Origin of the sequence: Ornithinimicrobium pekingense DSM 21552 (assembly GCF_000421185.1) — a bacterium.
GTDB lineage: Bacteria > Actinomycetota > Actinomycetes > Actinomycetales > Dermatophilaceae > Ornithinicoccus > Ornithinicoccus pekingensis.
The window spans coordinates 1-227898 of the sequence record NZ_ATWJ01000012.1 but is presented as its reverse complement, the minus strand read 5'-3'; the positions used below and the strand labels follow the sequence as shown (position 1 = coordinate 227898).

At 72.4% G+C, this 227898-nt stretch carries 203 protein-coding genes and 1 pseudogene (1 of these 204 only partly in view); 102 read left to right on the top strand and 102 right to left on the bottom strand.

Annotation, left to right across the window (positions count from 1 at the left end; all coding sequences use genetic code 11):
* From K330_RS0113965 to greA, 3 genes are all read left to right on the top strand, one after another.
* Window positions 1-1301, top strand: partial view of a glutamate mutase L gene (locus tag K330_RS0113965; protein WP_022922439.1) — the 3' portion only. It extends 40 nt beyond the left edge of the window; only the last 1301 of its 1341 coding nucleotides appear in the window; the start codon falls outside the window, past its left edge; it ends in the stop codon at window positions 1299-1301.
* A gap of 9 nt (window positions 1302-1310) precedes the next feature.
* On the top strand, window positions 1311-2549 hold the full coding sequence (gene ilvA / locus K330_RS0113960; protein ID WP_202804530.1) for a threonine ammonia-lyase: 1239 nt from the start codon (window positions 1311-1313) through the stop codon (window positions 2547-2549).
* Window positions 2550-2718: 169 nt separating this feature from the next.
* Window positions 2719-3216, top strand: coding sequence for a transcription elongation factor GreA (gene greA / locus K330_RS0113955; RefSeq protein ID WP_022922437.1), 498 nt, complete (start codon window positions 2719-2721; stop codon window positions 3214-3216).
* A 117-nt stretch (window positions 3217-3333) separates the two neighbouring features.
* Here greA and K330_RS23380 read toward each other — a convergent pair whose 3' ends face one another.
* Complete coding sequence (locus K330_RS23380; RefSeq protein ID WP_169448574.1) at window positions 3334-3843, bottom strand: DUF4307 domain-containing protein; 510 nt, start codon at window positions 3841-3843, stop codon at window positions 3334-3336.
* A 136-nt stretch (window positions 3844-3979) separates the two neighbouring features.
* Here K330_RS23380 and mca point away from each other — a divergent pair, with 136 nt between their 5' ends.
* The 15 genes from mca to K330_RS0113870 all read left to right on the top strand — a co-directional run bounded on the left by mca (window position 3980) and on the right by K330_RS0113870 (window position 18786).
* Window positions 3980-5041: a mycothiol conjugate amidase Mca gene (gene mca, locus K330_RS21390; protein WP_022922435.1), complete on the top strand. Its 1062-nt coding sequence runs from the start codon at window positions 3980-3982 to the stop codon at window positions 5039-5041.
* The gene (locus tag K330_RS21385; protein WP_022922434.1) at window positions 5038-5313 is read left to right on the top strand and encodes a hypothetical protein; all 276 of its coding nucleotides are present in this window, start codon (window positions 5038-5040) and stop codon (window positions 5311-5313) included. Before mca ends, K330_RS21385 begins: the two co-directional genes overlap by 4 nt.
* A 59-nt stretch (window positions 5314-5372) precedes the next feature.
* Window positions 5373-6095 carry a PAQR family membrane homeostasis protein TrhA gene (trhA, locus tag K330_RS0113935; protein WP_202804529.1) on the top strand — a complete coding sequence of 241 codons (723 nt, stop codon included), beginning with the start codon at window positions 5373-5375 and terminating at the stop codon, window positions 6093-6095.
* 80 nt (window positions 6096-6175) lie between these two features.
* Window positions 6176-6940 (top strand): isoprenyl transferase, encoded by a 765-nt coding sequence (locus tag K330_RS0113930; RefSeq protein ID WP_022922432.1) that lies wholly within the window; start codon window positions 6176-6178, stop codon window positions 6938-6940.
* A gap of 79 nt (window positions 6941-7019) precedes the next feature.
* Complete coding sequence (locus K330_RS0113925; RefSeq protein WP_022922431.1) at window positions 7020-7871, top strand: basic amino acid ABC transporter substrate-binding protein; 852 nt, start codon at window positions 7020-7022, stop codon at window positions 7869-7871.
* Between the two features lie 34 nt (window positions 7872-7905).
* Window positions 7906-8700: an amino acid ABC transporter permease gene (locus K330_RS0113920; RefSeq protein WP_022922430.1), complete on the top strand. Its 795-nt coding sequence runs from the start codon at window positions 7906-7908 to the stop codon at window positions 8698-8700.
* On the top strand, window positions 8700-9470 hold the full coding sequence (locus K330_RS0113915) for an amino acid ABC transporter ATP-binding protein (protein ID WP_022922429.1): 771 nt from the start codon (window positions 8700-8702) through the stop codon (window positions 9468-9470). The genes K330_RS0113920 and K330_RS0113915 overlap by 1 nt, the downstream gene beginning before the upstream one ends.
* 440 nt (window positions 9471-9910) lie before the next feature.
* Window positions 9911-11281: a PhoH family protein gene (locus K330_RS0113905; protein WP_022922427.1), complete on the top strand. Its 1371-nt coding sequence runs from the start codon at window positions 9911-9913 to the stop codon at window positions 11279-11281.
* Between the two features lie 294 nt (window positions 11282-11575).
* Complete coding sequence (locus tag K330_RS23730; RefSeq protein ID WP_022922426.1) at window positions 11576-12520, top strand: aggregation-promoting factor C-terminal-like domain-containing protein; 945 nt, start codon at window positions 11576-11578, stop codon at window positions 12518-12520.
* A gap of 117 nt (window positions 12521-12637) precedes the next feature.
* Window positions 12638-13444 carry a DUF1206 domain-containing protein gene (locus K330_RS0113895; RefSeq protein WP_229665836.1) on the top strand — a complete coding sequence of 269 codons (807 nt, stop codon included), beginning with the start codon at window positions 12638-12640 and terminating at the stop codon, window positions 13442-13444.
* Between the two features lie 54 nt (window positions 13445-13498).
* Window positions 13499-14464, top strand: a complete 966-nt coding sequence (gene coaA / locus K330_RS0113890; protein ID WP_022922424.1) for a type I pantothenate kinase — start codon at window positions 13499-13501, stop codon at window positions 14462-14464.
* Between the two features lie 42 nt (window positions 14465-14506).
* A complete protein-coding gene (glmS, locus tag K330_RS0113885) occupies window positions 14507-16366 on the top strand; it encodes a glutamine--fructose-6-phosphate transaminase (isomerizing) (RefSeq protein ID WP_029202677.1) in 1860 nt (619 codons plus the stop codon).
* Window positions 16367-16446: 80 nt separating this feature from the next.
* Window positions 16447-16809: a holo-ACP synthase gene (locus K330_RS0113880; protein WP_022922422.1), complete on the top strand. Its 363-nt coding sequence runs from the start codon at window positions 16447-16449 to the stop codon at window positions 16807-16809.
* The gene (locus K330_RS0113875; protein WP_022922421.1) at window positions 16806-18305 is read left to right on the top strand and encodes a bifunctional ADP-dependent NAD(P)H-hydrate dehydratase/NAD(P)H-hydrate epimerase; all 1500 of its coding nucleotides are present in this window, start codon (window positions 16806-16808) and stop codon (window positions 18303-18305) included. The genes K330_RS0113880 and K330_RS0113875 overlap by 4 nt, the downstream gene beginning before the upstream one ends.
* 22 nt (window positions 18306-18327) lie before the next feature.
* Window positions 18328-18786, top strand: a complete 459-nt coding sequence (locus K330_RS0113870) for a VOC family protein (protein WP_022922420.1) — start codon at window positions 18328-18330, stop codon at window positions 18784-18786.
* Here K330_RS0113870 and K330_RS21375 read toward each other — a convergent pair.
* From K330_RS21375 to K330_RS24685, 15 genes and pseudogenes are all read right to left on the bottom strand, one after another.
* Complete coding sequence (locus K330_RS21375; RefSeq protein ID WP_051145619.1) at window positions 18743-19852, bottom strand: TerC family protein; 1110 nt, start codon at window positions 19850-19852, stop codon at window positions 18743-18745. The genes K330_RS0113870 and K330_RS21375 overlap by 44 nt on opposite strands.
* 340 nt (window positions 19853-20192) lie before the next feature.
* Window positions 20193-21881: a 2-isopropylmalate synthase gene (gene leuA / locus K330_RS0113860; protein ID WP_040658201.1), complete on the bottom strand. Its 1689-nt coding sequence runs from the start codon at window positions 21879-21881 to the stop codon at window positions 20193-20195.
* Window positions 21882-22262: 381 nt separating this feature from the next.
* On the bottom strand, window positions 22263-23195 hold the full coding sequence (locus tag K330_RS0113855; protein WP_022922417.1) for a carbamate kinase: 933 nt from the start codon (window positions 23193-23195) through the stop codon (window positions 22263-22265).
* Window positions 23192-24085: an SDR family oxidoreductase gene (locus K330_RS21370; protein WP_040658158.1), complete on the bottom strand. Its 894-nt coding sequence runs from the start codon at window positions 24083-24085 to the stop codon at window positions 23192-23194. Before K330_RS21370 ends, K330_RS0113855 begins: the two co-directional genes overlap by 4 nt.
* 10 nt (window positions 24086-24095) lie before the next feature.
* The gene (locus K330_RS0113845) at window positions 24096-25985 is read right to left on the bottom strand and encodes a hydantoinase B/oxoprolinase family protein (RefSeq protein WP_022922415.1); all 1890 of its coding nucleotides are present in this window, start codon (window positions 25983-25985) and stop codon (window positions 24096-24098) included.
* On the bottom strand, window positions 25982-28213 hold the full coding sequence (locus tag K330_RS21365) for a hydantoinase/oxoprolinase family protein (protein ID WP_022922414.1): 2232 nt from the start codon (window positions 28211-28213) through the stop codon (window positions 25982-25984). Before K330_RS21365 ends, K330_RS0113845 begins: the two co-directional genes overlap by 4 nt.
* A 160-nt stretch (window positions 28214-28373) precedes the next feature.
* Window positions 28374-29420, bottom strand: a complete 1047-nt coding sequence (locus K330_RS0113835; protein WP_022922413.1) for a proline racemase family protein — start codon at window positions 29418-29420, stop codon at window positions 28374-28376.
* The gene (locus K330_RS0113830; protein WP_022922412.1) at window positions 29410-30510 is read right to left on the bottom strand and encodes an alcohol dehydrogenase family protein; all 1101 of its coding nucleotides are present in this window, start codon (window positions 30508-30510) and stop codon (window positions 29410-29412) included. Before K330_RS0113830 ends, K330_RS0113835 begins: the two co-directional genes overlap by 11 nt.
* Window positions 30511-30570: 60 nt before the next feature.
* Complete coding sequence (locus K330_RS0113825) at window positions 30571-31275, bottom strand: SRPBCC family protein (protein WP_022922411.1); 705 nt, start codon at window positions 31273-31275, stop codon at window positions 30571-30573.
* Complete coding sequence (gene cutA, locus K330_RS0113820; RefSeq protein ID WP_022922410.1) at window positions 31276-33678, bottom strand: aerobic carbon-monoxide dehydrogenase large subunit; 2403 nt, start codon at window positions 33676-33678, stop codon at window positions 31276-31278.
* On the bottom strand, window positions 33675-34337 hold the full coding sequence (locus K330_RS0113815) for a (2Fe-2S)-binding protein (protein ID WP_022922409.1): 663 nt from the start codon (window positions 34335-34337) through the stop codon (window positions 33675-33677). Before K330_RS0113815 ends, cutA begins: the two co-directional genes overlap by 4 nt.
* Complete coding sequence (locus K330_RS0113810) at window positions 34334-35257, bottom strand: FAD binding domain-containing protein (RefSeq protein WP_022922408.1); 924 nt, start codon at window positions 35255-35257, stop codon at window positions 34334-34336. The genes K330_RS0113815 and K330_RS0113810 overlap by 4 nt, the downstream gene beginning before the upstream one ends.
* 110 nt (window positions 35258-35367) lie before the next feature.
* On the bottom strand, window positions 35368-36936 hold the full coding sequence (locus K330_RS21360) for a uracil-xanthine permease family protein (protein WP_022922407.1): 1569 nt from the start codon (window positions 36934-36936) through the stop codon (window positions 35368-35370).
* Window positions 36937-37118: 182 nt separating this feature from the next.
* Window positions 37119-38318, bottom strand: a complete 1200-nt coding sequence (locus K330_RS0113800) for a PucR family transcriptional regulator (protein ID WP_373288756.1) — start codon at window positions 38316-38318, stop codon at window positions 37119-37121.
* A gap of 57 nt (window positions 38319-38375) precedes the next feature.
* Window positions 38376-38726: pseudogene (locus K330_RS24685) on the bottom strand (PucR family transcriptional regulator ligand-binding domain-containing protein); the annotation flags it as partial.
* A 113-nt stretch (window positions 38727-38839) separates the two neighbouring features.
* On the opposite strand from K330_RS24685, the gene K330_RS22860 reads away from it, so the two are divergent.
* The 4 genes from K330_RS22860 to K330_RS0113780 are packed head-to-tail and all read left to right on the top strand — an operon-like array spanning window position 38840 to window position 44101.
* Window positions 38840-39706: an oxamate carbamoyltransferase subunit AllH family protein gene (locus tag K330_RS22860; protein WP_022922405.1), complete on the top strand. Its 867-nt coding sequence runs from the start codon at window positions 38840-38842 to the stop codon at window positions 39704-39706.
* On the top strand, window positions 39703-41232 hold the full coding sequence (locus K330_RS21350; RefSeq protein ID WP_051145617.1) for an FdrA family protein: 1530 nt from the start codon (window positions 39703-39705) through the stop codon (window positions 41230-41232). Before K330_RS22860 ends, K330_RS21350 begins: the two co-directional genes overlap by 4 nt.
* On the top strand, window positions 41229-42674 hold the full coding sequence (locus K330_RS0113785) for a YlbE family protein (RefSeq protein WP_040658157.1): 1446 nt from the start codon (window positions 41229-41231) through the stop codon (window positions 42672-42674). The genes K330_RS21350 and K330_RS0113785 overlap by 4 nt, the downstream gene beginning before the upstream one ends.
* Complete coding sequence (locus K330_RS0113780; RefSeq protein ID WP_022922404.1) at window positions 42671-44101, top strand: amidase; 1431 nt, start codon at window positions 42671-42673, stop codon at window positions 44099-44101. Before K330_RS0113785 ends, K330_RS0113780 begins: the two co-directional genes overlap by 4 nt.
* 289 nt (window positions 44102-44390) lie before the next feature.
* Here the strand turns inward: K330_RS0113780 and bar are convergent, their stop codons facing one another.
* On the bottom strand, window positions 44391-45527 hold the full coding sequence (gene bar / locus K330_RS0113775) for a barbiturase (RefSeq protein WP_022922403.1): 1137 nt from the start codon (window positions 45525-45527) through the stop codon (window positions 44391-44393).
* 237 nt (window positions 45528-45764) lie between these two features.
* Between bar and K330_RS0113770 the strand changes: the two genes are divergently transcribed.
* The 3 genes from K330_RS0113770 to K330_RS0113760 all read left to right on the top strand — a co-directional run bounded on the left by K330_RS0113770 (window position 45765) and on the right by K330_RS0113760 (window position 51187).
* Window positions 45765-46979: a CaiB/BaiF CoA transferase family protein gene (locus K330_RS0113770; protein ID WP_022922402.1), complete on the top strand. Its 1215-nt coding sequence runs from the start codon at window positions 45765-45767 to the stop codon at window positions 46977-46979.
* A gap of 1 nt (window position 46980) precedes the next feature.
* Window positions 46981-48465, top strand: coding sequence for a carboxyl transferase domain-containing protein (locus tag K330_RS0113765; protein WP_022922401.1), 1485 nt, complete (start codon window positions 46981-46983; stop codon window positions 48463-48465).
* A gap of 127 nt (window positions 48466-48592) precedes the next feature.
* Complete coding sequence (locus K330_RS0113760) at window positions 48593-51187, top strand: M14 family zinc carboxypeptidase (RefSeq protein ID WP_022922400.1); 2595 nt, start codon at window positions 48593-48595, stop codon at window positions 51185-51187.
* A 129-nt stretch (window positions 51188-51316) separates the two neighbouring features.
* Here the strand turns inward: K330_RS0113760 and leuD are convergent, their stop codons facing one another.
* Window positions 51317-51916 carry a 3-isopropylmalate dehydratase small subunit gene (gene leuD / locus K330_RS0113755; RefSeq protein WP_022922399.1) on the bottom strand — a complete coding sequence of 200 codons (600 nt, stop codon included), beginning with the start codon at window positions 51914-51916 and terminating at the stop codon, window positions 51317-51319.
* Window positions 51916-53328 carry a 3-isopropylmalate dehydratase large subunit gene (gene leuC, locus K330_RS0113750; protein ID WP_022922398.1) on the bottom strand — a complete coding sequence of 471 codons (1413 nt, stop codon included), beginning with the start codon at window positions 53326-53328 and terminating at the stop codon, window positions 51916-51918. The genes leuD and leuC overlap by 1 nt, the downstream gene beginning before the upstream one ends.
* 91 nt (window positions 53329-53419) lie before the next feature.
* On the opposite strand from leuC, the gene K330_RS21345 reads away from it, so the two are divergent.
* The 6 genes from K330_RS21345 (at window position 53420) to pheA (ending at window position 59657) form a co-directional block, all read left to right on the top strand.
* Window positions 53420-54640: a 3-isopropylmalate dehydrogenase gene (locus K330_RS21345; protein ID WP_022922397.1), complete on the top strand. Its 1221-nt coding sequence runs from the start codon at window positions 53420-53422 to the stop codon at window positions 54638-54640.
* On the top strand, window positions 54637-55812 hold the full coding sequence (alr, locus tag K330_RS0113740) for an alanine racemase (RefSeq protein WP_022922396.1): 1176 nt from the start codon (window positions 54637-54639) through the stop codon (window positions 55810-55812). Before K330_RS21345 ends, alr begins: the two co-directional genes overlap by 4 nt.
* Window positions 55809-56381: a tRNA (adenosine(37)-N6)-threonylcarbamoyltransferase complex ATPase subunit type 1 TsaE gene (tsaE, locus tag K330_RS21340; protein ID WP_022922395.1), complete on the top strand. Its 573-nt coding sequence runs from the start codon at window positions 55809-55811 to the stop codon at window positions 56379-56381. Before alr ends, tsaE begins: the two co-directional genes overlap by 4 nt.
* A gap of 10 nt (window positions 56382-56391) precedes the next feature.
* On the top strand, window positions 56392-56982 hold the full coding sequence (locus K330_RS0113730; protein WP_022922394.1) for an arsenate reductase/protein-tyrosine-phosphatase family protein: 591 nt from the start codon (window positions 56392-56394) through the stop codon (window positions 56980-56982).
* 267 nt (window positions 56983-57249) lie between these two features.
* Window positions 57250-58710: a sugar transferase gene (locus tag K330_RS0113725; RefSeq protein WP_022922393.1), complete on the top strand. Its 1461-nt coding sequence runs from the start codon at window positions 57250-57252 to the stop codon at window positions 58708-58710.
* Between the two features lie 23 nt (window positions 58711-58733).
* On the top strand, window positions 58734-59657 hold the full coding sequence (gene pheA, locus K330_RS0113720; RefSeq protein WP_022922392.1) for a prephenate dehydratase: 924 nt from the start codon (window positions 58734-58736) through the stop codon (window positions 59655-59657).
* Window positions 59658-59805: 148 nt separating this feature from the next.
* On the opposite strand, the gene K330_RS21335 is transcribed toward pheA, so the two are convergent.
* Genes K330_RS21335 through K330_RS0113705 form a run of 3 tightly spaced genes read right to left on the bottom strand, consistent with a single transcriptional unit; the run spans window position 59806 to window position 61729 of the window.
* Complete coding sequence (locus K330_RS21335; protein WP_022922391.1) at window positions 59806-60480, bottom strand: GDSL-type esterase/lipase family protein; 675 nt, start codon at window positions 60478-60480, stop codon at window positions 59806-59808.
* A 13-nt stretch (window positions 60481-60493) separates the two neighbouring features.
* Window positions 60494-60664 (bottom strand): DUF6104 family protein, encoded by a 171-nt coding sequence (locus tag K330_RS23940; RefSeq protein ID WP_022922390.1) that lies wholly within the window; start codon window positions 60662-60664, stop codon window positions 60494-60496.
* A gap of 9 nt (window positions 60665-60673) precedes the next feature.
* The gene (locus tag K330_RS0113705) at window positions 60674-61729 is read right to left on the bottom strand and encodes a GNAT family N-acetyltransferase (protein ID WP_029202667.1); all 1056 of its coding nucleotides are present in this window, start codon (window positions 61727-61729) and stop codon (window positions 60674-60676) included.
* Between the two features lie 65 nt (window positions 61730-61794).
* Between K330_RS0113705 and K330_RS0113700 the strand changes: the two genes are divergently transcribed.
* Window positions 61795-62505, top strand: coding sequence for a M50 family metallopeptidase (locus tag K330_RS0113700; RefSeq protein WP_022922388.1), 711 nt, complete (start codon window positions 61795-61797; stop codon window positions 62503-62505).
* Window positions 62506-62523: 18 nt separating this feature from the next.
* On the opposite strand, the gene K330_RS0113695 is transcribed toward K330_RS0113700, so the two are convergent.
* Window positions 62524-62808, bottom strand: a complete 285-nt coding sequence (locus tag K330_RS0113695; protein WP_040658156.1) for a WhiB family transcriptional regulator — start codon at window positions 62806-62808, stop codon at window positions 62524-62526.
* 141 nt (window positions 62809-62949) lie between these two features.
* Between K330_RS0113695 and K330_RS21330 the strand changes: the two genes are divergently transcribed.
* Window positions 62950-64230 carry a saccharopine dehydrogenase family protein gene (locus K330_RS21330; protein ID WP_022922386.1) on the top strand — a complete coding sequence of 427 codons (1281 nt, stop codon included), beginning with the start codon at window positions 62950-62952 and terminating at the stop codon, window positions 64228-64230.
* An 88-nt stretch (window positions 64231-64318) separates the two neighbouring features.
* A complete protein-coding gene (locus K330_RS0113685) occupies window positions 64319-64945 on the top strand; it encodes a chloramphenicol phosphotransferase CPT family protein (RefSeq protein ID WP_022922385.1) in 627 nt (208 codons plus the stop codon).
* A gap of 39 nt (window positions 64946-64984) precedes the next feature.
* Here K330_RS0113685 and K330_RS0113680 read toward each other — a convergent pair whose 3' ends face one another.
* The 16 genes from K330_RS0113680 to K330_RS0113605 form a co-directional block, all read right to left on the bottom strand.
* Window positions 64985-65704, bottom strand: coding sequence for a hypothetical protein (locus tag K330_RS0113680; RefSeq protein ID WP_022922384.1), 720 nt, complete (start codon window positions 65702-65704; stop codon window positions 64985-64987).
* Complete coding sequence (locus K330_RS22855) at window positions 65701-66825, bottom strand: OmpA family protein (RefSeq protein ID WP_022922383.1); 1125 nt, start codon at window positions 66823-66825, stop codon at window positions 65701-65703. The genes K330_RS0113680 and K330_RS22855 overlap by 4 nt, the downstream gene beginning before the upstream one ends.
* 55 nt (window positions 66826-66880) lie before the next feature.
* The gene (locus K330_RS0113670; RefSeq protein WP_022922382.1) at window positions 66881-67492 is read right to left on the bottom strand and encodes a hypothetical protein; all 612 of its coding nucleotides are present in this window, start codon (window positions 67490-67492) and stop codon (window positions 66881-66883) included.
* A 129-nt stretch (window positions 67493-67621) separates the two neighbouring features.
* Window positions 67622-67816 (bottom strand): hypothetical protein, encoded by a 195-nt coding sequence (locus K330_RS0113665; protein WP_022922381.1) that lies wholly within the window; start codon window positions 67814-67816, stop codon window positions 67622-67624.
* 147 nt (window positions 67817-67963) lie between these two features.
* Window positions 67964-68599 (bottom strand): LuxR C-terminal-related transcriptional regulator, encoded by a 636-nt coding sequence (locus tag K330_RS0113660; protein WP_022922380.1) that lies wholly within the window; start codon window positions 68597-68599, stop codon window positions 67964-67966.
* Entirely contained in the window at window positions 68596-69741 is a 1146-nt protein-coding gene (locus K330_RS22850; protein ID WP_022922379.1) for a sensor histidine kinase, read from the bottom strand. Before K330_RS22850 ends, K330_RS0113660 begins: the two co-directional genes overlap by 4 nt.
* A gap of 22 nt (window positions 69742-69763) precedes the next feature.
* Window positions 69764-70672: a type II secretion system F family protein gene (locus tag K330_RS21315; RefSeq protein ID WP_229665839.1), complete on the bottom strand. Its 909-nt coding sequence runs from the start codon at window positions 70670-70672 to the stop codon at window positions 69764-69766.
* A 5-nt stretch (window positions 70673-70677) separates the two neighbouring features.
* Window positions 70678-71598, bottom strand: a complete 921-nt coding sequence (locus tag K330_RS0113645) for a type II secretion system F family protein (protein WP_022922377.1) — start codon at window positions 71596-71598, stop codon at window positions 70678-70680.
* The gene (locus K330_RS0113640) at window positions 71598-72941 is read right to left on the bottom strand and encodes a TadA family conjugal transfer-associated ATPase (RefSeq protein WP_022922376.1); all 1344 of its coding nucleotides are present in this window, start codon (window positions 72939-72941) and stop codon (window positions 71598-71600) included. Before K330_RS0113640 ends, K330_RS0113645 begins: the two co-directional genes overlap by 1 nt.
* Window positions 72938-73270, bottom strand: a complete 333-nt coding sequence (locus tag K330_RS21310; protein WP_022922375.1) for a hypothetical protein — start codon at window positions 73268-73270, stop codon at window positions 72938-72940. The genes K330_RS0113640 and K330_RS21310 overlap by 4 nt, the downstream gene beginning before the upstream one ends.
* Window positions 73267-74856, bottom strand: a complete 1590-nt coding sequence (locus K330_RS0113630; RefSeq protein WP_022922374.1) for a CpaE/TadZ family protein — start codon at window positions 74854-74856, stop codon at window positions 73267-73269. The genes K330_RS21310 and K330_RS0113630 overlap by 4 nt, the downstream gene beginning before the upstream one ends.
* Complete coding sequence (gene cpaB, locus K330_RS0113625; protein WP_022922373.1) at window positions 74853-75581, bottom strand: Flp pilus assembly protein CpaB; 729 nt, start codon at window positions 75579-75581, stop codon at window positions 74853-74855. Before cpaB ends, K330_RS0113630 begins: the two co-directional genes overlap by 4 nt.
* A complete protein-coding gene (locus K330_RS0113620; RefSeq protein WP_156875814.1) occupies window positions 75578-76468 on the bottom strand; it encodes a hypothetical protein in 891 nt (296 codons plus the stop codon). Before K330_RS0113620 ends, cpaB begins: the two co-directional genes overlap by 4 nt.
* Window positions 76469-76514: 46 nt before the next feature.
* Complete coding sequence (locus K330_RS0113615) at window positions 76515-76910, bottom strand: hypothetical protein (RefSeq protein WP_022922371.1); 396 nt, start codon at window positions 76908-76910, stop codon at window positions 76515-76517.
* A complete protein-coding gene (locus tag K330_RS0113610) occupies window positions 76900-77388 on the bottom strand; it encodes a hypothetical protein (RefSeq protein WP_156875813.1) in 489 nt (162 codons plus the stop codon). The genes K330_RS0113615 and K330_RS0113610 overlap by 11 nt, the downstream gene beginning before the upstream one ends.
* Complete coding sequence (locus tag K330_RS0113605; RefSeq protein ID WP_022922369.1) at window positions 77388-78602, bottom strand: hypothetical protein; 1215 nt, start codon at window positions 78600-78602, stop codon at window positions 77388-77390. The genes K330_RS0113610 and K330_RS0113605 overlap by 1 nt, the downstream gene beginning before the upstream one ends.
* Before the next feature lie 191 nt (window positions 78603-78793).
* Here K330_RS0113605 and K330_RS0113600 point away from each other — a divergent pair, with 191 nt between their 5' ends.
* The 4 genes from K330_RS0113600 to K330_RS0113585 are packed head-to-tail and all read left to right on the top strand — an operon-like array spanning window position 78794 to window position 81850.
* Complete coding sequence (locus tag K330_RS0113600) at window positions 78794-80164, top strand: hypothetical protein (RefSeq protein ID WP_022922368.1); 1371 nt, start codon at window positions 78794-78796, stop codon at window positions 80162-80164.
* On the top strand, window positions 80161-80814 hold the full coding sequence (locus K330_RS0113595) for a hypothetical protein (RefSeq protein WP_022922367.1): 654 nt from the start codon (window positions 80161-80163) through the stop codon (window positions 80812-80814). Before K330_RS0113600 ends, K330_RS0113595 begins: the two co-directional genes overlap by 4 nt.
* Window positions 80811-81488, top strand: a complete 678-nt coding sequence (locus K330_RS21305; protein ID WP_022922366.1) for a prepilin peptidase — start codon at window positions 80811-80813, stop codon at window positions 81486-81488. The genes K330_RS0113595 and K330_RS21305 overlap by 4 nt, the downstream gene beginning before the upstream one ends.
* The gene (locus K330_RS0113585) at window positions 81485-81850 is read left to right on the top strand and encodes a DUF192 domain-containing protein (RefSeq protein WP_022922365.1); all 366 of its coding nucleotides are present in this window, start codon (window positions 81485-81487) and stop codon (window positions 81848-81850) included. The genes K330_RS21305 and K330_RS0113585 overlap by 4 nt, the downstream gene beginning before the upstream one ends.
* A gap of 16 nt (window positions 81851-81866) precedes the next feature.
* On the opposite strand, the gene K330_RS0113580 is transcribed toward K330_RS0113585, so the two are convergent.
* Both K330_RS0113580 and K330_RS0113575 read right to left on the bottom strand, forming a co-directional pair.
* Complete coding sequence (locus K330_RS0113580; protein WP_156875812.1) at window positions 81867-82517, bottom strand: hypothetical protein; 651 nt, start codon at window positions 82515-82517, stop codon at window positions 81867-81869.
* The gene (locus tag K330_RS0113575; RefSeq protein WP_169448572.1) at window positions 82514-83575 is read right to left on the bottom strand and encodes an OmpA family protein; all 1062 of its coding nucleotides are present in this window, start codon (window positions 83573-83575) and stop codon (window positions 82514-82516) included. The genes K330_RS0113580 and K330_RS0113575 overlap by 4 nt, the downstream gene beginning before the upstream one ends.
* Window positions 83576-83654: 79 nt before the next feature.
* On the opposite strand from K330_RS0113575, the gene K330_RS0113570 reads away from it, so the two are divergent.
* Complete coding sequence (locus K330_RS0113570) at window positions 83655-84080, top strand: DUF3592 domain-containing protein (RefSeq protein WP_156875811.1); 426 nt, start codon at window positions 83655-83657, stop codon at window positions 84078-84080.
* Entirely contained in the window at window positions 84077-84718 is a 642-nt protein-coding gene (locus K330_RS0113565; protein WP_022922361.1) for a hypothetical protein, read from the top strand. The genes K330_RS0113570 and K330_RS0113565 overlap by 4 nt, the downstream gene beginning before the upstream one ends.
* 28 nt (window positions 84719-84746) lie before the next feature.
* On the opposite strand, the gene K330_RS21300 is transcribed toward K330_RS0113565, so the two are convergent.
* From K330_RS21300 to K330_RS0113540, 5 genes are all read right to left on the bottom strand, one after another.
* Window positions 84747-86663 carry an FAD/NAD(P)-binding protein gene (locus tag K330_RS21300; protein ID WP_022922360.1) on the bottom strand — a complete coding sequence of 639 codons (1917 nt, stop codon included), beginning with the start codon at window positions 86661-86663 and terminating at the stop codon, window positions 84747-84749.
* Window positions 86660-87520 (bottom strand): ABC transporter ATP-binding protein, encoded by an 861-nt coding sequence (locus K330_RS0113555; protein ID WP_029202662.1) that lies wholly within the window; start codon window positions 87518-87520, stop codon window positions 86660-86662. Before K330_RS0113555 ends, K330_RS21300 begins: the two co-directional genes overlap by 4 nt.
* Window positions 87517-88620: a FecCD family ABC transporter permease gene (locus tag K330_RS0113550; RefSeq protein WP_022922358.1), complete on the bottom strand. Its 1104-nt coding sequence runs from the start codon at window positions 88618-88620 to the stop codon at window positions 87517-87519. Before K330_RS0113550 ends, K330_RS0113555 begins: the two co-directional genes overlap by 4 nt.
* Entirely contained in the window at window positions 88617-89672 is a 1056-nt protein-coding gene (locus tag K330_RS0113545) for an ABC transporter substrate-binding protein (protein ID WP_022922357.1), read from the bottom strand. Before K330_RS0113545 ends, K330_RS0113550 begins: the two co-directional genes overlap by 4 nt.
* A gap of 95 nt (window positions 89673-89767) precedes the next feature.
* The gene (locus tag K330_RS0113540; protein ID WP_022922356.1) at window positions 89768-90940 is read right to left on the bottom strand and encodes a peroxidase-related enzyme; all 1173 of its coding nucleotides are present in this window, start codon (window positions 90938-90940) and stop codon (window positions 89768-89770) included.
* A 110-nt stretch (window positions 90941-91050) separates the two neighbouring features.
* On the opposite strand from K330_RS0113540, the gene K330_RS0113535 reads away from it, so the two are divergent.
* A complete protein-coding gene (locus K330_RS0113535) occupies window positions 91051-91581 on the top strand; it encodes an acyl-CoA thioesterase (protein ID WP_029202661.1) in 531 nt (176 codons plus the stop codon).
* Window positions 91582-91616: 35 nt separating this feature from the next.
* Here the strand turns inward: K330_RS0113535 and K330_RS22845 are convergent, their stop codons facing one another.
* Complete coding sequence (locus K330_RS22845; protein ID WP_169448570.1) at window positions 91617-92243, bottom strand: cobalamin B12-binding domain-containing protein; 627 nt, start codon at window positions 92241-92243, stop codon at window positions 91617-91619.
* A 164-nt stretch (window positions 92244-92407) separates the two neighbouring features.
* Between K330_RS22845 and K330_RS0113525 the strand changes: the two genes are divergently transcribed.
* The 12 genes from K330_RS0113525 to K330_RS21280 all read left to right on the top strand — a co-directional run bounded on the left by K330_RS0113525 (window position 92408) and on the right by K330_RS21280 (window position 104317).
* Window positions 92408-93325: a diacylglycerol/lipid kinase family protein gene (locus K330_RS0113525; protein ID WP_022922353.1), complete on the top strand. Its 918-nt coding sequence runs from the start codon at window positions 92408-92410 to the stop codon at window positions 93323-93325.
* 122 nt (window positions 93326-93447) lie between these two features.
* Entirely contained in the window at window positions 93448-93951 is a 504-nt protein-coding gene (locus tag K330_RS24355) for a dsRBD fold-containing protein (RefSeq protein ID WP_022922352.1), read from the top strand.
* Between the two features lie 153 nt (window positions 93952-94104).
* A complete protein-coding gene (locus tag K330_RS0113515) occupies window positions 94105-94869 on the top strand; it encodes a sulfite exporter TauE/SafE family protein (protein ID WP_022922351.1) in 765 nt (254 codons plus the stop codon).
* Between the two features lie 27 nt (window positions 94870-94896).
* Window positions 94897-95775: an NAD(P)-dependent oxidoreductase gene (locus tag K330_RS0113510; protein WP_022922350.1), complete on the top strand. Its 879-nt coding sequence runs from the start codon at window positions 94897-94899 to the stop codon at window positions 95773-95775.
* A 52-nt stretch (window positions 95776-95827) separates the two neighbouring features.
* Window positions 95828-96742, top strand: coding sequence for a LysR family transcriptional regulator (locus K330_RS21290; protein WP_022922349.1), 915 nt, complete (start codon window positions 95828-95830; stop codon window positions 96740-96742).
* 45 nt (window positions 96743-96787) lie between these two features.
* Window positions 96788-97855 carry a tartrate dehydrogenase gene (locus K330_RS0113500; protein ID WP_022922348.1) on the top strand — a complete coding sequence of 356 codons (1068 nt, stop codon included), beginning with the start codon at window positions 96788-96790 and terminating at the stop codon, window positions 97853-97855.
* A 100-nt stretch (window positions 97856-97955) separates the two neighbouring features.
* Entirely contained in the window at window positions 97956-98930 is a 975-nt protein-coding gene (locus K330_RS0113495) for a Bug family tripartite tricarboxylate transporter substrate binding protein (RefSeq protein ID WP_022922347.1), read from the top strand.
* The gene (locus K330_RS0113490; protein WP_029202657.1) at window positions 98927-100462 is read left to right on the top strand and encodes a tripartite tricarboxylate transporter permease; all 1536 of its coding nucleotides are present in this window, start codon (window positions 98927-98929) and stop codon (window positions 100460-100462) included. Before K330_RS0113495 ends, K330_RS0113490 begins: the two co-directional genes overlap by 4 nt.
* Window positions 100459-100899 carry a tripartite tricarboxylate transporter TctB family protein gene (locus tag K330_RS0113485; protein WP_029202656.1) on the top strand — a complete coding sequence of 147 codons (441 nt, stop codon included), beginning with the start codon at window positions 100459-100461 and terminating at the stop codon, window positions 100897-100899. Before K330_RS0113490 ends, K330_RS0113485 begins: the two co-directional genes overlap by 4 nt.
* Window positions 100900-102030, top strand: a complete 1131-nt coding sequence (locus K330_RS21285; RefSeq protein WP_022922346.1) for a tartrate dehydrogenase — start codon at window positions 100900-100902, stop codon at window positions 102028-102030.
* Entirely contained in the window at window positions 102027-103193 is a 1167-nt protein-coding gene (locus K330_RS0113475; protein WP_022922345.1) for a mandelate racemase/muconate lactonizing enzyme family protein, read from the top strand. Before K330_RS21285 ends, K330_RS0113475 begins: the two co-directional genes overlap by 4 nt.
* Window positions 103193-104317: a glycerate kinase gene (locus tag K330_RS21280; RefSeq protein ID WP_022922344.1), complete on the top strand. Its 1125-nt coding sequence runs from the start codon at window positions 103193-103195 to the stop codon at window positions 104315-104317. Before K330_RS0113475 ends, K330_RS21280 begins: the two co-directional genes overlap by 1 nt.
* A gap of 72 nt (window positions 104318-104389) precedes the next feature.
* On the opposite strand, the gene K330_RS0113465 is transcribed toward K330_RS21280, so the two are convergent.
* Window positions 104390-105523 (bottom strand): aminotransferase class V-fold PLP-dependent enzyme, encoded by a 1134-nt coding sequence (locus K330_RS0113465; RefSeq protein ID WP_022922343.1) that lies wholly within the window; start codon window positions 105521-105523, stop codon window positions 104390-104392.
* Between the two features lie 128 nt (window positions 105524-105651).
* Here K330_RS0113465 and K330_RS0113460 point away from each other — a divergent pair, with 128 nt between their 5' ends.
* From K330_RS0113460 to K330_RS0113435, 6 genes are all read left to right on the top strand, one after another.
* Window positions 105652-106941 (top strand): ABC transporter substrate-binding protein, encoded by a 1290-nt coding sequence (locus tag K330_RS0113460; RefSeq protein WP_022922342.1) that lies wholly within the window; start codon window positions 105652-105654, stop codon window positions 106939-106941.
* Window positions 106938-107942: a carbohydrate ABC transporter permease gene (locus K330_RS21275; protein ID WP_373288755.1), complete on the top strand. Its 1005-nt coding sequence runs from the start codon at window positions 106938-106940 to the stop codon at window positions 107940-107942. Before K330_RS0113460 ends, K330_RS21275 begins: the two co-directional genes overlap by 4 nt.
* Complete coding sequence (locus K330_RS21270) at window positions 107939-108754, top strand: carbohydrate ABC transporter permease (protein ID WP_022922340.1); 816 nt, start codon at window positions 107939-107941, stop codon at window positions 108752-108754. The genes K330_RS21275 and K330_RS21270 overlap by 4 nt, the downstream gene beginning before the upstream one ends.
* Window positions 108751-110199: a GH1 family beta-glucosidase gene (locus K330_RS0113445; protein ID WP_022922339.1), complete on the top strand. Its 1449-nt coding sequence runs from the start codon at window positions 108751-108753 to the stop codon at window positions 110197-110199. Before K330_RS21270 ends, K330_RS0113445 begins: the two co-directional genes overlap by 4 nt.
* 8 nt (window positions 110200-110207) lie before the next feature.
* Window positions 110208-111215 carry a LacI family DNA-binding transcriptional regulator gene (locus tag K330_RS0113440; protein WP_022922338.1) on the top strand — a complete coding sequence of 336 codons (1008 nt, stop codon included), beginning with the start codon at window positions 110208-110210 and terminating at the stop codon, window positions 111213-111215.
* A 273-nt stretch (window positions 111216-111488) separates the two neighbouring features.
* Window positions 111489-112889 carry an AGE family epimerase/isomerase gene (locus K330_RS0113435; protein ID WP_022922337.1) on the top strand — a complete coding sequence of 467 codons (1401 nt, stop codon included), beginning with the start codon at window positions 111489-111491 and terminating at the stop codon, window positions 112887-112889.
* 128 nt (window positions 112890-113017) lie between these two features.
* Here K330_RS0113435 and xylB read toward each other — a convergent pair whose 3' ends face one another.
* Window positions 113018-114454 (bottom strand): xylulokinase, encoded by a 1437-nt coding sequence (gene xylB / locus K330_RS0113430; protein WP_022922336.1) that lies wholly within the window; start codon window positions 114452-114454, stop codon window positions 113018-113020.
* Window positions 114455-114457: 3 nt separating this feature from the next.
* Window positions 114458-115663 (bottom strand): xylose isomerase, encoded by a 1206-nt coding sequence (xylA, locus tag K330_RS0113425; protein ID WP_022922335.1) that lies wholly within the window; start codon window positions 115661-115663, stop codon window positions 114458-114460.
* Window positions 115664-115827: 164 nt separating this feature from the next.
* Here xylA and K330_RS0113420 point away from each other — a divergent pair, with 164 nt between their 5' ends.
* The 4 genes from K330_RS0113420 to K330_RS0113405 all read left to right on the top strand — a co-directional run bounded on the left by K330_RS0113420 (window position 115828) and on the right by K330_RS0113405 (window position 121413).
* A complete protein-coding gene (locus tag K330_RS0113420; protein ID WP_022922334.1) occupies window positions 115828-117138 on the top strand; it encodes an ABC transporter substrate-binding protein in 1311 nt (436 codons plus the stop codon).
* 13 nt (window positions 117139-117151) lie between these two features.
* Window positions 117152-118132, top strand: a complete 981-nt coding sequence (locus tag K330_RS21265; protein ID WP_022922333.1) for a carbohydrate ABC transporter permease — start codon at window positions 117152-117154, stop codon at window positions 118130-118132.
* On the top strand, window positions 118129-119040 hold the full coding sequence (locus K330_RS0113410; protein ID WP_022922332.1) for a carbohydrate ABC transporter permease: 912 nt from the start codon (window positions 118129-118131) through the stop codon (window positions 119038-119040). Before K330_RS21265 ends, K330_RS0113410 begins: the two co-directional genes overlap by 4 nt.
* Before the next feature lie 81 nt (window positions 119041-119121).
* Complete coding sequence (locus K330_RS0113405) at window positions 119122-121413, top strand: beta-xylosidase/alpha-l-arabinosidase (protein ID WP_022922331.1); 2292 nt, start codon at window positions 119122-119124, stop codon at window positions 121411-121413.
* A gap of 19 nt (window positions 121414-121432) precedes the next feature.
* On the opposite strand, the gene K330_RS0113400 is transcribed toward K330_RS0113405, so the two are convergent.
* Window positions 121433-122992 carry a SulP family inorganic anion transporter gene (locus tag K330_RS0113400; RefSeq protein ID WP_022922330.1) on the bottom strand — a complete coding sequence of 520 codons (1560 nt, stop codon included), beginning with the start codon at window positions 122990-122992 and terminating at the stop codon, window positions 121433-121435.
* Between the two features lie 185 nt (window positions 122993-123177).
* Between K330_RS0113400 and K330_RS0113395 the strand changes: the two genes are divergently transcribed.
* Together K330_RS0113395 and K330_RS23725 are read left to right on the top strand one after the other, a co-directional pair.
* Complete coding sequence (locus tag K330_RS0113395) at window positions 123178-123621, top strand: MerR family transcriptional regulator (protein ID WP_022922329.1); 444 nt, start codon at window positions 123178-123180, stop codon at window positions 123619-123621.
* An 87-nt stretch (window positions 123622-123708) separates the two neighbouring features.
* Window positions 123709-123873, top strand: coding sequence for a hypothetical protein (locus K330_RS23725; RefSeq protein WP_156875810.1), 165 nt, complete (start codon window positions 123709-123711; stop codon window positions 123871-123873).
* A 21-nt stretch (window positions 123874-123894) separates the two neighbouring features.
* On the opposite strand, the gene K330_RS0113385 is transcribed toward K330_RS23725, so the two are convergent.
* The 5 genes from K330_RS0113385 to K330_RS21260 all read right to left on the bottom strand — a co-directional run bounded on the left by K330_RS0113385 (window position 123895) and on the right by K330_RS21260 (window position 129694).
* A complete protein-coding gene (locus tag K330_RS0113385; RefSeq protein WP_022922328.1) occupies window positions 123895-124452 on the bottom strand; it encodes a dihydrofolate reductase family protein in 558 nt (185 codons plus the stop codon).
* 47 nt (window positions 124453-124499) lie between these two features.
* Complete coding sequence (gene arfA, locus K330_RS0113380; RefSeq protein ID WP_022922327.1) at window positions 124500-126017, bottom strand: arabinosylfuranosidase ArfA; 1518 nt, start codon at window positions 126015-126017, stop codon at window positions 124500-124502.
* 5 nt (window positions 126018-126022) lie between these two features.
* Window positions 126023-127039, bottom strand: coding sequence for a LacI family DNA-binding transcriptional regulator (locus K330_RS0113375; protein ID WP_022922326.1), 1017 nt, complete (start codon window positions 127037-127039; stop codon window positions 126023-126025).
* A 68-nt stretch (window positions 127040-127107) separates the two neighbouring features.
* A complete protein-coding gene (locus K330_RS0113370) occupies window positions 127108-128271 on the bottom strand; it encodes an endo-1,4-beta-xylanase (RefSeq protein ID WP_022922325.1) in 1164 nt (387 codons plus the stop codon).
* Between the two features lie 103 nt (window positions 128272-128374).
* Window positions 128375-129694 (bottom strand): endo-1,4-beta-xylanase, encoded by a 1320-nt coding sequence (locus tag K330_RS21260; protein WP_022922324.1) that lies wholly within the window; start codon window positions 129692-129694, stop codon window positions 128375-128377.
* Between the two features lie 98 nt (window positions 129695-129792).
* Here K330_RS21260 and K330_RS0113360 point away from each other — a divergent pair, with 98 nt between their 5' ends.
* Together K330_RS0113360 and K330_RS0113355 are read left to right on the top strand one after the other, a co-directional pair.
* Window positions 129793-131001: an ROK family transcriptional regulator gene (locus K330_RS0113360; RefSeq protein WP_022922323.1), complete on the top strand. Its 1209-nt coding sequence runs from the start codon at window positions 129793-129795 to the stop codon at window positions 130999-131001.
* 12 nt (window positions 131002-131013) lie between these two features.
* Window positions 131014-131976, top strand: coding sequence for an acetylxylan esterase (locus K330_RS0113355; RefSeq protein ID WP_022922322.1), 963 nt, complete (start codon window positions 131014-131016; stop codon window positions 131974-131976).
* On the opposite strand, the gene K330_RS0113350 is transcribed toward K330_RS0113355, so the two are convergent.
* Entirely contained in the window at window positions 131973-133190 is a 1218-nt protein-coding gene (locus tag K330_RS0113350) for an ROK family transcriptional regulator (protein ID WP_022922321.1), read from the bottom strand. The two genes, K330_RS0113355 and K330_RS0113350, sit on opposite strands and share 4 nt — an antisense overlap.
* 136 nt (window positions 133191-133326) lie before the next feature.
* On the opposite strand from K330_RS0113350, the gene K330_RS0113345 reads away from it, so the two are divergent.
* From K330_RS0113345 to K330_RS0113320, 6 genes are all read left to right on the top strand, one after another.
* On the top strand, window positions 133327-134865 hold the full coding sequence (locus K330_RS0113345; RefSeq protein ID WP_022922320.1) for a sugar ABC transporter ATP-binding protein: 1539 nt from the start codon (window positions 133327-133329) through the stop codon (window positions 134863-134865).
* Entirely contained in the window at window positions 134862-135905 is a 1044-nt protein-coding gene (locus tag K330_RS0113340; RefSeq protein ID WP_022922319.1) for an ABC transporter permease, read from the top strand. The genes K330_RS0113345 and K330_RS0113340 overlap by 4 nt, the downstream gene beginning before the upstream one ends.
* Before the next feature lie 115 nt (window positions 135906-136020).
* Entirely contained in the window at window positions 136021-137091 is a 1071-nt protein-coding gene (locus K330_RS0113335; protein WP_022922318.1) for a substrate-binding domain-containing protein, read from the top strand.
* 83 nt (window positions 137092-137174) lie between these two features.
* On the top strand, window positions 137175-138386 hold the full coding sequence (locus K330_RS21255; RefSeq protein WP_022922317.1) for a Gfo/Idh/MocA family protein: 1212 nt from the start codon (window positions 137175-137177) through the stop codon (window positions 138384-138386).
* On the top strand, window positions 138383-139384 hold the full coding sequence (locus K330_RS0113325; RefSeq protein WP_022922316.1) for a sugar phosphate isomerase/epimerase family protein: 1002 nt from the start codon (window positions 138383-138385) through the stop codon (window positions 139382-139384). Before K330_RS21255 ends, K330_RS0113325 begins: the two co-directional genes overlap by 4 nt.
* 113 nt (window positions 139385-139497) lie before the next feature.
* The gene (locus K330_RS0113320; protein ID WP_022922315.1) at window positions 139498-140721 is read left to right on the top strand and encodes an FAD-binding protein; all 1224 of its coding nucleotides are present in this window, start codon (window positions 139498-139500) and stop codon (window positions 140719-140721) included.
* A 61-nt stretch (window positions 140722-140782) separates the two neighbouring features.
* On the opposite strand, the gene K330_RS0113315 is transcribed toward K330_RS0113320, so the two are convergent.
* The 7 genes from K330_RS0113315 to K330_RS21250 all read right to left on the bottom strand — a co-directional run bounded on the left by K330_RS0113315 (window position 140783) and on the right by K330_RS21250 (window position 149909).
* Window positions 140783-141766 carry an aldo/keto reductase gene (locus K330_RS0113315; protein ID WP_029202652.1) on the bottom strand — a complete coding sequence of 328 codons (984 nt, stop codon included), beginning with the start codon at window positions 141764-141766 and terminating at the stop codon, window positions 140783-140785.
* A gap of 23 nt (window positions 141767-141789) precedes the next feature.
* Window positions 141790-142950, bottom strand: a complete 1161-nt coding sequence (gene mmsB / locus K330_RS0113310; protein WP_029202651.1) for a multiple monosaccharide ABC transporter permease — start codon at window positions 142948-142950, stop codon at window positions 141790-141792.
* Between the two features lie 65 nt (window positions 142951-143015).
* Window positions 143016-144557: a multiple monosaccharide ABC transporter ATP-binding protein gene (gene mmsA / locus K330_RS0113305; protein WP_022922312.1), complete on the bottom strand. Its 1542-nt coding sequence runs from the start codon at window positions 144555-144557 to the stop codon at window positions 143016-143018.
* A 102-nt stretch (window positions 144558-144659) separates the two neighbouring features.
* Window positions 144660-145829, bottom strand: a complete 1170-nt coding sequence (gene chvE, locus K330_RS0113300; protein WP_022922311.1) for a multiple monosaccharide ABC transporter substrate-binding protein — start codon at window positions 145827-145829, stop codon at window positions 144660-144662.
* Window positions 145830-145894: 65 nt separating this feature from the next.
* Complete coding sequence (araA, locus tag K330_RS0113295) at window positions 145895-147403, bottom strand: L-arabinose isomerase (protein WP_022922310.1); 1509 nt, start codon at window positions 147401-147403, stop codon at window positions 145895-145897.
* Window positions 147400-148128, bottom strand: coding sequence for an L-ribulose-5-phosphate 4-epimerase (locus K330_RS0113290; RefSeq protein WP_022922309.1), 729 nt, complete (start codon window positions 148126-148128; stop codon window positions 147400-147402). Before K330_RS0113290 ends, araA begins: the two co-directional genes overlap by 4 nt.
* Window positions 148125-149909, bottom strand: a complete 1785-nt coding sequence (locus K330_RS21250) for a ribulokinase (RefSeq protein ID WP_022922308.1) — start codon at window positions 149907-149909, stop codon at window positions 148125-148127. The genes K330_RS0113290 and K330_RS21250 overlap by 4 nt, the downstream gene beginning before the upstream one ends.
* Before the next feature lie 166 nt (window positions 149910-150075).
* On the opposite strand from K330_RS21250, the gene K330_RS21245 reads away from it, so the two are divergent.
* Complete coding sequence (locus K330_RS21245; RefSeq protein WP_202804528.1) at window positions 150076-151173, top strand: LacI family DNA-binding transcriptional regulator; 1098 nt, start codon at window positions 150076-150078, stop codon at window positions 151171-151173.
* Here the strand turns inward: K330_RS21245 and K330_RS0113275 are convergent.
* The 3 genes from K330_RS0113275 to K330_RS0113265 form a co-directional block, all read right to left on the bottom strand.
* The gene (locus K330_RS0113275; RefSeq protein WP_022922306.1) at window positions 151157-152047 is read right to left on the bottom strand and encodes an aldose-1-epimerase; all 891 of its coding nucleotides are present in this window, start codon (window positions 152045-152047) and stop codon (window positions 151157-151159) included. The two genes, K330_RS21245 and K330_RS0113275, sit on opposite strands and share 17 nt — an antisense overlap.
* An 88-nt stretch (window positions 152048-152135) precedes the next feature.
* Complete coding sequence (locus K330_RS21240; RefSeq protein WP_022922305.1) at window positions 152136-153755, bottom strand: Na+/H+ antiporter NhaC family protein; 1620 nt, start codon at window positions 153753-153755, stop codon at window positions 152136-152138.
* An 86-nt stretch (window positions 153756-153841) separates the two neighbouring features.
* A complete protein-coding gene (locus K330_RS0113265; protein WP_022922304.1) occupies window positions 153842-154801 on the bottom strand; it encodes a bile acid:sodium symporter family protein in 960 nt (319 codons plus the stop codon).
* A gap of 218 nt (window positions 154802-155019) precedes the next feature.
* On the opposite strand from K330_RS0113265, the gene K330_RS0113260 reads away from it, so the two are divergent.
* Window positions 155020-156699, top strand: a complete 1680-nt coding sequence (locus K330_RS0113260; protein WP_022922303.1) for an ABC-F family ATP-binding cassette domain-containing protein — start codon at window positions 155020-155022, stop codon at window positions 156697-156699.
* Between the two features lie 264 nt (window positions 156700-156963).
* On the opposite strand, the gene K330_RS0113255 is transcribed toward K330_RS0113260, so the two are convergent.
* Entirely contained in the window at window positions 156964-157248 is a 285-nt protein-coding gene (locus tag K330_RS0113255) for a WhiB family transcriptional regulator (RefSeq protein ID WP_022922302.1), read from the bottom strand.
* 146 nt (window positions 157249-157394) lie between these two features.
* Window positions 157395-160445: an FAD-binding and (Fe-S)-binding domain-containing protein gene (locus tag K330_RS21235; RefSeq protein ID WP_022922301.1), complete on the bottom strand. Its 3051-nt coding sequence runs from the start codon at window positions 160443-160445 to the stop codon at window positions 157395-157397.
* 97 nt (window positions 160446-160542) lie between these two features.
* Here K330_RS21235 and K330_RS0113245 point away from each other — a divergent pair, with 97 nt between their 5' ends.
* The 5 genes from K330_RS0113245 to K330_RS21225 are packed head-to-tail and all read left to right on the top strand — an operon-like array spanning window position 160543 to window position 165509.
* Window positions 160543-162159 (top strand): ABC transporter substrate-binding protein, encoded by a 1617-nt coding sequence (locus K330_RS0113245; RefSeq protein ID WP_084617528.1) that lies wholly within the window; start codon window positions 160543-160545, stop codon window positions 162157-162159.
* Window positions 162160-162164: 5 nt separating this feature from the next.
* The gene (locus tag K330_RS24075; protein ID WP_202804527.1) at window positions 162165-162449 is read left to right on the top strand and encodes an ABC transporter permease family protein; all 285 of its coding nucleotides are present in this window, start codon (window positions 162165-162167) and stop codon (window positions 162447-162449) included.
* A 24-nt stretch (window positions 162450-162473) separates the two neighbouring features.
* On the top strand, window positions 162474-163130 hold the full coding sequence (locus K330_RS21230) for an ABC transporter permease (protein ID WP_202804526.1): 657 nt from the start codon (window positions 162474-162476) through the stop codon (window positions 163128-163130).
* On the top strand, window positions 163123-164004 hold the full coding sequence (locus K330_RS0113235) for an ABC transporter permease (protein WP_022922299.1): 882 nt from the start codon (window positions 163123-163125) through the stop codon (window positions 164002-164004). The genes K330_RS21230 and K330_RS0113235 overlap by 8 nt, the downstream gene beginning before the upstream one ends.
* Entirely contained in the window at window positions 164001-165509 is a 1509-nt protein-coding gene (locus K330_RS21225; RefSeq protein WP_022922298.1) for an ABC transporter ATP-binding protein, read from the top strand. The genes K330_RS0113235 and K330_RS21225 overlap by 4 nt, the downstream gene beginning before the upstream one ends.
* A gap of 62 nt (window positions 165510-165571) precedes the next feature.
* Here the strand turns inward: K330_RS21225 and K330_RS0113225 are convergent, their stop codons facing one another.
* Window positions 165572-165964, bottom strand: coding sequence for a PH domain-containing protein (locus K330_RS0113225; protein WP_022922297.1), 393 nt, complete (start codon window positions 165962-165964; stop codon window positions 165572-165574).
* Window positions 165965-166059: 95 nt separating this feature from the next.
* Between K330_RS0113225 and K330_RS21220 the strand changes: the two genes are divergently transcribed.
* Both K330_RS21220 and K330_RS21215 read left to right on the top strand, forming a co-directional pair.
* The gene (locus tag K330_RS21220; RefSeq protein WP_022922296.1) at window positions 166060-167820 is read left to right on the top strand and encodes a serine/threonine-protein kinase; all 1761 of its coding nucleotides are present in this window, start codon (window positions 166060-166062) and stop codon (window positions 167818-167820) included.
* 92 nt (window positions 167821-167912) lie between these two features.
* Window positions 167913-168524 carry an SHOCT domain-containing protein gene (locus tag K330_RS21215; protein WP_022922295.1) on the top strand — a complete coding sequence of 204 codons (612 nt, stop codon included), beginning with the start codon at window positions 167913-167915 and terminating at the stop codon, window positions 168522-168524.
* A 30-nt stretch (window positions 168525-168554) separates the two neighbouring features.
* Here K330_RS21215 and K330_RS21210 read toward each other — a convergent pair whose 3' ends face one another.
* From K330_RS21210 to K330_RS21200, 6 genes are read right to left on the bottom strand one after another with little or no spacing between them, the layout of a single operon-like run.
* A complete protein-coding gene (locus K330_RS21210; RefSeq protein ID WP_022922294.1) occupies window positions 168555-169160 on the bottom strand; it encodes an RraA family protein in 606 nt (201 codons plus the stop codon).
* Window positions 169153-169881 (bottom strand): GntR family transcriptional regulator, encoded by a 729-nt coding sequence (locus K330_RS0113205; protein WP_022922293.1) that lies wholly within the window; start codon window positions 169879-169881, stop codon window positions 169153-169155. The genes K330_RS21210 and K330_RS0113205 overlap by 8 nt, the downstream gene beginning before the upstream one ends.
* A gap of 31 nt (window positions 169882-169912) precedes the next feature.
* Window positions 169913-170761, bottom strand: coding sequence for a fumarylacetoacetate hydrolase family protein (locus K330_RS0113200; protein ID WP_022922292.1), 849 nt, complete (start codon window positions 170759-170761; stop codon window positions 169913-169915).
* 33 nt (window positions 170762-170794) lie between these two features.
* A complete protein-coding gene (locus K330_RS21205) occupies window positions 170795-171637 on the bottom strand; it encodes an ABC transporter permease (protein WP_022922291.1) in 843 nt (280 codons plus the stop codon).
* Window positions 171621-172421 (bottom strand): ABC transporter ATP-binding protein, encoded by an 801-nt coding sequence (locus tag K330_RS0113190; RefSeq protein WP_022922290.1) that lies wholly within the window; start codon window positions 172419-172421, stop codon window positions 171621-171623. The genes K330_RS21205 and K330_RS0113190 overlap by 17 nt, the downstream gene beginning before the upstream one ends.
* The gene (locus K330_RS21200; protein WP_022922289.1) at window positions 172418-173461 is read right to left on the bottom strand and encodes an ABC transporter substrate-binding protein; all 1044 of its coding nucleotides are present in this window, start codon (window positions 173459-173461) and stop codon (window positions 172418-172420) included. The genes K330_RS0113190 and K330_RS21200 overlap by 4 nt, the downstream gene beginning before the upstream one ends.
* 120 nt (window positions 173462-173581) lie before the next feature.
* Here K330_RS21200 and K330_RS0113180 point away from each other — a divergent pair, with 120 nt between their 5' ends.
* Complete coding sequence (locus K330_RS0113180; RefSeq protein ID WP_022922288.1) at window positions 173582-174577, top strand: asparaginase; 996 nt, start codon at window positions 173582-173584, stop codon at window positions 174575-174577.
* On the opposite strand, the gene K330_RS0113175 is transcribed toward K330_RS0113180, so the two are convergent.
* The gene (locus tag K330_RS0113175; RefSeq protein ID WP_022922287.1) at window positions 174571-175704 is read right to left on the bottom strand and encodes a helix-turn-helix transcriptional regulator; all 1134 of its coding nucleotides are present in this window, start codon (window positions 175702-175704) and stop codon (window positions 174571-174573) included. The two genes, K330_RS0113180 and K330_RS0113175, sit on opposite strands and share 7 nt — an antisense overlap.
* 98 nt (window positions 175705-175802) lie before the next feature.
* Between K330_RS0113175 and K330_RS0113170 the strand changes: the two genes are divergently transcribed.
* Together K330_RS0113170 and K330_RS21195 are read left to right on the top strand one after the other, a co-directional pair.
* On the top strand, window positions 175803-176456 hold the full coding sequence (locus tag K330_RS0113170) for a hemerythrin domain-containing protein (RefSeq protein WP_022922286.1): 654 nt from the start codon (window positions 175803-175805) through the stop codon (window positions 176454-176456).
* A 48-nt stretch (window positions 176457-176504) separates the two neighbouring features.
* Entirely contained in the window at window positions 176505-177584 is a 1080-nt protein-coding gene (locus K330_RS21195) for a Gfo/Idh/MocA family protein (protein WP_022922285.1), read from the top strand.
* On the opposite strand, the gene K330_RS0113160 is transcribed toward K330_RS21195, so the two are convergent.
* The 4 genes from K330_RS0113160 to K330_RS23715 all read right to left on the bottom strand — a co-directional run bounded on the left by K330_RS0113160 (window position 177551) and on the right by K330_RS23715 (window position 180256).
* Window positions 177551-177835: a WhiB family transcriptional regulator gene (locus tag K330_RS0113160; protein ID WP_029202648.1), complete on the bottom strand. Its 285-nt coding sequence runs from the start codon at window positions 177833-177835 to the stop codon at window positions 177551-177553. The genes K330_RS21195 and K330_RS0113160 overlap by 34 nt on opposite strands.
* A 158-nt stretch (window positions 177836-177993) precedes the next feature.
* A complete protein-coding gene (locus K330_RS0113155; protein WP_022922283.1) occupies window positions 177994-178575 on the bottom strand; it encodes a hypothetical protein in 582 nt (193 codons plus the stop codon).
* Complete coding sequence (locus tag K330_RS0113150; RefSeq protein ID WP_022922282.1) at window positions 178572-180116, bottom strand: sodium/proline symporter; 1545 nt, start codon at window positions 180114-180116, stop codon at window positions 178572-178574. Before K330_RS0113150 ends, K330_RS0113155 begins: the two co-directional genes overlap by 4 nt.
* Window positions 180113-180256, bottom strand: a complete 144-nt coding sequence (locus tag K330_RS23715; protein ID WP_022922281.1) for a hypothetical protein — start codon at window positions 180254-180256, stop codon at window positions 180113-180115. Before K330_RS23715 ends, K330_RS0113150 begins: the two co-directional genes overlap by 4 nt.
* A gap of 235 nt (window positions 180257-180491) precedes the next feature.
* On the opposite strand from K330_RS23715, the gene K330_RS0113135 reads away from it, so the two are divergent.
* Window positions 180492-182132, top strand: coding sequence for a PucR family transcriptional regulator (locus tag K330_RS0113135; RefSeq protein ID WP_022922279.1), 1641 nt, complete (start codon window positions 180492-180494; stop codon window positions 182130-182132).
* Window positions 182133-182219: 87 nt separating this feature from the next.
* Here the strand turns inward: K330_RS0113135 and K330_RS0113130 are convergent, their stop codons facing one another.
* From K330_RS0113130 to K330_RS0113095, 8 genes are all read right to left on the bottom strand, one after another.
* Window positions 182220-183860, bottom strand: coding sequence for a PucR family transcriptional regulator (locus K330_RS0113130; RefSeq protein ID WP_022922278.1), 1641 nt, complete (start codon window positions 183858-183860; stop codon window positions 182220-182222).
* Between the two features lie 115 nt (window positions 183861-183975).
* Complete coding sequence (locus K330_RS0113125; RefSeq protein ID WP_022922277.1) at window positions 183976-185349, bottom strand: aspartate aminotransferase family protein; 1374 nt, start codon at window positions 185347-185349, stop codon at window positions 183976-183978.
* Window positions 185350-185359: 10 nt separating this feature from the next.
* Complete coding sequence (locus K330_RS0113120; protein ID WP_022922276.1) at window positions 185360-186853, bottom strand: CoA-acylating methylmalonate-semialdehyde dehydrogenase; 1494 nt, start codon at window positions 186851-186853, stop codon at window positions 185360-185362.
* 138 nt (window positions 186854-186991) lie between these two features.
* Complete coding sequence (locus K330_RS0113115; protein ID WP_229665835.1) at window positions 186992-188437, bottom strand: amidase; 1446 nt, start codon at window positions 188435-188437, stop codon at window positions 186992-186994.
* Between the two features lies 1 nt (window position 188438).
* On the bottom strand, window positions 188439-189689 hold the full coding sequence (locus tag K330_RS0113110) for a M20 family metallo-hydrolase (protein ID WP_022922273.1): 1251 nt from the start codon (window positions 189687-189689) through the stop codon (window positions 188439-188441).
* Window positions 189686-191248: a sodium:solute symporter family protein gene (locus K330_RS21190; protein WP_022922272.1), complete on the bottom strand. Its 1563-nt coding sequence runs from the start codon at window positions 191246-191248 to the stop codon at window positions 189686-189688. The genes K330_RS0113110 and K330_RS21190 overlap by 4 nt, the downstream gene beginning before the upstream one ends.
* Entirely contained in the window at window positions 191245-191490 is a 246-nt protein-coding gene (locus K330_RS23710) for a hypothetical protein (RefSeq protein ID WP_022922271.1), read from the bottom strand. Before K330_RS23710 ends, K330_RS21190 begins: the two co-directional genes overlap by 4 nt.
* A gap of 187 nt (window positions 191491-191677) precedes the next feature.
* Entirely contained in the window at window positions 191678-192148 is a 471-nt protein-coding gene (locus tag K330_RS0113095; protein ID WP_022922270.1) for a PPOX class F420-dependent oxidoreductase, read from the bottom strand.
* Window positions 192149-192322: 174 nt separating this feature from the next.
* Between K330_RS0113095 and K330_RS0113085 the strand changes: the two genes are divergently transcribed.
* A complete protein-coding gene (locus K330_RS0113085) occupies window positions 192323-193231 on the top strand; it encodes an NADP-dependent oxidoreductase (protein ID WP_022922268.1) in 909 nt (302 codons plus the stop codon).
* Here K330_RS0113085 and K330_RS0113080 read toward each other — a convergent pair.
* Window positions 193221-193898: a response regulator gene (locus K330_RS0113080; RefSeq protein WP_022922267.1), complete on the bottom strand. Its 678-nt coding sequence runs from the start codon at window positions 193896-193898 to the stop codon at window positions 193221-193223. The two genes, K330_RS0113085 and K330_RS0113080, sit on opposite strands and share 11 nt — an antisense overlap.
* Complete coding sequence (locus K330_RS0113075; protein ID WP_022922266.1) at window positions 193895-195472, bottom strand: sensor histidine kinase; 1578 nt, start codon at window positions 195470-195472, stop codon at window positions 193895-193897. Before K330_RS0113075 ends, K330_RS0113080 begins: the two co-directional genes overlap by 4 nt.
* A 234-nt stretch (window positions 195473-195706) precedes the next feature.
* On the opposite strand from K330_RS0113075, the gene K330_RS0113070 reads away from it, so the two are divergent.
* From K330_RS0113070 to rraA, 5 genes are read left to right on the top strand one after another with little or no spacing between them, the layout of a single operon-like run.
* Entirely contained in the window at window positions 195707-196729 is a 1023-nt protein-coding gene (locus K330_RS0113070) for a Bug family tripartite tricarboxylate transporter substrate binding protein (protein ID WP_022922265.1), read from the top strand.
* Entirely contained in the window at window positions 196726-197271 is a 546-nt protein-coding gene (locus K330_RS0113065; RefSeq protein ID WP_022922264.1) for a tripartite tricarboxylate transporter TctB family protein, read from the top strand. The genes K330_RS0113070 and K330_RS0113065 overlap by 4 nt, the downstream gene beginning before the upstream one ends.
* A complete protein-coding gene (locus K330_RS21185; RefSeq protein ID WP_022922263.1) occupies window positions 197272-198867 on the top strand; it encodes a tripartite tricarboxylate transporter permease in 1596 nt (531 codons plus the stop codon).
* The gene (locus K330_RS0113055) at window positions 198864-199265 is read left to right on the top strand and encodes a universal stress protein (protein ID WP_022922262.1); all 402 of its coding nucleotides are present in this window, start codon (window positions 198864-198866) and stop codon (window positions 199263-199265) included. Before K330_RS21185 ends, K330_RS0113055 begins: the two co-directional genes overlap by 4 nt.
* A complete protein-coding gene (gene rraA / locus K330_RS0113050) occupies window positions 199262-199738 on the top strand; it encodes a ribonuclease E activity regulator RraA (RefSeq protein ID WP_022922261.1) in 477 nt (158 codons plus the stop codon). The genes K330_RS0113055 and rraA overlap by 4 nt, the downstream gene beginning before the upstream one ends.
* Before the next feature lie 26 nt (window positions 199739-199764).
* Here rraA and K330_RS0113045 read toward each other — a convergent pair whose 3' ends face one another.
* The gene (locus K330_RS0113045) at window positions 199765-200265 is read right to left on the bottom strand and encodes a hypothetical protein (RefSeq protein WP_022922260.1); all 501 of its coding nucleotides are present in this window, start codon (window positions 200263-200265) and stop codon (window positions 199765-199767) included.
* A gap of 207 nt (window positions 200266-200472) precedes the next feature.
* Between K330_RS0113045 and K330_RS0113040 the strand changes: the two genes are divergently transcribed.
* Entirely contained in the window at window positions 200473-201609 is a 1137-nt protein-coding gene (locus K330_RS0113040; RefSeq protein ID WP_156875807.1) for a M14 family zinc carboxypeptidase, read from the top strand.
* Between the two features lie 272 nt (window positions 201610-201881).
* Here the strand turns inward: K330_RS0113040 and K330_RS21180 are convergent, their stop codons facing one another.
* Entirely contained in the window at window positions 201882-204470 is a 2589-nt protein-coding gene (locus tag K330_RS21180; protein WP_022922258.1) for a glycoside hydrolase family 3 protein, read from the bottom strand.
* A gap of 258 nt (window positions 204471-204728) precedes the next feature.
* On the opposite strand from K330_RS21180, the gene K330_RS0113030 reads away from it, so the two are divergent.
* Both K330_RS0113030 and K330_RS0113025 read left to right on the top strand, forming a co-directional pair.
* Window positions 204729-205154, top strand: coding sequence for a DUF1801 domain-containing protein (locus tag K330_RS0113030; RefSeq protein WP_022922257.1), 426 nt, complete (start codon window positions 204729-204731; stop codon window positions 205152-205154).
* On the top strand, window positions 205151-205570 hold the full coding sequence (locus K330_RS0113025) for a VOC family protein (protein WP_022922256.1): 420 nt from the start codon (window positions 205151-205153) through the stop codon (window positions 205568-205570). The genes K330_RS0113030 and K330_RS0113025 overlap by 4 nt, the downstream gene beginning before the upstream one ends.
* A 15-nt stretch (window positions 205571-205585) precedes the next feature.
* Here K330_RS0113025 and K330_RS0113020 read toward each other — a convergent pair whose 3' ends face one another.
* Window positions 205586-207445, bottom strand: a complete 1860-nt coding sequence (locus K330_RS0113020; RefSeq protein ID WP_022922255.1) for a CocE/NonD family hydrolase — start codon at window positions 207443-207445, stop codon at window positions 205586-205588.
* A 238-nt stretch (window positions 207446-207683) separates the two neighbouring features.
* On the opposite strand from K330_RS0113020, the gene K330_RS0113015 reads away from it, so the two are divergent.
* A complete protein-coding gene (locus K330_RS0113015) occupies window positions 207684-208091 on the top strand; it encodes a YciI family protein (RefSeq protein WP_022922254.1) in 408 nt (135 codons plus the stop codon).
* Complete coding sequence (locus K330_RS0113010) at window positions 208091-209257, top strand: RNA polymerase sigma factor (RefSeq protein ID WP_022922253.1); 1167 nt, start codon at window positions 208091-208093, stop codon at window positions 209255-209257. The genes K330_RS0113015 and K330_RS0113010 overlap by 1 nt, the downstream gene beginning before the upstream one ends.
* Window positions 209258-209261: 4 nt before the next feature.
* Here the strand turns inward: K330_RS0113010 and K330_RS0113005 are convergent, their stop codons facing one another.
* Window positions 209262-209513 (bottom strand): DUF6582 domain-containing protein, encoded by a 252-nt coding sequence (locus K330_RS0113005; protein ID WP_022922252.1) that lies wholly within the window; start codon window positions 209511-209513, stop codon window positions 209262-209264.
* Window positions 209514-209586: 73 nt separating this feature from the next.
* On the opposite strand from K330_RS0113005, the gene K330_RS0113000 reads away from it, so the two are divergent.
* Window positions 209587-209841, top strand: coding sequence for a hypothetical protein (locus K330_RS0113000; RefSeq protein ID WP_029202641.1), 255 nt, complete (start codon window positions 209587-209589; stop codon window positions 209839-209841).
* Between the two features lie 150 nt (window positions 209842-209991).
* Here the strand turns inward: K330_RS0113000 and K330_RS0112995 are convergent, their stop codons facing one another.
* On the bottom strand, window positions 209992-210276 hold the full coding sequence (locus K330_RS0112995; protein WP_022922250.1) for a hypothetical protein: 285 nt from the start codon (window positions 210274-210276) through the stop codon (window positions 209992-209994).
* Between the two features lie 244 nt (window positions 210277-210520).
* Here K330_RS0112995 and K330_RS0112990 point away from each other — a divergent pair, with 244 nt between their 5' ends.
* Window positions 210521-211792 carry an ATP-binding protein gene (locus tag K330_RS0112990; RefSeq protein ID WP_022922249.1) on the top strand — a complete coding sequence of 424 codons (1272 nt, stop codon included), beginning with the start codon at window positions 210521-210523 and terminating at the stop codon, window positions 211790-211792.
* Window positions 211793-211873: 81 nt separating this feature from the next.
* Here the strand turns inward: K330_RS0112990 and K330_RS0112985 are convergent, their stop codons facing one another.
* The 3 genes from K330_RS0112985 to K330_RS0112975 form a co-directional block, all read right to left on the bottom strand.
* Window positions 211874-212191 (bottom strand): nucleotide pyrophosphohydrolase, encoded by a 318-nt coding sequence (locus K330_RS0112985; RefSeq protein ID WP_022922248.1) that lies wholly within the window; start codon window positions 212189-212191, stop codon window positions 211874-211876.
* Complete coding sequence (locus K330_RS22840; protein WP_022922247.1) at window positions 212188-213057, bottom strand: HNH endonuclease; 870 nt, start codon at window positions 213055-213057, stop codon at window positions 212188-212190. The genes K330_RS0112985 and K330_RS22840 overlap by 4 nt, the downstream gene beginning before the upstream one ends.
* Window positions 213058-213160: 103 nt before the next feature.
* Window positions 213161-215035, bottom strand: a complete 1875-nt coding sequence (locus K330_RS0112975; protein ID WP_022922246.1) for a DUF2075 domain-containing protein — start codon at window positions 215033-215035, stop codon at window positions 213161-213163.
* Window positions 215036-215232: 197 nt separating this feature from the next.
* Here K330_RS0112975 and K330_RS0112970 point away from each other — a divergent pair, with 197 nt between their 5' ends.
* A complete protein-coding gene (locus K330_RS0112970; RefSeq protein ID WP_022922245.1) occupies window positions 215233-216369 on the top strand; it encodes a M48 family metalloprotease in 1137 nt (378 codons plus the stop codon).
* A 301-nt stretch (window positions 216370-216670) separates the two neighbouring features.
* Here the strand turns inward: K330_RS0112970 and K330_RS23365 are convergent, their stop codons facing one another.
* Both K330_RS23365 and K330_RS0112965 read right to left on the bottom strand, forming a co-directional pair.
* Window positions 216671-218800 carry a KAP family NTPase gene (locus K330_RS23365; RefSeq protein ID WP_084617520.1) on the bottom strand — a complete coding sequence of 710 codons (2130 nt, stop codon included), beginning with the start codon at window positions 218798-218800 and terminating at the stop codon, window positions 216671-216673.
* 316 nt (window positions 218801-219116) lie between these two features.
* Window positions 219117-220112 (bottom strand): hypothetical protein, encoded by a 996-nt coding sequence (locus tag K330_RS0112965; RefSeq protein ID WP_022922244.1) that lies wholly within the window; start codon window positions 220110-220112, stop codon window positions 219117-219119.
* A gap of 380 nt (window positions 220113-220492) precedes the next feature.
* Between K330_RS0112965 and K330_RS0112960 the strand changes: the two genes are divergently transcribed.
* Both K330_RS0112960 and K330_RS0112955 read left to right on the top strand, forming a co-directional pair.
* A complete protein-coding gene (locus K330_RS0112960) occupies window positions 220493-221416 on the top strand; it encodes a tyrosine-type recombinase/integrase (RefSeq protein WP_022922243.1) in 924 nt (307 codons plus the stop codon).
* A 442-nt stretch (window positions 221417-221858) separates the two neighbouring features.
* Window positions 221859-225602, top strand: coding sequence for an ATP-binding protein (locus tag K330_RS0112955; RefSeq protein ID WP_156875806.1), 3744 nt, complete (start codon window positions 221859-221861; stop codon window positions 225600-225602).
* Window positions 225603-226418: 816 nt separating this feature from the next.
* On the opposite strand, the gene K330_RS21170 is transcribed toward K330_RS0112955, so the two are convergent.
* Window positions 226419-227426, bottom strand: a complete 1008-nt coding sequence (locus K330_RS21170) for a hypothetical protein (protein ID WP_022922241.1) — start codon at window positions 227424-227426, stop codon at window positions 226419-226421.
* Window positions 227427-227898 lie beyond the last annotated feature (472 nt).

Here is a 227898-nt window from a genome sequence, read left to right as displayed (position 1 = left end):
AGGCCGCCCTCGTCGACGACAGGGGCGGCCTCCTCGCGCGGGCCGCCGTCCCCACCACCGTGGGGCCGGGTCGGGACGTGCTCGAGGGGGTGGCCGGGGTATGCCGTGCGCTCGGGCCCGGCGGGTCCGTGCCCGACCCGCTCGACCCGGCCGAGCGCGACCGGGTGCTGGTCTGCTCCAGCGCCGGCGGCGGGCTGCGCCTGGCCGTCGTCGGCTACGAGCGCGCGGTGACGGCCGAGGCGGGTCACCGGGTCGGGCTCTCCGCCGGCGCCAAGGTCGTGCACGTCGCCACCGGGAGGCTGACGACCGCCGGGGTGGCCGACCTGCGGGCGGCCCGACCGGACGTCGTGCTCCTCGTCGGTGGCACCGACGGCGGCAACGCCGAGGTCCTGCTGCACAACGCCCGCCGGCTCGCGCGCTCGCGGGTGGGCGCCCCCGTGGTCGTCGCGGGCAACGTGGAGGCGCAGGAGGAGGTCGCGGCCGAGCTGGCCCGGACCCTGCGCCGCGCCACGCTCACCGACAACGTCCTGCCCCGCATCGGCGTCGTGCACCCCGGCCCGGCCCGGCGCGCGATCCGTGAGGTGTTCCTCGAGCACGTCATCGGGGGCAAGGGGCTGTCCCGCGGACCGAGGTTCGCCCAGCTCGTGCGGGCGGCGACGCCGGACGCGGTCCTGGCCGGGGTCGAGGTCCTGGCCGACGTGCGCGGGGGTGACGTGATGGTCGTCGACGTGGGCGGCGCCACCACCGACGTCTACTCGGTGCTGACCCCGCAGGGCGAGGACGCCTCCCTGCGCAAGCACGTCGTCGCGACCTTGTGGCACGCCCGCACCGTCGAGGGAGACCTGGGTATGCGGTGGGGCGCCCCCGGCGTGCTCGAGGCGGCGGCCGCCGAGGCACTGCCGGTGGCGGACGACCCGCAGCTGCGCTCCTGGGTGGAGCGGGTGCACGCCCGGCCCGAGCTGCTGCCCACCACCGCCCAGGAGCACGAGCACGACCTGGTGCTGGCCACGACGGCCGCCACCGTCGCCGCCCGCCGGCACGGGCGCCCGGGAGCGCCCGGCGAGGCGCCCCGCCCGCTCAAGGACGTGCGGCTGCTGCTGGGCTCCGGCGGGGTGCTGCGCCATGCCGCCCCCGGTGCGGCCGACCGGGTGCTGGCCGCGGTGCTGGCCGACCACGGGGGCGGCTGGCGCCCGCCGGCCGACGCGGGGACCCGCGTCGACACGGCATACCTGCTCTTCGCCGCCGGACTGCTGGCGGGGGAGCGGCCGGACCTGGCGCGCGCCGTCGCGGCCCAGCTCTGACTGGCTAGGGTGGGGCCCGTGACGACGATGCCTGCGGTGACCCTCGACGACGTCCTCGCCGCGCGGGAGATCCTCGCCGACGTGCTGACGCCCACGCCGATGGAGTTCAGCCAGGCGTTGACCGACCGCACGGGGGTCAGGGTCCACCTCAAGTGCGAGAACCTCCAGCGCGCCGGGTCGTTCAAGATGCGCGGCGCCTACACGCGGATGTCGCGGCTGACAGAGGACGAGAAGCGCCGCGGCGTCGTCGCCGCCAGCGCCGGCAACCACGCCCAGGGCGTGGCGCTGGCCGCCCGGCTGCTCGGCATCGAGGCGACCGTCTACATGCCCAACGGCGCCTCGATGCCCAAGCTGGCCGCCACCCGCGGCTACGGGGCGCACGTCATCCAGATGGGCACCACGCTGGACGAGTGCATCGAGGAGGCGCGCCGGCACGAGACCGAGCAGGGCGCCGTGTTCATCCCGCCCTTCGACCACCCCGACATCGTCGCCGGCCAGGGCACCTGCGGGCTGGAGATCCTGGAGCAGGTGCCCGACGTGCGCACGGTCGTCGTGGCGACCGGCGGCGGGGGGCTGCTCGCGGGCATCGCCACCGCGGTCAAGGCCACCCGCCCCGACGTGCGCGTGGTCGGCGTGCAGGCCGAGCAGGCGGCGGCCTGGCCGGGCTCGCTGGAGGCGGGGCACCCGGTGCCCCTGGGGCACATGAGCACGATGGCCGACGGCATCGCCGTGGGCCGCCCCGGGGACGTGCCCTTCGCGGTCGTCTCCGAGCACGTCGACGGGATGGAGACGGTCAGCGAGACCGCGATTGCCCGGGCCGTCCTCTACCTGGCCGAGCGGGCCAAGCTCGTCGTCGAGCCCGCCGGGGCGGCCGGGACGGCGCACCTGATGGAGCTGGGCCTGGAGGTCGCCAACCACTACGAGGGGCCGGTGGTCGTGGTGCTCTCCGGCGGCAACATCGACCCGCTCCTGCTGCTGCGCATCATCCGCCAGGGCCTGACCGCCGCCGGCCGCTACCTGCAGCTGCGGGTGCGGGTGCCCGACCAGCCCGGCAACCTCGCGGGCGTGCTGACCATGCTGGCCGAGATGCAGTGCAACGTCCTGGAGGTGCAGCACCACCGCCGCGTGCCGCACCTGGCCGTCCACGAGGTGGCGATCTCGCTCACGCTCGAGACGCGCGGCCACGACCACTCTGCCGAGGTGATGCGGGCCCTGACCGACCGGGGCTACGCGGTCGACCAGGTCTGAGCGATCCCTACGCGGCCCCCCGGGCCCACCGGCGATTCTCGACTCGCGGCGGAATCCGGACTACAGTGGAAGGTCAACCACGGTCCGGGCAAAAGGTGCCCGGACCTTGCGTTTGGTGGCCTCAGCAGGGGCTGACCCGCCGCACGCACGATGACGAGGAGTAACGAACGTGACCGAGATCGCCAAGGACCAGAGCTATCTGACTCAGGAGGCGTACGACCGCCTGAGCGCCGAGCTGGCCCACCTCACCGGCGAGGGCCGCTCGGAGATCTCGCGACGGATCGAGGCCGCCCGCGAGGAGGGTGACCTCAAGGAGAACGGCGGCTACCACGCCGCCAAGGAGGAGCAGGGCAAGATGGAGCTGCGCATCCGCCAGCTCCAGCACCTGCTGCAGAACGCGGTCGTGGGCACCGCCCCCGCCGACGACGGCGTCGTCGAGCCGGGCATGGTCGTGACCGTGGAGATGTTCGGCGACACCGAGACCTTCCTGCTGGGCTCGCGCGAGATCATCGGCGACGAGGACGACATGACCGTCTACAGCGAGAAGTCGCCGATGGGCGCCGCGCTGATGGGGGCGACCCCCGGCAAGACCGTGACCTACACCGCCCCCAACGGCAAGGACGTCGAGGTCAAGATCGTCGACGCCAAGCCCTACAGGGCGTCCTGAGCCGCACCTGACCGTCGCCCGCGGGGCGTCGCCGGCACCTGCCGGCGGCGTCCCGCGCGTGTCGGCGGTCCCGCGAGCGGTCTGTCGGCCGGGGGCCGGGCGACCGCCCGGCAGGGCTCAGCGCCCGCGCGGCTCCTCGTCGGCGTACCAGCACTCCTCGACGTAGCCGGTGATCGCCGGTGCGGCGGTGCGCACGCTCTCCACGTGCCGGCTCGGCGAGCTCTGCGCCGGGCCGACGGTCACGTCCGCACGGCCCACGACCGCGTGGGAGGCCTCCTGCGCCTCCAGGCGGCAGACCACCTCCCGCGCCGGGTCGCGGCGCAGGTCGAAGCGCACGTCCACCTGGGTGCCCGACACGACCTGGTGACCGGTGTTGACCCAGTGCACCCGCCCGCTCGTGGCCTCGATCCCGAACCACACGGCGAGGGCGGTCATGACGGCCACCGCCGCGGAGCCGACGAGCCACCACCGGCGGCGGGCCCGGTCGTCCAGCCGGCGCGGTCCGCCGCGCGCCTCGGCGGCCTCCTCCTCCGCGTCCCAGTCGACGGCGCGCTCCATACCCCGGCCCTCGCGGGCGCCGTCGGAGGCGCGGTGCGGGGTGGGCTCGGGAGGTGGCGCTGAGGTCACGGTCGGTCCGTCCTGGGAGCGGTGAGAAGATGGGGTCGATCGTCGTGCGCCGGCACGGACCCGGCGCACCTCCCATTGTCCGTCACGACCGACGACGGCCGGCACCAGCCCGGCCGTCCCACGAAGGAGCGCCGCGATGACGACGCCGATGCCGGGGGGCCTGCGCCTCATGGCCGTGCACGCCCATCCCGACGACGAGTCCTCCAAGGGGGCCGCGACCAGCGCGAGGTATGTCGCCGAGGGGGTCCGGGTGCGCGTGGTCTCGTGCACCGGCGGCGAGCGCGGGGACATCCTCAACGAGCGGCTCAAGGACGACGCGCACATCCTGCGCGACCTGACCCGGGTGCGCCGCGAGGAGATGGCGCGGGCGGCGCAGATCCTGGGCGTGAGCCACACCTGGCTGGGGTTCGTGGACTCCGGGCTGCCCGAGGGCGACCCTCTTCCGCCGCTGCCCGAGGGCTGCTTCGCGCTCGAGCCGGTCGAGGTGTCCGCCGAGGCGCTGGTGCGGGTGATCCGGGAGTTCCGCCCGCACGTCGTCACCACCTACGACGAGAACGGCGGCTACCCCCACCCCGACCACATCCAGACGCACGTGGTCACGATGGCGGCCTGGCGCGCGGCCGGCGACCCCGAGGCCTACCCGCACGCGGGTGAGCCCTGGCAGCCGCTGAAGCTCTACTACAACGGCTGGTCGGCCGAGCGCACCGAGCGCCTGCACGAGGCGATGCTCGAGGCGGGCCTGGAGTCGCCCTTCGCGGACTGGATCGCCAACCTGCGCCGCCGCCCCCGCCGGCAGATCGGCACCCACGTCCCGTGCGCGGAGCACTTCCCCACCCGCGACCGGGCGCTGCTGGCCCACGCCACCCAGGTCGACCCCGACGGGCAGTGGTTCGCGGTGCCGCTGGAGCTGCAGCAGCGGGTGTGGCCCACCGAGGACTTCGAGCTCGCCCGCTCGATCGTCCCGGCGACCATGCCCGAGGACGACCTCTTCGCCGGCGTCCGCGAGCTGGAGGACCCCGACGAGGTATGCCGTCGGGCCCCCGAGCGCGACGCCGACGGCGACCCGGTGGTCGCCTACGTCGGTCCGCCGGCGCTGCCGCCGCAGGAGGAGGGGCTGGAGGCGCGCTCGACCCAGCCCCAGGACGCCGACGCCGACGACCGTGACGAGATGCGCGAGGAAGAGGGGCACAGCGAGTGAACACCACGAGCGTGGCCGTGACGGCCGGGATGGGCGGGTTCCTCGTCCTCTTCGGCCTGATGATCGTCGTCTGGCTGCTCGGCCGGGACATGACCCGCCGACTGCGCCGGATGCGCCTGGCCGAGGAGCGGCGGGTCGAGGCGGTGCTGCGCGAGCGCGCGGCCGCGCGCGACCGCAAGCCCGGGGCCGCGCAGAAGGTCGAGCACGGCGTCCGTCCGGAGCGGGACGGGCAGGACGAGCGCGAGCAGGAGGGCCCCGACCCCGTCGGCTGAGCAGCCGAGGGCAACCTACGGTTCCGTAACCTACGGTTGCGTAAGTTACGCTTCCCTCCATGAGCAGGATGCGTGACGCCGCACATGACGCCGCCGAGTCGGCCGGCGACCTCGTCGACACCGTCGTCGACCAGGTCAAGCCGCACCTGCGCGGGTGGCTCCACCTGGGCATGGTCCCGGTCGCCATCGCGGCCGCCGTGGTCCTCGCCCTCCTGGCGCCGGGCACCCCGGAACGGGTCGCCGCGCTGGTGTTCGGGGTCACCGCCGTCCTGCTCTTCGGGACCTCGGCGCTCTACCACCGCGGCCGCTGGTCCCCCCGGGTCAGCGCCATGCTCAAGCGCTGGGACCACGCCAACATCTTCCTCATCATCGCCGGGACGCACACACCTTTCGCGGTGATGCTGCTCCCGCCCGGGCAGATGCGCACCCTGCTGTGGGTCGTCTGGGTCGGAGCCGTCGCCGGCGTCTTCTTCCGGGTGTTCTGGCTCGCGGCGCCCCGGTGGCTCTACACCGTCGTGTACGTGGCGCTGGGCTGGGTCGCGGTCTTCTTCCTGGTGCCGTTCTGGAAGGCGGGCGGTCCGCTCGTCGTCTTCCTGATCGCCGCCGGCGGGCTGCTCTACACCGCAGGGGCGGTCGTCTACGGCCTGAAGCGCCCGAACCCCTCACCGCGCTGGTTCGGCTTCCACGAGGTGTTCCACGCCTTCACGGTGGCCGCCTTCGGCTCGCACTGGGCCGCCGCGCTGCTCACCGTGCTGGGGGCTCGCGCGGGCGGGCCCGCCTGACACGGCATACCGCGTCGTCGCTGGGGGTCTGGGGCGGCCGTGCCGGGGAGTTCTCAGCGCTGCCCGGTAGGTTGCTCCTCATGCAGACACCGAGGGACCTGGTCTACAGGGCGTACACCTCGTCCCTGCGTCGCCAGCTCCCCTCCGACCAGCTGCCGCGGCACATCGGGGTGATGCTCGACGGCAACCGGCGGTGGGCCCGCGAGCGGGGGGCGGGGTCGGCCGAGGGCCACCGGGCCGGCGCGGAGAACATCGCGCCGTTCCTCGGCTGGTGCCAGGAGGCGGGGGTCGAGGTGGTCACCCTCTGGCTGCTGTCGACCGACAACCTGAACCGGCCGGCGGCCGAGCTCGAGCCGCTGCTGGACATCATCGAGAAGGTCGTCGAGGACCTCGCGGCCCGGCAGTGCTGGCGGATGCACGTCGTTGGCGCCCTCGACCTGCTGCCGGAGGCCACCGCGGGGACCCTGCAGGCCGCCGCCGCACGCACCGCCGAGGTCGACGGGATGGTCGTCAACGTGGCGATCGGCTACGGCGGCCGTCGGGAGATCGCCGACGCGGTCCGCTCCCTGCTGCGGCACGCGGCGGACCGGGGAGCGACCCTGGAGGAGCTCGCCCGCTCGGTGAGCACCGAGGACATCGCCGAGCACCTCTACACCAAGGGCCAGCCCGACCCCGACCTGGTGATCCGCACCTCCGGCGAGCAGCGCCTCGGGGGTTTCCTGCTGTGGCAGAGCGCGCACAGCGAGTACTACTTCTGCGAGGCCTACTGGCCCGACTTCCGCAAGGTCGACTTCCTGCGGGCGCTGCGCTCCTACGCCGAGCGCGAGCGTCGCTTCGGCACCTGACGGCGCACCGGTCCCGGTACGGCATACCCCGCCCGCGCGGGTGTCACCGCAGCCGCCTGCGCGGTTATACAGTGCGAGAATGAACATTCGATCCATCTCTGCGGCCGCCGCGGCGGCCGGCCTGGTCCTCGCCCTCTCCGCCTGCGGCTCCGACGACGGCGACACGGGCGCGGGTGACGGCGGCGACGGCACCGCGGCCGGCTCGGACCTCGACCTCGTCTCGGACGGCACCCTGACCGTCTGCTCCGACGTGCCCTACCCGCCGTTCGAGGACTTCGACGAGTCCTCCCCGTCGGGCTTCACCGGCTTCGACATCGACATCGTCCAGGCGGTCGCCGACGGGCTCGGGCTGGAGCTGGCCGTCAAGGACTCCTCCTTCGACGGCCTGCAGTCCGGGCTCGCCCTCAACGCGGGGGAGTGCGACATCGCCGCCTCCGCCATGACCATCACCGAGGAGCGGCAGGAGAACCTCGCCTTCAGCGACGGTTATTACGACTCCAAGCAGTCGCTGCTCGTGCCGACCGACTCCGACATCGCCTCCATCGAGGACCTCGAGGGCATGCGCGTCGGGGTGCAGCAGGGCACGACCGGTGAGGCCTACACCAACGAGAACGCCTCCGGCGCGGAGGTCATCAGCTTCCCCAGCGACGCCGAGATGTTCCAGGCCATCCAGGCCGGCCAGGTCGACGCGCTGCTGCAGGACCTGCCGGTCAACCTGGTCCACACCGCCGGCGGCGACTTCGAGATCGTCGAGGAGTTCTCCACGGAGGAGACCTACGGCCTGGCGATGAAGAAGGACAACACCGCGCTGGTCGAGGCGGTCAACGAGCAGCTGACCGAGCTGCGCGACAGCGGCGAGTACGACGAGCTGTACGACCAGTACTTCTCCGAGGACGCCGTGGACGACGCCGCCCAGACCACCGACGCCTGAGCGCCTGGTCAGGCACGAGGACGGAGGCGTCGACATGACCCGCAGAGCCCGCGAGCGCGCCCTCACGCTCTCCCTGTATGCGGTGTTCCTGGCGATCGTCGTCGTCTTCGTCCTCCTCGCGGACTGGGAGGCGATCAGCGAGAACTTCTTCCTCGCCGAGGGCTTCACCGGCACCTGGCGCAGCATGATCCTGGTCGCCGCCAAGAACACGATCCTGTACACGATCGTGGCCTTCGTCGGCGGCTTCGTGCTGGCCATGGTGCTGGTGCTGATGAAGCTCGCCCCGATCCCGCCGTTCCGCTGGCTGGCCACGGCATACATCGAGCTGTTCCGCGGGCTGCCGGCGCTGGTCGTCATCCTGTTCATGGGCTTCGGCGTGCCGATCGCCTTCGGCTGGCGGCCCCCCGGCGGGGTCGTCGGCGCCGGGCTGGTCGCGCTGATGATGGTGGCCGGGGCCTACATGGCCGAGACCATCCGGGCCGGCATCGAGGCGGTGCCCAAGGGGCAGGCCGAGGCGGCGCGCTCGCTGGGCATGAACGGCTCGTGGACCATGGCCTCGATCGTCATGCCCCAGGCCCTGCGGATCGTCATCCCGCCGCTGACCAACGAGCTGGTGATCCTGCTCAAGGACACCTCGCTGCTGTTCGTGCTCGGCATGGCGGCCAGCCAGCAGGAGCTCACCGTGGCGGCGCGCAACTTCATGAGCACCGGGCCGTCGGCGGGCACGGCGACCAGCCTGGTGTTCGCGGCGCTGCTCTACCTGGCCATCACCCTGCCGCTCACGCAGCTGGTGGCGTGGATGGAGCGCAAGCAGAAGAGGAGCCGCTGATGGGCGAGCAGCTGCACCCCACGCAGACGATCGACGAGCGGGCTCCCGCCATCGAGGTGCGCGACCTGCACAAGAGCTTCGGCGACAACGAGGTCCTCACCGGCATCGACTTCACGGTCGACCACGGGACGGTCGTCTGCGTCGTGGGCCCCTCCGGCTCGGGCAAGTCCACCCTGCTGCGCTGCGTCAACCGGCTGGAGGAGCCGACGTCCGGGCAGATCCTCGTCGAGGGCATCGACATCACGGACCCCGACACCGAGCTGGACAGGGTGCGCTCGCGCATCGGCATGGTGTTCCAGCAGTTCAACCTCTTCCCGCACATGACCGTGCTGCGCAACCTCACGATCGCCCAGCAGCGTGTCAAGCGGCGGGGCCGGGCCGAGGCCGAGAAGATCGCGCGGGCGAACCTGGAGAAGGTCGGGCTGGCCGAGAAGGTGGACGCCTACCCGGCGCACCTGTCCGGCGGCCAGCAGCAGCGGGTCGCGATCGCGCGGGCGCTGTCGATGGACCCGGACATGATGCTCTTCGACGAGCCCACCTCGGCGCTGGACCCCGAGCTCGTCGGCGACGTCCTCGACGTCATGCGCGCGCTGGCCCGGGACGGGATGACGATGATGGTCGTCACCCACGAGATGGGCTTCGCCCGGGAGGTCGGCGACAAGCTGGTCTTCATGGACGGCGGCGTCATCGTCGAGGAGGGTGACCCGACCGAGGTCCTCGCCAACCCCCAGCACGAGCGCACGCAGGCCTTCCTCTCCAAGGTGCTCTGAGACGGGGCACGCCGGCGCAGGTCAGCGCCCTTGTGCGCCGGGCATCGCCTTGCCGAGGTCGACATCGCCTTGCCGCGCCGGACATGGCCCAGCTGGACGATGTCGGCCCTGGAAGGGCGACCACACCCTCTGGCGGCGCACTGCCGCTCGTCTCTCTTTTCACATGCGTCACTGCCGTCACGCGGACACGTGCCGGTCGGCCGATGTTCACCGGCAGGCCCCCGACACGCCGCGGGTGACGTGCGTCGCCTGTGTGGTGACGGCATACCGTCGGAGCAGGTCCTGGGCGCCCCGTCCGGGTCCGCGGGAGGCCCACCACATGGAGCTGATGCTCGAGGCGGAGGGCCGGCACCGGCACTGCGCCCAGGTGGCGCGGGTCCGGTCCCGGTCCAGCCACCGACGAGACGCCTAGCACCGGCGCGCGTCTGCAGGGAGTCGCCATGACCATCACCCACCGCTCCTCCGTCCCCACCCTCGACGACGCGCAGCTGCCCGTGGACGTGGTCCCCGGCACGGGCGTGAAGACCTACGTGCTCGACACCAGCGTGCTGCTGTCCGACCCGCACGCGCTGCTGCGCTTCGCCGAGCACGAGGTCGTCCTGCCGGTGGTGGTCATCACCGAGCTGGAGGGCAAGCGGCACCACCCCGAGCTGGGTTACTTCGCCCGGCAGGCGCTGCGGATGCTCGACGACCTGCGGGTGCAGCACGGCACGCTCAGCGAGCCCGTCCCGGTGGGCGGGCGCGGCGGCAGCGTGCACGTCGAGCTCAACCACACCGACCCCGGCTCGCTGCCGGCCGGGTTCCGGCTGGGCGACAACGACAGCCGCATCCTGGCGGTCGCCGCCAACCTGGCCGCGGAGGGCAAAGACGTCACGGTCGTCAGCAAGGACCTGCCGATGCGCGTCAAGGCCTCGGCGGTCGGGCTGGACGCCCAGGAGTACCGCGCCGAGCTGGCTCGCGACAGCGGCTGGACCGGCATGGCCGAGCTCGACGTGGACGACGCCCAGATGCAGGCGCTCTACGAGCACGGCCACCTCGAGCACGAGGCCGCGGCCGACCTGCCGGTGCACACCGGCCTGACGGTCCTGGGCCCCTCGGGCAGTGCCCTGGGCAGGGTGGCGCCGGACGGGCGCGTGCGCCTGGTGCGCGGCGACCGGGACGCCTTCGGGCTGCACGGGCGCTCGGCGGAGCAGCGGATCGCGCTCGACCTGCTGCTCGACCCCGACGTGGGGATCCTCAGCCTCGGCGGCCGCGCGGGCACCGGCAAGAGCGCGCTCGCGCTGTGCGCCGGCCTGGAGGCCGTCATGGAGCGTCGCCAGCACCGCAAGGTCATCGTCTTCCGCCCCCTGTATGCCGTGGGCGGCCAGGAGCTCGGCTACCTGCCCGGGTCGGAGAACGACAAGATGGGGCCCTGGGCGCAGGCGGTCTTCGACACGTTGAGCGCGGTGGTCTCCACGGAGGTCGTGGAGGAGGTCCTCGACCGCGACATGCTCGAGGTGCTGCCGCTGACGCACATCCGCGGCCGGTCGCTGCACGACGCCTTCGTCATCGTCGACGAGGCCCAGTCGCTGGAGCGCAACGTGCTGCTCACCGTGCTCTCGCGGATCGGCCAGAGCTCCCGGGTGGTGCTCACCCACGACGTCGCCCAGCGCGACAACCTGCGCGTGGGCCGGCACGACGGGGTGGCCGCCGTCATCGAGGCGCTCAAGGGGCACCCGCTCTTCGCCCACGTCACCCTCACCCGCAGCGAGCGCAGCCCGATCGCGGCGCTGGTGACCGAGCTCCTGGAGGGGCCCGGCGGCCTGGTCTGAGGAGCGCGAGGTGACCGGCCGGTCTACCGCGAGGTAGGTGTGCGAGGCCCAGACCCCGTGGGGCTGGTGTGACTGTAGGTAACTGTTGATCACAAGAGTGGTCGGTGAGTTGTGACCTTAGCCACAGAAGCAGGTCGCCAGTTTGACGCGCGGCCCCGCGGTTGGGCACCGTGGACGGGTTAGATCACGAAATGGTAACGCCGCCTGTCCCGCCGGGATCCCGTGCCGAGGTGCCCCCTGTGCCTCACACCCGGAGGTGGTGGGACCGTTCCTCGACCGATAGGTAGCCCTCGCATGTCCCTGACCCCTGAGCAGGAGAGCGCCCACGGGCGCCACCGCATCCGCCGCCTCGGCGGCCCGGCCGGCGTCGTGACCGCGACGATCGCGGCCGGCTCCGTGGCCCTCGCCGCCTTCGCGGCGTCCTCCACGGGCGGCGCCCCCGCCGAGTCCGCCCGTGCCGCGGTCGGCCAGACCGACCCGCAGCTGGCCGCCGACCCGGTCGCCTCCGTCAGCCCCGAGACGGGCGCCGAGGCCGGTCGCGCCTACGCCGAGGCCCGCGCCCTGCGTGCCGAGCAGGGTGCCGCCGCGCTGACCGTGAGCACCGACCTGACCTCCACCGGCGTGGACGCGGTCCGCGAGGCCTCCGAGGCCATCTCGGCGCAGAAGCGCGCCGAGCGCGAGGCCGCGAAGCAGGCCGCCGCCGAGCAGGCCGCGGCGGAGCAGGCCGCGGCGGAGCAGGCTGCCGCCGAGCAGGCCGCTGCCGAGCAGGCCGCTGCCGAGCAGGCCGCCGCCGAGCAGGCCGCCGCCGAGCGCGAGGCCGCCGCGCGCCAGCAGGCCGAGGCCGCCTCCCGCAGCGCCGAGCGTGCCCCCGCCCCGGAGCCCGCCCCGGCCCAGCAGCAGGCCCCCGCGCCGGCGCCCGCCCCCGCTCCGGTGAGCTCGGGCGACGCGCGGTCCATCGCCCGCTCGATGCTGTCCAGCTACGGCTGGGGCGACGACCAGTGGGGCTGCCTCGACTCCCTGTGGCAGCGCGAGTCCGGGTGGAGCCACACGGCGACCAACCCCTCCTCCGGTGCCTACGGCATCCCCCAGTCCCTGCCGGCCGGCAAGATGGCCAGCGCGGGCGCCGACTGGCAGACCAACCCGGCCACCCAGATCGCCTGGGGCCTGGGCTACATCTCCGAGCGCTACGGCAGCCCCTGCAACGCCTGGGCGCACTCCGAGGCGGTCAACTGGTACTGAGCCGCTCCGGCCATACCTCACCGCGAGCACGGTCCGTCACGACGACGGGCCGTGCTCGCGGCGTCCTGGAGGTGACGAGCACGGCATGCCGGCCCCGCACGCCCTAGGGTGAGCGGTGTGAACGCAGGCGCGATGGGCATGGAGGCGGCCGAGACCGCCCGCGAGGTGGGCCGGCACCGTTGGGTGGAGTGGCTGGCGCGGGCCGGGTATGCCGCCAGCGGGCTCATCCACGTCGTCATCGGCTGGATCGCCGCGCAGGTCGCGCTCGGCGGAGGCGGTGACGCCGACCAGAGCGGCGCCCTCGGCTCGCTGCGGTCCGCCCCCGGCGGCGCCGTGCTGCTGTGGGTCTGCGTCGTCGGCTTCGTCGCCCTCGCGCTGTGGCAGCTGGTCGACGCCGTCGCAGGCGCCGACGAGCTGACCGACCGGGTCAAGGACGGCGCGAAGGCGGTCGTCTACGCGGTGCTGGGCGTCACGGCGTTCTCGTTCGCGCGGGGCGGCGGCTCCGACGGCGAGCAGCGCACCGACGACCTCACCGCCATGGTCATGGGTATGCCGTTCGGCCGCGTCCTCGTGGCGGCCGTCGGCGTCGGGGTGCTCGCGGTGGGCGGCTACCACGTCTACAAGGGCGTCTCCGAGAAGTTCCTCGAGGACCTGCGCACCACCGGTGGCGGCACCAGCGGCCGGGCCGTGACCTGGGCCGGCCGGATCGGCTACGCGGCCAAGGGGGTCGCACTCGCGGTCGTCGGGCTGCTCTTCGTCGTCGCGGCCTGGCAGGCCGACCCCGAGGAGGCCGGCGGGATGGACGCCGCCCTCAAGGCGCTCTCGGACCAGCCCCTCGGCACCGCGCTGCTGCTCGTCGTCGCGGTGGGCCTGGTGCTCTACGGCGTCTACTCCTTCGCCCGGGCCCGCTACGCCCGGATGTGACGCGCCACCCTCCCCGCGGTCGGGACGGCGCTGTTGCCTGCCACAATGCAGCCCATGGGTTCGCACGCCAACGGTGCCGTCATCCCCTCCCCGTACGTCGAGCTCGACCGTGCGGACTGGGCACGGCTGCGCGAGGAGCACCCGATGCACCTCGACGCCGACGACATCGAGCGGCTCCGGGGCCTGGGTGAGCCGCTGGACATGGCCGAGGTCGAGCAGGTCTACCTGCCGATCAGCCGGCTGCTCTCCTTCTACGAGGAGGCGACGGCGCGGCTGCACCAGGTGACCAGCGACTTCCTGCTCGAGCGCCGGCCCGACCGCACCCCCTTCGTCATCGGGGTCGCCGGGTCCGTGGCCGCCGGCAAGTCGACCACGGCCCGCATCCTGGCCGAGCTCATCCGGCGCTGGGACACCCGGCCCGAGGTCTCCCTGGTCACCACCGACGGCTTCCTCTACCCCAACGCGGTGCTGCGCGAGCGCGGCCTGATGGAGCGCAAGGGCTTCCCGGAGTCCTACGACCGGCGGGCGCTGCTGCGCTTCGTCTCCGAGGTCAAGGCCGGGCGCGCGGAGGTGACGGCGCCGGTCTACAGCCACCTGGTCTACGACATCGTGCCCGGGGAGCAGATCGCGGTCCGGCAGCCCGACGTGCTGATCATCGAGGGGCTCAACGTGCTGCAGCCGCCCCGGCCGCACCCCAACGGGCGCGGTCCGGGCCTGGCGGTGAGCGACTTCTTCGACTTCTCGGTCTACGTCGACGCCCACGTCGGCGACGTGAAGCGCTGGTACGTCGAGCGCTTCCTGCGGCTGCGCGAGACGGCGTTCGCCGACCCCGAGTCGCACTTCCACCGCTACGCCTCGCTCAGCGACGAGGAGGCGGTGAGCACCGCCGCGCACATCTGGGAGTCGATCAACGCCCCCAACCTCGTCGACAACATCCTGCCGACCCGCAGCCGCGCCACCCTCGTCCTGCTCAAGGGCCCCGACCACAGCGTCGACCGGGTGCGGCTGCGCCGCCTCTGAGGGGTTCCGCCGCGGCTCGACGCAGGCCGTACCCTTGTCCCCATGTGTGGAATCGTCGGATATGTCGGCCCCCGGGCCAGCGAGAAGGCCCTGGACGTCGTCATGGAGGGCCTCGGGCGCCTGGAGTACCGCGGCTACGACTCGGCCGGGGTGGCCCTCGTCGCGCCGGACGGAGTCGAGACGCGCAAGCGCGCGGGCAAGCTGGCCAACCTGAGGGCCGCGATCGAGGAGGCGGACCTGCCGGAGACCGCGACCGCCATCGGGCACACCCGGTGGGCCACCCACGGCGGCCCGACCGACCAGAACGCCCACCCGCACCGCGGCGGCCGCGACGGCAAGCTCGCCCTCGTGCACAACGGCATCATCGAGAACTTCCACTCGCTCAAGGGCCGCCTGGAGTCCGAGGGCGTGCAGTTCACCTCCGAGACCGACACCGAGGTCGTCGCCCACCTGCTCAGCGCCGCCTTCGAGCGCAGCGGCGACCTGACGACGGCGATGCGCGAGACCGTCGCCGACCTGCACGGGGCGTTCACCCTGCTCGCGGTCCACTCCGACCAGCCCGACGTCGTCGTCGGCGCCCGCCGCAACTCCCCGCTGGTCGTCGGCCTGGGCGAGGGGGAGAACTTCCTCGGCTCCGACGTCGCCGCCTTCATCGGCCACACCCGGCACGCCCTCGAGCTGGGGCAGGACCAGATCGTCACGATCACCCCCGACACCTACGAGGTCGTCAACTTCGACGGCACCCCCTCGGACGGCAAGGCCTACGAGGTCACCTGGGACGCCGCCGCGGCCGAGAAGAGCGGCTACGACACCTTCATGGAGAAGGAGATCAACGACCAGCCGCACGCGGTCGCCGACACCCTCCTGGGGCGCACGGACGCCGAGGGCAACCTGACCCTCGACGAGCTGCACATCGACGTGGAGGAGCTGCGGGCGGTCACCAAGATCGTCATCGTCGCCTGCGGCACCGCCGCCTACGCCGGCATGGTCGCCAAGTACGCCATCGAGCACTGGACCCGCATCCCCGTGGAGGTGGAGCTCGCTCACGAGTTCCGCTACCGCGACCCGGTGATCGACGAGCGCACGCTCGTGGTCTCGATCTCCCAGTCGGGCGAGACCATGGACACGCTCATGGCGGTCCGCCACGCCAAGGAGCTGGGTGCGCGCACGGTCTCGATCTGCAACACCCACGGCTCGACGATCCCGCGCGAGTCCGACGCGGTGCTCTACACCCACGCCGGCCCGGAGATCGCGGTCGCCTCGACCAAGGCCTTCCTGGCGCAGATCACGGCCAGCTACATCCTCGGCCTCTACCTCGCCTCCCTGCGCGGCACCTCCTACGGCAGGGACGCCGCCGAGGTGATGGCCGAGCTGCAGGGGATCCCCGCCCAGATCGAGACCGTCCTGGCCGGCATGGACCGCGTCAAGGAGATCGCCTACTACATGGCCGACTCCCGCTCGGTGCTCTTCCTGGGCCGCCACGTGGGCTACCCGGTCGCGATGGAGGGCGCGCTCAAGCTCAAGGAGCTGGCCTACATCCACGCCGAGGGCTTCGCCGCCGGCGAGCTCAAGCACGGCCCGATCGCCCTCATCGAGCCCGGCCAGCCGGTCTTCGTGATCGTCCCGTCCCCGGGCAGCGAGCACGGGCTGCACGACAAGGTGGTCTCCAACATCCAGGAGATCCGCGCGCGCGGCGCCCGCACCCTCGTGATCGCCGAGGAGGGGGACGAGGACGTCGTGCCCTTCGCCGACGAGGTCATCCGCGTCCCGCACACCTCCCCGCTGCTGGCACCGCTGCTGACGGTCGTGCCGCTGCAGGTCTTCGCCCTGCACCTGTCGACCGCCAAGGGCCTGGACGTCGACCAGCCGCGCAACCTGGCCAAGTCCGTCACGGTCGAGTAACCGGCGACCGTGACCGTGAACCTCGTCCAGGGGCTCCGCCTCGGGCTCGATGCCGCGCCCCGAGGGACGAGGTGCCCACGATGATCATCGGGGTCGGCATCGACGTGGTCGACATCGCGCGCTTCGCGGCGCGGATGGAGGCCAACCCGCGCCTGGGCGAGCGTCTCTTCACCGACGACGAGCTGGGGCTGCGGCCGGAGTCGATGGCCGCCCGGTTCGCCGCGAAGGAGGCGCTGGCCAAGGCCCTGGGTGCCCCCGTCGGGCTGCGCTGGACCGACGCGTGGGTGGTCCGTGACAGCACCGGCCGCCCCCACCTGCGCACCCAGGGCACCGTGCGGGCCCGCGCCGACGAGCTCGGGGTGGCCCACCTGCACGTCTCGTTGTCGCACGACGCCGGGATCGCCTCCGCGGTCGTCGTCGCCGAGGGCGGGGGCCTGGCGTGATCGTCGGGTATGCCGTCGCCGACGTCCGCGCCGCCGAGGACCGGGTGCGTGCCGACCTGCCGGAGGGCGAGCTCATGCAGCGTGCCGCCCGCGGGCTGGCCGAGGTGGTCGCCGTGCGTGCCGAGCAGCTGGGCGCCAGGACGGTGGTCGTGCTGGCCGGCCCCGGGGACAACGGGGGCGACGCCCTGTGGGCGGCGTCCTTCCTCGACGGGCCCGACGTCACTGCCGTGGGGGTCGCGCCGAGGCTGCACCCCGAGGGCCGGGCGGCGGCACGGGCCGCCGGCGTCGAGGTCGTCGAGGTCGAGCCCGACGCCGAGACCCTGCCCGGTCGCGTGCTCGAGGTGCTGGCCGCCGCGGACCTGGTGGTCGACGGCCTGCTCGGCATCGGTGGCCGAGCCGGTCTGCGCGGCGCGATGACGGCCGTCGTCGACGCGGTGCCGGACACGGCATACCTGCTGGCGGTGGACCTGCCCAGCGGCGCCGACCCGGCGGGGGAGGAGCCGCTCGGGCGTGCCCCCGCGGTGGTCGCCGACGAGACCGTGACCTTCGGGATGTGCAAGCCCGTCCACCTGCTGCCCGGCACCGAGGCCGCCGTGGGCCGCCTGACGGTCGTGGACATCGGTGTCGAGACGGACGTGCCCCCGGTGGTCGAACGGCTGGAGCACGACGACGTGCGCAGCCTGTGGCCGGTGCCGGGGATGGGCGACCACAAGTACTCCCGCGGGGTCGTGGGCGTCGTCGCCGGCAGCGAGGCCTACCCGGGCGCGGCCGTGCTGTGCGTGACGTCCGCGGTGGAGTCGGGCGCCGGGATGGTGCGCTACGTCGGACCGGGCCGCCCGACCGACCTCGTGCTCGCCGCCTGCCCGGAGGTGGTGCCCGGCCCCGGCCGGATGCAGGCCGCCGTGGTCGGGCCCGGCGTGGAGCCGCACGGCTGCGACCACCCCGACTGCGCCGACCACCAGGCCGACCACGTGCGCGAGCTGCTCGGCGGCGACGTGCCGCTCGTCGTGGACGCCGGTGCCCTGGAGCTGCTCGCGTCGTGGGTCGCCGCGGGGAACCGGCGTCAGGCGCCGACGCTGCTCACCCCGCACGCCGGCGAGCTGGCGCGGCTGCTGACCGCCGTGACCGGCGAGGAGGTGACGCGCGATCAGGTGGAGGCCGCGCCGGTGGAGCACGTCCGGCGTGCGGCCGCCGTCAGCGGGTGCACCGTCCTGCTCAAGGGGTCGACGACGCTGGTCGCCGACCCCGACCCGACCGTCCCGGTCCGGTCCCAGACCGACGCCCCGGCGTGGCTCGCGACCGCCGGTGCGGGGGACGTGCTGGCCGGTCTGGCCGGCGTGCTGCTGGCGGCCGGTCTGCCGCCCCGCGACGCGGGGTCGCTCGCCGCGCTGGTGCACGGCGTCGCCGCCGACGTGGCCAACCCCGGTGGGCCGGTCCGCGCCCTCGCCGTGGCGCGCGCCATACCCGTGGCCGTGGCGCGCCTGCTGGGCCGCTGACCTCCGCTGCTAGGTTGACGGCATGGATCAGCGCGTCTCCCTGGTGACCCTCGGCGTGGCCGACATGGACCGTGCCCGCAGCTTCTACGTCGCGCTCGGCTGGGAGCCGGGCCCCTCGCCGGAGAACATCGAGTTCTTCCAGGCGGGCGGGATGGTGCTGGCGCTGTGGGACCGGATGGCCCTGGCCGTCGACTCCGGCATCGACATCGAGGACGACACCGAGGAGACGCCCGGCAGCGGCGACGGGTGGGGCGGCAAGGTCCTGGGTCTCAACGTCCCCAGCGCCGCCGACGTCGACGAGCAGTTCCTCAGCGCGGTGGACGCCGGCGCGACGGTGCTGCGCCGGCCGGCGACCCGCTACTGGGGCGGCTACTCCGGAGTCTTCGAGGATCCCGACGGCCACGTCTGGGAGATCGCCTACAACCCCTACTGGAGCGTCACCGAGGACGGTCGGACCCTGCTGGGCGACGGTCGGGGCTGAGCTCCTCGGCGACGGCCTCCTGCGCCGTCGCCTCCTCCTGGGTCGGCTCCGTCCCGGCCTCGACCGACCGTCGGCGTGTGGCCCGCCGGTCGGCGAGCACGCTGGTCAGCACGGTGGCGGCCAGGATGCCGACGATGACGACGAGCGAGGCCACGGTGGGCACGGTGGGCACGCCCGGCCAGATGCCGTGGGCCCAGTGCAGGACCAGCTTGACGCCGATGAACGCCAGGATGAGGGACAGCCCGTAGCCGAGGTGGCGCAGCTTGCCCAGGGCGCCCTCGAGCACGAAGTACAGGGCCCGGAGGCCGAGCAGGGCGAAGGCGTTGGTCACGAAGACGAGGTAGGGGTCGCCGGTGATGCCGTAGACGGCCGGGACGGAGTCGACCGCGAAGACGATGTCGGTGCCCAGGATCGCCAGCGCCACCAGGGCCAGCGGGGTCAGGGCCCGTCGACCGCCCTCGAGCACCGTCAGCCGGCTGCCGCGGTAGTCGTCGGTCACCGGCATGAACCGGCGGGTCAGCCGCACGACGGGCAGCGTGGCGACGTCGACCCCGTGGGAGTCGGAGCGGGCGTCGCGCAGCACCTTCCAGGCGGTCGCCAGCAGGATGAGGCCGAAGACCAGGAAGGTGACGGCGAAGTTGGCGATGAGCGCGGCGCCGAGAGCGATGAAGATGCCGCGCAGCACCAGCGCGCCGACGATGCCGATCAGCAGCACCCGCTGCTGCAGGTGCCGGGGCACGGCGAAGGCGCTGAGGATGATGATGAAGACGAACAGGTTGTCGACCGACAGCGACTTCTCGACGAGGTAGCCGGTGTAGTACTCCAGCCCGGTCTGGGAGCCGAAGGCGTTCCAGATCCACACGCCGAAGGCGAGGGGGAGGGCGAGGTAGAAGGCCGACCAGCCGAGCGCCTCGCGCATCCCCACCTCGTGCGGGCGGCGCGTGAGGATCATGTCGACCACCAGGAGCGCGACGACCGCGCCGATGGTCAGCAGCCACAGCGTCGGGTCGGCGACGGAGGCGGTCGGCTCGGCGGCGCGGGTGGCAGCCAGGGGCACAGGTGTCATGGACGAAGGGACCTCTCGATCACGTGCGGATCGAGGTCTCCTTCACCCTGCTGCCAGGGCGCGCGCCGAGCGGGACATGGGTCCCGCGCACTGACCGACGCGACTTCGAGAAGTACTCCCCTCGGGGTCTGCAGGATAGGGAGGCGGCGCGTGACGTGTCAACTTCACCGTCCCGGGTCCGGTTCCCGCCGAGCGACCCACTTCGGTCGGTGCAAAGGCCTTCTCGGCCGCCGGAAGTGGGCCACTCGGCGCCCGGGTGGCCGGGACGGCGCCCGGGTGGCCGGGACGGCGCCCGGGTGGCCGGGACGGCGCCCGGGTGGCCGGGAGCCGGCCCGGTTCGTCAGTGCCGCGGCCGGTTGACCGCGCTCGTGACCGCCCGCAGCGCCGCCGTGACCGTGCTGGGGTGGATGCCTACGCCCCAGCGCACCTCGCCGTCGATCGCGCACTCGACGTAGGCGGCGGCATACGCGTCGGCACCCGAGCTCAGCGCGTGCTCGTGGTAGTCGAGCACCCGCACGTCGATGCCGATCGTGGACAGCGCGTCGGTGAAGGCCGCGATCGGGCCGTTGCCCACGCCGGTGACCTGCTGCTCGGCCCCGTCGAGCTCGACGGTGGCCTCGATGCGGTCGTGCCCGGCGTCCTCGTCGTGGGTCAGCGTGTGGTCGGTGCCGACCAGCGGCCCGTCCTGCTCGAGGTACTCGTCCTGGAAGGCGGACCAGATCTGGGCCGGCGTCATCTCGCCGCCCTCGGTGTCCGTGTGCCGCTGCACCGCCCCGCTGAACTCGATCTGCAGCCGCCGCGGCAGGTCCAGCTTGTGCTCGGTCTTCATCACGTAGGCCACGCCACCCTTGCCGGACTGGCTGTTGACGCGGATCACCGCCTCGTAGGTGCGACCGATGTCCTTGGGGTCCACCGGCAGGTAGGGCACCTCCCAGCGGTGCTCCTCGACCGGGACCCCGACCTCGGCGGCCTCCCGCTCCAGCGCCTCCAGGCCCTTCTTGATCGCGTCCTGGTGGCTGCCGGAGAAGGCGGTGAAGACCAGGTCGCCGCCGTAGGGGTGGCGCTCGGGCACCGGCAGCTGGTTGCAGTGCTCCACCGTGCGGCGGATCTCGTCGATGTCGGAGAAGTCGACCTGCGGGTCGACGCCCTGGCTGAACAGGTTCATGCCCAGGGTGACCAGGCAGACGTTGCCGGTGCGCTCGCCGTTGCCGAACAGGCAGCCCTCGATCCGGTCGGCGCCGGCCAGGTAGCCCAGCTCGGCGGCCGCGACGCCGGTGCCCCGGTCGTTGTGCGGGTGCAGCGACAGGATGACGTTCTCGCGGTGGTCCAGGTGCCGGCTCATCCACTCGATGGAGTCGGCGTAGACGTTGGGGGTGGCCATCTCCACGGTCGCCGGCAGGTTGATGATGACGGGTCGCTCGGGCGTCGGGACGAAGACCTCCATCACCGCGTTGCAGACGCGGACGGCGAACTCCAGCTCGGTACCGGTGTAGGACTCGGGGGAGTACTCGTAGGTGATCTCGGTGCCGGGGTGGTCGGCGTGCAGCTGCTCCTCGTACTTCTTGCAGGTCCGCGCGCCCTGCACCGCGATGTCGACGATCTCGTCCTCGCTGGCGCCGAAGACGACCCGGCGCTGCAGGGTGGAGGTCGAGTTGTAGAGGTGCACGATCGCCTGCCGGGACCCGGCGATCGCCTCGTAGGTGCGCTCGATCAGGTGCTCGCGCGCCTGGGTCAGCACCTGGATGACGACGTCGTCGGGGATCAGGTCCTCCTCGATGAGCATCCGCACGAAGTCGAAGTCGGTCTGGCTGGCGGCGGGGAAGCCGACCTCGATCTCCTTGTAGCCCATCCGCACGAGCAGCTCGAACATGCGCCGCTTGCGGTCGGGGGTCATCGGGTCGATCAGCGCCTGGTTGCCGTCACGCAGGTCGACCGCGCACCAGCGCGGGGCCTGCGTGATCGTGCGGCCCGGCCAGGTGCGGTCGGGCAGGTCCACGGCCGGGTATGCGGTGTAGCGCTCGACGGGCATGCCGCTGGGCTGCTGGGGGTTGCGGCGCACGACGTGGGTGTCGGCGGGCGCGTCGGTGCGTGCGGTGCCCGGGTGGGCGGGGGGTGCGGCGGGGGTGGTGATGCTCATGGTGGTCCGGCTCTCTTCTCGCTGGGGGCTGTCGGTCCGTCGGACAGCAGGACTCCGCAGCGAGGGCCGGACCTAGGAGGTCTCGCTGCGGCGCGGAAGAAGGAGCATCGAGGTCATTGCACGGCACTCTAGCCCAGGGGTATGACGTGGCGTCAAGGTGGGCCTCGTCACACGCCCGCCCCGCGACCGGGGACGGCGCCCGCACGGCATACCGGTGACCGGGGACGCCACCCGCCCGGCATACCCGCGACCGGGGACGCCGCAGGCACGCCCTCAGGGGACGACGACGGTCCCGGTGCCACCGTCGGCGGCCTCGGTGATCGAGGCAAGGTCGGTGACCACCGCGCGCGGCCCGCCGGACTCGACGAAGCGGGTCACGGCCTCGACCTTGGGCAGCATCGAGCCGACGCCGAACTCACCCGCCTCGATGTGCGCGCGCAGCTCGGCGGCGCGGACCTGCCCCAGCGGCCGTGCCTGCGGCGTCCCCCAGCCGAGCACGGCGTGCTCGACGTCGGTCGCGATGACGAGCAGGTCGGCCTCGACCTGCCGGCTGAGCAGCGTGGCGGTGAGGTCCTTGTCGATGACGGCCTCGACGCCCTGGTAGCCCCCGCGCGGGTCGGGCACCACCGGGATGCCGCCGCCGCCGGAGGAGACGACGAGGAAACCCTGGGCCAGCAGGGCGGCCACGGCCGGGGCGTCGACGATCTGCAGCGGCTCGGGGGAGGCGACCACCCTCCGCCACCCCTTGGGGCCCTCGTCCCGCCACGCCTGGCCCGCGGCCGTCATCGCCGCGGCGTGGTCGGCGCTGCCGTAGGGGCCGATGGCCTTGGTGGGGCTGGTGAAGGCGGGGTCGTCGGCGTCGACCACGGTGCGGGAGACCAGCGTCGCGACCGGTCGGGCGGCGTCCTGGGCCGCGAGCGCGCGCTCCAGGGCGTTCATGAGCGTGAAGCCGATGGTGCCCTGGGTCTGGGCGCCGCACCAGTCCAGGCTGACGGGGGTCAGCCGGTGCGCCGACAGCTCGTTCTTGAGCAGGATGTTGCCGACCTGCGGGCCGTTGCCGTGGGTCACGACCACCTCGTGGCCCGCGGCGACGAGCCGGGCGATGTGCTCGGCGGCCACCGCGATCGCGGCCCGCTGGTCGTCGGGCGTGGACCGCCCGTCCGAGGCGGTCATCGCGTTGCCACCCAGGGCCAGGACGATCCTCATGAAGACTCCTTCGTCAGCAGCTGGGCCCACGTCGTGGGCGGACGCCCGAGCAGGCGGGCCAGGGGAGCGGGGTCCACGGTGAACCCGCTCTGGTCGTAGGCGGCGAACATCGCCAGCAGGTCCTCCAGCGCGGACCCGTCCACGCCGGCCCCGGGCCCGGAGCGCCACTGCTCCGGTGTGACGGCCGAGGCGCTCACCGGCCGGCCGAGGACCGTGACGGCCACCTCGGCCAGCTGCAGGACGGACAGCACCTCCGGCCCGCCCAGGTCGTGCGTGCTCCCGGGCTCGAGCCGGCCGTCGAGCGCGGCGGCAGCGACCTCGGCGACGTCGTCGAGGTCGACGAGGCTGAAGGGCGCGCTCAGCCGGTAGGGCACCTCGAGGTGGCCGGCGACCGCGGACGGCAGCAGGTTCTGCAGGTAGGCGCAGGGACGCAGCACCACGGCGTCGGGGCGCAGCCGGCGCACCGCGCGCTCGGCCGCGCCCTTGCGCAGGTGGTGGGCCATACGCGCGTCGTCGGGGTCGGCGACCGAGTGGTAGACGAGGCGCTCGACGCCGGCTTCCGTGGCCGCGCGGGTCGCCAGCTCCACCGCCTCCACCTCGGCGGGATGCACGTTGGGCACGATCAGGTATGCCGCGTCCGCGCCCGTCAGCGCGTCGGCCAGGCCCTCGCCGGTGACGACGTCGGCCCGGTGCCAGCTCAGCCGCGGGTCACCGGTCGCCTGTGGTGACCTCGTGCCGTCAGGGCCACCCGAGGTCACCACGGCCGGAGCCCCGTGGCCGGGGTCGCGGGAGGTCGCCCGGACGGTCAGCCCGCGCCGCAGGGCAGCCGCCACCACGGCGCGACCGGTCTTGCCGGTCGCGCCGAGGACGGTGACGGTGCCTGCTCCCACGGAGGTCGGCCTAGAGCCAGTCGACGTCGGCCGAGGTGGCGCCGCCCGACAGCTGGGCGTATCCGGGACCGCGGTCGAAGAACGGCTCCTCCCCGCGCGCGTCGCGCAGCGAGGCCCGCAGCTCCTCGGTCGCCGCGACGTCGACGAGCGGCTCGTCCTTGGTGCCGAAGGCCACCACGCCGTAGTCGCGGCGGGCCCCCTCGAAGGAGACCTTGCCCCAGCGCAGGTCGCGCTCCACCTCCTCCACCGGGCGCTCCAGCGGGTCACCCCAGCCACCGCCACCGGTGGTGCGGATCCGGATGACCTGACCGGCCTTGACGGGCTCGGCGTCGGCGAGGGCGTCGACATACCTCTCGTCGGGGCCGCCGGGGTCGATGCAGACCTCGAAGGGGCGCCCCGCCTTGCCGCCCTTGACGCCCCAGCAGGCCAGGATCGAACGGTCGGCGATGGACATGAAGTTGGCGTCCTTGAGCATCCGGATGTGTTTCTCGTAGCCCAGGCCGCCGCGGTAGCGCCCGGGTCCGCCGGAGTCCACGGCCAGGCCGAGGCGCTCGACGAGGAAGGGGAAGCGGGACTCGGTGAACTCGGTGGGCAGGTTGCGGGAGTCCGGCACGACGTGGATGGTGTCCTCGCCGTCGGCGTAGTAGCGCCCGCCGGCACCGCCGCCGAGCACCTCGCGCATGAGGTAGTCCTTGCCGTCGCGGTCCTTGCCGTAGACGCCGGTGTAGCGGATCGTCTCCTGGTCGGCCGGCATCTGGCCGTCGACCGCCTTGGCGAGGACGCCGGCGAGCACGCCGAGCAGGCGCAGGATGACGAACGTGCGGGCGTTGGTCGGCGCCGGGAAGATCGGCGTGAGCAGCGTGCCCTTCTCCGGGAACCTCATCTCGATGAGCGGGACGACGCCCTCGTTGACGTCCAGCTCGCCCATGCGCTCCGGTGTGTCGGCGAGGTTGCGCAGGATCGGGGCCAGCCACTTCTTGAGGAAGTTGCCGTCGGCGTAGTCGCCGCAGTGGTTGATCGGGCCCTTGGCCTGGGGGGCGGTGCCGGTGAAGTCGATGACGATCTTCGGGCCGTCGTCGGGGCCACCGGTGCTGGTCTTGGTCAGCGTGATCCGCTGGGTGTGCAGCCGTGGCTCGTCGACGCCGTCGTGCTCGGCGTAGTCCTCCCAGACGTACTCCCCGTCGGGGATCTTGGAGAGGATCTCGCGCCGGTAGGTCTCGGTCGTCTTGTCGAGGATGGCCTGGAAGGCGGCCTCGACCGTCTCGCGGCCGTAGCGCTCGAACAGCTCGGTCAGCCGGGCCGCACCCATGAGGCAGGCGGAGCACTCGGCGTCGAGGTCGGCCGCCAGCGACTCGGGCATCCGCGAGTTGCGGGTCATGATCCGCAGGGCGGCCTGGTTGGGCACACCCTGGTCCCACAGCTTGATCGGGGGGACCATGAGGCCCTCCTCGTAGACGCTGGTCGCCGCCGACGGCATCGAGCCCGGGGTCGCGCCGCCGATGTCGTCGTGGTGGCCGAACGCCTGCACGAAGCACACGACCTCGCCCTCGTGGAAGACGGGGACGGTGACGCACAGGTCGGGCAGGTGGCCGATGCCGCCCTCGGACTCGTAGACGTCGTTGTGGAAGAAGACGTCCCCGGGCCGCATGGTCTCCAGCGGGAAGTCGCGGACCACCGGGTGCACCAGCGCGCTGTAGGAGCGGCCGGTGAGCTTGCGCAGCTGCCGGTCGTGGATGCCGGCGCGGAAGTCGTGCGCGTCGCGGATCATCGGGCTGCGGGACGTGCGGGCGATCGCCGTCTCGACCTCCATCTCGACCGAGGCCAGGGTGCCCTGGACGATCTCGACGACGATGGGGTCCACGGCTGCGGCGGCGGTGGTCGGGGTGCTGGTGGTGCTCATGCCTGCTCCTCCTGGCTCTGCACGGCGGTGAGGTATGCCGAGGCGCTCACCAGGGCTGGCTGCGCGGTCTCGCGGTGGGCAGCGTCGTCGCTGCCGGGCTTGGTGATGACGAGGTTGCCCCAGGCGTCGACCCGGACCTCGAAGCCCGGGTGGACCGGGACGGTGGAGCCGAACTCCTCGATGATCGCCGGGCCCTGGACCAGGTCGCCGTCGGCCAGGTCGGGACGCCAGTAGACCGGGGTGTCCACGTAGCCGTCGGCGGCGTCGAAGCAGACCCGACGGGTGCTGGTGCGGGCCCGCTGCGCGTCGCCCTCACCGGTGCCGATCTCCGGCAGCGTCGGGCGGGTGATGGGGCCCACGCCGGTGACGCGCAGGTTGACCCACTCGACCTGCTGACGCTCGTCCCCGCGGAAGTCGTAGCCGTAGAGAGCGCGGTGCTCGTCGTGGAAGGCCTCGGCCACCCGGTCCACGGCGGCCTGGTCGAGCTCCCCGGCCGGGACCGGCACGCGCACCTCGAAGGCCTGGCCGACGTAGCGCAGGTCGGCGGTCCGCTGGAACTGGTGGTCGGCGCGCTCGAAGCCCTCCAGGTCCAGGGCGTGGGTGGCACGCTCGGCGAGGGCGCCGTAGACCGATCCCAGCTGCGCCAGGTCGAGGTGGTCGTGCTTGGACACCATGGTCTGGACGTAGTCGTTCTTGACGTCCACCGTCAGCAGGCCGAAGGCCGACACGTTGCCCGGGTTGAGCGGCACGATGACGCCGGCCAGACCGAGGATGTCCACGAGCCGGCAGGCCAGCAGCGAGCCGGAGCCGCCGAAGGTGGCGAGCATGAAGTCGCGCACGTCCAGGCCACGCTTCACCGAGATCTGACGCAGGGCGTTGGCCTGGTTCCAGGCGCTGATCTCCAGGATGCCCGTCGCCGCGCGCTCGACGTCGAGCCCGAGCCGGCCGGCGATCTGCTCCAGGCCCGCGCGCGCCGCGTCGACGTCGAGCGGGATCTCCCCGCCCAGCAGGTGCGGGGGGATGCGCCCGAGCAGCAGGTGCGCGTCGGTGATGGTCGGGGCGCCGTCGGCGCCGCCCCTGCCGTAGCACAGCGGGCCGGGGTCGGCGCCGGCCGAGTGCGGACCGACCTTGAGCGAGCCGTCGGGGGAGATCCAGGCGATCGAGCCGCCGCCGGCGCCCACGGTGACCACGTCGATCATCGGGATCTTCGACGGGTAGGCACCGACCGACCCCTCGGTGGTCAGCGTGGGCTCGCCGCCCAGGACCACCGAGACGTCGGTCGAGGTGCCGCCGCCGTCGCAGGTGAGCACCTTGTCGAACCCGGCCAGGCCGGAGACGAGGGCCGCGCCGAGGGCGCCGGCGGCCGGGCCGGAGAGCACGGTGGTGATCGGCTGGTGCACGACCTCCTCGGCGGACAGGACACCACCGTTGGACTTCATGATGTAGAACGGCATCGCACGGGGGGCTCCGCCCCCCGTGGACCCCCCGGAGCCCTCCGCCCCCGTCCCGGTGTAGGCACGCAGCCGCTCGGAGATGTTGGCGACGTAGGCGCTGACCTTGGGCTTGACCGCGGCGTCGACGAGGGTGGTCATCGAGCGCTCGTACTCGCGGTACTCCCGCAGCACCTCGCTGGAGAGGGACACGACGCAGTCCGGGTGCTCCTCGGCCAGGACCTGGCGCATCCGCTCCTCGTGGGCGGGGTTGGCGTAGGCGTGCAGGAAGTTCACCCCGAGGGTGTTGATCCCCTGGTCACGGAACCACCGGGCCACAGCACGCGCGCCGTCCTCGTCGAAGGGCCGGACCTCGTTGCCCTCGAAGTCCATGCGGCCGCCCACGGTCTTCACCAGGTCGGCCGGCACGATGCGCTCGGGCTTGACCCAGAAGTAGGAGTTGCCGTAGCCGTCCGGCACCGCCTGCCGCGCGATCTCCAGGACGAACTCGTAGCCCTCGGTGGTGACGAAGCCCAGCGGGTCCAGCTTGGCCTCGAGCAGCTGGTTGGTGGCCACCGTCGTGCCGTGCGAGACCGCGGTGACGTCGGCGCCGGTGGCCCCCAGCAGGTCGAGCACCTTGTCGACCCCGTTGATGAAGCCGTCGGCGGGGTTGCCGGGGGTCGACGGCGTCTTCGTCGTCGTGATCGTGCCGGCGTCCTCGTCGAACGCGACCACGTCGGTGAACGTGCCGCCCGTGTCGATGCCGATCCTGATCCGGCGGTTCGTCGTGGTGCTCATCCGCACTTTCCCTTCGGGTGGTGGTGGCGGCAGGAGGGCCGTGCCTGGCGCGTGTGCATGTGGGTCGAAGTCAACCTCGTGCGGGCGCCGTCATCCCCGGCAACATCTGACGACGACGAGCCGGCCGTTCGGCACAAGTTGGGGGAGTCCTCGACGGGACTCAGGGGCCGGCGGTGCCGGCCAGCAGCTCCCAGATGCCCTCGGTCCCCAGGTCGTCGTCGAGGTTCACCACCAGCTCGGTCACGCCGAGCGTGAACGCCCGGCCGGTGATGGTGGATGTCGTGCCGACCCGGCCGTGCAGGCCGGGACGCCCGACGATCTCGCCCACCATCGTGGAGCCGGTGGGGGAGATGCTGGTCAGCCGGTCGCCGACGCCCAGCACACCGTCGTCCGCAAGGAGCGCCAGCTGGGCCGCGGTGCCGGTCCCCGTGGGGCAGCGGCAGACCACCCCGGGGTGGACGTAGGTGGCGGTGGCGACCTCGATGCCGTCGCCGCCCTCGGTCAGGGGGCCGGCGAGGCTCACGAACGCGAGCGGGCCGGTGTCGCCGAAGGTGGGGTGCACCAGCTCCAGGTCCGGGGAGGCCACGAGGCACAGCGACATCCCGAGATCGGCCAGCACCGGTCGCTCCGGCTCGCTCAGGGCGAAGCCGTGGGCCTCGGCGTCCACGACGGCGTAGAAGCAGCCGGACCAGACCAGGTCGTAGGTGACCGTCCCGAAGCCCGGCAGCTCGGCGGTGCGACCTCGGTCGAGCACCCACGCGGTGTCGCAGGTGACGGTGACCGCGTGCACGTGCCGGCCGTCGTGCTCCACCTCGGCGCGGACGAGGCCAGCCGGGGGCTGCAGGTGCACCACCTGACGCCCGGGCGGTCCCATCGCCAGGTAGCCGCTCTCGAGCAGCGCGGTGGCGACGCAGATGGAGTTGGAGCCCGAGAAGAACGGGTACCCCATCGCCTCCATGATCACGTAGCCGGCGTCCGCGCCGTCCAGGTCGGGGTCGACCACGACGTTGGCGCACATCGCCGGCTCCCCGTAGGGCGGGGAGAGCAGCAGCCGGCGCAGGGCGTCCCCGTCCCCGCCCAGCCACGCCCGCTTGGCGAGCACGCTGTCACCCGGCACCCGGGGTATGCCGCCCAGGACGACGCGGCTGACGTCACCGCCGTAGTGGGTGTCGACGAGCCGGATGCGGCGGCGGTGCTCAGGCGGCATGGGGCGCCCCGACCTCCTCCCACCGCGCGTCGGGCACGACGACGAGGTTGCCGACGAAGCCCTTGGCCATGAACGCCCGCTGGGCGTCGTGGAACCGGCTGAGGCGGTAGGTGCCGGCGAGGAGGGGGCGCACGGCCCCGGACTCGATGTAACCGACCACGCGCCGGAACGCGGCCCGCGTCCCCTGGGAGGAGCCGTGCAGCTCGAGGTGCTTGAGGTAGACGGTGCGCAGGTCGAGCTGCACCACCGGGCCGCCGATGGCGCCCGAGGTGGTGTAGCGGCCCTCGGGCCGCAGGATGCGGAGCAGGTCGTTGAACAGGTCCCCGGCGACGAGGTCGGCCACCACGTCGATGCCGGCGCCGCCGGTGGCCTCGGCCACCTGTGCCACGAGGTCTCCCTCGCCGCGCACCACCACGCCCTCGGCGCCGACGGCCCGCACGGCCTCGGCCTTGCCGGCGCTGGTGACCGCGTAGGGGACGGCACCCCGGGCCCGGCACAGCTGGATGAGCCCGGACCCGACACCACCGGAGGCGCCCGTGATCAGCACCCGCTCGCCCGGGACGACCCGGGCCCGGTCGAGCATGTGCTCCCCGGTGAGGTAGGCGCAGCAGAAGGTGGCCAGCTCCGCGTCGTCGATGTCCCGGTGGACCACGTGGGCGTGGTCGGCGGGGACCACCTGGTACTCGGCGTAACCGCCGTCCCGCCCGTGGCCGAGGTAGTCGATGTCGGCGAGGCTGTCGTCGTCCCGGTTGTAGATCGAGAAGTCCACCATCACCCGCTCGCCGACGCGGGCCTCGTCCACGCCGGCACCCACGGCCACGACGCGCCCGACGCTGTCGGTGCCCTGGATGCGGGGGAACTCCAGGGTGGAGCGGCCCCGCCGCCAGGTCGACACCGCCGTCGGGTCGTCCTCGAGGCCGTAGGCGCCCTCACGCACCCACACGTCGGTGTTGTTCATGCCGCAGGCGCTGATCTCCAGCAGCACCTCGTGGGGAGCGGGCTCGGGCACCGGCACGTCGTCGCGCAGCTCGAGCCGCGCGGGGCCGCCGTGGCCGGTGAGCAGCACGGCCTGCATGGTGGCCGGGATCATCCCAGCATTGAAGCAGACCGGAGACCCTGCTCGCCGGGACCGGCGGGCAGGGCACGGCGGTCAGCGGCGGCGCAGGCGGGCGCCCAGGGCCACGCCGACCAGCGCGATGGCGGCGCCGGTGACCATCGGCACGAGCTGACCGGACGCGCCGGGAGCGCCGGACACCGCCATCCCGCCGGAACGGCCGGCGAGCAGGCCCTGGCCGGCACCGTCCGCCCGAGCCGGCCCGGCGCCCCCGGCGCCGGCCGCGACCGGTCCTCCGGCGCCTCCGGCACCCGGGTCCTCGACGCCCGTCAGCGAGGCCTGCCTCGCCGGCGCTGACCCGCCGCGGGCCAGGTGCTCGTCGATGTTGGTGAAGAACTGCGTGGCCAGCCGCCGGGCGACCGAGGACAGCATGCGCTGGCCCACTCCGCCGACCGGACCGCCGACGGTCGCGTCGGCGGTCCAGTCCAGGTCCGTGCCGCCGTCGTCGGCCGGGCTGAGCCGCACCGCGACGTCGGCGTCGACCGTCCCCGGTCCGCCGGCGCCGGACAGCGAGAGCACGAAGCGCTCCGGCTCGGTCTCCTGGGAGAACACCGCCTGACCGTCGTAGGTGCCCTTGATCGCGGCGACCCCGGCGCTCACGGTCATCGCGAACCTGCCCGGCTCGATCTCCCGCAGGCTCTGGCAGCCGGGCAGGGAGTCCTCGAGCACCCCGGCGTCGTGGAAGGCCGTCCAGGCGGCGGCCGGGTCGACGGACAGGTGGTTGCGGCCGGTGATCTGCATCTACTTCTCCTCGGGGTGGTGGTCGGCGGCGTGCTCGCGGCGCAGCCGCCACAGGTCGGTGGGGGAGATCGGCATCCGGGTGATCGGGATGCCCTCGGCGTCCTCGACCGCGGCGGCGATGGCGGCGCTGGTGGGAATGGTCCCCGCCTCGCCCGCGCCCTTGATGCCCAGCGGGTTGAGCGGCGAGGGGGTCTCCAGGTGGTCGGTCTCGATGTGCGGCACCTCGGTCGCGAACGGCATGAGGAAGTCCATGAACGAGGCGTTGAGCAGCTGGCCGTCGCCGTCGTAGGCCAGTCGCTCGTAGAGCGCCCCGCCGATGCCCTGGGCCACCCCGCCGTGGACCTGGCCCTCGACGATCATCGGGTTGAGCATCGGGCCGCAGTCGTGCACCACGCAGTAGCGCAGCACGGTGATCTCCGCGGTGTCGGGGTCGGTCTCCACGACGGCGGCGTGCATGCCGTTGGCGAAGGTGGTCCGGACGGGGGAGAAGAACTCGCTGTCCTCCAGGCCCGGGTGCTCCGCGTCGGCCACCGGGGGCTTGGACTCGTCGACCTTGCCGCCGAACTGGGTCGCCGCGCGAGCGGTCTCGTCGAAGGCGTAGCGCAGCGGGTTGGCCAGCACCGCGACCATCGGCAGCGGGATCTGGGTCGTGGGCGCGCCCTTGACCTGCACGATGCCGTCGACGATCTCCAGGTCGTCGGGGTTGGCCTCCAGCGCGTCTGCGGCGATCTGCAGGGCGCGCTCCTTGACCTTGCGGGCCGTCAGCAGCAGCGCGTTGCCGCTCATCACCGCCCCGCGGGAGCCCCACGTGCCGACCGAGTAGGCCATCCGCCGGGTGTCACCGGTCGTGACGTGCACGTCCTCGACCTTGACGCCGAGCTCGTCGGCCACGATCTGGGCGAAGACCGTCTGGTGGCCCTGGCCCTGGGTCGTCAGGCCGGTGGAGACGTTGACGCGCCCGCCGGTCTCGATCTCGATGTGGCCGCCCTCGTAGGGGCCGGCACCGGTCCCCTCGACGTAGCACGCCATACCGATCCCGACCTGGCGTCCCTCGGCGCGGGCCTGCGCGCGGTAGGCCTCGAAGTCGTCCCAGCCGACGAGCGCCTTGAGCTTGTCCAGGCTCGCCGGGAAGTCACCGGAGTCGTAGACCCCCATGCGCCCGTCCTGCAGCACCATACCCAGGTCCCAGGGCATCTCCTCGGGCTGGACGAAGTTGACCGCCCGCACCTGCGCCCGGTCCTTGCCCAGGGTGCGGGCGACCGCGTCCATCGTGCGCTCCATGAGGTAGGCGGCCTGCGGCCGGCCGGCCCCGCGGTAGGGGGTGACGATGACGGTGTTGGTGTAGAGCGAGGTGAAGGTGACCGAGAAGTTGCGCATCCGGTAGGGACCGGGGATGTGCGTGGCGGTGTTGAGCGGCACGATGACGCCGTAGGGCAGGTAGGCGCCGTGGTCGTGCCACAGCTGCACCTCGAGGCCGAGGATGCGCCCGTCGTCGTCGAACCCGACGCGCACGTGCTGCAGCTGCTGACGCTCGTGCGCCGAGGAGATGAAGTGCTCCCGGCGGTCCTCGACCCACTTCACGGTGGCGCGCAGCCGCATCGCGGCGGCCGCCACGGCGACGTCCTCGGGCCAGGGGTGGTTGATCTTGACGCCGAACCCGCCGCCCACGTCGGGGGCGACCACCTCCACGGCCGACAGCGACAGCCCGAGCTTGGCGGCCAGCGCCGCCCTCAGCCCGGTGGACGTCTGGGTCGAGGCGTGCACCTTGAGGCGGTGCTCCTCGGCGTCCCAGCGGGCCAGGATGCCCTTGCCCTCCATCGGCATGCACGCGCTGCGCTCGATGTCGAGGTCGAGCTCGAGCACGTGCGGGGCGGCGGCGATGCGTCCGGGCGCGTCGCCCAGGTGCTGCTCGAAGTATGCCCCGACGTTGCCGGGTGCCTCCTCGTGCACCAGGTGCTCGGCCGCCCGCGCCGCCTCGACGCCGACGACGGCGGGCAGGACGTCGTAGTGGACGCGCACCCGCTGGGCGGCGTCCTCGGCGACGTAGCGGTCCCGGGCGACCACCATGACGATGGCCTGCCCGACGTGGTGCACGCGCTCGCGGGCGAGAGCGTAGGTGGTGACCGGGTGCTCGATGCTGGGGTGCGGCAGCAGCATCGGCAGCGGGTCGGCCGCGGTGCCGGTCGCCTGCAGGTCCTCCCACGTCCACACGGCGACCACGCCGTCGACGTCGATCGCGCCGGTGACGTCGATGTCGACGATCCGGGCGTGCGCGTGCGGGCTGCGCACGAAGGCCGCCGCGAGCGCGTCGTGGCCGAGGTCGTCGAGGTAGCGGCCGTCGCCGCGGACCAGGCGCGGGTCCTCGCGGCGCTGCACGGGCGCGCCGACGGAACGGGTGCTCATCGCTGCTCCTCCTGCGGGGCGTCGCCGTCGCGCCGCAGCTCCGCGGCGCGGCAGACGGCCTTGACGATGTTCTGGTAGCCGGTGCAGCGGCACAGGTTGCCGGCGACCGCCTCCCGCGCCTCCTCCGGGGTGGGGTCGGGGTTCTCGTCCAGGTAGGCGGTGATGGTCGTCAGGAAGCCCGGGGTGCAGAAGCCGCACTGCAGCCCGTGGCACTCCACGAACGCCTGCTGGACCGGGCCCAGCTGCCCGTCGGCACCGCCGAGGCCCTCGACGGTGGTGATGTCGTGGCCCTGCGCGGTGACGGCGAACATCAGGCAGGCGCGCGCCGGCTGGCCGTCGAGCAGCACGGTGCAGGCACCGCATACCCCGTGCTCGCAGCCGACGTGGGTGCCCGTGAGGCGCAGGTCGTGGCGCAGCGCGTCGGAGAGCAGCCGCCGCCCGGGCACGCGCAGGTGGTGCTCGGAGCCGTTGACCCGCAGGTAGACGTCGAGCAGCTCCTCGGGGCGTGCGGCGCCCCCGGCGGGGTCGAACGCGGCGCGCGGCACGGTGGTGACGACCCGCCCACGGACACCGGGGGTGCGTGGGGGCTGGGGGCGGTCCTGCGGCTGCCCCTGGCCGTGCTGCGCGTCCATCTGCCTGTCGCTGCTCGGCGTGCTCATGCGGTGACCTCCTGGTCGGTGGGGGCGTCGGGCAGGCGCACGGTCCCGTCGGCGTCCTCGCCGGCCGTGAGCCGGTCGAGCAGCCGGTGCGTCTGGACCACGGCCAGGTGGCGGCGGTAGTCGGCGGAGGCGTGGATGTCGTCGACGGGGTCGACGTGGCCGCCGACGACCTCCTCGACACGGCCCGCGAGGCCGGGCAGGTCGGCGGCGGTGGCCCCGGCGACCGCGTCGGTCAGGTCGAGCACGTCGGGCACCTCGGTGAGCGAGACGAAGCTGGCCCGCGCGCTGGTCACGGACCCGTCGTCGCCGAGGCGCAGCGCCAGGGCGACCCCGGCGAGGGCGTAGTCGCCGTGCCGGCGCGCGATCTCGCTGAACCCGGTCCGGGTGCCGGGCGGGAAGCGGCCGAAGACCGCCTCGACGGCGAGCTCGTCGGCGGTCGCGCAGCACTCCATGGGGCCGACGAAGAAGGAGCTGGCCGGGACCTCGCGGTCGCCGTGGACCGAGCGCAGCAGCACGTGGCCGTCGGTCAGGGCCAGCACCGCGGGCATCTCGCCGGCGGGGTCGGCGTGGACGATCGAGCCGACGGTGGTGCCGCGGTTGCGGATGACGGGGTGGGCCACCCACCGCAGCGCCTGGCGCAGCAGCGGCTGGGCGGTGCGCGCGGCGGAGTGGGACAGCAGGTGCGCGTGCCGCACGAGGGCGCCGACGCGCACCCCGCCGGGCTCGACCGTGACCTCGTCCAGCCCGGCGACCCGGTTGATGTCGACGAGGTGGGCGGGGCTGGCCAGGCGCATGTTGAGGACCGGCACCAGGGACTGGCCGCCCGCGAGCACCTTGGCCTCCGGTCCCAGCTCGGCCAGCAGCTCCAGGGTCTCCTGGACGTCGGCCGGTGCGTGGTAGACGAAGGGGGCCGGTTTCATCGGCGGATCACCTGCTCCTGGGTGGGGTGCGGGCGCGGGGCCCGGTCGGGGTCTTCTCGGGTATGACGTGCACGGGCCGGGTGCCGGGTCGGCACCCGGCCCGCGGGAGGTCAGGCTCGGTCGGTGTCGCCCCCGGGGCGCGCCTCCCGCTCGTGGGGGTCGTCGGTCCGCGTCTGCTGGGCGTGCTCCTCCACGATGAGATGGCCCTCGGAGGTGCGGCCCAGGACGCGGTGGCCGTAGAGGCCGTAGTCGTCGGCCAGGCCGAGGTTCTCCAGGTTCTGGCCGCCGGGCGGGTCGGCGAAGGTGGCCGTGCCGAACTGCTCGTCGCGCATGGAGGCGGGCATGAGCACGCGCACCAGGTGGTAGGCCGCGATCGTCACGATGGTGCCGAAGGCGATGCCGGCCAGCGAGAACTCGTCACCGATCGACAGCGAGGTGTCACCGATGGCGATGATGATGCCGGCGGCGACGGGGACCAGGTTGAGCGGCTTGGAGAAGTCGACCCGGTTCTCGACCCAGATCTTGGCGCCGAGCAGGCCGATCATGCCGTAGAGGACCACGGTGATGCCGCCGAGCACGCCGCCCGGCACGGCGGAGATGAGCGCGCCGAACTTGGGGGAGAGGCCGAAGAGGATCGCCACCAGGGCCGCCGCGTAGTAGGCGGCGGTGGAGTAGACCCGGGTGGAGGCCATGACGCCGATGTTCTCGGCGTAGGTCGTGGTCGGGGAGCCACCCACGGAGGTGGCGAGCATGGTGCCGATGCCGTCGGCGGCCACGGCGCGGCCCATGACCGGGTCGAGGTCGTGGCCGGTCATCTCGGCGACGGCCTTGACGTGGCCGACGTTCTCGGCGACCAGCGCCACCACGGCCGGGAGCATGAGCAGCACGAAGGTCAGCTCGATGTCGGGCAGGTGCCAGCCGACCACGCCCGCGGCGGTGTCGGTGGCCGGCGGCAGGCCGAACCACGGCGCGGAGACGACGCCGTCCCAGTTGACGCGGTTGTGGGTGTCGACCTCGCCGGTGCCGGCGTTGAAGGCGGTGATGGGGCCGGTGAGGACGTCCGCCAGCCAGGAGGCGACATAGCCGAAGACCAGGCCCAGCAGGACCGAGACGCGGCCCCAGAAGCCGGGCAGGATGGTGGCCAGCAGGATGGTGACCGTCATCGTGGCCAGCGCGATCCACTGGTCCTGGGGCCAGTAGATGTCGGCGACCACGGGTGCGAGGTTGAAGCCGATGAGCATGACCACGGCGCCGGTGACCACCGGAGGCAGCACCTTGGTCAGCGCGGCCGCGCCGATGAAGTGGATGAAGATGCCGGTGAGGGTGAGCACGACGCCGGCGACGAGGATGGCGCCGGTGACCTGCTGGGGGGTGCCGCCCTGGGCGACGACGGCGGCGACGCCGCCGACGAAGGCGGCCGAGGTGCCCAGGTAGGAGGGGACCCGGCCCTGGACGATGAGCAGGAACGCGATCGTCGCGATGCCGCTCATCATGATGGCCAGCTGGGGGTTCAGCCCCATGATGAGGGGGAAGACGAACGTGGCGCCGAACATCGCCACCACGTGCTGGGCGCCCAGGCCCGCCGTCCTGCCCCAGCTGAGCCGCTCGTCGGGGGCCACGACGTCGCCGGGCCGCAGCGTCTTCCCGTCCCCGTGGAGCTTCCAACCAAATGCCGCCACTTCACACACTCCTTTGTCGTGAGGCGGTCACGGGCCCCGTCACGTCATTCGCCGGAGCACGCCTCGTGACGCACGACACTAGGTGCCAGCGACGGCGGAGGGTACCGGCAGACTGTGACAGGTAGCCGCCCCTGCGTTGGGCAGAGGTTGCCCAGCGTAGGGCGTGCCGGCCCTGGTCGTGGCTAGGGGTGGTCGAGCTGGCGGGCCTGCAGGGCCAGCATGATCGCGAACCGCAGGCGGGGGTCGGTGGTGAACGGGCCGAGGATCCGCTCCAGCTTGCCGATGCGGTAGCGCAGCGAGTTGTAGTGGAAGTGCAGCGACCGGGCCGTCGAGGCGACGTTGAGGTTGTTGTCCAGCAGCACGGTCAGCGTCGTGCGCAGGTCCTCGGCCTCCTCGGAGGTGTCGGCGGCCAGCGGCCCGAGCGTCTCGGCGACGAAGCTGGCCAGCTCGGCGCGGTCCTCGACCTGGGAGAGCAGGCGGAAGACGCCGAGCGCGTCGAAGTGGGTGATCGCGCGCTCGCCGTGCAGCCGCCGTCCGACCTGGACCGCCTTGCGCGCCTCGGCGTAGGCGCGCGGCAGGTCGGCGAGGTCGGTGATGGTGCGGGAGATGCCGGTGGCGAAGGTGCGACGGCCGCCACCGCCGCGGCCGTGCACCTGCGCGGCCATCTGCACCACCCGCTCGGTGACGCCCGCGGGCTCCAGCTCGGCGGGCACGCCCAGGAGCACGACGACCTCCTGGCTGAACCCGGCCACCGCCGCGGCGTGGTCGTCGGTGCCGACGACCCGCTCCCACGCGGCACGGAACCGCTCGGGCAGCGTCCGGGCGACGGCGTCCTCGGCCGGCGCCTCCTCGGCCTCGGCGACGACCACCGCGAGCGGGCGTCGCAGGTCCCAGCCCAGGTCGGCGGCGTGGGCGGCGACCCGGTCGGCGTCACCGGCCCGCCCCAGCAGGGCGTCGCGCAGGAAGTCGCCGCGGTACTTGCCCTCGACGGCGGCGATCGCCTGGTGCTTGGTGATGGCCAGGGCGGCGGCCGTGGTCGCCTGCCCGACGACGTGGTTGTCCTCGGCGGTGAAGGCGCCGTCCTCGCGCATGAGCACCAGGCGGCCGAGGTCGGCCCGTCCGCCCGGGACGCGGGCGACCAGGCGGTGCTGCCCGTCGAACTCGGCGGACACCCCGGGCAGCTCGGTCTCCACGACGAAGCGTCCGGTCGGGTCGAAGCCGGGCAGCTCGCCGAGACGCTCCGGCAGCTCTCCGGCCGAGGCCAGCACCCGGCCGTCCATGGTCGTGACGATCGCCGTCCGCGCCAGGTGGCGGACGACCCCCTGGCAGACCTGGTCCAGGTCGCCCCCGGCGATGACCACCCCGACGAGGTCCTGCAGCACCTGCTCGGCCCGGGCCAGGGTGTCGGCCCGGCGGTTGATGACGACCGTCAGCACCTGGTTGATGACGTCGTCGAAGCTCACGTCGCCCGGCAGGGTGAGGACCGCCAGCCCGCGTCGGTCGGCCTCGGCCAGCGCCGCGGCGGGCAGCTCCTCGACGTAGCGGGCGAGCTTGAGCGCGACCGCCGACACCCCGTGGTCGGCCAGCCCCCCGATCCAGGAGGTCAGGTCGTCGGCGTCGTGCGAGCGCAACGGGTAGCCGGTCGTGAGCAGCATCTCGTGGGGGCGCACCCACGGCAGCACGTCGGGGACCTCCATGACGTTGACGCTGCTGACCCACGCGTCCAGGCCGTCGCGTCCGGCGATGACGGTGGCGCCCCGCATGACCGGCAGCTCGAGCACCTCGGTCATGGTCATCCCCGCCGGTGCAGGGGCGGGCACGGGCGACAGTTGACGATGCATGGCCAGATCGTTGTCACAAAGCACCGGCAACGCAACACGGGGCCCGCGCATATCGTGACGCAATGCTGACCAGCGACGCCCCCGTGCGCCGGCCCCGCGTCCTCGACGCGCGGCCCGCCGCGGCGTCGACGCTGGGCCCCGCCTGGCTGCACGGCCCCCCGCGGCCGGCGCGCGTGGCGGCCGCCTTCGACCTGGCCGCCTACCTGCTGCCCACGGACGAGGGGGAGCACGAGGTCCTGCCCCTGCTCGCGCCCGGTGCCCTGGTGCTGCCCGGCGGCCTGCGGCTGGGCTCGGCCCACGACCTGCACGGCCTGCGGCTGCGGGCCGGCACGGAGGTCATCGTCGGGCAGGGGCGGGTCGTTGCCCCGGGCGGCTCGCTCGCCGTGCGCCGGACCTGGCGCCCGGCGCCCACGCCGGTGAGCGTCCCGTCACCGGCCGCCGGCTCGGCGCGGCGCACGCGGTTGTCGCAGCTGGTCCGTTCCCTGCCGGGCCTGGCCGACGACCTGCCCCCAGCGCTGCTCGAGGCGCTCCCGCGGCTGCTGACGCCCACCGGGCCCGCGGCGCTCGTCGGCCTGGGGCCCGGTCTGACCCCCGCCGGCGACGACGTGCTCTGCGGCGCCCTGCTCGGTCTGCGCGCCACCGGCGACGAGCCCGCCCGCGCCCGCCTCGAGGAGAGGCTGGCCCCGCTGCTGCACCGCACCACCGCGCTGTCGGCCACCCTCCTGCGCCACGCCGCCCTCGGGTATGCCGTGCCGCCGGTGGTCGACCTCCTACGTGCCTGGCACGACGGCCTCGCCGACGATCCGCGGCTGCGTCGGCACGCCGAGGACGTCGTCGCCGTCGGCCACACCTCCGGCGCGGCCCTCCTGCTGGGCCTGGACGCCGTCCTGCACCACGCCATACCCACCCCGAAGGAAGGACCCTCGTGACTGACTCGGTCGAGATCCGCCGCGGCGTCTACCACGACTCCGTCACCCTGATGCAGGTGTCGCAGCGCGTGCGCACGACGCCCGGCGTCGCGGACGCGCTCATCGGCATGGGCACCGAGCTCAACCTCGGTCTCATGCGCGAGACCGGTTTCGACGTCCCCGACGGGGCCGGCCCCAACGACCTCGTCGTCGCCCTGCGCGCGCAGGACGACGACGCGCTGGCCGCCGGGCGCGAGATGCTCACCGCCGTCCTGCAGGAGCTGCACGAGCGCTCGCGCGCCGGCGGGGCGACCACCGAGGTGGCCCCCCGCACCGTCGGCTCCGCGGCCCGGCGCACGGGGGCAGGCCTGGCGCTGGTCAGCACCCCCGGCCAGCACGCCGTGCTCGATGCCCTCGACGCCGTCAACGCGGGGCTGTCGGTCATGCTCTTCAGCGACAACGTGCCGGTCGCCGACGAGATCGCGCTCAAGGACGCCGCCGCCGCGCGCGACGTGCTGGTGATGGGTCCCGACTGCGGCACCGCGGTGGTGGGCGGGGCCGCGCTCGGCTTCGCCAACGTCGTGCGCCCCGGCCGCATCGGCGTGGTCGCGGCCTCCGGCACCGGGGCCCAGCAGGTCATGTGCCTGCTCGACCTGGCCGGCGAGGGCGTCAGCCACTGCCTCGGGCTGGGCGGGCGCGACCTGTCCGCCGAGGTGGGCGGACGCTCGGCCCGGCAGGCGCTGCGCGCGCTCGCCGCCGACGAGGCGACCGAGCACGTCGTGATCGTCTCCAAGCCCGCGGCCGAGGAGGTCGTCGCCGACCTGGAGCGGCTCGCCGCCGAGCTGGGGGTCCCGGTGTCCTGGGCCACGCTCGGCCGGGGGCTGCCCGACCTGACCGCCGCGGTCGAGCAGACCCTCGCCGCCGTCGGTGCCGACGTGCCCGCCTGGCCGACCTGGCCCGCCGAGGGAAGCAGCGGGCAGGCACCGGCCGGGGCGTCCCTGCGCGGCCTGTTCTGCGGCGGCACCCTCGCCGACGAGGCCATGGTCATCGCCGAGGAGGTGCTGGGCCCGGTCGTCTCCAACATCCCGCTCGCCGGCAGCCCGCGGGTCTCCGGATCGGAGCGGGCGCAGGGGCACGCCGTGCTCGACTTCGGCGACGACGAGCTGACCCAGGGCCGGGCGCACCCGATGATCGACCCGTCCCTGCGCCTGGAGCGGATCCGAACCGAGGGCGCCGACCCCACCTGCGGCGTCCTGCTGCTCGACCTCGTCCTCGGCCACGGCGCCCACCCCGACCCCGCCGGCGAGCTCGCCGACGCGGTCCGGCAGGCCCGCGCCACCGCTACCGGCCAGGGCCGCGACCTGCCCGTCGTCGTCACCCTCGTGGGGACGGAGTCCGACCCCCAGGGCCTGGTCTCCTGCGCCGAGGCGCTGGCCGCGGCCGGCGCGAGCGTCTTCACCTCCAACGCCCAGGCGGTCCGCGCCGCGCTCTCGCTCCTGGGCGCGGCTCCCGCCACCACCCCCGCGACCGAGAGGACCGCCCGATGAGCACCACCGAGCAGCCGCTGCACGGACTGCTGACCCGCGACCCCGCCGTCGTCGCCGCGGGCGCCGAGCTGTTCGCCGACGCCCTGCGCGACCAGGCCGTGCCCGTCGCCGACGTCGAGTGGCGCCCCCCGATGGACGGCACCGGGGAGGCGCTCGCGACGGTCCTGGCCGACCCGCGGCTCACCGAGGCCAACGCCCTCGCCCTGGAGCGCATCACCTCCGCGGAGGCCGAGCTCGTCCGCGTCGCCCCGGCCAGCGAGGCGCTCGGCCTGCAGCGGGGGGAGTTCCTGCACAGCGGCCCGCCGCTGACCTGGGACCGGGCCTCCGGCCCGATGCGCGGGGCGCTCATCGGCGCCATGCTCTTCGAGGGCCTGGCCGCCACCGAGGAGGAGGCGGTCGAGAGGCTCTCCGGCCCGGACATCTCCCTGGCCCCCTGCCACAGCCGCGGCGCGGTCGGCCCGATGGCCGGGGTCATCTCCCCCTCGATGTGGGTCTTCGAGCTGCGCGACCCGGTGCACGGCACGGTCTCGCACTGCTCGCTCAACGAGGGCCTGGGCAAGGTGCTGCGCTACGGCGCCTACTCCGAGGAGGTCATCACCCGGCTGGGCTGGATGCGTGACGTCCTCGGGCCGGTGCTGGCCGAGGCGGTCGAGCGGCACGGCCCGGTGGACATCAAGGCCTACCTCTCGCAGATGCTGCAGATGGGCGACGAGGGGCACAACCGCAACCGCAGCGCCACGCTGATGTTCCTGCGCGACCTGCTGCCCCACATCGTGGCCCAGGTCGGTGAGGGCGGGAGGAACACCGACGACATCGCCGAGGTATGCCGCTTCGTCGGCGCCAACGACCACTTCGCCCTCAACCTCGTCATGCCGGCGTGCAAGCTGGCCATGGCCGCGGCCAAGGACATCCCCGGCTCCTCCGTCGTGGTGACGATGGCCCGCAACGGCACCGACTTCGGCATCCAGCTCTCGGGCACCGGCGACCAGTGGTTCACCGCGCCGGCCAACACCCCCGAGGGCCTCTTCCTCGGCTCCTACGGCCCGGAGGACGCCAACCCCGACATCGGCGACTCGGCCATCACCGAGACCGCCGGCATGGGCGGCTTCGTCATGGCCGCGGCCCCGGCGATCGTGCGGCTGGTCGGCGGCGACGTCGACTTCGCCCTCACCACCACCCGCACCATGTACGAGATCACCCTCGGCGAGCACCCCGCGCTGCAGGTGCCGATCCTGGAGTTCCGCGGGGCGCCGGTCGGCATCGACGCCGTCGCGGTCGCCCGCACCGGGGTGCTGCCGCAGATCAACACCGGCATGGCCGGCCGCGTGGCCGGCACCGGTCAGGTCGGTGCCGGCCTGGTCACCCCGCCGGCCGAGGTCTTTGTCCAGGCGCTGCGCGCGCTCGCCGACCGGGTGTCCGCGACGGACGGGAGGACGCCGTGACCGCCACCGCCCTGCACGAGCTCGGTCTCGTCGAGCTGCGCGACCGGCTGCACGCCCGTGAGGTCAGCGCCCGCGAGGTGGTCGAGGACCACCTCGCCCGGGTCGAGCGGGTCAACCCGGCGCTCAACGCCGTCGTGACCGTGGTCGCCGAGCAGGCGCTGGCCGCGGCCGACGAGGCCGACCGCCGGGCCGCCGGCGGGAGCGCGCTGCCCCCGCTGCACGGCATACCCATGACCCACAAGGACACGCACGCCACGGCGGGCGTGCGCACCACCATGGGCTCCCCGCTGCTGTCCGAGCAGGTCCCGGGCCACAGCGACCTGGTGGTCCAGCGGCTCTGGGACGCCGGCGTCATCTGCACCGGCAAGAACAACGTGCCCGAGTTCGCCGCCGGCTCGCACACCTTCAACCCGGTCTTCGGCGCGACCGGCAACCCCTACGACACCGACCGCTCGGTCGGCGGCTCCTCCGGCGGTGCCGCAGCCACGCTCGCCGCGCGCATGCAGACGCTCGCCGACGGCTCCGACATGGGCGGTTCGCTGCGCAACCCCGCGGCGTGGTGCAACGTCGTCGGGCTGCGCCCGAGCCCGGGCGTCGTGCCCACGGTGCCGGCCGCCAACCCCGAGGCGTGGCTGAGCCGCAACGGCCTCATGGCCCGCAGCGTCGACGACCTCGCCCTCGGCATGTCGGTCGTCGCCGGGCCGCACCCGGACGGCCCCCTGCCCAGCCCGGTCGCGCCGGGGTCCTTCCTGGCCCTGCTGGACGACGAGGGCCCCGACGACCTGCGCGGGGTCCGGGTGGGCGTGAGCGTCGACCTCGGTGTCGGCGTGCCGGTGGCGCCCGAGGTGCGTCGCGCGGTGCTCGAGCAGGCCGAGGTCCTGGCCTCTCTCGGCGCCACCGTGGAGGAGTCGGCGCCGCGGCTGACCGACGCCGACGAGGTCTTCGACGTCTACCGCGCGTTCGAGATGGCCACCAACCTGCGCCGGCTGGTGCGCGAGCACACCGAGGACGGGCTGGTGAAGGAGGACGTCGTCTGGAACGTCCGCCGCGGGCTGGAGCTGCGCGCCGAGCAGCTGATGTCGGCCGCCGAGGCGCGTGGCCGGCTCGACGCCGCGGTCCGTGGGTGGTTCGGGGAGCACGACCTGCTCCTGACGCCCACGGTGCAGGTCATGCCCTTCCCCACCGAGGAGACGTGGCCGCGCGAGATCGACGGCGTGCAGCTGGAGACCTACGTGGAGTGGATGCGCTCCTGCTCGCTCGTCTCGGCGACCCGCTGCCCCGCCGTGTCGGTGCCCGGCGGCTTCGTCGACGGCCTGCCCGTCGGCCTGCAGCTCGTCGGCGCCCCCTGGTCCGACGACCGCCTGCTGCGCCTGGCCCGGGTCTACGAGCGCGCCACGCGGTATGCGGAGCGTGCGCCGCAGCTGTAGGCCGCGCCCGCCGACCCGCTCCACCCACGACCCGGTTCACGCCCACGACCCGGTCCCGCCCACGACCAAGCGTGCCGAGTGCCCCACTTCCGTCGGGCCGGAGACGTCCCCGGCCGACGGAAGTGGGGCACTCGGCGGATGTGGTGGCGAGGGGGCCGGCCCGGCGCGCTCAGGTGCGCCCCGCGCCTGACGGCATACCTCGCCTCCGACGCAGACGCGCCAGGCGTGGCGGGAGGCCACACCTGGCGCGTGCTGTGCGTCCGTCAGCCGCGGGCCGACGGGCGTCGGGTCAGGAGGCGGGGGGCACGTAGCCCGTCGGCTGCTCGCCCAGGTCGACGATCGCGGCCACGGGGCCACCACCGTCGGGGCCCTGGTGGGCGGCCGACACGGAGACGAACACGGCCGGGTCGCCGGTCACGGCCGCGGTGACGCCACCCACGGCCGCCTTGATCTGGCGGTGCCAGTGCACGTCGGAGTCGTCCAGCATGGCGTTGCGACGGCCGAGGACGTTGCCGTCACCGCTGGCCTCGCACTTGAGGAAGACGTTGACGAGGCGGCCCTGGAGGTCGTCGCGGTGCGGGCGGTCGGGCAGCTCGAGCCCGGCGTCCTTGATGGCGTTCCAGATGCCGTCCTGGTCGAGCGCGTGCTCCATCACCGAGTGGCCGATGCGGTAGCGGCCGCCGACACCGGTGGCGTTGCCGACCACGACCACCTGGGCCCGGTCGAGCTCGACGCCGGAGGAGCAGGACGCGACGGCGGAGTACTTGCTGCGGTCCTTCATGATGTCGGCGTCGGACAGGTCGTCGACCTCGCCCAGCGCCTTGGCGATGCCCAGGCCGGTCGTGCCGTTGGACACGTCCATGGAGGTCAGCGTGTCGTCGGTGAAGACGTCCTCGCCCCGGCTGTGCGCGTCGCGGATCGTGTCGATCGTCAGCAGCGGGGTCTTGGTCTGCACGTAGTGCACGTCGGCGGTGTCGGTGATGCCGGCGCGCTCCATGGCGACCTTCACGGCGTCGGCGACCTTGTCGACCATGCCCATCCGCCCGATCTCCTCGGGCAGGATCGGCTCGCTCATCGCCATGCCGACGGTCAGCCGCGGCTCGTCGGTGGCCTCGACGGAGGCCGGGTCGACGGTGGCGAAGATCGTCGCGTGCGGGCTGATGACGCCGTCGGTGCCGCCGGACCAGACGATCGGGATCTGCCTGACCTTGTCCTGGTCGACGCCCTTGGCCATCAGCGCCTCGCGGAAGGCGCGGTCGGCGATGATGCGGGTGTAGTCGTTGACCCCGCCGTTGCCCTCCGTCTTGCCGATGATCGCCAGGACGCGGTCGGCCTCGAGGACGCCCTCGTCGAGCAGCCGGGTGAACTCGCTGGCGTCGCTCACGGAGTGGATCGGGACCTTGCGTACCTCGATGGGGTCGGGCATGCCCTCATACCTTTCGTCTCGACTGCTGGTCGGCGCCGGCCCGGCCGCCGCGGGACCGCGGCAGGGGCGAGAGCACCGTCCTGCCAAGGCTAGGCCCGGGACCACGGTGCGCTCTCGGCAGAAGTTGCCAGAAAAGCGGGCGGATCGCGATGAGACCTTGCGTGCGCGGCCCGGAGGCGCACCTGATTGGGTATGGGGAACCCGCCCGCCTCTCGCCCACAGCCTCAAGGAGCGTCGATGACCGACCCGACCGCCGACCCGACCGAGGACCAGGAGGGCCGCGGCGGACCGCTGTCCGGGACGCTCGTGGTCGACCTGACCCGCGCGCTGGCGGGTCCGCACGCCGGGATGATGATGGCCGACCTGGGAGCGCGGGTGGTCAAGGTGGAGACGCCGGGCACCGGTGACGACACGCGCTCGTGGGGGCCACCGTTCGTGGAGGGCTCCGACGGGCACGACGTGGCGACCTACTTCCTGTCGTGCAACCGCAACAAGGAGTCGGTGGCCCTGGACCTGAAGTCCCAGGACGGCCGGGACGTGCTCACCGCGCTGCTGCGGCGCGCGGACGTGCTCATGGAGAACTTCCGGCCCGGCACGCTGGACCGGCTCGGCTTCCCGCCGGAGCACCTGGCCGAGCTCAACCCGCGCCTGGTGGTGCTGTCGATCTCCGGTTTCGGCCACGACGGGCCCGAGGGCGGGCGCGCCGGCTACGACCAGATCGCCCAGGGGGAGGCGGGGCTGATGTCGCTGACCGGCTCGGGTCCGGAGGACCCGCAGCGGGTCGGGGTGCCGATCGGTGACCTGCTCTCGGGCATGTACGGCGCCTACGGCGTGCTCGCGGCGCTGCTGGAGCGTGAGCGCACCGGCCGGGGCCAGGTCGTGCGCACCTCGCTGCTGGCCTCGATCGTGGGGGTGCACGCCTTCCAGGGCACCCGGTGGACGGTCGCCGGACAGGTGCCGCGCGCGCAGGGCAACCATCACCCCTCGATCGCGCCCTACGGCTTGTTCCGCTGCCGCGGCGGCGCGGTCCAGATCGCCTGCGGCAACGAGAGCCTGTGGCGACGGCTGTGCGCCGAGCTCGGGCTCGACCCCGACGCCGAGGGGATGGCCACCAACGCCGAGCGGGTGGCGAACCGCCCGCAGGTCATCGCCCTGCTGGAGGAGACCTTCGCCGACCTCGACGGCGAGACGCTGCTGGGCCGGCTCTCGGCCGCGGGCGTCCCTGCCGGCAAGGTGCGCACGCTGGACGAGGTCTACGACTGGGACCAGACCCGCTCCCAGGGCCTGCTCGTCGACGTCGAGCACCCGACGCTGGGCACCGTCCAGCTGCCCGGGCCGCCGCTGCGCTTCTTCGCCCCGGACGGCACCGAGACGACGCCGACCACGCACACCAGCCCGCCGCTGCTCGACGAGCACGGGCCGGCCGTCCGCGCCTGGCTGCAGGAGGGCTGAGGTGACCCGGCTGCGCGCCCGGCAGGTGCTCGAGGCCGTCCTCGACGAGGGGTCCTTCACCTCCTGGGACACCGAGCCGCAGCAGCCCGACCTCGGGGCGGAGTATACCGAGCAGCTGGCCCGGGCGCGCGAGCGCAGCGGGGTCGACGAGGCCGTGCTCACCGGCGAGGGCCGGCTCGACGGCCGCCGCGTGGCGGTGGTCGCCGGGGAGTTCGCCTTCCTCGCCGGGTCGGTCGGCTCCGCGGCCAGCGAGCGGGTGACGCGGGCCTTCGAGCGCGCCACCGCCGAAGGGCTGCCGATGCTGGCCTCGCCGTCCTCGGGCGGCACCCGGATGCAGGAGGGCACCCCCGCCTTCGTGCAGATGGTCAAGATCGGCCAGGCCGTCGCGGCCCACCGCCGCGCCGGGCTGCCCTACCTCGTCTACCTGCGCGACCCCACGACCGGCGGCGTCCTGGCCTCGTGGGGCTCCCTGGGGCACCTCTCGATCGCCGAGCCCGGAGCCCTCATCGGCTTCCTCGGCCCGCGCGTGCGCGAGGTCATCCGCGGCGAGCCCTTCCCCGAGGGTGTCCAGGTCGCCGAGAACCTCGCCCACCGCGGCGTCATCGACGGCGTCGTCCCGCTGGAGCAGCTGCGCCCCGTGGCGATCGACGCGCTGCGGGTGCTGCTCTCGCCGCAGGAGCCGCACGGACGGCACGGCACCGAGCCGGACACCGCGGTCCTGCAGGCCCGGGACGCCTGGTCCTCGGTGGAGGCCACGCGCCGTCCGGACCGCCCCGGGCTGCGCGAGCTGCTGCGCCTGGGCGCCGAGACCTTCATCCCCCTGCGCGGCACCGGGTCGGGGGAGTCCGACCTCACCGTCATCATGGGTATGGCCCGCTTTCCCGGCTTCTCCTGCGTGCTCGTCGGCCAGGACCGCAAGGCCCAGCAGCACGCCTACCTCGGCCCGGGCGCCCTGCGGGTCGCCCAGCGCGGCTTCGCCCTCGCCGAGGAGCTCGACCTGCCGGTGGTCACCGTCGTCGACACCCCCGGCGCCGAGCTGTCCACCGAGGCCGAGCACGGCGGGATGGGCGGGGAGATCGCCCGCTGCCTGGCCGCCCTCGCCACCGTCCCCGTGCCGGTCGTCTCGGTGATCCTGGGCGAGGGCACCGGCGGCGGGGCCCTGGCTCTCATGCCCGCCGACCGCACCGTCTGCGCCGAGCACGGCTGGGTGGCGCCGCTGCCGCCGGAGGGGGCCAGCGCGATCGTCCACCGCACGGGGGAGCGCGCGCCGCAGATGGCGCAGCTGCACCGCATACGCTCCGTGGACCTGCGCGCCAGCGGGGTCGTCGACGAGATCGTGCCCGAGCATCCCGACGCCTCCCGCGAGCCCGCCGAGTTCTGCCGACGCGTCGTGGCCTCGACCGGGGCCCACCTGGCCGAGCTGCTGGCCATGCCGCGGGAGGAGCGGCTGCGCGCGCGGCACGAGCGCTACCGCTCCATGGGGTGACCGGCCGGTAACGGTAAGGGTTCGGTCAATTCTGGCCCGGACCCCTTCTCCTGCCTCTCCCAGAGGCGCACAGTGGACGGACGGCACACCTGCCGACCGCGTTCATCGGCGAACCCAGGAGATCCCCATGCCACTCACCCCGCAGCGGCGCACCGTGGTCGGTGCGCTGGCCTCGTCGCTGGCGCTGACGCTCGCCGTCGCGCCCACCGCCACCTCCGACCCCGTGCGCGGCAACGGCAACGGCAAGGGTGGCTCGGAGAGCGCCGGCCCGGCGCACCACAAGGGCGAGCGTGGCCCCCGCGCCCCGAAGCAGGACCCGGCAGGGCTGGACATGCCGAGCTCCTACCCCTACCAGCCCGAGCTGCGCGTCTTCGACCCCGACCCGGCCGACGCCTCCTACGCCGGCGACCTCGTCGGCTACGCCGACCTGGCCCCGCGCCTCAACGAGCTGATGGCCAGCAGCGACCGGGTCTCGGTGCAGGTGGTCGGTCAGTCGACGAACGGCCGGGACCTGTACCTGGTGACCGTCACCGCGCCGGAGCGGCGCCACGAGACGCGCCGGCAGACGGCATACCGGGAGATGATCCAGCACGAGCCCCGCAAGGCGGCCCGCGACACGAAGCTGCAGCGGGACTACAAGACGCCGGTCTGGTTCTCCGCCAACATCCACGGCAACGAGTGGGAGGGCACCGACGCCTCGCTGCGCTACATCGAGGAGCTGGCGACGGCACCCTGGGAGGAGGTCGAGGACCTGCTGACCGGGCACCGGCTCTACTTCTCCCTGACGCTCAACCCGGACGGTCGTTACCTGGGGCAGCGGCGCACCGCCCTGAACTTCGACGAGAACCGCGACATGATCACGAACGTGACGCCGGAGTCGGAGTCCTTCGTGCGCACCGCGCAGTCGCTGCTGGCGCTCTACGCCTCGGACATCCACGGCTACACCGGGCAGCTGCAGGTCGAGCCGACCGGCCCGCCGCACGGGGAGAACTACGAGTACGACCTGTTCATCCCGCACAACTACGCCCTGGCCCTGCAGATCGAGGAGGACGTCGTCGCCGCGGACATCCCGGGCAACCCGCTGACCGACGCTGACGGCATCAAGATCCCCTACCGCGACACCCCCTCGGGCTGGGACGACTACCCGCCGATCTTCACGGCGCAGTACGCCGCGTTCTACGGGGCGCTCACCAGCACGGTCGAGCTTCCCCTGGGGCGCACCGACGGCCGGCAGACCCCGGAGCGGGCAGCGACCAACGTCGCCGTCGCCGAGCAGGTCATCCGCACGACCGTGGACTACCTGCACGAGCACGACGAGGAGATCCTGGACAACCAGATCGAGTTCTTCCGCCGTGCGCTGTCCGGGGAGCCCAAGACCCCGCTGACGCTGGAGAACATCGACGAGGTCCCCGGCCCGGACCAGTGGAAGCCGCTGTGGGACGTCACCGACGACCAGGACCCGGTCGAGCTGCCGCGGGCCTACGTCATCCCGATGGGCGAGGACCAGCGCTCGGTCAGCGACGCGACGGCGCTGGTCGAGCAGCTGCTGCTGCACGACATCGAGGTGCGCCGGCTGGGCGGCCCGGCGCGGATCGACGGCACGCGCTACGAGCGCGGCTCCTACGTGGTCGACATGGCCCAGTCCAAGCGCGCCCTGGCCAACGCCCTGCTCGATCTCGGCAGCGACATCTCGGACAAGGTCCCGACGATGTACGACATCTCGGCCTGGAGCTACTCCTACCTGTGGGGCGCCACCGTGCACAAGGTCGGGGACGTCACCGACGGCCCGGTCCGCGGCACCAAGCGCGTCGACCGCCCGACCCGTCAGGCGGACTTCCCCAGGCGGGCCGACCACGTGACCTTCGAGGTGGCGGGCGTGGGCGACTACGTCGCGCTCAACGCCCTGCTCGAGGAGGACGCCGACGTCTGGCTGCTCGACTCGGGCCGCGCCCTGGTCGGCCGGGACTCGCGCCGGCTCGCGGCCAGGGTGGCCGAGGAGCACGACATCGCCTTCCGCGAGGCCAGGCGGTCGGAGGTGCGCGAGGTGCGCTCCGGCGACGCCAAGGAGCTGGACGAGGTCGAGATCGGCTACACCGGCGACCAGGACGACCTGCACACGCTGCTCCAGCTCGGCTTCGACCCGGTCCAGGTGTCGACGTCGACGATCGAGGACGGCACGACGTCGCTGGACGACCTGGACGTCCTCTGGCTCGGGGCGAGCCTCAACTTCGACGAGGCGCAGGTCAACGGTCGCGCGGTCACCGAGGCCTGGCTCGCCGACGGGCACGCGCTGGTCGGCGAGGGCACGGGGGCCTTCGACGCCGCCACCGCCTTCGGCCTGGTGTCGGCGACGGCCGTCGACGGCAACCGCAGCGGCAACGGCATCGTCGCGGTCGACACCCCGGAGGGGTCGATCCTGGCCGACCACGCCCAGGACCACGCCTTCATCTACCCGGCGCAGTGGTACACCGGCCTGGGAGAGGGCACGCGCGCCGAGCAGACCTACGCCGAGGGCAACCCGCTGCTGGCAGGCCACTGGGTGGACACCGGCGCCGGCGACGGCCCCACGGCGGCCGGCGGCAACGCCTCGGTCATCTCCGGCGAGTCGGCCGACGGCGGCCGGGCGGTGGTGTTCGGCACGTCGCCGACCTTCCGCACGCACCCCAAGGGCGGTCAGAGCCAGATCGGTCAGGCGATCTTCTGGGCCACCCCCGAGGAGTAGTCAGCAGCAGCCGGCCCTCGCCGCAGCCCCGCCCCTCTCGTGACACGGTGGTCGTTCCGACGACCACCGTGTCACGAGAGACCGGCACGGGGCTGCGGCGGGAGGCTGCGCGAGGCCCGCGGCGGGTGGCTACTCGACGGCGTCGGTGACGACGGGTCTGAACGAGGGGCGGGTGGCCTCGTAGGTGGCGATGTCGTCCTCGTGGCGCAGGGTGAGGGAGATGTCGTCCAGACCGTTCTCGAGGCGCCAGGCGACGTAGTCGTCGATGGTGAAGGGGGCCACGATGTCGGCGCAGGTGACCTGGCGGGCGGGCAGGTCGACGGTGATGGTCGTGCCGGGCTCGGCCTCCAGCTGCTTCCAGATCAGCTCGATGTCACCCTGGTCGAGCTGGGCGGTGAGCAGGCCGCCCTTGCCGGAGTTGCCGCGGAAGATGTCGGCGAAACGGGAGGAGAGCACCGCGCGGAAGCCGTACTGCTGCAGCGCCCAGACCGCGTGCTCGCGGGAGGAACCGGTGCCGAAGTCAGGACCGGCCACGAGCACGGACCCGCCGGCGTAGGCCGGCTGGTTGAGCACGAAGGCGGGGTCCTCGCGCCACCGCGCGAACAGGCCGTCCTCGAAGCCGGTGCGGGAGACGCGCTTGAGGTAGTGGGCCGGGATGATCTGGTCGGTGTCGACGTCGGAGCGGCGCAGCGGGACGCCGATGCCGGTGTGGGTGGTGAACTTCTCCATCAGACCAGTGCCTCCTGGGTCAGGTCGGCCGGGGAGGACAGGGTGCCGCGGACCGCGGTCGCGGCGGCCACGGCCGGGGAGACCAGGTGGGTGCGGCCACGGGCGCCCTGACGGCCCTCGAAGTTGCGGTTGGACGTGGAGGCGCAGCGCTGCTCGGGGGCGAGCTGGTCGGGGTTCATGCCCAGGCACATCGAGCACCCCGCCAGGCGCCAGTCACCACCGGCGGCGGTGAACACCTCGTCCAGGCCCTCGGCCTCGGCCTGCAGCCGCACCGCGTGGGACCCGGGCACCACCAGCAGCTGGACACCCTCGGCGACCCGGCGGCCGCGCAGCACCTCGGCGGCGACGCGCAGGTCCTCGATGCGCCCGTTCGTGCACGAGCCGAGGAAGACGACATCGACGCCGACCTCGCGCATCGGCGTGCCGGGGGCCAGGTCCATGTACTCCAGCGCGCGGCGCGCGGTGTCCTTGGCGTCGTCGTCGCCGAAGGACTCCGGGTCGGGCACGGCCTGGCCCAGCTGCACGGACTGGCCCGGGTTGGTGCCCCAGGTGACGTAGGGGGTCAGCTCGGAGGCGTCGAGACGGACCTCGGCGTCGAAGACGGCGTCGTCGTCGGTGCGCAGCTCGCGCCACGCCGCCACCGCCGCGTCCCAGTCCGCTCCCTGCGGCGCGTGCGGGCGGCCCTGCAGGTAGGCGAAGGTCTTCTCGTCGGGAGCGACCATCCCGGCCCGCGCGCCGGCCTCGATCGACATGTTGCAGATCGTCATCCGCCCCTCCATCGACAACGCCTCGATCGCGCTGCCGCGGTACTCCAGCACGTAACCCTGCCCGCCGCCGGTGCCGATCCGGTTGATGACCGCCAGGATGATGTCCTTGGCGCTCACCCCCGCCGGCAGGTCCCCGTCGACGGTGACGGCCATCGTCCGGAACGGCTTCAGCGGCAGCGTCTGGGTGGCCAGCACGTGCTCGACCTCGGAGGTGCCGATCCCGAAGGCCAGCGCGCCAAACGCACCGTGGGTGGAGGTGTGGGAGTCGCCGCACACGATCGTCATACCCGGCTGCGTCAGACCCAGCTCCGGGCCGATGACGTGCACGATGCCCTGCCCGCGCCGCCCCCGCTCGTGGTGCACGATCCCGAACTGCTCGCAGTTGGCCTTCAGCGCCTCCAGCTGGGTGCGCGAGACCGGGTCGGTCACCGGGCCCAGCGTCGTGGGCGTGTTGTGGTCCTCGGTCGCCAGCGTCAGGTCCGGGCGCCGCACCGGGCGCCCCGCGGCCCGCAGCCCGTCGAAGGCCTGCGGGCTGGTCACCTCGTGGATCAGGTGAAGGTCGATGTAGAGAAGGTCGGGCTCACCTTCGGCAGAACGCACGACGTGCTGCGTCCAGAGCTTCTCGGCCAGGGTCAGTCCGGGCATGGGCGGGCCCCCTTCTCACCATGTGTGCGGGATAGGTTGAAGGACCCATACTAGGGTCGCCCTTTGACGCCACGTAAATGAGGTTCATCACATGTCGACGCCGCAGGCCACGCCGTCCCGCAGCCACAGCATCGCCGTCCTGCCCGGGGACGGCGTCGGTCCGGAGGTGACGCAGGCCGCGCTCACGGTGCTCGACGCGGCGCAGCGGCGGTTCGGCTTCGGCACCGACCGGACCGACGTGCCGCTGGGAGCCGACCACTACGCAGAGACCGGCGAGCTGCTCACCGAGGAGATGGTCGGGCGGCTGCGCGAGCACGACGCCATCCTCTTCGGGGCGATCGGCAGCCCGAGCGTCACGCCGGGGATCCTCGAGCGCGGCGTCATCCTGGCGCTGCGCCGCGAGATGCGGCAGGCGATCAACCTGCGCCCAGTCCGCCTCTACCCGGGGGTGCCCACCCCGATCGCGGGGCTGACCCCCGAGCGCTGCGACCTGGTCATCGTGCGCGAGAACACCGAGGGCGCCTACGTCGCGCAGGGCAGCACCGTGCACGCGGGCACCCCTGCGCAGGTGGCGGTCCAGGAGTCGGTCAACACCTGGTATGCGGTGGAGCGCGCCGTCGACTTCGCCTACCGGCTGGCGTCGGTGCGGCGCCGGAGGCTGACGCTGTGCCACAAGACCAACGTGCTCGTCGAGGCCGGCAAGCTGTGGACCGCCGTGATGGACAGCGTGGGACAGCGCTACCCGGAGGTGGAGACCGACTACGTCCACGTCGACGCGATGTGCATGCACCTGCCGGTGAGCCCCGAGCGCTTCGACGTCGTGGTGACCGACAACCTCTTCGGCGACATCGTCACCGACCTCGGCGCGGTCCTGCAGGGCGGCCTGGGGGTGGCGGCCAGCGGCAACCTCAACCTCGACGGCAGCGCCCCGAGCATGTTCGAGCCGATCCACGGCTCGGCGCCGGACATCGCGGGCAAGGGCTGGGCCAACCCGGCCGGGGCCTGCCTGTCGCTGGCCATGATGCTCGGCCACCTCGGCGAGGGCGAGGCCGCCGCCGCGGTCGAGGCCGCCACGGGCGCGGTGCTGGCCGGACTGCCGGCGCTGGCCGGTGAGCAGATGGGGGCCTCGACCCAGGAGCTGGGCGAGCGCATCGCGGTCCTGGTCGCCGACGGCACGGCCACGGCTGTGGACAACAGCCTGATGAGCCAGCTGGCGAGGGTCATGGGACCCACCGGGGCCACCGACGAGCACCGGCTGAGCTCGCGGCTGGACGACCGCGACGCGGCGTCGGCTCCCGGCGTCCTGTCATGACGGGCGCCCTCGACCTGTGGCCGGCCCGGGTCACGGTCGACCTCGACGCGATCTCGGCCAACGTCCGGACCCTGCGGGAACGGGTCGGTGGGACCGAGCTGATGGCCGTGGTCAAGGCGGACGCCTACGGCCACGGGCTCGTCCCCTCCGCCCGGGCGGCGCTCGCGGGCGGCGCCTGCGCCCTGGGTGTCGCCCAGCCGACCGAGGCGCTGGCGCTGCGGTCCGCCGGGGTCGAGGCACCCCTGCTCACCTGGCTGGTCGCGCCCGGCACCGACGTCACCCCGTTGGTCGACGCCGACGTGGAGCTGGCGGTCTCCGCACCCTGGCTGCTCGACGCGGTCGTGGCCGCGGCGCGCGCCACCGGGCGCACCGCGACGGTGCAGCTCAAGGCGGACACCGGCCTGGGGCGCAACGGCGCCCTCAGCCTGCCCGTCCGGGACGGTGACCCGCGCACCGACTGGGTCGACCTCGTCGGGCGGGCCGCGTCGCTCGAGGCCGAGGGCGCCTTACGCGTCCGCGGCCTGTTCACCCACTTCGCCTACGCCGACGCCCCCGAGCACCCGACGGTGCGTGCCCAGCAGGAGGCCTTCGCGGACGCGGTGGCGGTCGCCGAGCGTGCGGGCCTGCGTCCCGAGGTGCGGCACATGGCCAACTCGGCGGCCACGCTGACCACCCCGGAGGCCGCGTGGGACATGGTGCGTCCCGGCCTGGCCGTCTACGGGCTCTCGCCGGTGCCGGACATCGCCTCCGCCGCCGAGCTGGGGCTGCGGCCCGCGATGCGGGTGACCGCCCGGGTGGCGGTCGCCAAGCGGGTGCCGGCGGGTCAGGGCATCTCCTACGGCCACACCTACGTCGCCCCCCGCGAGACCACGGTGGCCGACGTGCCCCTCGGCTACGCGGACGGCATACCCCGGCACGCCTCCGGCGCGGCGCCCGTCCAGGTGCACGGGCGGCGGTGCACGATCGCCGGGCGGGTGTGCATGGACCAGTTCGTCGTGGACGTGGGTGACCTGCCGGTCGAGGCCGGTGACGAGGTCGTGCTCTTCGGGGCCGGCGACGACGGCGAGCCGACGGCGCAGGACTGGGCCGAGGCCGCCGGGACCATCAGCTACGAGATCGTGACCCGCTTCGGCCCCCGGGTGCCGCGGGTGCACGTCGGAGGGGCCGCATGAGCGTCGACGGGTCCGGGACCGCAGACGGCACGGGGGGCAGGGGCGCCGCCGTGGAGGTGGACCGCGTGCTGCCGACGGCGCGGGACACCCAGGCCCTCGGCCGAGCCCTCGGGCGCGTGCTGCGTGGCGGCGACCTCGTCGTGCTGACCGGCGACCTGGGCGCGGGCAAGACCACGCTGACCCAGGGGCTGGCCGAGGGCCTGGGGGTGCGCGGCCCGATCACCTCGCCGACCTTCGTCATCGCCCGCGTCCACCCCTCGCTGGTCGGCGGTCCCGGCCTGGTGCACGTGGACGCCTACCGGCTGGGCGGCACGGCCGAGCTGGACGACCTCGACCTGGACGCCTCGCTGGAGGAGTCGGTGACGGTCGTGGAGTGGGGCCACGGCCTCGCCGAGCACCTGGCCGAGGACCGGCTGGACGTCGTGCTGGAGCGCTCGGGCAGCGACGCGGGGGACGAGCAGGAGCGGCGCGTCACGCTCCGTGGCACGGGCGGGCGCTGGAGCGGGCTGCCCGACCAGCTCGCCACGTCGGCCCCGGGGCGCGGGGAGCCCACGGGGGCGGCGGACTAGGGTGGGCGGCGTGGACGAGGGCGCGATCCTGATGGTGTGCACGGGCAACGTGTGCCGCTCCCCGCTGCTCGAGCGCCTGGTGCAGCGGGCGCTCGACGAGCGCTACGGGTCCGGTGCCGTGCCGGTCCGCTCCGCCGGCACGCTGGCCCTGGTGGGCAACCCGATGGACGAGCGCGCGGCCGGGGTGCTGCAGGGGCTGGGCGGCGACCCGGACGGGTTCGTCGCCCGCCGTCTCACCGAGCCGATGATCGCCTCCGCCTCGCTGGTGCTCACGGCCACCCGCGACCACCGCGCGCAGGTGTCGCGCATGCACCCCCGCGCGATGAAGCGCACCTTCACCTTCCCCGAGCTGGCCCACATCCTCTCGCGTGTGCCGGACGAGGAGCTGCCCACGACGACCGACCCGCACGAGCGGCTGGCCGAGCTGGCGCGCCTGGCCACCACGCACCGCGGTCGCCACCGGCCCGCGTCGATGGACGACCTGGACATCGTCGACCCGTTCCGCCGCGAGGACGAGGTCTACGCCGCCATGGGCCGGCAGGTGGAGGCCGCATACCCCGGCGTGCTGCGCGGCCTGACCGGCCCGAACCGAGCATCCTGACACATCCTGGGTCCTCGCACCAGGATTCTCAGCAGACTCATTGGTCACAATCCACCCCAAAGGGTGGACGGCGCCCGACCCCTGGCCTAGTGTGAGAAAGGTAAAGAAAAGGTAAAGACCCTCCGGTAGCGGCCGTGACACTGCTGGTGGGGGGTCTGGCAGATGGGACCTTTCTTGACCGCTTCAGCAGAGGTCGTCCGGGAACCACGGGGGGTTCTCGGGGGCAGAGACGGGGCAGGGGTAGCCGGACCGGCAGCTCTGTTCGTCGTGCCCGACGCCTGGGCCACGAGCCGCAGGCGTGCTCAGCCGCGCGCGCGCCGCTATCTCGACGGCTACCTGCGCACGGTGCGCCTGGTCGACCTGCTGGCCGTGAGCCTGGCGGTCACCGTCGCCCAGCTGCTGCGCTTCGGCTTCGAGGAGCGGGCGCTGCAGAGCCAGTTCGGCGCCGTCAACTACCTCAGCGTGTCGGTCGTGCTCGTGCTGGCGTGGATGGTGTCGCTCCAGGTCCTCGACGCCTACGACGGCCGGCTCGTGGGGCACGGGGTGCAGGAGTACCGGCAGACCCTCCGCGCCACGACCTGGCTCTTCGCGGTGGTCGCCATCGCGGCCCTCGCCCTCAAGCTCGACTTCGCCCGGGGTTACGTGCTCGTGGCCTTCCCCCTCGGCACCGTCCTGCTCCTGCTCGGCAGGTATGGCGCTCGCCGCTGGCTGGTCACGCAGCGGCGACGCGGGCGGCTGTCCGACCGCGTGCTGCTCGTCGGCGACCGTGACCATGTCGCCAGTCTCGTGGTGGCGCTGGGGCGCACGCCCGACGCGGGGTACAACGTCCTGGGCGCCTGCGTCGACAACGCCGGCAGCGGACAGGTTGCCGGGGTCCCGGTCCTCGGGCCCGAGTCGGACGTCCTCGTCAGGGCGATGGAGCTCGAGGTGGATGTCGTCGCGGTGTCCTCCTCGGCGGGCCTGGGCCAGACCGGCCTGCGGCGGCTCGGCTGGGCCCTGGAGGGCAGCGACGTCGACCTGGTCGTCGCGCCCGGCATCATGGACGTCGCCGGGCCGCGGGTGCTCACCCGCCCGGTCCAGGGGCTGCCGCTCATCCACGTCGAGGCGCCCGACTTCGCCGGTCCCCACCTGGTCGCCAAGAACGTCCTGGACCGGGTGATGGCGGTGCTCATGCTGCTGGTCCTCTCGCCGGTCCTGCTCGCCGTCGCGGTGGCCATCAGGCTCGAGGACGGGGGGCCGGTGCTGTTCCGCCAGCAGCGCGTGGGGCGGGAGGGCCGGGCCTTCGGTATGTGGAAGTTCCGCAGCATGGTCTGCGACGCCGAGAGCCAGCTGCCCCGGCTGATGAGCCTCAACGACGCGACCGGCCCGCTGTTCAAGCTGCGCGCCGACCCGCGCGTCACCCGCACCGGGGCGTTCATCCGCAAGTTCTCCCTCGACGAGCTGCCGCAGCTGCTCAACGTGCTGCGCGGGGAGATGAGCCTGGTCGGGCCCCGGCCCCCGCTGCCCCGCGAGGTGGCCGAGTACGAGGCGTCCACCCGGCGCCGCCTGCTGGTCAAGCCCGGCATGACGGGCCTGTGGCAGATCAGCGGCCGCAGCGACCTCTCCTGGGACGAGGCGGTCCGGCTCGACCTCTACTACGTCGAGAACTGGACGCCGGTGCTCGACGTGATGATCCTGTGGCGCACCGCGCAGGTCGTGCTGCGGCCGGAGCACAACGGCGCCTACTGACGGCGGAGGGCTATCGTGCGCACGTGACCCGTATCGCCTACCTCGGCCCCGCCGGCACCTTCACCGAGCAGGCCACCCAGCAGTGGGCGCCGGAGCATGCCGCCGACGCCTGGCCGGCGCCCAGCGTGCCGGCCGCCATCGCGGCGCTGCGCGAGGGCCGCGTCGACGCGGCGGTCGTGCCCTTCGAGAACTCCGTCGAGGGCTCGGTGCCCGCCACCCTGCAGGCGCTGCTGGAGGGCGGTGACGACGACGGCGTGCGGATCACCGCCGAGGTGCACGTCGAGGTGCAGTTCTCCCTGCTGGTCCGCCCCGGCACGCAGCTCGAGGACGTGTCCACGGTCGCCTCCCACCCGCACGCCTTCGCCCAGACACGGGACTGGCTGACCACCCACCTGCCCACGGCCCAGCAGGTGCCGGAGGCCTCGACCGCGCGGGCGGCCCAGGCGGTCGGTGAGGGTCTCTACGACGCCGCCGTCGCCGCGCCGGGCGCGGCCGACGCCTACGGGCTGGTCCCCGCGGTGGAGCACGTCGCCGACCGCGAGGGCGCGGTGACACGCTTCGTCGTCCTGCGCGCCGCGCACGAGGTGCCGGCCCCCACGGGCAGCGACCGCACCACCCTGGTCGCGCTCATCTGGCAGAACAAGCCGGGCGCCCTGCTGGAGCTGCTCGAGCAGTTCGCGACCCGCGGCATCGACCTGAGCCGGCTCGAGTCACGGCCCACCGGGGGCGGGCTGGGGGAGTACTGCTTCTGGATCGACGCCGACGCCCACCTGGCGGAGGCGCGGATGCGTGAGGCGCTGACCGGGCTGCGGCGGACCTGCCGCGGCGTGCGCTTCCTCGGCTCCTACCCGCGCGCGGACGGCCGGCCGGCAGCGGTCCCCGCGCACGCCGACGACGAGGCGTATGCCGAGGCGCAGCGGTGGGTGGAGACGCTCACCGGCGGGTGAGCCACGACGTCACGGCCGGGCGCAGCTTGCAAGGAGTCGCCGAGTGCCCCACCTCGGCGCGTGCGGAAGGGCCGGAAGGCGACCGAAGTGGGTCACTCGGCGCGGTGGCGGGACGGGCGGGGTTGGACGGAGGGCGGCGCGGCCTCGCTCAGCCGGCGCGCTCGCCGAGGCCGAGCCACTCGGCCCAGCCTCCGTTGAGCACCAGCCAGGCGATGAGCCCGTAGCCGGCCTGCCCGGGGTGGACGTTGTCCCCGGCGGCCAGGTCGGACTGCCACTGCTCGTGGCCCTGCAGCGGGGTGAAGCAGTCGACGTAGGGCACGCCGCGGCGGGCGCACACGTCGGCCTGGGCCTCGGCGAGCACCTGCAGCCGGGCGTTGACCTCGGCGTCCAGCGTCGGGGTCGGGCCCACGACGAACGTGCCGACCCCGGTGGAGCTGGCCTCGTCGAGGATGTTGGCCAGGTTGAGCCGGGAGCGGGCGGTGGTGATGCCCTGCTCGACGTCCTCGGCGCCCACGCCGACGACGAGGCGGCGCTCGCTGCGCCCGGCCCAGCGGGACGGGCACTCCGCGCGCCAGCGGGCCATCGCGTCGGCGGAGCTGGCGCCGCGCACCCCCAGGTTGTAGGAGGACAGGTCGGCGTCGTCCTCCAGCGGCGTGCGGCCGACGACGCGGCTGACCCAGCCCAGGGCCTTGGGGTCGCCGTAGCCGGCGACGAAGCCGTCGCCGACAAAGCACAGCCCGATGTCGCGTGGCCCGTCGGAGACCGTGAAGTCCGCGCTCGGGGTGTACTCGATGTCGGTGGGTCCAGCGGGCCCCTGGCTCACGTCATACCTCTCATCACTCGTCGTCCTCGCGCGCCAGCCAGGTGGCCAGGCGGTCGACCGGGACCTCGAACTCGGGGTGCAGGTCCACGAACGTGCGCAGCTGCTCGGCGAGCCAGTCGAGGGTCACTTCCTCCTCGCCGCGGCGCGCGGCCAGCTCCTCGATCCCACGGTCGGTGAAGTACACGTCCGCAGGCTATCCCGCCAGGTCGTCCGATCCGGCCAGCGACAGGGCGCGGTGCCAGGACTGCGTCGTGTATGACGTGCGCCACCCCATGGACAGGTAGAGGCCGTCGGCCCGTGTGGGGGAGTCGGCGTCGACCTCGAGGCCGACCGCGCCGCGGCCGCGCAGGGCGGCGTCGGCGATGACCGTGCGCAGCAGCGCCTTGGCGACGCCGCGGCCCCGGGCCCTGCGGTGGACGCCGATGTACTCCACGTAGGAGGAGTCGGGGGTGGCCACGCCCAAGTCGTCGACCCGCCCGGTGACGGTGGTCGCGACGAGCGCGCCCGCGGGCTCACCGTCGACGGTGGCCAGCCACCAGTGGTCCCAGCGGTGGCCCGGGTCCTCACGGAGCCGGTTCACGAACTCGTCGAAGGTCTCGCGGTAGGAGTTGAAGTGGTCGGCGAAGGACTGCTCCAGCATGAGGTGGACGGCGCGCAGGTCCTCCTCCTCGGGCATGCCCACGCCGTCGTCGCGCCGGACCCGCCGGATCTCCACGCCCTCCCGAGGCGGCGGCTGCGTCGCGTCGCTGTCGCGGTCGACCTTGCGCGTCATCTGCCACCAGTCGCGCACGTGCCCGTAGCCGGCGGCGGTCAGCCACCGCTGCTGGCGGGGGTCGTCGGCGAAGGCGCCGGAGTCCAGCTGGGTGGCGTCGGTGCCCCGGCGGCGCATGACCTCCCGGCCGAGGTCCTCGACCCGCCCGAAGGCGTAGGTGGCGAGCCGGTCGGCCTCCTCGTCGGGCAGGTCCGGGTCGATGGTGACGCCGACGAGCACCCGGCCGGCGGCGCGGTCGTGGCAGTTGATCCAGGCGAGCAGGCGGCCGTCGTCGGCGCGGACGACCTCGTGCAGGTGGGTGCTGGCGCCGCGGCCGGTGACCTCGGCGGCCACGGCCTCGCTGTCGGCGCCCGGCCACCCCCGAGCCTCGCGCTCGTGGCGCCGCAGCAGGCGCACCAGGTCGTCGAGGTCGTCCACGCCGGGCTCGTGCGCGGAGCAACCGGGGGGCAGGGGCGGTCCGGCAGCGCTGTCGGTCATGAGGGCCATTGTTCCAAACCCTGGGCGCCGGGCGTGCGCCCAGCCCGACCTGCTATCCCTGTCCCGTGATCGTCGACCTGTGGCAGCGCGCCACGACCACCCAGCCGCCGCTGCCGTGGACGTGGGCCCTCGCCCTGGCCGTCGCCGCGCTGGTCGTCACCTGGAGCCCGCTCGGCCACCGCCTCGTGCGGCACCTCGTGACGCTCCTGCACGAGGCCGGCCACGCGCTCGTCGCCGCCCTCGGCGGGCGCCGGCTCAGCGGCATCCGCCTGCACTCCGACACCTCCGGCCTCACGGTCTCCCACGGACGGACCCGGGGACCGGGGATGGTCACGATGCTCGCCGCCGGCTACCCCGCGCCCGCCCTCGTCGGGCTGGGCGGTGCCGCGCTGGTGGGGCAGGGGTATGCCGCCGGCTGGCTCTGGGCGCTGGTGCTCACCTGCGCGGTGCTGCTCCTGCTCGTGCGCAACCTCTACGGGCTGTGGGTCGTGCTCGCCACCGGGGCAGCGGTGGCCGCGCTGTCGTGGAGCGCCTCGCCGCCGGTGCTCTCGGCCGCCGCCTACCTCGTGGTCTGGTCGCTGCTGCTCGCCGCGCCGCGGGCCGTCGTAGGTCTGCAGCGGGGGCGGCGCCAGGTGCTGCGCCGTCGGAGCGACAGCGACGCCGACCAGCTCGCGCGGCTGACCGGTGTGCCGGCCGTGCTGTGGGTCGGGCTGTTCTGGCTGGTGTGCGTGGCGTGCCTGCTCGCCGGCGGCTGGTTGCTGCTCAGGACGGGCTGACGGCCGGCACGTGCCGGCTCAGGCACTCGGCCTGCGTGCCTCCGCGGCGTAGTACTGCTCACGCTCCTCCTCGGTCATGCCGCCCCAGACGCCGTAGGGCTCCCGCACCCGCAGCGCGTGCTCCCGGCACTCCCGGATGACCGGGCACGCCTCGCAGATGGCGACGGCGCGCTGGTCGCGCCACCGGCGCGAGGGTCCCCGCTCACCCTCGGGGTGGAAGAACGTCTCGGGGTTGGTGGTGCGGCACAGGCCGCGGAACTGCCACTCCCACAGATCGGCGACGGGCACTGGCTCAGCTGTCATGACACACACTCCAGGGTCCGGGAAACTCTCTTCGGAAGAACAGAAACAGAGGATCGCGCGACCGGCAATCCGAAAGGACCCCAGGGCGTGAGGGCGTCGTCCCAGGTGACGCGGCGTGTCGCACGGGGGACGATGGCAGGCATGGACCGAGACGTGGACGTATGCCTGTTCGGAGCGACCGGGTTCGTCGGCCGCCTCGTCGCCGAGCACCTCGCGCGGGTGGCTCCGCCCGACGTGGTGGTCGCGCTCGCCGGGCGCTCGGAGGAGCGGCTGCGGCAGCTGCGTGCCGGGCTGGGCGGGCGCGCGGCCGACTGGCCCGTCGTGGTGGCCGACTCCTCCGACGCGGAGAGCCTGCGCCGGATGGTGGACCGCGCCCGGGTGGTGGTGAGCACGGTCGGGCCCTACCAGCGCCACGGCATACCCCTGGTCGAGGCGTGCGCGGAGGGGGGCACCGACTATGCCGACCTGACCGGGGAGACCCTCTTCGTGCGCGAGGCGATCGAGCGGGCCCACGAGACCGCCCGGGCGAGCGGGGCACGGCTGGTCGTCTCGTGCGGCTTCGACTCGGTCCCCTCCGACCTCGCCGTCCATCTGCTGCACCGGGCGGCGGAGGCCGACGGGGCCGGGGGACTGACCGACACCACGCTCCTCGCCCGGGCCCGGGGCGGCGTCAGCGGGGGGACGGTCGACTCGATGCGCGTGATGGTCCAGCAGCTGCGGGAGGACCCCTCGGCCGGGCGCGTGATGCGCGACCCCGAGGCGCTCTCGGGCGGGGTCAGCGGCGCGCCGGGGCAGGAGGACCCGTGGCGGCCGTTCGTCGAGGAGGGCACCGGCCGCTGGGTCGTGCCCTTCTTCATGGGGCCCTACAACACGCGCGTCGTGCGCCGCTCGCACGCCCTCACCGGCCTCGGCTACGGGCCGCGCTTCCGCTACCGCGAGCTCATGACGACCGGGCGCGGCGTCCGTGGCGCGGTCCGGGCCGCCGCCGTCATGGCCGGCCTGGGTGCGCTGGGCGCGGGCCTGGCCACGCCGGGCCTGCGACGGCTCGTCGACCGTGTGCTGCCGGCGCCGGGCGACGGCCCGAGCCGGGAGCGACGCGAGCAGGGCTGGTTCCGGATGGAGACGCGGACCACCACCGAGGACGGCACGGGGTATGCCGCCACCGTCGCCGCCCAGGGCGACCCCGGGTATGCGGCCACCTCGGTCATGCTCGGCCAGGCGGCGCTGGTGCTGCTCGCGACCCGCCGCGCCGGCAGCGCCGGGCAGGGCGGTGTCCTGACGCCCGCCGTCGCGATCGGCGACGAGCTGGTCGAGGCGCTCCGGGAGCAGGGGTTCACGCTGGAGGTGGAGCGGGAGCAGCAGGTCGCCGGACAGCCGGCCGAGCGCCGCGTCACCACCCCGCCCAGGAAGGAACGAGCATGAGCACGTCCCCGGGCCGCGACGGGGGGATGGGCGGGTGGAGCCCACCTCACGGCCCCACGCCCGGCCCCGATCGGCGACGATGACCTGCATGATGTCGCAGCACAGCTCCGGCGGGGTGGGGACGGTCGTCGTCCTCAACGGCCCGTCCAGCTCGGGCAAGAGCAGCCTGGCCCGTGCGCTGCAGGACCGGTGGCCGGGGCTGCTGCTCGACGGCGGGCTGGACCGCCACCTCGGCATGCTGCCGCGCGCCTACCTCGGGCCGTCGTGGTCGCACGTCTACCGCTACGCCTACGGCCCCGACGGGACGATCCGCGCCATCTCCGTCGGCCCCGCGGGCGAGCGTCTGCACCGCGGCATGCACCGCGCGGTGGCGGCGCTCGCCGGCTCCGGGTGCGACGTCGTGGTCGACCACGTCCTGCTCGAGCGACGCTGGGCCCTGGACCTGGTGCAGGTGCTCGAGGGGGTGCCGACCGTGCTGGTCGGCGTGCGCCTGCCCGCGGAGGTGCTGGCCCGGCGGGAGCGCGAGCGCGCCGACCGCACGCTCGGCCAGGCCCTGGCCCAGCTGCCGGCCGTGCACTCCCACGGCGGGTATGACGTGCAGGTGGACACCTCGGTGCTCACCCCGGACGAGGCGGCCGAGGTCGTCCTGGGCCGGGTCGCGGCTGACGGGGTGCCCACCGCGGCGGCGCGGTGGCGCCACGACCTGGGGTCCTGACCCGTCGGCCCGACAGACCCATCTGCCCCGGGTCGAGGGTCAGCCCGGCTGACCCACCGGCACGTCGGGGATCGGCTCGAAGCCGGGCACCTCGACGGTCAGCGTGTCGGGCGTGGAGCCTTCGCCGATCGGCCCGTAGAGGGCGCCCAGGATCTGTCCCTGCGGGGGCACCTGGGAGACGAGGTCGGAGCACAGGCACCGGAACCGCTCGGTGTCGTCGATCTGCTCGTCGTCCTTGGGTGCGTAGACGGTGGGCAGGGCGAACCGGTCGGCCGCGGGGTCCACGAGACGGATGCCGTCGACGAACACGGACTCGCCGTCGAGCGAGAGGGAGCGGTGCTGGTCGGGGGACAGCGACGTGGCCTGCGGCCAGCTGAGCCGCACCCGCAGCAGGTAGCCGCCGGAGTCGGTCCGGTCCAGCTGCAGCACGTCGAGGGCTGCGCCGTCCGGCAGCCCCTCCGTCTGCGCGGAGGCCGACGCGACCGGGGCGGCCTCGGCCTCCACGGCCTCGTCCAGCTGGGCCACCACGTCGTCCGGGATGAGCGGTGCCGCGACGGGCTCGGTCGTCACCGCGGTGTCGTCGGTGGTGGAGGCGTCGGGGGAGGAGGTCGAGGGCGGTGACGTCTGCGTCGTGTCCGGCGTCGAGCTGGTGGGCTGGGGGTCAGACCCGCCGCCGTCGCAGGCACCGAGAAGCAGCGTGAGCGCCGCGGCCAGGGCCACGGAGCGGGCGGTCGAGCGTGCGGTGCTGCGGTGGCTCATCGACCGCCCTCCTGGTTGGCCACGCCCTCAAGCGTGATGGTGACGCGCCGGTTGAGGGCGCGGCCCTGCTCGGTGTCGTTGGACGCGATCGGCTCGTGCCAGCCGCGGCCCTCGACCGTGAAGTCGACGTCGGGCAGGCGCCGGGACAGCTCCGCCTCGACCGACTGCGCGCGCTGCTCGGACAGGGTCTGGTTGTAGGCCTCGGTGCCCTGCCCGTCGGTGTGGCCGACGATCGTGGCCGAGCTGACCTGGGCGTCGCCGATCTGCTCGGCCACGTGGTCGAGCGCCTGGTCGGCCCTGGGGGTGATGTCGTACTTGTCGAACTCGAACAGGACGTCGGCCGCGACGTCGATCTGGCGCACGTCGCCGGAGTCGCGCTGGGCGACGGAGCCGTCGGTGGTGCCGGAGCGCTCGGCCAGCGTCCACACCGCTCCGAGGGTGCGGGCGTCGGCGGCGCGGGAGATCTCCTCCGCAGGGGGCGGGGTGGGCCAGCCCTGGCCGGAGGCGACCCACTGGTCTGCGGAGACCTGCGGCTCGGGCAGCGGGCCGTCCTGGACCGGGACGTCAGGCAGGATCGCGCCGAAGCCGTCCACGTGCATGTCCACGGTGGTGACCTCGTCGGGCAGCTCGGGGAAGACGGCGTAGACCAGCTGCCAGCCGTCGGAGACGTCCTGGGCCCGGGCGTCGTTGAGGCCCATCTCCGTGACGTTGGTGCACAGGCACGTCTCGGTCGTCTCGTCCAGGAGCACCGGGTAGAGCTCGCCGGTCTCGCGTGCCGCCAGCGAGGTCTCGGTGAACCCGGGCGGCCGCGTGAGGTTGGCGGAGCCGCCGCGCAGCTTGTGGGCCTCGCTGGTCAGGGACCGCGGGTCCTCGTCGGTGGGGCGGTGGCGGACGGACCAGTAGGCGACCGTGCCGCCGTCGATGCGCCACACGCCGTGGAGCACCTCGTCGAACCGGCTGAGCGAGCCGCCGGAGGCCGACTGCGCCGCCACGGCACCGACGACCGGCAGCGGGGTGTCGGTCCGCGCCGAGGCACCCTCCTCCGGGGTCGCCTGGGCCACGAGGGGACCGGTGAGCAGGAGCGCCGCAAAGGCAGCGCCGATCGTCGAGACCCTGGCCATGTAGTTGTCTGTCCCTCCCGAGTCGGAAACCGTCGTCAACCTTCGCCGACGGTCGCTACTGAGTCAACTTGGGCTCGATCGCGTCCTTGACCTGGCCCCACGGGTGCAGGAAGAATCGCTCGGCGGCGAACTTGAGGTCGAAGCGGTCTGCACCGCACTGCATCCAGGTGTAGCCCGCGCCCGTCGCCGGGGCCACGAAGGCCGGGTCGATGGTGCACGAGGCCAGGTCGAGGTCCCAGTGCGCCCGGGCGGCCTTGCGGCTGTCCGCGGCGCCGTCGAGCGGGACGTCGGCCCGGGTGGTCACCTCCACCTCGCCCCACTCGAGCATCCGGCAGCTCTCCAGGGTCGCGTCGTTCTTGCCGGCGTAGTCGGCCGCGGCAGCCCGCACCGGGCCCGGGCAGCCGCCGCTGGTGCGGACCATCCCGCGCAGCTCGCCGGCGTCGGAGAACCCGGGCGCGAAGTAGAGCAGGCCGGCGGCGTCGTAGGCCTCGGCCCCGGCGAGGGCGGCCGCGTCGGCGGCGTTCTGGTTGCCCTGCGCGCTCGTCGTCGCGACCGCCAGCCCGGCGATCCCCAGGACCACCGAGATGGTGAAGATCATCGAGACGAAGATCAGCCCCAGGTTGACGTGGCCGGACTCCTGCTGTCCCGGGCGGACCTGCTGGTCCATGGCCTGCTCCTCCCCGTTGTCACGCCGTCGACCTCCGTGGAAGACTGACGGCCCTGCCTCTCGGTGGGACGCGGCGGAGGGGCCGGACGACGGACCCGTCCGACCCCTCCGTCTGCGCACGGTCGCAGCTCAGCTGAACGTACCCTTGCCGGTGACCGCGGTCACGGCGCTGTCGAAGACACCCTTGATCGAGCTGCTCCAGGTCGGGGCGGTGGCCGCGAGCAGGGACACGATGACGACGGCGACGATGATGACGCCCAGGTACTCCAGGGAGCCCTGACCGGACTCACGGTCGAAGCGCTTGAGGAAGGTGGAGCTCTTCATGGTTCTGCCTCTCGGTCGGTCCGGGTCCCCCCGGTGCTGTCGTGCTGACATGTCTCACGCTATGCGCGTCCAGCGCCCGCGGGCAGGGTCCTGGGGCCCATCCTGGGCCCAACCCGGGCGGCCCACCCGCGTGGGCCCAGGGTCGGGTCAGGGGGTCTCGGAGGCTCCCAGCCACCAGCTGACCGCCTGGGCGCGGCCCACGACACCGAGCTTGGCGAAGATGCGGTTGATGTGGTTCTTGACCGTCTTCTCCGACAGGAAGAGCTCGGTGGCGATCTGCCGGTTGGAGCGGCCCTGGGCGATGAGCGCCATCACCTCGACCTCCCGCGCCGACAGGTCGTGGTCGGTGCGCACCTGGCTGCGCTGCTCCTCCTGGGCGAGGGCCACGACGGCCGCCGGGGAGAGCGTCCCGACCCCCCGTGCGGCACCGCGCACCGCCGCCTCCACGTCTGCGGGCTCGAACGCCCCGTGGACCAGGTAGCCGCAGGCGCCGGCGCGGATCGCCGAGCGGACCACGTCGGGGCTGTCGCTGTAGGTCAGCATGACCACCTTGGAGGTCTGGCTGATGACCTCGGCCGCGGCGACGCCGTCGCGCCGCGGCATGCGCACGTCCAGCAGCGTGACGGTCGGCTGCAGGCGGCGCACCATCTCGACCGCGTGGTCGCCGTCCCAGGCCTCGCCCACGACGTGGATGCCGTCGAACTGACCCAGCAGCGCCTTGATCCCCATCCGCACGATGGCGTTGTCGTCGGCGACGAGGACGCTGATGGGTCTGTCGGTCATGGCGAAACCTCCGTCTGGGCCATCTGCCACCGTGCCTCGACGGTGGTCCCCCGGCCTCGGGCGCTGTCGATCCGGACCCGGCCCCCGGTCCGCTCGGCCCGCTCGCGCATCCCGCGCAGGCCGAAGTGGCCCTGGCGCTCGCGAGCGGGCACGGAGCGCAGGTCGAAGCCCTTGCCGTCGTCGGTGACGGTGAGCACGAGCACGCCGTCCTCGTGCCGGAGGCGGACGTCCACCGTCGTCGCCGACGCGTGCCGCTCGACGTTCTCCAGCGCCTCCGCGACGATGCAGACCACCTCCTCGGCCTGGTCGGGCGGGAGGTCGGCGATGCCCGCCACGGTGGTGCGCACCTGCCGGCCGGGGGTGGCGTAGGAACGGGCGAGCTCGCCCAGCTGCTCGGCGAGGGGCCGGTCGACCTGGTGGCGTCGCAGCGCCCGCAGGAGCGTGCGGGACTCGTCGGCCGCGACGCGGCTGGCCGCCTCGAGGTCCCGGGCGATCGTGGCCACCTGCTCCGGCCGCCTCGTCGCCGCCGACTGCAGGGCGCTGGCCGCCAGGCTGATGCCGTTGACGGTCTTGCCCAGCGAGTCGTGCATGGCTCGGGCGAGCCGCGCCCGCTCGGCCTCCTCGGAGAGTCGGACCCGCTCGGCCAGGATCAGGTCGCGGGAGAGCTGCAGCTCGACGAAGGCGTGGCGGATCGTCCAGCCGAGGGCGGTCGAGCCGACGAGGGCGCAGGCCAGGCCCAGCGTGCTGCTCACCGGCCAGGGCTCCGTGCTGCCGGAGCCCAGGACGATCACCGAGCCGAGGAGCATGATCAGGCCGGGCAGGCTGAGCCACGGGGTCAGGGTCAGGCCGATGACGATGGCCGACACGGCGAGCACGAGCAGCCCCAGGTCGGCCGGCCAGTCCACGGACAGGTACAGGACGATGACGAGAAGGTCCAGGCCCACCAGCAGCGGGTGGCGGAAGTAACCGCGCACGAACCGGTTGTCGAGCATCGCCCAGGCGCTGATCACCGCGGAGAGCAGCAGCAACGCTGCGGCGAGCGTGCTCGCCGAGGGGGACAGCGCGGCGGTCAGCGAGCACGCGAGCAGGCGGAAGGCGAAGAGCGAACGGCATACCTTGAGGTAGCTCGTGTCGCTCAGCACGTGCGGGTCCTGGGCCCGCGAGTCAGAAGCCACCGAGGATCGCCCCCAGGTCGATGTCGAAGTCCATGCCGAAGAACGCGCCGACGAGGATGAGGATCAGGGCCGCGGGCACCAGCACCGTCGAGCCGACGAGGGTCACCCGGGGCGCGGCCTGGCCGGCCTTCTGGCGCAGCCGCTGGGCGTTGTCGCGTCGCATGTCCAGGGCGATCTGGTTGAGCGTCTCGGCGAGCGGGGCGCCGAGCTCCTCGGCCTGGAGGAAGGCGCGGACGAAGCGGTCCATCATCACCGACGTCGACCGGTCGCGCATCTGCTCGAAGGCGTCCCGCACGCTCGCGCCGTGGAGCAGCTGGTCCAGCGCAAGGTTGACGTCCTCGGCGAGCGCCCCGCCGAAGCGGGAGGCGACCCGGCGCAGGGCCGGTCGGAAGGCGATGCCGGCCGTCACGGTGACGGCGAGGATGTCGAGGAAGTCGGGCAGGTCCGCGTCGATCTCCTCGCGCCGCCGGTTGGCGGTGCCCGCCAGGCCGGACACCGGCATCACGAACGCCAGGACCAGAACCAGCGGGGCGAGGAACCACAGCCCGTTGACCACCAGCAGGACCGACAGCGGGATCATCAGCACCAGCCAGCCGCCGACGCGGCGCAGCACGGAGTCGACCGTGATGCCCCGGGGGCGGCCGGCGTAGTGGATGAGGCGGCTGAGCCAGCGCAGGGCCGGGCCGTCCAGCAGGCGGCGCAGGACCGGCACGAGCCGGCCGCCGAGCCGCTCCAGCAGCGAGAGCTGGCCGCGCGCCTCGCGCTGACGCTCCTCCTGCAGGAGGCGCAGGTCGCCCGCGTCGAGACCGTCGACGACGTCGCTGCGCACCATCCGCAGCCCGGCGACGAAGATGAGGAAGGCCAGCAGCGCCCCGAGGGCCGGCAAGCCGGGGATCATGTCGTTCACAGGTCGAGCCTCGTGATCCTGCGGATGAGGTAGTAGCCCAGCAGCATCAGCAGGCCACCGACGACGAGCGCGCCCTGGCCCACGATGTGCTGGGTCATCCGCTCGATCGTGCCCGGCATGATCAGGTTGAGGATGAGCAGCAGCCCGACACCCATCGCCATGATGGCGTAGCCGGTCGCGACCGCCTGGGTGATGATCGAGCGGACCTCCCGCTTGGTCTCCTTGCGGTCGTCCAGCATGTAGGAGATGTCGCGCAGCGCGGCGACCAGCGAGCCGCCGGAGCGGGAGGCGATCACCAGCGTGCTCATCAGCACCTTGACCTCGCGCGAGGGCAGCCGCTCCTCCACCTGCAGCATCGCCTCCTCCAAGGAGGCGCCGAAGCGCACCGCGGTGTTGATCCGGCCGATCTCGGTGCGGGCGGGCTCACCCATCTCCCGCTCGGCCACGGTCCAGGCCGTGCGGATGGACAGCCCGGCGTTCGTCGCGTTGGACAGGACCCGTGCCAGGTCCGGGATCTGCTCGACGAACCGGTCGCGGTAACGCAGCCGCTGCCGCTTGATCCACCACCGGATCGCCACCCAGCCGGTGAGCAGCCCGAGGACGGCGAAGACCGGCGCGACGTAGGTCCACAGCAGCCAGGGCACCAGCACGCTCAGACCGATCCCGACCATCAGCACGGTGCCGACGGGGTAGTTGAGCCCGGCCGTGCTCAGCTCGCGCTTGAGCCGGCGCCCGACCTGGGACTTCTGCAGCCAGTGCTCCAGGTCGGCCCACACCCCGGCGCCGGTGACGCCGTGCTGCGCCAGCACCTGACGACCGACGTGCGACTGGGCCCGGGCGTTGGTGATGAAGGCGTGCACGGACAGCAGCCCGAGCACGAGCGCCAGGATCACCCCGGCGAAGATCGCCAGGACCATCAGCCCACCCGCGGCTCGGGCGCCTCGGCGAACTCGGCTGGCGCCTGCTCGCCGCGCGAGCGCAGCCGGGTGTGCAGCGCCTCGGAGAGCCGGAACCGCTGGAACGAGGGCGTGTCACCGACGTCGTCCCACTCCATGATCGGTCGGAGGATGAAGTCCTCGCGCCGGCGGGACACCACCTGCGCGACCTCGGTGATCCGGCGCTGCCCGTCCGCCGAGCGGGTCAGCTGGACGATGACGTCGACGGCGGAGTTGACCTGGTCGCGCAGGGCCGCGAAGGGCACCTCCACGTCGCTCATCGTCGCCAGCGTCTCCAGCCGGGACAGCGCGTCGTCGGCGGTGTTGGCGTGCACGGTGGCCAGCGAGCCCTCGTGACCGGTGTTCATCGCCTGGAGCATGTCCAGCGCCTCGCCGCCGCGGACCTCGCCGACGATGATGCGGTCCGGCCGCATGCGCAGCGAGTTGCGGACCAGGTCGCGGATGGTGACCTGCCCCTTGCCGTCCACGTTGGGCGGTCGGGTCTCGAGACGGACGACGTGCTCCTGGGACAGGGACAGCTCGGCCGCGTCCTCGATGGTGACGATGCGCTCACGCTCGGGGATGAAGGCGCTGAGCGCGTTGAGCATCGTGGTCTTCCCCGAGGCGGTCCCGCCCGAGACGATGATGTTGAGCCGGGCCCGCACGCACGCCGCGAGCAGGTCGGCGGTGGGCCGGTCCAGCGTGCCGCGGTTGAGCAGCTCGGCCATGCCGTAGGCCTTGGGGAAGAGCCGGATCGTCACCGTCGGGCCGTTGAGCGCCAGCGGCGGCAGGATGACGTTGACGCGTGCGCCGCGGGGGAGACGGTCGTCGGCGGGCAGGCGGGCGTCCACCATCGGGCTGGACTCGTCGACGCGCCGGTTGACGGTGGAGACGATGCGGTCGATGGTCTGGAGCAGCTGGGCCTCGGAGGTGAAGCCCGAGCTGATCTGCTCGACCTTGCCGAAGCGTTCGATGTAGACCGTGTCGTGACCGTTGATCATCACCTCGCTCACGCTGTCGTCGCCGAGCAGCGGCTCCAGCACCCCCAGGCCGACCGCCTCGTTGATCACGGTGGTGACCAGCGCGGTGCGCTCGCGGTTGGCGAGGATGATGCCCTCGCGGGAGATCAGGTGGGTCAGGATGCGCTCGAGGCGCAGCTTGCGCTGGTCGTTGTCGAGCAGGGCCAGCTCCTGCAGGTCGACCTCGTCCAGCAGCAGCTGCTTGAAGCGCCTGACCTGCGAGGCCTCCCCGGCGGTGACCGTCCCCTCGCTCCCCGCGGCCGACCCGATCTGGCGCCCGAAGTTGGACCCGAAGCGCCGGCTCACGGGACGTAGGCCGTCCGCGAGGCGGTGGGGGCGTCAAGCCAGGGGATGACCGTGGGGGAGGTCACGGTCACGCGGACCCCGTCGCTGCCGAGGGTTTCGACGGACACGCCGAGGCCGCCCGGGGCGGACCGCTCGGCCGCTGTGGTGGGGCTCTGCCCGAGGGACCTGGCGCGTGCGGCGTCCCAGGCCACCCGCCCGGCGGCCTGACCGGCGTAGATGGCGCTGAAGAGGTGCAGGACCAGGGCCATGACGACGACGACGAGGCCGGCCACCGCGACGACCTCCAGGGAGGCCTGCCCACCCTCGCGCCGCACGCGCCGGGCGCTCATCCGCGCGGCTCCGTCGTGACGCCCCGGCTCACGTCGACCGGGACGGTGGAGGAGCCGGACCCGACCGGCGCGACCTTGATCCGCACCTGGACCTGGTCGCCCGCGTGGTCGACCTGCATGTTGCCGTGCACCCCGGCGGGCACCGCCTCGCGGGCCGCCTGCACCACCTGGCTGCTCGAGCTGCCCAGACTGGCCTCCCTCGCCGCGGCGTTGGCGGCGTGACCGGCCCAGACGAAGCTCAGCCCCATGCCGACCAGCTGCCACAGCAGCACCATGATCGCCACCGTGACCGGCAGCACGCCGACGGTCTCCAGGGAGACCTGGCCGGACTCGGCGGCCGCGCGGGCGGTCGCCGGGGCCGGTGCGGGTGGCTCCTTGCCGGGGCGGCGCCCGAGGACGCCCAGCCGGCGGGACGCCGCGGCCTCTGCCGGCGGGGCGGGCACCACGGCGGTCTCGGCGACCACCGCGTCCAGCGCCTTCCACCACGACTTGGGGGCGTTGTGCGAGGGCGTGCGGGTGTTGACCGCGGCCTCCAGCCCCCGGCCCAGCTCGGGCACCAGCACCTCCAGCCGGCTGCCCAGGACGAGCCGGTCGATCGTGCTCTGCTGGATCTCGGAGTCGCGGGAGTAGCGGTTGACCAGCACCGCGAGGTCACCCGTGCCCCGCACCCCGAGGTCGATCCAGGACTGCGACTGCCGCCGGGCGGCGCGCAACGACGGGACGTCGGTGGTGACGACCTGGATCACGTGGTCGGACATCTCGACCGCCGCCGCCTGCGCGGGCGTGACGTTGCTGCCCGCGTCCACGAGCACCACGTCATACATCTGCCGCAGCTGGCTGAGGATCGAGCGGATCGCCGAGGCCGAGACGACGTCGGCGTCGCGCACGTCGATGGGTGCCGGCAGGATGTGCAGCCCGCTCTCGTGCACCGCGACGGTGTCGCGGACCACGCGGTCGGTCATGTCGTCGGCGATCTTGGCCAGGTCGACGATGGAGACGCGGTAGCTGAGGTCGACGTAGCTGGGGACGTCCCCCTTCTCCAGGTCCAGGTCGACCAGGCACACCTGCTTGTCCTGGTGCTGCTGTGCCAGCCGCCAGGCGGTGTGCACCGTCAGGATGGTCGTGCCGACCCCGCCCTTGCTGCCCGCGAAGGTGACGACCCCGCCCTGCACGTTGGCGTGGTGCACCCCGCCGGTGAGGACCTCGCGCATGCGCTCGCCCCACTCGGTGGCGCGGGTCAGCGCGTCGTTGACCTCGGCCAGGACGAAGGGGTAGGCCAGGACGCCGCGGGCGCCGACCTCCAGCGCCAGCGACAGGGCGTCCTCGTCGCCTGCCCGGGTGGCCAGCAGCATCGGGAGGGCCGGGCGGCGGACGGACAGGTCGTGGGTGACGCGGGAGATCGGTCCCGGGGGCAGGTGCCGGTCGAGGACGAGCACGTCCGGGTCGTGGTTGAGGACGGCGGGGAGCAGCTCCTGGGTGCTCTCCGAGACGTGGACGACCTCGAAGTCCTCCAGCGCCTCGATGCGCGTGAGCAGGTCGGTCGTCAGGGTCTGGTCGGCGATCCCCAGGACGAGGCGCTTCTTCACGGCTGGAACCCTTCGTCGATGATGGCCTCGCCGCCCAGCTGGTCGGCGTCGAACTGGTTGATCTCGCCCTCGCGGTCCTGGGTGGTGCCGGCCGGCAGGCCGATGAGGCGTACCTGCTCGGCGAAGGTGCTCGCGTAGGTCACCGCGAGCGCGTCCTGCGGGACCAGCGCCATGGTGACCGGGATGACGTCCTGGATCTCACCGGTCTCGCGCTGCTCCACCTGCTGGGTGCCGCCGACGCTGACCACCCGGACGTTGCGGACCAGGATCCTGGACTGGTTGGCCAGCCCCGGCACCTCGGAGAAGACGGCGTAGACGTCCACCCGGTCGCCCGGGCGCACCCGTCCGGCGATGCCCGTCACGGCGTCGACGTTGATGGCGACCTCGCGCTCGTTGGGGTTGAGGTCGCTGGGCGGGACGAGGATGTCCATGGTCACCCGTGACCCGGCCGAGAGCGGGACCGCGATCGTGCGGCCCTCGATGTCCTGGACCGTCAGGCGGGAGGCCTCGTCGGTCCACTGGGCCGGGACCTCCACCGCCTCGACCCGGTCGGCCGTCAGCTGGGAGAAGGCGTTGAGGTCCGCGGTGGCCTGGTAGACGGTCACCATCGGGCCGACGCGGCGGTTGACGCTGTCGACGTAGGTGGCGACCCCCAGGAAGACGGCGATCGCCAGGCCCACCGACAGGACCATCAGGAGCACGCCTCGGCGCTGGCGGGGGTTCATCCACGGTCTCCTTGTGCAGTTGTCTGGGGCGCGAGGCCTCGGCTTCCAGGTGCTTCGCCCCACTGCGCGTGGCAGAAGGGGCACCAGTCCTCGACGGACACCCCGCAGCTGTCGCAGCTGCGCAGGCCGGGCTCGGGCTCGGGGGCCGGCTCCGCGGCCGACCAGCGCGGGCCGGCGAACTCGAAGCTGCGCTGCCGGCCCACGAGGACCTTGGTGCCGGCCGGCACGTCGCGGCCGCGGAGCTTCTCGGGCACCCCGGCCGCCCGCAGCGCCTCGGCGGGGAGCTCGGGCACCTCGCCGCTGAGGTAGACCACTTCGGCGCCGGTGAGACGTGCGGACCACAGGTCGGCCGAGGCGCGCTCGACCACGACGGGTTCGGCGCCGTGCGCGACGTAGCCGTCCTTGACCCACCACGAGCGGATGACGTCCCACCAGGAGACCTTCGCGCCGTTGAGCCGGCCGGGGCGGCGCACCCAGGCACCGCTCTCGGTCCTGCGCAGGAGGCGGTCCACCTCGCGGGCGGCCCGGCCCGGCTCCAGGCCGAGCCCGTTGACGTGCGCCACCACCAGGGAGGTGGCCAGCGGGAGCCGGTCGGTGACCAGGACCGCGAAGTGCCTCGACGGGTCGTGGGCCCGCAGCAGGGTCACCAGACGGCGCATCGCGGGCAGCCACGACGGCCGGCACACGAACAGCGTGTGGGTGGCCTCCGGCGGCGGGGTCGGGTCCGCGGGAGGCTCCGCCCCCGGGTCGGGGTCGGCTGCGGGCCTGTCGGTCCCGGGTGCCGGAGGTGCCTCGACCAGGCGGTTCAGCATCTGGACGGGGTCGTCGGTGACGGACGGCACGTCCCACAACGGATCCGCGCCGCACACGACTGCGACGAAGCTCACGGTTTCCCTCCCAGTGTCGTTCGGCAAGGTACGGCTCTGCGGTGCATCACGCAAACTCACCCACCATCGAGCTCGAGCGGGGACGTCGGCGGCGCAGGGCGACGACGAGCGCGAGGGAGAGGGCGGGGCCGAGGATCCACGGGACGGTGCCCAGCGTCAGCTCCAGGGCGGTGGCGTCCCTGCTCAGGAGCAGGTATGCGGTGAGGCCCGCCAGCAGGAGGGGCACGGTGAGGAAGCGCCGCAGCAGCTGGACGGGGGTGGCCGCCAGGCTGCGGCTGACCCAGGCGGTCGCCCCGGTCGCCGCGGCCGTCGTGACGGTGGTCGCGGCGGCGACGGCCGCCACGTCCTGCGCCCCGCTGGACAGGATCGTGACCGCGAGCATCCGGCCCAGCGCCCACAGGACCGCGCCGTGGAGCACCGCGGTGAGCAGGTCACGCCTCATGGCGCACCTCGATCGAGGAGAGGAACGAGCGGCGCAGGGAGGGGCTCCAGCCCTGCGAGCCGGTGACCAGGCAGACCGCGGTCTCGCGGTCCAGGGTGGCCGCCAGGAGCACGCCGGTGCGGACGGGCTCGGACGTGCTCCGCACCGACCAGACGCGGTAGGCGTCGGCACCGGACACTCCCTGCGGCGGCGTCCCGGTGACCGAGTAGCGGACGGTGCCCGCGGCGTCGGGACGCAGCGCGGTCGCCAGCGCCAGCTCAGGGGTGGGGGCGGCGCTGCGCCCGCGGATGGCGATCTCCATACCCTGCTCGCCGGTGGCGGCCCAGTCCCAGCCGGCCGGGACCGTGCCGGGGGACGCCCCGGCGGGCAGCACGAAGGTCAGCAGGCCGACACGCAGGCGCTGGTCCGGGGTGAGGGACGTCGACGTGGTCAGCGCGGCGGCCGCGGTGAGCAGCAGGGAGCGGCGGGAGACGTGCATCAGCACTGCACCTCCACGGCGACACGGTCGCCACCGGAGGGCTGCGGCCGCACGAGCGAGGTGGCGCCCCGCGTGCCGGGCAGCTCGCCGAAGGGACGGCGGTCGAGGAACATCTGGGTCCGGACGTGCTCGACGTAGGACTGCGGGTCGGTGTCGGTGCGCACCTCGGTGGCCACGGTGCCCGCGGCCGCCACCAGCCGGTCCAGACCGGACTCGCCGTCCTGGTCCCCGGCCGTGAGGAAGTCGAGGTGCAGGCTGGGCCCGCCCTCCGCCCCGAGCCACTCCTCGAACTCGTCCTGGTCGCCCTCGGCCAGCGGCAGGAGCAGGTGCACGACCCGCACCTGACCGCCGTCCTGCCAGGCCCAGGTGCCGATCAGCTCGGTCGCGCGCCCCACCTCGCTGCGGCCCCAGCGCACCACCCCGACCGCCCCGGCCCCGTCGGGGGCGGTCCCGACGGAGTCGACGGTGGTGTAGGTCACCGAGGCCTGGGTGTCGTCCAGCAGGCGCGCGGTGCGACCGGCGAGGTGGACCGCCCCGTCGGCGGTGCTGCGCGTGCGGTCCGCGCCGGTCGGGGTGGTGCCCAGGTGACCGACGGCTGCCCACGCCGAGGGGGTGAGCACCTCCTCGGCGCGCTCGGCGGCGTCGTCCGGCAGCAGCGCCGCCACCGCGGAGACGCGCTGGTCCAGGAGCGCGTGCTGCTGCTGCAGGGCGGCCACGAACTCGCGCTCACCCTCACCGTCGGGGAAGGTCCACTGGGCCTGCTGCGGGAGGTCGACTCCCGGCAGCAGCGTCGTCGTCGGCCACGGCGCGGGGGCCCACCCGTCGGTCGCACCCTCCTCGGGCACCTCGGGCACCGCCACGACCCGGATGGTGCCGTCGCGTCCGACCCACCGCTCGAGCTCGCCCCCGCTGCTGAAGCGGATGCGCTGGCGCTCCACCGTGGGCACCATCTGCTCGACGACCTGGTCCACCTCGCACAGCGGCACCGCGCGCAGGTCGGGCGCCGGCGGCTCGTAGAGGCGGGCGACGCAGTCGGTGACCCCCAGGCTCAGGACCCGGCAGCCGCCGGAGATGACGCTCTGCTGCCACGCCTGGGGCAGCAGGGTGAGGCCGGCGACGACCGCGAGCGACCCGGCCATGACGGTGACGGCACGGTCGGAGCGGGCACGCCAGCGCTGACGACGACGCACGCGGTCGATGTCGCGCACCGTCATGGGTCCCCCTCCTGGTCGTGCGGATGTCTCGGTCCTCTGCCCAGGCAAGCCTATGGGCGCCGCAAGCCCACTCCCGTGGGCCTGCAATGGGCCCCTGGGCCCAACCTGGCGCGGCTTAGGGTCGTCCTGGGTGTCCCGCCGCCGGCGCGGACGAGCCGGTCCGGGCAGGGCGACACGGGGAGGAGCCGACGGTGAGCATACGCAGTCGGGAGGCAGGCCAGACGACGCTGGAGTACCTCGGCGTCGTCATCGCCGGGGTCGTCATCGTCCTCGGCCTGATGCTGACCCCGGCCGGTCCGGCCGTCAAGGACGCGATGGACGAGGCCGTCTGCGCGGTCACCACCAAGGGCGCAGAGTTCGGCGGCGGGGGTGCCTGCACCGCCGGTGGCAGCCCCGGGGAGGAGGGCGAGGACAGCGAGGACGGCCCCGACTACGAGCCCGACTCCTGCACGGTCTCCACGGCCAGCACCACCCGCAAGGTCGAGGTGAGCATCGCGATCGTCGACCTGGGCGGGGAGAGCGGGGTCTCGATCGCCGAGATCCGGCACTCCGACGGAACCGTCGAGTACCACGTCACCAACGACCGCAAGGGCGAGGGCGGGGTCGGTGTCGGGATCGGCGGCAAGGGCAAGGGCGGTGAGGACGCGCCGGGCGCGGCGGCGGAGGCCGACCTGGGCATCAAGGGCAGCTACACCGACGGCAACACCTACCGGGTGGACAGCCTCGACGAGGCGCGCGAGCTGCAGCAGCAGCTGATCGACAACCCCTGGGCCGACGTGGGTAGCCCGCACAGCGAGACCGTGACCTGGGGAGGGGAGTTCAACGGTTCGGTCGACCTGGGCCTGGGCACCGGGGGGCAGCAGGGCGGCGGCTCGGGGTCCGGCTCCGGCCAGGGGTCCGACGGCGAGGAGCTCGGCGGCGGGTTCTCCCTCGACGGCTCGCACAGCTATGCGACCACGACCAACTACGAGACCGGTGAGACGACCTACGTGACGTCCTGGACCGGCAGCCTGGCGGGCAACGCCGACGCGGCCGAGGGCCTCAACTACGCGGGCGACTGGTCGGGCACCACCAGCATGGCGATCGTCCGTGACGCGAACGGCCAGATCACCCGGATCGAGCTGGTCACCCAGACCAAGTCGGGCTCCACGCTCACGGTCGGGGGCCAGGACGTCTCCGTCGCGGGCAAGCCCGGCGTCGACGTGGTCACCACGACGTCGCTGCCGGTCACCGACGGCAACCGGGCGGTGGTCGAGCAGTGGCTGGGCAGCACCGACAACTACGCCGGCTTCACGCCGCTGAGCACGATGTTCTGGAACCCGACCCAGGCCAACTCCGACCCGATGCAGAACCTGGTCTTCACCGAGGCGCAGATCTCCCAGGTCGGCATGCTGACCGGCGAGAACAGCTACGAGGTCGGCGGTGAGGTCAAGTGGGGCATCAAGCTCGGCGCGTCCTACCACTACACGGACGCGACGGGCGAGGTGGTCTCCGCCGAGTACGCTGGCGAGCCGGCCGGCGGTAGCCGTCCCTGGATCAACATGGAGGTGTGCTTCCCGTGAGCACGACAGCACGTTTCGTCCTGGTGCCGGCGGCGCTGGTCCTGACGCTCGCGCTCGGCGCCTGCGGGCCGGAGTCGGAGATCACCGATGCCGACGCGCCGTCCCAGAGCACCGGGCAGGCGGGCGCCGACCCGGCGCCTGCCACGGCCACGGAGAGCCGCGTGCAGGACCTGCCGGCCGCGACCGAGGCGCCGGACTCGACGGAGCGGGGCGTGACCGGGCGGGCGTCCGTGGAGGTGCCCGAGGGCTGGACCGAGCGCCGGTTCGACGACGCCTTCTCCCTGCGCTACCTGGAGGGGGAGGGCGCCCGCGACCCCATGCTGGCGATCGCCGGTGACTACGGCAGCTTCTACGGCGCCCGCGCCGCGGCCAGCACGCTGATCGCCCAGATCCAGGTGGGCACACCCGGTTTCACCATCCACTCCCAGGAAGACATCGAGGTCGAGGGCGCCAGCTCGGCGGTCCGTGTCGACTTCTCCTTCGGGACCGAGGAGGAGCAGGACGGCGTCTTCGACGCGATGTGGGTGGTCGCGGTCGACTCCGGCACCGGTGACACGATCGCCGTGGCCTACTCCGGCGGGGACGACCGGGTGGAGGACGAGGACCTCGACGCGGTCGCCGAGTCCGTGCGCATGCTGCCTGCCTCGTGACCCGCGGCACCTGGGAACCATCCACGGCGGTCACGGTCGGGGCGGCCCTCGCGGCTGCGCTCGTCGCCCTCGTGGTCGGTGAGGTCCTGCGCCGGCGCCTGTCGGCCCGTCGCTACCGCTACCCGCACGAGCGCGAGCTGCCCGAGCCGCGGCACGGGTGGATGGCTCTCGCGCTCGCCCTGTGCTGGGCGGGGCTGGTGTGGGCCCACCTGTCCAGGCCCGTGCTGCTCGTGGTCCTGCTCGCCGCCACCGTGCCGCTGCTGGTGCTGGCCGCGATCGACCAGGACGTGCACCGGCTGCCCGACCGGCTGCAGAAGCCCTTCTACCCCCTGCTCGCCGCCGGCCTGCTGGTGCCGGCCGTCGTGGAGCAGGACTGGAGCGCCTACGGCCGGGCGGTGGTCGGTGCCCTCGTGGCCCTGGTCGTCTACTTCCTCCTCGCCCTCGCCGGGCAGGGCGGGCTGGGACTGGGTGACGTCAAGCTGGCCGGCATCCTCGGGATGCTCTGTGCGTGGTTCGGCTGGCGGGAGCTGGCCTTCGGGCTGGTCGCCGGCTTCTTCGTCGGCGCCCTGTGGGGCCTGCAGCTGGTGCTGCGCGGCCGGGCGACCCGCAAGGACTTCATCCCCCTGGGTCCCTCGCTCATCGTGGGTGCGCTCGGCGTGCTGGTGCTGTCGTGACCGGACGGACCTTCGGGCCGGGCCGCGACCGTCTGCTCGTCGACGGTCGCGACGTCGCTGCCGTGCACGTGGCGACCACCCACCGTGAGAAGGGCCGGGGACTGCTCGGGACCGACGCCGTCGAGGGCGCGCTGTGGCTCGACGGTGCCTCGAGCGTGCACATGATGGGTATGCGGTACGCGATCGACGCGGCGGTGCTCGACCGGGACGGCGTGGTGCTCCACGTCGCGACCCTGCGCCCGTGGCTGGGGGCGACCCGCCCGCGGCGCTCCGGCCGCGCTGTCGTGGAGGCGCCGGCAGGCGCCTGCGTGGCCTGGGGGGTCGCGCCGGGCAGCCGGCTCTCGGTGCGCACGGCGGGCTGAGGCTGCCGCCCGCGCGTCAGCCGGTCGACATCGACCGGCTCGGCTCCATGCCGGGGACCTCGACGATCATCGACCGGAAGCCGGCCTCCGGCCGGACGTAGTGCGCCGTGAGCCTCACCCCGTCGACCGGCAGGTGGTCCGGCAGCGATGAGCACATGCACCGCTGGGTGGCGTCCTCCTCGGACACGTCCGCCCGGTAGACCGTCGGCAGGATGCGGCGGTCGGTGGCCTCGTCCACGAGGGCGATGTCGGCGATCGTGCGGGTGTCCTCGCCGAGCTCGCCGCTGAGCCCGCCGTCGAGGCCGGTCAGGTCGACCGGCTCGTCCCCGGCCGGGCGCAGCTGCAGGGTCAGGACGAAGGAGTGCTCGGTCTGGCTGATCGAGCGGATCGCCACCACCACCTCCTCGTCGGAGTCGCGCAGAGCTCCCGACACCTCCTCGATCGGCGTGCGTGGCGGCTCGGCCAGCATGCGCTCGATCTCCCGGGCGGCGTCGTCGTAGAGCGCGGCCTCGAGGTCTGCCTGCGGTGCGGGGACGGCCGTCGCCTCCGCGGTGGGGCCCTGCGGGGCCACGACGGGCACGTCGGCGCTCGGGGTGCAGGCCGTCAGGACCAGGCCCAGCCCGACCACCACGCACGTCCGGGCGGCTCCTGTGCCGCGCGTGCTCATCGGTCGCCCTCCGTGCCGCTCGCCGTCTCGTAGCTGATCGTGACGCGCCGGTTCTGCGCCCGGCCCTCCTCCGTGTCGTTGGTCGCGATGGGCTCGTCCCAGCCGCGTCCCTCGACCGTCACCTCCAGGTCCTCGCCCAGGGCCTCGCGCAGGCTGTCGGCGACGGTCTGCGCCCGGGCCACCGACAGCCGCTGGTTGTAGTCAGCGGTGCCCTGGCCGTCGGTGTGGCCCACCACCTCCAGCCGGCCCAGCTCCCCGGCCGCCTCGATCTCGGCGATGGCGTCGTCCAGCACGGCCTGCGCCTCGGCGGACAGGTCGGAGCGGTCGAAGGCGAAGAGCACGTCGGCGTCGAAGCGGACCAGGCGGTCCGCCCCGGTGCCCTCGGTCGTGACGGAGCCGTCGCCGGCGCCGCTGCGGCCCACGAGGTCCAGCGGGTCCCTCGCCCCGACCTGGCCCACCTGCTCGGTGGTGGGCGCGGCCGGCCAGCCCTGGCCCATGACCACGCTCGCGCGCTCGACCTGGGGCCCCGTGGGCAGGATGTCGGACACGGGCACGCCCGCCACGATGGTGCCGCGGCCGTCGACGTCCACGTCGATCGCCGTGGTGCCGGCCGGGACGGCGGGGAAGGAGGTGTACATCACCTGGAAGGTGTGGGGGTCCTGGGAGGGGTCGAGGTCACCGGCCTCGGTGCACAGGCACCGGGCGTCGTCGCGCAGCGGCAGCAGGACGTCGAGGGTGCGCGGGTCGGCGAGGACGCCGCCGACGAGGTCGACGTCCTCGTGCTCGAAGACGGTCCGCAGCGGGGCACCGGAGTCCTCCGCCGCCCGGATCGACCAGTAGAGGACCGTCGCGTCCGGGGTGCGGTAGGCGCCGTGGATCGCCCCCTCGTAGTGGGCCACGCCCTCCCCGCCGTCCGTGGGGATGGTGATCTCGAAGACGTCGGCGACCGGGATGCGGTCGGCCGCCCGACCGGGGTGCAGCGCGCCGCCCGCGACGACCGCGAGCCCGAGCGTCCCCCCGGCGAGCAGCCGCGCAGCCTGTCGTGTCCTCCCCGTCACCCGGCCCATGCTAGGGGAGGGGCCGGCCGGTCACGGCAGGTAGGCTCGGCCGCCGGACATCAGGAGGAGGAGGCGCACCGTGCCGTTGTTGATCCAGATCGTGCTGATGGCCCTGGGGCCGGTGGTCCTGGTCGCCGGGGTGGTGCTGATGCGCCGTTCCGACGCCCCGCGCCCGACGCAGGAGGTCGTCGAGGGCACCCTGGTGCGCTGGGAGCACAGGCGGGTCGGCTCGACCGTGGCTCCCCGCGAGCTCGGCTCGCTGCCGGTGGTCCGGTTCAGCACCACCCAGGGCCGCTCGGTCGAGGGCACCCCGCGGTGGGCCGCGGACCGCGGCATCTACCGTTCGGGGCACCAGGTCGAGGTCCGCTACGACCGGGACGACCCGGCCTCCTTCGTGGTCCGGCAGGGCGTGCTCGACCGGCCCTACGCGTATGTCGTGCTCGCGGGGGCCGGCCTCACCTTCCTCACGCTCGTCCTGCCCCTCGCGCTGCGGACGTTCACGTGACGAGCGGCAGACCACCGGTCGCCTTCCTGCTCTTCTTCGCCGTCCTGCTGCTCGGTCTGCTGGCCTTCCTGGGGACGACGGCCTTCCAGGCGCTCTCGGGCGACGGGCGTGAGGCCCCGCGCTCCTTCGTCGAGCAGCTCGAGGCCCTCCCGGTCGTGCAGGAGGTGGAGACCGAGACCGGCCGGGTCGCCGGCAGCGGCGGCGCCCGGTCGCTGAAGTCGTGGGTGACCCTGTCGCCGGCGCTGACCGACGACCCGGACGGGGCGGCCGCGCAGCTGACGGGGGTGACGTGGGGCTACGACCGCTCGCACTGGAGCGTCGCCGGGCTGGGCTCGACGGCGGAGGTCAGCTACCGGGCGCCGATGGACCAGGCCCCTGTCCTGTGGTGGGCGCGCTCGGTGGCCGAGCTGGCGCAGGGCGACCCGCAGGCCGCCCTGCACTGCCGCATCACCGACGCGGCGCTGCACTGCGAGGTGGAGGCGGGTGACCCGCAGCGGGCGCGCGAGGCCCTCGCGGGTGTCGACGCCTCGGGGCTGCAGCCCTGGCTCGACGACGCGAGCCCGGACGAGGGGGAGAGGACGGGCTTCTCCCTCACGGTCGGCGGGCACACGCTGAGCGACCCCGCCTCCGTCCGCTGAGGCAGCCCACCCCCTCCGGGCGCACCGGTCAGCGGCCCGCCACGGCCTCCAGGTCGCGCAGCCGTGCCCCTCGGCGCTCGCGGGCCCGTGCCACGACCTGCTTGGCCGCCACGTCGGCCCCGGCGAGCAGCGGGGACGGGACCCCGGGGGTGGCGCCGATCGCGCTGCCGGGCTGGGTGCTCTGCACGGGGATGCCGACGACGACCACCGAGCTGTCGACCGTGCCGTCGGCGGCGACCAGGTTGTGACCGGTGTCCACCTCCTCGTCCACGACCGCGGCGGTGGCCTCCAGGCTCGCCGTCGGCGCACCGTCCACCCGGTGGATGCGCGCCCGGCCGCTGTCGAGCAGGCTGCGCAGCAGCGGGTCGTCGGTGTCCGGCACCTTGCCCTTCGACATGCGTGTCTCGAGCAGTACCCGCGACCGGACCACCCGGCCGGTGATCGGGGACCACGCGCGGAAGACCTTCCGGTCCGGGTCCACGGCGACCGTGAGCTCTGGGCCGAGCAGCTCCACCACACCTGCCTCGACCAGCGCGAGCACCTCACGCACGCGATGGGCCGGCGGGCCGGAGGCGAGGAAGAGCCCGTCGGCGTCGAACCAGCCGTGCACGTCGCGCACGAGCGAGACGCCGGTGAAGGCACCCGCCACCCCGGCGCTGGCTACCCGGTCGCGCAGGGCACCCATGGCCCCGTTGACGGCGGCGCGCGGGTGGACGTCCGCCCGGCTCATCGAGCCGAGCTCGTCCTCGACGAGCCGCCCGACCAGGCGCTCCCACCCCGCCCCGTCGACGGCGCGGCCGCCCGTCGGCCGGCGCAGATGGTCGACCTGCCACGCCCAGCGCGGGTCCATGACGGCATCGGCGAGCACCTGCTCGACGTCGGCCAGGTCCGCGGCCGCGTCGAGGCGGGCCAGCCACCCGCCCCGGACGGCACCGACGGCATACTCCTCGAGCGCCTCCAGGTAGGCGCGGGCGAGCTCGCGCGCGACGGTCGGCCAGGCGTCCAGGGCGAAGTCGAGGCCGCCCCGCTGCACCAGCGCGTCGAACCACTCCGGGGTCGCCCAGCGCGGCTCGAACGGGCGCAGCGGCGTGCCGCCGTCCGGCTTGGAGCGGTAGGGCAGACCCCGACGGGAGCCGGCGACGAGCCGGGACTCGGCCCCGCCGGGGAGGTAGCGCAGCCGCCCGTGCGGGTCGCCCGGCACGGGCTCGAAGCCGCCGCCCCACTCGGCCACCAGCTCGCCGACGACGTCGAAGAAGGTGGCGCCGAGCCCGCGTACCAGCACGGTCTCGCCGGCCGGCAGGCCCGTGAAGTCGCGCTCGGCGGGCATCCCGGGCTCGACGTAGCGCAGGTCGTGCCGCTCGGCGAAGCTCTTCAGGGCGGTCACCTCGGCGGAGGGGCGGGCCTGGACCATCCCCTGGGCCAGCACCACGGTCGGTGCGGCGAGCCGGTCGCCACCGGCCAGGACCACGACGGTGTCCTCCGCGTCCCGCTGCAGGTCGACGACCGTCCCGAGCACCTCGGTCACCCGGACCCGGCCGCTCCGCACGGCCGCGTCGAGCTGGTCGCGGAAGTAGACCCCCTGCAGCCGCCGGGTCGGGAAGTCCTCCGGACGCAGGCCGCGCGCCTCCTCCACCACCCAGTCGGCGAAGGGGTGGGTGCCCGCCGCGGTGACGTCGGCGGCCCACTGCAGCAGGTCGGGTCCCGGCGCGGGCGGCCCGCTCATCGGCGTCGAGGCGTCGGGGTGGATGGTCGTCGCCCGGGCCTGGGTGTTGTTGAGGTATGCCGCGGGCTGGCTGGTCAGCCACGTGGCCCCGGCCCCGACCTCGAGGGCGTCGACCACCGCCAGGTGCAACGGCATACCCTCGGTGCGTGCGGCCGTGCGCAGGACCGTGGCGACGGCGCGCGGGCCCCCGCCGACGAGGACCGCGTCGAACCGGGCCGTCACCGGCGCGCCCCCACCGGCTCGTCGGCCGGGTCGAAGGCGACGTGGGCGTCGGCGAGCGAGCCGATCTGGCTGCCGGTCAGGGTGTAGCCGTGCTCGTCGATGCGGGGGCGGACCTCGACGACGCCCTCGCGCAGGTGCACCTCGACGTCCACCTCGTAGACGTCGCGCAGCGTCGGGGCGTCGAGCGCCTCCTGCGGCGTGCCGTCGGTGAGGATGTGCCCGCCGTGCAGGACCACGACCTGGTCGCAGTAGCGGGCGGCGTGGTTGAGGTCGTGGATGGCGATGAGGGCGCTGATCCCCTGCTCGCGGGTGATCTGCCGCACCAGCTGCAGGGTCTCGATCTGGTAGCGCAGGTCCAGGGCGCTGGTCGGCTCGTCGAGCAGCAGGACGCGCGTGTCCTGGGCGAGCGCCCGGGCGATGAGCGCCCGCTGCGCCTGGCCGCCGGAGAGCTCGGACATGGAGCGCTCGGCGAGGTCGCCCAGGCCCATCCGCTCGATCGCGTCCTCGACCATGGCCCAGTCCTGGGTGGTCGGGGCGAGCCCGAAGTGGGGGGTGCGGCCCAGGACGACCGCCTCGCGCACGGTCAGGTCGAAGGGGGCGTCCCCGTGCTGGGGGACGTAGCCGACGACGCGGGCGTGCTCGCGGCGGCCGAGCGTCGCGGTGTCGGTGCCGTCGACGGTCACGGTGCCCGACGCGGGGCGGTGGACGCCGGCGATCGCCTTGACGAGCGTGGACTTGCCGGAGCCGTTGGGCCCGAGCAGCGCGCAGAACTGTCCCGAGGCCACGTCGAAGGTGACCTCGTCGAGGATCTGCCGGCGGCCGTAGCGGAAGGTGAGGTCGGTGACGGAGAGGCTCACTTCAGCGCGTTCTTCCTGGTGAGGATGAGGTAGACGAACATCGGGCCGCCGATGAAGGCGACGACGATCCCGACGGGGACGACCGCGGGGGCGATGACCGTGCGGCCCACGGCGTCGGCCACGAGCAGCAGCAGCCCGCCGCTGAGGGCGGCGAACGGGAGCAGGTGACGGTGGTCGGCGCCGATGACCAGGCGCGCGATGTGCGGGCCGACGAGCCCGACGAAGCCGATGATCCCGCAGAAGCTCACGACCACGGCGGCGAGGACGACGGCCAGCCCGATCAGCCCCACCCGCAGCACGCCGACGTTGACGCCGAAGCTGCGGGCCGCGTCGTCCCCGGCGAAGGCGACGGCGTTGAGGTCCTTGGAGAACCACAGCGTCACCGGCAGCGCCAGCAGCACGACCGCGCCGACGATCTGCACGTCGGTCCAGGTCGCGTCGTTGACCGACCCGAAGGTCCAGCGCACGATGGCCTGCAGGGTGTTCTCGCTGGCGGTGAACTGCAGCGCCGAGGTCAGCGCCTCGAAGATCTGCGTCAGCGCGATGCCCAGGAGCAGCAGCGTGGCCACCGCCATCCGGCGCACCGAGGCCAGCACGAGCACGAAGGCCGAGACGGCCAGGGAGGTGACCAGCGCGCCGCCGATGGTGGCCCACGGGGAGAGCTGGTTGGTGCCGGCCAGCGTGATGACCAGGGCCGCGCCGAAGGCGGCCGCGGGCGAGACGCCCAGGGTGAAGGGACTGACCAGCGGGTTGCGCAGCAGCCCCTGCATCAGCACGCCGGAGACCGACAGCGCGGCGCCGGCGATAAAGGCCAGCAGCACGCGGGGCAGGCGCAGCTCGGTGATGACGGCATACGCCTGGGCGAAGTCCGCCTCGAGCGTGCCGCCGAAGATGCGCAGGCGGACCGCCTCGACCACGTCGAGGAAGCCGATGCCGACCGTGCCGATGGTGACCGACACCACGAGCGCGAGCGCCGACAGGACCGTGCCGCCGAGGATCAGCAGCAGCTTGCCCGCGTCGCGCCGCCGGGCCCGGTCCGGGGCCGCCGCGGGCTCCGGCGGGGGCGACGGCCGGGTGCGGCGGGTGGCGGTGGCCGTCACGCGCCCGGGCCCTGGACGTAGTCGTCGGCGGAGGTGAGCTCGGTGTCCTGGAACTCGGTGACCCACCGCTCCAGGTAGGAGTCGGGGTCGACGCCGGCCATCTCTTCGGGGTGCAGCCAGGTGGCGAGGTAGAGGGCGCCGATCGACTTGCCCAGCGCGCTGGTGGCCCAGCCGTTGGCGACGGCCACGCGGTCCTCGGCGACGGCGTCGAGGCCGCCCCAGCCCGGGCGGGAGGCCAGGTCGTCGCGGACCGCCGCGAAGCGGTCGTTGGGCTCGGCGCTCGGCTCGAACTCGTGCAGCACCAGCTCGGGCTCGCGCAGCACCACCTCGGCCGGGTCGACGGTCAGCTCCTCCTGGGCGTCACCGCCGCTGGCGTCGGCGAAGACGTTGGTGCCGCCCGCGTCCTCGATCATGTCGTGGAAGCCGGAGCCGGGCAGGACGGTGAGGTAGGGGTCGACGGTCTCCAGGTAGACCGACCGCGGCTCGACGTCGGCCAGCCGCTCGTCGAGCACGCTGCGGATCTCGGACTCGAAGTCGAGCACCTCCTGGGCGCCCTCCTGCGCACCGAAGACCTCGCCCAGGAGGGTGACGGTCTCCTCGACGGCGTGCGCGTCCCAGGCGGTGGCGACGACGACCGGGATGTCGAAGCCGCTGAGCTGCTGCTCGGCCTCCTGCCAGACGGCGTTGCGGGGCAGCACCACGACGTCGGGGTCGAGCTCGGCGATCGCCTCGTAGTTGAGCTGGTCCAGGCCCTCGGCGACGATCGCGTCGTCCTCGACGGGCAGGTACGGCAGGCGGTCCAGCGACGTGCGGTCGACGCCGACGACGGTGTCACCGGCCCCGATCGCCCGGACGAACTCGTTGCCGTAGCTGTTGATGACGACGGCCCGGTCGACGGGACCCTCGATGGTGACCTCGCGGTCCTGGTCGTCGGTGACGGTGATGGTCTGCGCCTCGGCGCCACCGGCCTCGGGAGTGACCTCGCCGCAGGCGGCGAGGGTCATCGCGGCGACGGGGACGGCGAGCAGGGCGGAGCGGCGTGCAGCGGTCATGGGGATGCCTTCGTGGTCGTGCGGGTATGGGGTGGGTGCCGGCGCGTCCGTCGGGCGCGTCGGGCGTCAGGCGGTGCGGTCAGAGGCGTCGAGGGTCAGGCGGTCGGCGGGGCCGGACAGGCCGCCTCGCCCAGGCTGAGCATCAGCCTGTTGGCCCAGGCGAAGAACGCCGTGGCGGTGGCCAGGTCGACGACCTCGCGGTCGTCGAGCCCGGCCTCGCGCATTCGCGCGACGTCGGTCGGGCCGAAGGAGGGCCGGACGGCGGAGAGCCTGGCCGCGGCGTCGACGAGCGTGGCCCAGCGTCCCTGCTGCCCGGCCGGGAGCGGCGTCAGGTCGGTGGGGACCCAGTCGGCGTCGCGGGGCAGGTCGACGGCCAGCAGCGTCTCGACGTCGTCGCCGCGCCTGCTGAAGCCGGTGGCCTTGCGGGCGTGGACCGAGGCGCAGTAGACGCAGTCGTTGACCTTGCTCGCGACGGCCGCGGCGAGCTCGCGCTCGGCCTTCGGCAGCCCGTCGCGCCGCAGGAAGATCGCGTTGTCCAGGTCGCTGCGGGCGCGGGTGACGCCCGGGGTGCGCGAGATGAGCCGGAAGTAGACGCTGTTGGTCGTGGCCTTGCGGGCGAACGACTCGACCTGGGCCTCGGTGAGCTCGTCCTCGGCGGGGGCGGGGACCCACGGCTCCCAGGCCAGCACCTCCTGGGTGAAGCGCGTGGGCCGTGCCGAGCCGGCGACCGTGGTGGGCGAGTCGAGCTTGCGGCGACCTCGGCCCGCGGGGGTGCGACCGGGCGCCGCGACGGTCGCGAGCTCGGTGCCCTGCAGCGCGGCGAGGGCGACCGTCAGCCGCCCCAGGTAGCTCTCGAAGGCCACGAGCTGGCTGACGAGGACGACCTGGTCGGGGCTGAGCCCGGCGGCGTGCAGGGCCTCCTGGTCGGCGACGGTGGACAGCGCGGGGGAGACCGCCAGCAGGTCCACGTGCCGACGTAGCGCGGCGAGCTGCGCGTCGGCCGGCTCGTCGTCGGTCAGCAGCTGCTCGTCCGCGCCCTCGGCGATGTGCCAGGCGTGCAGCGGGCCGTGCCCCTGCCACGCCGCGGTGACGGCGGCCAGCCCGTGCAGCACCCGTGCCGGCAGCGGCTGGGGCGCGGCATACAGGGCGTCGGCGGCCGCCCGGGTCTGGGCGAGCACCTCGGGGTCCACGACCGCGAGCGCACCGGCGGGCACGCCCGTGAGGAGGGCGTCGAGGAGCGGGTCGGGGGCGACGGAGGTGGCGGACACGTCACATACTGTGCCATTGGGCATTGGGTAAGTCCAAGTTGGGTCACGGGGAAGGGCGCGGGACCGAGCCCATCTGCTGGCCTGCGCCTGTGCGCGGCTACGGTGTGCCGGTGGCCCGTCAGCTCCAGCTCGTCCGTCTCCTCGCCCGCCCGCGACCGCCGATCCCCGGACAGGGGATCCTCGACCCGTCGGTGACCACGATGCGGGTCCGACCGGCCGACCTCGACATCTACCTGCACGTCAACAACGGCACCTACCTGCAGATGATGGACGTCGCGCGGACCAACTACATCGCCGACCTCGGGGGCTTCCCGCTGCTGAGGCAGAAGGGGTGGTACCCGGTCGTGGCGGCCCAGACGGTGACCTACCGGCGCTCGCTGACGCTCGGCCAGCGCTTCGACGTCACGACCCGGGTGGTCGGCTGGGACGAGCGGGTGGTCTATCTTGAGCAGGTCTTCACCCGCGGCGACGACCTGTGCGCCCGCGGCCTGGTGGCCGGACGGTTCCTGACCCGCGGCAGCGGTGTCCGGGTGCCGGCGCCCGAGGTGATCGGCCTGCTCGGGGACGGGCGGCCCGCACCGGAGCTGCCCGAGGACGTGGCGGGGTGGGCCCGCTCGCTCGGGGTCGCGCACCGCGCCTGAGCCGTCGCGCACCCCGCCTGGGCCGGGGTCCCGGGTCAGCTGGCGCGGGCCGCGGGCAGCGCCTCGCGCAGCTCCTCCGCGGCCAGGACCACGTCGGGGGGCAGCACCCTGCCGGCCAGCTCGTGGCCGACAGCCTCCGCGGCCCGGCCGCCGAGCACGAGGGTCGTCTCGGCCGCGATGAGGTCCAGCGGCACGGCGGCGGCACGCATCCGACGAGGGTCGTCGGCGGAGATGACGACGAGCTCGGGGCGGGAGATGCGCACGGCCCGCAGCAGGTCGTGCAGCGGGGTGTTCGCCCCGAAGAAGCGGATCTCCCATCCCTGGTCCCACAGCAGCAGCGCCAGCGCGAGCAGCGGCAGGTCGTGCAGCTCGCGGGGCGGGCAGGCCAGCCAGACCTGGTGCCCGCCGGTGACCGGCGGACGCCGCAGCGCGTCGAGGTAGGACCGCACCAGCTGGGTGGACAGGTGCTCCTGGGCCACGGAGACCTCGCCGCGCTCCCAGCCCTCCCCGATCTGCCTCATCACAGGCAGGACCAGCTCACCCACGAGCGAGCCCAGACCCTCCTGCTCGCGGTGGTGGTCGAGAAGGCGCACCGCCCCGGCCTCGTCGAAGGTGACGAGTGCTGCGAAGAGCCCGGCACGGGCGGCTGTGGGTGAAGACATCCTGTCCATCGTGTCATGCCATCCGCCCTGTCTCCGAACGGATGTCGCACCCCGCCCGAAAGAGTGTAGCGCGGAGCGGAGCCTCGGAACGGGCCTGGGCGGTCGGCCGCCGCAGCGGGCGTAGGCTCACGGGGCAGGCAGTTCGCGACCCCGATGGAGGCACGTTGACCACCGACCGCTCGGTGCTGGTGCTCGTCAACGTCTCCGCCGGCTCCTCCGAGGAGGAGCGGGTCGACCAGGTATGCCGTGCGCTCGAGGAGCGCAGCGAGGCCGGGGTGGAGGTCCAGGACCCCGGGTCCGACGAGGCCTACAGCCGGGCGGTCGCCACCGCCGGCGGCCGGGACGTGGTCGTGGTCGGGGGCGACGGCTCGGTGCACCGCCTGCTGCAGGAGGTCGTGGACCAGGGGCTGGAGGACGCCCTCGGGGTGGTGGGCCTGGTGCCGACGGGCACCGGCAACGACCTGGCCCGGGACGCCGGCATCCCGCTCGACTGGCAGGAGGCGGTCGACGTGGCCGTCCACGGTCGTCCGTCCGGGCGCGGGCTGCTGGCCGACGAGGACGGGCACGTCGTCGTCAACGTCGTCCACTGCGGCGTGGCCGCCGAGGCCACCGCGCACGCGGCGGAGGTCAAGGGCCTGCTGGGTCGGCTCTCCTACGTCTGGGGTGCCCTGCGGGCCGGGCTCACCCGGCGTGGCTGGCACCTGCGCGTCGTCGTCGACGGGCGCACGGTGGTCGACGGTTCCGACCCGGTCCTCATGGTGAGTGTCGCCCTCGGGTCGTCGGTCGGCGGGGGCACCCCCATCGCGCCGGAGGCACGGCATGACGACGGGCTCGCCGACGTCGTCGTCGCGTCCGGCACCTCGCCGTGGGCCAGGATCGGCTTCGCCCGCGACCTGCGGCGCGGACGGCATACCCGTCGCGACGACGTCCGGGTCGTCCGGGGGCGCGAGGTCGTCGTGGAGGCGCTGTCCGCACGTGACGCGTTCAGGGTCAACGCCGACGGCGACGTCGCCGACGGGCGCCTGCGCGGCCGGCGCTGGACCGTGCTCGACGCCATCTGGCGGCTGCGCGTGGCGGACTGACAGGTCCCGCAGGGTCTTCCGCCACCCCCTTCACAGGGAGCACACTGGGCCCAGGGGACGATGCCGTCCCGGAGCAGGAGCGGGGTCATGGGTGCAGGCGCGGTGGACGGGCAGGGTCGGCCGTGAGGGCCCGGCCGGGTGACCGGATCGTGCTCGCGGCACGGCACGCGGACGATCCGGCACGCGACGGCCGCGTGGTCGAGGCGCGTGGCCCCGACGACGGGCCGCCTTTCGTGGTCGAGTGGAGCGACGGGCACACGGGCCTGGTCTACCCCGGTCCCGGTGCGGTGCTGCGGGTCACCGGGCGCAGCGACATCCCCGTCGAGCCGCTGGCGGGGGTGCCGGCGGAACGGGCCGCGCGGGTCCGCGAGTGGACGGTGCGCATCTCGATCTTCGAGTCCGACGACGACACGGCCGCCACCGCGGTGCTCCTCGCCGGGGCTCCCGAGCAGCTGTCGGCCTCGGGGGAGAGCCACCGCGCCGCCGGGGACGAGCCTGTGCCGGAGATCGGTGACGAGGTCGCGGTCGCCCGCGCGCTGCGTCACCTGGCCGACATCCTGATGGCGTCCGCCGAGGACGACATCGTGGCCCGGACCGGCCAGGACGCCCACGTCCGTCGGACCTAGGCCCTCCGACGCGACGACCGGCGTGCATGACGGCACCCTCCTGCGGCGACTGGAGGGTTCTGGCCGAAGCGCACGCCGGTGGGTGCGCTCGAGCCGCGCCAACGCCGCGGGCCGCCCGTCCCTCCGCGGAAGCGCGAGTGCAGGATGGTCCGCATGGCTCTCACCGGCGTCACCGTCCTGGTCATGGTGACGGCGGTCGTCGTGGGGGCCTCTCTGCAGCGGGTGTCGGGCACGGGTATGGGGCTGGTGGTCGCCCCGCTCCTCGCGCTCCTGCTCGGTGCGGCCCCCGGTGTGCTGCTGGCCAACGCCACCACCACCGTGTCGGCGCTGCTGCTGACCCTGGCGGTCCGGCGTGCCGTCGACTGGCGGCGGGCGCTGCTGATCGGCGTCTTCGCCGTCCCCGGTGCGGTCCTCGGTGCGCTCGTGGTGGGAGCCGTGCCGGCTGCCGCCCTGCAGGTGCTGGTCGGCGCGACCGTGCTGCTCGCACTCGCCGTCAGCGGACTGGCTTCCTCTCTGGGGCGGCTGCCCCACGTCCGCCAGCCGTGGGTCACGCCCGTGGCCGGGGTGCTGGGCGCGGCGTTCAACACCACGGCCGGGGTGGCCGCGCCGGTGATGGTGGTGCACGCCCGCCTTGTCCGCTGGTCGCAGGCGGGGTTCGCCGCGACCATGCAACCCGTCTTCATGACGATGGGTGCGCTGTCCGTGACGGCCAAGACAGTGATCACCCCCGTCCAGACCTGGGCCCCGCCGTGGTGGCTGGTCACCCTGGCGGTCGCCGCCGTCCTGGTCGGGATCGCCCTGGGCGGTGCGCTGGCGTCGCGGGTGTCCGCCACCGCCGCGCGCCGGACGGCGACGGTGCTGGCGACCCTGGGTGGGCTCAGCGCGGTGGTGCGTGGTCTGCTGGCCCTGGGCCAGTAGCACCGACACCTCGGAGAGGACACCCGCATGAGCATCGTCGCCTTCATCGGCCTGGGCATCATGGGCAGCCCTATGGCAGTCAATGTGCAACGGGCCGGCCATCACGTCCAGGCGCACAACCGCTCGTCGGGGCGCGCAGGGCCGCTCGTCGAGGCCGGAGGAAGCGAGTGCCCCACCGTGGCCGAGGCCGTTCGGGGCGCGTCCGTCGTCTGCCTCATGCTGCCGGACAGTCCTGACGTGCAGGCCGTGATGACCGGGGAGGACGGCGTGCTCGCGCATGCCGCTGAGGGTGCGGTCGTCGTCGACTTCTCCACCATCCGGCCCGACGTCGCCAGGGAGCTGGCGCAAGAGGCGGAGACGCGTGGCCTGAGGATGCTCGACGCCCCCGTCTCCGGCGGGGAGGCGGGAGCCCGCGACGGCAGTCTGTCCGTCATGGTCGGCGGTCCTGCGGACGCCGTCCAGGACGCCGGGGAGGTCCTCCGTGCGGTCGGCCGGACCGTGGTCCACGTCGGCCCGGCCGGCGCGGGCCAGACGGTGAAGGCCGCCAACCAGCTGATGGTCGCCGGTCACCTGCAGGTGCTGGCGGAGGCGGTCGTCTTCCTGGAGGCCTCCGGCGTCGAGCTCGGACCGGCGCTGGAGGTCATCGCCGGTGGGCTCGCCGGCTCACGCGTGCTGGAGAGCAAGGCAGAGGGTATGGCGCAGCGCGCTTTCGAGCCAGGCTTTCGCACCGAGCTGCACCACAAGGACCTCGGCATCCTTGAGGACGCCGCCCGGGAGGCGTCCGTGGTGGTGCCGGTCGGGGCGTTGCTCGCTCAGCTGATGGCCTCCGCCGTGGCCAACGGCGACGGGGCGCTCGACCACTCGGCGCTGCTGCGCGGCGTCCTGCGGCTCAGCGGCCGAGCCTGACTAGGCTGGGCCGGCCCGTCGCGAGGACCGCGACGGTCGGACGGGACGAGGGATGGACACACGGCAGCTGACCTACTTTCTCGGGGTGGTGACCCATGGCGGCTTCGGTCGCGCGGCCGCCCAGCTGCACGTCAGCCAGCCCGCGCTGTCGCAGTCGGTCGCGTCGCTCGAGCGCGACCTGGGGGTGCCGCTATTTCACAGGGTTCCCAGCGGGGTCGTGCTCACCGACGCCGGTGAGGTGCTCGTGCCGCTGGCCCGTCAGGTACTGCGTGACCTGGACGTGGCCCGGGTGGCCACCCGGTCGGTGGGGGAGGAGCTGACGGGCCGGATCGACCTGGCCCTGATGCCGTCGCAGGGTGTCGAGCCGTTCACCACGCTGATGCGGCGGTTGACCCGACGGCATCCCGGGTTGTCCGTCCACGGGCACGCCTCCTTCGTCCGCGACGACGCCATCGCGCTGGTCCGCAGCGGGACGTGTGAGCTGGGACTCGTCGGCGCCCTCGCCGCGCCCTACCCCTCGAGCATCGAGGTGCACACCCTCGGCAGGCAGGAGATGGTCCTCATCGCCCACCCGGACGCCGGGCTCCCCGACGACCACGCACTGCGTCCGGCCGAGCTCGACGGTCGGCGTCTCGTCGTCTCCCCGCCCGGCAGCGTGATGCGGCAGATGGCCGACCGGCTGATGAGCGCGTCGACGATGACGGTCGTGGTGGAGGCCGAGCACCGCTCGGCGATCCTGCCCCTGGTGCTGGCGGGTGTCGGCGTGGCGGTCCTGTCCTCGGCCTGGGCGCCGCTGGCACGCCGCAGCGGTGCCGCCGTGCTCCGGCTCGCGGACACGATGCACCTGCAGGTCGACGTGATCCACCGGCCCGGGACGCTGACACCGGCCGCGGCGGCCTTCCTCGAGATCGCCCGCGCGGAGGACCTGCCTGCGGACATAAGCGTTCTGGATGACCGGCATTCATAACTCGTCTTGGACAGGCGCCGAGCGGCGCGCCTAGCGTCGCCACCCATGACCAGCACCTACAAGATCGCCGCCATCCCGGCGGACGGGGTCGGCACCGAGGTCGTCGACGCGGGCAAGCGCGTGCTCGCCGCACTCCAGGAGCGCCACCCGACCTTCGCCCTGGAGTGGCACGACTTCGACTGGGGCACGGGCTACTACGAGCAGCACGGGCGGATGATGCCCGAGGACGGCCTGGAGCAGCTGCGCGGCATGGACGCCATCTACTTCGGTGCCGTGGGGTGGCCCGGCGTCCCCGACCACGTCACGCTGTGGGGCCTGCGGCTGGCGATCTGCCAGGGCTTCGACCAGTGGGCCAACGTGCGTCCGGTGACCTTCCACCCGGGCGTGCCCTCGCCGATCGTCGACGCGCACGAGCGCGAGCTGGACTGGGTCGTCGTCCGCGAGAACAGCGAGGGGGAGTACTCCGGCTTCGGCGGTCGCAACTTCGGCGGGCGCGAGGGCTCCGGCGAGGTCGCCGTGCAGAGCGCGGTCTTCACCGAGGCCGGCACCGAGCGCATCATGCGCTTCGCCTTCGACCTGGCCCGCACCCGGGACCGCAAGAAGGTCTCGTGCGTCACCAAGAGCAACGCCCAGCAGTACGGCATGGTCCTGTGGGACGACGTCTTCGCCCGGGTCGCCCAGGACTACCCCGACGTGGAGACCGAGAAGGTGCTGGTCGACGCCATGGCGGCCAAGTTCGTGCTGCGCCCGGAAGACCTGTCGGTGGTCGTCGCGACCAACCTGCACGCCGACATCCTCTCCGACCTGGGCAGCGCCATGGCCGGCAGCCTCGGGCTGGCCAGCAGCGCGAACCTCAACCCCGAGCGCCGCACCCCCTCGATGTTCGAGCCGGTGCACGGCTCGGCGCCCGACATCGCCGGCCAGGGGATCGCCAACCCGATCGGGGCCGTGCTGTCCGCGGCGCTCATGCTCGACCACCTCGGCCATCCTGAGGAGGCCACCCGCCTGCGCGAGGCCGTCGACAAGGCCACCGGCGCGGGCGTCCGCACCCGCGACGTCGGAGGCGCCGCCACCACGGAGGAGGTCGTCGAAGCCATCGTCGCCGGGCTCTGACCGTCCCGGCGCGCCGCCCACCGGGCAGCCGTCCGCAGAACCGCTCACCAGCACCACCCCCTACCCCTGCAGCACCCACGCCACCCTGGAGGAGTCAACGATGATTCGCCCCCGCAGCCTCGCCATCGCCCTCGTGCCCGCCCTCGCGCTCGGCCTGTCCGCCTGCGGCGACGGTGGAGACGCCGCCGCCGACTACCCGACCAAGCGCATCGACTACGTGCTGCCCTTCGACCCGGGTGGCGAGTCCGACATCACCGCGCGCCTGCAGCAGGCGCCGCTGGAGGAGGAGCTCGGCCAGGGCGTCACGATCTCCTACCAGCCCGGCGCCGGCGGCGCGCTCGGGTGGTCCGAGCTGACCCGCTCGCGCCCCGACGGCTACACCGTGATGGGCTGCAACATCCCGCACATCATCCTGCAGCCGATGCTGCGCGACGACGCGGGCTACGAGACCGAGGAGATCAAGCCGGTCTACTTCTTCCAGAGCACGCCCAACGCGCTGCTCGTGCCGGCCGACAGCGAGATGGAGACCGTCGAGGACTTCGTGACCGCGGCCAAGGAGAACCCCGGTGCGATGTCCGTGGGCGGCAGCGGCGACTTCAGCGCCAACCACATCGGCACGCTGCAGTTCGCCGACGTGGCCGGCATCGAGGTGTCCTACACCCCCTTCGACGGCACCGGCTCGGCCGTGCCGGCCCTGCTGGGCGGGCACGTCGACGCGCTGATGAGCTACACCCCCCAGATCGAGCAGCTCGGCGACCAGGTCAAGGCGCTGGCGATCGCCACCGAGGAGCCGATGGAGGGGCTGGACGTCCCCACCTTCAAGGACGCGGGCTACGACGTGGTCGACGGCGCCTACCGCGGCGTCTGCGTCCAGGAGGACACCCCGGAGGAGATCGTGAACAAGCTCGCAGACGTCTTCGCCGCGGTCAACGAGGACGAGGAGCTGGTCCAGGACTTCCGTGACCAGGCCTTCAACCTCGAGAACTACGGGCCCGAGGAGTCGGTGGAGCTCATCGAGAGCCGCACCGACCAGTACGAGGAGCTGCTGAGCAAGCTGGGGATGCTCGACCGATGAACGACGCCCTCGCGGGCCTGGTCGGGCTGATCAGCCCGATGACCCTCCTGCTGGTGCTCGTGGGCACGGTCTCGGGCATGGCCATCGGTGCCATGCCCGGGCTGAGCGCCACCATGGGCCTGGCGCTGCTGGTGCCCTTCACCTTCGCGATGGACCCCGGCCCCGGCCTGGTCCTGCTGGGTGCCTTCTACATGGGGGCGATCTACGGAGGGTCGTTCACGGCGATCCTCGTGAACGCTCCGGGCACGCCCAGCTCGATCGCGACGGCGTTCGAGGGTTATCGGCTGACCAAGCAGGGCCGCAGCGAGGAGGCGATCGTCGCCGCCACGGTCGGCTCGGTGGTCGGCGGCCTCGTGGGTGTCCTCTTCCTGCTCTTCCTCGCCCCTCCGCTGGCGACGTTCTCGCTGAGGTTCGGCCCGCAGGAGTACTTCTGGGTGGCGATCTTCGGGCTGACGATCATCGTCGGGATGAGCACCGGATCGATCCTGAAGGGCCTGATCGGCGGTGCGCTCGGCATCCTGCTCGGCACCGTCGGGATCGCTCCCGTCGGCGGCGACGTGCGGTTCACCTTCGGCGAGCCCACGCTGCAGGGCGGCGTCCCGCTGGTGCCGGCCCTCATCGGGCTGTTCACCGTCCCCGAGGTCATCAAGCTCGTGGGGAGACGGTCGCGGGAGTACGACGTCCAGAAGGACAGCACCCCGGAGGGCCGTACCTGGTGGCACATGGTGGTCGACCTGTTCAGGCGCCCGGTCAACCTGGTGCGGTCCTCAGTCATCGGCTCGCTCATCGGCATCCTGCCCGGGGCGGGCGGCAGCGTGGCCAACCTGGTCGCCTACAACGAGGCCAAGCGCACCTCCAAGGAGCGCCACCTCTACGGCAAGGGCAGCGCGGAGGGTGTCGTGGCCGCGGAGTCGGCCAACAACGCCACGGTCGGCGGCGGGTTCATCCCCACCCTGACCCTCGGCGTGCCCGGCACCCCACCGGACGCCATCGTGCTGGGCGTCCTGCTCCTGCAGGGTCTGCGCCCCGGTGCGGACCTGTTCACCCAGTCCGGCGACCTGGTCTACACCTTCGCCTTCGCCCTGGCGCTCTCGGCGCTGATGATGGCGCCCGTCGGGCTCATCGGCGGGCGGGCGCTGCAGCGGGGTGTGGTCGCGCTGCCGGCCCGCTACCTCGCTCCCGCCATCGCGGTGATGTCCATCGTGGGCGCCTACGCCATCCGTAGCTCGGTCGTCGACGTCGTGATCATGCTCGTCCTCGGCGTCCTGGCCTACTTCCTCGGGCGGGTCGGTGTAGGCGTGGCGCCGATCGTGCTCGGACTGGTGCTCGGGCCCATCGCCGAGCGAGGACTCGTGCAGGGTCTGCTCACCTCGACCGAGCTCGCCATGCCCTGGACCTCCTTCTTCACCCGTCCGTTGAGCATCGCGCTCATCCTCATGACGGTCGCCGGCTTCCTCTGGCCCCTGTGGCAGAACCGCAAGAAGGGCGAGGTCGACGACATGCTCACCGAGGCAGAGAAGGACCGCGCATGAGGAACCTGCTCACGGGTGGGCTCCTGGTGGCCCTCGTCATCAGCTTCTGGGTGCAGCGCGACTACCGCTTCCCCCACACCAACCTGCTCCCCGACGCGACGATGGTCGTGCTGGGCGCACTCAGCCTGTGGCTCATGGTGGAGGGATGGCGGACCCGAGACCGCCACGAGGAGCACGAGGAGGAGGCGCTGCGCTGGGTCGACCTCGGCCGCGCGGTGGCGCTCCTCGCGGCGTGGATCATCGCCCTGCCGTGGTTGGGTTTCGTGCTCTCCAGCATCGTCTTCTCGGCCCTGATCGCGATCACCATGCGCACCGAGCCGCTCACCGTGCGGCGCGTGGCGCTGGACCTGGTGGTCAACGCCGGTGTCGTGCTGGCGATCTACCTGGCCTTCACCCAGGTGCTCTATGTCCGTCTTCCCCAGCTCGGAGGTATGTAGATGCAGTCACCGGACGCGTCCCGGAAGGTCACCGTCGCGGTGATCCCCGGAGACGGGATCGGCACGGAGGTCATGGACCCCACGCTGCGGATCCTGGAGGAGGTGGGTTCGCGGCACGGACTGCAGTTCGCCTGGCAGCACCACGACTGGAGCTGCGAGCACTACACCCGGACCGGGCGGATGATGCCCGAGGACGGGCTGGACCAGCTGGCGCAGGCCGACCAGATCCTGCTGGGCGCCGTGGGCTACCCGGGGGTGCCGGACCACGTGTCCCTCTGGGGCCTGCTCATCCCGATCCGACGGACCTTCCGGCAGTACATCAACCTGCGGCCCGTCAAGCTCATGCCCGGGATCGAGTCGCCACTGCGTCTGCGTGACGGGCAGGACATCGACTTCGTCGTCGTCCGGGAGAACAACGAGGGCGAGTACTCCGAGGTCGGCGGCCGGATGTACCGCGGCACCCCCGAGGAGTTCGCGGTGCAGGAGTCGGTCTTCACCCGTCGCGGGGTGGAGCGCGCCGCCCGCTACGCCCTGGAGCTGGCGGACTCGCGCGGCGGCGGTCTGGCCTCCGCGACCAAGTCCAACGGGATCGTGCACACGATGCCGTTCTGGGACCAGGTGGTGCACGAGACGGCCAAGGACTTCCCCGGCGTGCACGTGCGTGACTACCACATCGACGCCCTCTCGGCGCTCTTCGTCCTGGACCCCGGCCGCTTCGACGTCGTGGTGGCCTCCAACCTCTTCGGCGACATCCTCACCGACCTGGGCGCGGCGATCATCGGCAGCATCGGCATCGCGCCGTCAGGCAACCTCAACCCCGAGGGCGAGTTCCCCTCGATGTTCGAGCCGGTCCACGGCTCCGCCCCCGACATCGCGGGCCAGGGCATCGCGAACCCGCTGGGCCAGATCTGGGCGGCCTCCATGATGCTCGACCACCTGGGCCACGAGCGGGCGGGCGCCGAGGTGCTCGCCGCGGTCGAGGCCACCCTGGTCGCCGGGGTGAAGACCCCGGACCTGGGCGGCACCGCCACGACCACCGAGGTGGCCGACGCCGTCCTGGCGCACCTGACCACCGGCCGCGTCGACCCCGGCGCCGCCGCCACCCCCGACCCCGAGGAGCCGACCCCGTGAGGATCGTCGAGGTGCGCGAGCGCACCTTCCCCATCGCCAGCCCGATCCGCAACGCGGTCGTCGACTTCTCCCAGATGACGCTGAGCCTGGCCGCGGTCATCACCGACGAGGTCCGCGACGGCCGGCCGGTGGTCGGTTTCGGCTTCAACTCCAACGGTCGCTACGGTCAGGGCTCGCTCATGCGTGAGCGGTTCGTCCCCCGCCTGACCGACGCCGACCCCGACAGCCTGCTCGACGACTCCGGCCTCATCGACCCGCACGCTGCCTGGGCCACGATGATGGCCAACGAGAAGCCCGGCGGCCACGGCGAGAGGTCGGTCGCGGTCGGCGTGCTCGACATGGCCCTGTGGGACCTGCGGGCCAAGCTGGAGGAGCGTCCGCTCTACGACGTGATCGCCCAGCGGCACGGCGACGGGCAGGCTGACCGGCGGGTCTTCGTCTACGCCGCCGGCGGTTACTACCACCCCGGCAAGGGCGACCAGGCCCTGCAGGACGAGCTCAAGAGCTACCTGGACCGCGGCTACACGCACGTGAAGATGAAGATCGGTGGCGCCTCCCTCGCCGAGGACTGCCGCCGGATCGAGTCCGCGCTGGCGGTCCTCGGCCCGGGACAGCGGCTCATGGTCGACGCCAACGGGCGCTTCGACGCGGACGAGGCGACCGCCTACCTGAAGGCCCTGGAGTCCTACGACCTGCACTGGTACGAGGAGCCGGTCGACCCGCTCGACTACGAGGGCACCCGCGCGGTCGCTGGGCAGCGCACCAGGGTTCCGCTGGCCACGGGGGAGAACCTCTTCTCCCACTGGGACGCCCTCAACCTCGGCCGCTACGGCGGGCTGGACCCCCAGCGCGACTACCTGCAGTTCGACTGCGCGCTCAGCTACGGTCTCGTGGAGTACCTGCGCACCCTGGAGGTGCTGCGACCGCTGGGCTGGGAGCCGAGCAGGTTCATCCCCCACGGCGGCCACCAGATGTCCCTCAACATCGCCGCGGGTCTGGGGCTGGGCGGCAACGAGTCCTACCCCGACCTGTTCCAGCCCTTCGGCGGCTTCCCCGACGGCGTCCAGGTGCAGGACGGACACGTCACCATGCCCGAGCTGCCCGGCATCGGCTTCGAGGGCAAGTCCGACCTCGCCGCGGTCTGCGCCTCCCTGCTCGACTGATGCCCACCCCTCCGCTCCGGGTGGTGGTGGCCCCGGACAAGTTCAAGGGCACCCTGACCGGGGCGGAGGCGGCTGCGGCGATCGCGGACGGCGTCCGACGGGTGGTCCCCGACGCGGTGGTCACCACCGTGCCCCTGGCAGACGGGGGCGAGGGGACCGTCGACGCGGTGCTCGCCTCGGGTGGGCGGGAACGGGTCGTGCGGGTGCCCGGCCCTGACGGCAGGCCCGTGAGTGCCCGATTCGCGCTCACCCGTGGTACGGCGGTCCTGGAGGCGGCGCAGGCGTGCGGCCTCCAGCTGCTCACGCCGACCGCGCAGACTGCTGTGACGGCCCATTCCGTCGGCGTGGGGGAGCTGGTGAGGGCTGCCCTTGCCGCCGGGGCCACCCGCGTGGTCGTGGGCCTCGGAGGCGTGGCGTCCACGGACGGCGGAGCAGGGATGGCGTCTGCGCTCGGCGCACGCCTGCTCGACTCGAGCGGGGCTCGGCTGCCGCCCGGTGGTGGCGCGCTCGCCGACCTCGCGGAGGTCAACCTGGAGCTGCTGCAGGAGGTCGTGGCTCGCGCGACCTTCGTCGCCGCCACAGACGTGACCAACCCCCTGCTCGGCCCGGATGGCGCCGCTGCGGTCTACGCCCCGCAGAAAGGAGCCGGGCCCGAACAGGTCGCACAGCTCGAGCGGGGCCTGACGCGGTGGGCGGACCTGGTCGAGGCCTCCTTCGGGAACCGGACCCGCGACGTGCCCGGCGCCGGCGCCGCGGGCGGTCTGGGCTGGGGGTTGACCACGCTGCTCGGTGCGGAGGTCCGGCCCGGAGCCGACCTCGTGATGGAGCTGCTGGGTGTGGAGCAAGCCCTTGCGCGTGCCGATCTGGTCGTCACCGGCGAGGGCCGGATGGACCGGCAGACCACCTTCGGCAAGGGGCCCGTCGCGCTCGCCCGGGCGGCGAAGGCTCGCGGCGTCCCGGTGCTCGCGATCGCCGGGGCGGTCGAGGACGAGGTGAGGCACCTGGATGTGTTCGCGGGCCTGTGGTCGCTCGTGGACACGATGGGGGAGGATGCGGCCCTGCACGACGCGGGACGCGCACTGACCGAGACCACGGCGACGGCGGTCCGGGCCCTGCTGCGGTAGGACCGACGGGCAAGCCCTCGGGACGGCCGGTGCGCCCACGGAAGGGGCCCCGGCTGCCTCGCGAGGCTGCGGCTAGCCGGCCAGGGCGCGGTCCAGGCCGTCGGCGAGGCGGGCGACGGTGCCGTCGACGTCGCCGAGCTTGTCCAGCCCGAACAGCCCGATGCGGAACGTCGACCAGCTCTCCGGCTCGCCGCACATCAGCGGCACGCCGCCGGCGACCTGCAGGCCTGCCTGGGCGAACCTCGCGCCGGTCGCCAGCCCCGGGTCGTCGGCGTGCACGACGACGACGGTGGGTGCGGCATACCCGTCGGCGGCGACCGAGAGGAACCCGCGCTCGGCGAGCAGGGCGCGCACCTTGCCGCCGAGGTCCTGCTGGGCCTGGCGCAGCTCGGGCAGGCCGCGGCGGGTGCCCTCGAGCATGACCTCGAGGTTGTGGGCGAGGGTGTCGGTCGGCATGGTCGCGTGGTAGGCGTGCCGGCCCTGCACGTAGCCGTCCGCGATGGACAGCCACTTCTTGAGGTCGGCGGAGAAGCTGGTCGAGGTGGTGGACTCGATCGCCGCACGGGAGCGGTCGTTGACCATGACGTAGGCGGCGCCCGGACTGCCGCTCCACCCCTTCTGCGGGGCGGTGATCAGCACGTCGACACCGAGGTCGCGCATATCGACCCACAGCGCGCCCGAGGCGATGCAGTCGAGGACGAACAGGCCGCCGACCTCGCGGGTGGCGCGCGCCACCTCGCGCAGGTAGTCGTCGGGCAGCACGATGCCGGCCGAGGTCTCGACGTGGGCGGCGAAGACGACCTCGGGACGCTGCTCGGTGATCGCGGCGACGACCTCCTCCACCGGCGGCGGCGCCCAGGGGGAGGGTATGGCGTCGCTCGTCGGGCGCGCGGTGAGCACCGTGACGTCGTCGCTGACCGACCCCATCTCGAAGATCTGGGACCAGCGGTAGGAGAAGAACCCGTTGCGCACGACCAGGCAGCGCCGTCCGGTGGCGAGCTGGCGGGCGACCGCCTCCATGCCGTAGGTGCCGCCGCCGGGGACCACGGCGACGGCCTCGGCGCCGTAGGTGCTGGTCAGCACCTCGCTCAGCCCCTGCATGACGCCGACGAACCGCTTCGACATGTGGTTGAGGGAGAGGTCGGTGAAGACGACGGAGTACTCCAGCAGGCCGTCGGGGTCGATGTCCGGGCGGGGAAGAGTCATGGCGCAACCGTAGCCCGGCGGGGGGATTGACACGGAGGCGACTCTGCCTGCATCCTTGCGTGAGAGCGCTCTCACAACGGCTCGGCACCGCGGGCCGGCGCTCCAGCCCCACGACAAAGGAGTCAGCAATGACGCGCAGGACGTCCCCCTACCTCATCCTGGCGGCGGCGACCGCCACCAGCCTCGTGCTTGGTGCGTGCGGCGACTCGTCGGACGCCACCGACGAGGAGGCCGCCGGCTCGGGCGGCGAGGTCTCGCTCACCGTCGCCACGTTCAACGAGTTCGGCTACGAGGAGCTGCTGGAGGAGTACGAGGAGCTCAACCCCGGCGTGACGGTCGAGCACGTCAAGGCCGACACCGCTGACAACGCCCGCGCGGCGCTGCGCAACAGCCTGGGTGCCAACTCCGGTGCCGCCGACATCGAGGCGATGGAGGTCGACTGGGTCACCGAGTTCAAGCAGTACCCCGACAAGTTCGCCGACCTGAGCGACCCCGAGGTCGAGGGCCGCTGGCTGGACTGGAAGACCGAGGCCGTGACCCTCGAGGACGGCACGCTCATGGGCTACGGCACCGACATCGGCCCGGAGGCGGTCTGCTACCGCGCCGACCTCTTCGAGGAGGCCGGGCTGCCGACCGACCGCGAGGAGGTGGCCGAGCTGCTCGGGGAGTCGTGGGAGGACTACTTCGCGGCCGGACGCGAGTTCGTCGCCACGTCCGACGCCGCCTGGTACGACTCTGCCGGCGCCCTCTGGCAGGGCATGATCAACCAGGTCGACTTCGTCTACGAGGACGCCGACAACAACGTCGTCGCCACCACCAACCCGCAGGTGCGCGAGCTCTACGACCAGGTCCTGGCCGCGTCCGTCGACGACGAGCTGTCCGCCGGCCTGGGGCAGTGGAGCAGCGACTGGTCCTCGGCCTTCCAGGAGGACGAGTTCGCCACGATGCTCTGCCCCGGCTGGATGCTCGGTGTCATCGAGGGCAACGCCGAGGGCGTGGAGGGCTGGGACATCGCCAACACCTTCCCCGGAGGCGGCGGCAACTGGGGCGGGTCCTACCTGACCGTCCCGGCCCAGGGCGACAACATCGAGGAGGCCACGAAGCTGGCTGCCTGGCTGACCGCGCCCGAGCAGCAGCTCAAGGCCTTCGAGTCCAAGGGCACCTTCCCCAGCCAGGTCGAGGCGCTGGGGTCCGACACCCTGCTCGGCTCGACCAACGCCTTCTTCAACGACGCCCCCACCGGCGAGATCCTCGCCGAGCGGGCCGAGGCCGTGACGATGATGCCGCACAAGGGCCCGAAGTACTTCGAGATCAACACCGCGCTCCAGGACGCCATCACCCGGGTGGACGTCGACGGCACCGACGACCCGGACAGCAGCTGGGACAAGTTCGTCGCGGCCGTGGAGGCGCTGGGCTGACCGTGGGCGCTACGACCACGGCACCACCGGCGGGCGCCCTGCCGCCGCCCCCCGCCCCGGCCCCGACCCCGCAGCCCGGGCGTCGGGGCCGGGGGCGGGCCCGCCTGGCGCGCCTCGACTCGACGGCCTCCCCCTACCTCTACATTGCCCCGTTCTTCCTGCTCTTCATCGTCACCGGGCTCTTCCCGCTGGTCTACACCGGCTGGGTCGCGCTCCACGACTGGGACCAGATCATGGGCAAGGGCGAGTTCGTGGGTATGGAGAACTACGTCGACGTGCTCACGGGCCGGGGCTTCTGGAAGGCGCTGGCCAACACCGTCAGCATCTTCGTCCTCTCCTCGGTCCCGCAGATCATGGCGGCGCTGCTCATCGCCGCGCTGCTGGACCGCAACCTGCGCGCCAGGACCTTCTGGCGCATGGGCGTCCTGCTGCCCTACGTGGTGGCGCCCGTCGCCGTGGCGCTGATCTTCAACAACCTCTTCGCCGACCGCTTCGGCCTCATCAACCTGCTGCTGGAGACCGTCGGCCTCGACCCGGTGCGCTGGCACTCCGACCGGCTGGCCAGCCACGTCGCGATCGCGACCATGGTCAACTTCCGCTGGACCGGCTACAACGCCCTCATCCTGCTGGCGGCCATGCAGGCGATCCCCCGCGACCTCTACGAGCAGGCCGCGATCGACGGGGCCAACGCCTGGCGGCAGTTCTGGTCGGTGACGGTGCCGATGCTGCGGCCCACGATCGTCTTCGTGGTCATCACCTCCACGATCGGCGGCCTGCAGATCTTCGACGAGCCCAAGATGTACGACTCCTTCGGCCGCGGCGGCGCCGACCAGCAGTGGCAGACGCTGACCATCTACCTCTACGAGCTGGGCTGGACCCGCGCCGACTTCGGCATGGCCTCGGCCGTGGCCGTCCTGCTCTTCGGGATCATCGTCGTCTTCGGCGTCGTCAACTTCCTGCTCACCCGGCGCATCGCGCACGACGACGGAGGTCGCCGATGAGACGTCCCGGCTGGATCGTCTACGGGCTGCTCGCGGCCGTCGTGCTCGGCAGCATGTTCCCCCTGCTGTGGTCCGTCGTGGTGGCCAGCCACGACTCCACGGTCCTGGCGCGCGACCGCTTCCCGGTCGTGCCCGGGGGCAACTTCTTCCGCAACGCGGCCACGGTGCTCGACACCGTGCCCTTCTGGCGGGCCACGCTCAACTCCGTCATCGTCTCGACGACCGTGTCGGCCTCGGTGGTCTTCTTCTCCACCCTCGCCGGCTACGCCTTCGCCAAGCTGCGCTTCCGCGGCTCCGGGCCGCTGCTGGTCTTCGTCATCGCCACGATGGCGGTGCCGACCCAGCTCGGCGTCGTCCCGCTCTACCAGGTGATGGCCCGGCTGGGCTGGACCGGAGAGCTCACCGCGGTCATCGTGCCCGGGCTGGTCACCGCCTTCGGGGTGTTCTGGATGACGCAGTACCTCGCGCAGGCCGTGCCGTCCGAGCTCATCGAGGCGGCGCGCGTCGACGGGGCGAGCATGTTCCGCACCTTCTGGCACGTCGGGATCCCGGCCGCCCGACCCGCGGCCTCGATGCTCTTCCTGTTCACCTTCGTCGCCACCTGGACCAACTTCTTCTGGCCCTTCATCGTGCTGGGCCCCCGCAATCCCACCCTGCCCGTGGCCCTGCAGCAGCTGCAGGCCGCCCACTTCGTCGACTACTCGCTGGTGCTGGCCGGGGCCGTCCTCGCGACGATCCCCCTGCTCGTGCTGTTCGTCCTCGCCGGTCGCCAGCTGGTGTCCGGCATCATGCAAGGAGCTGTCAAGCAATGACCGCCGGTCCCTCCCTGTCCTTTCCTCCCGACTTCCTCTGGGGCGCGGCCACGGCCTCCTACCAGATCGAGGGCGCCGGCGCCGCCGACGGCCGCGGCGAGAGCATCTGGGACACCTTCGCCCGCGTCCCCGGCAAGGTGCTCCACGGCCACGACGGGTCGGTCGCCTGCGACCACTACCACCTGTACCCGCAGGACGTGGCGCTGATGCGCGAGCTCAACCTCTCCGCATACCGCTTCTCCCTGGCCTGGCCCAGGATCTTCCCGGACGGGCGCACGCTCAACCGGGCCGGCCTGGACTTCTACTCCCGGCTCGTCGACGAGCTCCTCGCCGCCGGGGTGACGCCCTGGCTGACCCTCTACCACTGGGACCTGCCGCAGGCCCTCGAGGAGGCCGGCGGCTGGCCCGAGCGCGACACCGCCCTGCGGTTCGTCGACTACGCCGCCACCGTGCATGACGCGCTGGGCGACCGGGTGCACTACTGGACCACGCTCAACGAGCCGTGGTGCTCGGCCTTCCTCGGGTATGCCGCCGGCGTGCACGCGCCGGGACGCACCGAGCCGCAGGCGGCGCTGCGGGCGGCCCACCACCTGCTGCTCGGCCACGGCCTGGCCACCCAGGAGCTGCGCCGGCGCGACCCCTCGCTCAGCCTGGGGCTGACGCTCAACTTCACCGACACCCACCCGCTCGACCCCGCCACCGAGCGCGACCAGGACGCCGCCCGGCGCATCGACGGGCTGGCCAACCGCTTCTTCGTCGAGCCGGTCACGCTGGGTGCCTACCCGGCCGACGTGCTGGACGATCTCGGCGACCTGTGGCCGCAGGACCTGGTGCACGACGGCGACCTGGAGGTCATCGCCACGCCGATCGACGTGCTGGGGGTCAACTACTACGCGACCCAGACGGTCACCGCCGGCTGCCCGCCGGAGCGGGCGGCGGTGGCCGCGGCGCAGGCCCGGCGCCACGACCTGCCCTCGCCCTCGGTGGGCTCCGAGCACGTCGTCGGGGTGCGGCGCGGCATACCCGTCTCCGACATGGGTTGGGAGATCTCGCCCGACGGGCTGAGCGACCTGCTGCTGCGGCTGCACAAGGACTACACCGGGCCGCAGGGCGTCCGGCTCGTCGTCACCGAGAACGGTGCGGCCGCCGATGACCGTCCCGACGCCGCGGGCTTCGTGGATGACCGTGACCGGGTCGACTACCTGGACAAGCACCTGCGGGCGGTCCACGACGCCGTGTCGCGCGGCGCCGACGTCGACGGCTACTTCGTCTGGTCGCTGCTGGACAACTTCGAGTGGGCCTGGGGCTACACCAAGCGGTTCGGCATCGTGCGCGTCGACTACGACACCCAGGAGCGGACACCGAAGGCGAGCGCCCGGTGGTATGCCGACGTGGCAGGATCGGGTCTGATCAGCGGTAACGGAGCACAGGCACCGACGACGTGAGGACGTGAGTGAGCGCGCGACGACCACCGACGCTGGAGGACGTCGCGGCCCGGGCCGGGGTCTCGCGGGCCACCGCCTCGCGGGTCGTCAACGACGACCCGCGGGTGCGGGAGTCGGCGCGGGAGGCGGTCACGGCCGCGATCGCCGAGCTGGGCTACCGACCCAACCGGGCGGCCCGGTCCCTCGTGGTCCGCGAGCCCGACTCGGTCGCCGTGCTCGTCCACGAGCCCGACCAGCGGATCTTCGCCGACCCCTTCTTCGGCGGGATGCTGCGCGGCGTCAGCCAGCGGCTCGCCGACACCCCGCTGCAGATGGTGCTGCTCATGGGCGAGCCGGCGCGCGACGCCGCCCGGATGGAGCGCTACCTGCGGGCGGGGCACACCGACGGCGTCATCGTCGTCAGCGCCCACCGCGGTGACGGGCTCATGGCGGCGCTGAGCGAGACCCGGCTGCCGACGGTCTTCGTCGGGCGCCCGCTCACCGAGGGGCCGGCGTTCGCCTACGTCGACGTCGACAACCGTGAGGGCGGCCGGATCGCCGCGCGGCGGCTCATCGAGCGCGGCTGCCGGCGTATCGCCACCATCACCGGGCCCACCGACATGGCGGCCGGCATCGACCGTCTGGCCGGGTGGCGGGACGAGATGACCGCGGCCGGCCTGGCGACCGACGCTGTCGAGCCAGGTGACTTCACCCCGCAGGGCGGCACCGACGCGATGCGCCGGCTGCTGGCCGCGCACCCCGACCTCGACGGGGTCTTCGTCGCCTCCGACCTGATGGCCGCGGCCGCGATGGCCGAGCTGCAGGCCGCCGGCCGGCGGGTGCCGGACGACGTGGCGCTCGTCGGCTTCGACGCCGGCGCCGCGGCATCGATGACCCGGCCGCCGTTGACGACCGTGGCCAACCCCGTCCTGGAGATGGCGGTGCGTGCCACGGAGCTGCTGCTGCGGCTCATGCGCGGCGAGGAGGTCCAGCCGGAGGTGCTGCCGACCCGGCTCGTCGAGGGCGGCACCGCCTGACGGCCTGACCGCCTGACCGCTTGGGGGGCGACGGGCGGCGGCTGCGGCTCCTCGGCGTCCGCAGGGCGACCACCGTGTCCCGGGGAAGTGGCGAGTATGTCGTCATTCCCACGGGACGAGCCGGTGCGGGGCGAGAGGTTCGTGGGCGGGACACCTCGCCGCCTTGGACGGGGCCTTGCGTCGTGAGAGCGCTCTCACGTAGTCTGCCGGGCACAGCAGCCGTCGGGCCCGACCGGTCCGCGGCGCCACCGGTCCGACGACAACGGAGTTCTCATGACCCGCTCGACCCCTCCCGTGCTGGGACGCCGCCTCTTCCTCGCCGCGGCCTCGGTCGGGGCTGCCACGGGTGTCGCCGCCCTCGCCGGGGCCCCCGCCGCCGCCACCCCGGCCACCCCAGCCGACGCGGTCCCGGTGCCGCCGGGCCGCCCGTCGCTACGCTCGGCGGTGGCCTTCCTGGACCGGATGACCGATGCCTACCCGGCGCGGGCCGACCAGCCGCGGCTGCCGCAGAGCTACGCCGACGAGCTGGGCCTGTTCTCGACCTCCTTCGTCTACGACGCCGCGCTGGCGGTCGTGGCGGCCCTGGCGGCCGGCCGCACCGACGTGGCGCGCACCATCGGCGACGGCCTGCTCTTCGCGCAGGACCGCGACCCCGCCCACGCCGACGGGCGGCTGCGGCAGGCCTACAACGTTGGCCCCTACGTCTTCTACGACGGCACCCCCAACCCGCACGGCCTGGTGCTGCCCGGCGGCTCCGCCAACATCGGCTGGCAGTTCGGCTTCCTCGGCACGGCCGTGGGCGACATGGCCTGGCCCGGCATCGCGCTGGTGCAGCTGCATGACGCGACCGGGGAGACGGCATACCTAGAGGGCGCGCAGCGCGTCGCCCGCTGGATCACCGACCGTGCGGTCAACCCGGGGGCGCTGGGTGGCTTCCGCTTCGGTGTGGACGGGGCCGACCGCCCGGTGCCCAACGTCTCGACCGAGCACAACATCGACTGCGTGTCGTTCTTCACGATGCTGCACGAGGTCGACCCAGACTCCGCCTGGCTCGAGGCGTCGGCCCGGGCTCGCGGGCTCGTGGACCGCATGTGGGAGCCGCAGGGCGGGTTCTTCTACACGGGGTCCGACGACGGGCAGACCGTCAACCGCGAGCCGCTGCCGCTGGACCCCCAGACCTGGAGCTGGCTGGCGATGCAGGACGCGCGGTATGCCGCGTCCGTGGACTGGGCGGCGACGGCGCTGGCGACCACGGACACCCCGGGGTCGCCGAACTCCGAGCTGCCGGCCGGGGTGTCGGTCTCCGGCGTGACGTTCAGCTCGGCGAGCCTGACCTCGACAGCGGTCTTCAACGGGCTGCAGGTGGACCCCGACGGCGTGTGGCTGGAGGGGACCGCGCAGCTGGCGGTCGCGCTCGCCGACCGCCGGGCGCCGCGCGACCGGGCGCGGGCCATCGCGCTCCTGGACCAGCTGCGGCTGGCGCAGGCCCGGCTCGGCGGCGGGCAGCACGTCGGGGGTGCGCCGCTCGGCGTCGGCGGTCTGGTCGCGGCGTCCAGCCTGCTCGACTCGGGCTTCGGCTTCGGCTACTTCCAGGTCCAGCACGTGGGCGCGACCGCGTGGTACGTCATGGCTGAGCTCGGCGCCAACCCGATGCTGCGCGGCGGTCTGCGCTAGGCGCGACCTCACGCCGGTCCGGTCCGGCGACCGATGTGCCGTCCTGTCGTGTCACGCCGGTCGCTGCCACGACGGCCGTGACACGACAGAACCGCACGGGGGTCGTCGCTGTGCCGGACGGAAGGACGTCAGCCGGAGGGCCCCGCAACGACACGGTCGAGCACGTGCCCGCGGGCCTCGGCGTAGCGCTCGCGGGCACGGGCACCCCCGTCACCGTCCGCCGGCTCGACCGTCACCAGGCCGGGCAGGGGCCAGTCGGGGGGCCCGGCGGCCTCGCCGCGCAGGACCCACGCGGCCTGGCGGGCGGCCCCGCCGGCGACGTACTCCTCCGGCGGCGGCACGAGGACCGGTGCCCCGAGGACGTCGGCGAGGGCCTGCCGCAGCGACAGCGACCTCGCAGCGCCGCCGACGAGCAGGAAGCGGCGAACCTCCACCCCTTGCGCCACCACGGCGTCCACCGCGTCGGCGAGCAGGCAGGCGACCGACTCGACGGCGGCGCGGGCCAGGTGCTCGGGGGTGGAGGTCCCCAGGGTCAGGCCGTGCAGCGAGCCGGTCGCGGTCGGCAGGTTCGGGGTGCGCTCGCCCTCGAGGTAGGGCACGAGCACGAGCCCGTCGGCCCCGGTCGGGGCCTGCGCCGCGAGGCGGTCGAGCGTGGGCAGGTCGACGCCGAGCAGCCGGGCGGCGGCGTCGAGCACCCGAGCGCCGTTGAGCGTGGCGGCCAGCGGCAGGAACCGCCCGCTGGCGTCGGCGAACCCGCTGACCATGCCGGTCACGTCGGCCGTCGGGTCGTCGGTCACGACGCTGACGACGCCGGAGGTGCCCACGGACAGCACGACGTCGCCCGGCTCCGCACCCAGGCCCAGCGCGGCCGCGGCGTTGTCACCGGCCCCGGGGCCCAGGGGTATGCCGTCCGCCGGGCCGGACCCGGTGCCCGCCTGCTCCGCCGGCCCGAGGACCCGGGGCAGGGCCGCGTCGTGCCCGAGCGTGTCCCGGACCAGCTCGTGCAGGTAGCGCCCCGAGGCGGGGCTCCAGTAGCCGGTGCCGGAGGCGTCGGAGCGGTCGGTGACGAGGTCCTCGAGCCGTCCGGTCCCGCGCAGGCGCCAGGTCAGCCAGTCGTGGGGGAGCGCGACGGCGGCGGTGCGGGCAGCGTGCTCGGGCTCGTGCTCACCGAGCCAGGCGAGCTTGGTCACGGTGTAGGAGGCCACCGGCACCGAGCCCGTCGCGCCGGCCCACCACCGACCCCCGCGCTCCTCGACCAGCCGCTGCGCCTGCGGGGCGGAGCGGGTGTCGTTCCACAGCAGGGCAGGCCGCACGACCTGGCCGTCCTCGTCGAGGGTGACCATGCCGTGCTGCTGCCCGCCGACCGACACCGCCGCGACGTCGTCCAGGCCGCCGGCCATGCCGACCGCCTCGACGAGCGCCTCCCACCACGCGTCGGGGTGCACCTCGGTGCCGTCGGGGTGCGAGGCGCGCCCCGACCGCACGAGCTCACCGCTGTCCGCGTCGCGGACCACGACCTTGCACGACTGGGTGGAGGAGTCGATGCCGGCGACGAGCGGCGCCATGGCTCAGGCGGCTCCGAGCACGTGCCGCAGGGCGAGCTGGTTGAGGCGGACGTGGCCGTAGCCGCGCGGCGCGAGCCGGTCGGACTCCGCGGCGATCTCCAGGCCGAGGTCGCCCTCGGCCTGCAGCAGCGACGCAGCGGACTCGCCCTCGGCCAGGGTCGGCACGGCAAGCTCCTCGATGCCGGAGGCGCGCATGGCCTCCTGCACCTCGGGGTCGGCGCGGAAGGCGCGGGCCCGCTCGGCCAGCAGCAGGTAGGTCTCCATGTTGGCCGCGGCCGAGACCCACACTCCCTCGAGGTCCTCGGTCCGGGAGGGCTTGTAGTCGAAGTGCCGGGGCCCCTCGTAGCGGGGCCCGCCGCTGGGGAAGCCGTTCTCCAGCAGGTCGACGGTGAAGAAGGCCGACATCAGGTCGCCGTGGCCGAAGACCAGGTCCTGGTCGAACTTCGGGCCGTGCTGGCCGTTGAGGTCGATGTGGAACAGCTTGCCCGACCACAGCGCCTGGGCGATGCCGGCCGTGAAGTTGAGCCCGGCCATCTGCTCGTGCCCCACCTCGGGGTTGAGGCCGACGATGTCACCGTGCTCGAGCTGGGCGATGAAGCCGAGCGCGTGACCCACGGTCGGCAGCAGGATGTCACCGCGCGGCTCGTTGGGCTTGGGCTCCAGGGCGATGCGCATGTCGTAACCGCGGTCCTTGATGAAGCCGGCCACGCTGTCCAGCCCCTCGGCGAAGCGGTCCAGTGCCGCGCGGTGGTCCTTGGCGCCGTCGTACTCCATACCCTCGCGGCCGCCCCACATGACGAAGGTGCGCGCGCCCAGCTCGGCGCCGAGCTCGACCTGGCGCAGCACCTTGCGCAGCGCCAGCCGGCGCACCCCGCGGTCGTTGCTCGTCAGGGCGCCGTCCTTGAAGACGGGGTGGGTGAAGGTGTTGGTGGTCACCATCGGCACGGTCAGCCCGGTCTCGTCCAGGGCGGCGCGGAAGCGCCCGATGACGGCGTCGCGCTCCGAGGCGCTCGCGCCCGGGGGGACCAGGTCGTCGTCGTGGAAGGTCACGCCGGAGGCGCCGAGCTCGGCGAGCCGGTGGACGGAGTCGACCGGGTCGATCGGGGCCCGCGTGGCGTCCCCGAAGGGGTCCTGGGCAGACCAGCCGACGGTCCACAGACCGAAGGTGAACTGGACCTGCGAGTATGACGTGGCCGTGGGCGCCGACATGGATCCTCCTTGATTGGTTGTGCCGCAAAACTATAACGGCCGGCGGGGTCGCGCAACCCCTGGACCATCGCAACGAAATCGTTATCGATAACGATTGACACGCGGCGCAACAAACTGGCAGATTCGGTCTGGACGGAACTCACTCAACGCCGAGGAGCACACACATGAACACCATCCGCGCACTGAGCCTGGCGGCCTCGGGCAGCCTCGTCCTGACCCTCGCCGCCTGCGGCGGGAGCAGCAGCGAGGGCGACCAGGGCGGCGGCTCCACCGGCGGTGACGGTGGCACCGCGGAGTCGATCTCCTGGTGGCACAACTCCAACACCGGGGAGGGCCTGGAGTACTACACCCAGCTCGCGGCCGACTTCGAGGAGGAGACCGGGGTCGCCGTCGAGATGGAGGCGATGCAGCACGAGGACATGCTGACCAAGCTCGACGCGGCCTTCCAGGCCGGCGACGCCCCGGACGTCTACATGGAGCGTGGTGGCGGCGAGCTCGCCGACCACGTCGAGGCGGGCCTGACCAGGGACCTGACCGAGGACGCGGCCGAGGAGATCGAGCTGCTCGGCGGCACCGTCCAGGGCTGGACCGTCGACGACCGCGTCTACGCGCTGCCGTTCTCCGTCGGCGTCGTCGGCTTCTGGTACAACACCGAGATGTTCGAGGAGGCCGGGATCACCGAGCCCCCCAGCACCTGGGACGAGATGTACACCGCGATCGACCAGCTCAAGGCCGCCGGCATGGAGCCGATCTCGGTGGGCGCCGGCGACAAGTGGCCGGCGGCGCACTACTGGTACCAGTTCGCCCTGCGCCACTGCGCCGAGGACGTCCTCACCAGCGCCGTGCAGACCCTCGACTTCTCCGACGAGTGCTTCATCAGGGCCGGCGAGGAGGTCGAGAAGCTCGTCGCGGCCGAGCCGTTCAACCGCGGCTTCCTGTCGACCCCGGCACAGTCCGGCCCGACCAGCGCCTCCGGGCTGCTCGCCACCGAGCAGGTCGCGATGGAGATGCAGGGCCACTGGGAGCCCGGCGTGATGGCCGGCCTCACCGAGGACGGCGAGGGCCTGGGCGACAAGCTCGGCTGGTTCCCCTTCCCCGCGGTCGAGGGCGGCCAGGGTGACCAGGAAGCCCAGCTCGGCGGTGGCGACGCCTGGGCCGTGTCGGCCGACGCGCCGCAGGCGGCCGTCGACTTCGTGACCTTCCTGCTCTCCGACGAGGTGCAGCGCGGCTTCGCCGAGCGCGACATGGGCCTGCCGACCAACCCCAACGTCACGGACGCGGTCGCCGACCCGGCCCTGGCGCAGCTGCTCGAGGTCCGCGACAACGCCCCCTACGTCCAGCTCTACTTCGACACCGCCTTCGGCCAGTCGGTGGGTGGCGCGATGAACGACGCGATCGCGCTCATGTTCGCCGGGCAGGCCACGCCGCAGGACATCGTCGACCAGACGCAGTCCGCGGCCGACGCCGAGGGCTGAGCAGCACCGCACGATGACCGCCCTGCCCGTCCCGTCCCGGGGCACGACCCCGCCCGCCGGCCGCGACACGCGGCCGGCGGGCGGCCGCCGCCGCGACTGGCGGATGGCGGCCGAGATCGTCGTCTTCACGGCGCCGGCCCTGCTGCTGTTCGCCGTCTTCGTCGTCTGGCCGATCCTGCGCGCCGTCCAGTTCTCCCTCTACCGCTGGAAGGGCTTCGGCCCGCTGGTGGACTTCGTCGGCCTGCAGAACTACGTCGCCGTCCTGACCGACGAGGTCTTCACCGGCGCGGTGGGCCACAACCTGATCATCGTCGTGGCCTCGATCCTCATCCAGCTGCCGCTGGGTCTGGCCATCGCGCTGCTGCTCAACCGGCGGATGCGCGGGCAGGGGATGCTGCGCACGATCATCTTCGTCCCCTACGTGCTCTCCGAGGTCATCGCCGGCGTCGTCTGGTTCCAGCTGCTGCAGCCGGGCCGCGGCGTCATCGAGGCCATGCTCGGCACGGTCGGTCTCGCGGGCCCCTTCCAGGGCTTCCTGGGCACCCCGTCCCTGGCCCTGCCCACGCTCGTGGTGGTGCTGACCTGGAAGTACGTCGGCCTGGCCGTCCTGCTCTTCCTCGCCGGCCTGCAGGGCGTGCCGGACGAGCTGTCGGAGGCCGCTCAGATCGACGGGGCCTCCTGGTGGCAGACCCAGTGGCGGGTCACGATCCCGCTGCTCGGCCCGACCATCCGGATGTGGGCCTTCTTGTCGATGATTGGCTCGCTGCAGCTCTTCGACATGGTCTGGATCCTCACCGGCGGCGGCCCTGCCAACGCCACGACCACGATGGCGACCTTCCTGGTCAACGAGGGCACGAAGCGGCAGAACTACGGCATCGCCGCCGCCGCCTCGGTCGTCCTGTTCGTCATCGCCCTGCTTATGGCCGTCCTCTACCAACGCTTCGTGCTCCGGCGGGACACCGCCGACGCCGACGTCACCCGGGGGGTCCGATGACCACCACGACCACGCCCACCCCCGTCTCGCGCGACGGCGCCGGCCCGACCGCGGCGAGCGGCGGCACCCGCGCGCCCCGGCAGGGCAGCGGCCGCAGCGAGGGAGGGGTGCTGGTCTACCTCGTCGCCCTCCTCGTCGTGGCGCTCACCCTGGGCCCGGTCCTGTATGCCGTGCTCGGCGGCTTCCGCTCCAACGCCCAGCTGGCCTCCGCCCCGGCGGGCCTGCCCGACCCGTGGGTCTTCGACAACTACCGCAGGGTGCTCACCGAGAGCGCCTTCTGGACCTACGCGGTCAACTCGGTCGCCGTCGCGGCCATCACGACCGTCGTCACGGTCGTCTGCGGGCTGATGGCCGCCTACCCGCTGGCCCGCTACCAGTTCCGCTGGCGCGAGCCGCTGTTCATGGTCTTCGTGGTGGGCCTGCTCTTCCCGGCGACCGTGGCGATCATCCCGCTGTTCATCCTGGTCACCCGCGACCTGGGGATCGGCAACACCTGGTGGGGCGTCGCCCTGCCGCAGGCGGCGTTCGCGCTGCCGATGACGATCGTCATCCTGCGACCCTTCCTCATGGCCATCCCGCGGGAGATGGAGGAGGCCGCGATCGTCGACGGCGCCTCCCGGCTGCAGTTCTTCTGGCGGGTGCTGCTGCCCCTGTCGGCCCCGGGCGCGGTGACGGTGGGCGTGCTCGCCTTCGTCGGCTCGTGGAACGCCTACCTGCTGCCCCTGCTGCTGCTGCGCGGCGACATGAAGACCCTGCCGCTGGGCGTGGCCGACTTCTCCTCGCAGTACTCCTCCGACACCGCCGGCGTCTTCGCCTTCACCACCCTGGCGATGATCCCCGCGCTGATCTTCTTCCTGGCGATGCAGAAGCGCATCGTCAACGGCCTGCAGGGAGCGGTGAAGGGCTGACGCGCCCTCAGCTGCACCGCATACCCCGCCAGCCCCCGACACCAGACCTCTCGACCCCTCCCCGTGGAAGGCGATGCCGCCATGACCGACACCCGCACCGTCGAGGCTCCGGCCGACAACGACGACCACCGGCGCCCGGGCGTGCCCGAGCTGGTCGCCGCGATGACCCTGGAGGAGAAGCTGGCGCAGATCGTCGGCTTCTGGGACAAGGGCGACGGGGACGCGGTGGCCCCGCTGCAGGGTGCGTTCGCCGAGCCCCAGGGCCTCCACGACGTCGCCTCCCAGGGCCTGGGCCACCTGACCCGGGTCTACGGCACCCGCCCGGTCGACCCGGTCGAGCGCGCGCGCTGGCTGTGGGACTTCCAGCGCTGGCTGGTGCGCTCGACGCGGCACGGCATACCGGCGCTGGTGCACGAGGAGTGCCTGACCGGGCTGTCCGCGTGGCGCGCGGCGACCTTCCCGACCCCGCTGGCCTGGGGCGCGACCTGGGACACCGGGCTCGTGCACGAGATGGCGGCCTCGGTGGGGCGCTCGATGCGGCAGCTGGGCGTGCACCAGGGGCTCGCGCCCGTCCTCGACGTCGTGCGCGACCCGCGCTGGGGCCGGGTGGAGGAGGCGATCTCCGAGGACCCCTACCTCGTGGCCACCATCGGCACGGGGTATGTCGAGGGCCTGCAGTCCGAGGGGGTGCACGCGACGCTCAAGCACTTCGTCGGCTACTCCGCCTCGCAGGCGGGCCGCAACTTCGCGCCGGTGCACGCCGGACCGCGCGAGCTCGAGGACGTGCTCATGGTGCCCTTCGAGATGGCCGTGGTCGAGGGTGGCGTGCGCTCGGTCATGCACTCCTACACCGAGATCGACGGCGTGCCCGTCGCCTCCGACCCGACGCTGCTCACCGGCGTGCTGCGCGAGCGGTGGGGCTTCGACGGCACCGTGGTGGCCGACTACTTCGGCGTCGCCTTCCTGCAGCTGCTGCACCACGTCGCGGCCGACCTCGGGCAGGCCGCCGGCCAGGCGCTGCTCGCCGGCGTCGACATCGAGCTGCCGACCGGCGACGCCTACCTGGCGCCGCTGGCCGAGGCGGTCCGCTCCGGCGCCGTGGACGAGGCGCTCGTCGACCGGGCCTGCACCCGGGCCCTGCGGCAGAAGGAGGAGCTCGGCCTGCTCGGCGCCACCTTCGAGGACGAGCCGCCCGCCGCCGTCGAGCTGGACGGGCCCGAGCACCGGGCGCTCGCGGCCCGGCTGGCCGAGGAGTCGGTCGTGCTGCTGTCCAACGACGGCACGCTGCCCCTGACGGCGCCGGGGAGGGTGGCCGTCATCGGACCGAACGCCGACCGGCTGGCCGCGCTCTTCGGCTGCTACTCCTTCGTCAACCACGTCATCCCGCAGCACCCGCAGACCGACCCCGGGATCGTCGCCCCGACGGTCCGCGAGGCGCTGCTGCAGGAGTGGCCGGAGGCCGAGCTGCGCCACGAGTGGGGCTGCGACGTCGACTCCGAGGACGTCTCGGGCCTGCAGGACGCGGCGGCCGCGGCGGCCGGGTCCGACGTGGCGGTCGTCGTCGTGGGGGACTCCTCCGGCCTCTTCGGCCGGGCCACCTCGGGAGAGGGCTGCGACCGCGACGACCTGGAGCTGCCCGGCGTCCAGCGCCGGCTGGTCGAGGCCGTCGCTGCGACGGGCACGCCGGTGGTGCTGGTCCTGCTCACCGGCCGCCCCTACGCCGTCGACTGGGCGCTGGGGTCGTGCGCCGCCGTGGTCCAGGCCTTCTTCCCCGGCGAGGAGGGCGCGGGCGCCGTCGCCGGGGTGCTCTCGGGACGGGTGAACCCCTCGGGCCACCTGCCCGTCAGCATCCCGCGCTCGGCCGGCAGCCAGCCCTACACCTACCTGCACCCGCCGCTGGGCGGCGACACCGACGTCACCAACCTCTCCAGCCGGCCGGCGCTGCCGTTCGGGCACGGCCTGTCCTACACGACCTTCGGGCTGGACGACCTGCGGGTCGGCGCCGGCTCCACGGCCGACGACGTCGAGGTGCAGGTCCGGGTGACCAACACGGGCGGGCGTGCGGGTGACGACGTCGTCCAGGTCTACGCGCGCGACCTCGTCGCGTCGGTCACCCGGCCGGTCGCCCAGCTCGTGGGCTACGCCCGCGTCAGGCTGGAGGCGGGGGAGGCGCGCACGCTGGCCCTGCGCGTGCCACCCTCGCGGCTGTCCTTCACCGGGCGGGACGGCCGCCGGGTCGTCGAGCCCGGCGACGTGGAGATCTGGGTCGGGGAGTCGGTCGCCGACCGGCGCCTCGTGCAGACCGTCACGCTCACCGGCGACGTCCACGAGGTGGGCCTGCACGACCCGCGCCGCACGACGGTGAGCACCTAGAGCCGGACGTGCGCGGGCCTCAGTGGCCGTCGCCGAGGCGACCCGTCAGCAGCTCGTGGCGTGCCGCCGAGGACCAGTTGAGGCCGCGGATCTCGACCTCCTTGCCCAGGCGGGCGTACTTGGTCTGCACCGCGTCCAGCGCGGCGACCGTCGAGGCGTCCCAGACGTGGCTGTCGGTCAGGTCGATGACGACGCGGGACGGGTCGCCGGCGTAGTCGAACTGGTAGACGAGGTCGTTGCTCGTGGCGAAGAAGAGCTCGCCGGACACCTTGTAGGTGCGCACGTCGGGCTCGCCGTCCCCGTCGACGTCGACCTCCTCGACCCGGTCCACCGACGCGAAGTGGGCCACGCGCCGGGCGAAGAGGATGATCGCGGCGTTGACGCCGACGATCACCCCGTAGGCCAGGTTGTGGGTCAGCACCGTCACGACGACGGTGAGCAGCATGACGAGGTTCTCGCCGTGCGGCATCCGCCGCAGCGTGGCCGGCTGGATGCTGTGCCAGTCGAAGGTCGCCACCGAGACCATGATCATCACGGCGACCAGCGCCGCCATGGGGATCATCCCGACCGCCGGCCCCGCGCCCAGGACGAGGGCCAGCAGGAAGACGCCGGCGAGGAACGTCGAGATCCGGGTGCGTGCGCCGGAGACCTTCACGTTGATCATCGTCTGGCCGATCATCGCGCAGCCGCCCATGCCGCCGAAGAGGCCGGAGGCCATGTTGGCCACGCCCTGGCCCCAGCTCTCGCGGGTCTTGTCCGAGTGGGTGTCGGTGATGCCGTCGACGAGCTTGGCCGTCATCAGCGACTCCAGCAGGCCGACCAGCGCCATCGCCAGGGCGTAGGGGCCGATGATCTGCAGGGTCTCCACGGTCAGCGGCACGTCGGGGACGAGCAGCTCGGGCAGCGACGTGGGCAGCTCGCCCTGGTCGGAGACGTCCGGCAGCTGCCAGCCGGCGGCCCAGACCAGGGCGGTGATCACCACGATCGCGACCAGCGGGGCGGGGACGACGGTGGTCAGACGGGGCAGGCCGACCATGATCGCCAGCCCGAGGGCCACCATGGGGTAGACCAGCCACGGCACCCCGAGCAGGTAGGGCAGCTGCGCGGTGAAGATGAGGATCGCCAGGGCGTTGACGAAGCCGACCATGACCATCCGCGGGATGAAGCGCATCAGCTTGGCCACCCCCAGCACGGCCAGCACGACCTGCAGCACCCCGGCGAGGATCACCGTCGCCAGGAAGTAGTCGATCCCGTGCTCGCGGGCGACCGGGGCGATGACCAGGGCCACGGCTCCGGTGGCCGCCGAGATCATCGCCGGGCGCCCGCCGACGAACGCGATCGTGACCGCCATGACGAAGCTGGAGAAGAGCCCCAGGCGCGGGTCGACACCGGCGATGATCGAGAAGGAGATCGCCTCGGGGATCAGCGCGAGCGCGACGACCAGGCCGGCGAGCACCTCGGTCCGCAGCCGCCGCGGGTTGCGCAGGGCCGCCAGGGTGGAGGTCTCCCGCTCGCCCGCCTCGGGCACCACCGGGGTATGCGGCTCGACCGGCGCCGGGGTCGTGGTCGGCTCGGGCATGGGGGCTCCTTCGCAGCAGGGCAGGGTGCGGGGGTATGACGTGACGTCGTCGGGAGGCCTGCGCCGCGGGCCGCGCCGGGCCGGAGGGGGGCGGCCGTCCGCCGCCACGCCCAGCGGGCAACCCTACCGGAACGTCAGAGTTGCTGTCACATCCGCCGCGCGGCTCGGCGGTAGCCTGCTGACCCATGGTCACAGCCGAGGACCCGCCCGGGCGCGCGGACGAGACGCCGGCCCTGCGGCACATCGGCGAGGTGGCTGAGCTCACCGGCCTGTCGCACCGCACGATCCGCTACTACGAGGAGATGGGCCTCGTCAGCCCCGCGGCGCGCACCGACGGGGGCTTTCGTCTCTACGACCAGGCGAGACTCGACCGGCTGCGGCTGATCACGCCGATGAAGCCGCTGGGCTACTCCATCGAGGAGATCCGCGATCTGCTGGGGGCGCTGGACGCCCTGTCGGACCAGGCGACCGAGGAGGAGGGCCGCGCGCACGCACGGGCGGTGCTTCGACGGTCGCACCACGAGACCCAGCTGCGCATCGCGGAGCTTCGGACCCAGATCACCCGCGCCGAGCAGTTCCTGCGTCTCGTGGACGAGCAGCTGGGCGCGACCGGGACACCGAAGGCCTGACGACCGTCGACGCGGCTCACCCGGCGCTCGCCCCTGAGCAGGGTTAGCGTCGAGGGTCCATCCGAACCCGATCGAAGGAGAAGCATTATGGGTCTGTTGTCAGGACTGCTCAACCGTGCAGCAGGAACGTCCCGGCGCGGCGCCACCGGCGGGGCGACCGTCGGCCGCGGGGTCGGCACCACCGGCACCGCACGTGGCGCCGGGGTCGGCGGGATGCTCAGCCGGCTGCTCCGGGGAAGCCGCAGGTTCTAGGACGGGCTGCTCCGCGGTGCCTCACCGCGCCCGGTAGCGCGTCCAGACCAGGCCGGTGGGGAAGGTGCGGTGGTCGACCAGCTCGAGGTCGAGGCGGACGCCGTCGGGGAAGAAGCGCGTGCCGCCGCCCACCACGCTGGTGGTGACGAAGAGGTGGTACTCGTCGACCAGGCCCGCCGAGATCGCCTGGGCCGCCAGGGTCGGGCCGTCGACGGTCAGGTCGTGGTCGCACCGGGCCTTGAGCCGTCGCACCGCCTCGGGGTCGAAGGACCGCTCGATCCTGGTGCGGGCGCTGGAGGGCTCCTGCAGCGTCGTCGACCAGACGATCTTGTCCGCCGCCTGCCAGTCGCGGGCGTAGTCCACGACGAAGGCGGGGGCGTCGGGCTCGGTGTGGGCGGTCTCCCAGTAGACCATCGTCTCGTACATCCGCCGGCCGTAGAGGAAGGTGCGCACCGGCCGGAAGAGGTCACCGACGAAGGTGTGCACCTCCTCGTCCTGGGCCCCCAGGCCGATGTCGCCCTCCGCCGCCGTCACGTAGCCGTCGAGCGAGGTGACCATCGAGTAGATGAGCTGTCCCATGGGAGCTGTGACCCTCCGTCCGCCCCGGACTCACCGGTGGCCGACGCTCAGCCGTCCACCTGCAGCACGAACATGCTCCACGACGCCGGCGGCAGCTGGGCCACCAGCTCGCCGTCGACGACCGCCGCGTGGGGGTGCTCCCGCGGCTCGACCCGGTGGGGGTCGTCCTGGGTGTTGGTGGCGGTCAGGTCGTCGTCGGTCAGCACGACAGCCTCGAGGAGCGTCCCGCCGCCGAAGCCGCGCAGCCCCGTGGTCAGGGCCACCGGCTCGGAGGGGTGCCGGTTGACGACGAGCACGGTCAGGCGCCGCTCGTCGACGTCGTGCGTGGCGACGGCGTCGAGGACCGGCACCTCGCCATACCTCTGCGTCGTCAGGGCCGGGGCGGTGAGGCGCAGGTCGAGCACTGTGCCGGTGGCGTGCCGCGCGGTGAGGGCGAAGGGGTGGAACGTCGCCTGCCGCCAGGCGGGCCCGCCGGGCTCGGTGCGGATCAGCGAGAGGGTGTTGACGAGCTGGGCCTGCGAGGCGGCGGTGACCCGGTCGGCGTGGCGCAGCAGCGTGATGAGCAGCGAGCCGACGACCACGGCGTCGAGGACGGTGTAGGCGTCCTCGCTGCGTCGCGGGGCGACCTGCCATTCGCTGGTCGGCGCCACCTCCTGCGCCTGCCACTCCTGCAGGTACCAGACGTTCCACTCGTCGAAGGAGATGTCGATCCGCCGGTCCGAGCCGAGCCGCGCGCCGACGTGGTCGACCGTGGCGACGACCTGGTCGATGAACCGGTCCATGTCGACGGAGGACGCCAGGAAGCTGGCCCGGTCGTCGCCGTGCAGCTGGTAGTAGGCGTGCGCCGAGACGTAGTCGACCACGTCGTGGGCGTGCTCCAGGACGGTGGCCTCCCACGCCCCGAAGGTGGGCATGTCACGGCTCGAGGACCCGCACGCGACGAGCTCGAGGTCGGGGTCGAGCTGGCGCATCGCGCGGGCGGTCTCCGCGGCGAGCCGACCGTACTCCTGGGCGGTCTTGTGGCCGAGCTGCCACGGCCCGTCCATCTCGTTGCCCAGGCACCACAGGCGTATGCCGTGCGGCTGCGGCGACCCGTGCGCCACGCGCAGGTCGGACAGGGTGGTGCCGCCGGGGTGGTTGGCGTACTCGAGGAGGTCGAGCGCCTCCTGGACGCCGCGGGTGCCCAGGTTGACCGCCATCATCGGCTCGACCCCCGCCCGCGCGGCCCAGCGCACGAACTCGTCGAGCCCGAAGGCGTTGGTCTCCACCGTGCGCCAGGCCGGGTCCAGCCGGGTCGGTCGCCGCTCGGCGGGGCCGACGCCGTCCTCCCACCGGTAGCCGGAGACGAAGTTGCCTCCCGGGTAGCGCACGGTCGTCACGCCCAGCTCGCGGACGAGGTCGAGCACGTCACCGCGGAAGCCGTCGTCGTCGGCGCTCGGGTGGCCGGGCTCGTAGATGCCGGTGTAGACGCACCGGCCCATGTGCTCGACGAAGGAGCCGAACAGCCGGCGGCCGACCGGGGCCACGACGAAGGCGGGGTCGACCGCCGCCCGTGCCTGCTGCATAGGTCTCAGTCCTTCGAGGGGTGCGGTGGGGCGGTGGAGGCCCGCTCCACGAGCCGGGTGTCCATGCGGATGTGCGTCTGCTCCAGCTCCTCGCCGGCCAGCAGCCGCAGCAGCATGCCCAGCGCCGTGCGCCCGATCTCGCGCAGCGGCTGGGCCACGGTCGTCAGGGCCGGCTCGGCGACCGCCGACTCCGGGACGTTGTCGAAGCCGACCACCGAGAGGTCCCCGGGCACGGCCAGCCCGAGCTCGCGGGCGACCTCCATGGTCCGGATCGCCATGAGGTCGTTGGCGGCGAAGACCGCGGTGGGTCGGTCGCGCCGGTCGAGGATGAGGTGGGCGGGGCCGACGGCCGACTCGGCCCGGTAGGAGCCGGTGGCCAGCAGGGTCTCGTCGACCTCGAGGCCGGCGGTCGCCATCGCCGAGCGGAAGCCCTGCTCGCGCAGCTTGGCCGACTCGAGGTCCTCACGGCCGCGGATCATGCCGATCCTGGTGTGCCCCAGCGCGATCAGGTGCTCGACGGCGGACCGGGCGCCGCCGACGTTGTCGGAGTCGACGGTCGGCACGTCGTGGCTGCCGGTGTGCGGGTCGATCGCCACCACCGGCATCGCCGCACCGGGCTCGACCACGGTCGGGGTGACGATGATCGCCCCGTCGAGCAGCGTGCCCCCGAGCCGGCGCAGCGAGCGACGCTCCCACCCGACGGTCTCGCCGTGGGTGGCGCCGGCGAAGGCGAGCAGCTCGTAGTCGGTGTCCGCCATCGCGCTGGAGACGCCCTTGAGCAGCTCGGTGCTGAACGGCTCGAACTCGGCGACCAGCACCCCGAGGATCCCGGTGCGCGAGCTGCGCAGGCTGCGGGCCAGCAGGCTCGTCTCGTAGCCGAGGTCGGCGATGACCTGGTGCACGCGCGCGGTGGTGGCGGCGGACACGCCGTACCTGCCGTTGACGACCTTGGAGACGGTCGCGACGGAGACCCCGGCCTGCCGTGCGACGTCCTCCATCCGCACGCGACCGCCGCTCACCATGGCGCCATTATCGACGGGGTCGCGGCGGGACCTGCTCAGGGCAGGTCCCGCCGCGAGTCGTCCGAGCCTCAGCGGCCCGAACGCGGGGAGACGCCGGGCGTCGCCTCGCGCAGGGACTCGAGCATCGCGTGGTAGGCGGGCTTGGGGTCGAGATCGTCGGTGAAGATCGTCGCCCACTCCTCCCCGGGGAAGACGTCGGGCACCCACGAGCTGGCGTCCGGGAAGCCCCAGACCGTGAACGACGTGCACGACGGCACGGCCAGGCAGGCCTCGAGCATGGCGTCGTGCCGCTCGGCGTGCAGGGTGACCTGCTCCGGCGTCGGACCGTCCTGGCCCTCCGGGATCGGGACGCGCACGTCCGCCTCGGTGACGGCCACGTCCAGGCCGAGGGCGGCGAAGCGCTCGAAGTTGGCCTGCATCGAGTCGTCGAAGCCGTACATCAGGCTCAGGTGGCCCTGGCTGCCCATGCCGTGCAGCGGCACGCCGTCGGCCAGCAGCTCCTGGGCCAGCGCGTAGTAGGCGTCGGTCTTGGTGTTGACCCCCTCGGCGTTGTAGTCGTTGAGGAACAGGCGCGCCTGCGGGTCCGCCTCGTGCGCCCAGCGGAAGGTGTCGCCGATCAGGGCGACCGGGTCCTCGGAGCAGGCGGCCAGGAAGGGGTTGGCCTCGGTGCGCAGCCGCACGCCGCCCTCGTCCCAGTCGTCCTGGAAGATCTCGTTGGCGACGTCCCACTCGTAGATCTCGCCGGCGTAGCGTCCGACGACCGTGCGGACGTGGTCCTCGAGGACGTCGCGCGCCTCCTCGCAGGTCCAGTCCGCGGCCGCGTCGCTCACCCACTGGGGGTTCTGGCTGTGCCACAGCAGGGTGTGGCCGCGCACCTCCTGGTTGTTGGCGCGGGCGAACTCCACGATCGCGTCCGCGCCGCTGAAGTGGTAGACCCCCGGCTCGGGGTGGATCTCGGCCCACTTCATGTCGTTCTCGGGCGTGATCGAGCCGAACTCGCGGGCGAGCACCCGCTGGTGCTCGGTCGGGTCCAACCGGTCGTAGCCCAGCAGGTCACGCTGGCCCCAGACGGCGCTGCCGATCTGCAGGTCCTTGGGCGCCTGGCGGCGCAGCGTGTCCTGGTGGCCGCGGGCGTGGTCCGGCGGGGCCGCGGTCGCGGCCGGGGCGAGGGTGCCGGCGGCCAGGGTGGTGCCGGCGGCGGCCAGCAGGAGGGAACGGGTCAGGTGTCGCACTTTCTTCTCCTTCATTGGGTGTGGGGCAGGAGTGGTCGGGTGCACGGGCGGGGGAAGGTCTCTGAGGGGTGGGGTCTCGGACGCAAGGGCCGAGGTATGGCGTTCAGGCGGGGGCGGGCGCGCCCACGTGCGCGGTCAGGCGCTCGGTGCCGGGGGTGAGGTGGACCTCGGCGCAGCGGCCGTCCGGCAGGCGCACGGCATACCGGCCGAGCCACCCGGTGAGGGGCAGGCGGCCGTCGCCGTCGGTGCGCACGGTGGTGGGGGAGAGCCACCACTCCTGCCGGACGAGGCGACGCAGCGTGTCGTAGGCGGGCTTGGGGGTGCCGTCGGGCCGGACCAGCCCGGCGGGCGCGTGCAGCCAGGCAAAGCGGTCCCACAGCCCCCACCAGGTGATCGACTCCACGCTCGGGTGGGACAGCACGGTGCGGTAGTGCCGCTCGAGCTCCTCGGCCTGCCGGGCCTCGCCCTCGGGGGTGCTGGGCCAGCCGCCGGGCTCGACGACGTGGTCGTTGAGGTCCTCGACGTGCGCCGGCATGAGGTCCCCGGAGACCAGCGTGGTCTCGGTCAGGTGCAGCGGCAGGCCGTAGCGGGATAACCGCTCCAGCACCTCGAGGGTCTTCTCCTCGCCCCACCAGCCCTGGTGCATGTGGCTCTGCAGGCCCAGCGCGTCGACCTGCACCCCGGCCTCGAGGACACCCTCGACGAGGGTGTCGTAGGCGGTGGACATGTCGAAGTCGTTGAGCAGCAGGGTGGCCGAGGGGTTGGCGGCGCGGGCGGTCTCGAAGGCCAGGCGGGTGATCCCGATGCGCCCCAGCCGTCGGGCGAGCGGGGTGATGGCGTTGTCCTCCGCGGTGAAGACCGGCATGATCACCACCTCGTTGATCGCGTCCCAGGTGTCGATGAGACCGGTGAACGCGGTGACCTCGCGGGTGATCCGCCCGCGCAGCAGCCGCTCGACCTCCTCCAGGTCGCGGCCGCGCAGCCACGGCGGCGCCAGGGTGTGCCAGGCCAGGGGGTGGCCCTTGAGCCGGACCCCGCGCCCGGCGAACCACTGCGCGCCCCGGCGCAGCCGGTCGGTCTGCGGCGCGCCCTCCTCCGGCTCGTGCTGGCCCCAGTAGAACGGCAGCGTCGCGGTGTTGAAGAGCTCGAGCCACTGCGCCGCCATGACCTCGCGCTCAGCGTCGCTGACAGGGTCCTCCTCCGCCGCTGCGGGGGAGGACGGCAGCAGCTCGAAGCCGATGCAGCCGAAGCCGAACGCGTGGTCGACCTGCTCGGCCACGACGTCGGTCTCCGCCAGCGGGTGCCCGTCGGCGTCGCGGACCTCGACCAGCGTCGAGGCGGTCCGGTGCGCGAGAGCGGGGTCGGGCCGGGGAGAGGTGAGCGGGAAGGGGGCCTGAGCAGGGTGCAGCGACGCCGTCGCCATGGGTGCCTCCGTCGTTGGTTGCGCCACAAAACTATCGCCAGAAAACTAACCCGGGTCGTGGTCCCGCGCAACCCCACCCGGTGCGTAGGCTGGAGCCCATGCACCCCCTCGCCGCCGCGGCCTCACCGGGCGTCGTCCTCGCCCACCAGTCGACGCTGCGCGAGACCAACCTCGCGGTCGTGCTCCGCTGCGTGTGCGCCTCGGAGGAGCCGGTGTCCCGGGCGGGGGTCGCGGCGGCGACCGGTCTGACCCGCTCCACCGTCTCGCGCCTGGTCGACGAGCTGGTGGCCGGCGGCCTCGTCGAGGAGGGCACGGCCCAGCTGGCCGGCCCGGGTCGCCCGGCCACGCCGCTGCGACCCACCGGGCGCATCTGCGCCGTGGGGCTGCAGGTCAACGCCGCGCACGTGGCGGCCCGGCTGCTGGACCTGCGCGGCCGGGTGGTGGCCGAGGCCCGCTCCGAGCCCGACCTCGTGGGGTCCGAGCCCGCGGCCGCCCTGCAGCTGCTCGGGGTGCACCTGGCCCAGGTCCTCGCGCAGACCCCCGAGGGCGGCCGGGTCGTCGGCGCCGGGCTGGCCCTGCCGGGCGTCGTCGACGGCTCGGGCGAGCGGCTGCTGCGCGCGCCCAACCTCGGCTGGCAGGACCTCTCACCCGCCGCGGGCCTGCGCGAGCAGCTGCACGGCATACCCCTGAGCCTGGGCAACGAGGCCAACCTCGCCGCGCACGCCTTCGCCCAGCCGGCGCCCGGGCGGCAGGGGCGCTCGAGCCACTTCGTCTACGTCTCCGGCGAGATCGGCATCGGCGGGGCCGTGGTCACCGATGCCCGCGTGCAGTCGGGCCTGCACGGCTTCGCCGGCGAGATCGGGCACATGCCCTTCCGCCCGGGCGGGGACCCCTGCCCCTGCGGGTCCGACGGGTGCCTGGAGCGGTATGCCGGACGCCTGGCCATGACCCGTCGCGCCGGGCTGCCGCCGGCCACCACCCTGGCCGAGCTCGGCCGCCTGGCCGAGGAGGGGCACACCGGCAGCCGGGAGGCGATCGACCTGGCCGCCGAGGCGCTGGGCGTCGTCCTCGCCGGCGTCGTCAACCTCCTCGACGTGCCCACGATCGTGCTCGGCGGCGAGATCGGTGACCTCGCCGACCGCATCACCCCCACGGTCGAGGCGCGGCTGCGCGCCCGGGTGATGGCCGCCCCGTGGATGCCGCTGGAGGTCGTCCAGGACACCGACGACGTCGCCGGCGCCACCGGCGGCGCGCTGCTGCACCTGACCCGTGTCGTGACCAGCCCCGTCGCCTTCCTGGCGACCTGAGGAGGAGCCCGAGTGCTGACCGACCTGCCCCTGGAGGAGCTGCGCGCCTACCGGCCGCACGTGCCCGAGCCGGAGGACTTCGACGACTTCTGGTCCACCACCCTGGCCGAGGCCAGGGCGGCCGGCGGACGCGCCACCAGCGTCCCCGCCGACACCCCGGTCACCGCGGTGCGGGTCGAGGACGTGACCTTCCCCGGCTTCGGCGGCGAGCCGGTGCGGGCGTGGTTCCTCGCGCCGCCCTCGGACCAGCCGCTGCCGTGCGTGGTCGAGCTCATCGGCTACGGCGGCGGGCGCGGGCTGCCGCACGAGCGCCTGGGGTATGCCGCGTCGGGCTTCGCCCACCTCGTCATGGACACCCGGGGCCAGGCCTCCACGTGGGGGTCCGGCGGCGGCACCCCCGACCCGCACGGCTCGGGGCCGGCCCACCCGGGGATGATGACGCGCGGGATCTGTTCCCCGCACACCTACTACTACCGCCGGCTGATCACCGACGCGGTCCGTGCGGTCGACCACGCGCTGGGCCGCGACGACGTGGACCGCTCCCGGGTGGCCGTGGCCGGCACCAGCCAGGGCGGCGGGCTGGCGCTCGCCGCCGGTGCGCTGCACGAGGACGTCGCGGCCGTGGTGGCCGACGTGCCCTTCCTGTGCCACTTCGAGCGGGCCGTCAGGGTGACCGACGCCGCGCCCTACTCCGAGATCACCTCCTACCTGTCGGTGCACCGCGGGGCGGCCGAGCAGGTCTTCCGCACGCTGTCCTACGTCGACGGGGTGACGATGGCTCGGCGCGTCACCGCCCCGACGATGGTCTCGGTCGCGCTCATGGACGCCACCTGCCCGCCGTCGACCGTGTTCGCCGCCGCCAACGCGCTGCCGACGCCGCCGACCCTGGAGGTCTATCCCTTCAACGACCACGAGGGCGGCGCCCAGGAGCAGTGGCTGCGCGCCGTGGCGTGGCTGGGGAGGGTGCTCGCCTAGCTGCGGCGTGCCACGACCGCGTCGACGCCGTCGGCCGACAGCAGGGTGTCGGTCACCAGCACGGAGGCGCCGACGATGCCGGCCCGCATGCCGGAGACCGAGCCGACGATGCGCAGGTGGTGGGTGCCCAGCGGCAGGGAGCGGCGGTAGACCGACTCGCGGATGCCGGCGAGCAGCTGCTCCCCGACCGAGGAGATCCGGCCGCCGACGACCATCACCGAGGGGTTGAGCAGCGAGACGACCCCGGCCAGGACCGAGCCGATCTCGCGGCCGGCGTCTCGGACCGCCTGGATGGCCGCGGTGTCACCGGCCCGCACGAGGGCCACCACGTCGCTCTGGGTCTGCACGTCGGCGCCCGCCTCGCGCAGCCGGCGGGCGACGGCGGCACCGGAGGCGACGGCCTCCAGGCACCCGCGGTTGCCGCAGGTGCACAGCGTCTGGTTGCCGTCCGGCACCGCGACGTGACCGAGGTCGCCGGCCGCGCCCTGGGCGCCGCGCTGCAGGGCGCCGCCGCTGATGATGCCCGCGCCGATGCCGGAGGCGACCTTGACGAAGACGAGGTCGGCGACGTCGCGGTAGCGCTCGGCGTGCTCGCCCAGCGCCATGATGTTGACGTCGTTGTCCACGAGCACCGGGCCGGGCAGGGTCCGGCCCAGGAAGCCGGGCACGTCGAAGCGGTCCCACCCCGGCATGACCGGCGGGCTGACGGGTCGCCCGGAGGAGAACTCGACGGGCCCGGGCAGGCCGATGCCGGTGCCGGCGACGTCGTCGAGGGAGCGCCCGGCACGCTCCAGCAGGCGCAGGGCCATCGCGGTGACCCGCTGCAGGACCGCCGCGGGGCCGTCGGCGATCTGCAGGTCCTCCAGGTCCTCGGCCAGCACCTGGTTGGTCAGGTCGGTGACCGCGACGTGGGCGTGGCTCACCCCGAGGTCGACCCCCACGACCACGCGGCTGGAGGGGTCGAAGACGAAGGTGACCGCCGGCCGCCCGCCGCTGGAGCTGGCCTCGCCGGTGGGCGCCACCAGACCGGTGGCGAGCAGCTCGTCGATGCGGCCGGCGACGGTGGAGCGCGCCATGCCGCTGGCCGCGACCAGGTCGGCGCGGGTTCGCGGCGCCCCGTCGCGCAGCAGCTGGAACAGCGACCCCGCGCTGCTGGCCGACGGCGCGACCGACCGCGTGACAGGGGCGTCGGCGGAGGCGGGCGGGCTGACCATGGCAGGCAGTAAAGCACTCGCGGCCGGGCGTGGCTGAGGTCGCATCGGCCCATTCTGCCAGGGAGCAGGCCCAGTTGTGTCGATCTCGTCAGAACTTTTGCTTGACGCCCGGCATAAGTGCCCCTAGTGTTCCCGCATGGTCACCGTCGACTCCGCTTCGGCCCCGCACCCCCCGCAGCCGCTGCTGCGCATGGAGGGGATCGTGAAGCACTTCCCGGGCGCCAAGGCCCTGGACGGGGTGGACCTGGAGGTCCTGCCCGGGGAGGTCCACTGCCTGCTCGGTCAGAACGGCGCCGGCAAGTCGACGCTCATCAAGACCCTCGCCGGGGCGCACCGCCCCGACCGGGGCGAGATCGTCATGGACGGCGAGCCGGTCGTCATCGGCTCGCCCACCGCTGCGCTGGAGCTCGGCATCGCCACGATGTACCAGGAGCTCGACGTCGTGGACGGGCTGACCATCGCCGAGAACATCTTCCTCGGCCACGAGCTCGCCCAGGGTGGGGTGCTGCGCCGCCGCGAGACGCACGCCCGCACCCGCCAGCTCATGTCCCGGCTCGGGCACCCCGAGCTGTCGCCGTCGCGCGAGGTGGGCCAGCTCTCCTCCGCCGGCAAGCAGATCGTCTCGATGGCCCGGGCCCTGTCCCGCGACGCCAAGCTGATCGTCATGGACGAGCCGTCGGCCGTGCTCGACCCCGAGGAGGTGGACAACCTCTTCCGCGTCGTCGAGGCGGTGCAGGCCGAGGGGGTCGCCGTCATCTACATCTCCCACCGGCTCGAGGAGATCCGCCGCATCGGCGACCGCATCACCGTGCTCAAGGACGGGCGCACCGTCGCCACCAACCTGGCCGTGGACGAGGTGAGCACCGCCGAGGTCATCTCGCTGATGACCGGCCGCGACGTCGCCACCGACTTCGGCGGGGCGTCGGCCGGTCCGCAGGGCGAGGAGCCGCTGCTGGAGGTCGACGGGCTGTCGCTGGCCGGCGTCTTCGAGGGAGTCTCCTTCACCGTGCGGCCCGGGGAGATCGTCGGGCTGGCCGGACTCGTCGGCGCCGGCCGCTCGGAGGTCCTGGAGACCCTCTACGGCGCCCGGCGCGCCAGCGCCGGCGTGGTGCGCGTGCGGGGCCGCGACCTGCCGCGCGGGTCGGTGCCGGCCGCGGTCTCGGCCGGCATCGGGCTGGCCCCCGAGGAGCGCAAGGCCCAGGGCCTGCTCCTGGACGAGCCGGTCTTCCGCAACATCACCCTGTCGACCTTCGGCCGCTTCGCCAGGGGCGGCCTGCTCGACGAGCGCGCCGAGCGGCGCGCCGCCACCGAGCAGATCGAGGCCATGCAGCTGGCGCCGTCCGACCCCGGCCGGGTGACCCGCACCCTGTCCGGCGGCAACCAGCAGAAGGTCATGCTGGCCCGCTGGCTGGTCCACGGCTGCTCGATCCTCCTGCTCGACGAGCCCACCCGCGGCGTCGACGTCGGCGCCCGCGCCGAGATCTACCGCCTCATCCGCCGCCTGGCCGCCGACGGCTCGGCCGTCGTCCTCGTCTCCAGCGAGCTGGAGGAGGTGCTCCAGCTCAGCGACGAGGTGCTCGTCCTCGCCGACGGGCGGGTCGTGCACCAGGGGCCGGCCGCCGACATCGACGAGCACCGCATCCTCGACCTGGTCATGGAAGGAACGCACGCATGACGACGACCGACACGCCGGGCACCACGGCGCCGCAGGACCCCCAGGACGGGTCCGCCCCGGCGGACGAGGGAGCTCGCCGCCTGCCGGCGCTGAAGGAGATGACCCGCGACCTCGGCCTGGTGGTGGCGCTCGTCGCGCTGCTGGTCATCGGCGTGGCGACCTCCGGCGAGCGTTTCCTGTCCGTGGCCAACCTCATGGTCATCCTCCAGCAGGCCGCGATCATCGGCGTCATCAGCATCGGGGTGACCTTCGTCATCACCGCCGGCGGCATCGACCTGTCGGTCGGGTCCGTGCTCGGGCTGGCGACGGTGTGGGCCACCACGCTGGCCACCCAGACGATGGCCCAGGACCTGCACTGGCTCGTCATGGTCTTCACCGCCCTGGCCGTCGGCACCGCCGCCGGCCTGGTCAACGGGGTGGTGGTCGCCTACGGGCGGGTGGTCTCCTTCATCGCGACCCTGGCGATGCTCGTCGCCGCCCGGGGTCTGGCCGAGATCATCTCCGACCGCAAGACCCAGATCGTGCGCGTCGACCCCTTCCTCGACACCTTCCGCGGGGACCTGCTCGGCATCCCGGTCATCGTGTGGATCTTCCTCGTCGTCGCGGCGGCCGGCTGGTTCCTGCTCAACCGCACCACCTTCGGCCGGCGGACGGTCGCGATCGGCGGCAACCCCGAGGCCGCCCGCCTGGCCGGCATCAAGATCCGCCGGCACACGGTCATGGTCTTCGCCCTCAGCGGCCTGACCGCCGGCATCGCCGCGGTCATGATGATCGCCCGCACCACGGCCGGCACCTCCACCAACGGCTACCTCTACGAGCTGGACGCCATCGCGGCCGTCGTCGTCGGCGGCACCCTGCTCATCGGCGGCCGGGGCACGATCGTCGGCACCGTCCTGGGCGTGCTCATCTTCTCCACGCTCACCAACATCTTCATCCAGAACAACCTGTCCATCTCGGCCCAGTCGCTGGCCAAGGGGGCGATCATCGTCGGCGCCGTCCTGCTCCAGCAGCGCTTCGCCGCCCGGTCGAGGTCGTCCTAGCCCCGCCGCGGCCCGGCGACGTCCGGCCCGCGGCGCACCCCATACCCGCACGTCCACCAGCTCCACACCCATCCACCGGCGCCCGTCGCCACCACCTGTCGAAGGAGACAACCTCATGGCACGCACCCGCAGCCTGCGCCGCACCTCCGGCGCGATCGCCGTCCTGGCGTCCCTGTCCCTGGTCACCGCCTGCACCGGCAACACCGCCGAGGAGGTGGAGGGCGACGACGAGACGCAGGGCACCGCGGCCGGCGGCGACAGCGCGCCGGCGGGCGGCAACGACGAGCCCGGCGAGACCGTCACCATCGGCTTCTCGGCCCCGGCCGCCGACCACGGCTGGATGGGCGCGATCACCAGCGCGGCCCAGGCCGAGGCCGACAAGTACGACGACATCGACCTGCAGGTGGCCGAGGGGACCAACGACGTCAACCTGCAGATCTCCCAGGTCCAGACCTTCATCAACGACGGCGTCGACGCGATCGTGCTGCTGCCCTTCGACGGTGCGGCGCTGACCGAGATCGCCACCGAGGCCATGGAGGCCGGCATCCCGGTCATCAACGTCGACCGCGAGTTCAGCGCCCCCGAGGCCGCCCGCGTCACGGTCCTGGGCGACAACTACGGCATGGGCCGCAGCGCCGGGGAGTACATCTGCGAGCGGCTGGGCGACCAGCCCGACGCCGTCGTGGCCGAGATCGCCGGCATCGACAACCTGCCGCTGACCCAGGACCGCAGCCAGGGCTTCGAGGACGCGCTCGGCGAGTGCGGCCTCGACGTCGACAACCGCGTCGCGGCGGACTTCACCGTCCAGGGCGGGGAGTCGGCCACGTCCAACCTGCTGCAGGCGGCCCCCGAGATCGACGCCATCTGGAACCACGACGACGACCAGGGCGTCGGCGTGCTCGCCGCCATCGAGAACGCCGGGCGCGACGAGTTCTTCGTCGTCGGCGGTGCCGGCTCGGCCAACATGATGCGCGAGATCCAGTCCGGCGACAGCGTCGTCGAGGCCACCGTCATCTACCCCTCGACCCAGGCCGCCGACGGCATCCGGCTGGCCCGCCTGGTCGCGCAGGGCAAGGGCATGAGCGACCTCGTCGAGGTCGAGGTGCCCCGGATGGTCCAGCTCTACGCCCCCGTCGTCACGGCGGAGAACGTCGACCAGTACCTCGACAGCGCCTTCGAGTCCTGACCGGCCCGCGACCCCGGCCGGTCGGTGACCGGCCGGCCGGGGTCGGCAGCCCCCTACCGACGACACGACTCGAGAGGACTTCGATGGACGGCACACAGGGTCACCTGCGGGTGGCCATGATCGGGTACGCCTTCATGGGGCGCGCCCACTCCCAGGCCTGGCGGGTCGCGCCCCGCTTCTTCGACCTGCCGCTGCAGCCGGAGATGCGGGTGCTCGTCGGCCGCTCCCGCGACCGCGCCGAGGAGGCCGCGCAGCACCTCGGCTGGGCCGAGGTCGCGACCGACTGGCGCGCTGTGCTCGAGCGCGACGACGTCGACCTGGTCGACATCTGCACCCCCGGTGACACGCACGAGGAGATCGCGGTCGCCGCGCTCGAGGCCGGCAAGCACGTGCTCGTGGAGAAGCCGATGGCCAACACGCTCGCCGAGGCCGAGCGGATGGCTGCGGCCGCAGAGCGGGCCGCGGCGGCCGGGGTCCGCTCCATGGTCGGCTTCACCTACCGCCGGGTGCCGGCGGTGGCGCTGGCCCGGCAGATGGTGGCCGACGGCCGCATCGGCGAGGTCCGCCAGGTGCGCTGCCAGTACCTGCAGGACTGGCTGGCCGACGAGACCGCCCCGCTGTCCTGGCGCACCGACAAGGAGCTGGCCGGCAGCGGCGCCCTGGGCGACATCGGCGCGCACATCGTCGACCTGACCCACTTCGTCACCGGCCAGCGGGTCGCGACCGTGTCGGGCCTGCTCGACACGGTGGTCGCCGAGCGGCCGTGCGCGGAGAGCTTCTCCGGACTCAGCGGCGTCGGGGGCACCGAGCGCGGCCCGGTGACCGTGGACGACGTGGCGATCTTCACGGGGCGGCTGGAGTCCGGCGCACCCGCCGTCTTCGAGGCCACCCGGATGGCCTGGGGCCGCAAGAACGCCATGCGCATCGAGGTCAACGGCTCGCGCGGGTCGCTGGCCTTCGACTTCGAGGAGATGAACGTCCTGCAGCACTACGACGCCGACGCCCGCGCCGGCGAGCAGGGCTTCACCCGCATCATCGTCACCGAGCCCCAGCACCCCTACGTCGCTGCGTGGTGGCCGCCGGGGCACGGGCTGGGCTACGAGCACGGCTTCGTCCACCAGGCCGCCGACCTGGTGCGCGCGGTCGCCGCGGGCGAGCAGCCCACCCCGTCCTTCGCCGACGGCCTGGCCGTCCAGCGGGTCCTCGACGCCGTCGAGCGCTCGCACGCCGAGGAGGGGCGCCTGCACCGCATACCCGAGAACACCGGCACGACTCTGGAAGGAGCCGCACGATGACCCGACCGGTCACCCTGTTCACCGGCCAGTGGGCCGACCTGCCCTTCGAGGAGGTGGCCCGGCTCGCCGGCGAGTGGGGCTACGACGGGCTGGAGATCGCCTGCTGGGGCGACCACCTCGACCCGTGGCGCTGGGACGACGACGACTACGTCGCAGCCAAGAAGGCGGTCCTGGAGAAGAACGGTCTGCAGGTGTGGACCATCTCCAACCACCTCAAGGGCCAGGCCGTCTGCGACGACCCCATCGACGAGCGCCACCGCGACATCCTGCCCGACCGGGTCTGGGGCGACGGCGAGCCCGAGGGGGTGCGGCAGCGCGCCGCCGAGGAGCTGAAGAACACCGCGCGGCTGGCGGCCCGGCTGGCCGTGCGCACCGTCACCGGGTTCACCGGCTCCTCGATCTGGAAGTACGTCGCGATGTTCCCGCCCGCGTCGGAGGCGATGGTCGACGCCGGCTACCAGGACTTCGCCGACCGGTGGAACCCCATCCTCGACGTCTTCGACGAGGAGGGCGTGCGCTTCGCCCACGAGGTCCACCCCAGCGAGATCGCCTACGACTACTGGACGACGCAGCGCACCCTGGAGGCCATCGGCCACCGCGAGGCCTTCGGCCTCAACTGGGACCCGAGCCACATGGTCTGGCAGGACATCGACCCGGTCGGCTTCCTGTGGGACTTCCGCGACCGGATCTACCACGTGCACTGCAAGGACACCAAGAAGCGGCTGGGCAACGGCCGCAACGGGCGCCTCTCCAGCCACCTGCCGTGGGCCGACCCCCGGCGCGGCTGGGACTTCATCTCCACCGGCCACGGCGACGTGCCGTGGGAGGACGCCTTCCGCATGCTCAACGCCATCGGCTACGACGGCCCCCTCTCCGTGGAGTGGGAGGACGCGGGCATGGACCGGCTGGTCGGTGCCCCCGAGGCGCTGGAGTTCGTGCGGCGCTACGCCTTCGCCGCCCCGGACGCGGCGTTCGACGCGGCGTTCAGCACCCGATAGCCCCGACGCCAGGACGCGTCGGAACGGGGCCGGGTCCCTCCTGGTGTGGGGAGGGGCCCGGCCCTGGGGCGTCCGCCGCCGGGTCAGCAGCACCGACGAGGCAGGATGGGTCGATGAGCACCAACTGGGGCGGGAACCTCACGTATGCCGCCACGGGCCTGGTCGAGCCGGGCTCGGTCGCCGAGCTGCGGCGGCTGCTGCCGACGCTGGAGGCGCCGCGGGCGCTCGGGTCACGCCACTCCTTCAGCCGGGTCGCCGACACCCCGGGTGTGCACGTGTCGACGGCCGGCCTGCCGCGATCGGTGGAGGTGGACGGGGACAAGCGGGTGGTCCGGCTCGAGGGGGCCGTGCGGTATGGCGACCTCGCTCCGGTCGTCGACGGCGCCGGGTGGGCGCTGGCCAACCTCGCCTCCCTGCCGCACATCACCGTGGCGGGTGCGGTCGCCACGGGCACCCACGGCTCGGGCGACCGCCTGGGCTCCTTGGCCACGGAGGTGAGCGCGCTGGAGGTGGTCGGTTGGGACGGGCAGCTGCGCCGGGTGAACGCGGGCGACGCAGACTTCGCCGGTGCGGTCGTCAGCCTCGGCCGGCTCGGGGTCGTGACCGCGCTGGAGCTGAGGCTGGAGCCGTCCTACGAGGTGGCGCAGACGGTCGTCGACCGGGTCCCGCTGGACGGAGTGCTGGCCGACCTGGACGCGGTGACGGCGCTGGGCGACAGCGTCTCGCTCTTCACCACGTGGCGCTCGGCCGACGTGCTGGACATGGTGTGGGTCAAGCGGCGGCTGGACCGGCCTGCCGGCCTGGACCCGGTAGAGGCGATCGGGGGACGCGCGGCGGACGGCCCGCGCCACCCCGTGCCGGGTGTCGACCCCGCCCCGGCCACCGAGCAGGGTGGGGCGCCGGGGCCGTGGTGGACGCGGCTGCCGCACTTCCGGCTCGACCACGTGCCGTCCGTCGGGCGGGAGATCCAGAGCGAGTACCTGGTGCCGCGGCGGCACGGGGTGGCCGCGCTCGAGGCGCTGCGCGGGATGGCCGACCGGCTGGCGGGGCCGCTGCAGGTCTGCGAGGTCCGCACCGTCGCCGCCGACGAGCTGTGGCTCAGCGGGGCCTACGGCACCGACGTCGTCGGCCTGCACTTCACCTGGCACCTCGACCCGGCCGCGGTCTGTGCCGTGCTGCCGGAGCTCGAGGGCCGGCTCGCGCCCCTCGGAGCCCGGCCGCACTGGGGCAAGGTCCACCGGGAGGCCGAGCTGGACGCCGCCACGCTCTACCCGCGGTGGGGCGACTGGCTGGACCTGCTGGCGCGCTGGGGCGGGCAGGACGCACAGACAGCGTGACCGATCGGTGTCGCTATCACGACACCGATCGGTCACGGTGTCCACGGGACGCTGCGCGCCCTCACCAGCGGCCGTGCACGTGCTCCCGGATGCGTCGGTCGTAGAGGTCGGCGTAGGCCCGGGCCGCCTCCTCGGTCGGAGGCGGCAGCGCAGCGGCCGCCGCGTTGGCGCGGGCCTGGTCGGGGCTGCTGGCGCCCGGGATCGTGGTGGTGACCCCTGGCTGGTCGACGATCCAGCGCAGGGCGCGCTGCGCCGGGGTGCCCGGACCGTCGACCGCGGAGAACTCCCGGGCCGCCTGCACGCCGACCTCGTAGGGGACACCGGCGAAGGTCTCGCCGACGTCGAAGGCCTCGCCGTGCCGGTTGAACTGCCGGTGGTCGTCGTCGGCGAAGGTGGAGGTCTCGTCGAACTTGCCGGTGAGCAGGCCCGAGGCGAGCGGGACCCGCGCGATGATGCCGACACCAGCCTCGGCGCCGGCGCCGGTGACCTCCTCCAGCGGCTTGCGCCGGAAGACGTTGAGGATGATCTGCACGCTGGCCACGTGCGGCCGGGCGATCGCCGCCAGGGCCTCGGCGACGGTCTCGACCGAGACGCCGTAGGCGCGCATCCGGCCCTCGGCCACCATCTCGTCGAGGGTGTCGAAGACGTCGTCGCGGTGGTAGACCTCGGTCGGCGGGCAGTGCAGCTGGACCAGGTCGAGGGTGTCGTCGCCGAGCAGCTCGCGCGACCGGTCGTTCCACCGGCGCAGGTTGTCGGGGGTGAACTGCGCGGACGTGTGCGGGTCGGCCCGTCGGCCCATCTTGGTGGCCACGGTGAACCGGTCGCGGGCGTGCTCGTGCACGAAGGCGCCGACGAGCCGCTCGGAGCGCCCGTCGCCGTAGACGTCGGCGGTGTCGAGGAAGGTGACGCCCGCGTCGGCCGCCGCCTCCAGGATCGCCACCGCCCGCTCCTGCGGCACGTCGCCCCAGTCGGCGCCCAGCTGCCAGCAGCCGAGGCCGACGACGGACAGCTCGCGCCCGAGGCGGGGGACGGCGCGGTGCTCCATGGTCGCGTTGGTGGTGCCGGCCATCAGTTGCCCGCCCGCCGCTTGTTGTAGACGTCGAAGGCGACGGCCAGCAGCAGCACCATGCCCTTGACGACCTGCTGGATCGACTGGTCGATGCCCATGAGCTGCATGCCGTTGCTCATCACGGCCATGATCAGGCCGCCGATGATGGCGCCGGTGACCCGCCCGACACCGCCGGTCACGGCCGCGCCGCCGATGAAGCACGCGGCGATCGCGTCGAGCTCGAACATGTTGCCCGCGCCCGGCTGGGCACCGTTCATCCGCGAGGAGTAGACGATGCCGGCGACCGCGGCGAGCAGGCCCATGTTGACGAAGATGAGGAAGTTGACCTTCTTGACCTTGACCCCGGAGAGCTGGGCGGCGTGCAGGTTGCCGCCGATGGCGTAGACGTTGCGACCGAAGACGGTGCGCTGGGTCACCAGGCCGTAGATCAGCACCAGGAAGGCCAGCAGGATCAGCACGTTGGGCAGGCCGCGGCTGGTGGCCAGCTGGTAGGCGAACCACATGACGACGGCGGCGACCAGGACGATCTTGAGGACGAAGAGCGGCAGCCCGACGACCTCCTGCTTGTAGCGGATCGCCGCGCGGCGCCCGCGCCAGGAGTTCACCGCATACCCCGCGACGCCGATGGCGAAGATCACCAGGGTGAAGACGTCGACGCCCCGGCCGCCGAACAGGCCGTTCTGGAAGCCGTTGGCGATCTCGTAGTAGGTGCCGCCGAAGGGCGACAGCGAGATGTTGTCCAGCACCAGGAAGGTCAGCCCGCGGAAGATGAGCATGCCCGCGAGGGTCACGATGAAGGCGGGGATCCCGACGTAGGCGACCCAGAAGCCCTGCCACATGCCGGCCAGGATGCCGACGCCGAGGGCGGCCAGCGCCCCGACGTACCACGGCATGCCGTTCTGCACCACGAGGACGGCCGAGGTGGCGCCGGTCAGCGCGACCAGGGAGCCGACCGACAGGTCGATGTGCCCGCCGATGATGACGATGATCATCCCGATCGCCAGGATGAGGATGTAGGAGTACTGCAGGACGATGTTGGTGATGTTGCCCGGCGACAGGAAGTTGGGGTGCAGCAGCGAGAACAGCGCCACGATCGCCACGAAGGCGACCAGGATGCCGCTCTGCCGCAGGTTGTGGGTGAGGAGCTCGCGGATGTTCATCGTCGAGGCCGGCGGCTCCTCCTTCTGAGTGACCGTGTCCTTGGCGTCCAGTGTCGACGGCGTCGTCATCGGGCAGTCTCCTTCTCCATCGTCATGAGGGCCATGAGGCGTTCCTGGGTGGCCTCCGCGCGCGGGAGCTCACCGGTGATCCGCCCGGAGGCGAGGGTGTAGATGCGGTCGCAGATGCCGAGCAGCTCGGGCAGCTCGGAGGAGATGACCAGGACGCCCTTGCCCTCGGCCACCATGCGGTTGATGATCGTGTAGATCTCGAACTTGGCCCCGACGTCGATGCCGCGCGTGGGCTCGTCGAGGATGAGCACCTCGGGCTCGGTCATCAGCCACTTGGCCAGCACGACCTTCTGCTGGTTGCCGCCGGAGAGCTTGCCCACGGGGGAGAGCACCGACGGGGTCTTGGTGTTGAGGCTCCTGCGGAAGTCGTTCGCGACCTTGAGCTCCTCGAGCCCGTTGACCCACCCGGCCCGGGAGACCTTGTCCAGGGCCGCGGCGCTGGTGTTGTGGCGGACGTCGTCGATGAGGTTGAGGCCGTAGTACTTGCGGTCCTCGGTGGCGTAGGCCAGCCCGGCGTCGATCGCCTCGTCCACGGTCCGCATCCGCACCTGCTGGCCGTGCAGGTAGGTCGAGCCGGAGACGTAGTGCCCCCAGCTGCGGCCGAACAGGCTCATCGCCAGCTCGGTCCGCCCGGCGCCCATGAGGCCGGCGATACCGACGACCTCGCCGGCGCGGACGGTGAACGAGGCGTCCTCGACGACCCTGCGCCCGGTCTGGCTCGGGTGGTCGACGGTCCAGCCCTCGACGCGGAAGAGCTCCTCGCCCACCTGCGGGGTGCGCTCGGGGTAGCGGTGCTCGAGGTCGCGGCCGACCATGCCGCGGATGATCCGGTCCTGGGTCGTGTCCGGGCCGCTCATGTCCAGCGTCTCGACGGTCCGCCCGTCGCGCAGGATGGTGGTCCGGTCGGCGATCGAGGCGATCTCGCCCAGCTTGTGGGAGATCATGATGCAGGTGACGCCGCTGGCGTTGAGCTGGCGCAGCAGGCCGAGCAGGTGCTCGGAGTCGGTGTCGTTCAGGGCCGCCGTCGGCTCGTCGAGGATGAGCAGGCGCACGTCCTTGGACAGCGCCTTGGCGATCTCCACGAGCTGCTGCTTGCCCACGCCCAGGTGGCCGATCTTGGTGACCGGGTTCTCGCGCAGCCCCACCCGCGCCATGAGCTCGGCGGCGTCGGCGTTGGTCTGGCGCCAGTCGATGAGGCCCAGCCTGCCGCGCCGCTCGTTGCCCAGGAACATGTTCTCGGCCACCGACAGGTGCGGCACGAGCGCCAGCTCCTGGTGGATGATGACGACGCCCTGCTCCTCGCTGTCGTTGATCGAGGAGAAACGCACCTCCTGCCCGTCGAGCAGGATCTGGCCGGTGTAGCTGCCGTGGGAGTAGACCCCGGAGAGCACCTTCATCAGCGTCGACTTGCCGGCGCCGTTCTCCCCGCAGATCGCGTGGATCTCGCCGCGGCGCACGTCGAGGTTGACGTCCTGGAGGGCCTTGACGCCCGGGAAGGTCTTGGTGATGTCCCGCATCTGCAGGATCGAGTCGGTCATGCCGTCCGTCCTCACCGGTCTTTGAGGGGTATGGGGTGGTGCCCCGGCCCGGCCGCACGCGCGGCCGGGCCGGGACGGGGTCGTCATCGGGTCAGGCAGGCCTCACTCGGCCACGCCCGACTCGACCTCCTCGGCGGTCCAGTAGCCGGACTCGACGAGCAGCGGCTCGATGGTGTCCTGGTAGACGATGTCGGACTCGAGCAGGTAGGACGGGACGACCTTGACGCCGTTGTCGTAGCTCTCGGTGTCGTTGGCCTCGGCCTCCTGCCCCTGCAGGTAGGACTCCACGGAGATCACGGCCTGGTCGGCCAGCTTGCGGGTGTCCTTGAAGATCGTGGCGAACTGCACTCCGTCGGCGATCAGCTTGACCGAGGCGATCTCGGCGTCCTGGCCGGTGACGACCGGCAGACCGTCCTCGATGGTGGTCCCGTAGCCGGCGTTCTGCAGGGCGGTGATGATGCCGCGCGAGAGGCCGTCGTAGGGGGAGAGCACGCCGTGCAGCTCCTCGCTGCCGCCGCCGTAGGAGCTGGTGAGCAGGTCCTCCATGCGCTTCTGCGCGGTCTCCTGCTGCCAGCGCAGGGTGGCGGCCTGCTCGATGTCCATCTGGCCCGAGGGGACCTCGAGGACGCCGGAGTCCAGGTACGGCTGCAGCGTGTCCATCGCGCCCTGCCAGAAGAAGTGGGCGTTGTTGTCGTCGAGCGAGCCGGCGAACAGCTCGATCTTGAACGGCCCCTCCTCGCCGGTCTCCCCGCCGTCCTGGTCGAGGATGCCCAGGCCCACGAGCAGGGAGGTGGCCTGCTGGACGCCGACGTTGTAGTTGTCGAACGTCACGTAGAAGTCCACGTGCTCGCTGTCGCGGATGAGCCGGTCGTAGGCGATGACCGGGATGTCCGCGGCGGCCGCGGCGTCGAGCTGGCTGGACAGCGCGGTGCCGTCGATGGCCGCGATCACCAGGGCGTCGGCGCCGTTGGTGATCATCTGGTCGATCTGCTGGGACTGGGTGGGGATGTCGTCGTTGGCGAACTGCAGGTCGACCGTGTAGCCGGCCTCCTCCAGCCCGGCCTGCACGGACTCGCCGTCGGCGATCCAGCGCTCGGAGGTCTGCGTCGGCATCGCGACGCCGACCATCAGGTCCTCCTCGCCGCCCCCGCCGGGGGCGGCGCTCTCGTCGCCGCCGGTGTCGCCGGCGCCCTCGCCGCCGCAGGCGGCCAGGCCGAGCACGAGCGTGCCCGCCGCCGCGATGGCGGTGATTCGTCGGATGCGGTTGGTCATCGTTCCTTCTCCTTGTGTGCGGTGCTGATGATGATGCGGTTGCCCGGGCGGCCGGGCCCCGGGGCTCACAGCCCCTGGGCCAGCCGGTGGTAGGCGGCGTTCCACCGGACCTGGTCGGCGAAGCCGCGGGTGGTGGTCTCCTCGTCGATGACGAGCAGCTCGGTGCCGGCGATGTCGGCGAGGATGGCGAACTCCTCGACGCCGACCTGCGTGGACAGCACCGTGTGGTGCGCCGCGCCGGCGAGCATCCAGGACTCGGCCGAGGTGGCGAAGTCGGGGCGCGGGCGCCACACGGCGTGCGCCACCGGCAGACGGGGAAGCGCCGCCGGAGGCGTCACCACGTCCACGGCGTTGGCGGTCAGCCGGAAGCGCTCGCGCATGTCCGACATCGCGACGACGACGCCCTCGCCGGCGTCGGCGGAGAAGACCAGGCGCACCGGGTCCTCGCGACCGCCGATCGACAGCGGGTGGATCTGCAGGCTGGGGCGTGACGTCGTCAGCGACGGGCAGATCTCGAGCATGTGGGCGCCGAGGATGAGCTCCTCGCCGGGGGTGAGGTCGTAGGTGTAGTCCTCCATGAGCGATGCGCCCCCGGGCAGCCCCTCGCCCATGACCTTGGCGGCGCGGACCAGGATCGCGGTCTTCCAGTCGCCCTCGGCGCCGAAGCCGTAGCCGGCGGCCATGAGCCGCTGCACGGCCAGGCCGGGCAGCTGCCGCAGGCCGCCCAGGTCCTCGAAGGTCGTGGTGAACGCCCCGGCCCCGGCACCCTGCAGGAAGGTGAGGAGGGCGAGCTCCTGGCGTGCGCCATACCGCAGCGAGCCGTGCCGGTCCCCGCCGCGGCGCAGCTCGGGGGCCACGTCGTAGAGGTCCTCGTACTCGGCGACGAGGCTGTCGACGGCGCCGTCCTCGACGGCCTCGACCGCCTCGACCAGGTCGTTCACGCCCCAGGTGTTGACGGAGACCCCGAGCCGGATCTCGGCCTCGGTCTTGTCGCCCTCGGTCACCGCAACGTTGCGCATGTTGTCGCCGAAGCGCACCAGCCGCAGCGAGCGCACCGCGTCCCATCCGGCGGCGGCACGCACCCAGCTGCCGACCCGGCGCTGCACGGTCTCGCTCGAGACGTGCCCGGCGACGGTGGTGCGCCGCACCCCCATCCGGGTCTGCACGTAGGCGAACTCGCGGTCGCCGTGCGCGGCCTGGTTGAGGTTCATGAAGTCCATGTCGATCGTCGACCACGGCAGCGCGACGTCGGCCTGGGTGTGCAGGTGCAGCAGCGGCACGTCGAGCGCGCCGAGCCCGGCGATCCACATCTTGGCGGGGGAGAAGGTGTGCATCCACGCCACGACGCCGATGCACCGCTCGTCGGCGGTGGCCTCCAGCGCCATCCGGTGGATGGAGTCGCGGTCCTTGAGCACCGGCTTCCACACGACCTTCGCCGGGACGGCGGCCGAGACGTCGAGCTGGGCGGCGATGCGCCGGCTCTGCTCGGCGACCTGGCGCAGGGTGTCCTCGCCGTAGAGGTCCTGGCTGCCGGTGCAGAACCAGATCTCGCGCTCGCCGTAGGGCTTGGTCATGCGTGGGTCTCCTGCGTGTGGCGGTCGGTGGTGGTGGACGGTCGCTGGCCGTAGACGTTCTGGTAGCGCTCGTAGAGGCGGTCGACGTCGGCCTGCGGGATCGGCAGCGGGTCGCCGAGCTGGCGGGCGACGTGCACGGTGCGGGCGACCTCCTCGACGAGCACGGCGGCCTTGACGGCGGCGCGGGCGTCCGGGCCGACGGTGAAGGGGCCGTGGCTCTGCATGAGCACGGCGCGGCTGCGGGAGCGGTGCAGGGTCTCGACGATGCCGCGGCCGATCGAGTCGTCGCCGATGAGGGCGAACGGCCCGACCGGGACCGGCCCGCCGAACTCGTCGGCCATCATCGTCAGCACGCAGGGGATCTCCTCGCCCCGCGCGGCCCAGGCGGTCGCGTAGGTGCTGTGGGTGTGGACGACGCCGCCGACCTCGGGCAGGTGCCGGTAGACGTAGGCGTGGGCGGCGGTGTCGGAGGAGGGGGAGCGGTCGCCGTCGACGAGGGTGCCGTCGAGGTCGCACACCACCATCGCCTCCGGGGTGAGCTCGTCGTAGCCGACGCCGCTGGGCTTGATGACGAACAGGTCGGCGCCCTCCACGCGCTGCGAGACGTTGCCGGCGGTCCACACGACCAGCTCCCAGCGGGGCAGCTCGGCGTGCAGCCGCGCGACGACCTCGCGCACGCGGGCGACCTCCTCCCGCACGGCCTGCGGGTATGCGGTGAGGCTCACGGCGCCTCCGTCCCGACGGCGGCGGGCTCGCGCGTGGGGCGCGGCGCGGGGCCGGCGGCGAGGGCCTCGCGCCGGTAGGCCCGCAGCCGGTGCATGACGTCGTTGCCGCCGCGGCCGAAGTGGTCGTGCAGCAGGCGGTACTCCGCGAAGAGACGGTCGTAGAGCCGTGCCCGGCCCTCGTCGGGGGTGTAGACGGCGCGGTCGACCTTGCCCATCGCGGCGGCCGCGGCGCGGACGTCGGGGTAGGCGCCGGCGGCGACCGCGGCGTGGATGGCCGAGCCGAGCGCTGGCCCCTGGTCGGTGGCGATCGTCGACAGCGGCAGCCGGGTGACGTCGGCGTAGATCTGCATGAGCAGGCGGTTCTTGAGCAGGCCGCCGGCCACGATGAGCTCGGTCACCGGGACCCCCGAGGCGTCGAAGGCCTCGACGATGACCCGGGTGCCGAAGGCGGTGGCCTCCAGCAGCGCCCGGTAGACGTCCTCGGCGCGGGTGGCCAGCGTCTGGCCGAGGACGAGGCCGGACAGCTCGTGGTCCACGAGGACCGAGCGGTTGCCGGAGTGCCAGTCGAGGGCGACCAGGCCGTGCTGGCCGACCTGCTGGTCGGCGGCCAGCTCGGTGAGCAGCTCGTGGGTGGAGATGCCGCGGGCAGCCGCCTGCTCGTGGTAGCCGGCCGGGACCCCGTGGTCGACGAACCAGCCGAAGATGTCGCCGACGCCGGACTGCCCGGCCTCGTAGCCCCACAGGCCCTCGACGATGCCGCCGTCGACGACCCCGCACATGCCCGGGACCTCACGGACGGCGTCACCGTTCATCACGTGGCAGGTGGAGGTGCCCATGATCGCGACCATCTGGCCGGGCTCGACGGCGTTGGCCGCCGGCGCGGTGACGTGGGCGTCGACGTTGCCGACCGCGACCGCGATGCCCTCCGGCAGGCCGGTCCACGCGGCCGCCTGCGCGGTCAGCGAGCCGGCGCGGGCGCCGAGCGGGCCGACCGGGTGGGCCAGCTTGTCGTCGACGAAGCCGGCGAAGGCCGGGTCGAGCGCGGCGAGGAAGTCGCGGGAGGGGTAGGACCCCTCCTGCAGGATGCCCTTGTAGCCGGCGGTGCAGGCGTTGCGCACGTAGGTGCCGCTCAGCTGCCAGACGATCCAGTCGGCCGCCTCGACCCAGTGCCGCATCCGGTCGTAGAGCTCGGGGTCCTCCTGGAGCAGCTGCAGCCCCTTGGCGAACTCCCACTCCGAGGAGATGAGGCCGCCGTAGCGGGCGATCCACGGCTCGCCGCGCTCGTGGGCCACGGCGTTGACGAGGTCGGCGTGCGGCTGCGCCGCGTGGTGCTTCCACAGCTTGACGTAGGCGTGCGGGCGGTCGCCGAGGCCCGGCAGCTCCGACAGCGGCGTGCCGTCCTCGGTGGTCGGCACCATCGTGCAGGCGGTGAAGTCGGTGGCGATGCCCACGACCTGCTCGGCGCGCGCCCCGTGCTCGGCCTGCGCCTGCCGCAGCGCCTCGGGCACCGCGACCTTGAGCACCTCGACGTAGTCGCCCGGCACCTGCAGCGCCCAGTCCGGGGGCAGCGCGAGCGGCGAGCCGGCCTCGGCCGCCGGGCCGGCGGTCAGCTCGCGCTCCATCACCGCGTGCGGGTAGGCGTGGACGGCGGAGCCGAGGATCTGCCCGTCGCGCACCCGGACCACGACCGCGCGGCCCGAGAGGGTGCCGTAGTCGACCCCCACGACGAGCGCGTCGCCGGGGGTGCCTGGGGTCGACCGGGGGGCTGCGGCGGGGTTCATCGGTCTCCTTCCTCGCCGTTGAGGTCGGCGCTCCAGCCCTCCGGACGGACGGTTGTGAGCGCTCACGTATGGGGGTACGTTAGCGCTCACAATCTGGGACGTGTCAAGCCCTCCCAGATCACGATCTCGTCACGGCGGCGCGGTCGGACCGTGGAAGGATGGCGGCATGGCAGCAGCGAGGCGGCGCCCGACGATGTATGACGTGGCGCGCGAGGCGGGGGTCTCGCACCAGACGGTCTCGCGGGTCATCAACGACGCCCCCAACGTGGCGGCCGGCACCTCCGAGCGGGTCCGCGAGGCGATGGCGCGGCTGGGCTACCGCCCCAGCGCCTCCGCCCGCAGCCTCGCCGCCCGTCGCAGCCGGGTGATCGGGGTGGTGACGTTCGTCGGCCCCTACTTCGGCCCGATGTCGACGATCCAGGGCGTGGAGGCCGCGGCCCGCGCCCGCGGCTACACGCCGCATACCGTCTCTCTGGCCGGTCTGGGCCTGGACCAGGCCCGCGGCCTGCTCGACGACCTGCTGCAGCGCGACGTCGAGGGGCTGGTCGTGGTCGCCCCGACCGACGAGCAGGCCGGGCTGGTCGACTCGGTGATCCCGCGGGAGCTGCCGGTGCTGGCGCTGGAGGCCAGGCTGCCCGGCCGTCCGCTGGTCGCCAGCGACAACGTGCACGGTGGCGAGCTGGCGGCCGAGCACCTGGTCTCGTTGGGCCACACCAGGATCGGGCTCGTCGCCGGCCCCCCGGACTGGTCGGAGGCGCGGCTGCGCACCGTGGGCTTCGAGAGCGTGCTGGCCGCCTCCGGGCTGGCGCCGGCCGGCAAGGCCGACGGCGACTGGTCGGCCCGCTCCGGCTACGAGGCGTGGCCGGCCCTGCGCGACGCCGGCGTGACGGCCGTCTACGTCGCCAACGACCAGATGGCGCTAGGGGTGCTGTCCGCGCTGTGCGAGAGCGGGCTGCGGGTGCCCGAGGACGTCAGCGTCGTGGGCTACGACAACACCCCGGAGAGCGGGTGGTACTACCCGCCGCTGACGACGGTCGAGCAGGAGTTCCGCCGCGCCGGCGAGGTCGGCATCGAGCAGCTCGTGCGGCTGGTGGAGGGCACGGAGGTCGAGCCGGAGGTGCTGGTCTCGCCCGCCCTGGTCGTGCGGCGCAGCACCGGAGCGCCTGCGGGTGCGGCCGGCAGCGACGCGACGACGCCGGGAACCGCCGGCGGCGGCGCGGCCACCGCCCGCGCGCCGCAGGAGAGCCTCAGCCGCCCGGGCTGAGCACGCTGATCCGCAGGGACACCGCCCGGCTCTCGCCCGGGCGGAGCAGGACGCCGTCGGGGTCGCGGTTGAAGGCGTCCGGCGGGCAGGTCATCGGCTCGACCGCCGCGGCGCGCCGCCCGATGCGCTCGCCGGTGTAGAGCTGCACCCACGGGGCGTCGCTGTCGAGCCGCACGCCCGGCGACGTCGGGTGGGTCAGCTCGACAGCCCACGACCGCGGCAGGTCAGTGAAGGCGTGGTCGGCCGTGACCCCGTCGAGCGCGGTCGGCGCCCCCAGGTCGAGGTCCGCCTCGGCCACCGGCACCAGCCGTGTCGGTGTCCCTCGGTCGTCGGTGAGCAGCACGGACGCGGCCGGCAGGCTCACGCGGCACTCGTCGAGCGGCCGGCCGTCGCAGGTCAGGTAGGGGTGGGTGGAGGCGCCGAAGGGGGCGGCCGACGGGCCCACGGCGGTCCCCTCGACCGTGACGGACAGCCCGCTGTCGGCGTCGAGGGCGTAGGTCGTCACGCACCGCACCTGGAAGGGGTAGCCGTAGGCGGCCGGCAGCTCCAGCGCCCAGGTGGCGCTGCTGCCGGTGCGCTCCACGAGCTCCCACCGCTGGAAGGCGCCGAGGCCGTGCAGCGCGGCCCCGGTCTCGTGCTCGTTGACCGGGAGCTCGTACGCTTCCCCGCCCACCTGGTAGCGGCCGCCGGCCACCCGGTTGGGCCACGGCACGAGCGTGCGTCCGCGCCAGGCGTCGTCGAGACCGTCGAGCGGGACCGGGTCGACGAGCCGGTGCCTGTCGTGGGTGAGGGAGAGCAGGGTCGCCCCGACCTGCCCCACCTGTGCCGCGTAGCCGCCGGCGCGCAGGTCGACGACGGTGCCGTGGATGCTCATGCGTTCCTCCTCCTCGGGCGTGAACGCTCGGACCCTACCTGTGGCGGTCTGTCGGTGCGTCGCCCGTCCGGCGGGCCGGCGTGCGGCCTCAGGACGCCGAGGCGGTCCTGATGTCGGCCTGCTCGTCCTCGGGGATCTCATCCTCGAGCCGCGTGGACACCACCTTGGCCAGGACGCCGACCACGACGAGGCCGACGGCGACGGCGAGCAGACCGAGCCAGGTGCTCAGGGTGACGGCGAACACGACATACCCTAGGAGGGCGACGAGCGCCCCGACCACCGCGTAGGGCAGCTGGGTGGTGACGTGCGTGATGACGTTGCAGCCGGCGCCGGTGCTGGACAGGATCGTCGTGTCGCTGATGGGGGAGCAGTGGTCGCCCCACACCGCGCCGGCGAGCACCGCGCCGAAGGCCGGCAGCAGCAGCTCGGGGCCGCCCTCGACGGTGTTCATGATCTGGCCGGCGATCGGCAGCAGGATGCCGAAGGAGCCCCACGAGGTGCCGGTGGAGAAGGCCATCGCGCCGGCGAGCACGAACATCAGCGGGATGAGCCAGGAGGCCGGCAGGTCGGTGCGCTCGACGAGGCCGCCGAGGTACTCGCCGGTGCCGAGCTCGCCGATGAGGTAGCCCAGCATCCAGGCCAGCAGCAGGATGTAGACGGCCGGGAGCATCGAGGAGACGCCCTCCCACAGGCCCCGGCCGAGCGTCGAGGGGGAGAAGCGGGGGTTGGAGGTGGTGTAGCGGACGTAGTAGTAGAGGGCGACCGCGGTGCCGAGCAGGCCGCCCCAGAGCAGGGCGTCGGTCACCGCGGTGTTGGCCAGCACGTCCAGGACCGCCCAGCTGCCGCCCGCCTGGTAGCCGGTCCACACGATCCCGCCGAGCACGCCGGCGACGAGGACGAGGAAGGGCACGACCAGGGCCCGCTTGGCGCCCGGCTCGTGCACGGGCAGGTCCTCGGCCAGCTCGCCGGGCACCTCCTCGGAGGCGTCGTAGGTCTTCCCCTCACGGATGGCGCGTCGCTCCTCCGTGCGCATCGGACCGAGGTCGAGCTGCAGCAGCACGACGACCCAGACGAGCAGCACGGCGCCGATCGCGTAGTAGTTCATGGCCGCGGCGCCGAGGAAGGCCTCGACGTCGCTGACCGCCAGCGCCGACCCGGCGACGATCGGGGCCATGATGCCGATGATGCTGGCGCCCCAGCTGGAGAAGGGGGCCAGCACCGCGACCGGCGCCGACGTCGAGTCGATGAGGTAGGCCAGCTTGGCGCGCGACACGTGCATGCGGTCGGTGACCGGCCGGGACACCTGGCCGACGGCGAGGGCGTTGAAGTAGTCGTCGATGAAGATGACGATGCCCAGCACCGCCGGCAGGACGGTGGCGCCGCGGCGGGTGCGGATCCGCTCCAGCGCCCAGTCGGCGAAGGCGCTGCTGCCGCCGGCCATCATCACCAGGGCGGCGATGATGCCGAGCAGCAGGGTGAAGACGAGGATGTAGACGTAGTAGGTGTTGATCGCACCCTCCTCCCAGAAGATCCCGGAGAAGGCGTCCCACACCAGCCGCAGCGTGGGCAGCGGGGACAGGTCGGCCACCAGCAGGGCGCAGGCGAGCACGCCCGCGCCGAGGCTGAGCAGCACCTTGCGGGTGGCGATCACCAGCACGATCGCCAGCACCGGCGGCAGGACGGTCAGGAACGGCATGTTCTCGGTCATGGCGGGGCCTTCCGCGGCGACGGGTGTGCAGGCACGCTACCGCCGTCGGGCCGACGCCGCGCGGCGTCGGACACGCCGCCCGCCGGTCAGCCGGTCGGGCGACGCCCCCACAGCGAGGCGAGAAGGCCGCCGGAGATGTTGTGCCACACCGAGAAGATCGCGCCGGGCAGCGCGGCCTCGGGGGAGAAGTACTGGGTGGCCAGGCCCGAGGCCAGGCCGGAGTTCTGCATACCCACCTCGACGGAGACGGCGCGGCGCGAGGCGACGGGGACCTTGAGCGCGGTGGCCAGGCCGTAGCCGACGGCATACCCGAGGCCGTTGTGCAGGACGACCGCGAGCACCAGGGTCAGGCCGGCCGCGGCGAGGGCGGCGCTGGACGCGGCGACGACCGCGACGACGACGAAGGTGATGGCCAGCACCGAGATCCACGGCAGCGCCGGCTGCACCCGGTCGACCACGCGGGGCAGGACCGCCCGCAGGACGAGGCCGGCCGCGATCGGGACGACGACGATCTGGAAGATCGAGGTGGCCATGTCGCCGACGGGCACCGGCAGGTACTGCCCGGCCAGCCACAGCGTGATGAACGGGGTCAGGAGCGGGGCCAGCAGCGTGGACACGGCGGTCATCGTCACCGACAGCGCGACGTCGCCGCGGGCCAGGTAGGTCACGACGTTGGAGGAGGTGCCGCCGGGCACGCAGCCGACGAGGATCAGGCCGGCCGCCAGGGCGGGCGGCAGGTCCAGGCCGGTGGCGATGCCCAGGGCGAGCAGCGGCATCACGGTGTACTGCAGGGCGACGCCGAGCAGCACGACCAGCGGCCGGCGTGCGACGAGGGCGAAGTCGGGCAGCGTCAGCGTCAGGCCCATCCCGAACATGATCACCATGAGCGCCGGGACGACGTAGGCCGACCAGCCGTCGAAGGCGCCGGGGGCGAAGAACGCGGCCGCGGCGCCGGCGAGGATGAGCAGGGGGAAGACCGTGACCGCGCGCCGTGCGCTGGCCTCCTCGGTCGACGTCGGCGGGGCGGGCTGGACGGTCGTGGGCATGCGGGATCTCCGGACGGTGGGGGAACTTGACGTTGCGTCAGTTGTCTGTTGTATCAAAGGTGGGCGAGACCTGCGAAAACCTCCAGCGCCGGGGGACGGCTCCAGTGCCGGGGAAGCTTCCCCCGCACGGGACGGTTGCCCGGGCGCGAGGTGGACTCGCGGGTCCGGCACCGGGACCGCGACGTCGGCCGGGCGCGGCTTCAGGGAGGATGTGCTCTGTGACCGCGACCATCCAGGCCCGGGACGTGGCCGTCGGCCACGGGGCCACCCTGCTGTTCTCCGGCCTCGACCTGGTCGTCGCCCCCGGTGACGTCGTCGGCCTCGTCGGCCCCAACGGCGCCGGGAAGTCCACGTTGCTGCACGTCCTCGCCGGCCGGCGCCGCCCGGAGGCGGGGGAGGTGACCGTCTCCCCACGCACCGCGCACCTGGGGCTGCTCACCCAGGAGTCGGACGCGCTCGCGGGCGAGACGATCCGCGGCTCGCTGGCCCGACGCACCGGCGTCGCGGAGGCCGAGACGCAGCTGGACACGGCCGCCCGGCGGATGGCCGAGCACCCCGAGGACGAGGCGAGCGCCACGTCATACTCGACCGCGCTGGAGAGCTGGCTCGCGCTCGGCGGGGCCGACCTGGACGAGCGCGCCGAGGAGGTGGCCGGCCGCCTCGGCCTGGCGGTCGACCTCGACCGCGAGGTGCGCACGCTCTCGGGCGGGCAGGCTGCCCGGGTCGGGCTGGCGGGGCTGCTGCTGTCGCGCTACGACGGCTACCTGCTCGACGAGCCGACCAACGACCTCGACGTCGGAGGTCTGGACCTGCTGGAGGAGTTCGTGAGCGGGCTCGACGCGCCGGTCGTGCTCGTCAGCCACGACCGCGCGTTCCTGTCGTCGACCGTGACGACCGTGGTCGAGATCGACCGCAGCCTGCAGCGGGTGGTGGCCTACGGCGGCGGCTACGACGCCTACCTCGAGGAGCGCTCGATCACGCGCCGGCACGCGCGGGAGGCCTACGAGGAGTATGCCGGTCGCCGGCAGGCGCTCGAGGCGCGCGCCCGCATGCAGCGCGACTGGATGGACAAGGGCGTGCGGGCCGCCAACAGCAAGCTGGCGCGGCGCAAGGAGAAGGACAAGAACATCCGCTTCCACCAGCAGGCCACCTCCGAGAAGCAGGCGGCCAAGGCGCGTCAGACCCAGCGGATGATCGAGCGCATGGACGTCGTGGAGGAGCCGCGCAAGGAGTGGCAGCTGCAGTTCTCCATCGCCGCGGCGCCGCGGTCGGGGGACGTCGTGGCGGTGGCGCGCGGCGCCGTCGTGCGGCGCAGCGGACCGACCGGCGCGTTCACCCTCGGGCCGGTCGACCTGCAGCTCGACCTCGGCGACCGGGTCGCCATCACCGGGCCCAACGGCTCGGGCAAGACGACGCTGCTGGCGCTGCTCCTGGGCCGGCTGACCCCCGGCGAGGGGGCCGTGTCGGCGGGCTCGCGCGTCGTCGTGGGCGAGGTCGACCAGGCCCGCCGGGTCCTGGACTCCGAGGAGCAGACGCTGGCGCGGGTCCTCGCGCTGGAGCTGCCGGAGTGGACCGACGCCGACCGGCGCACCCTGCTGGCCAAGTTCGGGCTGGTGGGCCGCCACGTCGAGCGGCCGACCTCGACACTGTCGCCGGGCGAGCGCACCCGCGCCGCCCTGGCGCTGCTGCAGGCCCGCGGCGTCAACCTGCTCGTGCTCGACGAGCCGACCAACCACCTCGACCTGCCCGCGATCGAGCAGCTCGAGCAGGCGCTCGAGGCCTTCGACGGCACGCTGCTGCTCGTCACCCACGACCGCCGGATGCTGGAGACGGTGCGGCTGACCCGCCGTTGGGAGGTCGACGGCGGGACGGTCACCGAGGTGCTGCCCGGCGGCTGAGCCGTCCCGCGCGTCGCACGGCCGCCCTCTGCGACGCACGGCCGCCCTCTGCGACTCACGTACTGCTCTTGTCGAGAACGCAGGATGCATCACGCGTGCTCCACAAGATGGGTACGTGAGTGGGGAGCAACCGGGCCGCAGCACCCCGGCCGCGGAGCTGTGCATGACCGGGCACCCCGCGCACGACGGACGTCGGCTGCTCCACCCCCGTGGAGCAGCCGACGTCTCGTGACTGGGAACCCGGCGTCGTGCTGTCGGTCAGTATCAGGCCGTCGCTTCGCGGACCTGCTTTCGGTAGTACTCCTCGCGGTCTTCCTCGGTCATGCCGCCCCACACCCCGTAGGGCTCGCGGACGGAGAGGGCGTGCTCCCGGCACTGGGTGATGACGGGGCACTCCTGACAGATGGCGACAGCTCGGGCGTCCCGGCGGCGTCGCGACGGACCGCGCTCACCCTCGGGGTGGAAGAACGTGTCGGGGTTCGTGCTGCGGCACAGCCCTTGAAACTGCCACTCCCAGAGAGAGGCAACGGGTTGGGGTTGGTCGGACATTTTCAGACCTCCTCCGGGTCTGGGTGAACTTCCACCCTCCCACGGATGACCCCTCAAAAGGCAATTCCGTCGTGAACCCGCTGTCCCGACCGGCGTGTTCCCCCGACACGCAGGCAAAACGACAGGTCAGCGCAGGGGTCGCCGGGTCAGCGCATCTGCTCGTCGGAAGGACCTCGGTCGGCCGGCCGGCCGTCGCCGGCCACGAGGGCCTCGCGCACCAGCTCGACCGGGTGCCAGGCGCTGCGTCCCGTGCCGTGGAAGATCTGCTCGCGGCAGGAGGTGCCGGTCGCGCAGACCACGGTCTGCGACGTCTCGGCCCGCACCGCCGGGAGGAGCCGGTCCTCCCCGATCTGCATCGAGATGTCGTAGTGCTCGGCCTCGTAGCCGAACGACCCCGCCATGCCGCAGCAGCCGGCGTCCACCTCGACGACCTCGGCCCCGGGGATCCGCCGCAGCAGCCCGACGGTCGCGGCGGTGCCGACCTCGGCCTTCTGGTGGCAGTGCCCGTGGTAGAGGATGCGCCGCCCGGCCAGCCACGAGTCCGGCGCCAGCTCCAGCGCGCCGGAGTCGACCGCCTCGGCCAGCAGCTCCTCGACCTGCCGCACCCGGGCGGCCACCGCCGCCGCCCGCTCGTCACCCGGCAGCATCGCCAGCGTCTCGTCGCGCAGGGTGAACAGGCACGACGGCTCGCACCCGACGACGGGCGCCCCCACGGGGCCGGCCGCCAGCGTGGAGACCAGGTCGGCGGCGCTGGCCCTCGCCCGGTCGACAAGCCCCTTCGACAGCGCCGAGCGCCCGCAGCACCCGGAGCTGACCAGGTCGACCTCCCAGCCGGCGCGCTCGAGCAGCTCGACGGCCGCCCGGCCGATGCGCGGCTCGGTGAAGGTGGTGAAGGAGTCCGCGAGGAAGTGGACCGTGCCACTGCCCGTGGACACAGCGCCGGTGCCTGCTGCGCCGCCCGCGACGCCCGCGCCGGCCGTGCCGCCCGTGCTGCCCGTGCTGCCCGTGCTGCCCGTGCGGCCAGCGCCACCCGTCCCCGTCCCGCTGCCGCTGCGCCGCTGCGCGAACCACCGCACGAGGTTCGTCGCGTGGAAGGTCGGCAGCGGTCGGCGGGAGGTGATGCCGAGCGCCCGCTCCACCGCCCGACGACCCGGCCCGAACCTGCCCGCCAGGTTGGCCACGGCCGCCGTCCGCGACCCCAGCGCGTTGAGGCGCCGGATGCCGGCAAAGACCCGCGAGCGCAGGGGTATGCCGTGCACGTCGTGGTGGTGGGACAGCGTCTCGCTCTTGAGCTTGGCCATGTCGACACCGAGCGGGCACTCCGAGCGGCACGCCTTGCACATGAGGCACAGGTCGAGCACCTCGTGCAGCCGCTCGTCGCCGAGGGCCGCCTTCGGGTCGGCCTCCGACAGCGCCTTGACCAGGGCGTTGGCCCGGCCGCGCGTGGAGTCCTCCTCCTGCAGCGTCGCCATGTAGGAGGGGCACATGACCCCCGTGCCGCTCTTGCGGCACACCCCGATGTTCATGCACCGGTCGGCGGCGCCGCGCATCCCGCCGGTGACCGAGAAGTCGAGCCGCGTGCGCAGGGGCGGCGCCGGCGGCAGGGCCGCGTCGCGCAGGTGCTCGGTCATCGGCGGCGCGTCGACGATCTTGCCGGGGTTGAGCGTGCCGGCCGGGTCGAAGAGCGCCTTGACCTCGCGCATCGCCTCGTAGAGGTCGTCGCCGTAGATCTCCCGGTTGAACTCGCTGCGGGCCAGGCCGTCGCCGTGCTCGGAGGAGTTGACGCCGCCGAACTCGCGGACCAGGTCCTTGACCCGCACCGCGACCCGCCGCATCCGGGCGACCTGCTGCGGGTCGGCGACGTCGACGAAGGGCCGCACGTGCAGGCAGCCCACCGACGCGTGCCCGTAGAAGCCGGCCGTCAGCCCCTCCTCGTCGAGCACCTGCCGGAACCGGGCGGTGTAGTCGGCCAGCACCTCCGGCGGCACCGCGGTGTCCTCGACGAAGGCCACCGGCCGGCTGGTGCCCCGGCTCGCGGCCATGAGCAGCCCGAGGCCCGCCTTGCGCACCTTCAGCAGCGCCCGCTGGTCGGCGGGGGTGGGCAGCCGCAGCGTGGCATACCCGTGCCCGTGCTCCTGCCAGGTCCGGGCCAGCTGCTCGGCCTGCGCGCCGAGCGCCTCGAGGTCGTCGCCGGCGAAGGAGACGAAGAGCAGCGCCTCGGGGTCGCCGACGAGGAACGTGCTCAGCCCCGCGTACTCGGTCGAGCGGCGCGAGAAGTCGAGGATCGTGCGGTCGATGAGCTCGACCTGCGCCGGGTCCAGCGCCAGCGCGTCGGTCGTGGCGGCGATCGCCTCCTGCGCGCCGGTGAAGTGCCCGACCGCGAAGACGGTGTGCCTCGGCCGGGGCACCAGGTCGACCTCGGCCTCGGTCACCACCACCAGCGTGCCCTCGGCCCCGACGACGAACCGCGCCAGGTCGAAGGGGTCGGCCGCGCCGGCACCCCCGATCAGCCGGTCCAACCGGTAGCCGCCCGCCCTGCGCCAGAACGGCGGGAAGCCCTCCTGGATCGCCGCGCGGTGCGTCTCGACGATGGCCGGCAGCCCGCGGTGGATCGCTCCCGCCAGGCCGGGCTCCCGCGCACGACTCACGAGCTCCTCGGCGGTCAGCGGTCCGAGCCGTGTCACGGTGCCGTCGGCCAGCACGACCTCCAGCGAGCGCACGTGGTCGATCGTCATGCCGTAGCGCACCGACCCCGACCCGGCCGAGTTGTTGCCGATCATCCCGCCGATCGTGGCGCGGTCGGAGGTCGAGGTGTCCGGACCGAACATCAGCCCGTGCGGCGCCGCGGCCCGGTTGAGGTCGTCCTGCACCACCCCCGGCTGGACGACGGCCCGCCGGGCCTCGGGGTCGAGCGCGACGATCGTGTGCAGGTGCCGGGACAGGTCCAGGACCAGGCCCTCGCTCGTGGTCTGCCCGGCCAGCGACGTGCCGGCACCCCGCGCCGTGACGGGTATGCCGTGGCGCGCCGCGACCCGCACCGCCGCCGCCACGTCGGCGGTGTCGCGGGGGAAGGCCACGCCGAGGGGCATCAGGGAGTACATGCTGGCGTCGCGGGAGAACGGGTGACGGGTGTAGTCGTCGAAGGCGACCTCGCCCCGCAGCTCCTCCCGCAGCTCGCGCTGCACGTCGCGACCCATGCTGGAGACCTCCCTGTCTCGGTCCGGTCACTGCCGATCCTCCCACGGGGTATGGCGTGGTGCGGGGGTCGAGGGGGCGGGGGTAAGGTCGTCCGACGTGATCGTGGGACGACGGGGCGGAGCGAGGGCGGTGGCGTCCGCCGCGGCGCTGGGCCTGGCCCTGACCGCCTGCGCGGGGGGTCAGCAGGAAGGTCCCGGCGCTGCCTCGCCCGGTGCGGGCGCACGCCATACCCCGACCGAGGTCGTGATCGCCGCGGGCAGCGAGCCCGACACCTTCGACCCGGTGCTCGGCCACGCCCGCTGGGGTGACGGCAAGGTCACCGAGGGCCTGCTGCGGCTGACCGTCGGCCTGGGCGTCGAGCCGCTGCTGGCGACCGACCTGCCGCAGGTCTCCGACGACGGGCTGACCTACACCTACACGCTGCGTGACGGCGTGACCTTCCACGACGGCACCGCGCTGGACGCCGCCGACGTCGTGGCCACCTACGAGGCCGCGCTCGACCCGGCCAACGCCTCCCCGGTCGCCGCCGACCTCACCGCGCTGGCGTCCGTCGAGGCGGTCGACGCCCGCACCGTCCGCTTCACCCTGTCCCACCCGCAGTCCTCCTTCCCGGTCGCCACCGTGCTGGGCGTCGTGCCGTCGGAGCGCCTGGAGGAGGGGCAGGTGGCGGCGTCGTCGACCGTCGTCGGCACCGGTCCCTACGAGATGGACACCCTCCGGCCCGGCGACCGGCTGGTGGTGACCGCCTTCGACGGCTACTGGGGCGAGCGCCCGGTCGTCGAGCGCGCCACCTTCGTCTTCGCCGGCGACGACGCGGCGCGGGTCGCGCGGCTGGCCTCGGGCGAGGTCGACGCCGCCCTGCTGCCGGCGACGTCGCTGGAGCGGTTCGCGGGCGACGACAGCTTCGAGGTGGTCCGCCGCGACACCGCCGACTTCCGCGCGCTGGTGCTGCCGGAGGGCCGGCCCGTCACCGGCGACCCGGCGGTCCGCGAGGCGCTGCACACCGGGCTCGACCGGCAGGCCCTCGTCGAGGGGGCGCTGGCCGGGGCGGGGCGCCCGGCCTTCTCCCCGATCCCGCCGGAGGCGCCGGAGTACTCCGACGTCCTCGAGGTCGAGGCGGACACCACCGCGGCGCGCCGCGTGCTCGACGAGGCAGGGTGGGTCGAGGGCCGCGACGGCGTGCGGGTCCGGGACGGCGTCCGGGCCTCCTTCGCGCTCATGTACCCCGCCGGCGACACCCTGCGCCAGAACATCGCGCTCCAGGTGCAGGCGCAGGCGGCCGACCTGGGCCTCGAGGTGCGCCCGGAGGGGCTGAGCTGGGAGGCGATCGAGCCGCGGATGCGCACCCACGCCCTCGTCTACGGCACCGGCAACCCCTTCGACGCGGACCTGTCGACCTACCCGCTGTTCCACTCCAGCCGCGCCTACGTGGGCTTCGACAACCCGGGCGGCTACCGCTCGGCGCAGATGGACGACGCGCTGGAGGCCGGCCGCCGCGCCGCGGACGAGGGTGCGCGCGCGACGGCATACCAGCAGGTCCAGGAGCAGCTCGCGCAGGACCTGCCCTGGGTGTTCCTCGCCTACGTCGGGCACGACTACGTCATCCGGGCAGGGGTCTGGGAGGGGTATGACGTGCCGCTCGTCGAGCCCCACGAGCACGGTCTGCAGGGTGGGCCCTGGTGGAACCTGCCGGAGTGGACGGCGGCAGACTGACCGGCGTGACGCGTCTCGTGCTCGGGCGGCTGGCCCTGCTGCCGCTGCTGCTGGCCGCGGTGACGCTCGTGATGTTCGTGCTCGCCCAGGCCGCGCCGTTCGACCCGGTGCTGGCCAGCCTGGGCGAGCGGGCGCTGACGATGGACGGTCCGACGCTGGAGGCGCTGCGGGCCGCCCGGGCCGACACCTCGGCGGTGCAGCAGTGGGCGACGTGGTGGGGCCATGCGCTGACCGGCGACCTGGGGTCCTCCAGCAGCCAGCGCCTGCCGGTGGCGACCGTCCTCGCGTAGCGGCTGCCGTGGACGCTGGGGCTGATGGCGGCGGCGCTGGCGGTGGCGGTGGCGCTCGGGACCGTGCTGGGGGCCTGGGCCGGGACGCGCCCCGGCTCGGTCGTGGACCGGCTCGTCGGCGGCGGGCTGCTGGCGCTGCAGTCGGCCCCGCCCTTCTGGCTGGGCCTGGTCGCCGTCTGGCTCTTCGCGATCTGGCTCGGTTGGCTGCCCACCGGTGGCGGGACCAGCCTGTCGGTCGAGGGCGTCGGCGCGCTCGACGTGGCGCGGCACGCGGTGCTGCCCGTCGCCGTGCTGGCGCTGTCGCAGGTGTCGTGGTTCGGCCTGGTCGTGCGCGACGCCACCCGGGACGCCCTGGCCGGGCCCGCGGTCCGGGGGGCGTGGGCGCGCGGCGTGCCGACCGGCGCGATCCTCCGCGCCCACGCGGTGCGCCCGGCGCTGCTGCCCCTGGTCACGGTGGTCGGGGTGCGGGTCCCCGAGCTGGTGACGGGAGCCGTGCTGGTCGAGACCGTCTTCTCCTGGCCCGGGATCGCCAGCGCGACGGTGGAGTCGGCGCTGCGCCTCGACTTCGCCCTGCTCGCGGCCCTGACCGCGCTGACGACCGTGCTGGTCGTGCTGGGCAACCTGGCGGCCGACGTGCTCTACCGGGTCGTGGACCCGAGGGTGGGCGCGCGCGATGGCTGAGGGCTGGCGGACGGTCCGCGACGAGGGAGGTCGACCGTGGGTCCCCGTGCGCGGCCGGCGGCGCCCCGGCCGTCCCCGACCGCTGCTGTGGGGGCTGACCCTGGCCGGGCTCGTCGCGGTGGTGCTGCTGGTCGGGTCGTCGTCGGGGGGCGGGACGGCGGACTTCGCCCGGGCCTACCTCCCGCCCGCGCCGGATCACCCCTTCGGGACCGACCACGCCGGGCGTGACCTGCTGCAGCGCACGCTGGCGGGGGCACGGGTGTCGCTGCTCGTCGGGATCGCGGCGGCGCTGACCGCCGGCGTCCTCGGGCTGGTCGTCGGCGGTGTCGCAGGGTCGGTCGCGGGCCGCTCCGGCGGGTGGCTGGACACCGTGCTGATGCGGGTCGTCGACGCCGTCAACGCCCTGCCCCACCTGGTGCTCGGCATCGTCGTCGTGGCACTGCTCGGCCCGTCGCTGACCAGCGTCGTCGTCAGCGTGGCCGTGACCCACTGGACGACCACGGCGCGGATCGTGCGCGCGGAGATGCTGGCCCTGACCGGCTCCGGCTTCGTCGAGGCGGCCGTGGGCGCCGGGGCGGGCCGGTGGTGGGTGCTGCGCCGCCACCTGCTCGGGCACGTCCTGAGCCGGGCCCTGCTCGCGGTCGTGCTCATGGTGCCGCACGCGATCATGCACGAGTCGGCGCTGAGCTTCCTGGGGCTGGGCCTTCCCGACAGCCAGGCCTCGCTCGGCACGATCATCGAGCAGTCGCGCCCGGCGGTGCTGGCGGGTCACTGGTGGCCCGCGGTCCTGCCCGGTCTGGTGCTCGTGGTCCTGAGCCTGGCCGTCTTCGTGCTGGCCGAGCGGCTGCGGCCGGACCCGGCGGGGCGGTCATGAGCGCCCCGGGTGCCGGCGGCGCCCCGGAGCGGGTGCCGCCCGGGGACGGCGGGCTGCGCGTGCAGGGGCTGGGGGTGGCGCTGCCGGACGCCGACGGCAGCACGCGCACCGTCCTGCACCACGTGGACCTGCAGGTCCGTCGCGGCGAGGTCGTGGTGCTGCTCGGCCCCAGCGGTGCGGGCAAGTCGACGCTCGTCGCCGCCCTGCTCGGCCTGCTGCCCGTGGGCTCCCTGGTCCGCGGGAAGGCGTGGTGGGAGACGGGCGAGGGCGAGGTGGACCTCCTCGACCCGGCCGGCGCGGACCGGGAGCGCACCCGGGGGCGGCTGGCCGCGTGGCTGCCCCAGTCGCCCCTCGCCTCGATGACGCCGGTCCTGACCGTGGGGCACCAGCTGGACGAGAAGGCACGCGTGCACGTCGCACCGTCGGGCGTCCCGGCGCTGGTCGCCGCGGCCATGGGTCGTCACGACGTCGACCGCTCCTGGCGGGCCCGGTTGCCGTCCCAGCTGTCGGGCGGCCAGGCCCAACGGGTGTCCAACGCCCTGGCCCTGCTGGGTGACCCGGCGCTGGTCCTGGCGGACGAGCCGACGACCGGCCTGGACCGCGCCCGGGCCACGCGCGCCGGTGCCGAGCTGCAGGCCCTCGCCCACGAGGAGGGTCGCGCGGTGCTGGTCGTCACCCACGACCTGACCCTGGCCGAGCAGGTCGCCGACGCCGTGGTCGAGCTCGACTCCGGCCGCAGCGGGCAGCGCCTCGCGCCCGACGTGGTGGCCGGCAGGGCCCGGGCCGCGAGCCACCGGCAGGCGCCGCACCGCGACCCCTCGCACCGGTCACGTACCGGCCGCCCGCGGACCGGCCGGCCGGCCCTGGCCGGCCACGGCCTCACCCTCACGCGCGGGCGCGGGACCGTCGTCCTGGAGGGCGTGGACGTGCGGGTCGAGCAGGACGGCACCACCGGCCTGCTGGCGCCCTCCGGGGCGGGCAAGACCACCCTCCTGCGCACGCTCGGCCTGCTGCACGCGCCCGCGCAGGGGTATGTCGAGCTGGACGGCCGGCGCGTCAGGGGCACCGGTCACCAGGTGCCCGCCCACGTCCGCCGCCGCATCGGCTACGTCCCACAGGACCCCCGCTCCTCGGTCGACCCGCGGTGGACGGTGGGTCGCATCATGGCCGAGCCGCTGCGCCTCGGTGGCCTGCGGGGCGACGAGGCGGCGGTCGCCAGTCTGCTCGACCGGGTCGGGCTCGAGCCGACCCTCGCGTCCCGCCGTCCCGACGCCGTCTCCGGCGGGCAGCTGCAGCGGGTCGCGGTGGCCCGGGCGCTGGCGCTCGACCCCGACTACCTGCTGCTGGACGAGCCGACCTCGATGGTCGACGTGGCCACGGCCCGCACGGTGCTCGCGGCGATCCACGCCCACCAGCACGCCACGGGCTGCGGGGTGCTCGTCGCCTCCCATGACGAGGAGCTGCTGCGCACGTGGTGCGACCAGGTGATCACCTGGAACGCCTGAGCGGGCACGGCGTCCCGTGGGAGTCGGCGCCCCTCCCGACATCCACGGGACGGTCGCCGGCCCTACCTGCCCTTGAGCGCCCGCCGCACCGCACGCACCTCGGACCCGGACACCCCGGGCAGCTCGACCCGGCGGCCGGTCTGCAGGACGGCGACCGCCCCGTTGCGCGCCGGGTCCTCCTCGACGGTCCGCACCGAGGCGCGGGGGAAGTCGTGCCGCCGGACGCCGTCGTGCACCGACAGCCCGTCCTCGGAGGCGGTCGTCGCACCGCCGGCCCTCAGGTAGACCCCGACGAGCAGCCCGAGGACGACCACGCGCATGACGAGCCCCCACCCGTCCTCGGCGAGCGGCACCCCGGCCCGGGTGTAGCGCCATACCCCCTGGCTGACGACGAGCAGCACCGCGGCGAGCAGGGCCCAGGACAGCGAGCGGGAGCGGTGGCGGACCCAGGTCATGAAGCTCAGCCTAGGTGCGTGGCCGTCCACGTCGAGCCTGCCGGGATACCGCCGTAGTCTCGATCGGTCAGGTCGTCTCGCGGAAAGGAGTCCAGGTGAGCGAGCCGGGGACCCTGGTCGCGGGGCGCTACCGCCTCGAGTCGGTCATCGCCACCGGGGGGATGGGCGTGGTCTGGAAGGGCTGGGACGAGCGGCTCGAGCGCGCCGTGGCCGTCAAGCAGCTGCGGCCGGCCGTCGGCGTCCCGGAGGCCGAGGCCGAGGTCGCCAAGGACCGGGCGATGCGTGAGGCCCGGATCACGGGCCGGCTGCAGCACCCGAACGCGGTGGCGGTGCTCGACGCCGTGGAGCACGACGGCCAGCCGTGCCTGGTGATGCCGTTCCTGGAGTCCACAACCCTGTCCGCGACGCTGCGTGACGACCCGCCGCCGACGCTCGAGCGCGTGCTGCGCATCGCCGCAGAGGTCGCCTCCGCCCTGGCCGCCGCGCACCGGCTCGGCATCGTCCACCGCGACGTCAAGCCGGGCAACATCCTGCTCACCGGCGACGGCGCGGCGCACCTGAGCGACTTCGGCATCTCCCACGCGCTGGGCGACGTCACCCTCACCGGCACGGGCTGGATCCACGGGACGCCGGCCTACCTGGCGCCGGAGGTGGCCCGCGGCGAGGCCGCCACCTTCGCCTCCGACGTCTTCTCCCTCGGGGCGACGCTGTATGCCGCGCTCGAGGGCGGGCCGCCCTTCGGCACCGACCCCAACGCGATCGCCCTGCTGCACAAGGTGGCGGCCGGACAGATCCCGGCACCGTCACGGGCGGGACCGCTCACCGGCTTCCTGCTCCAGATGCTCGACACCGACCCGCAGGCTCGGCCGGACATGGACATGGTCGCCTCGGTCCTGGCCGATCACACCACCTACGCGGGCGCCGTGCCTGTGGACGCCGCCGCGGGGACGATGACCGGGGCCGCTGTGGCGGGGACGGGCACCGGGACCACCGGGACGACCGACCACCAGAACGGCCCCCCGACGGCACCGACCAGCGGCGCCACGACCAGCGGCGCCACGACCAGCGGGGCCGCGACGCAGGAGACGTCGACCGGGCTGTCGTCGTGGTTCCCGCGGGACAAGGAGGACCGGGACGGTCGTCGTCCGCGCCGGCCGGTGCTGCTCGCCGGAGCCGCGGTCCTGGTGCTGCTCGTCGTCCTGGGCGCCGGTGCGCTGCTCGGCGACCGGGTCGGCGGGTCCGCGCAGGAGGCCGGACAGGCTCCCGCGCCCACGGCCGCGGCCGACGCCTCCGAGGACGCCGTCGGGTCGCCGCGCGTCCTGCCGACCCCGGCCGGAGAGGCCGCCCCGCCGCTCGCGCCGACCACCGACCCGGGACGGAGCGAGGAGACAGAGGCCGAGCCCAGCGCCGAGGAGGAGCAGCAGGAGCCCGCGCCGGAGGCGGAGCCCGAGCCCGCGCCCGCACCCCAGCCGGAACCAGAGCCGGAGCCCGCCCCGGAGCCTGCACCGGCGGACGCGCCCGAGCCCACCGACCGGGCCACCGCGCTGGAGTCGGCGATCACCGGCTACTACGCGATGATGCCGGGCGGCCGGGCCCAGGCGTGGGACCGGATGACGGCCGACTACCAGACCAACCACGCCGGGGGCTTCGAGGCCTACGACCGTTTCTGGAGCGCGATCAGCGACGTGGCTGTCAGCGACGTCGAGGCCACCCCTCCGGACCGCGTCGTGGCCACCCTGACCTACACCTTCACCGACGGCCGGGTCGACGTCGAGCGCACCGCCTACCGCCTCGTCGACGACGGCGGGACGCTCAAGATCGCCGCGTCCGAGGTGCTGAGCAGCCGCAGCGGCTGACCCCTTCCGCCCACCCGCGCCACGCACCGGAGCACCCGGCCGCGGTGGTCACCCCTCCGGATAGCCTGACGCCGGCGACGAGGAGGCGACACATGGACCCGAGCACCGGGAGCAGCGACGCGCGCACGGCATACCGAGACCCGAAGGTGCCCAAGCGGCTCGTGCCGTTGGCTCAGCAGTCGCTGCGGCTCAACCTGCTGCCGGGGGAGCGGGTGCTGGGGATGTTCGCCAGCACGCGGATCCGGCGCTCGGTGACCCTGCTGGTCGTCACGGACCGACGGCTGCTGACGCTGGGGGACGAGCACGTGGGGATGCCGGTCGTCGACGACGTGCTGCGCTCCGACGTCACCGAGGTCGACATCGAGCGCGAGAGAGTCTTCAGCACCGGCCTGGTGACCGCGCGGACGGTGCACGGCGAGGTCAACCTGGGGACGCTGACCTACGGCAAGGAGACCTTCAACACGCTCGAGGAGGTCCTGGCGCGGCCGACGGCGGGGGCGATGCCGGTGATCCCCACCTTCGTGCCGGGCGGTCGTGGCGGTGCCGAGCCGGTCGAGGACGGGCCTGCCCCCGGGCCGTCGGGGTCCACCCACCCGCTGGTCGTGCACCTGACCGCGCTCGCGGACCTGCACGGGCGCGGCGCGCTCACCGACGAGGAGTTCGCGGCGGCGAAGGCTCGGTTGCTGGCCGACCCGCACGGCTGAGCCCGGCGACGCCCGCAGGAGGTCTGCCGCTTACACCAGGCCGGTGAGCTCGGCCAGGGGTGTCCCTTGCCGGAGCGAGGCGAGCCAGGTCGTCTCGCGCTCCACCTTCCGGCCGGAAGCCTCGTAGATGTGGTTCCACGACCCCGCCCGCACCCGGACGACGCCGTCGCCGTCCGCGACGATCGCGTCACCCGTGGCGACGTGGACACCACCGATCTCGACCGCACCACCGACCACGCCGCCGTCCGACTTCGTCGTGCCCAGCGGCGTGACCGCAGCGCTCCACACAGGGAAGCCGAGCGCCAGAAGCTCGTCCTCGTCGCGGATGCCAGAGTTCGTCACCAGGCCGACGGCCCCGAGCTGGTGCAGGGCGGTGCAGATGACCTCCCCCGCCAGGCCGACCGGCGGTCCTGGACAGGAGACCACCAGCACGTCACCGGGCTGGGCCCGAGCAAGGGCGCGGTGGAGCGCCAGGTTGTCACCGGGCCCGGTCCGCACCGTCAGCGCCCGTCCGACGGCACGGGACCCGGCACGCCGCACGATCGTCGGGCCGAGGTAGCCGTCGTTGCCGCTGACGTCCAGGACGGTCGAGGTCGGCACGGCGGTGCCCAGCCGGGTCGCCGTCGGCTCAGTCATGGCCGCCGCACGTCCAGACCTGACGGTTCAGCACCTCGTGGATCATGTCCGGCCGCTCCGGCCCCCCGTAGTAGTTGAAGATCGTCAGGGCCGTGGTCGACAGGTGTCGCGTCAGGACCTGCGCGCACTGCTCGGGCTCGCGGGCCTCCGCCGCTGCGACGAGGTCCTCGTGGTCGCGGATCGACCCCTCCATCCGGGTGTCGTCCTTGTCGTCCACCAGGAAGACCCGGCGATAGCGCTCGGCGTGGTCCCACAGGTCGCAGATGGTGCGGTAGAGACGGGGACCGACCCTCCTGACGAGCCCCAGGTGCAGCTCGCGGTGGTGCTCGTGGAAGAGGTCCATGTCGCCCGCCCGCAGCGCCGCCGTGCTCGCGTCCAGCGCGGACTGCACGGACTGGAGGTCGGCACGGTTGAGCCGTGGGACGGACAGGTGCAGGGCCAGCGGCTCCAGCAGGAGCCGCTGGCCGTACACCTCGTCGAGATCCTCCAGCGTCAGCTCCGAGACGCGCACCCTCCGGTTGGACTCGGAGGACAGGAGCCCCTCGGCCTCCAGGCGTCGGACCGCCTCGCGCAGCGGGGTGCGGCTGATCTGCATCTGCGCGGCCAGCTGCACCTGCGACATGACCTCGCCCGCGCTGACGTGGCCCGTGAGGATCGCCTCACGGAGCTCGCGGTAGGCCAGGTCGGCCGACGTCGTCGTCGGCTGCGCGTCGGTGGTCACGATCGGGACTGTAGCCGTGGGATCACGTCCGTCACCGGATCGCGTTGTCCATGGCGCCCAGACCCTCGATCTCGGTCTGCACGCGCCAGCCCGGCTGCAGGAACATCTTCGGGGTCCGGCCGAGGCCCACCCCGGACGGCGTACCGGTGAAGATCAGGTCGCCCGGGAGCAGCTTGACGACCTTGGACAGCTCGGAGACGAGCACGGGCACGTTGAAGATGAGGTCGCTGGTGCGGGAGTCCTGCGCGACCTCGGTCTCGCCGTCGCCCTTGACCAGCGTCGTCCGGATGGCGAGGTCGTTGGGGTCCTCGAGCTCGTCGAGGGTCACCAGCCACGGACCGGTCGGGGAGAACCCGGGGTAGCTCTTGGCGAGGCTGAACTGCGGCTTGGCGCCGACGTTCTGCAGGCGGCGCTCGGAGAAGTCCTGGCCGTTCATGTAACCCGCGACGTAGCTGAGGGCGTCGTCGGCCTCGACCTGGTGGGCCTCCTTGCCGATGACGACCACGAGCTCGGCCTCCCAGTCGACGGTGTCCGCGGGCAGGACCACCTCACCGGTGGGCCCGGCGAGCGAGGTCTGCCACTTGGTGAACACCACGGGGTAGGTGGGGATCTCCGAGCCGGTCTCCTCCGCGTGGGCGCGGTAGTTGAGGCCGATCGCGAAGATCTGGACGGGGTCGGGCACCGGCGCGTCCAGCTGCTCCGGCGTCACCGCACCCTGGCCGTTGAGGCTGGCCGATCCGATCCACTCGGCCAGCTCCTCGAGCCGGCCGACGAGGGCGCGCGGCTCGGCGGGGAACTGGCCCCGCGAGGCCTGCTCGACGTCATACCAGGAGTCGCCGTGCTGCACGAGGGCCCGGCCGCCGCTGTTGGCGATACGCATAGGTCTGTCTCTCTTTCGTAGGGGTGTGAGGTGTTAGCTGCGGACGTTCCAGAAGGTGAGGCGCTTCTCCAGCCAGGCGACCGACATGAAGAGCGCCAGCCCCAGCAGGCTGAGGAAGAAGATGAGCGCGAAGACGCGGTCCAGGGCGATGCGTGCAGCCGCCACGCGGACCTGCTCACCGAAACCGATGCCGCCGCCGATGAACTCCGCCGCGACGGCGCCGGTGAGGCAGGCGACGACGGCGATCTTCAGGCCGGTGAACAGATAGGGGAGTGCGCGGTGCACCCGCAGCTTCCAGAAGATGTCCCACCGCGAGGCCTTCATCGACTGGAAGAGCTTCAGCTCGTCCGGCTCGACGGCCGCGACGCCCTGCGCGGTGGAGACGATGATCGGGAAGATCGACATGAACGCCGCCATGAGGAACTTGGAGGCGATGCCGAAGCCGAACCAGGCGATGAAGACCGGGGCGAAGGCGATCTTGGGCGTGGCGTCCAGCAGCACGAACAGCGGCATGATGCCCCGCCGGCCGAAGCTGGTCAGGCCGACCACGATCCCGACGATCACCCCCACGACCACAGCCAGGACGAACCCGAGGAGGATCTCCTGCACGGTGATCCACAGCTGACCGGCGAGGAACCCACCGACGAACAGCTGCTGGGTGACGATGACCACCTGCTCGGCGACCGACAACGGCGACGGCAGGACCAGCTGGGAGATGCCGCCGAAGGTGACGAGCAGCTGCCAGGCGGCGAGGAAGACCGCGATCGAGATCAGCACGGGCGCCCAGGAGGGCATACGGGCCAGCAGGCCGCGCCTGCCCTCCGTCGGGCGGCGCCGGGTGCGGGCCTGGGTCGGTTGGCTACGTGTGAGCACCACGTCTGTACCCTTCGTCGAGCGCCTGGCGCACGGTGTTGATGAGCTCCAGGTAGCGGGGGTCGGCGAGCGTGTGCTCACCGCGCGGGTGGGGAAGGTCGACCTCGATGGCGCGGGTGATCCGCCCGGGCCGGGCCGACATCGCGTAGACGACGTCGGAGAGGAAGACCGACTCGGGTATGGAGTGCGTGACGAGCACAGCCGTCGCGCCGGTGTCGCGCACGATGCGCAGCAGCTCGGTGTCCATGCGCTCGCGGGTCAGCTCGTCCAGCGCCCCGAACGGCTCGTCGAGCAGCAGGATCTGGGGCTCGGTGACCAGCATCCGGCAGATCGCGGCGCGTTGCGCCATACCTCCGGAGAGCTGGTGCGGGTAACCGGCCTCGAAGTCGGCGATGCCGACCATCTTGAGCAGCTCTCGCGCCTTGCTCTTCTGCTTGCGTGCCGCCTTCTTGCCGTCACGCAGCTCGAGCGGCAGGAGCACGTTCTCCAGGACCGTGCGCCAGGGCAGCAGCGTCGCCTTCTGGAACATGTGGCTGACCTCGACCGGCGGGCCGTCGAGCTCGCGGCCGAAGATCTCCACGTGCCCTTCGGAGGGGCGCAACAACCCCGACAGGATGTTGAGCAGGGTCGACTTGCCGCAGCCGCTGGGCCCGATGAGGGAGGTGACCGACCCGCGCGGCAGCTCGATCGACACGTCCTGGAGGGCGTGCGTCCCGGTGCCGTAGGTGTGCCGGACGTCCGTCACCGAGTAGGCGGCGTCGTTCACGACGGTGGAGGCGGTCGTCATGAGTTGAAGCCGTCGACCAGGTCGTTGGTGTAGAGGTTGTCGACCTCGACCTCGCCCTCCTCGACCTCGCCCATGTCGACGGCGTCCTGCAGGATCATTTCCCAGTGCTCCTGGGACATCGAGCCCCACGGCTCACCGTCGGTGCGCTCCAGGCTGGGGATGAGCGCGTCGAGGTGCGCCTCGACGTAGGTGGGGTCCTCGACCTCCTGCGGCTGGACCGCGGCGCAGGCGTCGGTGACGAGCTGGCGGTCGTCGATCGCCATCTCCAGTCCCTGGCGGTAGGCGTTCCCGAAGGCCTCGAGGCTCTCCGGGTCGGACTCGATGAGCTCGGCCGGTGCGGCCAGCCCGTTGCCGAAGAGGTAGCCGGTGGCGTCACCGGTGATGTTGCTCAGCGGGATGCCCGCGTGCTCGATGATCGCCACGCCGTCGATCGAGGCGGCGTAGGCGTCGATGTCGCCACGCTGGAAGGCGGCGACGGCCTGGCCGCCCTCGCCGACCGTGAGGATCTCGTAGTCCGACTCCTCCAGGCCCTCGGCGGCCATGATCGTGTGCGCGAAGCTGACCTCGCTGCCGTCGGCCGTGGCGACCCCGATGGTCTTGCCGGTGAGCTCGGAGGCGTCCGCGACGCCCGACTCCTCCGGGGTGACGAGGGCGAAGGCGCCCCCGGGCCACAGGTTGGCGATGTAGCGGATGTCCTCGCCCTGGGCCTGGGTCAGGATGGTGGGGACCGGGCCCGGCGTGCCGAGGTCGGTCTGCCCGGCGAGCATCGCCTGCAGGACCGCGGCGCTGCCGTTCATGCGCTCGACCTGCACGTCCAGCCCGTTCTCCTCGAAGAGGCCCTGCTCCTGGGCCACGTAGAGCGGGAAGAACTGCAGGCAGCTGGTGCTGACCGCGGCGACGGACAGCTCCGTCAGACCGCCGGCTGCGGCGGAGCCTTCCGCGCCGTCCTGCTGCTCGGCCTCTTCGGCGGCGGGGCCGGAGCACGCCGCCAGCAGCGCGGCCAGGGTCAGGGTGGTCGGGGCTGCAATCCACTTCTTCATGTGATCTGACTCCTATGTCTGATCGGTGTGATCGGCCTGAAGCGGTTCTCCAGTCTGTATACAGTAAGCATGAAACTGTGCACAGGCAAGACCCTTCTGCATACAGATTGGAGCCAGGTGATGGTCAGGTCCGGACGGGTCGCGGTGGGGACTCTTGGTGGCACGATCACCATGGTGGGCGGCCAGGGAGGGGGCCGGCCCACGCTGGGAGCGGCTGAGCTCATGAGCGGGCTCATGGGCGGGCTCGGGGACGACATCCGGGTGGAGGGAGAGACGCTCGCGCAGCTGCCCGGGGCCAGCCTGACCCCCCAGCTGCTGTGCGACGCGGTGGGCTGGGCCCGTGACCGGGTGGCGGACGGGTGCGCCGGGGCGGTCCTGGTGCAGGGCACCGACACGCTGCCCGAGAGCGCCTTCCTGACCGACCTCTACTGGGCCGGCGACGCGCCGCTCGTGCTGACCGGCGCGATGCGCCTGGCCTCAGCGGTCAGCGCGGACGGACCGGGCAACCTGCGGGACGCCTGCTTGGCTGCGGAGACCAACGAGGTCGCCCGGCAGGGGGTCGTCGTCTGCCTCGGCGGCCAGCTGCACCGGGCCACCCGGGTGGAGAAGGCGCACTCGTGGAGCACGGATGCGTTCACCTCAGGGCCGGCAGGCCTTGCGGGGGTGGTCCGGGAGGGTGCCGTGCGCCTGTACTCCGACGGAGGTCGTCAGGGTGCTGCCGCGCTGACGTCACCGGTGCGTGACCCCAGGGTCCTGCTGCTGCAGACCTACCTGGGGGACGACGCCCGCACGCTCGAGCATGTGGTGCAGGACGAGGACGTGGACGCCGTGGTGGTCGAGGGCTTCGGTGGTGGGCACGTGCCGGCACGCGTCGCGGACGTCCTGGTGGAGGCGGCCGGCGCGATGCCGGTGGTCGTCGCGACATCCGCCCACCGGGGTGGCACCTTGCAGCGGACCTACGGCTTCCCGGGCTCGGAGATGGACCTGCTCGAGCGGGGGGTCCTGCTCGGGGGCGAGCTGTCGGCGCGCAAGACGCGGCTGCTGCTGTGGGCCTATCTCGCGCAGGGCGAACCCTCGACCGGTGGCAGCCTCGAGGCGTTGCTCCAGCACTACTGATCTGTGCGTCCGGGGCTCGTCCGCCCGGACGGTCCCGCGAACCACCCGTCCATCCCCAGCCCGCCCCCGAGCCGGGGGAAGCACTCCTCGCGCACGACGAGCGAGACCAGCCCGCGGCGGCCGGTGGTGCCGGTCTTGGCGTAGATGCTCTTGAGGTGGTCCTGCACGGTGTAGGGACTCAGGAAGAGCGCGCGGGCGATCTCCTCGCGGGTCCGGTCGGCGAGCAGGTGCCCCAGCACCTCGCGCTCGCGGCGCGTCAGGTGGTATGCCGTCGCCAGCAGCGGGGCGAGGGCGGACACCGACGCGGGCTCGAAGGTGAGCACCACGCGGCCGGTGCCGCCGTCGGGCAGGAGGCCGCCACGCACCAGCACCCACCGACCGTCGAGGGTCCGGACGCGCCAGGCGTCGCTGAGGCGGCCCGAGCGGCGCAGCCATCCGGCCAGCACGACGGCCGGCACCGCCGACTCGGGCACCCCGGCGGGCCCCCAGCCGAGCCGCTCGAGGTAGTCACGGGCCGCGTCGGACCAGGTCTCGATCGTGCCGTCCCGGCCGACCACGACGACCGCCGGACCGCCGGCGCCCGCCGGGACGGCGGGGGCGGCGTCCCGGAAGAGCGTGCCGCGCAGCCCGTCGGCGACGTCGGTCAGCACCGCGGCCAGGGCGGCGCTCTCGTCGTCGGTGAACTCCGGGCCGGAACGGGCCAGGGTGCAGGCGCCCCAGGCGAGCCGGTCGGACCCGCGGAAGATCATCCGCACCTCGTGCTCCAGTCCCTGCGGCGCCAGCACGTCGGCGTAGAACCGGCTGGAGCGGGGCCGGTCACCCGTGGCCTCGCGGTGGGTCTGCACCGGCACCGGCCGGTCGCGCATGGTGACGAACCTGCCCGGCTCGGGCTGCACTCCATACTCGATGTCGAGGACCGCCGCGTAGACGTCGGTGCCCTGGTAGCCGACGGTGGTCAGCGAGGTCGGCAGCATCGAGTGGGGTTCGGTGGTGGCCAGGCACGCCGCGTCGAAGGGGACCTGGTCGCCGAGCAGCTCGAGCACGCGGCGCCGGAAGGCGTGGCCGTCGGGCGCCCTGACGGCCGCGTCGTGGATCACCGGTCCGAGCCGCTGACCGACGGCGGTCATGGCTCCACTATCCCCCCGTCCGGGGGATTGCCGCCAGAGCCCGGCGCGGAGCAGCGTGGAGGCGCAAGGACGGACCACACCCCCCCAGGAGGCTCCCGATGGCCACGACGTCAGGCACCGCGCTCACCGACGACGACATGGAGCTGATGCGCATCCTGCACGACGCCTTCCGCCGCGACGCCGCGCGGCTGGCACGGGTCGCGCAGCGCTACGGCACGGTCGACCCCGAGACCCACGACGCGCTCCTCATCGGCTGGCACGGCTTCAGCCGCAGCCTGCACCACCACCACACGATCGAGGACCGGCACATCTGGCCAGCGCTGCGCGCCAAGCTCGCCGACCGGCCCGACGACCTCGCGGTGCTCGACGACATGGAGTCCGAGCACGCGCTCATCGACCCGGCGCTGGAGGCGCTGGAGCGGGCGTTCGACGACCGCGAGGTCGGTCGCGACGAGGTGGCCGCGCGCATCGACGAGCTGCTCACCCTGCTGGCCGGGCACCTCGCGCACGAGGAGAAGGACGCCTTCCCGCTCATGCGCGGCCTGCTGACCACGCAGGAGTGGGCGGCGATGAACAAGGCGTCGATGAAGGAGCTGCCCCTGTCGGAGCTGGCCGCGCTCGGCCCGTTCATCGTCGACGGGGCGCCGCCGGAGGACGTGCGCCGGATCCTCTCGGAGTTCCCCGCCCCGCTGCGGCTGGTGCACCGGTTCTGGTGGAACCCGAGGTATCAGCGGGTGCGCCGCTGGGAGTGAGGTGGTGGTGCGGTGCCGGCGACGCGGGCGATGGCCTAGCGTCGGGGGATGCCCTCCCCGATCCGCACCGCCGTCGTGGGCTACGGCCTGGGCGGCCGCACCTTCCACGCCCCGTTCCTGGCCGCCGACGATGCCTTCACCGTCGACGCCGTCGTCACGAGCGACGCCGGTCGCGCGGAGGAGGCACGAGCCGACCATCCTGGCGTGCGGGTGGTGCCAGACCTTGCCACCCTGCTGCAGGACGCGGGCAGCCTCGACCTCGTCGTCGTCTCGACCCCGCCGGAGCGCCACGCCGACCAGGCTGCGGCGGTGCTCGAGGCCGGGCTGCACGTGGTGGTGGACAAGCCGATGACGGTCACGGCCGCCGAGGGGAGGGCGCTGGTCGACCTCGCCGAGCGCGTGGGCCGGACAGTGACCCCCTTCCAGAACCGGCGGTGGGACGGTGACTTCCTCACGCTGCGCCGGCTCGTCGAGGAGGGTGCGCTCGGGACGGTGCGACGGTTCGAGTCACGGTTCGAGACGTGGCGGGCCAGCGAGAGCAAGGCCTGGAAGGCAGCCGGTCCGGCCACCGGCGCGGGGGTCCTCTACGACCTCGGGTCCCACGTCATCGACCAGGCGCTGCAGCTCCTGGGGCCCGCGACGGTGCTGCACGCCGAGCTGCTGCACCAGCGCGAGGGTGAGGGCGCCGACGACGACGTCTTCGTCGCGCTGCAGCACGACGGCGGTGCGGTCTCCCACCTGTGGATGAGCCGGGTCGCCGCCCAGCTCGGCCCCCGCTTCCGGGTCCTGGGCTCGGAGGCCGGCTTCACGTCATGCGGGCTCGACCCGCAGGAGGAACAGCTGCGTCAGGGGCGCGCGCCCGGCGACCCCGGTTTCGGCCACCGGCAGGGGGACGACGTGGGCGTGCTCGGGCTCACCGGTGAGGAGGTGTCGGTCCCGATGGAGGCGGGCGACTACGCGGCGTTCTACCGCGGCGTCGCCGCGTCCGTGCGGGACGGTGCGCCGCCGGTCGTGGACCCGCTCGACAGCGTGGCGGTGGTCGAGCTGATCGAGACGCTGCACCGCGATTTCCCGGTGCGGCGTCCGCAGGCAGCTCAGGCGATGCGTGGGCGGGAGCGCTCCCGGTAGACCTCCTCGCGCTCCTCCTCGGTCAGCCCGCCCCACACGCCGTAGGGCTCCTGGACCGCCAGCGCGTGCTCGGCGCACTGCCTGATGACCGGGCACTGCTCGCAGATGGCCTTGGCGCGGGCGTCCCGCAGCCGGCGCGACGGGCCGCGCTCTCCCTCGGGGTGGAAGAAGGTGTCGGGGTTCGTGGTGCGGCACAGGCCGTCGTACTGCCACTCCCACAGCTCCGCCATGGGCACTGGTCGATCAGACATGCAGACCTCCTCGACAGGGTGGCCTCGCCGTGACACCGGCGGGAATCCATCAGTACCGGAACCAGGATGGGACGGCGCAAGGGTTACCCACGGGTCTAGACCAAATCTTGACCATCTCCATACCCACCCGTGACCGGGGGGCCGGGAAGCGGGGGAGCTCAGGCCGACCGGACGTAGTGCCGTCCGCTCAGCGCGTCGACCACGACCTCGACCGTGCGCTCGCCCGACCGGCCCGTGACCCACCAGTTGGGCTTGCCGAAGCGGACCGGCGTCTGCGTCAGCTCGGCGCGCTCGAGCAGGTCGAGCCGGCGGCGGCGCGCCAGCAGCCCGGGCAGCAGGGCGTGACCGGCTGCGACCGCCTCGTCCTCGGTCACCCTCGGCGCGGGGTCGCGCAGGACCGGGGCGGCCTCGCTCCAGAGCGCATCGCCCGACGACGCGCTGAGTGCAGCGGCGCGGGTCGTCAGCTCGTCGGCGTCCCACGGGTCCGTCAGGAAGGCGCGCCCGCTGACGAGGTCGACCAGCACCGAGGCCAGCAGCGGCCGCGCCGGAGCGAGCCACCGCGACCGCCGCGTGTCCGTGCCGCAGAGGAACGCCATACCTGCGAAGGGGTGGTGGTAGAGGCGGGCCGACAGCTGCGCGCCCGGGGGCAGCCGTCGGGCGACGGTGCGGACCGCGGCCTCGGCGGGCACGACAGCGGGCCAGACCAGGTCCGTGCCGTGCCCGCTCCGGACGGCGGTCACCGGCGGTCGAGGTCGGGCAGCTGGGAGGCCAGGGTCGGGTCCTCGCCGGCGGCGAGGCGGGCCGGGACCGGGCGCACCCGGGCAGCCTCCTCCACCGCGACGAGCACGTGCTCGGGCACCGGTGAGGAGCGCTGGGTGAGCAGGGAGACCACGACGATCGCGATCACCGAGCAGGTGATGCCGATGCCCATCGGGTCGAAGCCGATGCTGTCGCTGGACCCGGTCAGCTGCGCGGTGACGGCGGCGACGGTGCCCACGACGATCGAGGCCAGGGCCCCGGGGGTGTTCGCCTTCTTCCACCACACCGCGCACACGTAGACCGGGACGAACGCGGCGCCCAGCACGCTGGTCGCGAAGACGACGATGCTGAACACACCGGGCGGCTCGGTGATCGCCAGGACCACGCCGATGACGCCCAGCACCAACACGGTGATGCGGGAGACGTTGACCGAGCTGCGCTCGTCGACCGCCCCCTTGCGGAACCGGCCCCACAGGTCGTGGGAGGCGATGGTCCCGGCCTGGAGGAGGAGGGCGTCGGCGGTCGACATGATGGCGGCCATGATCGCCGCCATGACGATGCCCAGCGCGAAGGAGGGCAGGACGGTCGCGGCGACCTCGAAGATGGCCAGCTCGGGGTTGTCCAGGTTGGGGACGATGACCAGGGCCATCATGCCGATCAGGTAGGCCGCCGGGATGAAGGCGAGGTTGAACCCCGTCGCGTAGAGACCGGCCCGGCGGGCCACGGACGGCTGGCGCATCGCCATGTGGCTGACGTTGACGTGCGGCCAGCCCATGTAGCCGATGGAGAAGATCAGCACCGCGCCGATGATCACGCCCCACTCGCCGAGGTACTGCTGGTCGACGCCCCACATGGTCAGCAGGTCCGCGTCGACGGCCGCGAGCTGCTCGTGGCCGGCGGTGAGACCGCCGACGTACTGCAGGGTGGCGACCAGGATCCACAGCATCCCGATGACCATGACGATGGCCTGGACGAAGTCGGTGTAGGCGACGGCGAGGTAGCCGCCGAGGAAGGTGTAGCCGATGATGACGCTCACCGCGATGATCATCGAGACGTCGACGGACAGCCCGGTGACCATCGCCAGGCCCTGGCCGCCGGCCAGGAACTGGGCCAGGACGTAGAAGAACATGCAGAAAAGCGCGACCGCCGCGGCGATCGCCCGGGTCCAGGGGGAGGGGTAGCGGTGCTCCAGGTAGCCGATCGAGGTGATCGAGCCCAGCATCGCCGACAGCTTGCGCATGCGGCGGCCGAGGATCGACAGGTTGAGCACCCCGCCGCCCACGTCGCCGAGCGCGTACCACATACCGAAGTAGCCCTGGGAGTAACCGAGGGACCCGGCGCCGAGGAACATGTAGCCCGACATCGAGGAGCTCTGCAGCCGCAGGGCGGTCACCGCCGGGCCCAGGCTGCGGTCGGCGAGCAGGAAGCCCTCGGTCGTCGCGCTCTTGCGGCGGGCGGCCCAGACACCGATGCCGAGCATGGCCGCGAAGTAGAGGACGAGGAACACCAGCTCGATGCTCATCGGGTCACCTCGCCGGTGTCCTTGTCCACGTCCTCGACCGACCAGCCGCCGGTGGTGAAGTAGAAGACGAGGGTGTAGACCACCCAGAAACCCAATACGCCGACCATGATGGCCGTCGTCGTCGCGGGCAGACCGAACATCGGTGTTCTCCTCTTTCGGTGTACGAAGCGTGCGGCGGACGGTCGGCGGGTCACTGCACGTGCGCGTCCGCCAGGGGCGCCTCGTCCAGGACCGGCAGCCCGGCGAGCAGGCCGCGGTCCCGTTGCAGATGGCGGCACGCCGACCGGGACGTAGGTCGAGTGTGGCCGCGAACCCTCGCCAAGGACAGGGTCACAGTGTCACGGATCACCGGCCCAGAAGTGACACACTGTCCACGTGGCCGGGCTGAGCAGCAACGACGAGGTGGTGACCTTCCGCATGCTTCTGGAGCTGGAGGAGGTTCGCCGCGGCGCTCCGGAGGTCCTCAACGGGCACGCCGATCTGGACCGACCGGTGCGTTGGGTGCACGTCGCGGACACCGAGGGCGTGGGTGCTCTGATCGAGGGCGGGGAGCTGGTGCTGAGCACCGCCGCGGGCTTCCGGACCTCGACGACGCGCCTCCGTCGGTTCCTGTCCGGGCTGGAGGCGGGTGGAGCCGCCGCGGCGCTCATCGAGCTCGTGGACGAGTCCGGGCTTCCCGACGGTGCGGCCGTCGCGACCCTGAGGCAGGCGGTGCGCGGGCTCACGATGCCCATCGTGCTCCTGAACCGACGCATCAAGTTCGTCCGGGTCACGCAGGCGGGACACCGGCTGCTCATCGGTCAGCAGCTGGCCCGTCTCGAGCGCTCCCGGCAGGTGCACGAGATCTATACCCAGCTCAACCTCGACGGCGCGGACGAGCAGCAGATCGTGGAGACGACCGCCCGTCTGCTGGAGGGGCCGGTGCTGCTCGAGGACGTCGCGCACCGTGTCCTGCTGAGCGCCGGACCCGACCCCGACACAGGTGAGACCGCCTCCGCCGGCCGGCCGGACGAGACGGACGGCACGGCCTGGGCCGGGCAGGTCGTCGGGGCGGCCGGGTCGGTGTGGGGCCGCCTCGTGGCGCCATGGGTGGACCCGGACGACGCGGGGGACATGCTGGTGCTCGAGCGCGCGGCCCAGGCGCTGACCCTCGCCCGCATGGCGGCCCGTGACCAGGCAGACCTGCTTCACCGGGCGCAGGCCGGCTTCCTCCAGGCCCTCATGGCCGGTGACCTGACCGAGGACGAGGCGCAGGAGCGGGCGGACGGCCTGGGTCTTGCGCCGGCCCGCACCTACGTGCCGCTCGTCGTCCACATGTCCTCCGGGCCCGAGCGGGACCTGACGCTGCTCCAGCTGCGTGAGCGGGTCGCGCAGGAGGAGTGGATCGGCGCCGCACGGCCCCTGGCGCCGGTGGTGCTCTCGGCCAGCCTGCGCAGCGGGACCTTCGCCCTCCTCCTCGGGCTGCGGGAGACGGCCGACGTCGACACGGCGCTGACCGAGGTGGTGGCCCGCGTCCGGTCGCGGGCGGACCGCACCGTCACTCGGGACGCGGACCGGGCGGGTCCCGGCGGGGGTGTCGCCTGGACCGTGGGGGTCGGGCCGGCCCGGGACACGCTCAACGGCGCGGCCTTCGGGGTCCGGGAGGCGGCGCAGGTCGCCCGCACGGCCGCTGCCACGGAGACGCGCGACCTGCCGTTCTACCGGTTCTCCGACATCCGCCTGCGCGGCCTGGTCGCCCTGCTGGCCGACGACCCGCGGGTGCGGACCTTCGCCGAGGCCGAGCTCGGGCCCTTGCTCACCGGGCACCCACCCTGGGGTATGGAGCTCCTCGCGCTCTACCTGCGCCACGGCGGCAACAAGAGCGAGGTCGCCCGTGCCGGGCACCTGAGCCGTCAGGCCCTGTACGCCCGGCTGGAGCGGCTGGAGACGGCGCTGGGTGTGTCCCTCGACGATGCGGAGTCGCGGGCGGCGCTGCACGTCGCCCTGCTGTGGGCGCGACTGCGTACCTCGGCCTGACCGTCAGCGTCATGACGAACCCGACCACGTCACCCCCTGGGACGGAGCCGTAGTGCTCGCGGATGTGGGACGCGGCGCCGTCGTGGCTCAGCGCTCGGACTGTCGGTATGCCGAGACCGCCAGCGTCAGTGCCGCCATGACGGCGCCGTCACGCAGGTCACGGCCCAGCTGGGACTCGAGCAGCTCCAACCTCTGGTAGAACACGCTGCGCGACAGGTGGGACTCGCGGGCGGCGAGGGTCCGGTTGTTGGGGTGCCTCAGGTAGGTCTCCAGCACCAGGAGGAGGTCGCTGTCGTGCCGCGCGTCGTAGGCCAGGACCGGCCCGAGCATCTTGTCCACGAAGCCCTGGAGGCTGGTGGACGGGACCTGGCTGGTCAGCAGGTCGATCTCGGTGCCACGAGCGCGCAGCACGTCCCGGGTGCCGGGTCGCCCGGTCTCGATGAGCTCGCGCGCCCGAGCAAGGGCCACCAGCAGGCCGTCGACGTCGTGGCCAGGACCGACGGTGCCTCCGACGGCGAGGAGGTCGAGCGGGAGGGGGCCCGCTCGCAGCCGCGCCGCGAACTCGTCGAGGAACTCCTCGGCGGCCCGCGTTGACGGGTCCACGCTGACGAGACCGACGTAGCCGCCCCCGACGGTCGGTTCCGGCGCGCACAGCAGCCCCATCCGCAGCTGGCCCGCGACGCGGCTCGCGACCTCGCGGACGTCATCCGGGCGCACCGTACGCCCGGAGACCGGGTCCGCCACGACGGTCCAGGCCAGCGCGGACAGCACCCGGTTGTCCACCGTGAGCCCCGCGGCCTTCAACGCAGCCATGGCGTGTCCTGCGGACGTGAAGTCACGTTCGGTGAGCATGCGCAGCAGCCGGCGGTGGCGAACGGTGTCCCACGAGCTGTGACGCGCACCGGCGCTCTCCATCACCCCCAGGGACAGGGACAGCGTGGCCTGCAGGAGCACGAGGTCGACCACCGAGTCGGTGAGGTCCGGCGAGACACCGAGCGCCACCAGCCGCCCGTAGCGCCGTCCGCGTGCGGCCACGTCGACGACGCGTGCCTGGTCGTCCTGGCCAAGGGTCCGTGACCGGGTGGCCCAGTCCGTCAGCACCTCGCCCTCGGACCGGTCGTGCGGGGCGCAGCACACCACCCGGTGCGCGACGTCCTCCAGCACGACCGGGCTGGCGAGCAGGCGCGCCGTCTCGGCCACGACGGTCGAGGGGGATGAGCCGAGCCGGTTGAGCTCGGCGAAGAGCGCCTGGATCCGGTCGCGCGCCTCCAGCTCTGCGACGCGGGAGGCGACCAGCAGGCGGTGCGCCGCCTCGGTGACCGCGACGAACTGCACCTCGCGGTGCAGGACGATCAACGGGAGGCCGGCCTCCGTGCACACCTCGACCGCAGGAGCGGGTGCCTCGTCGTAGCGGCTGCCCAGCTCCAGGACGATGGCCGTCGCACCCGCGCGGACAATGCCGCCGATGTGGGCTCTGAGCTCGTCCCCGTCCGGCCAGTCTGCACCGGTCGTGAGAGCGACCTCCCCTCCCTCGAGGAAGCGGGCCGCCGACCGGGACTCGGTCACGTGCACCCACCGGACCGGGCTGTCGAGCCGGGCGTGACCGGTCAGGATCTCCGGCAGCCCGGCCCGCAGGGACGGGAGGTCGAGAAGGTCGCGGACGGTGAGCCGGTGCGCGGGAAGCTCCGCGGATGGTGCGCGGGGGTCCCGCCCGTCGTGCTCGACCACGTTCCTCCTCGGTGCCCGCCCCACAGTACCTCCGAGGCCGCGCGGGGGCGCCAGCACCTGAGCGCAGGCAGGCCCCGTATGCGGCATACGGAGCCTGCCTGCGACGCTCACCCGGTCAGCTGCCGATGGCGTCGTCCGCGAGGGTCAGCGCGCGGTCGAGGATGTCCAGACCCTCGTGCACCTCCTCCGCCGTCGTGGTGCACGGGGGCACCACGTGTATGCGGTTGAAGTTGGCGAAGGGGAGCAGCCCGTTGGCCTTGCACTCGGCCACGACCCTGTTCATCGCCTCGCTCGTCCCTCCGTAGGGTGCGAGCGGCTCACGCGTCTGACGGTCCTTGACCAGCTCGAGCGCCCAGAACACCCCGGCGCCCCGCACCTCGCCGACGCTGGGGTGGGACTCGAGAATCTGCCGGAGACGGGGGCCGATGATCTCCTCGCCCAGGCGGGCGGCCCCGCCGACCACATCCTCGTCCTGCATCACCTGCAGGGTGGCGACCGCTGCTGCCGTCGCCAGCGGGTGCCCGGAGTAGGTCAGGCCACCGGGGTAGACGCGCTCGTCGAACGTCGCCGCGATCCGAGGGCTGATCGCCACCCCGCCGAGCGGGACGTAGCCGGAGTTGACGCCCTTGGCGAAGGTCAGCAGGTCGGGCACGACACCGTCGTGGTCGACCCCGAACCAGCGCCCGGACCGGCCGAATCCGGCCATGACCTCGTCGGCGATGAGCACGATCCCGTAGCGGTCGCAGAGCTCGCGGACCCCGGTGAGGTAGCCCGGCGGCGGGATCATGATGCCGGCGGTGCCGGGGATGGACTCCAGGAGGATGGCCGCGATCGTCTCAGGGCCCTCCATCCGGATCGTCTCCTCGAGGTGCTCCAGCGCGCGGTCGCACTCCTCCTGCTCGGTGGTCGCGTGGAACCGGGAGCGGTAGAGGAACGGACCGAAGAAGTGCACCACGCCGCTGCTGGCGTAGTCGTTGGGCCAGCGCCGGGGGTCGCCCGTGAGGTTGACCGCCGTGTCGGTGCCCCCGTGGTAGGAGCGGTAGCGGGTGAGGACCTTGTAGCGACCCGTGTGCAGCCGGGCCATGCGGACGGCGTGCTCGTTGGCGTCAGCGCCGCCGTTGGTGAAGAAGACCTTGTCCAGGTCACCCGGCGTCACCTCCGCGATCATCCGTGCTGCCTCGGAGCGCGCGTCGTTGGCGTGCTGCGGGGCGATGGTGCACAGGCGGGCCGCCTGCTCCTGGACGGCCTGCACCACGCGCGGGTGCTGGTGCCCGATGTTGGTGTAGACCAGCTGCGAGGAGAAGTCGAGGTAGCGCTTGCCCTCGCCGTCCCAGACGTGGCTGCCGGTGGCCGAGACCACCGTCATGGGGGTGATCTTGGCCTGGGCGGACCACGAGTGGAACACGTGCTGGCGGTCCAGCTCGTAGGTGCGGGCCGGGTCCAGCAGGGGCTCGGGAGCGGTCTGCCGTGCCTCGATGGTGCTTGTCATCGTGTCCTCCTCAGGCGTTCTGGGGGAAGCCCAGCTCGATGCCGCCGTGGCTCGGGTCGAGCCAGCGGCTGGTGATGGCCTTGGTGCGGGTGAAGAAGTGCACACCCTCGGTGCCGTGGGCGTGGCTGTCGCCGAAAAGCGAGGCCTTCCAGCCACCGAAGCTGTAGTAGGCCATCGGGACCGGGATGGGCACGTTGATGCCGACCATCCCGACCTCGACCTCGTTCTGGAACCGGCGGGCGGCGCCGCCGTCGTTGGTGAAGATGGCCGTGCCGTTGCCGTAGGGGTTGGCGTTGACCAGCTCGAGCGCCTCCTCGTAGGTGTCGACACGCACGACCGACAGCACGGGGCCGAAGATCTCGTCGGTGTAGACGCTCATCTGGGGGCTGACGTTGTCCAGCAGGGTCGGGCCCAGCCAGAAGCCGTCGCTCCCGCCGTCGGCGTCGACCTGACGGCCGTCGAGCACGACGCTCGCGCCCTCACGCTCGCCCGCGTCGATGTAGGCCGAGACACGGTCGCGGTGCTCCTGGGTGACGAGCGGGCCCATGTCGGACTCGCGCGTCCCGTCGCCGATCCGCAGCGTGCGGGTGCGCTCGGCGATCTTGTCGACGAGGGTGTCGGCGACGGGACCGACCGCGACGGCGACGGAGATCGCCATGCAGCGCTCGCCGGCGGACCCGTACCCGGCGTTGACCATGGAGTCCGCGGCGAGGTCGAGGTCGGCGTCGGGCAGGATGACCGCGTGGTTCTTGGCCCCGCCGAGGGCCTGGACGCGCTTGCCGTGGCTGGAGGCGGTCTCGTAGATGTAGCGGGCGATGGGGGTCGACCCGACGAAGCTGACGGCCTTGATGGCCGGGTTCTCCAGCAGCTCGTCGACAGCCACCTTGTCGCCCTGCAGCACGTTGAACACGCCCGGGGGCAGCCCGGCCTCCTCCCACAGCTCGGCCAGCCACAGGGCCGCGGAGGGGTCCTTCTCGGAGGGCTTGAGCACGACGGTGTTGCCCGCGGCGATGGCCAGGGGGAAGAACCACATGGGCACCATGGCCGGGAAGTTGAAGGGGCTGATGATCGCGACCGGGCCGAGGGCCTGCTTGACCGAGTAGGCGTCGACCTTCGTCGAGGCGTTCTCGGTGAAGCCGCCCTTGAGCAGGTGCGGGATCCCGCAGGCGAACTCCACGACCTCCTGGCCGCGGCTCACCTCGCCGAGGGCGTCGGAGAGCACCTTGCCGTGCTCGCGCGTGATGATCTCGGCCAGCTCGCCCTTGCGGGCGTTGAGCAGCTCGCGGAAGGCGAAGAGGACGGCGGTCCGCCGGGTCAGGGACGTGTCCCGCCAGGCGGGGAACGCGGCCTCGGCGGACTGGATCACCCGTCGCGCGTCCTCGACGCTGGCCAGGGCGACCTGCTCCACGACCTCGCCGGTCGCGGGGTTGGTCACCGGGGCCGTGAGGGTCGAGTCTCCCGCGAAGGCCTTGCCGTCGCTCCAGTGCTGCACCGTTGCGGTCATCCTTGTCTCCTTGCTGTCTGCATGCGTCGAACGTCGTCGGTGTCAGTCTGTGCGGCTGGTGGGCGGGGACGGGGTGACGATCTGTCCCCGATCCCGTGCCCGGCCAGACACTTCGTCGGCGGTGCCAGGTGGGTCGGGTCAGCCCGCGGCAGGTATGCCGATCCGGGCGTAGGTCGCGCTCCAGGGCCGGAGCTGCTCGACGAGCGCGCCGACCGCGAAGACCCGGTCGTCCTCGAAGGGGTGCCCCACGATCTGGACCCCGGTCGGGACCCCGGAGGTGGACAGGCCGCTGGGCACGGCCAGCACCGGGCAACGGTTGGCGATGTTGAAGGGCAGCGTCAGGTGCGCCTGCCAGTAGTGGTCCAGGTGCTGGTCGCCGACGGTGATGCCGTCCGTGTAGTCGGCGTCGGCCTCGAGCGCGGGGGTGCAGGAGGTGGGGCAGAGCAGCACGTCGAAGCCCTCCATGGCGGCAGCGAGCTCGGCCTGGACCTGAGTCTCGGCGGTGAGCCCGTCGAGGTAGCTGGTGCGGGCCGCCGCGCCGAGGGCGTCGGCGATGAAGCGGCGCGTGTAGTCCTCGAGGTGGTCGTGGTCCTTCGTCGCGGCAGCCATCGCAGGACCGAGGATGTGCCCGAAGTGGGTGAAGCCGATCTCGGTGAGGCGCCGGTTGGTCCAGGGCAGCTCGATCTCCTCGACCGTGGCACCGGCCGCCTGCAGGGCGCGCGCCACCTCGCGTGTGTTCGCCTCGACCTCGGCGTCCACGGGGTAGTCACCCAGGCGGACGCTCAGGGCGACGCGCAGACCGGTCGGGTCGGCCGCTCCGCCACCGAGATGAAGCGGCGGCCACAACGAGGTGTGGTCGGCCGGGTGCCGCCCGACGAGTGCGTTGGTCAGGGCCCGCACGTCGGCGACGCTGCGGCCCATCGGGCCGTCACCCCGGTAGTGGTCCGCGGACAGGGGAGGTGCCCCGGGGATCCGGCCGTACGGAGCCTTGAAGCCGACCGTCCCCGTGAACGCCGCCGGGATCCGGGTGGACCCGGCGATGTCGGAGGCCGTCGCGAGCGTGGCCATCCCTGCTGCCAGGACGGCCCCGGCGCCGCCCGAGGACCCACCGGGGGAGTACCGGAGGTTCCACGGGTTGCGGGTGACACCCCACAGCCGGCTACGGGTCACTGTCGCGCAGCTGAACTCGGGGGACGTGGTCCGCGCATGGATGACCGCGCCGGCACGCCGCAGCGCCGACACGACCGGGTGGTCGGCGGTCGCCACGTCGTCGCGGCACGCCATCAGCCCCTGCGAGAGGGTGCGGCCGGCCAGGGCGTGCTTCTCCTTGGTCGCCACCGGAAGCCCCAGCAGCGGCGGGAGGTCGCCACCCACGCGGTAGCGGTCCTCGGCCTCCCGCGCCTGCACCAGGGCCTCGTCGAAGAGGGTCTCGGTGAGGGCGTTCACGGCACCGTTGACCTGCTCGGTGCGCTCGATCTGCGCCGTCAGGAGCTCGACCGGGGACAGCTCGCGGCTCCGGAAGAGGCGCAGGGCCTCCGTGGCCCCGAGGTAGGTCAGCCCGCCCGGGCCCGTCTGCTCGGTCACCTCAGCGCCCGTCGTCGACGAACTTCCCGGACAGCATCTCCTGCACGAGCCCCTTGAGGGCCGCCAGGCCCTTGACCATGTCCTCGTCCGTGGAGAACTCGCGCTCGCAGTGCGAGACCCCGTCGACACTGGGGATGAAGAGCATCGCCGAGGGCACCATCGTGTTGAGGGCGACCGAGTCGTGCCCCGCCATCGTCTGCACGCGTCGTGAGGTCAGACCGAGGCCCTCCACGACGCTCTCGGCCAGCTCGACACCGGCCGTCGGGAAGTGGCGGATCGGGCGGACGTCGAAGTCCTTGACGTTGATCACGAGGTTGTCGCGGGCAGCGAGCGCCTCGATCTTGTCCAGCAGCGTCTGGCGGGCCTGCTGGACGATCTCCGGGTCACCGGAGCGGAGGTCGGCGACCAGGTGGACACGGCGCGCGACCACGATGGGGGAGTTGGGCTCCACGACCAGCTGGCCGACGGAGGAGACCAGGGCCTCCTCCGGGAAGTCCTGGGTGACCTGACGGACCATGAGGACGATCTCGGAGGCTCCCACCAGGGCGTCGCGGCGGTCGGCCATCGCGGTGGCGCCGGTGTGCGACTGCTCGCCGAGCACCTCGATGTCGAGCTTCTGGGTGTACCAGCTGCGGTCCACGACGCCGAGGTCGATCCCCTCACGCTCCAGGATGCGACCCTGCTCGATGTGGATCTCGGCGTAGCCGACCGCCTCCGGTCCGTCGTCGGAGCCCAGGAAGCCGATGTCCGCCAGCGCCTTGCGCACCGAGACACCCTCGAGGTCCTGGACGTCGAGCATCTGCTCGAGCTCGAACAGGCCGGCGAAGACCGAGCTGCCCATGACGCTCGGCGCGAAGCGGGCGCCCTCCTCGTTGAACCAGTTGACGACGGCCAGGTTGTACCTGGGCGCCTCCTGGTCGCCGGCGGTGATGGCCTCGTCGATCTGGGCGGCCACGTGCATCCCGGCGATGACGCCGTAGGACCCGTCGAAGCGGCCCCCCAGCGGCTGGGTGTCCAGGTGGGACCCCACGAGCACGAAGGGCGCGCCCTCACGCCACTCGAAGAGACCGAACATGTTGCCGATCTCGTCCACCAGCACCCGGCGGCCGCGGTCCTGGAACCATCCCGCGAACCAGCGGCGCACGTCCCCGTCGAGGTCGGTGGCGGCCTGCCGGTCGACCCCGTCGTTGTCGGTGGCGCCGATCGTGGCGGCGTGGTGGAAGTCGGTCAGGAAGGCTGCGTCCTGGCTCATCGGTCGTTCCTCTCGTCACGAGCGGTCGTTGGGGCCGCCTCCGGCGCCTCAGGCACCTCGTCGATGCCGTCGGTGCCGTCGTCCCAGGCCTCGGCGGCGAAGAGCTCCCGGTCCTCCTCGAGGGTGGCCAGCAGCGCGTCCGGGCGGGGCGTGGTGAACAGCGAGACGACCACGAACACGGCGATGTTGATGACGAGGGCGAGCAGGCCGCCACCACCGGCGTCGAACGGGGGCGGGGTGAGCGCCGGCACGAAGGTGAACAGCACCAGGAAGCCGACGCCTGCCAGCAGACCGGCCATCGCGCCGGTGGCCGTCGAGCGCTTCCAGAAGAGAGCACCGACCGTGGGGACGATGACCTGGGCGGTGCCGGCCAGCGCGACCAGGCCGACGGTGACCAGCAGCCCGGGCACGAAGAGCGCCATGACGTAGGCGATCGCCGAGAGCACCAGGATCGTCCAGCGGCCGACCCAGACGAGCTGGCGCTCGCCCATCCGGGGGTTGATGTAGGTCTTGTGGAAGTCGAGCGTGTAGACCGACGACATCGAGTGGATCTGGGAGTTGGCCGTCGACATGGCCGCCGCGGCGCCGCAGGCCACGAGGAGGGAGGCCAGGACGAAGGGGGCGTACTCGTAGAGCATGATCGGCAGGATCTTGTCCGGCTCGGCGGCGTCGGGCTCGAGGATGACACCGGCGTTGCCGACGAGCATGGAGCCGAAGTAGGACAGCGCCGCCAGGCCCAGCAGGAAGGGCATGAGGTCGAACAGGCGGGCCGACTTCACCGCATACATGCGGGTCCACAGCTGCGGCCCCATGAAGGCGCCGAGCGGGGTGATGACGAACATCGCGATCCAGGTCATCCAGGCGCCGTCGGCCAGGACGAGGTTCTCGGGGCGGGCGGTGGCGATCTGGTCGAACATGCTGGCGGGGCCGCCGAGCTCGGCCGCGATGAGCAGGCCGGCGACGACCATGCCGAAGAACAGCAGGACCCCGTAGAAGATGTCGGTCCAGGCCACGGCACGCAGACCGCCGGACCACACGTAGATGATGATGACGACGTAGAAGAGGAGCGCGGCCCAGGCGAAGGGGATAACCCCGCCGGAGGCCACCTCGATGAGGTAGGCGCCGCCCGAGAGCTGGATCTGCAGGTAGGGCAGGGTGAACACCAGCATGATGATCGCCACGAGGTTGCCCACCGCGGACGAGCCGTAACGGTTCTTGAAGAAGTCCTTGGGCGTGATGAAGTTCCACCGCTTGCCCAGGAACCAGACCCGCTTGCCGATGACGTAGTACATGAGCCCGAAGGCGATGTTCCACGCCAGGGCGGTCCAGAAGAGCGGGCCGTTGAGGTAGAACGACGCGTTGGAGCCGAGGAAGGCGAAGGAGCTCCACCAGGTCGCGGCGACCGTGAAGAACACCGCGACCGAGCCCATGCCCCGGCCCTGGAGGAAGAAGTCCTCCGTCGTGGGCAGCGACTTGCGGCTGGCGACGGCGCCCATGGCCAGGGGGATCAGCATGAACCCGGTGATGATCAGCACCGCGCTGACGTTGTTGGCGTTCATCGGTCAGCTCCTGGGGCGATCGGGGCACGGCCCCAGCGGGTCAGGTAGGCGTAGAGCATCACGGCGCACATGTAGGCCCACCAGATGATGTTGTAGCCGTAGATGAAGGGCAGGCCGAAGATCTCCGGCTCGGCTCGCTTGTGGAAGAAGAACACTCCGGGGAACTCCATGGCGGCCAGTCCCAGCAGCAGGAGCGCCCAGATGACCAGGCTCTTGCTGGTCCATCGAGACGACGTGGGCATCTTCGCCCCTTTCCCGCGCACCGTCGGCAGCCAGGGGCGGCTGCAGCAGCGGGCACGATGTGTGTGTGTCGGCGAAAAGGTCGTCGTCGATGCTGTCAGGGGCTGACGCAGGCGCGGGCCGACACAGTGACCGGCAGCGGGGCCGCTTCCGGACGGTCTGTCCTGGCACACGACCGCGCCCGCGGCGTCAGTCGGTGTCCGCCAGCCGCGCGGGGAACCCTCCGGTCGCGACCGGCGACCACCGCGTCGGGGTGATGCGCAGCAGCGACTTGCCCTGCGCGACCATCGCCTCGCGGTACTCGTCCCAGTCCGGGTGCTCGCCGGCGACCGCCCGGAAGTAGTCGACGAGCGGCTCCACCGAGTCGGGGCAGTCGATGACCTCGCACTCGCCGTCCACCTGCACCCACGCCTCGCCGAAGTCGTCGGAGAGGACCAGGACGTTGACCCGTGGGTCGCGCCGGGCATTGGCGGTCTTGGCCCGCTCGGGGTAGGTCGAGATGACGATCCGGCCCTGCTCGTCCACGCCGCCGGTGACCGGTGACGCCTGCGGGCGGCCGTCCTGCCGGGTCGTGATCAGCACCAGGTTGTGGCGCGGCCGGACGAAGTCCAGCAGCTGCTCGAGGTCGACGTCGGTCGTGGTCGCGATGGTCCTGGCCATGGCCACCAGTCTGCACGCCAAGACCTCTACGCTGCTCCGGTGAGCGACGACGACCCGGCCGACGAGCTGCGCAGGTGGGCCAGGATGGCCGAGTGCATGCGCCAGGACCACCGCGCGGTCGCGCTCGCGCGGGCCGCCCTGTGGCCCGAGGCTTGAGCGGACAGGAGAGACGCGATGCAGATCTACGGGTTCGAACGGTACGGAGCGGCAGACGTCGAGGCCTACCTCGAGGTGCCGTCGCCCGGGCCCCGGGAGGGCGCGGTGCTGGTCGACGTGCGGGCCGCGGGCCTCAACCCGGCCGACATCAAGGTTCGCAGCGGTCAGCGCCAGGGCACCGTCCCGGTGGCCTTCCCGATGGCCATGGGCCGCGAGGCGGCGGGCACCGTCGTCAACGACCCGTCAGGCACCTTCGCCCCCGGCACGCCGGTCTTCGGCTCATGCGCCGCAGGCGTGGGCGCGCTCGGGGAACAGACCGTGCTCGAGCTCGTGCAGACCGCCGTCGTGCCCGACGGGGTCAGCGTCGAGCAGGCCGCCTGCATCCCGGTCGCGCTCGGCACCGCCTGGGACGCGCTCCACGAGCTGCGGGTGGGCGCCGGTGACACCGTGCTCGTGCTCGGCGCCGGCGGGGGCGTCGGCATCCACGCGGTCCAGCTGGCACGGCACCTCGGCGCGCAGGTCGTGGGGGTCGCGAGCGCCCAGAAAGGACCGCACGTCAAGGAGGCGGGAGCCGTCCACGTCCCCTCCGGCGAGGGCTGGGTCGAGCGGGTGCGGCGGGCCGCGCCCGGCCCCGTCGACGCAGTGCTCGACACCGTCGGCGGCCTGGTCCTGACGGAGGCTGCAGCGCTGCTGGGCGACCCGGGCCGGCTGCGCAGCGTCGCCGCGCCCGCCACGGCGCAGGAGGTCGGTGGCAGCGGCGTCACCCGCCGCCGGACCGGCGCGGTGTATGCCGAGATCGCGCAGCTCGTCGGACAAGGGGCCCTCCGCCCGGTGATCAGCGCGACCTACCCCTTCGAGCGCGCAGGTGAGGCGACCGCTGCCGTCGCGGGCGGCCACGCCCTGGGCAAGGTCGTCGTCACCGCGTAGGCGGGCCGGCGCTGTAGCGCCGCTCGGGCCGGCCGACCTCGCCGTAACGCAGCCGGACCTCGGCCCGGCCGGTGGTGGCCAGGTGCTCCAGGTAGCGACGGGCGCTGACCCGCGAGATCCCGGCCGTTTCGGCCGTCTCCGCCGCGGACAGGTCACCGCCGGCCTCCGACAGCACCTGGAGCACGAGCTGCAGGGTCTCCGGGCTCAGGCCCTTGGGCAGCGCCGCCTGCGTGTGACGGGGCGTGGCGAAGAGCCGGTCGACGTCGTTCTGCTCGGGCGTCACACCCGGGGCGAGCGCACGGTGCGTGCGTCGGTAGTGCTCGAGCCGCTCCTGCAGGTCGGCCTGGCTGAACGGCTTCATGAGGTACTGCACCGCCCCGCCGCGCACCGCGCGCTTGACCGTGTCGGCCTCCCGGGCGGCCGTCACCACGATGACGTCCATGTCCGGTGCGGCCTCCCGCAGGCCGGCGATGATGTCCAGCCCGGAGGCCCCGGGCAGGAAGACGTCGAGCAGCACCAGGTCCGGCTGCAGGCGCGCGGCCGCCTCCAGCGCGGCCTGCGGGTCGTGCGCGGTGCCGACCACCTCGAAGCCGTCGCACCGGCGCACGAAGCCCTCGTGGATCCGGGCCACCATGTAGTCGTCGTCGACGATCAGGACACCGATCACGTCGCCACGACCTCCTTGTCCTTCTTGAGCAGCCGGGCGACGAACACGGCGCCGTCCTTGTTGTGCACCGTCACGTCCCCGCCGCGCCGGCGGCAGACCAGCCGCACCATCGCCAGCCCGAAACCGTGCCCGCCGACGGCGCCGGAGGCCTTGGTGGTGTACCCGGACCGGAAGAGGTCGGCGGCCGTCTGCTCGCTCACCCCCGGCCCGGAGTCGTGCACCCGCACGGTCACCGCCTGCTCGTCGTCGGTGAGCGAGACCTCGACACGCTTCTCCGGCGCGTCCGCCAGCGCGTCGAGCGCGTTGTCCACCAGGTTGCCGACCACGGTGACCAGGTCGCGGGACAGCTCGTCGTCCACCCGGGCCAGGCGCGAGTCCTCGGTCACGACAAGCTGGGCGCCCCGCTCGCTGGCCAGGGAGTCCTTGGCGATCAGCAGGGCCGCGACCGGCGGGTCCGACACCCGCGCGGTGATGTGGGTGTAGAGGGTGTCGCGGTGACGGCTGATGCCCTCGACGAAGTGCACAGCCTCGTCATACTCCTCGAGCTGGAGCAGGCCGGAGATCGTGTGCAGCTGGTTGCTGAACTCGTGGGTCTGCGCGCGCAGCGTGCCGGTCGTGCGCCGCGAGGTGTCCAGGGCGCGCTCGAGCGCCTTCATCTCGGTGCGGTCCCGCATCGTGGTCACCGACCCGATCACCGCCCCGTGCGAACGCACCGGCATCCGGTTGAGCACCAGCAGTCGCGGACCCACCACCAGCAGCCGGTCGCGCGTCGACCCCTCGGTCAGCGCCTCACGCAGCTCCGGGTCGTCGGTGAGCTCCTCCAGCGGACGGCCCACGGCGTCCGGGGGGAGCCCGAGCAGGCGCCGGCCTGCGTCGTTCATCAGCGTCACCCGCCCGGTCGGGTCGAGGGCGAGGACCCCTTCGCGTATGCCGTGCAGCATCGCCTCGCGGTGCTCCACCAGCCCGGCGATCTCGGTCGGCTCCAGCCCGAGGGTCTGCCGCTTCACGCGGCGGGCGAGCATGGTCGAGCCGATGACCCCGATGATCGTCGCCAGCCCCACGTAGACGAGCAGGCCGCGTCCGGCCAGGGAGAGCCGCTCGGCCACGGCGGGCAGGTCGCGCTCGATCCGCGCGATCCCGACCAGGGTCCCCTCGTCGTCGAGGACCGGCACCTCGGCCGCCACCGTGGGCCGGTCCGCCAGGGCGCCGGACCAGGACCGGGAGGAGGGCAGCGCCGTCCGGTCGTCGGCCAGGGTCGCACCGACGTCGCTGGGTCGCGAAGAGCCGACCACCGTGCGGTTGGGCCGCAGGAGCGCGGCGACGTCGGAGCCGGACACGGTGCGCACCGTCTCGCCCACGGCGGCCAGCGAGGCGCTACCACCCGGCACCGCGGTCGGGAGCAGGGAGCGGACGGTCGGGTTGCCGGCCAGGTTCTCCGCCGCCGAGAGCGCACGGCGGCTCTCGGTCCGCTGGATCTGCTCACCGGTCTGGGCGAAGGACAGGACGCCGACCGTGGTGACCACCAGCGCCACGATGACCAGCTGCAGGAGGAGGAACTGGCCGGCGAGCGTCATACGCCCTCGTCCCACGACTCACCTCCGTGCTTCCTGCTCGCTCGCAGCACGGCTCAGGACCGGCCTGGGCCACCCTCCATCCTGCCAGCCGGAGCCGCCCGGGCTGCCCCGCCGGAGGCGTCTGCGGCGTGACCATTAAGAACTCAAAGACCGCTGCGACCGCAACGGTGACGCGCGCCGCGGCCGGGGTGAGGATCGTCCGCGTACCCGTCCCCTCGACGAAGAGGCCCTGCCATGACCCGCTCGACCTTCCGCATCTCCGCCGCCCTCGCCGGTGCCGCGCTCGCCCTCTCGGCGTGCGGCGTGACCGGCTCCGACTCCGGCACCCCGGCCGACGGGGGTGGCAGGACCGGCTCCGCGGAGGCGCAGCCGCTGACCGACAAGCGCATCATGGTGCCCAACTCAGCCGGTGGCGGCTACGACCAGACCGCCCGCACCGCCGCGCAGGTGATGGAGGAGACCGGCATCTCCTCCGGCCTGGAGGTCTTCAACCTCGAGGGCGCCGGCGGCACCGTCGGCCTGGCCCGCCTCGTCTCGGAGGAGGGCAACGCCGACCTGGCCATGCTCATGGGGCTGGGCGTCGTCGGCGCCAGCTACACCAACGACTCCGAGGCCACCCTGACCGAGACCACCCCGCTCGCCAAGCTCATCGAGGAGCCGGGCGCGATCATGGTGCCGGCCGACTCCGAGTTCGAGACCATCGACGACCTCGTCGAGGCCTGGAAGAAGGACCCGGGCGGCCTGTCCGTCGGCGGCGGCTCCAACCCCGGCGGTCCTGACCACCTCCTGCCGATGCAGCTCGCGCAGGCGGTCGGCATCGACGCCACCGAGGTCAACTTCGTCTCCTACGACGGCGGCGGCGACCTGCTCCCGGCGATCCTGGGTTCCAAGCTCGACTTCGCCACCTCCGGCGCCGGCGAGTTCAAGGACCAGATCGAGACCGGGGAGATCCGCGTCCTCGCCGTCTCCTCCGAGGAGCCCGTCGAGGGCATCGACGCCCCGACCCTGACCGAGTCCGACATCGACCTCGTCTTCACCAACTGGCGCGGCATCGTCGCCCCTCCCGGCATCGAGGACGCCGACCGCGACGCCTGGATCGCGGCCCTGGAGCAGATGCACTCCACCCCGGAGTGGGAGGAGGCGCTGGAGACCAACGGGTGGACCGACGCCTTCGTCACCGGCGACGACTACGCCGAGTTCCTCACCGAGCAGGACGAGCGGGTGGCGAACGTGCTGACGGAGCTCGGGCTGGGATGAGCACCGCACACGGCACCACGGGCGGGACCGGCGCCCCGGCGCCGGCCCGTCCGGGCCGGCTGTCCGGCCGCTCGGAGCTGCTCGTCGCCGGGCTCCTGGCCGCCCTGGGCGTGCTGGTCCTCGTCGACGCGGTCGGCCTCAACGCCCCCTACTCCCAGTCCGACCCGGTCGGGCCCCGGACCGTCCCCTACATCGTCGCCGGCCTGCTGGTCGTGTGCGCGGTGTTCCTCGCCGTCGACGTCCTCCGCGGCGGGCACGGGGAGGCCGAGGGCGGCGAGGACGTGGACCTGAGCCACCCGACCGACTGGCGCACCGTGGTGCCGCTGCTCGCGGTCTTCGCCGCCAACATCGCGCTCGTGGACACCCTGGGCTGGGTGATCTCCGGCACCCTGCTGTTCTTCGGGTCCGTGGTGGCCCTGGGCAGCCGGCACTACGTGCGCGACCTGGTCATCTCCGTGCTGCTGGCCGTGGGCAGCTTCTACGGGTTCTACCTGGGCCTGGGCATCCCGCTGCCCGCCGGCCTGCTCGAAGGAGTGCTCTAGATGGAGGTCCTCGACGCCCTGGGCCAGGGCTTCGCCACCGCGGCCACCCCGGTCAACCTGCTCTACGCCTGCATCGGCGTGCTGCTGGGCACCGCTGTCGGGGTGCTGCCGGGTCTCGGCCCGGCCATGACGGTGGCGCTGCTGCTGCCCGTCACCTTCGCGCTGGAGCCGACGAGCGCGTTCATCATGTTCGCCGGCATCTACTACGGCGGGATGTATGGCGGGTCCACCACCTCGATCCTGCTCAACACCCCGGGCGAGTCGTCCACGGTCGTCACCGCCATCGAGGGTCACAAGATGGCCAAGGCCGGGCGCGCCGCGCAGGCCCTGGCCACCGCGGCCATCGGCTCGTTCGTCGCCGGCACGATCGGCACCGCCCTGCTCGCCTTCTTCGCCCCCGTCGTCGTGCGCTTCGCGATCTCGCTCGGAGCCCCCAGCTATCTGGCGATCATGCTGCTCTCGCTCATCGCGGTCACCGCGGTGCTGGGCAGCTCGCGGGTGCGCGGCTTCTCGGCCCTGGCGCTCGGCCTGGCGATCGGTCTTATCGGGCTCGACCCGGTCACCGGCCAGAGCCGGCTGACGTTCGGCGAGATCCAGCTCGTGGACGGCATCGACATCGTCGTCATCGCGGTGGCGATCTTCGCCGTCGGCGAGGCGCTGTGGGTGGCTGCCCACCTCAAGCGCTCCTCCGCCGCGGTCATCCCCGTCGGTCGGCCCTGGATGTCGCGCGAGGACTGGGGCCGGTCGTGGAAGCCCTGGCTGCGCGGCACGGCATACGGCTTCCCGTTCGGCGCCCTGCCCGCGGGCGGCGCGGAGATCCCGACCTTCCTGTCCTACGTGACCGAGAAGCGCCTGACCAAGAAGCCCGAGGAGTTCGGCCACGGCGCCATCGAGGGCGTGGCGGGCCCGGAGGCGGCCAACAACGCCTCGGCCGCCGGCACGCTCGTGCCGATGCTGGCCCTGGGCCTGCCGACGAACGCCACCGCCGCGGTGATGCTGGCCGCCTTCATCCAGTTCGGCATCCAGCCCGGGCCGCTCCTGCTGGAGCGCGAGCCGCAGCTGGTCTGGGGTCTGATCGCCTCGCTCTTCATCGGCAACACCCTCCTGCTGCTGATCAACCTGCCGCTGGCGCCGGCGTGGGCCAAGCTGCTGCAGCTGCCGCGCCCCTACCTCTACGCCGGCATCCTCTTCTTCGCGACGCTCGGCGCCTACTCGGTCAACCTGCAGTGGTTCGACCTGCTGCTGCTGATGGTGCTGGGGCTCCTGGGCTTCATGATGCGCAGGTACGGCCTGCCCGTCCTGCCCCTGATCATCGGCGCGATCATCGGCCCGCTCGCCGAGCGCCAGCTGCGTCAGGCGCTGCAGCTGTCGTCCGGCAGCCCGACCGGGCTGTTCAACGAGCCCATCGCGATCGGCACCTACGTGATCATCGCGGTCATCCTGCTGTGGCCCTTCCTCGCCAGGGCGGTGCGTGGCGCCCGGGGCTCCGGCCGCGACGCGGACGACCAGACCCCCGGCCCCCGCACGCCGGGCCAGACCGGCCGGACCCGCGCAGACCACGACCAGAGCACGCCCTCACACACGGAGCAGACATGACTATCCTCGTCGGCTACATCCCGACCCCGGAGGGCCAGGCCGCCCTCCAGCACGCCATCGCCCAGGCCCGCAAGGACGACGCCTTGCTCGTCGTCGTCAACTCCTCCCGCGGCGAGGCCGCGGGCGACCCGCGCCTGCTGTCGGAGGAGCAGCTGGGCTCCGCCGAGGAGCAGCTCAGCGGAGCCGGCGTGGAGCACCTGGTTGTCCAGCCCTCGCGCGGTCGCTCGGCAGCCGACGAGGTGCTGGCCGCGGCCGACGAGCACCGCGCCGACCTCATCGTCATCGGCCTGCGGCGGCGCTCGCCGGTCGGCAAGCTCATCCTGGGGTCCAACTCCCAGCGCATCCTGCTCGAGGCCACCTGCCCGGTGCTCGCGGTCAAGCCCGGGGGTGCCGCATGAGCGCGGCGATCGGGACCGCGGACCTGTACGACGAGTATGAGGAGCGCCTCGAGTCCTGCGACCTGCAGCTGCGGCAGTACGGCGGCCGGCGCGTCTTCGCCGGTCCGATCGCGACCGTCCGCTGCCGGGAGGACAACGCCCTGGTCAAGGCGACCCTCGCCACCCCCGGCGAGGGGCGCGTCCTGGTGGTCGACGGTGGCGGCTCGCTGCACACCGCGCTGATGGGCGACCTCATCGCCGCCTCGGCGGTGTCCAACGGCTGGGCCGGCGTGGTCATCCACGGGGCCGTGCGTGACGTCGCCGCGCTGGCCGAGCTGGACCTCGGGGTCAAGGCCCTCGGGTCCAACCCGCGCAAGAGCGCCAAGACCGGGGCGGGGGAGCGCGACGTGGTCGTGTCCTTCGGCGGCGCGACCTTCACCCCCGGCGCCCAGCTGGTCAGCGACGACGACGGGGTCGTGGTCCTGCCCGTGTGACGGACAGGTGTCACTCGGGCGGCCCGTCAGAACAGACAGGCCATGAGCGGACCCATGAGGTCCTCCATGGCCTCGTCCTCCTTGCCCTGGAACATCATCGAGAACAGCTCGGTGAGGGCCTCCTCGTCCATGACCTCCCCGATGCACTCCTGCTGCTCGGCGGTGAGCTCCTCGTCGGCGGCGATCTCCTCGGCGAACATCGTCTGGGCGTCGACGCACCCGACGAAGACCTCGGCGGAGGCGTCGGCGTCCTCTGCCGACATCGTCACCTCGTCCACGGACTCGTCGACCTGCAGGTCGTCGGTGAGCATCCCGTAGCCCTGCAGCTGCTCGACGCCGACTGTCTCGACCAGCCCCTCGCCGACGCAGTCCGCCTGCTCTTGGTCGACGGCGAAGGAGTCCTCCTCCTGCTCCATCATCGAGGCCGAGATCGCCTCCGCGGCCTGGGCCTCGTCGTCGTTGCCGCAGGCGGCGAGCGACAGCGGCAGGGCGAGTGCGATCGCGACCACGAGCGCGCGGTTCTTCATACAGGTCCCCATCCCGGCGGCACGTCGGCCCCCCGTCGTCGGCCCGTCGGGCCGGCGCGCCGGCACTGGCGCGCGGGGCCGACGCTAGCAGTTGGGCAAGTCTTGACCTGCGCCATACCCCGTCTTGACCGGGTCCGGCCTAGCGTGACGAGGGCCACAACGAGCGTGGCCACCAGGGTCACGCCGGCACGACCCGAAAGCGTGGACATGAGATCACGACGTCGAGTTTTCGCCTCTCTGAGCTCTCTCGTGCTGGCCGGGGCGGTGGTCGCCGGCACCCAGGTCGGCGCGGCCCAGGCCGACCCGCCCGAGACCACCCCCGGAGGTCCCTGGGGTGAGGAGAGCGCCCTGAACGGGGTGGCCTCCTACGAGGACATGTGGGCCACCCTGCAGAAGCTGGAGAACCGCGGAGCCATCCAGCTCGAGCCGGCCCCGTTGCCCACCAACCTGGGCCGCGAGATCCCCGTGGTGACGATCGGCGACGGGCCCACCCCGGTGATGCTCATCGCCAACCAGCACGGCAACGAGTTCATGGTCAGCCGCGGGATGATGGACCTGATCCAGCAGGTCGCCGGCAGCAACAACCCCGAGACGCGGGCCATCCGCGACGCCCTAACGGTCACCATCGTGCCCCGCGTCAACGTCGACGGCTTCGACGGCGAGGCGACCGACTCCCGGGGCGCCACGACCCCGTGGCGCCAGAACGTCGACCCGACCTGCGTGGTGGGGTGCGACTTCTGGCTGTCCGGCCGCGGCTACGACATCAACCGCTACCACTCCTACGCCGAGTCGGCCTACGACAACCCCTACGCCGAGGGTGAGGACACCCTCAACGAGGTGCCCGAGGCCATCGCGATGCGCCTGCTCTGGGACGACCTGCAGCCGGTCGTCATGGTCGACTACCACCACCAGGGCACCTACGTCGACGACGACGGGCGGATGATCACCGGCTCGATCATGTGGCCCAACGCGACCGACACCGCGGCCGAGCTCGGGATCTCCGACGAGTTCGCGCAGACGATCACCGAGTCCCAGCGGGCGGCGTCGGTGATGCTGCAGGCGGTCGACGGCTACGGCTACGCCAACATCACGCGCTACCCCAGCACCGAGACGCCGGGCATCGCCCGCAACGCCTACGGCCTGCTCGGGTCTGCCTCGGTGCTCTTCGAGCTGCGCGGCGGCATCGGCCAGAAGTCGGCCGGCTACATCTCCAAGACCGCCAGCGTCACCGGCTACGAGCTGCTCAAGGCGGTCGCCGACGGCTCGTGGGAGACGGCCGACCTGTCGCCGATCGAGAACATCCGCGAGCGCGGCGACTTCGTCGGCGACCCGCGGGGGGAGTAGGCGCCTCAAGGCACACCTCACAGGAAGTGTGAGAGCCCGTCGGGCACGGGCATGGGCCACTCAGGTGAGTGCGCCGTGCATGCTTGGCGCCCGGTCGATGCGCATGGGCCACTCAGGTGAGTGGGGTGTGCACGCCTGGCGTCGGCCCGGCGGGCACGGGGCACTCAGATGGGTGGGAGTGCACGGCGCGACACGGTATGCAGCGCCGCAGGACGCACGAAGGGGCGCCACCGGTCTCCCGGTGGCGCCCCTCGCCGTCTGTCAGCCGACCGTCAGAGCCGGCGGAGCAGGTGCTGGGCCTGGGTGCGCAGGTCCTCCTGCGCCTCCGGGGTCAGCGTGTCCGGCTTCTTCGGCTTCTCCAGCAGGGCCAGGAAGCGCTCCAGCGCGACGGCCGCTGGCTGGCTGCGGCCCACGTCGGCGTGCTTCTTGGCCTGCTCGAGCGCCTTCGTCAGCTGCTTGGCCACCGGGCCGGCGACGTCGCCGGAGGCGATGTGGCCCTCCAGGCTCGAGGACAGCGTCTCGAAGGGGTCGGCGTAGGTCAGGCCGTGGCCGAAGGGGAAGAGCGTGTCGGCCGCGTCATACCCGGGCAGGTCCGGCGCCTGGGTGGAGACGGCCTCGACGTTGCTCGCCAGGGCGAAGGGCATCTTGCCCTGCGGCGCGAAGTCACCGGCCAGGACGTCCCACAGCGCGGAGTCGGTCACGCCGAAGCCCGCGACGATCGCGCCGGCGTCCTGCAGGCCGCTGGCCTCGTCGAGGACGTAGGGCTGGCGGAAGTAGACGCTGAGCACGGTGTTCTCCGCGCCGACCTCGCCCATGACCGCCTGGATGTCCTCCAGCGACGGGGTGACCTTCCACGACTGCGACTGCGCCATACCCGTGAAGTCCAGGACGTCGGACTCCCAGGGCAGCGCCCCGCCGAAGCGGAGTCCGTTGTCGGTGCACGACGGGGTCGGGCTCGGGTTGTTGACCGCGGCCTCGCCACCCTCGGCGACGCACCGGTCCGAGGCGCCCCACGGGCTGCTGCCGTCGAGGCCGGCGACCCCGTCCATGACGACCGGGTTGGTGCCGTAGTCCGGGTCCAGGCCGCCGACCACGTAGAAGTCGGCGTCGGTGCTCGGGTCGTCCGCGGCGGCGAACCCGCCCGTCGCCGGGTTGAACCAGCCGGTGTCGTCGAAGTTGGAGCGGTAGGCGCCGGTGACCGAGCGGTCGGTCGCCGCCGTGACGTTGATGACCGCCACGTCGGCGCCGGCCGCCGCCTCGACACCCTGCTCGTTGCCGTCGACGACGTCGAAGCCGACCTCGGCGACCTGCTCGCTGTTGAAGGCGCCGAGGACGAAGACCTCGTCGTCGCCCTCGAGCGGGAGGACGCCGTCGTTCTGCAGGAGCACGACCGACTTGCGCTGCACGTCCTGGGCGACGGCGCGGTGCGCGTCGTTGCCGACGGTCGTGGTCGCGGCGGTGGGGTCGACGTAGGGGTCCTCGAAGAGGCCGAGCTGGAACAGCGGGGTGAGCAGCCGCTCCGCGGCCAGGTCGACCCGCTCCTCGGTGATCAGGCCGGCCTCGACCAGGTCGAGGATCGTCTGCACGTCGTCGAAGCCGGAGAGCGTGTCGGTGCCGCCGTTGACGGCCGCGGCCACCCGCTCGGGCACGGTCGCGTCCTCCAGGCCCCAGGCGCGGTCGTTGATGATGCCGGTGTCGGAGTTGACGTAGCCCTTGAAGCCGAGCTGGTCGCGCAGCAGCCACTCGACGATCTCCTCGGAGAAGGCGAAGCCGATCTCCTCGAAGGGGGTGCCTTCGTAGACCACGTCGATGGGGGCGCCGTAGTAGGGCATGATCGAGGACACGCCGGCGTCGATGGCGGTCTCGAACGGCTTGAGCGCGTCCACGAAGCCGTCGCCGGGGTAGACCTGGGTCTTGCCGTGCGCGTAGTGCGGGTCCAGGCCGAGGGCCTGCGGCCCGCCGCCGGGGAAGTGCTTCATCGTCAGCGCGACGTCGGTGTCCGGGGACAGCGAGACGCCGTCCTCGTCGACCTCGCCCTGCAGGATGCGCACCAGCTGGCCCATGATGTCGGCGCCGAGGTCGGAGTCCTCGGTAAAGGTCTCGTGCACGCGGTACCAGCGCGGGTCGGTGGACAGGTCGGCCATGTAGCCGTACATGCCCCGCAGGCCGATCGAGGCCCACTCGTCGCCCATCACGGTGGCGAAGTCCTCCACGACGTCCATGTAGGCCGCGTCGCCGAGGGCGGCCGAGGCCACGCCGGCCTCCTTGGGGAAGGCGCTGAACGCGCCGGCGGACTCGTTGATGCCGACGCGGGCGTCGTGGTCGATGTGGTTGCGGGCGTTGGACTTGAACAGCGTCGGTATGCCGAGACGCGTCGCCTCGGTCATCTCCTGCACGGAGTTGGTGAAGGTCGCCGCCTGGGCGGGGGTGACCACCGGGGTGCCGCTCGCGCCGCACGCGGTCGAGGTGGAGTCGACGACGTTGCGGAAGATGAAGCGGTGCATGTGCTGCTGCTCGACGAAGTTGGCGGCCTGGCCGACGACGCTGCCCTCGCAGCCGGCGTTGAGCGTCTGGATGAGCATGAGGCCGGACTTCTCCGCCAGCGTCATCTGGCCGACGAGGTCGGCGACCCGCTCCTCGACGGGCAGGCGCCAGTCCTCGTAGGGGTCGACCTCGTCGTTGGCGTTGAGGTCCTTGAACTGCAGGCCGTCGTGGTCGATGACGTCCTTGACGCGGGCCTCGAGCGTGGGCTGCTCGTCGGTCGCGGCCGTTGCGGCCGGGGGCAGGGCGGCCGCGGCCCCGGCGCCCAGCGTCAGGGCCAGCGCCGCGGCGGCGGAGCGTCTGGGTGACTTCGGTGTCATGGGTTCTCCTCGGGTCGATGGCACTGCCGGGGAGCAGGGCCATGCTGGGTGACGCTAGGGAGGGCGCCCGAGGGCAGCCTGCGGTTGCCGTCTGTTGCATCGCCGATCGGGGGGTTACCCGGAAGTCTTGACCAACTGCATACCTGCCCTTGACCGAACGGTGACGAACCGGGCCCGTGGGAGCAGCGGGTGGGTAGGCTCGATCGGGCCGAAGGTGGGCGGCGATGGCCGCCCCATGACCGAGAGAGGGAGGCTCTGATGGGTGAGAAGAACGACGGTGCGGCCCCCAGGCTGCTCTCCGGCGGCAACCCGCAGATCCCCAAGGGGGAGGGCGACGGGCCGGTGCAGGACTACATCGCGGCCATGCCCGGGTGGAAGAGCGAGGTCGGCCGCCGCCTGGACGACCTCGTCACGAGCACGGTCACGGACGTGCGCAAGGCGGTGAAGTGGAACCAGCCGTTCTACGGAGCGCACGAGGGCACCTGGTTCCTGTCGTTCCGCTGCTACACGTCGTACGTGCAGGTGCAGTTCTGGCAGGGCGCCTCGCTCGACCCCGTGCCGCCAAAGTCGTCCAAGCACGCCGAGGTGCGCTATCTGGACATCCACGAGGACGACGAGCTCGACCTCGACCAGCTGCGGTCCTGGGTCGAGCAGGCCAGCAGGTTGCCGGGCGCCACGGTATGACGTCACGCCAGGGCGGACCCGAGGACGTCCGCAGGTCCACCGGTGAGGTGCTGGGCCTGGGTTTCCTCGGCGTGCGGGTCGGCGACCGCGCCGCGTTCCGGTCGACGGTCGCCCTCTACCGCGACGTCCTCGGCCTGCAGCCGGTCCGGCTCGAGCCCGACCGGCTCGCCTGGTTCCGTCTCGCGGACGGGACGGCGCTGCACGTGTACGGGCCTGAGGACACCGACCACCTGGCCTTCGGCGAGCGCCCCTGCGTCGGTCTGCGCGTGGACGACGTCGAGGGGACCCGCCGGCGGATGGAGGCGGAGGGCGTGCGGTTCCTCTGGGACACCCAGCGGGACGAGCAGCACGCCTGGGCGCACTACCGCGGCCCGGACGGCACCGTCTACGAGCTGATCGGCCCGCTCGGCCCGTGAAGATCCAGGTCGTGCTCAGCCGCGGCCCTGGTTGACCGACAGGCTGAAGGTGCCCTGCATCCGGTCCTCCATCGTGCCGGTGTAGAAGCGCAGGTAGGTGTCCAGGTAGGGAGCCCGGTCACCGTGCGTGGGGACGTCGTTGCGGGTGTTCTGCAGCTGCAGCGACAGGGTGGGCGAGGAGACCGTGATCGTCTCGGCGGAGGGGGTGTCGCGCCACGACCGCGTGGTGTTGGTGCCGATGCCCACGACGAGCTGGTGGCCGGCCTCGAGGGTCCAGTCGGTGTCCTTGAGGTCGAACGCGACCGTGCCGTCGTCCACCAGCGACATCTGCTCGTCGAACATCACCGCCGTGCCGTCGGGGGCGACGTCCCAGGTCCGGACCAGCACGTTGCCGGTGCCGGTGGCCTCGAAGGCCACCCGAGGGGTGCCGGTGATCCGGGTCTCGTGGTTGACCGGGCGCGACCAGGTGTAGAAGGTGTCGCCGTCGTCGGTCACGCGGGGCGGCTTGCCGGGCCGGCCCTGGGCCTGCGGCGGCAGCGTCGGGCCGTGCTCCATGTCGTGGTCACCGTCGTCCGCGGGACCCTGGCCGGCGACCTCCTCACCGCCGTCGTCGACGTAGCTGCCGGGCTCCAGGCGGACGGTCTGGGTCGTGGTGACCACCGGCCAGGTGTCCTGCGCACGCCACTGGCCGAAGTTGTCCTGGATCACGAAGGCCGGGTCGTCGACGGACGGCTCGATGCCCTGCAGGTGCTCGTCGTAGAAGCGCATGACCTCCTCGAACCAGCCCTCGCGGCCCATCCGCAGGACCCCGTCGGAGCCGCGGTCGTTGCCGCGCACGTGCTCGAACGGGCCGAGCCAGCCGCGCTGCTCGCCGTCGTGGTTGTCGAGGTACTGCTGCATGTCCTCGGGCTTGGTGTTGGGCTCGAGGAAGCCCTGGGTGACGAAGAGCGGCACGGTCGACCCGGCGGCCATGGCGGCCAGGTCGCGGGCCTGCCAGTAGTCGGAGTCGGGGTCCGGGTCCTGGGTGTCGGTCACGTTGTCGGCGAGGCACTCGGGGTGGGTCTGCTCGTAGGCGGCGTTGGTCTTGTAGCGGTCGGTGTCGTCCGGCATGCCCTGGACGCTGGCGATCGAGTTGTAGGCGTAAGGGGTGCCGAGGTGGTTGGGCCGGCGGACGCCGTTGGAGAAGAGGTAGTTGTACATGTCCCACAGCGGCTCCTGGGAGACGACGGCGGCAAGACCCTCCGGCTCCTCGTTGGCGCCGATCAGCCCGGTGACGCCGTCGTAGGACTTGCCGTAGAGGCCGACCTTGCCGGTCGACCAGGGCTGGTTCGCCGACCACTCGACCGCGGCGACCACGTCGGCCTGCTCGCCGGGGCCGCCCCAGTCGAGGCACCCGGTCGAGCCGCCGAAGCCCCGCAGGTCGACGTAGACCACGGTGTAACCGCGGGCCATCAGGTCGGCGCCCTCGATGAGGTCGTTGAACCGCTCGGAGGGGCCCGTCTGGGTGAAGCCGTCGTCACCGGTCTGGCCGGCGTGCGCGAAGTAGGGACCGACCGACAGGATCACCGGCGTCGGGGTGTCGGCCGGCAGGTGGGCGGGCCGCAGCACGTCGGCGTGCAGCTCGACGTCACTGCCGTCGGAGGAGGGGAAGTAGTGCTCCGTCCACGACGCGCCCTCGGGCACGCGGGGGTTCTGGTCGTGGGTGATGCCGTCCTCGATGGCGGCAGTCACAGCCGAGGTGGCGGGGCCGATGACCGACGACAGCGACGAGCTGGTGGTCCCGGCCGTGGCGGCCAGCGGGCTGACCACGAGCGCGGAGGAGCAGGTCAGGATGAAGGTCGTGCGGCGCAGACGCGTCCTTGCGTTGGTGTCCATCTCGGGACCCTAGGAAGCGGTGCCGTCCGGGCGGAAGGGCAAACCGCGGGTCTTTGGCAAGGTTTTACCCGGTTTGCCCGGGCCGGACGTTGTGCTGACCTTCCCCATACCTGCGCTTGACCTGACGTTGACGAAGGGGCCTCATCGGCTCGGCGGGCACGATGTCGAGATCCGCGCGACGGTTCCGTCCCAGGGGTGAGCGCGGCCACACTGGTCGTGCCGGACGAAGGAGATCGAGATGGCCAAGTACCTGCTGCTCAAGCACTACCGCGGCGCGCCCGCCGCCACCAACGACGTCCCGATGGACCGGTGGCGCCCCGAGGAGATCGACGCGCACATCACCTTCATGGACGATTTCGCCGACCGCCTGCGCGAGAGCGGCGAGTTCGTCGACGGCCAGGCGCTGGCGCCGGAGGGGCTGTGGGTGCGCTACGACGGGGAGGGCCGGCCGCCGGTGACCGACGGGCCGTTCGTCGAGACCAAGGACCTCATCGCGGGCTGGATGATCATCGACGTCGAGTCGCAGGAGCGGGCCGTCGAGCTGGCCGGCGAGCTGTCCGCGGCACCGGGCGCCGACGGGCGGCCCCTCGGCGAGTGGCTCGAGGTGCGCCCGCTCCTGACGGCTCCCGAGGTGACGGCCGGGTGATGGACCCGGTCGCGCTGCGGGCCCTGGTGCCCGCGGTGATCGGCGTCCTCGTCCGGCGCGGAGCAGACTTCGCGTCGGCCGAGGACGCCGTGCAGGAGGCGCTGGTCAGGGCCCTCCAGGTATGGCCCGAGGACCCACCCAGGGACCCGAAGGGGTGGCTGGTGACGGTGGCGTGGCGCAGCTTCGTCGACGCCGTCCGCTCCGACGACGCCCGCCGGGCCCGGGAGGAGCGGGTCGAGGCCGAGCCGCCGCCGGGCGCGGTCTCCTCGGTCGACGACACCCTGCGGCTCTACCTGATGTGCGCCCACCCGGCCCTGACGCCGGCCTCGGCGGTCGCCCTGACCCTGCGCGCGGTCGGCGGCCTGACGACCCGGCAGGTCGCCGAGGCCTACCTCGTGCCGGAGGCCACGATGGCCCAGCGGATCAGCCGCGCCAAGGCGCGGCTGGTCGAGGTCGCCGGCGACGGGCTCGGGCAGGGCCAGCGCGACCTGGGCATGGTGCTGCACACGCTCTACCTGGTGTTCAACGAGGGCTACTCCGGCTCGGTCGACCTCGCCGCCGAGGCGATCCGGCTGACCCGCCAGCTCGCCGCCCGCACCGACGAGCCGGAGGTCGCCGGGCTGCTGGCGCTCATGCTGCTGCACCACGCTCGGCGGGCGGCACGCACCACTGCGGGCGGGCGGTTGGTGCCGCTCGCCGAGCAGGACCGGTCGCTGTGGGACACCGCGATGGTCGCCGAGGGGGTCGAGCTGCTGCAGGCGGCGCTGGCGCAGGACCGGCTGGGGGAGTACCAGGTGCAGGCGGCGATCGCAGCCCTGCACGCGGACGCCCTGCGGGCCGAGGAGACCGACTGGGTGCAGATCCTCGAGTGGTATGACGAGCTCGTGCGCCTCACGCCGTCCCCGGTGGCCCGGCTCAACCGCGTCGTCGCCGTGGGTGAGGCGGACGGACCGGCGGCGGGGCTCGCCGCCCTCGCCGAGGTGCCCGACGGGGTGCCGCGACGGACCGCGGTCGCGGCCTATCTCCATGCCCGCGCCGGTGAGACCGGGCGGGGCGCCGAGCTCTACGCCGCGGCGGCGCGCGAGGCGAGGAGCACCGCGGAGCGGGACCACCTCACCCGCGAGGCGGCGCGGTTGCGCGAGCAGCTGCGGGGGTCGGAGGCCTGACCTCTCAGTCCTCGTTGATCTCGATGTCGAACTTCGTGGCGGCTCGCCTGATCCGACCCTTCATCGCGTCCACCTCCTCGGCGTCGTACTTGGCGGCGTTCGACGACGTGTTGATGTAGGACCACGCCGCGCGGACGTGCTCCTCGGTGTCGATCGGGTACTTGTTGTTGGTGGGGTCGGCGAACTCCACGTCGCCGTACTCCTTCGTGCCCTCGTCAGGGTCCGTGTCGTCGCGTCGTGAGATGTAGGTGCCCATGTTTGGACGGTATGGCGCCGCCGACCCTTGCGCATCCGAGGACCGTGAGTGGCAGGTCTGGCATGGTCGTGGCATGCCGAAGGTGAGAGTGAGCACGACGGTCGACGCGGACCTGCTTGCTCGCGCGCGCAAGGTCTGCTCCGGCCGGACCGACGCGTCGTTGCTCGAGGCAGCTCTCGAGGCTCTCCTGCGCGAGCACCCGTCCGCTGGGATCGACGCGGCCTATCTCAGGGCCTACCGGGAGGCCTCGGTGGACGAACCTGACGTATGGGGTGATGTCGCGGCCTTTGCGGACGCCGCCGCCAAGCGAGCCCACTCCTCAGCCTGACGCTGCCGTCGCGCCCGGTCCCGAGCCAGGGCCCCGGACGCCTGTGCGAGCAGGAGGCTCTCCTCGAGCCACTCCAGCCGTTGCGCCGGGGTGGTTGCCGCACGCGCTCGGACGGCGGACCCCGTGTCCGAGGTGCCGCGCCAGAGGTCGTCAGCCTTGGTCGTGCTCATCCCCGTCCACCATAGGTCGGCGGGTCAGCTGCGACAACGCCTCGATGTCAGCCAGGTCCTGCGCTCGCCCGGACAGGCGTTTCATGGCCACCAGGTGGTCGACGGACGCGACACGGACGGGGACGCCGTCGACGTCGACGATGTCCGAGGAGGTATGGAGGGTGGAGAACGGCAACGGGGTGGCCGCCAGCAGGTCGGCCTGCTTGTGGCTAGCGTCGACGAGCTTGCTGCAGTCGCGCCGGTGCAGTCCGACGCGGACCGGCATACCGCAGGCGCATCTCTCGCGGGCCTGTGCTGGGGGCGTCTGTCTCTGTCCGACGTGGTGCCCTTCAGGTGCTACCGGACGCCGGGATGTGGTGAGGCTGACATCAGTAGGCCGGCACTGGAGTGGCTGCACGTGGAGGTGCCCGCCGAGAAGTTGGCGTCAGAGGCGAGGGGTTGCTGCGATTCGTCTGCCAAAGCCGATGCTAACTGTCCGATTCGAAGCCTGCTCCTTGTATGATGCAAGCATGGAGTACCGACGGCGTGTGCTCGACGACGAACTGGACGACCTGTTCACTCAGGTGCCCGCCGTTGCGATCGACGGCCCGAAGGGGGTCGGCAAGACGACGACGGCTGAGCAGCACGTCGAGGGCTTGCTGAGACTGGACTCTCGCTCCGCGAGGGAGGCGATCGAGGCTGAGCCTGAGCAGCTCCTCCGTCGGCACCGTCCGCTGCTCATCGATGAGTGGCAGAAGGTCCCCGAGGTATGGGACGTCGTGCGGCGCGCCGTCGACGACGATCCGTCCGGCGGTCAGTTCCTCCTGGTCGGCAGTGCCAGCCCGGCGGTGGGTGCGACGGCGCACTCGGGCGCGGGTCGTATCGGCAGGCTGCGCATGCGTCCGATGACACTGTCCGAACGCGGCGTAGCCAGCACGAGCGTCAGCGTGCCTTCGCTGTTGACGGGCCGACGCGAGGCGCTCAGCGGGTCGTGCGACCTGCGGCTGGACGACTACGTCGAGGAGATCGTCGCCTCCGGGTTCCCCGCTTTGCGCCCGCTCACCGGCCGGGCGCGTCGGTTCCAGCTGGACTCCTACCTGCGCAACGCGGTCGACCGTGACGTGCCGGAGCAGGGCCTCGCGGTCCGCAAGCCGGAGTCGATGCTGCTGTGGTTACGCGCCTACGCCGCAGCCACGTCCACCACCGCCAGCTACTCACAGATCCTCGATGCAGCGACGCCGGGCCAGGCGGACAAACCGGCGCGCTCCACCTCGATCGCCTACCGTGAGGTCCTGACCCAGCTGTGGTTGATCGACCCCGTGCCCGCCTGGACGCCCGCCGGAAGCGTCCTGACCAGGCTGGGGCAGAGCCCCAAGCACCATCTCGCAGACCCCGCACTGGCAGCCCGGCTGCTGGGCCTGGGCAAGGACGCGCTGCTCGACGGCGTCGGTTCGCCAGTGGGCCCGCAGTCCGGCAGCATGCTCGGCCATCTCTTCGAGTCCCTCGCCACGCTGTGCCTCCGTGTGTCAGCACAGGCCGCCGAGGCATCCGTGGGTCATCTGCGGACGCGGAACGGGGACCACGAGGTGGACCTGGTGCTCGTCCGCGACGACGGACGGGTCGTCGCAGTCGAGGTCAAGCTGTCCAGCACCGTCTCGGATCACGACACGAGACACCTGCGCTGGCTCGCCGACCGGCTCGGTGACCGTCTTCTCGATGCAGTCGTCGTCACGACCGGGCCACAGGCGTACCGGAGGCCGGACGGCATCGGTGTGGTGCCGCTGGGGCTCGTCGGACCCTGACCCTCCCTCGCCGGGGTCGAGCCCATACCGCGCGAGGCGACCTTGAACGATGCCCGCCACTGTGACGGCCATGATCGGCCATCACACGTCGACGGGAGGGAACCGACTCGCATTCCTCGCCACCTTTGCCGCGATGACCGAGTCAAGGTCCACCCCCAACACGTCGGTTAGCCGCAGGAGGTAGATCATGATGTCGGCAACCTCGTCGCTCACGCCCTTCGCCCGTGGCCCCTCCATGATCTGCTGCGACTCCTCAGGGGTGAGCCATTGGAAGATCTCGAGAAGCTCGGACGACTCGACGGAGAGCGCCATGACGAGGTTCTTCGGCGTGTGGAACTGCACCCAGTCCCGGTCCTCGGCGAACGTGCGCAGCTGCTCCTGCCAGTGCTCGACGTTCATCGCTCCAGCCAATCAGCGCAGTCCTCGTTGTGCTTGGCCAGGGCTTCGCGGGCGGGCTGCTCGTCCAGCATCGACGGCACCGTGAGGACTGTGCCTTCGAGGGCCTCATACTCGGTGCCTTGCAGCGCGGGGGAGACACGCACCTTCAGGCTGTCCGCCTCCACGGTCACCTGGAAAAGGTCGAAGAGAGTATGAAGATCGGCGCGCAGGAGCAGACCGTTCCAGACCTCGTTGGTCTGCTCGCCCTTGTGCGGCCAGATGTGCGCGGCCTCCAGCACCGACTCAACTGCGGTCCCCGTGATCGCACACCGTCCCTCGTAGGCACTCAGGAGTGTTCCGCGAAACCGCGGCTGGCCCTGACGCAGGGCGACCATTTGCAGCCGCCGGACCCGTAGGTCCTCGTCCAGGTCGGCGAAGACACGCTCTCGCTGGGCGTCGCTCAGCGACTGCTGCGGGTTGGGGTCCCCACCGAGGTACTCGTCCAGGATCGCCTGTTGCTCCGGCTTCACCCTCCGGACGAAGGTGGGGTTCTTGGGCAACCCGGTTGCCGCGGCGACGTCGTGCCAACGGGGCTGCTCGGTCGCCTCGCCGGCGAGGACCTCGAGGGGGAAGCGCTGGACGTACGGCTTGTCCTCGGCCCCGGGCCAGTCGTCCCACGGCCCCGGAGTGACCTGAGCGGCATCAATCTCGTAGGCATCCCGGAGCGCACGCACCTTGCCGAGGAGCGACGCCCCGCTCTGCCAGTAGTAGACGAAGTCACCGGCCATGATCCCGCGCGGGGTGATCAGGTCCCAGACGCCGTGCTCCTGCGCGTATGTCCAGTGCTGGGGGTAGTCCTTGCTGATCGTCAGCAGCCATGCCGCCACGGCATGCGCCTTCCGTGCTCATCACGGGGGGAGGCGTGTCCAACGCTGGAAGCCTGTCGATCCGTCGGTGTGTGGTTGTGGTCAAGGGCGGCATGTCGCCCGGCTATCCCCGGACGAGTCCCCGGAGGAAGTCCCTCGTCTGCGGGTCGGTCGAGTAGACCCAGGCGCTGCGCATCCCTCGCGTCAGCAGCACCTTGTAGACGTTGCGCACCAGCCGGTCGAAGTCGCGGTCCGACACCTTTGTGCGGTTGCGCAGCACCGGGTCGCGGTTTCCCTCCCGCACCGCACGCCACGCCCCGTCACGCCACACCAGGTCGGGCCCGATGATGATCCCCGCGTGGTCGTACTCGAAGCCCTGCGCCGTGTAGATGCACCCCACCTGCCCGAAGCCCGCAGGATCGGTCGCCCACAGCGCCGCCGCCGGCGCCCCGCCCACCGAGCGGTCGCCCTTGAGGTTCCACGGCCGCGACCAGTCGCCGATCCGCACGTCCTGCACGAGCGTCCCGTCCGGCTCGGGGTCCGACCACGGCCAGCAGTAGCCGGCCGCCATCCTTGCCGTGTAGCCGTCCTCCTGCCGCAGCGCCAGCACGTGCTCGAGCTCGTCGGGCGAGTCCACGACACCCACCTCGAAGGCAGGGTCACCGCCCCACCGGATCGGCCCGCCGGGCGCCAGCCCGAGCAGCCGCTCGACCCACTCGACATACAGCGCCGACCCGCCGCAGCGGAACTGGTCGTCGAGGTCGATCTCGTGCACGTCCATGCCCAGCGACTCGGCATACTCGGTGATCGCCTGGACCGTCCCCATCTCGCCGGGCCGCACGACCTGGTTCTGGTCCAGCAGGAAGACCGGCACCCGCGCCGCGCTGAGCAGCTCGTCGAGCTGCGGCCGACCCGTCCGGTGCTCCTTGCGGGTGTAGCGCGACTCCGACGTCTCCCGGATGCGGTGCGCCTCGTCGAGAATGAGGCACTCGAGCTCGTTGGGCTCGGCCGCCATGAAGCTGTTGAAGTAGCTGAACATCTTGCGCACCCGCGGCGCACGCGCCGCGGCCACCTTGCGCAGGGTCTTGGTGAACGACTGCGAGCCGGTCGCGTGCATGACCGCACGCCCCTGCCGGGACAGCTCGCCCATGACCGACAGGGCGATGACACTCTTGCCGCTCCCGGGCCCGCCGCTGACGACGATCGCCGTCTTGGTGGTGCCCCGCCGCGCCTTCTCGACCGCGTGGAGCACCAGCTCGTAGGCGTCGCGTTGCTCGTCGAGCAGGACGAACTGCTCACGCCGCTGCACCTCGTCCGCCGCCAGGGCCAGCAGCTGCTTGGAGGGGGCGATACGGCTGCTCAGGAGCTGGTCTGCATACCCCGCGCCCGGCACCCCGGGTGCGAAACGGCTCCTGAGGAAGTCGACGAACTCACCCCGGTCCTGCCCGCTGAACATCCGCGCCGGCCGCGCCGGGTCGGGGGAGGCCATGTCCCTCAAGTCCGCGATGCCCAGGTTGGTCGCGTTGTGCAGGTATGCCGTGCCGGCGAGCTCGTGCTCGTCCTCGGCCAGCGCCGCGACGAAGTCGGTGAGGTAGTCGCAGTAGCCGCGCACCTGCTCCAGCGGGTGCAGCACCGGGTGGTTGCCGTAGCCGTCGATCCGCACGAGCACGTCGCTGTCCTCGAAGCGCTCCGCCTCGCTCCATTGCTTGAGCTCGACCACGAGGTATGACGCTCGCCCGGTCTGCGGGTGCTGCCCGGCGAGGACGACGTCAGCGCGCTTGCTGGTGAGGGGCAGCTGGTACTCGACGAGCATCTCGACGTCGCCGAGCCCGGCGTCGATGAGGTCGGCGCGCAGCCGGGGGAGGCTGCGCTCCCACGAGCGGCGCTCGGAGGCGGAGGCCGACCGGCCGGTGGTGATGGCCATCTGCTCCGCGATGTGCTGGGCGAGCTGCGCCTCGCCGACGGTCAGTCCCTGCGCGGACGATCGGAGCAGGAACACCGGCAGGACTCCCCAGGCAGCACGAAACTCGTGCGGGTGGGGGCGTGTCCGGAGAGGAAGCCCGTCGGGCCGCGTATGACGAGCACACTCTAGAACGCCGGCCCGCGCCTCGGACGCTCGGGCCGAGGGCGCGTCGCAGCGGGTATGTCGTACCTCGCCCGTAGCGTCTCCGGCGTCGGTGCGGACGAGGAGGACGGGTGCAGGAGCAAGAGACGATCGACCTGGAGTGGGCCGACCAGCTCCCGTTCGACGAGGGGGTCCCCATGGCCCCAGCGCAGGCCGACGAGGAGTCGGAAGACGTGGCGAAGACCGAGGTCAGCGAATCGCTGCGCTACATGGTCGAGCACGCGTTGAGGTTTAGTCGCGTCAAGGGTTTCGACGACCTGCTCGAGCACCTGGCCGGCTACCGGCAGTACCGCCCTTACAACGCCCTGCTCCTGCTCCTGCAGCTGCCGGACGTCAGGTTCGTGCTGCCCGCCTACCGCTGGGAGCAGGACTACCGCCGCCGGATCCGGCCTAACGCGCAGCCGTTCATGGCCCTCGTCCGTGGCGGCCCGGTAATGTTCGTCTTCGACATCTCCCAGACCGAGGAGACGCCAGAGTCCCGACCGGTCCCCGCCTTCGACGACCCGCTCCGCATGAGGGACCTGTCCGAGGCCGCGGACAGGCTCGAGTGGGTCATCGAGAACGCCAAGTCAGACGGCGTCCGAGTCTCGTCAGTCCCGCTCGGCCTGGGGTACGGCGGCTGCATCTGGCCGGTCGAAGGGGCCCCGTCGCAACCGGCGCTCATCCGTCGTCGGCCGCGCGAGACCAAGCCGGTGGACATCCGCTACGAGACCGTGGTGAGCCGACGACTCAGCGCCACGGAACGGCTGTCCGTGCTCGCCCACGAGCTGGGGCACCTCTACTGCGGCCACATCGGCACCCACGACGAGAGGTGGTGGCGGGCGCGCGCCCGGCCATCACCGGGGCTGCAAGGAAGCGGAAGCCGATGCCGTCGCGCGGATCGTCATCCGCAGCCTCGCGCCCGACCTGGAACTGCCAGGCATCCTGCGGCGCTCCTTCTCCCAAGAGAAGCTGGCGGAGCTCAGCTTAGAGATGGTGACCAAGGCGGCAGGTCGGATCCTCGACATGACGCAGGGGCTCGCCCCACGCCGGCCGCCGCTCGTGGCCCAAGGATCTCCGCACCTAGGGAGCCCAGCCGACCGGTTGAAATATTGAGTCCGACCGCATGTACTGGCAGGCTGAGGCGCGGAGCCAGGTCCGCCTCTCTCAACGAGGCTCGTGACGGGCTGGAACCGATGAGGGGCGTGACAAAACGGCTCCGCCGATGAGCGGTCGTCCGTCCGGAGGCCGCTTCGCGGCGTCATTCCGCCCAGAATGGACTACCGGCACTCGGGCCTACCGGGACCGCTCGCGCAGGCGCCGAAAGTCGTGACATCGCTGTGACGCTGAATACAGGACGGCGGCCCTGCGGCCAGCAATAGGTCTCGCCACGCGAGTCGGCCAGCTGCGTCGAGCCCATTGCGGAATAAGCGAAAACAGTACCGTGCGGCTGAACAGACACTTGCCGGGGCCGGGAACGCCCTCACCAAGACGCACAAAGCGCACACCTGGGACTACTTCTTCCTGTCATTAGTCGCCCTGAGCATGGGCTGGGGGATCCGCCTCTGGGACGGCAGGTGGTGCAGGGGGACTGCTGACCCTGCCCGCGGCGAACCTACGGCGGTTGACCCAACTGAGATCATGCAAGTCCACCTTCTGGACGGGCTCGTGGTACCAAGGGTCATCACCCGGGGGTGCGAGTTGATTGAACGTCTCCTGGTCGAAGTCAGGTGATAGTTGCCAATTGGGCTTTCCGCCAGTGGTAGAGCGAGCAGAAACAAGACGTGACGCCAGGATTGCAAGGTCCACGTCCGTCGAATCTAGAAGCTCGTGAACCCGCGACCGAAGGCCTTCGGCATCGTGCCGCAACACGAAGTGGATCTGATACCCCACACCGGACGAAGTTGGCGCGGCGTCGCCCTGCTTGAGGTGTTGAAGCAGATCATCCGCCGCTTCCTGTACGAGCTGCTTAGTGACCGCGATGTACCAAGGTGGCAACTTCTCGAGGAAAGTGCGCCTCACGCTATTCTCCAGCCTTCTCCATGCGCGGATTCGAAGGGGCTGGGTCGCGAGCTTCCTCAGCACGTCGACGATGACGGACGGCGAGGTGTCTTCATCGATTCCCCCAAGCAGATCAGCAGTCCAACCAAAGACCTGGTCGAGGTCGGTGAGCAGTCCCCTGTCGTCTGATGGCAGCTGGTTGGCAACTCCTGCTAGAACCTCAGCTAAGTGGATTCGACCGACATCCGTAGACGGCTGGTTGGCTGGACTGGCTCCTTTGCTCAAGACCAGGCCGCGGATTTCGTCAGTAGATGTGGCGAATAGATCGGTGAGCGGAGTTGCGTCTCCACGGATCGCCGCCTCAACGGCCGCCGCTACCGTCGCATCGCTGACGTCGTGGTCGAGGATGCCCATCGCGAAATAGCGATCGAAATATTCACCGTAGTGCACACTCTGGCGCCTCGAGCTCGCGAATGTTGAGAATTGACCCGTAGCGCGGATATTGGGGAAGAGTGAAACCATTAAGCGCCGTGCGACGCCACGGAGTTGCGGCGGGACAACTTCGAGCAACGGGTCGATGTCGAAGGGCTCGTACTCGAGCGAGTCTCCGCCGAATTTTATATCTCCAGTATGTCCAGAAATGAGCTCGCTCTTGTAACGGGGAATGGCGCTAAATAGTGCCGGAAAAGAGACTCGAATCAATGTCAAGATATGGACATCCCCATCGTCAACTTCGTCTGGCGGCAGAAGGGGAATATGATGGCGCAATTGCGCGACATACCTGTCGATCGCTCGCGGAGTCGTCAAGAGCGAACTAAAGCAGTCGACTAACCCGCCAAGCCGATCCTCGTAAGCGCCTTCACCAGCGATCTCTCTTGATATACTGAGAAGCCCCGCATTGAGGCGTGACAGTTGTTGGTGCTGCAGTAAGGGGGGAACGAACAATGGATACTGTACGATTTTCTCCATATACCGCTCCGCGGAACCGTCGTGGGGGTTCACGGCACCAGACGCATTCATGCTTCGGTACAGAGTCTCATCATCGTAAGCCAGAAGGTATTGGACACCGTCGAATCTTCCGAGCAGGCGGACGACCTTCAGTAGCGCTGTCAACTCGTCGCCGTGAAGCCTGTCGATGTCATCGACAACGACCAAGATGGGCTTTCCCAAATCCTTCAGTTCGTCTGATGCTTTTTTGAATGCAGCCTGCCACGATGGTGACTTGCCCAGAGCGTCGCCGGCTGTCCTAACGCCCTCTGCGGCAACCCCACCGACGATCGGGATGAGGTTGGCCGCCGGTGCCGCCACCGTAGCGGTAACCGCCAGGGCGCGGCGGAATTGCTCCCCCTTCTTCTTGGGCAGGACCTCAGCCAGCGAAGCGTAGAACTCACTCAGTAACCCCAGAATATCGCTCGTTGCCCAGGGTGTGAAGCGAGCAACTTCCCATTTGGAATGAGCAGTCACCAACTCCTCCACGATCATGTTGACGAGTGATGTTTTGCCGCTACCCCACGGTCCGCTTAAACCGAATACCGCGCTCGATTCAAACGAATGGGTTGAATGGATCAACTCTGCGGCGCGTCGCGCGTACGCCAAGCGTCCCAGCGTGTCGCCCTTGCCCGACCTCAGCGCCTCGTCGGTCCACGTTCCCTCGGCCATGGTCTGATTGTGTAGTGTCCTGGGGCCACATGCCACCAGCGCAACGCCCGCTGATCACACAACCGTGGCGATCCCACTCCGCAGGGCCTCTTATGGGCAGGTACGGACTCTGCCTGAGATTAGGCCAACAGGTAAGGACGCCCAGGGGCATCACCACCCATGGCTCTAGGCCGCAACTTGGGCGTGTCTGGGTCAGTCAGCCGCTTTGCGGACGCGGTAGCGTCGGACATGCCGTAGGTCGCCGATTCGACGTCGCCCCTACCGGGCGCGTCCCTTCGCCGGGAGCGGACCTCGGCGGGGGCGGCCACTCCCTGACTCAGTCGTAGGCCTCGTACGCCCGCACGTGGGCGTCGACGTCAAAATCGTGGTCGAGTTCACGGGCGTCGAGTTCGTACCTGCTCGCGGGTAGCAGGGCGGCGGCGAGTTCCGCCTGGTTGGTGAGGTGGAGCTTGCACACGTTACAAGCAAAGGATTGGGGGCTGAACCGGAGCTCCCAATAGGCCCCTGCCGGGAATGCCTCATACCCGCCACCGATCTTCTCCACGTCCCAGTCAACCTCTGGCTCCGCGTCAAGAAGGCCTGCAAGACGACCCTTGGAGCCGCACTCGGGACATGGATGATCGATGGCCACGTCTCCGGTGTCCAGAGCGTACGGCGCATCAGCTTCCAGGGCAGCCATCGTGTCCTCGAAGACCGCGCGTCCCAGCCGTTCTTCGAGGTCGTTAAGGTGGTTTCGGGCGTTGGCCATCCTAGCGCGCACGCGACCTTCTACCTCAGAGCGCTGTCCCTCAAGGAGCCCGACGACGTTCTGGTGCTGGTCGCCGAAAAACGACCCGGTCTCTACTGCTAAGTCGTCGAGGATCACGGAGCAGATCCGCAGAGCATCGCGGAGTACCTCCTTCGACGCTCCGCGCGCGCCGACGTGAACCACGCCGTTACGGGTGTCAACCAAGTTCTTCCTTTGTTCCTTGTTGAGGGGGAATACATCGAGACACCGCTCGATCCGATCCAGAACCCCACCCAGACCGATCGTTCGCAGACGGGGGTCGGTCAGCCGCGGTCTGTCAGCCAGGATGTGCAGGGGGATTTCCGCGTTCGATTGGAGAGGCACGAGCAGCGCCGGATTGCGCTGCCACAGGGCGGCCTTACCAAGGTGCTCCACCGCGATTGGAGCGAGCAGTCCAACCCCTTCCGCATCGTCTTCAGCCCATGCGATCATCGCGCGCTTCATCCAGCGGGACGCCGACGAGACCAGCAACTCGACGCTCGAGTCGATCGCACCGGATCCGAGTGTGTCGGCTTCATTCGTCATGCGCTCAGCATGCCAACCCGCCTGCGATGCTCAACGGGCAGTCCGTATGCAGTCCGTTTCAGCTCCTGTCGGTCCACACATCTCATATGGTTCTTCCCCCCGACCCAGGCGTCTTCCTGCGCCAATGCTGTTGTAGGCGTCGTCGGCGCCGCGCCGGGGCGCCCGTCAGCGAGTGCTGGCCCTGCCCACCACCCTTCGGCGCGCCCACGGGACTAACGCTTGCACACCTGGCGGCGAGGCAGCTGCTCCACAGGCCGCGTCACTTCGCCGCGACCGGACGCGTGCTTGGGGTCGGCGTAGCGTCATGGGAGTCGACAGCCTCGTCGGGCTGGCGGCGGGCACCGACTTGGCCCGGGTCCAGGTCGCCGCAGGAGGCGACCATGTCCACCACGACCAGCTCCACCGCGGCACTGCCGTTCCAGCCGTCCTCGATGAGCCCCGCACAGCTCGCGGCGGTCTCGTTCCTGGCCCGGTACTCCGGAGCCACGCACGCCCTGTACCGGACGCAACTGGGCCGTTGGTTCACCTGGTGCGAGACCAACGGGCTGGACCCGCTGATCGGGATCCAGCGAGCCCACGTCGAGCTCTACATCCGCGAGCTCGCAGAGGCCGGCCTGATGGACTCCTCGGTCAACACGATGATGCACGCCGTCCGGGGGTACTTCCGGTGCGCGCACATCGACGGGACCATCACAGCCGACCCGGCCGTCTACGCCCGGCTGCCGAAGGTCCACCGGGACGAATCCCGGACCCAGGGCTTGGACCGGCTGGAGCTGATCCGCTTCCTTCAGGTCGCCCAGACGATCAGCGTCCACCACGGCGCACTGGCCTACCTGCTCGGGATCAACGCCCTGCGCGCCTCCGAGGCCGCAGCCGTGCGGATCGAGGACTACGCCGACGTGCTGCGCGGCCACCGGGTGCTGCGCCTGGTCGGCAAGGGGAACAAGCCCGCCACAATGCCGCTGACCGTGCCCGTGCTGCGGGTCCTGGAGGCATGCCGCGGTGAGCGCACGACCGGGCCGCTGATCCTGCGCCCGCTCTCCGGCAAGCCCATCGACCGGCGTGATGTCTACCGGATGGTGCAGCGCATCGCGAGGACCGCGCGGATCCCCCGGCACATCAGCCCCCACTCGCTTCGGCACGCTGCCATCACCAACGCCCTCGACGCCGGCGTACCCCTACGCGACGCCCAGATCCTCGCCCGGCATGCCGACCCCAGAACCACCGAGCACTACGACCGAGCCCGCGGCAACCTCGACCGCCACGGCGTCCACTTCCTCACCGCCTACGTCGCCGGCGTCTGAACCCGTCCAAGGTTCACGGTTGACGTCAGTTCCGCCCACTATGGGGCAGCATCGCTCCGCCCGCTCTGGGCCACCTGCGAGCTGGGCGCTCGCGCCTGGTCGCCGGTCGATACATCACGACTCCGCCGAGAGTCGGATGCTTATGAGCCTTCACCGGGTCCGCCCGGAACGCCGATGAGCGGATGGTCGAGCAACGCCCTCCCTGCCGACGGCATGATGACTTGCGGTTCCCGACCCTCGTGTGCGGCATCAGCCACCTGGTAACGAGCGCGTGTGGCGCGCGACAGTCCACTCCATCGCTCAGCGATGCCAGGACGTCGTTTGATGACGACCGGTGGGGCGCGCGTCCCCCTGGGAAGTGAAGAGCGAGGTAAATTGCTTCACAGCAGAGGCCACTCTGACCTCTGGTGGGCATGCCAAGCGAGTGGAGAACGTGGGCGCAATGATGCAGCAGCGCAGGGAAGCTTTCGACTTGAATCTACCACTCGATGTTTCGTGGGACGCGACCTCTACGTATGACTCGCTTGAGGCCCAAGACACTGACGCAGGTGCCCCTTTCGTCGGACGCGAAGACGTAGTGGGTTCTCTAGCGAACGCTATATCTCAGCCCGGGCAACGGGGGACATACCTTGTCAGTGGCTATCGAGGGGTTGGCAAGACCACGCTTGTCATTGAAGCCATGCGCATGGCGCAGGGAGAATTGGGGACAAACGCGTGGAGCCTTTTTCCGATCGTTCTGAACGTGTCAGAGGTCTCCGCCTCACTAGAACCTTTTGCAGCGGGGTCCGACGACCTGAGCATCGATGCGCGAAAACTCCTCACTGCCCTTCTGCGCGCTCTTCGCAATAGATTGGTAGCTGCGGCAGAACCTGCAGCCACGCAGAAGCCAGAACCCAGCGAACACTCTGGCGTTTACAAGTTTTGGAGAAAGCGCAAAGCGAATGGCTCCGAAAGCGACCTCTCCGTGCTAGCGCGCACCGTCGAGACCGCCTACAAGAAGGCCCAGGCGTCAGCCTTCTCGCAGAAGTTTCAAGCAACCTCAGAGGATGTGCTCGAGCAGGTCACGAAGGGCGAGATTGCATTTCGTCTAGAAAACGTTCTGAAGGCTCTCGCGGGGATACTCGCCGTGGTCATTGGTGCAAGCGCTTCTGTTGCGTTGCTGCAACCATGGATAGGATCGACGGCCGCCGTCCTGCTTGCCCTTAGCGCCCTATGCGTCATCGCATTCAGCGGTTCCCGCGCCGTTTCGCGAACGCGGTCGGGGCGCCAGACGGGGTCGGTCGAATTCCTCTATGACAACTCGCTGCACCAGATGGAGAGCGAACTCAAGGAAGTCCTTGCAGAACTTTACCGATTGAAATTGCGAACGGTAATAATACTTGAGGAACTGGACAAAGTGGATGACCGACAAGGGCACCAGCTTGAGTCCGTCATACGCTACTTCAAGAACCTATTCACTCAAGCACCGGCGATATTCATCTTTATTACGGATAAGACGTATTTCGACACGGTTGCAAAGAAGATTGAAGCGGCTCGGGCGGATCGTTCATACGCCATCGAACACACCTTCTTCACGCACCGTATGTTCGTTACGAGGTCCGGGCTCAATGACTGTCTGAACTATCTACAAGACATCATCAAGGACGAGGCTGGAGCCGATGTGCTGCGCTCGATAGTGGCCACCAAGGACGAGCGTGTGCGTCCGCTCTCGGAAATGTCGCTCCTGGAGCAGTGCCTCCGGTTCCTTCTGTTCGTTTCGCAAGACCACTTCTTCGATTTGAAGAGTCAGCTTGCCCGGTTCGTGAGAAGCACACCTGGAGGGGCCACGGTCCTGCACTTCGACGACCTCGCCGTGTCTGCGCAGGATCGCGGCTTGGCGGCTTTCCATTTCCTACTGGAACAGACATTCAGCAGTTTTCAGTTCGGAGGTGGGCGCCATTACGCCAACGAAGCGCTGCGTAGCTCATTGTTCGCCGTTTTTGACAACCTTGGATTTGATGACGTTCGAAAAGTCTCTGTGCTTTATCCCCCCGAAGGCCCTGAGGGTGACCAGCTGACGCTGGCGGAGCGGCGTATTATATGCGATGCCGTGGACTCCCTCCTTGAGGATCTGCGACGAGGGGGGGCAATCGACATGCATGTTAGCGCCGAGCCAAGCTACTCTTGGGGCGCGGCCGACCCCACCCTTGTCTTCGTGCCATCCGCCCGGTTGCTCGCGCATGAGAAGGCTCTAGTGCTGCTGCTGTCTCGAATGTCGGTCAAGGCTCGCGCCTGGATTGCCTCGCCAGTGCTGCGGCACGCTCTGGCCGATGTTCACGCACTCGATGCCTTTGCTGACACGCTGGAGGAGCAAGTCCAAAAAATTGAGCATGCAACAGAAGCAATGCCCCGCGAGGACGCGGATGCGGTCGCGTCTAACGCGGAACAGACTATGGACCAATTTCTGAGCCAGTTGTATGACGGGCATTTGAAACACGTCCAAGACGATCTACAATTGATTCCGGATCCGCTTATTCGATCACGCAATGCGAGCCTCTACCGAATCGAGGGGCGAGGTCGTGACGCTGCCGATGTGCTCCTTGCCTATGGCAAGTTCAGCGCCTTCTCACCCAATGACTTGCGCTCCATGCTCTCCGCTTCTAAGGCGTCGCAGTTGGCCTTCGTCCAGGTCGTTCCGGCCGTGCAAAGCGTTGGAGAGGTGGCAAACTCCATACTGACCGAGCTGCAGTCGGTTGATCAGAGAGTGCAGTTCGCCGCAGAGGTTGAAGTGGACGAAGGCCTGGCAAGCCTATCTGGGGCGTCAGAGTCGTGGGGTCAGCTCACCGCAGACAGAATACGTCTGGCTCGGTTACGCATGGATCAGTCCTTCGTGCCTGATCCCAAGGCGGCGGCTGTGCAGAAACAGTACGTACTCGTTCGTCCTGGAGGCGAACCCCTTCGAGGTACCTTGGAGGAAATTCTAGAGTTCTGGTACGAGGGTGATTTGAGCGCCTTGATTTGGACAGAGGTTACTGGGCCGTCCCTGCGAGCAGCGACGACCGCCCTGGCTTCGCGTCAGCAAATCGCGTTCTTCGATTCGGGATCGGGGAAGACTGGTATCAGCCCGCGGGATATGTCACGTTTGTTTGAGCGGCGAGAGCTGGTCGTTGTCAGGTCCGAGGTCTATCCCGATGACGTCGAATCTCAGTTGAATCGCTTTCCGGAAGGCGCCAAGGCTTTGATTACTTTGGGGTGGCCAATTCACGCGACACCGCAGCCCCTCGCAATCTCCCGCGCCGATGTTGCCTTCGTGCACGCAGCTGATCTGGCGGGAGAAGAGGTCATGACTGCAGAACTATTGAGCGAAATATTGCCCGACTATGCCACCGGGTTGTTGAAGCCACTTGCGGAAAGCGGGTCTATCTGGGCCATGGTGGTTCTCGCTACGCTACAGGCGCGCCACAACCGAGCGGACTCGAGAACTTGGCAGAGCCGACTGCTGGAAGTAGGTACTGCTGAAGAGTTGCTCGATCTGGGTAGGCGTTTGCTCGCCCTAGACCCATCGGGAAGTCGAGACAGTCTGATAAGGGCGGCCGAAATGGGGAGCAGGGAGGCCCACATTTTGCTCGCGACCATAGCAGGCGGAGGCTCCAGCGCGGCGGAATGGCAGGAGCGTCTCCTGGAAAACGGATCCCCAAAAGAGCTGGAGGAGGTGGCAGATCGACTTGTTGTCTCTCACAGCCTGCGGGCAGTGGAATTCTATCGCGCGGCTGCGGAGGCCGGAAGTATGCAAGCGACGGTGAAGCTCGCTGCGACGACTGCGAGGTCTGACCCTGAACTGTCTCGACAATGGCAACTCCGAGTGCTGGAATCGCCGGATGCTGCGGCAAAGCAGGAACTTGGAGAGTTGCTGAGGGAAATCGATCTGGACGCGGCTATCACCCTCCTGCGGTCGGCCGCAAAATCTGGGAGAGTGAGTGCCGCCGCCGCCCTTGCCGTTCTGTTGGCGGCGTCTAATCCAGACGAGTCAAGACGATGGCAGGAAGAGGTCCTTCAGAAGGGTAGCCACCAGGAGCAGGACCATTTAGCTGACCGCCTTGCCACCGTCGACCGCGACGGGGCGATTAGGCTGTACGAATCCGCGGCTAAGGCTGGAAATGGGTTCTCGATCGCAAGGCTTGAGAAGTTGCGTTCGCAAGCCAATTAGTGCCTACCCTCAATACAGCGCGAGTCAGGGCCCGACCCGACCTGTATCGCCACCGGTCAGCCGCCCTTAGCGCGGTGCTGCGATGTTCTAGGGAGCCCCCCTCCCACGCGTCGGATGGATCTCAATTGCGGCCTGCGTCGCATCAAGGCGCCATACGCGACCTTTATGGGCTCAAAATTGAAGAGCCCCTTTATGACCAGTTGTAGCCATAGAAGTCGACGCTGGGCGCCGCTCCCTCCGCAGGTTCCTCCAGAGGTTGGCTGGTTCCCGGTTCATCCCACTCGCCGGCGGCACCGACGGCCACTTGCTCCACGGCGTACTCACCACACCAGTGACTCGGTGACCGACGGCTCCAGCGCCCGTCTTCGTGGGTGGCGCCCATCGGCCACGGCAGGAAGAGCGAAAGCGCTCGCCTACTTCCTCGGGGGACCAGAACCGGACAGGCACCCAGGACACTCAGAGTGCCTTTCACCAGTGCAGCCGTCCCCGACAGGCCAAGCCAGCGCCGAGACGGGACGCGAACGTACTCACTTCTCCGAGCTCGGATGCGAGCGAGGGCCGACCCAAGCCCACCCGCGAGCACCAAGCCGGCAGCAGCAGACTCGCGACAAGGACTTGATGCCACGCGGCGCACGTGTTGTTCGCGCCATCCGGGGACTCTCCATGTCCAGAAGGGGTGCGCGGCGTACGGAAGGGTACCTGGCCCCTATGAGTGATCTCGGCAAGCATCCGAAACTGCCGCGTCGTGCGAATCATGGTGGCCGGCAGTGCGAAGCAGCACAACGTGGCGAGGCGCTCGCAATCAACTGACCCGGCTTACTTCATGCGCGTCGCGAGGTCATCAAAGAACTCTTCGACCCGAGTGGTGGCTCCTGAACCGGTCAACTCCCACCCGCCGAACCGGTAGACCTCGTAGCCTGCGAGGCGCAATCGACGATCTTCCGAGACCATCTCCGCGTAAAGCCTCGGGCTCGCCACGTCGCCTTCGGCGTAGTGCTGCTTGCCGTCGACCTCGATCACCACGCGACGGCGATCGGTGAACAAGAGGAGGAAGTCCATGCGCTGTCGCGAGAGCGGTGCCACACCACTAGACTGCCGGGTCCTACGGTCATACGGGTCGTAGTGCAGATAGACCTGCGGGACGAGCGCCGGGATGTCGAACGATTCCTTGTATCGACCCTGATAGGCATCGAACACGACACGCTCAACGTCGCTACCAAGGCTTTCGCGAAGGCGGGCGTGCAGGCTCAGCGCGACGTCTCGGTCTCCCACATCATCGGCAATGCCCTGCACGCCACGCCACCACGACACGAGCCGGGAGAACTGCAGGCCCTCGGCCGGCACGGGCCGGTCGTAGACCAGACAGAACTCGGCGTTCTTCACGATCTCAATGTCATTGTTCATCGCGTCTCGGAGTCGGATCTCCGGCTTCGGGCCGTTCGCGGCGAAGATGAGGTTCTTGGTCGGTCCCTCGACCCCGCCGCCCGCGTCGAATGTGGCAAGAAGTTCCTTCAGGTCCACCAGATAACTGTCATCGACGTCTAGCTCGGTGACGACGCGACGGGCGAGACCTGCGAACTGCGCAACCTTCCAGCCGCTGGTGTAGCCCTGGATCAAGTCGCGTTTCGTTTGAGACTTTGCCGGCGGGTAGTCGAGCGGCCACTCAAGCGCCAGCTCGTCTTCGAGGACCGTTTCTAGCTTGACTCGGGTGTAGTACATGAGGGCCTCTTCCACCGCCTCCCCGAACGTGCGCACGGAGACCTTCAGCGGCGCCCGCGACGGGCTAGGCGGCGGGGGCCGCAGGACCCAGTTCGAACTGCTCATGGTCCTAGTGTCACCTTTAGCACGGACAGAACACCGGCGGAGCGCCGCCCGCTCATGCCGCGCGGCGGACGGCTGCGCACGTCCGCCGCATGCTGCCGATGATGCTTCGTCAAGATCCGTTGACATCCTGGTCTCGCAGTGAACTTCGCTGCGCGAAACCCACCAGGAGACACGCGATCCCCGCGCCAGCCGTCATCCAACTCAGTACCGGGCTTGCGTCGGTGAGGAGGACCAGAGGAGCGCCGAGGACGAGGACCACGCCGATGACGATGAACGTCTTCGCACCTGAACGGGTCGGGGAGGGACTTAACGGCATGCCGCAGTATTGCAGCACCTCACGCTGAGGATCAGGGCTTCGGGCTCCGCCGCCGGACGCACTCATCTAATGGGTTGTACCGATCCTCTGGCAGGCTCGGTTCCGGTAGCGGCCGGCGGGTCAGCACTCCACTTATCTGATCGTTGAGGTCTTGCG

Bases quoted from the DNA above. Each gene is read 5' to 3' on its own strand.
- K330_RS21265 (WP_022922333.1), top strand. From the start codon at position 117,152: ATGACCGCCCTGCCCGTCCCGTCCCGGGGCACGACCCCGCCCGCCGGC.
- K330_RS21255 (WP_022922317.1), top strand. From the start codon at position 137,175: ATGGACGGCACACAGGGTCACCTGCGGGTGGCCATGATCGGGTACGCC.
- K330_RS0113760 (WP_022922400.1), top strand. From the start codon at position 48,593: ATGCCACTCACCCCGCAGCGGCGCACCGTGGTCGGTGCGCTGGCCTCG.
- K330_RS0113880 (WP_022922422.1), top strand. From the start codon at position 16,447: ATGATCATCGGGGTCGGCATCGACGTGGTCGACATCGCGCGCTTCGCG.
- K330_RS21195 (WP_022922285.1), top strand. From the start codon at position 176,505: ATGCCCTCCCCGATCCGCACCGCCGTCGTGGGCTACGGCCTGGGCGGC.
- K330_RS0113785 (WP_040658157.1), top strand. From the start codon at position 41,229: ATGAGCACCACCGAGCAGCCGCTGCACGGACTGCTGACCCGCGACCCC.
- mca (WP_022922435.1), top strand. From the start codon at position 3,980: ATGACGACGCCGATGCCGGGGGGCCTGCGCCTCATGGCCGTGCACGCC.
- K330_RS21290 (WP_022922349.1), top strand. From the start codon at position 95,828: ATGGACACACGGCAGCTGACCTACTTTCTCGGGGTGGTGACCCATGGC.
- K330_RS21310 (WP_022922375.1), bottom strand. From the start codon at position 73,270: ATGAGCGCCCGGCGCGTGCGGCGCGAGGGTGGGCAGGCCTCCCTGGAG.
- K330_RS0113075 (WP_022922266.1), bottom strand. From the start codon at position 195,472: ATGACGCTCGCCGGCCAGTTCCTCCTCCTGCAGCTGGTCATCGTGGCG.
- chvE (WP_022922311.1), bottom strand. From the start codon at position 145,829: ATGACCAACCGCATCCGACGAATCACCGCCATCGCGGCGGCGGGCACG.
- K330_RS0113580 (WP_156875812.1), bottom strand. From the start codon at position 82,517: ATGAGCACGCGCGGCACAGGAGCCGCCCGGACGTGCGTGGTGGTCGGG.
- K330_RS21250 (WP_022922308.1), bottom strand. From the start codon at position 149,909: ATGAACCCCGCCGCAGCCCCCCGGTCGACCCCAGGCACCCCCGGCGAC.
- xylA (WP_022922335.1), bottom strand. From the start codon at position 115,663: ATGTCGGCGCCCACGGCCACGTCATACTCGCAGGTCCAGTTCACCTTC.
- K330_RS0112955 (WP_156875806.1), top strand. From the start codon at position 221,859: ATGATGCAGCAGCGCAGGGAAGCTTTCGACTTGAATCTACCACTCGAT.
- K330_RS0113225 (WP_022922297.1), bottom strand. From the start codon at position 165,964: ATGACCTGGGTCCGCCACCGCTCCCGCTCGCTGTCCTGGGCCCTGCTC.
- K330_RS0113010 (WP_022922253.1), top strand. From the start codon at position 208,091: ATGGACCCGGTCGCGCTGCGGGCCCTGGTGCCCGCGGTGATCGGCGTC.
- K330_RS0113680 (WP_022922384.1), bottom strand. From the start codon at position 65,704: ATGAGCCACCGCAGCACCGCACGCTCGACCGCCCGCTCCGTGGCCCTG.
- K330_RS0113085 (WP_022922268.1), top strand. From the start codon at position 192,323: ATGCAGATCTACGGGTTCGAACGGTACGGAGCGGCAGACGTCGAGGCC.
- K330_RS0113235 (WP_022922299.1), top strand. From the start codon at position 163,123: ATGGCTGAGGGCTGGCGGACGGTCCGCGACGAGGGAGGTCGACCGTGG.
- K330_RS0113325 (WP_022922316.1), top strand. From the start codon at position 138,383: ATGACCCGACCGGTCACCCTGTTCACCGGCCAGTGGGCCGACCTGCCC.
- K330_RS0113930 (WP_022922432.1), top strand. From the start codon at position 6,176: ATGCAGACACCGAGGGACCTGGTCTACAGGGCGTACACCTCGTCCCTG.
- K330_RS22845 (WP_169448570.1), bottom strand. From the start codon at position 92,243: ATGTCTTCACCCACAGCCGCCCGTGCCGGGCTCTTCGCAGCACTCGTC.
- K330_RS0113510 (WP_022922350.1), top strand. From the start codon at position 94,897: ATGAGCATCGTCGCCTTCATCGGCCTGGGCATCATGGGCAGCCCTATG.
- K330_RS21210 (WP_022922294.1), bottom strand. From the start codon at position 169,160: ATGACTGAGCCGACGGCGACCCGGCTGGGCACCGCCGTGCCGACCTCG.
- K330_RS21225 (WP_022922298.1), top strand. From the start codon at position 164,001: ATGAGCGCCCCGGGTGCCGGCGGCGCCCCGGAGCGGGTGCCGCCCGGG.
- K330_RS0113410 (WP_022922332.1), top strand. From the start codon at position 118,129: ATGACCACCACGACCACGCCCACCCCCGTCTCGCGCGACGGCGCCGGC.
- K330_RS0113490 (WP_029202657.1), top strand. From the start codon at position 98,927: ATGAACGACGCCCTCGCGGGCCTGGTCGGGCTGATCAGCCCGATGACC.
- K330_RS0113615 (WP_022922371.1), bottom strand. From the start codon at position 76,910: ATGAGGCGTGACCTGCTCACCGCGGTGCTCCACGGCGCGGTCCTGTGG.
- K330_RS23710 (WP_022922271.1), bottom strand. From the start codon at position 191,490: ATGCCCACGTCGTCTCGATGGACCAGCAAGAGCCTGGTCATCTGGGCG.
- K330_RS0113670 (WP_022922382.1), bottom strand. From the start codon at position 67,492: ATGGACCAGCAGGTCCGCCCGGGACAGCAGGAGTCCGGCCACGTCAAC.
- K330_RS0113045 (WP_022922260.1), bottom strand. From the start codon at position 200,265: ATGAAGAACCGCGCGCTCGTGGTCGCGATCGCACTCGCCCTGCCGCTG.
- K330_RS21315 (WP_229665839.1), bottom strand. From the start codon at position 70,672: ATGATCCCCGGCTTGCCGGCCCTCGGGGCGCTGCTGGCCTTCCTCATC.
- K330_RS21280 (WP_022922344.1), top strand. From the start codon at position 103,193: ATGCCCACCCCTCCGCTCCGGGTGGTGGTGGCCCCGGACAAGTTCAAG.
- K330_RS23715 (WP_022922281.1), bottom strand. From the start codon at position 180,256: ATGTTCGGTCTGCCCGCGACGACGACGGCCATCATGGTCGGCGTATTG.
- K330_RS0113610 (WP_156875813.1), bottom strand. From the start codon at position 77,388: ATGCACGTCTCCCGCCGCTCCCTGCTGCTCACCGCGGCCGCCGCGCTG.
- K330_RS21270 (WP_022922340.1), top strand. From the start codon at position 107,939: ATGAGACGTCCCGGCTGGATCGTCTACGGGCTGCTCGCGGCCGTCGTG.
- K330_RS0113870 (WP_022922420.1), top strand. From the start codon at position 18,328: ATGGATCAGCGCGTCTCCCTGGTGACCCTCGGCGTGGCCGACATGGAC.
- K330_RS0112995 (WP_022922250.1), bottom strand. From the start codon at position 210,276: ATGCCGGTCCGCGTCGGACTGCACCGGCGCGACTGCAGCAAGCTCGTC.
- K330_RS0113485 (WP_029202656.1), top strand. From the start codon at position 100,459: ATGAGGAACCTGCTCACGGGTGGGCTCCTGGTGGCCCTCGTCATCAGC.
- K330_RS0113000 (WP_029202641.1), top strand. From the start codon at position 209,587: ATGCCGAAGGTGAGAGTGAGCACGACGGTCGACGCGGACCTGCTTGCT.
- K330_RS21185 (WP_022922263.1), top strand. From the start codon at position 197,272: ATGGAGGTCCTCGACGCCCTGGGCCAGGGCTTCGCCACCGCGGCCACC.
- K330_RS0113385 (WP_022922328.1), bottom strand. From the start codon at position 124,452: ATGGGACAGCTCATCTACTCGATGGTCACCTCGCTCGACGGCTACGTG.
- K330_RS0113420 (WP_022922334.1), top strand. From the start codon at position 115,828: ATGAACACCATCCGCGCACTGAGCCTGGCGGCCTCGGGCAGCCTCGTC.
- K330_RS0113020 (WP_022922255.1), bottom strand. From the start codon at position 207,445: ATGGACACCAACGCAAGGACGCGTCTGCGCCGCACGACCTTCATCCTG.
- K330_RS23725 (WP_156875810.1), top strand. From the start codon at position 123,709: ATGGGTCTGTTGTCAGGACTGCTCAACCGTGCAGCAGGAACGTCCCGG.
- K330_RS0113545 (WP_022922357.1), bottom strand. From the start codon at position 89,672: ATGACCGCTGCACGCCGCTCCGCCCTGCTCGCCGTCCCCGTCGCCGCG.
- K330_RS0113040 (WP_156875807.1), top strand. From the start codon at position 200,473: ATGAGATCACGACGTCGAGTTTTCGCCTCTCTGAGCTCTCTCGTGCTG.
- K330_RS0113025 (WP_022922256.1), top strand. From the start codon at position 205,151: ATGACGTCACGCCAGGGCGGACCCGAGGACGTCCGCAGGTCCACCGGT.
- K330_RS0113685 (WP_022922385.1), top strand. From the start codon at position 64,319: ATGATGTCGCAGCACAGCTCCGGCGGGGTGGGGACGGTCGTCGTCCTC.
- K330_RS21200 (WP_022922289.1), bottom strand. From the start codon at position 173,461: ATGAAGAAGTGGATTGCAGCCCCGACCACCCTGACCCTGGCCGCGCTG.
- K330_RS0113695 (WP_040658156.1), bottom strand. From the start codon at position 62,808: ATGACAGCTGAGCCAGTGCCCGTCGCCGATCTGTGGGAGTGGCAGTTC.
- K330_RS0113435 (WP_022922337.1), top strand. From the start codon at position 111,489: ATGACCCGCTCGACCCCTCCCGTGCTGGGACGCCGCCTCTTCCTCGCC.
- K330_RS0113265 (WP_022922304.1), bottom strand. From the start codon at position 154,801: ATGCCCACGACCGTCCAGCCCGCCCCGCCGACGTCGACCGAGGAGGCC.
- K330_RS0113335 (WP_022922318.1), top strand. From the start codon at position 136,021: ATGGCACGCACCCGCAGCCTGCGCCGCACCTCCGGCGCGATCGCCGTC.
- K330_RS0113180 (WP_022922288.1), top strand. From the start codon at position 173,582: ATGGTCAGGTCCGGACGGGTCGCGGTGGGGACTCTTGGTGGCACGATC.
- K330_RS22860 (WP_022922405.1), top strand. From the start codon at position 38,840: ATGCTGACCAGCGACGCCCCCGTGCGCCGGCCCCGCGTCCTCGACGCG.
- K330_RS22855 (WP_022922383.1), bottom strand. From the start codon at position 66,825: ATGGCCAGGGTCTCGACGATCGGCGCTGCCTTTGCGGCGCTCCTGCTC.
- K330_RS21235 (WP_022922301.1), bottom strand. From the start codon at position 160,445: ATGGGTCGCGACGTGCAGCGCGAGCTGCGGGAGGAGCTGCGGGGCGAG.
- K330_RS21230 (WP_202804526.1), top strand. From the start codon at position 162,474: ATGGCGGCGGCGCTGGCGGTGGCGGTGGCGCTCGGGACCGTGCTGGGG.
- trhA (WP_202804529.1), top strand. From the start codon at position 5,373: ATGAGCAGGATGCGTGACGCCGCACATGACGCCGCCGAGTCGGCCGGC.
- K330_RS0112985 (WP_022922248.1), bottom strand. From the start codon at position 212,191: ATGAACGTCGAGCACTGGCAGGAGCAGCTGCGCACGTTCGCCGAGGAC.
- K330_RS0113920 (WP_022922430.1), top strand. From the start codon at position 7,906: ATGACCCGCAGAGCCCGCGAGCGCGCCCTCACGCTCTCCCTGTATGCG.
- mmsA (WP_022922312.1), bottom strand. From the start codon at position 144,557: ATGACCGACTCGATCCTGCAGATGCGGGACATCACCAAGACCTTCCCG.
- K330_RS0113445 (WP_022922339.1), top strand. From the start codon at position 108,751: ATGACCGCCGGTCCCTCCCTGTCCTTTCCTCCCGACTTCCTCTGGGGC.
- K330_RS21240 (WP_022922305.1), bottom strand. From the start codon at position 153,755: ATGACCGAGAACATGCCGTTCCTGACCGTCCTGCCGCCGGTGCTGGCG.
- K330_RS0113170 (WP_022922286.1), top strand. From the start codon at position 175,803: ATGGCCACGACGTCAGGCACCGCGCTCACCGACGACGACATGGAGCTG.
- K330_RS0113275 (WP_022922306.1), bottom strand. From the start codon at position 152,047: ATGAGCATCCACGGCACCGTCGTCGACCTGCGCGCCGGCGGCTACGCG.
- glmS (WP_029202677.1), top strand. From the start codon at position 14,507: ATGTGTGGAATCGTCGGATATGTCGGCCCCCGGGCCAGCGAGAAGGCC.
- K330_RS21285 (WP_022922346.1), top strand. From the start codon at position 100,900: ATGCAGTCACCGGACGCGTCCCGGAAGGTCACCGTCGCGGTGATCCCC.
- araA (WP_022922310.1), bottom strand. From the start codon at position 147,403: ATGACCAAGCCCTACGGCGAGCGCGAGATCTGGTTCTGCACCGGCAGC.
- cpaB (WP_022922373.1), bottom strand. From the start codon at position 75,581: ATGAACCCCCGCCAGCGCCGAGGCGTGCTCCTGATGGTCCTGTCGGTG.
- K330_RS0113845 (WP_022922415.1), bottom strand. From the start codon at position 25,985: ATGAGCACCACCAGCACCCCGACCACCGCCGCCGCAGCCGTGGACCCC.
- K330_RS0113460 (WP_022922342.1), top strand. From the start codon at position 105,652: ATGACGCGCAGGACGTCCCCCTACCTCATCCTGGCGGCGGCGACCGCC.
- bar (WP_022922403.1), bottom strand. From the start codon at position 45,527: ATGCCCGACCCCATCGAGGTACGCAAGGTCCCGATCCACTCCGTGAGC.
- K330_RS21345 (WP_022922397.1), top strand. From the start codon at position 53,420: ATGTCGACGCCGCAGGCCACGCCGTCCCGCAGCCACAGCATCGCCGTC.
- K330_RS0113095 (WP_022922270.1), bottom strand. From the start codon at position 192,148: ATGGCCAGGACCATCGCGACCACGACCGACGTCGACCTCGAGCAGCTG.
- K330_RS0113515 (WP_022922351.1), top strand. From the start codon at position 94,105: ATGGCTCTCACCGGCGTCACCGTCCTGGTCATGGTGACGGCGGTCGTC.
- K330_RS0113120 (WP_022922276.1), bottom strand. From the start codon at position 186,853: ATGACCGCAACGGTGCAGCACTGGAGCGACGGCAAGGCCTTCGCGGGA.
- K330_RS0113005 (WP_022922252.1), bottom strand. From the start codon at position 209,513: ATGGGCACCTACATCTCACGACGCGACGACACGGACCCTGACGAGGGC.
- K330_RS0113070 (WP_022922265.1), top strand. From the start codon at position 195,707: ATGACCCGCTCGACCTTCCGCATCTCCGCCGCCCTCGCCGGTGCCGCG.
- K330_RS0113015 (WP_022922254.1), top strand. From the start codon at position 207,684: ATGGCCAAGTACCTGCTGCTCAAGCACTACCGCGGCGCGCCCGCCGCC.
- K330_RS0113465 (WP_022922343.1), bottom strand. From the start codon at position 105,523: ATGACTCTTCCCCGCCCGGACATCGACCCCGACGGCCTGCTGGAGTAC.
- K330_RS0113125 (WP_022922277.1), bottom strand. From the start codon at position 185,349: ATGACAAGCACCATCGAGGCACGGCAGACCGCTCCCGAGCCCCTGCTG.
- K330_RS0112990 (WP_022922249.1), top strand. From the start codon at position 210,521: ATGGAGTACCGACGGCGTGTGCTCGACGACGAACTGGACGACCTGTTC.
- K330_RS0113605 (WP_022922369.1), bottom strand. From the start codon at position 78,602: ATGACGGTGCGCGACATCGACCGCGTGCGTCGTCGTCAGCGCTGGCGT.
- K330_RS0113495 (WP_022922347.1), top strand. From the start codon at position 97,956: ATGATTCGCCCCCGCAGCCTCGCCATCGCCCTCGTGCCCGCCCTCGCG.
- K330_RS21180 (WP_022922258.1), bottom strand. From the start codon at position 204,470: ATGACACCGAAGTCACCCAGACGCTCCGCCGCCGCGGCGCTGGCCCTG.
- K330_RS0113200 (WP_022922292.1), bottom strand. From the start codon at position 170,761: ATGCGTATCGCCAACAGCGGCGGCCGGGCCCTCGTGCAGCACGGCGAC.
- K330_RS21330 (WP_022922386.1), top strand. From the start codon at position 62,950: ATGGACCGAGACGTGGACGTATGCCTGTTCGGAGCGACCGGGTTCGTC.
- K330_RS0113395 (WP_022922329.1), top strand. From the start codon at position 123,178: ATGGTCACAGCCGAGGACCCGCCCGGGCGCGCGGACGAGACGCCGGCC.
- K330_RS0113160 (WP_029202648.1), bottom strand. From the start codon at position 177,835: ATGTCTGATCGACCAGTGCCCATGGCGGAGCTGTGGGAGTGGCAGTAC.
- K330_RS0113055 (WP_022922262.1), top strand. From the start codon at position 198,864: ATGACTATCCTCGTCGGCTACATCCCGACCCCGGAGGGCCAGGCCGCC.
- K330_RS0113320 (WP_022922315.1), top strand. From the start codon at position 139,498: ATGAGCACCAACTGGGGCGGGAACCTCACGTATGCCGCCACGGGCCTG.
- K330_RS0112960 (WP_022922243.1), top strand. From the start codon at position 220,493: ATGTCCACCACGACCAGCTCCACCGCGGCACTGCCGTTCCAGCCGTCC.
- K330_RS0113905 (WP_022922427.1), top strand. From the start codon at position 9,911: ATGACCATCACCCACCGCTCCTCCGTCCCCACCCTCGACGACGCGCAG.
- K330_RS0113770 (WP_022922402.1), top strand. From the start codon at position 45,765: ATGACCGACCCGACCGCCGACCCGACCGAGGACCAGGAGGGCCGCGGC.
- K330_RS0113925 (WP_022922431.1), top strand. From the start codon at position 7,020: ATGAACATTCGATCCATCTCTGCGGCCGCCGCGGCGGCCGGCCTGGTC.
- cutA (WP_022922410.1), bottom strand. From the start codon at position 33,678: ATGAGCACCCGTTCCGTCGGCGCGCCCGTGCAGCGCCGCGAGGACCCG.
- K330_RS0113255 (WP_022922302.1), bottom strand. From the start codon at position 157,248: ATGTCCGACCAACCCCAACCCGTTGCCTCTCTCTGGGAGTGGCAGTTT.
- K330_RS0113345 (WP_022922320.1), top strand. From the start codon at position 133,327: ATGGTCACCGTCGACTCCGCTTCGGCCCCGCACCCCCCGCAGCCGCTG.
- K330_RS21260 (WP_022922324.1), bottom strand. From the start codon at position 129,694: ATGGCGACGGCGTCGCTGCACCCTGCTCAGGCCCCCTTCCCGCTCACC.
- K330_RS21245 (WP_202804528.1), top strand. From the start codon at position 150,076: ATGGCAGCAGCGAGGCGGCGCCCGACGATGTATGACGTGGCGCGCGAG.
- leuC (WP_022922398.1), bottom strand. From the start codon at position 53,328: ATGCCCGGACTGACCCTGGCCGAGAAGCTCTGGACGCAGCACGTCGTG.
- K330_RS0113315 (WP_029202652.1), bottom strand. From the start codon at position 141,766: ATGGAGCACCGCGCCGTCCCCCGCCTCGGGCGCGAGCTGTCCGTCGTC.
- K330_RS0112965 (WP_022922244.1), bottom strand. From the start codon at position 220,112: ATGACGAATGAAGCCGACACACTCGGATCCGGTGCGATCGACTCGAGC.
- K330_RS0113830 (WP_022922412.1), bottom strand. From the start codon at position 30,510: ATGATCCCGGCCACCATGCAGGCCGTGCTGCTCACCGGCCACGGCGGC.
- K330_RS0113665 (WP_022922381.1), bottom strand. From the start codon at position 67,816: ATGAAGAGCTCCACCTTCCTCAAGCGCTTCGACCGTGAGTCCGGTCAG.
- K330_RS21365 (WP_022922414.1), bottom strand. From the start codon at position 28,213: ATGAGCACCACGACGAACCGCCGGATCAGGATCGGCATCGACACGGGC.
- mmsB (WP_029202651.1), bottom strand. From the start codon at position 142,950: ATGAACATCCGCGAGCTCCTCACCCACAACCTGCGGCAGAGCGGCATC.
- K330_RS0113190 (WP_022922290.1), bottom strand. From the start codon at position 172,421: ATGACGACCGCCTCCACCGTCGTGAACGACGCCGCCTACTCGGTGACG.
- K330_RS0113360 (WP_022922323.1), top strand. From the start codon at position 129,793: ATGCACCCCCTCGCCGCCGCGGCCTCACCGGGCGTCGTCCTCGCCCAC.
- K330_RS0113815 (WP_022922409.1), bottom strand. From the start codon at position 34,337: ATGAGCACGCCGAGCAGCGACAGGCAGATGGACGCGCAGCACGGCCAG.
- K330_RS0113375 (WP_022922326.1), bottom strand. From the start codon at position 127,039: ATGGTGAGCGGCGGTCGCGTGCGGATGGAGGACGTCGCACGGCAGGCC.
- K330_RS0113825 (WP_022922411.1), bottom strand. From the start codon at position 31,275: ATGCAGATCACCGGCCGCAACCACCTGTCCGTCGACCCGGCCGCCGCC.
- K330_RS0113340 (WP_022922319.1), top strand. From the start codon at position 134,862: ATGACGACGACCGACACGCCGGGCACCACGGCGCCGCAGGACCCCCAG.
- K330_RS0113350 (WP_022922321.1), bottom strand. From the start codon at position 133,190: ATGGTCAGCCCGCCCGCCTCCGCCGACGCCCCTGTCACGCGGTCGGTC.
- xylB (WP_022922336.1), bottom strand. From the start codon at position 114,454: ATGGCGCCGCTCGTCGCCGGCATCGACTCCTCCACCCAGTCGTGCAAG.
- K330_RS21215 (WP_022922295.1), top strand. From the start codon at position 167,913: ATGGACCCGAGCACCGGGAGCAGCGACGCGCGCACGGCATACCGAGAC.
- K330_RS21190 (WP_022922272.1), bottom strand. From the start codon at position 191,248: ATGAACGCCAACAACGTCAGCGCGGTGCTGATCATCACCGGGTTCATG.
- K330_RS23730 (WP_022922426.1), top strand. From the start codon at position 11,576: ATGTCCCTGACCCCTGAGCAGGAGAGCGCCCACGGGCGCCACCGCATC.
- coaA (WP_022922424.1), top strand. From the start codon at position 13,499: ATGGGTTCGCACGCCAACGGTGCCGTCATCCCCTCCCCGTACGTCGAG.
- K330_RS0113400 (WP_022922330.1), bottom strand. From the start codon at position 122,992: ATGCCCGAGCCGACCACGACCCCGGCGCCGGTCGAGCCGCATACCCCG.
- K330_RS0113915 (WP_022922429.1), top strand. From the start codon at position 8,700: ATGGGCGAGCAGCTGCACCCCACGCAGACGATCGACGAGCGGGCTCCC.
- rraA (WP_022922261.1), top strand. From the start codon at position 199,262: ATGAGCGCGGCGATCGGGACCGCGGACCTGTACGACGAGTATGAGGAG.
- K330_RS0113645 (WP_022922377.1), bottom strand. From the start codon at position 71,598: ATGGTCCTGGCGATCTTCGCCGGGGTGATCCTGGCGCTCGTGCTCGGG.
- K330_RS21170 (WP_022922241.1), bottom strand. From the start codon at position 227,426: ATGAGCAGTTCGAACTGGGTCCTGCGGCCCCCGCCGCCTAGCCCGTCG.
- K330_RS0113705 (WP_029202667.1), bottom strand. From the start codon at position 61,729: ATGACCGACAGCGCTGCCGGACCGCCCCTGCCCCCCGGTTGCTCCGCG.
- K330_RS0113855 (WP_022922417.1), bottom strand. From the start codon at position 23,195: ATGAGGATCGTCCTGGCCCTGGGTGGCAACGCGATGACCGCCTCGGAC.
- K330_RS0113835 (WP_022922413.1), bottom strand. From the start codon at position 29,420: ATGCCGCCTGAGCACCGCCGCCGCATCCGGCTCGTCGACACCCACTAC.
- alr (WP_022922396.1), top strand. From the start codon at position 54,637: ATGACGGGCGCCCTCGACCTGTGGCCGGCCCGGGTCACGGTCGACCTC.
- K330_RS0113500 (WP_022922348.1), top strand. From the start codon at position 96,788: ATGACCAGCACCTACAAGATCGCCGCCATCCCGGCGGACGGGGTCGGC.
- K330_RS0113810 (WP_022922408.1), bottom strand. From the start codon at position 35,257: ATGAAACCGGCCCCCTTCGTCTACCACGCACCGGCCGACGTCCAGGAG.
- K330_RS0113150 (WP_022922282.1), bottom strand. From the start codon at position 180,116: ATGAGCATCGAGCTGGTGTTCCTCGTCCTCTACTTCGCGGCCATGCTC.
- K330_RS0113660 (WP_022922380.1), bottom strand. From the start codon at position 68,599: ATGACCGACAGACCCATCAGCGTCCTCGTCGCCGACGACAACGCCATC.
- K330_RS0113175 (WP_022922287.1), bottom strand. From the start codon at position 175,704: ATGACCGCCGTCGGTCAGCGGCTCGGACCGGTGATCCACGACGCGGCC.
- K330_RS23365 (WP_084617520.1), bottom strand. From the start codon at position 218,800: ATGGCCGAGGGAACGTGGACCGACGAGGCGCTGAGGTCGGGCAAGGGC.
- tsaE (WP_022922395.1), top strand. From the start codon at position 55,809: ATGAGCGTCGACGGGTCCGGGACCGCAGACGGCACGGGGGGCAGGGGC.
- K330_RS0113110 (WP_022922273.1), bottom strand. From the start codon at position 189,689: ATGAGCCAGGACGCAGCCTTCCTGACCGACTTCCACCACGCCGCCACG.
- K330_RS0113030 (WP_022922257.1), top strand. From the start codon at position 204,729: ATGGGTGAGAAGAACGACGGTGCGGCCCCCAGGCTGCTCTCCGGCGGC.
- leuD (WP_022922399.1), bottom strand. From the start codon at position 51,916: ATGGAGAAGTTCACCACCCACACCGGCATCGGCGTCCCGCTGCGCCGC.
- arfA (WP_022922327.1), bottom strand. From the start codon at position 126,017: ATGCAGCAGGCACGGGCGGCGGTCGACCCCGCCTTCGTCGTGGCCCCG.
- leuA (WP_040658201.1), bottom strand. From the start codon at position 21,881: ATGCCCGTCGAGCGCTACACCGCATACCCGGCCGTGGACCTGCCCGAC.
- K330_RS21375 (WP_051145619.1), bottom strand. From the start codon at position 19,852: ATGACACCTGTGCCCCTGGCTGCCACCCGCGCCGCCGAGCCGACCGCC.
- K330_RS0113405 (WP_022922331.1), top strand. From the start codon at position 119,122: ATGACCGACACCCGCACCGTCGAGGCTCCGGCCGACAACGACGACCAC.
- K330_RS0113065 (WP_022922264.1), top strand. From the start codon at position 196,726: ATGAGCACCGCACACGGCACCACGGGCGGGACCGGCGCCCCGGCGCCG.